General features: G+C 64.4%; 205 protein-coding genes (1 of these 205 only partly in view). 76 read left to right on the plus strand and 129 right to left on the minus strand.

Annotation, left to right across the window (positions count from 1 at the left end; all coding sequences use genetic code 11):
* Positions 1 to 177 precede the first annotated feature (177 nt).
* The 6 genes from FJW10_RS08705 to FJW10_RS08730 all read right to left on the minus strand — a co-directional run bounded on the left by FJW10_RS08705 (position 178) and on the right by FJW10_RS08730 (position 8,719).
* On the minus strand, positions 178 to 1,674 hold the full coding sequence (locus tag FJW10_RS08705; protein ID WP_140899761.1) for a sugar ABC transporter ATP-binding protein: 1,497 nt from the start codon (positions 1,672 to 1,674) through the stop codon (positions 178 to 180).
* Positions 1,674 to 2,729: a hypothetical protein gene (locus FJW10_RS08710; RefSeq protein ID WP_140899762.1), complete on the minus strand. Its 1,056-nt coding sequence runs from the start codon at positions 2,727 to 2,729 to the stop codon at positions 1,674 to 1,676. Before FJW10_RS08710 ends, FJW10_RS08705 begins: the two co-directional genes overlap by 1 nt.
* A complete protein-coding gene (locus tag FJW10_RS08715; RefSeq protein ID WP_140899763.1) occupies positions 2,726 to 4,849 on the minus strand; it encodes an SMP-30/gluconolactonase/LRE family protein in 2,124 nt (707 codons plus the stop codon). The genes FJW10_RS08710 and FJW10_RS08715 overlap by 4 nt, the downstream gene beginning before the upstream one ends.
* A gap of 78 nt (positions 4,850 to 4,927) precedes the next feature.
* Positions 4,928 to 5,953: a sugar ABC transporter substrate-binding protein gene (locus FJW10_RS08720; RefSeq protein ID WP_140899764.1), complete on the minus strand. Its 1,026-nt coding sequence runs from the start codon at positions 5,951 to 5,953 to the stop codon at positions 4,928 to 4,930.
* Positions 5,954 to 6,009: 56 nt separating this feature from the next.
* Positions 6,010 to 6,996: an ABC transporter permease gene (locus FJW10_RS08725; RefSeq protein ID WP_140899765.1), complete on the minus strand. Its 987-nt coding sequence runs from the start codon at positions 6,994 to 6,996 to the stop codon at positions 6,010 to 6,012.
* Positions 6,997 to 7,276: 280 nt separating this feature from the next.
* On the minus strand, positions 7,277 to 8,719 hold the full coding sequence (locus FJW10_RS08730) for an MFS transporter (protein ID WP_140900005.1): 1,443 nt from the start codon (positions 8,717 to 8,719) through the stop codon (positions 7,277 to 7,279).
* Between the two features lie 112 nt (positions 8,720 to 8,831).
* Between FJW10_RS08730 and FJW10_RS08735 the strand changes: the two genes are divergently transcribed.
* Positions 8,832 to 9,833, plus strand: coding sequence for an ornithine cyclodeaminase family protein (locus FJW10_RS08735; protein ID WP_140899766.1), 1,002 nt, complete (start codon positions 8,832 to 8,834; stop codon positions 9,831 to 9,833).
* Positions 9,830 to 11,326, plus strand: coding sequence for a histidine ammonia-lyase (gene hutH, locus FJW10_RS08740; RefSeq protein ID WP_140899767.1), 1,497 nt, complete (start codon positions 9,830 to 9,832; stop codon positions 11,324 to 11,326). Before FJW10_RS08735 ends, hutH begins: the two co-directional genes overlap by 4 nt.
* Before the next feature lie 13 nt (positions 11,327 to 11,339).
* On the opposite strand, the gene FJW10_RS08745 is transcribed toward hutH, so the two are convergent.
* The 14 genes from FJW10_RS08745 to FJW10_RS08810 all read right to left on the minus strand — a co-directional run bounded on the left by FJW10_RS08745 (position 11,340) and on the right by FJW10_RS08810 (position 25,475).
* Positions 11,340 to 12,143 carry a 3-methyl-2-oxobutanoate hydroxymethyltransferase gene (locus FJW10_RS08745; protein WP_140899768.1) on the minus strand — a complete coding sequence of 268 codons (804 nt, stop codon included), beginning with the start codon at positions 12,141 to 12,143 and terminating at the stop codon, positions 11,340 to 11,342.
* Positions 12,144 to 12,172: 29 nt separating this feature from the next.
* Positions 12,173 to 12,487: a MocE family 2Fe-2S type ferredoxin gene (locus FJW10_RS08750; protein WP_140899769.1), complete on the minus strand. Its 315-nt coding sequence runs from the start codon at positions 12,485 to 12,487 to the stop codon at positions 12,173 to 12,175.
* Between the two features lie 45 nt (positions 12,488 to 12,532).
* Entirely contained in the window at positions 12,533 to 13,618 is a 1,086-nt protein-coding gene (locus FJW10_RS08755) for a fatty acid desaturase family protein (RefSeq protein WP_140900006.1), read from the minus strand.
* A 67-nt stretch (positions 13,619 to 13,685) separates the two neighbouring features.
* Positions 13,686 to 14,867 (minus strand): aldose 1-epimerase family protein, encoded by a 1,182-nt coding sequence (locus FJW10_RS08760; RefSeq protein WP_140899770.1) that lies wholly within the window; start codon positions 14,865 to 14,867, stop codon positions 13,686 to 13,688.
* Between the two features lie 4 nt (positions 14,868 to 14,871).
* On the minus strand, positions 14,872 to 15,648 hold the full coding sequence (locus FJW10_RS08765; RefSeq protein WP_140640041.1) for an ATP-binding cassette domain-containing protein: 777 nt from the start codon (positions 15,646 to 15,648) through the stop codon (positions 14,872 to 14,874).
* 2 nt (positions 15,649 to 15,650) lie between these two features.
* Positions 15,651 to 16,655, minus strand: coding sequence for an ABC transporter permease (locus FJW10_RS08770; RefSeq protein WP_140899771.1), 1,005 nt, complete (start codon positions 16,653 to 16,655; stop codon positions 15,651 to 15,653).
* Between the two features lie 60 nt (positions 16,656 to 16,715).
* On the minus strand, positions 16,716 to 17,660 hold the full coding sequence (locus tag FJW10_RS08775) for a substrate-binding domain-containing protein (protein ID WP_140899772.1): 945 nt from the start codon (positions 17,658 to 17,660) through the stop codon (positions 16,716 to 16,718).
* Between the two features lie 60 nt (positions 17,661 to 17,720).
* On the minus strand, positions 17,721 to 18,635 hold the full coding sequence (locus FJW10_RS08780; RefSeq protein WP_140899773.1) for a sugar phosphate isomerase/epimerase: 915 nt from the start codon (positions 18,633 to 18,635) through the stop codon (positions 17,721 to 17,723).
* 60 nt (positions 18,636 to 18,695) lie between these two features.
* Positions 18,696 to 19,784, minus strand: coding sequence for a Gfo/Idh/MocA family oxidoreductase (locus FJW10_RS08785; protein ID WP_140899774.1), 1,089 nt, complete (start codon positions 19,782 to 19,784; stop codon positions 18,696 to 18,698).
* 35 nt (positions 19,785 to 19,819) lie between these two features.
* Positions 19,820 to 20,881 carry an ABC transporter ATP-binding protein gene (locus tag FJW10_RS08790; protein WP_140899775.1) on the minus strand — a complete coding sequence of 354 codons (1,062 nt, stop codon included), beginning with the start codon at positions 20,879 to 20,881 and terminating at the stop codon, positions 19,820 to 19,822.
* A 3-nt stretch (positions 20,882 to 20,884) separates the two neighbouring features.
* On the minus strand, positions 20,885 to 21,970 hold the full coding sequence (locus FJW10_RS08795; RefSeq protein ID WP_140899776.1) for an ABC transporter ATP-binding protein: 1,086 nt from the start codon (positions 21,968 to 21,970) through the stop codon (positions 20,885 to 20,887).
* On the minus strand, positions 21,967 to 22,923 hold the full coding sequence (locus FJW10_RS08800; protein WP_140899777.1) for a sugar ABC transporter permease: 957 nt from the start codon (positions 22,921 to 22,923) through the stop codon (positions 21,967 to 21,969). The genes FJW10_RS08795 and FJW10_RS08800 overlap by 4 nt, the downstream gene beginning before the upstream one ends.
* Positions 22,920 to 23,780, minus strand: coding sequence for a carbohydrate ABC transporter permease (locus FJW10_RS08805; protein WP_140899778.1), 861 nt, complete (start codon positions 23,778 to 23,780; stop codon positions 22,920 to 22,922). The genes FJW10_RS08800 and FJW10_RS08805 overlap by 4 nt, the downstream gene beginning before the upstream one ends.
* An 81-nt stretch (positions 23,781 to 23,861) precedes the next feature.
* Complete coding sequence (locus tag FJW10_RS08810; protein WP_140899779.1) at positions 23,862 to 25,475, minus strand: extracellular solute-binding protein; 1,614 nt, start codon at positions 25,473 to 25,475, stop codon at positions 23,862 to 23,864.
* A 353-nt stretch (positions 25,476 to 25,828) separates the two neighbouring features.
* Between FJW10_RS08810 and FJW10_RS08815 the strand changes: the two genes are divergently transcribed.
* Positions 25,829 to 26,857 (plus strand): LacI family DNA-binding transcriptional regulator, encoded by a 1,029-nt coding sequence (locus FJW10_RS08815; protein WP_140899780.1) that lies wholly within the window; start codon positions 25,829 to 25,831, stop codon positions 26,855 to 26,857.
* Positions 26,858 to 26,886: 29 nt separating this feature from the next.
* On the opposite strand, the gene FJW10_RS08820 is transcribed toward FJW10_RS08815, so the two are convergent.
* Positions 26,887 to 27,780 (minus strand): LysR family transcriptional regulator, encoded by an 894-nt coding sequence (locus FJW10_RS08820; protein WP_140899781.1) that lies wholly within the window; start codon positions 27,778 to 27,780, stop codon positions 26,887 to 26,889.
* A gap of 94 nt (positions 27,781 to 27,874) precedes the next feature.
* Here FJW10_RS08820 and FJW10_RS08825 point away from each other — a divergent pair, with 94 nt between their 5' ends.
* Positions 27,875 to 28,831 (plus strand): DMT family transporter, encoded by a 957-nt coding sequence (locus FJW10_RS08825; protein WP_140899782.1) that lies wholly within the window; start codon positions 27,875 to 27,877, stop codon positions 28,829 to 28,831.
* A 2-nt stretch (positions 28,832 to 28,833) separates the two neighbouring features.
* Here the strand turns inward: FJW10_RS08825 and FJW10_RS08830 are convergent, their stop codons facing one another.
* From FJW10_RS08830 to FJW10_RS08865, 8 genes are all read right to left on the minus strand, one after another.
* On the minus strand, positions 28,834 to 29,901 hold the full coding sequence (locus tag FJW10_RS08830) for an ABC transporter ATP-binding protein (protein ID WP_140899783.1): 1,068 nt from the start codon (positions 29,899 to 29,901) through the stop codon (positions 28,834 to 28,836).
* Entirely contained in the window at positions 29,901 to 30,689 is a 789-nt protein-coding gene (locus tag FJW10_RS08835; protein WP_140899784.1) for an ABC transporter permease, read from the minus strand. The genes FJW10_RS08830 and FJW10_RS08835 overlap by 1 nt, the downstream gene beginning before the upstream one ends.
* Entirely contained in the window at positions 30,689 to 31,558 is an 870-nt protein-coding gene (locus tag FJW10_RS08840) for an ABC transporter permease (RefSeq protein ID WP_140899785.1), read from the minus strand. The genes FJW10_RS08835 and FJW10_RS08840 overlap by 1 nt, the downstream gene beginning before the upstream one ends.
* Before the next feature lie 27 nt (positions 31,559 to 31,585).
* Positions 31,586 to 32,650, minus strand: coding sequence for an ABC transporter substrate-binding protein (locus tag FJW10_RS08845; RefSeq protein ID WP_140899786.1), 1,065 nt, complete (start codon positions 32,648 to 32,650; stop codon positions 31,586 to 31,588).
* Positions 32,651 to 32,688: 38 nt separating this feature from the next.
* Positions 32,689 to 33,663, minus strand: coding sequence for a PfkB family carbohydrate kinase (locus FJW10_RS08850; RefSeq protein ID WP_140899787.1), 975 nt, complete (start codon positions 33,661 to 33,663; stop codon positions 32,689 to 32,691).
* On the minus strand, positions 33,660 to 34,694 hold the full coding sequence (locus FJW10_RS08855) for an ADP-ribosylglycohydrolase family protein (protein WP_181177467.1): 1,035 nt from the start codon (positions 34,692 to 34,694) through the stop codon (positions 33,660 to 33,662). The genes FJW10_RS08850 and FJW10_RS08855 overlap by 4 nt, the downstream gene beginning before the upstream one ends.
* A gap of 2 nt (positions 34,695 to 34,696) precedes the next feature.
* On the minus strand, positions 34,697 to 35,422 hold the full coding sequence (locus tag FJW10_RS08860) for a GntR family transcriptional regulator (protein WP_140899788.1): 726 nt from the start codon (positions 35,420 to 35,422) through the stop codon (positions 34,697 to 34,699).
* 93 nt (positions 35,423 to 35,515) lie between these two features.
* Positions 35,516 to 36,286: an IclR family transcriptional regulator C-terminal domain-containing protein gene (locus tag FJW10_RS08865; RefSeq protein ID WP_140899789.1), complete on the minus strand. Its 771-nt coding sequence runs from the start codon at positions 36,284 to 36,286 to the stop codon at positions 35,516 to 35,518.
* Positions 36,287 to 36,393: 107 nt separating this feature from the next.
* Between FJW10_RS08865 and FJW10_RS08870 the strand changes: the two genes are divergently transcribed.
* From FJW10_RS08870 to pcaF, 3 genes are read left to right on the plus strand one after another with little or no spacing between them, the layout of a single operon-like run.
* Positions 36,394 to 37,251, plus strand: a complete 858-nt coding sequence (locus FJW10_RS08870; protein WP_140899790.1) for a CoA transferase subunit A — start codon at positions 36,394 to 36,396, stop codon at positions 37,249 to 37,251.
* On the plus strand, positions 37,248 to 38,051 hold the full coding sequence (locus tag FJW10_RS08875) for a CoA-transferase subunit beta (RefSeq protein ID WP_140828728.1): 804 nt from the start codon (positions 37,248 to 37,250) through the stop codon (positions 38,049 to 38,051). The genes FJW10_RS08870 and FJW10_RS08875 overlap by 4 nt, the downstream gene beginning before the upstream one ends.
* Positions 38,052 to 39,257 carry a 3-oxoadipyl-CoA thiolase gene (pcaF, locus tag FJW10_RS08880; RefSeq protein WP_140899791.1) on the plus strand — a complete coding sequence of 402 codons (1,206 nt, stop codon included), beginning with the start codon at positions 38,052 to 38,054 and terminating at the stop codon, positions 39,255 to 39,257. It begins immediately after the preceding gene.
* Between the two features lie 13 nt (positions 39,258 to 39,270).
* Here the strand turns inward: pcaF and pobA are convergent, their stop codons facing one another.
* Genes pobA through pcaD form a run of 6 tightly spaced genes read right to left on the minus strand, consistent with a single transcriptional unit; the run spans position 39,271 to position 44,069 of the window.
* Positions 39,271 to 40,443, minus strand: coding sequence for a 4-hydroxybenzoate 3-monooxygenase (gene pobA / locus FJW10_RS08885; RefSeq protein ID WP_140899792.1), 1,173 nt, complete (start codon positions 40,441 to 40,443; stop codon positions 39,271 to 39,273).
* The gene (locus FJW10_RS08890; protein ID WP_140899793.1) at positions 40,443 to 41,495 is read right to left on the minus strand and encodes a 3-carboxy-cis,cis-muconate cycloisomerase; all 1,053 of its coding nucleotides are present in this window, start codon (positions 41,493 to 41,495) and stop codon (positions 40,443 to 40,445) included. Before FJW10_RS08890 ends, pobA begins: the two co-directional genes overlap by 1 nt.
* A gap of 11 nt (positions 41,496 to 41,506) precedes the next feature.
* Positions 41,507 to 42,121 (minus strand): protocatechuate 3,4-dioxygenase subunit alpha, encoded by a 615-nt coding sequence (gene pcaG / locus FJW10_RS08895; protein ID WP_140899794.1) that lies wholly within the window; start codon positions 42,119 to 42,121, stop codon positions 41,507 to 41,509.
* Positions 42,121 to 42,873, minus strand: a complete 753-nt coding sequence (gene pcaH, locus FJW10_RS08900; RefSeq protein ID WP_181177468.1) for a protocatechuate 3,4-dioxygenase subunit beta — start codon at positions 42,871 to 42,873, stop codon at positions 42,121 to 42,123. The genes pcaG and pcaH overlap by 1 nt, the downstream gene beginning before the upstream one ends.
* Positions 42,866 to 43,264, minus strand: coding sequence for a 4-carboxymuconolactone decarboxylase (gene pcaC, locus FJW10_RS08905; RefSeq protein ID WP_140640091.1), 399 nt, complete (start codon positions 43,262 to 43,264; stop codon positions 42,866 to 42,868). Before pcaC ends, pcaH begins: the two co-directional genes overlap by 8 nt.
* Entirely contained in the window at positions 43,257 to 44,069 is an 813-nt protein-coding gene (gene pcaD / locus FJW10_RS08910) for a 3-oxoadipate enol-lactonase (RefSeq protein WP_140899795.1), read from the minus strand. The genes pcaC and pcaD overlap by 8 nt, the downstream gene beginning before the upstream one ends.
* Positions 44,070 to 44,161: 92 nt before the next feature.
* Here pcaD and pcaQ point away from each other — a divergent pair, with 92 nt between their 5' ends.
* From pcaQ to FJW10_RS08950, 8 genes are all read left to right on the plus strand, one after another.
* Entirely contained in the window at positions 44,162 to 45,079 is a 918-nt protein-coding gene (gene pcaQ / locus FJW10_RS08915; RefSeq protein ID WP_140899796.1) for a pca operon transcription factor PcaQ, read from the plus strand.
* A gap of 181 nt (positions 45,080 to 45,260) precedes the next feature.
* A complete protein-coding gene (locus FJW10_RS08920; protein ID WP_140899797.1) occupies positions 45,261 to 46,577 on the plus strand; it encodes an ABC transporter substrate-binding protein in 1,317 nt (438 codons plus the stop codon).
* A gap of 28 nt (positions 46,578 to 46,605) precedes the next feature.
* Entirely contained in the window at positions 46,606 to 47,337 is a 732-nt protein-coding gene (locus FJW10_RS08925) for an ABC transporter ATP-binding protein (RefSeq protein WP_140829542.1), read from the plus strand.
* On the plus strand, positions 47,334 to 48,062 hold the full coding sequence (locus FJW10_RS08930; RefSeq protein ID WP_140899798.1) for an ABC transporter ATP-binding protein: 729 nt from the start codon (positions 47,334 to 47,336) through the stop codon (positions 48,060 to 48,062). The genes FJW10_RS08925 and FJW10_RS08930 overlap by 4 nt, the downstream gene beginning before the upstream one ends.
* Entirely contained in the window at positions 48,059 to 48,955 is an 897-nt protein-coding gene (locus FJW10_RS08935) for a branched-chain amino acid ABC transporter permease (protein WP_140899799.1), read from the plus strand. Before FJW10_RS08930 ends, FJW10_RS08935 begins: the two co-directional genes overlap by 4 nt.
* Positions 48,952 to 50,013, plus strand: a complete 1,062-nt coding sequence (locus FJW10_RS08940; protein WP_140899800.1) for a branched-chain amino acid ABC transporter permease — start codon at positions 48,952 to 48,954, stop codon at positions 50,011 to 50,013. The genes FJW10_RS08935 and FJW10_RS08940 overlap by 4 nt, the downstream gene beginning before the upstream one ends.
* A 2-nt stretch (positions 50,014 to 50,015) precedes the next feature.
* Positions 50,016 to 50,801 (plus strand): coniferyl-alcohol dehydrogenase, encoded by a 786-nt coding sequence (locus FJW10_RS08945; RefSeq protein WP_140900009.1) that lies wholly within the window; start codon positions 50,016 to 50,018, stop codon positions 50,799 to 50,801.
* Positions 50,802 to 50,840: 39 nt separating this feature from the next.
* On the plus strand, positions 50,841 to 52,286 hold the full coding sequence (locus FJW10_RS08950) for an aldehyde dehydrogenase (RefSeq protein WP_140899801.1): 1,446 nt from the start codon (positions 50,841 to 50,843) through the stop codon (positions 52,284 to 52,286).
* 167 nt (positions 52,287 to 52,453) lie between these two features.
* Here FJW10_RS08950 and FJW10_RS08955 read toward each other — a convergent pair whose 3' ends face one another.
* The 5 genes from FJW10_RS08955 to FJW10_RS08975 all read right to left on the minus strand — a co-directional run bounded on the left by FJW10_RS08955 (position 52,454) and on the right by FJW10_RS08975 (position 57,336).
* Positions 52,454 to 53,308, minus strand: coding sequence for a sugar phosphate isomerase/epimerase family protein (locus FJW10_RS08955; protein ID WP_140656662.1), 855 nt, complete (start codon positions 53,306 to 53,308; stop codon positions 52,454 to 52,456).
* A 1-nt stretch (position 53,309) separates the two neighbouring features.
* Positions 53,310 to 54,086, minus strand: coding sequence for an ATP-binding cassette domain-containing protein (locus tag FJW10_RS08960; protein WP_140899802.1), 777 nt, complete (start codon positions 54,084 to 54,086; stop codon positions 53,310 to 53,312).
* Complete coding sequence (locus FJW10_RS08965) at positions 54,083 to 55,069, minus strand: ABC transporter permease (protein WP_140899803.1); 987 nt, start codon at positions 55,067 to 55,069, stop codon at positions 54,083 to 54,085. Before FJW10_RS08965 ends, FJW10_RS08960 begins: the two co-directional genes overlap by 4 nt.
* A 140-nt stretch (positions 55,070 to 55,209) precedes the next feature.
* A complete protein-coding gene (locus FJW10_RS08970) occupies positions 55,210 to 56,199 on the minus strand; it encodes a substrate-binding domain-containing protein (protein WP_140899804.1) in 990 nt (329 codons plus the stop codon).
* A gap of 60 nt (positions 56,200 to 56,259) precedes the next feature.
* Complete coding sequence (locus tag FJW10_RS08975) at positions 56,260 to 57,336, minus strand: LacI family DNA-binding transcriptional regulator (RefSeq protein WP_140899805.1); 1,077 nt, start codon at positions 57,334 to 57,336, stop codon at positions 56,260 to 56,262.
* 145 nt (positions 57,337 to 57,481) lie between these two features.
* Here FJW10_RS08975 and FJW10_RS08980 point away from each other — a divergent pair, with 145 nt between their 5' ends.
* From FJW10_RS08980 to FJW10_RS09030, 10 genes are all read left to right on the plus strand, one after another.
* Positions 57,482 to 58,513, plus strand: a complete 1,032-nt coding sequence (locus tag FJW10_RS08980; RefSeq protein ID WP_140899806.1) for a hydroxyacid dehydrogenase — start codon at positions 57,482 to 57,484, stop codon at positions 58,511 to 58,513.
* 519 nt (positions 58,514 to 59,032) lie between these two features.
* Entirely contained in the window at positions 59,033 to 60,190 is a 1,158-nt protein-coding gene (locus FJW10_RS08990) for an efflux RND transporter periplasmic adaptor subunit (RefSeq protein WP_246674170.1), read from the plus strand.
* Complete coding sequence (locus FJW10_RS08995) at positions 60,190 to 63,348, plus strand: efflux RND transporter permease subunit (protein ID WP_140899808.1); 3,159 nt, start codon at positions 60,190 to 60,192, stop codon at positions 63,346 to 63,348. Before FJW10_RS08990 ends, FJW10_RS08995 begins: the two co-directional genes overlap by 1 nt.
* A 187-nt stretch (positions 63,349 to 63,535) precedes the next feature.
* Complete coding sequence (locus FJW10_RS09000) at positions 63,536 to 64,750, plus strand: ROK family transcriptional regulator (RefSeq protein ID WP_140899809.1); 1,215 nt, start codon at positions 63,536 to 63,538, stop codon at positions 64,748 to 64,750.
* Complete coding sequence (locus FJW10_RS09005; RefSeq protein WP_140899810.1) at positions 64,747 to 66,000, plus strand: M20/M25/M40 family metallo-hydrolase; 1,254 nt, start codon at positions 64,747 to 64,749, stop codon at positions 65,998 to 66,000. Before FJW10_RS09000 ends, FJW10_RS09005 begins: the two co-directional genes overlap by 4 nt.
* Before the next feature lie 34 nt (positions 66,001 to 66,034).
* On the plus strand, positions 66,035 to 67,096 hold the full coding sequence (locus FJW10_RS09010) for a substrate-binding domain-containing protein (protein WP_140899811.1): 1,062 nt from the start codon (positions 66,035 to 66,037) through the stop codon (positions 67,094 to 67,096).
* Positions 67,097 to 67,158: 62 nt separating this feature from the next.
* Positions 67,159 to 68,220, plus strand: a complete 1,062-nt coding sequence (locus FJW10_RS09015) for a substrate-binding domain-containing protein (protein WP_140899812.1) — start codon at positions 67,159 to 67,161, stop codon at positions 68,218 to 68,220.
* A gap of 43 nt (positions 68,221 to 68,263) precedes the next feature.
* A complete protein-coding gene (locus FJW10_RS09020; protein WP_140899813.1) occupies positions 68,264 to 69,235 on the plus strand; it encodes an ABC transporter permease in 972 nt (323 codons plus the stop codon).
* Between the two features lie 12 nt (positions 69,236 to 69,247).
* On the plus strand, positions 69,248 to 70,447 hold the full coding sequence (locus tag FJW10_RS09025) for an alanine racemase (RefSeq protein WP_140899814.1): 1,200 nt from the start codon (positions 69,248 to 69,250) through the stop codon (positions 70,445 to 70,447).
* Positions 70,448 to 70,456: 9 nt separating this feature from the next.
* Positions 70,457 to 71,194 carry an ATP-binding cassette domain-containing protein gene (locus FJW10_RS09030; RefSeq protein WP_181177469.1) on the plus strand — a complete coding sequence of 246 codons (738 nt, stop codon included), beginning with the start codon at positions 70,457 to 70,459 and terminating at the stop codon, positions 71,192 to 71,194.
* A 19-nt stretch (positions 71,195 to 71,213) separates the two neighbouring features.
* On the opposite strand, the gene otsB is transcribed toward FJW10_RS09030, so the two are convergent.
* The 4 genes from otsB to FJW10_RS09050 form a co-directional block, all read right to left on the minus strand.
* Positions 71,214 to 71,993 (minus strand): trehalose-phosphatase, encoded by a 780-nt coding sequence (gene otsB, locus FJW10_RS09035; RefSeq protein ID WP_140828676.1) that lies wholly within the window; start codon positions 71,991 to 71,993, stop codon positions 71,214 to 71,216.
* A complete protein-coding gene (locus FJW10_RS09040) occupies positions 71,990 to 73,777 on the minus strand; it encodes a trehalose-6-phosphate synthase (protein ID WP_140828674.1) in 1,788 nt (595 codons plus the stop codon). Before FJW10_RS09040 ends, otsB begins: the two co-directional genes overlap by 4 nt.
* Before the next feature lie 151 nt (positions 73,778 to 73,928).
* A complete protein-coding gene (locus FJW10_RS09045; RefSeq protein WP_140899816.1) occupies positions 73,929 to 76,091 on the minus strand; it encodes an amylo-alpha-1,6-glucosidase in 2,163 nt (720 codons plus the stop codon).
* A 153-nt stretch (positions 76,092 to 76,244) separates the two neighbouring features.
* A complete protein-coding gene (locus FJW10_RS09050; protein ID WP_140899817.1) occupies positions 76,245 to 77,303 on the minus strand; it encodes a glycosyltransferase family 4 protein in 1,059 nt (352 codons plus the stop codon).
* A 310-nt stretch (positions 77,304 to 77,613) separates the two neighbouring features.
* Here FJW10_RS09050 and FJW10_RS09055 point away from each other — a divergent pair, with 310 nt between their 5' ends.
* Complete coding sequence (locus FJW10_RS09055; protein ID WP_140899818.1) at positions 77,614 to 78,819, plus strand: ROK family transcriptional regulator; 1,206 nt, start codon at positions 77,614 to 77,616, stop codon at positions 78,817 to 78,819.
* A gap of 84 nt (positions 78,820 to 78,903) precedes the next feature.
* Here the strand turns inward: FJW10_RS09055 and FJW10_RS09060 are convergent, their stop codons facing one another.
* The 10 genes from FJW10_RS09060 to FJW10_RS09105 all read right to left on the minus strand — a co-directional run bounded on the left by FJW10_RS09060 (position 78,904) and on the right by FJW10_RS09105 (position 90,670).
* Entirely contained in the window at positions 78,904 to 79,698 is a 795-nt protein-coding gene (locus tag FJW10_RS09060) for an ABC transporter permease subunit (protein ID WP_140899819.1), read from the minus strand.
* Positions 79,699 to 79,700: 2 nt separating this feature from the next.
* Positions 79,701 to 80,558, minus strand: coding sequence for a 2-aminoethylphosphonate ABC transporter permease subunit (locus tag FJW10_RS09065; protein WP_140899820.1), 858 nt, complete (start codon positions 80,556 to 80,558; stop codon positions 79,701 to 79,703).
* A complete protein-coding gene (locus tag FJW10_RS09070) occupies positions 80,551 to 81,699 on the minus strand; it encodes an ATP-binding cassette domain-containing protein (protein ID WP_140899821.1) in 1,149 nt (382 codons plus the stop codon). The genes FJW10_RS09065 and FJW10_RS09070 overlap by 8 nt, the downstream gene beginning before the upstream one ends.
* Positions 81,700 to 81,730: 31 nt before the next feature.
* A complete protein-coding gene (locus tag FJW10_RS09075) occupies positions 81,731 to 82,762 on the minus strand; it encodes a 2-aminoethylphosphonate ABC transporter substrate-binding protein (RefSeq protein ID WP_140899822.1) in 1,032 nt (343 codons plus the stop codon).
* A 256-nt stretch (positions 82,763 to 83,018) separates the two neighbouring features.
* Positions 83,019 to 84,029, minus strand: a complete 1,011-nt coding sequence (locus tag FJW10_RS09080; RefSeq protein ID WP_140899823.1) for an NAD(P)-dependent oxidoreductase — start codon at positions 84,027 to 84,029, stop codon at positions 83,019 to 83,021.
* 5 nt (positions 84,030 to 84,034) lie between these two features.
* The gene (locus FJW10_RS09085; RefSeq protein WP_140899824.1) at positions 84,035 to 85,381 is read right to left on the minus strand and encodes an aspartate aminotransferase family protein; all 1,347 of its coding nucleotides are present in this window, start codon (positions 85,379 to 85,381) and stop codon (positions 84,035 to 84,037) included.
* Positions 85,378 to 86,496, minus strand: a complete 1,119-nt coding sequence (locus tag FJW10_RS09090) for a TIGR03364 family FAD-dependent oxidoreductase (protein ID WP_140899825.1) — start codon at positions 86,494 to 86,496, stop codon at positions 85,378 to 85,380. Before FJW10_RS09090 ends, FJW10_RS09085 begins: the two co-directional genes overlap by 4 nt.
* 5 nt (positions 86,497 to 86,501) lie before the next feature.
* The gene (gene phnY / locus FJW10_RS09095) at positions 86,502 to 87,956 is read right to left on the minus strand and encodes a phosphonoacetaldehyde dehydrogenase (protein ID WP_140899826.1); all 1,455 of its coding nucleotides are present in this window, start codon (positions 87,954 to 87,956) and stop codon (positions 86,502 to 86,504) included.
* 242 nt (positions 87,957 to 88,198) lie between these two features.
* On the minus strand, positions 88,199 to 89,455 hold the full coding sequence (gene phnA / locus FJW10_RS09100; RefSeq protein WP_140899827.1) for a phosphonoacetate hydrolase: 1,257 nt from the start codon (positions 89,453 to 89,455) through the stop codon (positions 88,199 to 88,201).
* Between the two features lie 12 nt (positions 89,456 to 89,467).
* Positions 89,468 to 90,670: a 2-aminoethylphosphonate--pyruvate transaminase gene (locus tag FJW10_RS09105; RefSeq protein WP_140899828.1), complete on the minus strand. Its 1,203-nt coding sequence runs from the start codon at positions 90,668 to 90,670 to the stop codon at positions 89,468 to 89,470.
* A gap of 142 nt (positions 90,671 to 90,812) precedes the next feature.
* Here FJW10_RS09105 and FJW10_RS09110 point away from each other — a divergent pair, with 142 nt between their 5' ends.
* Positions 90,813 to 91,682 carry a LysR substrate-binding domain-containing protein gene (locus tag FJW10_RS09110; RefSeq protein WP_140828643.1) on the plus strand — a complete coding sequence of 290 codons (870 nt, stop codon included), beginning with the start codon at positions 90,813 to 90,815 and terminating at the stop codon, positions 91,680 to 91,682.
* A gap of 9 nt (positions 91,683 to 91,691) precedes the next feature.
* On the opposite strand, the gene FJW10_RS09115 is transcribed toward FJW10_RS09110, so the two are convergent.
* The 3 genes from FJW10_RS09115 to fghA all read right to left on the minus strand — a co-directional run bounded on the left by FJW10_RS09115 (position 91,692) and on the right by fghA (position 94,477).
* Positions 91,692 to 93,038: a sorbosone dehydrogenase family protein gene (locus FJW10_RS09115; protein ID WP_140899829.1), complete on the minus strand. Its 1,347-nt coding sequence runs from the start codon at positions 93,036 to 93,038 to the stop codon at positions 91,692 to 91,694.
* Entirely contained in the window at positions 93,025 to 93,477 is a 453-nt protein-coding gene (locus FJW10_RS09120) for a DUF2231 domain-containing protein (protein ID WP_140899830.1), read from the minus strand. The genes FJW10_RS09115 and FJW10_RS09120 overlap by 14 nt, the downstream gene beginning before the upstream one ends.
* Before the next feature lie 166 nt (positions 93,478 to 93,643).
* Positions 93,644 to 94,477, minus strand: coding sequence for an S-formylglutathione hydrolase (gene fghA, locus FJW10_RS09125; RefSeq protein WP_140899831.1), 834 nt, complete (start codon positions 94,475 to 94,477; stop codon positions 93,644 to 93,646).
* A gap of 317 nt (positions 94,478 to 94,794) precedes the next feature.
* Between fghA and FJW10_RS09130 the strand changes: the two genes are divergently transcribed.
* The 8 genes from FJW10_RS09130 (at position 94,795) to FJW10_RS09165 (ending at position 103,627) form a co-directional block, all read left to right on the plus strand.
* Positions 94,795 to 96,291 (plus strand): aldehyde dehydrogenase family protein, encoded by a 1,497-nt coding sequence (locus tag FJW10_RS09130; RefSeq protein WP_140899832.1) that lies wholly within the window; start codon positions 94,795 to 94,797, stop codon positions 96,289 to 96,291.
* Positions 96,292 to 96,511: 220 nt separating this feature from the next.
* Positions 96,512 to 98,014 (plus strand): sugar ABC transporter ATP-binding protein, encoded by a 1,503-nt coding sequence (locus FJW10_RS09135; protein WP_140899833.1) that lies wholly within the window; start codon positions 96,512 to 96,514, stop codon positions 98,012 to 98,014.
* Positions 98,011 to 99,015 (plus strand): ABC transporter permease, encoded by a 1,005-nt coding sequence (locus tag FJW10_RS09140; protein ID WP_246674171.1) that lies wholly within the window; start codon positions 98,011 to 98,013, stop codon positions 99,013 to 99,015. Before FJW10_RS09135 ends, FJW10_RS09140 begins: the two co-directional genes overlap by 4 nt.
* Before the next feature lie 4 nt (positions 99,016 to 99,019).
* Positions 99,020 to 100,003, plus strand: coding sequence for an ABC transporter permease (locus FJW10_RS09145; RefSeq protein WP_140899834.1), 984 nt, complete (start codon positions 99,020 to 99,022; stop codon positions 100,001 to 100,003).
* Positions 100,004 to 100,092: 89 nt separating this feature from the next.
* Positions 100,093 to 101,070, plus strand: coding sequence for a sugar ABC transporter substrate-binding protein (locus tag FJW10_RS09150; protein WP_140899835.1), 978 nt, complete (start codon positions 100,093 to 100,095; stop codon positions 101,068 to 101,070).
* Positions 101,071 to 101,143: 73 nt separating this feature from the next.
* A complete protein-coding gene (locus tag FJW10_RS09155; RefSeq protein ID WP_181177470.1) occupies positions 101,144 to 101,941 on the plus strand; it encodes an SDR family oxidoreductase in 798 nt (265 codons plus the stop codon).
* A gap of 10 nt (positions 101,942 to 101,951) precedes the next feature.
* Positions 101,952 to 102,809 (plus strand): sugar phosphate isomerase/epimerase family protein, encoded by an 858-nt coding sequence (locus FJW10_RS09160; protein ID WP_140899837.1) that lies wholly within the window; start codon positions 101,952 to 101,954, stop codon positions 102,807 to 102,809.
* A gap of 11 nt (positions 102,810 to 102,820) precedes the next feature.
* Positions 102,821 to 103,627 (plus strand): SDR family oxidoreductase, encoded by an 807-nt coding sequence (locus FJW10_RS09165; protein ID WP_140899838.1) that lies wholly within the window; start codon positions 102,821 to 102,823, stop codon positions 103,625 to 103,627.
* A 173-nt stretch (positions 103,628 to 103,800) separates the two neighbouring features.
* On the opposite strand, the gene FJW10_RS09170 is transcribed toward FJW10_RS09165, so the two are convergent.
* From FJW10_RS09170 to FJW10_RS09200, 7 genes are all read right to left on the minus strand, one after another.
* Positions 103,801 to 105,492 carry an extracellular solute-binding protein gene (locus tag FJW10_RS09170; RefSeq protein ID WP_140899839.1) on the minus strand — a complete coding sequence of 564 codons (1,692 nt, stop codon included), beginning with the start codon at positions 105,490 to 105,492 and terminating at the stop codon, positions 103,801 to 103,803.
* A gap of 88 nt (positions 105,493 to 105,580) precedes the next feature.
* Positions 105,581 to 106,489 (minus strand): intradiol ring-cleavage dioxygenase, encoded by a 909-nt coding sequence (locus FJW10_RS09175; protein WP_140899840.1) that lies wholly within the window; start codon positions 106,487 to 106,489, stop codon positions 105,581 to 105,583.
* A 31-nt stretch (positions 106,490 to 106,520) separates the two neighbouring features.
* Positions 106,521 to 107,582, minus strand: a complete 1,062-nt coding sequence (locus FJW10_RS09180) for a maleylacetate reductase (protein ID WP_140899841.1) — start codon at positions 107,580 to 107,582, stop codon at positions 106,521 to 106,523.
* A 14-nt stretch (positions 107,583 to 107,596) separates the two neighbouring features.
* Positions 107,597 to 107,884, minus strand: a complete 288-nt coding sequence (locus tag FJW10_RS09185; RefSeq protein ID WP_140899842.1) for a YciI family protein — start codon at positions 107,882 to 107,884, stop codon at positions 107,597 to 107,599.
* 218 nt (positions 107,885 to 108,102) lie between these two features.
* On the minus strand, positions 108,103 to 109,095 hold the full coding sequence (gene ftsZ, locus FJW10_RS09190) for a cell division protein FtsZ (RefSeq protein ID WP_140899843.1): 993 nt from the start codon (positions 109,093 to 109,095) through the stop codon (positions 108,103 to 108,105).
* Positions 109,096 to 109,312: 217 nt separating this feature from the next.
* Complete coding sequence (locus tag FJW10_RS09195; RefSeq protein WP_140899844.1) at positions 109,313 to 110,353, minus strand: proline racemase family protein; 1,041 nt, start codon at positions 110,351 to 110,353, stop codon at positions 109,313 to 109,315.
* A gap of 169 nt (positions 110,354 to 110,522) precedes the next feature.
* Positions 110,523 to 112,592, minus strand: a complete 2,070-nt coding sequence (locus tag FJW10_RS09200; protein ID WP_140899845.1) for an NAD(P)-binding protein — start codon at positions 112,590 to 112,592, stop codon at positions 110,523 to 110,525.
* 220 nt (positions 112,593 to 112,812) lie between these two features.
* Here FJW10_RS09200 and argE point away from each other — a divergent pair, with 220 nt between their 5' ends.
* Positions 112,813 to 113,970: an acetylornithine deacetylase gene (argE, locus tag FJW10_RS09205; protein ID WP_140899846.1), complete on the plus strand. Its 1,158-nt coding sequence runs from the start codon at positions 112,813 to 112,815 to the stop codon at positions 113,968 to 113,970.
* A gap of 6 nt (positions 113,971 to 113,976) precedes the next feature.
* On the opposite strand, the gene FJW10_RS09210 is transcribed toward argE, so the two are convergent.
* Genes FJW10_RS09210 through FJW10_RS09230 form a run of 5 tightly spaced genes read right to left on the minus strand, consistent with a single transcriptional unit; the run spans position 113,977 to position 118,870 of the window.
* A complete protein-coding gene (locus FJW10_RS09210; protein ID WP_140783571.1) occupies positions 113,977 to 114,906 on the minus strand; it encodes a LysR family transcriptional regulator in 930 nt (309 codons plus the stop codon).
* Positions 114,907 to 114,951: 45 nt separating this feature from the next.
* Positions 114,952 to 116,442 (minus strand): aldehyde dehydrogenase, encoded by a 1,491-nt coding sequence (locus FJW10_RS09215; protein ID WP_140899847.1) that lies wholly within the window; start codon positions 116,440 to 116,442, stop codon positions 114,952 to 114,954.
* A 21-nt stretch (positions 116,443 to 116,463) separates the two neighbouring features.
* Positions 116,464 to 117,138, minus strand: coding sequence for a DUF1028 domain-containing protein (locus tag FJW10_RS09220; protein WP_140899848.1), 675 nt, complete (start codon positions 117,136 to 117,138; stop codon positions 116,464 to 116,466).
* A gap of 5 nt (positions 117,139 to 117,143) precedes the next feature.
* On the minus strand, positions 117,144 to 117,560 hold the full coding sequence (locus FJW10_RS09225) for a RidA family protein (RefSeq protein ID WP_140640275.1): 417 nt from the start codon (positions 117,558 to 117,560) through the stop codon (positions 117,144 to 117,146).
* Positions 117,561 to 117,595: 35 nt separating this feature from the next.
* On the minus strand, positions 117,596 to 118,870 hold the full coding sequence (locus tag FJW10_RS09230) for an NAD(P)/FAD-dependent oxidoreductase (protein WP_140899849.1): 1,275 nt from the start codon (positions 118,868 to 118,870) through the stop codon (positions 117,596 to 117,598).
* Positions 118,871 to 119,151: 281 nt separating this feature from the next.
* Between FJW10_RS09230 and FJW10_RS09235 the strand changes: the two genes are divergently transcribed.
* Together FJW10_RS09235 and FJW10_RS09240 are read left to right on the plus strand one after the other, a co-directional pair.
* On the plus strand, positions 119,152 to 120,783 hold the full coding sequence (locus tag FJW10_RS09235) for an amidohydrolase (RefSeq protein WP_140899850.1): 1,632 nt from the start codon (positions 119,152 to 119,154) through the stop codon (positions 120,781 to 120,783).
* Positions 120,784 to 120,802: 19 nt separating this feature from the next.
* On the plus strand, positions 120,803 to 122,422 hold the full coding sequence (locus FJW10_RS09240) for a GMC family oxidoreductase N-terminal domain-containing protein (RefSeq protein WP_140899851.1): 1,620 nt from the start codon (positions 120,803 to 120,805) through the stop codon (positions 122,420 to 122,422).
* Between the two features lie 169 nt (positions 122,423 to 122,591).
* On the opposite strand, the gene FJW10_RS09245 is transcribed toward FJW10_RS09240, so the two are convergent.
* The 15 genes from FJW10_RS09245 to uxuA all read right to left on the minus strand — a co-directional run bounded on the left by FJW10_RS09245 (position 122,592) and on the right by uxuA (position 139,638).
* Positions 122,592 to 123,350 (minus strand): ABC transporter ATP-binding protein, encoded by a 759-nt coding sequence (locus tag FJW10_RS09245; RefSeq protein WP_210239423.1) that lies wholly within the window; start codon positions 123,348 to 123,350, stop codon positions 122,592 to 122,594.
* 122 nt (positions 123,351 to 123,472) lie between these two features.
* Positions 123,473 to 124,276, minus strand: a complete 804-nt coding sequence (locus FJW10_RS09250) for an ABC transporter permease (protein ID WP_140828597.1) — start codon at positions 124,274 to 124,276, stop codon at positions 123,473 to 123,475.
* A gap of 191 nt (positions 124,277 to 124,467) precedes the next feature.
* On the minus strand, positions 124,468 to 125,451 hold the full coding sequence (locus FJW10_RS09255) for an ABC transporter substrate-binding protein (protein ID WP_140899852.1): 984 nt from the start codon (positions 125,449 to 125,451) through the stop codon (positions 124,468 to 124,470).
* A 530-nt stretch (positions 125,452 to 125,981) separates the two neighbouring features.
* Positions 125,982 to 126,830 carry an SMP-30/gluconolactonase/LRE family protein gene (locus tag FJW10_RS09260; protein WP_140899853.1) on the minus strand — a complete coding sequence of 283 codons (849 nt, stop codon included), beginning with the start codon at positions 126,828 to 126,830 and terminating at the stop codon, positions 125,982 to 125,984.
* A 10-nt stretch (positions 126,831 to 126,840) separates the two neighbouring features.
* Positions 126,841 to 128,700 carry a CoA-transferase gene (locus FJW10_RS09265; protein WP_181177471.1) on the minus strand — a complete coding sequence of 620 codons (1,860 nt, stop codon included), beginning with the start codon at positions 128,698 to 128,700 and terminating at the stop codon, positions 126,841 to 126,843.
* The gene (locus FJW10_RS09270; protein WP_140899854.1) at positions 128,697 to 129,479 is read right to left on the minus strand and encodes an enoyl-CoA hydratase/isomerase family protein; all 783 of its coding nucleotides are present in this window, start codon (positions 129,477 to 129,479) and stop codon (positions 128,697 to 128,699) included. Before FJW10_RS09270 ends, FJW10_RS09265 begins: the two co-directional genes overlap by 4 nt.
* A gap of 2 nt (positions 129,480 to 129,481) precedes the next feature.
* Entirely contained in the window at positions 129,482 to 130,687 is a 1,206-nt protein-coding gene (locus FJW10_RS09275; protein ID WP_140828589.1) for a CaiB/BaiF CoA-transferase family protein, read from the minus strand.
* A gap of 19 nt (positions 130,688 to 130,706) precedes the next feature.
* Positions 130,707 to 131,492, minus strand: a complete 786-nt coding sequence (locus tag FJW10_RS09280) for an SDR family oxidoreductase (protein WP_140899855.1) — start codon at positions 131,490 to 131,492, stop codon at positions 130,707 to 130,709.
* A gap of 1 nt (position 131,493) precedes the next feature.
* Positions 131,494 to 132,489 (minus strand): ABC transporter permease, encoded by a 996-nt coding sequence (locus tag FJW10_RS09285; protein ID WP_140899856.1) that lies wholly within the window; start codon positions 132,487 to 132,489, stop codon positions 131,494 to 131,496.
* A gap of 60 nt (positions 132,490 to 132,549) precedes the next feature.
* Positions 132,550 to 134,082 (minus strand): sugar ABC transporter ATP-binding protein, encoded by a 1,533-nt coding sequence (locus tag FJW10_RS09290; protein ID WP_140899857.1) that lies wholly within the window; start codon positions 134,080 to 134,082, stop codon positions 132,550 to 132,552.
* Positions 134,072 to 135,055, minus strand: coding sequence for an ABC transporter permease (locus FJW10_RS09295; RefSeq protein ID WP_140899858.1), 984 nt, complete (start codon positions 135,053 to 135,055; stop codon positions 134,072 to 134,074). Before FJW10_RS09295 ends, FJW10_RS09290 begins: the two co-directional genes overlap by 11 nt.
* Before the next feature lie 224 nt (positions 135,056 to 135,279).
* Positions 135,280 to 136,311 carry a sugar ABC transporter substrate-binding protein gene (locus FJW10_RS09300; protein ID WP_140640355.1) on the minus strand — a complete coding sequence of 344 codons (1,032 nt, stop codon included), beginning with the start codon at positions 136,309 to 136,311 and terminating at the stop codon, positions 135,280 to 135,282.
* A gap of 27 nt (positions 136,312 to 136,338) precedes the next feature.
* Positions 136,339 to 137,190 carry an IclR family transcriptional regulator gene (locus FJW10_RS09305; RefSeq protein ID WP_140899859.1) on the minus strand — a complete coding sequence of 284 codons (852 nt, stop codon included), beginning with the start codon at positions 137,188 to 137,190 and terminating at the stop codon, positions 136,339 to 136,341.
* Positions 137,190 to 138,332: an extracellular solute-binding protein gene (locus tag FJW10_RS09310; protein ID WP_140899860.1), complete on the minus strand. Its 1,143-nt coding sequence runs from the start codon at positions 138,330 to 138,332 to the stop codon at positions 137,190 to 137,192. Before FJW10_RS09310 ends, FJW10_RS09305 begins: the two co-directional genes overlap by 1 nt.
* A gap of 121 nt (positions 138,333 to 138,453) precedes the next feature.
* Positions 138,454 to 139,638, minus strand: coding sequence for a mannonate dehydratase (gene uxuA, locus FJW10_RS09315; RefSeq protein WP_140899861.1), 1,185 nt, complete (start codon positions 139,636 to 139,638; stop codon positions 138,454 to 138,456).
* A gap of 186 nt (positions 139,639 to 139,824) precedes the next feature.
* On the opposite strand from uxuA, the gene FJW10_RS09320 reads away from it, so the two are divergent.
* The 4 genes from FJW10_RS09320 to FJW10_RS09335 are packed head-to-tail and all read left to right on the plus strand — an operon-like array spanning position 139,825 to position 143,180.
* A complete protein-coding gene (locus FJW10_RS09320) occupies positions 139,825 to 140,562 on the plus strand; it encodes an FCD domain-containing protein (RefSeq protein ID WP_140899862.1) in 738 nt (245 codons plus the stop codon).
* A 13-nt stretch (positions 140,563 to 140,575) separates the two neighbouring features.
* A complete protein-coding gene (locus FJW10_RS09325; protein WP_140899863.1) occupies positions 140,576 to 141,361 on the plus strand; it encodes an SDR family oxidoreductase in 786 nt (261 codons plus the stop codon).
* Between the two features lie 2 nt (positions 141,362 to 141,363).
* A complete protein-coding gene (locus FJW10_RS09330; RefSeq protein WP_140899864.1) occupies positions 141,364 to 142,479 on the plus strand; it encodes a mannonate dehydratase in 1,116 nt (371 codons plus the stop codon).
* Entirely contained in the window at positions 142,479 to 143,180 is a 702-nt protein-coding gene (locus FJW10_RS09335; RefSeq protein WP_140899865.1) for an RraA family protein, read from the plus strand. Before FJW10_RS09330 ends, FJW10_RS09335 begins: the two co-directional genes overlap by 1 nt.
* Positions 143,181 to 143,212: 32 nt before the next feature.
* Here FJW10_RS09335 and FJW10_RS09340 read toward each other — a convergent pair whose 3' ends face one another.
* From FJW10_RS09340 to FJW10_RS09375, 8 genes are all read right to left on the minus strand, one after another.
* Positions 143,213 to 144,124 (minus strand): DMT family transporter, encoded by a 912-nt coding sequence (locus FJW10_RS09340; RefSeq protein WP_140899866.1) that lies wholly within the window; start codon positions 144,122 to 144,124, stop codon positions 143,213 to 143,215.
* Positions 144,125 to 144,333: 209 nt separating this feature from the next.
* Positions 144,334 to 146,127, minus strand: a complete 1,794-nt coding sequence (locus FJW10_RS09345) for a hydantoinase B/oxoprolinase family protein (protein WP_140899867.1) — start codon at positions 146,125 to 146,127, stop codon at positions 144,334 to 144,336.
* A gap of 26 nt (positions 146,128 to 146,153) precedes the next feature.
* On the minus strand, positions 146,154 to 148,214 hold the full coding sequence (locus tag FJW10_RS09350; RefSeq protein WP_140899868.1) for a hydantoinase/oxoprolinase family protein: 2,061 nt from the start codon (positions 148,212 to 148,214) through the stop codon (positions 146,154 to 146,156).
* A 26-nt stretch (positions 148,215 to 148,240) separates the two neighbouring features.
* Positions 148,241 to 149,230, minus strand: a complete 990-nt coding sequence (locus FJW10_RS09355; RefSeq protein WP_246674173.1) for an ABC transporter permease — start codon at positions 149,228 to 149,230, stop codon at positions 148,241 to 148,243.
* On the minus strand, positions 149,227 to 150,252 hold the full coding sequence (locus tag FJW10_RS09360) for an ABC transporter permease (RefSeq protein WP_210239792.1): 1,026 nt from the start codon (positions 150,250 to 150,252) through the stop codon (positions 149,227 to 149,229). Before FJW10_RS09360 ends, FJW10_RS09355 begins: the two co-directional genes overlap by 4 nt.
* Positions 150,249 to 151,736: a sugar ABC transporter ATP-binding protein gene (locus FJW10_RS09365; RefSeq protein WP_140899869.1), complete on the minus strand. Its 1,488-nt coding sequence runs from the start codon at positions 151,734 to 151,736 to the stop codon at positions 150,249 to 150,251. Before FJW10_RS09365 ends, FJW10_RS09360 begins: the two co-directional genes overlap by 4 nt.
* Before the next feature lie 109 nt (positions 151,737 to 151,845).
* Entirely contained in the window at positions 151,846 to 152,904 is a 1,059-nt protein-coding gene (torT, locus tag FJW10_RS09370; protein ID WP_140899870.1) for a TMAO reductase system periplasmic protein TorT, read from the minus strand.
* Positions 152,905 to 153,158: 254 nt separating this feature from the next.
* Positions 153,159 to 154,535 (minus strand): aspartate aminotransferase family protein, encoded by a 1,377-nt coding sequence (locus FJW10_RS09375; protein WP_140899871.1) that lies wholly within the window; start codon positions 154,533 to 154,535, stop codon positions 153,159 to 153,161.
* Positions 154,536 to 154,698: 163 nt separating this feature from the next.
* On the opposite strand from FJW10_RS09375, the gene FJW10_RS09380 reads away from it, so the two are divergent.
* The 3 genes from FJW10_RS09380 to FJW10_RS09390 all read left to right on the plus strand — a co-directional run bounded on the left by FJW10_RS09380 (position 154,699) and on the right by FJW10_RS09390 (position 158,886).
* A complete protein-coding gene (locus tag FJW10_RS09380; protein ID WP_140828556.1) occupies positions 154,699 to 155,388 on the plus strand; it encodes a GntR family transcriptional regulator in 690 nt (229 codons plus the stop codon).
* Positions 155,389 to 155,390: 2 nt separating this feature from the next.
* Positions 155,391 to 156,512: an NAD(P)/FAD-dependent oxidoreductase gene (locus FJW10_RS09385; RefSeq protein WP_140899872.1), complete on the plus strand. Its 1,122-nt coding sequence runs from the start codon at positions 155,391 to 155,393 to the stop codon at positions 156,510 to 156,512.
* Positions 156,513 to 156,699: 187 nt separating this feature from the next.
* Entirely contained in the window at positions 156,700 to 158,886 is a 2,187-nt protein-coding gene (locus FJW10_RS09390) for an alpha-ketoacid dehydrogenase subunit alpha/beta (RefSeq protein ID WP_140899873.1), read from the plus strand.
* Positions 158,887 to 158,889: 3 nt separating this feature from the next.
* On the opposite strand, the gene FJW10_RS09395 is transcribed toward FJW10_RS09390, so the two are convergent.
* Positions 158,890 to 159,657 (minus strand): SDR family NAD(P)-dependent oxidoreductase, encoded by a 768-nt coding sequence (locus tag FJW10_RS09395; RefSeq protein WP_140899874.1) that lies wholly within the window; start codon positions 159,655 to 159,657, stop codon positions 158,890 to 158,892.
* Positions 159,654 to 160,574, minus strand: coding sequence for an aminotransferase class IV (locus tag FJW10_RS09400; RefSeq protein ID WP_140899875.1), 921 nt, complete (start codon positions 160,572 to 160,574; stop codon positions 159,654 to 159,656). Before FJW10_RS09400 ends, FJW10_RS09395 begins: the two co-directional genes overlap by 4 nt.
* Positions 160,575 to 160,712: 138 nt before the next feature.
* Here FJW10_RS09400 and FJW10_RS09405 point away from each other — a divergent pair, with 138 nt between their 5' ends.
* Both FJW10_RS09405 and FJW10_RS09410 read left to right on the plus strand, forming a co-directional pair.
* Positions 160,713 to 161,261: a VOC family protein gene (locus tag FJW10_RS09405; protein ID WP_210239793.1), complete on the plus strand. Its 549-nt coding sequence runs from the start codon at positions 160,713 to 160,715 to the stop codon at positions 161,259 to 161,261.
* Positions 161,262 to 161,342: 81 nt separating this feature from the next.
* The gene (locus tag FJW10_RS09410; protein WP_140828535.1) at positions 161,343 to 162,023 is read left to right on the plus strand and encodes a GntR family transcriptional regulator; all 681 of its coding nucleotides are present in this window, start codon (positions 161,343 to 161,345) and stop codon (positions 162,021 to 162,023) included.
* A 21-nt stretch (positions 162,024 to 162,044) separates the two neighbouring features.
* Here the strand turns inward: FJW10_RS09410 and FJW10_RS09415 are convergent, their stop codons facing one another.
* A complete protein-coding gene (locus FJW10_RS09415; RefSeq protein WP_246674175.1) occupies positions 162,045 to 163,508 on the minus strand; it encodes an NAD-dependent succinate-semialdehyde dehydrogenase in 1,464 nt (487 codons plus the stop codon).
* 12 nt (positions 163,509 to 163,520) lie between these two features.
* Positions 163,521 to 164,888, minus strand: coding sequence for an aminotransferase (locus FJW10_RS09420; protein WP_140899876.1), 1,368 nt, complete (start codon positions 164,886 to 164,888; stop codon positions 163,521 to 163,523).
* 105 nt (positions 164,889 to 164,993) lie between these two features.
* Between FJW10_RS09420 and FJW10_RS09425 the strand changes: the two genes are divergently transcribed.
* The 3 genes from FJW10_RS09425 to FJW10_RS09435 all read left to right on the plus strand — a co-directional run bounded on the left by FJW10_RS09425 (position 164,994) and on the right by FJW10_RS09435 (position 167,736).
* Complete coding sequence (locus FJW10_RS09425) at positions 164,994 to 165,881, plus strand: transketolase (RefSeq protein WP_140899877.1); 888 nt, start codon at positions 164,994 to 164,996, stop codon at positions 165,879 to 165,881.
* Entirely contained in the window at positions 165,878 to 166,855 is a 978-nt protein-coding gene (locus tag FJW10_RS09430; protein WP_140899878.1) for a transketolase C-terminal domain-containing protein, read from the plus strand. Before FJW10_RS09425 ends, FJW10_RS09430 begins: the two co-directional genes overlap by 4 nt.
* Positions 166,856 to 167,058: 203 nt before the next feature.
* Positions 167,059 to 167,736 (plus strand): GntR family transcriptional regulator, encoded by a 678-nt coding sequence (locus FJW10_RS09435; protein WP_140899879.1) that lies wholly within the window; start codon positions 167,059 to 167,061, stop codon positions 167,734 to 167,736.
* A gap of 6 nt (positions 167,737 to 167,742) precedes the next feature.
* Here the strand turns inward: FJW10_RS09435 and FJW10_RS09440 are convergent, their stop codons facing one another.
* Positions 167,743 to 168,975, minus strand: a complete 1,233-nt coding sequence (locus FJW10_RS09440; RefSeq protein WP_181177472.1) for an aminotransferase class III-fold pyridoxal phosphate-dependent enzyme — start codon at positions 168,973 to 168,975, stop codon at positions 167,743 to 167,745.
* A gap of 109 nt (positions 168,976 to 169,084) precedes the next feature.
* On the opposite strand from FJW10_RS09440, the gene otnK reads away from it, so the two are divergent.
* The 10 genes from otnK to FJW10_RS09490 all read left to right on the plus strand — a co-directional run bounded on the left by otnK (position 169,085) and on the right by FJW10_RS09490 (position 180,036).
* Positions 169,085 to 170,362, plus strand: coding sequence for a 3-oxo-tetronate kinase (gene otnK / locus FJW10_RS09445; protein ID WP_140899880.1), 1,278 nt, complete (start codon positions 169,085 to 169,087; stop codon positions 170,360 to 170,362).
* Positions 170,362 to 171,012: a class II aldolase/adducin family protein gene (locus FJW10_RS09450; RefSeq protein WP_140899881.1), complete on the plus strand. Its 651-nt coding sequence runs from the start codon at positions 170,362 to 170,364 to the stop codon at positions 171,010 to 171,012. Before otnK ends, FJW10_RS09450 begins: the two co-directional genes overlap by 1 nt.
* A gap of 128 nt (positions 171,013 to 171,140) precedes the next feature.
* Entirely contained in the window at positions 171,141 to 171,851 is a 711-nt protein-coding gene (locus FJW10_RS09455; RefSeq protein WP_140899882.1) for a GntR family transcriptional regulator, read from the plus strand.
* Between the two features lie 221 nt (positions 171,852 to 172,072).
* The gene (locus FJW10_RS09460; protein WP_246674192.1) at positions 172,073 to 173,578 is read left to right on the plus strand and encodes an ABC transporter substrate-binding protein; all 1,506 of its coding nucleotides are present in this window, start codon (positions 172,073 to 172,075) and stop codon (positions 173,576 to 173,578) included.
* A gap of 30 nt (positions 173,579 to 173,608) precedes the next feature.
* Positions 173,609 to 174,622 carry an ABC transporter permease gene (locus tag FJW10_RS09465; RefSeq protein ID WP_140899884.1) on the plus strand — a complete coding sequence of 338 codons (1,014 nt, stop codon included), beginning with the start codon at positions 173,609 to 173,611 and terminating at the stop codon, positions 174,620 to 174,622.
* Between the two features lie 101 nt (positions 174,623 to 174,723).
* Entirely contained in the window at positions 174,724 to 175,455 is a 732-nt protein-coding gene (locus tag FJW10_RS09470; RefSeq protein WP_246674193.1) for an ABC transporter permease, read from the plus strand.
* Positions 175,452 to 176,438 (plus strand): ABC transporter ATP-binding protein, encoded by a 987-nt coding sequence (locus FJW10_RS09475; RefSeq protein WP_140899885.1) that lies wholly within the window; start codon positions 175,452 to 175,454, stop codon positions 176,436 to 176,438. Before FJW10_RS09470 ends, FJW10_RS09475 begins: the two co-directional genes overlap by 4 nt.
* Positions 176,439 to 176,440: 2 nt before the next feature.
* Positions 176,441 to 177,460 carry an ABC transporter ATP-binding protein gene (locus FJW10_RS09480; RefSeq protein ID WP_246674176.1) on the plus strand — a complete coding sequence of 340 codons (1,020 nt, stop codon included), beginning with the start codon at positions 176,441 to 176,443 and terminating at the stop codon, positions 177,458 to 177,460.
* A gap of 25 nt (positions 177,461 to 177,485) precedes the next feature.
* Positions 177,486 to 178,379, plus strand: coding sequence for an SMP-30/gluconolactonase/LRE family protein (locus FJW10_RS09485; RefSeq protein ID WP_140899886.1), 894 nt, complete (start codon positions 177,486 to 177,488; stop codon positions 178,377 to 178,379).
* The gene (locus FJW10_RS09490; protein ID WP_140899887.1) at positions 178,369 to 180,036 is read left to right on the plus strand and encodes a N,N-dimethylformamidase beta subunit family domain-containing protein; all 1,668 of its coding nucleotides are present in this window, start codon (positions 178,369 to 178,371) and stop codon (positions 180,034 to 180,036) included. Before FJW10_RS09485 ends, FJW10_RS09490 begins: the two co-directional genes overlap by 11 nt.
* Before the next feature lie 434 nt (positions 180,037 to 180,470).
* Here FJW10_RS09490 and FJW10_RS09495 read toward each other — a convergent pair whose 3' ends face one another.
* From FJW10_RS09495 to FJW10_RS09520, 6 genes are all read right to left on the minus strand, one after another.
* Positions 180,471 to 181,199: an ABC transporter ATP-binding protein gene (locus FJW10_RS09495; RefSeq protein WP_140899888.1), complete on the minus strand. Its 729-nt coding sequence runs from the start codon at positions 181,197 to 181,199 to the stop codon at positions 180,471 to 180,473.
* Positions 181,199 to 181,963, minus strand: coding sequence for an ABC transporter ATP-binding protein (locus FJW10_RS09500; protein WP_140899889.1), 765 nt, complete (start codon positions 181,961 to 181,963; stop codon positions 181,199 to 181,201). The genes FJW10_RS09495 and FJW10_RS09500 overlap by 1 nt, the downstream gene beginning before the upstream one ends.
* 2 nt (positions 181,964 to 181,965) lie before the next feature.
* Positions 181,966 to 182,925 carry a branched-chain amino acid ABC transporter permease gene (locus FJW10_RS09505; protein ID WP_246674177.1) on the minus strand — a complete coding sequence of 320 codons (960 nt, stop codon included), beginning with the start codon at positions 182,923 to 182,925 and terminating at the stop codon, positions 181,966 to 181,968.
* On the minus strand, positions 182,925 to 183,836 hold the full coding sequence (locus FJW10_RS09510) for a branched-chain amino acid ABC transporter permease (protein ID WP_140707867.1): 912 nt from the start codon (positions 183,834 to 183,836) through the stop codon (positions 182,925 to 182,927). Before FJW10_RS09510 ends, FJW10_RS09505 begins: the two co-directional genes overlap by 1 nt.
* Before the next feature lie 129 nt (positions 183,837 to 183,965).
* The gene (locus FJW10_RS09515) at positions 183,966 to 185,078 is read right to left on the minus strand and encodes a branched-chain amino acid ABC transporter substrate-binding protein (protein ID WP_246674179.1); all 1,113 of its coding nucleotides are present in this window, start codon (positions 185,076 to 185,078) and stop codon (positions 183,966 to 183,968) included.
* A gap of 179 nt (positions 185,079 to 185,257) precedes the next feature.
* The gene (locus FJW10_RS09520; protein WP_140899891.1) at positions 185,258 to 185,893 is read right to left on the minus strand and encodes an RraA family protein; all 636 of its coding nucleotides are present in this window, start codon (positions 185,891 to 185,893) and stop codon (positions 185,258 to 185,260) included.
* A gap of 211 nt (positions 185,894 to 186,104) precedes the next feature.
* Between FJW10_RS09520 and FJW10_RS09525 the strand changes: the two genes are divergently transcribed.
* From FJW10_RS09525 to FJW10_RS09545, 5 genes are all read left to right on the plus strand, one after another.
* The gene (locus tag FJW10_RS09525) at positions 186,105 to 186,881 is read left to right on the plus strand and encodes an SDR family oxidoreductase (protein WP_181177473.1); all 777 of its coding nucleotides are present in this window, start codon (positions 186,105 to 186,107) and stop codon (positions 186,879 to 186,881) included.
* A 5-nt stretch (positions 186,882 to 186,886) separates the two neighbouring features.
* A complete protein-coding gene (gene pxpB / locus FJW10_RS09530; RefSeq protein WP_140899892.1) occupies positions 186,887 to 187,552 on the plus strand; it encodes a 5-oxoprolinase subunit PxpB in 666 nt (221 codons plus the stop codon).
* Entirely contained in the window at positions 187,549 to 188,529 is a 981-nt protein-coding gene (locus tag FJW10_RS09535) for a biotin-dependent carboxyltransferase family protein (protein ID WP_140899893.1), read from the plus strand. The genes pxpB and FJW10_RS09535 overlap by 4 nt, the downstream gene beginning before the upstream one ends.
* A 70-nt stretch (positions 188,530 to 188,599) precedes the next feature.
* A complete protein-coding gene (locus FJW10_RS09540) occupies positions 188,600 to 189,772 on the plus strand; it encodes an epoxide hydrolase family protein (protein ID WP_246674180.1) in 1,173 nt (390 codons plus the stop codon).
* Positions 189,773 to 189,813: 41 nt separating this feature from the next.
* Positions 189,814 to 190,848: an Ldh family oxidoreductase gene (locus FJW10_RS09545; RefSeq protein WP_140899894.1), complete on the plus strand. Its 1,035-nt coding sequence runs from the start codon at positions 189,814 to 189,816 to the stop codon at positions 190,846 to 190,848.
* 49 nt (positions 190,849 to 190,897) lie between these two features.
* On the opposite strand, the gene FJW10_RS09550 is transcribed toward FJW10_RS09545, so the two are convergent.
* The 5 genes from FJW10_RS09550 to FJW10_RS09570 are packed head-to-tail and all read right to left on the minus strand — an operon-like array spanning position 190,898 to position 195,075.
* On the minus strand, positions 190,898 to 191,677 hold the full coding sequence (locus tag FJW10_RS09550) for a 5-oxoprolinase subunit PxpA (protein ID WP_140900017.1): 780 nt from the start codon (positions 191,675 to 191,677) through the stop codon (positions 190,898 to 190,900).
* A 22-nt stretch (positions 191,678 to 191,699) separates the two neighbouring features.
* A complete protein-coding gene (locus FJW10_RS09555; RefSeq protein ID WP_140899895.1) occupies positions 191,700 to 192,095 on the minus strand; it encodes a biotin attachment protein in 396 nt (131 codons plus the stop codon).
* The gene (accC, locus tag FJW10_RS09560) at positions 192,092 to 193,459 is read right to left on the minus strand and encodes an acetyl-CoA carboxylase biotin carboxylase subunit (protein WP_140899896.1); all 1,368 of its coding nucleotides are present in this window, start codon (positions 193,457 to 193,459) and stop codon (positions 192,092 to 192,094) included. Before accC ends, FJW10_RS09555 begins: the two co-directional genes overlap by 4 nt.
* A gap of 5 nt (positions 193,460 to 193,464) precedes the next feature.
* Positions 193,465 to 193,914: a biotin/lipoyl-containing protein gene (locus FJW10_RS09565; protein WP_140899897.1), complete on the minus strand. Its 450-nt coding sequence runs from the start codon at positions 193,912 to 193,914 to the stop codon at positions 193,465 to 193,467.
* A 6-nt stretch (positions 193,915 to 193,920) separates the two neighbouring features.
* The gene (locus FJW10_RS09570; RefSeq protein WP_246674181.1) at positions 193,921 to 195,075 is read right to left on the minus strand and encodes a pyridoxal phosphate-dependent aminotransferase; all 1,155 of its coding nucleotides are present in this window, start codon (positions 195,073 to 195,075) and stop codon (positions 193,921 to 193,923) included.
* A 243-nt stretch (positions 195,076 to 195,318) separates the two neighbouring features.
* Here FJW10_RS09570 and FJW10_RS09575 point away from each other — a divergent pair, with 243 nt between their 5' ends.
* Together FJW10_RS09575 and FJW10_RS09580 are read left to right on the plus strand one after the other, a co-directional pair.
* Entirely contained in the window at positions 195,319 to 196,497 is a 1,179-nt protein-coding gene (locus FJW10_RS09575) for an FAD-binding oxidoreductase (RefSeq protein WP_140899899.1), read from the plus strand.
* 110 nt (positions 196,498 to 196,607) lie between these two features.
* The gene (locus tag FJW10_RS09580; protein WP_140677668.1) at positions 196,608 to 197,261 is read left to right on the plus strand and encodes a GntR family transcriptional regulator; all 654 of its coding nucleotides are present in this window, start codon (positions 196,608 to 196,610) and stop codon (positions 197,259 to 197,261) included.
* Positions 197,262 to 197,313: 52 nt separating this feature from the next.
* On the opposite strand, the gene FJW10_RS09585 is transcribed toward FJW10_RS09580, so the two are convergent.
* Genes FJW10_RS09585 through FJW10_RS09605 form a run of 5 tightly spaced genes read right to left on the minus strand, consistent with a single transcriptional unit; the run spans position 197,314 to position 201,257 of the window.
* On the minus strand, positions 197,314 to 197,763 hold the full coding sequence (locus FJW10_RS09585; protein WP_140899900.1) for a VOC family protein: 450 nt from the start codon (positions 197,761 to 197,763) through the stop codon (positions 197,314 to 197,316).
* Positions 197,764 to 197,767: 4 nt separating this feature from the next.
* On the minus strand, positions 197,768 to 198,547 hold the full coding sequence (locus FJW10_RS09590; protein WP_140828442.1) for an SDR family oxidoreductase: 780 nt from the start codon (positions 198,545 to 198,547) through the stop codon (positions 197,768 to 197,770).
* Positions 198,548 to 198,601: 54 nt separating this feature from the next.
* The gene (locus tag FJW10_RS09595) at positions 198,602 to 200,080 is read right to left on the minus strand and encodes an aldehyde dehydrogenase (protein ID WP_140899901.1); all 1,479 of its coding nucleotides are present in this window, start codon (positions 200,078 to 200,080) and stop codon (positions 198,602 to 198,604) included.
* Positions 200,081 to 200,088: 8 nt separating this feature from the next.
* Complete coding sequence (locus FJW10_RS09600) at positions 200,089 to 200,676, minus strand: thiamine pyrophosphate-dependent enzyme (RefSeq protein WP_140899902.1); 588 nt, start codon at positions 200,674 to 200,676, stop codon at positions 200,089 to 200,091.
* Positions 200,677 to 200,681: 5 nt separating this feature from the next.
* Positions 200,682 to 201,257 carry a thiamine pyrophosphate-binding protein gene (locus tag FJW10_RS09605; protein ID WP_140899903.1) on the minus strand — a complete coding sequence of 192 codons (576 nt, stop codon included), beginning with the start codon at positions 201,255 to 201,257 and terminating at the stop codon, positions 200,682 to 200,684.
* A gap of 100 nt (positions 201,258 to 201,357) precedes the next feature.
* Here FJW10_RS09605 and FJW10_RS09610 point away from each other — a divergent pair, with 100 nt between their 5' ends.
* From FJW10_RS09610 to FJW10_RS09630, 5 genes are all read left to right on the plus strand, one after another.
* Entirely contained in the window at positions 201,358 to 202,293 is a 936-nt protein-coding gene (locus FJW10_RS09610) for a LysR substrate-binding domain-containing protein (protein WP_140828435.1), read from the plus strand.
* Positions 202,294 to 202,396: 103 nt separating this feature from the next.
* Positions 202,397 to 203,545 carry an acyl-CoA dehydrogenase family protein gene (locus FJW10_RS09615; RefSeq protein WP_140899904.1) on the plus strand — a complete coding sequence of 383 codons (1,149 nt, stop codon included), beginning with the start codon at positions 202,397 to 202,399 and terminating at the stop codon, positions 203,543 to 203,545.
* A gap of 11 nt (positions 203,546 to 203,556) precedes the next feature.
* On the plus strand, positions 203,557 to 204,297 hold the full coding sequence (locus FJW10_RS09620; protein WP_140899905.1) for an NAD(P)H-dependent oxidoreductase: 741 nt from the start codon (positions 203,557 to 203,559) through the stop codon (positions 204,295 to 204,297).
* On the plus strand, positions 204,290 to 205,420 hold the full coding sequence (locus tag FJW10_RS09625) for a CaiB/BaiF CoA-transferase family protein (RefSeq protein ID WP_140899906.1): 1,131 nt from the start codon (positions 204,290 to 204,292) through the stop codon (positions 205,418 to 205,420). The genes FJW10_RS09620 and FJW10_RS09625 overlap by 8 nt, the downstream gene beginning before the upstream one ends.
* A 12-nt stretch (positions 205,421 to 205,432) precedes the next feature.
* Positions 205,433 to 206,269: a MaoC family dehydratase N-terminal domain-containing protein gene (locus tag FJW10_RS09630; RefSeq protein WP_140899907.1), complete on the plus strand. Its 837-nt coding sequence runs from the start codon at positions 205,433 to 205,435 to the stop codon at positions 206,267 to 206,269.
* Between the two features lie 357 nt (positions 206,270 to 206,626).
* Here FJW10_RS09630 and FJW10_RS09640 read toward each other — a convergent pair whose 3' ends face one another.
* From FJW10_RS09640 to FJW10_RS09695, 12 genes are read right to left on the minus strand one after another with little or no spacing between them, the layout of a single operon-like run.
* A complete protein-coding gene (locus FJW10_RS09640; RefSeq protein WP_140899909.1) occupies positions 206,627 to 206,875 on the minus strand; it encodes a cytochrome C oxidase subunit IV family protein in 249 nt (82 codons plus the stop codon).
* Positions 206,872 to 207,507 carry a cytochrome c oxidase subunit 3 gene (locus FJW10_RS09645; protein WP_140899910.1) on the minus strand — a complete coding sequence of 212 codons (636 nt, stop codon included), beginning with the start codon at positions 207,505 to 207,507 and terminating at the stop codon, positions 206,872 to 206,874. The genes FJW10_RS09640 and FJW10_RS09645 overlap by 4 nt, the downstream gene beginning before the upstream one ends.
* The gene (ctaD, locus tag FJW10_RS09650; RefSeq protein WP_140899911.1) at positions 207,504 to 209,144 is read right to left on the minus strand and encodes a cytochrome c oxidase subunit I; all 1,641 of its coding nucleotides are present in this window, start codon (positions 209,142 to 209,144) and stop codon (positions 207,504 to 207,506) included. Before ctaD ends, FJW10_RS09645 begins: the two co-directional genes overlap by 4 nt.
* Positions 209,141 to 210,094 carry a cytochrome c oxidase subunit II gene (coxB, locus tag FJW10_RS09655; RefSeq protein WP_140899912.1) on the minus strand — a complete coding sequence of 318 codons (954 nt, stop codon included), beginning with the start codon at positions 210,092 to 210,094 and terminating at the stop codon, positions 209,141 to 209,143. The genes ctaD and coxB overlap by 4 nt, the downstream gene beginning before the upstream one ends.
* Positions 210,091 to 210,843, minus strand: a complete 753-nt coding sequence (locus tag FJW10_RS09660) for an SCO family protein (protein ID WP_140899913.1) — start codon at positions 210,841 to 210,843, stop codon at positions 210,091 to 210,093. The genes coxB and FJW10_RS09660 overlap by 4 nt, the downstream gene beginning before the upstream one ends.
* Positions 210,840 to 211,286: a hypothetical protein gene (locus tag FJW10_RS09665; protein WP_140652667.1), complete on the minus strand. Its 447-nt coding sequence runs from the start codon at positions 211,284 to 211,286 to the stop codon at positions 210,840 to 210,842. Before FJW10_RS09665 ends, FJW10_RS09660 begins: the two co-directional genes overlap by 4 nt.
* Complete coding sequence (locus FJW10_RS09670; RefSeq protein ID WP_140899914.1) at positions 211,279 to 212,391, minus strand: hypothetical protein; 1,113 nt, start codon at positions 212,389 to 212,391, stop codon at positions 211,279 to 211,281. Before FJW10_RS09670 ends, FJW10_RS09665 begins: the two co-directional genes overlap by 8 nt.
* Positions 212,388 to 212,930, minus strand: coding sequence for a cytochrome c (locus FJW10_RS09675; RefSeq protein WP_140640564.1), 543 nt, complete (start codon positions 212,928 to 212,930; stop codon positions 212,388 to 212,390). The genes FJW10_RS09670 and FJW10_RS09675 overlap by 4 nt, the downstream gene beginning before the upstream one ends.
* Complete coding sequence (locus tag FJW10_RS09680; protein WP_140857765.1) at positions 212,927 to 213,454, minus strand: DUF3341 domain-containing protein; 528 nt, start codon at positions 213,452 to 213,454, stop codon at positions 212,927 to 212,929. Before FJW10_RS09680 ends, FJW10_RS09675 begins: the two co-directional genes overlap by 4 nt.
* Positions 213,451 to 214,809 carry an NrfD/PsrC family molybdoenzyme membrane anchor subunit gene (nrfD, locus tag FJW10_RS09685; RefSeq protein ID WP_140899915.1) on the minus strand — a complete coding sequence of 453 codons (1,359 nt, stop codon included), beginning with the start codon at positions 214,807 to 214,809 and terminating at the stop codon, positions 213,451 to 213,453. Before nrfD ends, FJW10_RS09680 begins: the two co-directional genes overlap by 4 nt.
* The gene (locus FJW10_RS09690; protein WP_140899916.1) at positions 214,802 to 217,792 is read right to left on the minus strand and encodes a TAT-variant-translocated molybdopterin oxidoreductase; all 2,991 of its coding nucleotides are present in this window, start codon (positions 217,790 to 217,792) and stop codon (positions 214,802 to 214,804) included. Before FJW10_RS09690 ends, nrfD begins: the two co-directional genes overlap by 8 nt.
* Positions 217,776 to 218,495 (minus strand): cytochrome c3 family protein, encoded by a 720-nt coding sequence (locus tag FJW10_RS09695; RefSeq protein WP_140899917.1) that lies wholly within the window; start codon positions 218,493 to 218,495, stop codon positions 217,776 to 217,778. The genes FJW10_RS09690 and FJW10_RS09695 overlap by 17 nt, the downstream gene beginning before the upstream one ends.
* A 133-nt stretch (positions 218,496 to 218,628) precedes the next feature.
* Between FJW10_RS09695 and FJW10_RS09700 the strand changes: the two genes are divergently transcribed.
* Complete coding sequence (locus tag FJW10_RS09700; protein WP_140899918.1) at positions 218,629 to 221,082, plus strand: membrane-bound PQQ-dependent dehydrogenase, glucose/quinate/shikimate family; 2,454 nt, start codon at positions 218,629 to 218,631, stop codon at positions 221,080 to 221,082.
* Positions 221,083 to 221,341: 259 nt separating this feature from the next.
* Here FJW10_RS09700 and FJW10_RS09705 read toward each other — a convergent pair whose 3' ends face one another.
* From FJW10_RS09705 to FJW10_RS09715, 3 genes are read right to left on the minus strand one after another with little or no spacing between them, the layout of a single operon-like run.
* On the minus strand, positions 221,342 to 223,621 hold the full coding sequence (locus FJW10_RS09705; RefSeq protein WP_140899919.1) for a xanthine dehydrogenase family protein molybdopterin-binding subunit: 2,280 nt from the start codon (positions 223,619 to 223,621) through the stop codon (positions 221,342 to 221,344).
* Between the two features lie 2 nt (positions 223,622 to 223,623).
* The gene (locus FJW10_RS09710) at positions 223,624 to 224,646 is read right to left on the minus strand and encodes a xanthine dehydrogenase family protein subunit M (protein WP_140899920.1); all 1,023 of its coding nucleotides are present in this window, start codon (positions 224,644 to 224,646) and stop codon (positions 223,624 to 223,626) included.
* 1 nt (position 224,647) lies between these two features.
* On the minus strand, positions 224,648 to 225,268 hold the full coding sequence (locus tag FJW10_RS09715) for a (2Fe-2S)-binding protein (protein ID WP_140899921.1): 621 nt from the start codon (positions 225,266 to 225,268) through the stop codon (positions 224,648 to 224,650).
* A 178-nt stretch (positions 225,269 to 225,446) separates the two neighbouring features.
* Between FJW10_RS09715 and FJW10_RS09720 the strand changes: the two genes are divergently transcribed.
* Positions 225,447 to 225,890, plus strand: coding sequence for a PPC domain-containing DNA-binding protein (locus FJW10_RS09720; protein WP_140900018.1), 444 nt, complete (start codon positions 225,447 to 225,449; stop codon positions 225,888 to 225,890).
* 11 nt (positions 225,891 to 225,901) lie between these two features.
* Here the strand turns inward: FJW10_RS09720 and FJW10_RS09725 are convergent, their stop codons facing one another.
* Complete coding sequence (locus FJW10_RS09725; protein WP_140899922.1) at positions 225,902 to 226,510, minus strand: isochorismatase family cysteine hydrolase; 609 nt, start codon at positions 226,508 to 226,510, stop codon at positions 225,902 to 225,904.
* Between the two features lie 104 nt (positions 226,511 to 226,614).
* Here FJW10_RS09725 and FJW10_RS09730 point away from each other — a divergent pair, with 104 nt between their 5' ends.
* Positions 226,615 to 227,118, plus strand: coding sequence for a GFA family protein (locus FJW10_RS09730; RefSeq protein WP_140899923.1), 504 nt, complete (start codon positions 226,615 to 226,617; stop codon positions 227,116 to 227,118).
* Positions 227,112 to 227,733, plus strand: partial view of an ATP-dependent DNA ligase gene (locus FJW10_RS09735; RefSeq protein WP_140899924.1) — the 5' portion only. The gene runs 392 nt beyond the window's last position; only the first 622 of its 1,014 coding nucleotides appear in the window; its start codon is at positions 227,112 to 227,114; its stop codon lies off the right edge, out of view. The genes FJW10_RS09730 and FJW10_RS09735 overlap by 7 nt, the downstream gene beginning before the upstream one ends.

Raw genomic sequence — 227,733 nt, forward strand, 5'->3', positions numbered from 1 at the left:
CGACGGTCCAGAATTCTGCTCCGCTGCACCCCTCGCGCGAGTTCATGGAATGGATTCCAGGGTCTGCGCGCGTCGCTTCGCTCCTTGCTCCGCCCGTGGATGACGAAAGGACGGACGCCTCGGCTAATCTCCGTGGGTGGCTCGATCTAACGATGCGATTATTCCTTGCCCTGACAATTAATGAACCGCCGCATACATAATCTTCTCCTCCGTCGCCTCCGCCGGCGAGAACTCCTCGACGATACGGCCCTGCCGGCAGACAAGGATGCGGTCGGAAAGGTTCATGATCTCCGGCAGGTAGGACGAGATGACGACGACGGCGAGCCCTTCGTCGGCCAGCCGGTTGATGATCTGGTGGATCTCGGCGATGGCGCCGACATCGACGCCCCGGGTCGGCTCGTCGAAGATGACGATGCGCGGCTGCTGCACCAGTCCCTTGCCGATCACCACCTTCTGCTGGTTGCCGCCGGAGAGCTCGACGACGCGGGCATTGTCGTTGATCGCCTTGATGTTGAGCGTCTTCGTCCATTCGGCCGAGAGCTGCCGCATCTCCTGCTGGTTGATCACCCAGGCCTTTTCGCGGCCCGCCGCCAGCAGTCCGCCGAACAGGTTCTCGGCGATGCCCATCGTCTCGAAGATGCCTTCGCTCTTGCGGTCCTCGGTGACGTAGACGATGCCGTCGGCCACAGCTTCGCTCGGCACGAGATAGCGCACCGGCTTGTCGTCGAGCTCGATCGCGCCACCGCGCCGAAAATCGCGCTTGTAAATGCCCGACACGATCTTGAAGGTCTCGGTGCGGCCGGAGCCGATCAGGCCGAACACGCCGGTGATCTGGCCCTCGAAGATCGAGAAGGAATTGTTGCGCACGACATTGCTCATCGAGATGTCCTGCACCGACAGCACCTTCTTGCCCGCCTTGCGCAGCTTCGTCTCGTCGCGCTGGCGGTAGATCTGCCCCGACAGCGTGCGCCCGACCATGGCCGACACGATCTTGTCGCGGTCGAAGGCCGAAGTGTCGTCGGTGGTCACCAGCTCGCCATCGCGCAGGATGGTGATGCGGTCGGCGATCAGCAGCGCTTCTTCCAGCGCGTGGCTGATGAAGACAATGGAGACGCCTCTTGCCTTCAGCCGGCGGATCAGCGCGAAGAAATGCCGCTTTTCCTCCGGAGTCAGCGTCGCCGTCGGCTCGTCGAAGATGATGATCTCGGCATTGTGGTGGACCGCGCGCGCGATCTCGACCATCTGCCGCTTGGCCGCGCCAAGCGTCGCCACCATGGCGTTGGGGTCGACCGGGAAATTCAGCGACTGCAGGAACTGCTGCGCCGAAATGTAGGTGCCGCGCAGCCGGTTGAGGAATTTCTCGGCGCCGAGATAAAGATTCTGCGCCACCGTCATTGACGGCACCAGGCTGGTTTCCTGGAACACCATGGCGATGCCGGCCTCGAGTGCTGCATGCGGCGAGGCGTAAGCCGTCTCGATGCCCTTGTGGAACATCTTGCCGGAAGTGGCGTCGACTACGCCGGCGATGATCTTGGTCAGCGTCGATTTGCCGGCGCCGTTCTCGCCGAGCAGCGCGTGGATCTCGCCCTTGCGCAGTTCGAAGCTGACATTCTTCACCGCGGGCACGCCGCGATAGGTCTTGGTGACGTTTTCCAGGCGGACGATCGGCTCCATCAGAAACCTCCCGAAGCGACGTCGAGGGCCAGCACGCAGTCGCCGCCTTTGGAAGCGACGAACAGCCGGCCGTCCTTCTCCGCCACGCTGCAGATGCCGTGGCGCTTGCCGTTGGCGCGGCTGTGCAGGCTGAATTGCGGCTGCATGTCTTTGTCGAGCTTGACCACCAGCCCGTAGGAGCGGCTCGGCGACCACGGCTTGTGGATGCCCATGGTGCGGATACCGCCGCATTGCAACGGCTCCAGGAAACTGCGGTTGGAGGCCAGCGCCGGCGCGATCCAATAGGCGGGCGGCACCTGTTCCAGCATGTCCTGCCGGTAATGCGTCTCCTGCAGCACGAATTCGATCAGCCGGTTGCGCGGCGCAAACAGCGTCAGCCACGCCCCGCCGTCGCTGGCCGGCGACAGCCGGGCGGGATAGCCGGGCAGATGTGTCAGAACGGTCGAGCGGTTGCCCGTCGCGCCATCGAAGCGCACCAGCTGATGGCGCCAGCTTTCCGACACCACCACATTCCCGCCGACCGGATGAAGGCCATAGGGAAATGCGATGTCGCCGGCGACCTTCTGGAAGCCGATCGCGCCAGGCCCGCACTTCCACAGCGAGCCCGACACGCCCTTCTTCATCAGGTCGGCGGCCCATTGCGACGGCGCATGCTCGGCCGAGCCGTTGGCCAGCCACAGCGTGCCGTCTTCGCCGTAAGCAAGTGCGGTGATAGACCGGACATCGCCCGGCAGCACGACCTCCTTGCCGTCAATGATCAGCTTGCCGCTCTCCAGCCCGATGGTCAGTTCGCCTGAAGGCGAAACCGCCAGCGCGGTAACCGGAGACGCGAAGGTCTCGACCACGCCCGGATCGACCCCCGCGGCAATCGCATAGACGGCGTTGCCGCTGCAGACCATCAGCCTGCTATCGGCTATCGCCAGATTGTCCGGCTCGTTCAGCGCGGCAAAAGCCGGAGCATCGTCCAGCCGCGTGTTCGGCCGGAAGGCGCCGTCGAGCGGCGGAATGGTGACGGCCTTGCCGCGGAAGACATCCAGGATCGGATCGAGGATCATGGCTGGCCTCCCCAATAGGAAGCGGGGCTCGTCCAGTTCGGATCCGCGCCGGCGATCTTGTAGCGCCCGATGCGGTTGTTGAGGATGCCGCCAACGAACAGATAACCCTTGTGCTCGCGCATCGAGGTCACCATCGGATGCGCGTTGCCGGAAAGATCGCCGAGCGTCTCGACGATGCCGCCCTTCTCGTTGAACTTCACCACCCCGCCGGTGTTGATGTTGGGGAACAGCCACTCGTCCTGCGGCAGGCGCCGCGTCATGCGCTTGCGCATATCAGGGTGGCGCAGCGACAGGTCGAAGCTCGGGGTGCGCATGCCGAGCCAGGCCATCCAGTAATTGCCGTCGGAGGCCCGGTTGATGTTGTCGGGGTAGCCCGGCATGTCGCGGATGACGCATTCGGCGGTACCGGCCTTCGGTCCTTCCAGCCAGTAACGATGCACGCGGCAGGCCCAGCTTTCGGCGAAGAACAGCGACTTGCCGTCATGCGCCATGCAAACGCCGTTGGTGTAGCGATAGCCGTCGAGCAGCGTCTTGGTCGAACCGTCCTTCGGGTCGTAGACCAGAAGGCGGCCGGTGGCGCGATTCTCGATCGAGTCCAAGGCCCAATCGTGGGCGTCATAGCGCTTGGTGGAATCGGTGAAATAGATGCGGCCATCCGGCGCGATATCGCAATCGTTCGGGTCGCGCAGCCTTGCGTCGTCGACGATCGAGGTCCAGGAGCGTGCCGTCTCGGCCGACAGGCGCTTCACGTCCCGCTCCGGCGAGACCGAATAGAGCCCCATGGCGCCGACACAGCTGATCAGATTGCCTTCCTTGTCGAAGGCCAGGCCCAGCGGGAAGCCGCCGATATGGGCAAACACTTCCGACTTCACATAGTCAGGCGCGAAGAAGCGGACGATCTCGCCATGGCGCGTGCCGCAATAGAGATGGTCGTCGCGGTCGAGGATCACGTCCTCGGGCCCTTCCAGCTCGCCGAGCCCGATATGATCCGCCGCCGAAAGCCGGTTGTCGAGCTCGTAGGATGTGCCGGAACCTGGCGCGGCCGATTGCGTCTCACCCATCCTGAGGTAGACCGGCGCGACATAGACCTCGTTCAGCACCTTGTGGCGGTTCTTGAGCCAGCGGATGTCGATGGTGACGGCGACGGCCAGAAGGATGCCGAGCACCATCTGGTTGGTGCCGGTGCCGTAGCCCAGCCGGATCAGGCCGTTGGTCATGGTAAGCACGATGATGGCGCCCATCAGGCCCTTGACCACCGAGCCGCGTCCGCCGCCCAGGCTGACGCCGCCGACCACTGCTGCCGTCAGCGCCATGATCTCGAGATTGAGGCCGGTGCCCGGCCCCGCCCCACTCAACCGGCAGGCGATGAGGAAGCCGCCGATCGAGGCGCAGAAGCCGGAGAAAACATAGGTCATGAACACGGTGCGGCGCACGCGGATGCCGGCATTATGCGCCGAGCGCCGGGAGCCGCCGACCGCCAGCACATGCCAGCCGGGGCGCGATCGCGTCAGCGCGATATGCGTGATGATGGCGAGGACGATTGCCAGCCAGACCGAGACCGACAGACCCCAGAACGTGCCGTCGCCGATGAAGTCGAGCACACCGGAGCTCGCCTGGGAGAGCTGCACGTCGGCGGCATAGGTGGTGACGAGGATGTCGAACAGCGCCCGCCCGAAAATGAAGGTGACCAGCGTGGTGAGGAAGGCGCGCAGCCTGAGATAGCCGACCAGGTAGCCATTGATGGCGCCGAAGACGAGCCCCGTGCAGAGTGCCGCGGCCAAGGCCAGCCAGATCGACTGTTCGAGGATGAAGAAGACGTAGACGGCGGAGAAACAGGACAGCGCGAAGATCGAGCCGACCGCAAGATCGATGCCGCCGCCCAGCATCACCACGGTCATGCCGATGACCACAAGCGAGAACTCGCCCAGCTGGCGAGTCGATTCCTGCAGCGAGGTGAGCTTGAAGAAACCCGGAATGATCGAGCCGAACACGCCGAGCGTCGCCACCAGCGCCAGGAAAGGTATGGCGTTGTCGGTCCAGCGTTTGGTCAGGATCTCGCCGACCAGATGGTCGGGCACGAGATTGTAGCGCCAGGCCTGGAGGCGTTCACGAAGAGTCATCGGCTGCTGCTGTCATCAATGGGAAAGAGGTGGCCGGAACAATCCGGCCACCCCGGGGATGCGTTCTGGCGGCGCGGCTTATTTCGCCGCCGCTTCGGCCTGCAGCGCCTTCAGGTCCCAGCAGCTGTCGGGCTTGAGGTCGGCCTTGGTCGTCGCCTTCTCCAGCGTGTAGATGTAGGTGTGCGAGGTGCCGGCCGGCTGGCCGCTCTGCAGCAGGAATTTGATGATGGCGTTCATGTCGCCCGACTGGCGGGCAAGATCGGTCATCACCACGGCGCCGTAGGTGCCGTCTTCCAGCTTGTCGCAATCGGCTGCCTTCTCGCCGCCGCCGGTGGTGACCAGGAACACCTTGCCGTCGAGCTTGGCGTCGCGGATCGCGGCCGAGGCGCCGGTGGCGTCGCCGTCCCAGAAGTCGATGATCGAGCAGATGTCCGGGTGCTGCTGCAGCATCGTCGTCGTCACGTTGCGCGAGGCGGTCGCGTCCCAGTTCGAGTCGGGCTTTGCCACCACCTGGAAGTCGGGATGCTTCTCCAGCACCTTCATGATGCCGGCATACTGGTAGAGGCTGGAGGAGTTCGCCTGGTCGCCCTGCACCAGCCCGATCTTCTTGGAGGAATTGTCGCCGCAGCCCTTGATCGCCGCTTCGGCTTCGAGCTGGCCGAGCTTGTCCCAATCGCTGCCGACGAAGGCATCGGCCGGGAAGTTGGCCGGATTGTCGACCAGCAGCACATAGGTGCCGGCGGCCTGCGCCTTCTTCATAAGCTTCGAATAGGAGTTGAGGTCGGGCGCGTGGATGATGAGCACGTCAGGCCGCGTGTCCGAAGCGATGGCGTCGGTGATCGCCTGCGCGCCGGCATCGACGACCCAGTTCGGATCGCGGGTCTCGAACGTGCCCCCCCAGGCCTCGACTTCCTTCTTCAGATAATGCGCCCAGCCCTGAGCCAGGTCGAAGCCCATCGCCAGCGGCACCAGCATGACACGTTTGCCGTTAAGCGACTTGGCATAGGCGGCCGGACCCGGATCGTCGGCGGCGAAGCTCGGCGCCACGAAGGCGGTAATGGCAAGCGCCGTCGCCGCGGCCATGAGAGTTCTGATCAGTTTCATATCACACCTCTGGTTGGTCGTTGTTGGCGGCCGGCCCCAAACCGACCGCGTCTGGTCTAAATGTCGCCCTGCTGCGCGGTCTGCTCGTCACGCGGATTGATGATGCCGTCGACGATGATGGCGCCGAGCAGGATCGCCGCCTTGATCAGGTTCTGGTAGAGCAGCGGAATGTCGATGATGGTCATGGCGTTGAGCAGGATGCCGATCAGCGCCGCTCCCACCAGCACGTTGCGCACCCCGCCCCTGCCGCCCGAAAGGCCGATGCCGCCGATCACCGCCACCAGCACGATGTCGTAGAGCAGCGTCGAGTTGACGATGCGGGTGTTGATCGAATGCAGGCTGGCCGCCGTCAGCAGGCCGGCGATCAGGGCCACGAAAGCCGACAGCACATAGCGCAGCACCAGCATCGGCCGCACCGGGACGCCGATGTTGCGGGCGGCGACCGGATTGTCGCCGGCGAAATAGATGAAGCGGCCCCATTTGGTGTAGCGCAGGAACAGGAAGACCAGGAAGGCCAGCCCGGCGAAGACGAACACCTCGACCGGAATATCGAGGAAGCGGATGCCGCCGAGCAGCTCGACCCAGTGCCCCCCGGGCACCGGCACGGCATCCTGGGTGATCAGTTGCGAGCGCACATAGCCGAACACGAAGGAGCCGGTGGCCAAAGTGACGAAGATCGCCGGCACGTCGGCATAGGCGACGAGAAAGCCGTTGAGCAGGCCGATGGCGAGCACGCCCGCCAGCACATAGGCAAAGGCCAGCCCGTCAGGGGTGCCGGTGTTCAGAAGTTGCAAGTACCAGGCGACCGACATCGCCATGATCGCCACCGCCGACAGGTCGATGCCGCGGCCGATGATGACGACCGCCATGCCGAGCGCCAGAATGCCTAGCACCGACACCGAGCGCACGATGGCGACGAGATTGTCCGCGGTGAGGAAGCCGGGCAGCCCGATAGCGGCCGCGGCAAACAGCAGGATGGCGATGGCAAAGACGATGCCTTCCTGATTGAGGCGCCTCCAGTCCGGCCAGCCGATCGCATTCATCGCTTATGTCTTTCGCCCCGATGGCAAGGCCGTGTCGGCTCCCATCCCGCCCGAAAGCTAATCGGCTCAACAGTGGCTCGTCAAATGAATCCGCGTTCAAGAACCGCGCCTCTCCAACTATTTTCCAAATGGACGCATCGATTGCCGAAACTGGCGCAATAGCCGGAAACTCCTGCGCTTTTGGCTATCCGTTGCGCCGATCGCCCGGCAGGCGGAAGAGCCTGTTCGACGACGGCGGAGACGACGCAATTTAAGTCCGAAAAATGCGACCGGCGCGACCTCAATTGTTCGTCGAATGGCCAGAAACCTCAGCCCCGGCATTGGCCGGCAGGACCAGGAAGCGCATCGCCGCGGCGAGACCGAGCAGGCCGATCGCGACAAAGGTGATTCTGAAGTCGGCAAGGTCGGGCACGGCTTCGCCCCTGACGATCTGCGACAAATTGAGGATCGCCGCCGCGATCGCCACGCCGAACAGCATCGCTATCTGCTGCAGCATGCTGGACAGCGTCGCGGCCGAGCTTCGCTGCGGCGCGCCGATATCGGCGAAGGCAAGCGTGTTCAGGGCAGTGAATTGCATCGAGCGCGTGAGACCGGCAACCAGCATCAGCGCGACGGTCAGCGCCAGCGGCGTCTGCGGCGAGATCGCCCCGCAGGCCATGATCGCCAGCGATGCGATCATCCCGTTCACCACCATCACGGTGCGGAAGCCGAAGCGCCTCAGCGTCGGTGTGGTCACGGTCTTCATGCCGAGATTGCCGAGGAAATAGGCCAGCACCAACAGGCCGGCATCGACTGGACGCAGCCCGAAGCCGACCTGGAACAGCAGCGGCAGCAGGAAGGGCGTGGCATTGATCGCGACACGGAAGACGGTGCCCGCGGCAAGCGTCGAGATCGCGAAGGTCAGTATCTTGAAGGCCGAAAGGTCGAGCAGCGGATGCCGGGCCTGCAAGAGGTGGCGAACGGCGAACCAGCCGATCACGACGCCAATGCCGATGGAGCCAGCCGTCGGCAGCAAGCCGTCCTCGGGATGCGCCAGGCGCTCAAGCCCGTAAAGCATCACTGCAAGGCCGAGCGAGGTGAGGAAAAAGCCCGGCCAATCGAATGGCGTCGCCTCGGATACACGATCGCCCGGCACGAACCGGGCGACCAGCGCAAGTCCGGCCAGCCCCAGCGGAGCGTTGATGAAGAAGTTCCAATGCCAGGAGAGATAGGTGGTGATGAAGCCGCCGAGCACCGGACCGACCACCGGCGCGAACAGGGCCGGCCAGGTGATCAGCGCCGTGGCGTTGAGCAACTCCGACTTTTCGGCGTTGCGCAGCACCAGGATACGGCCCACCGGCGTCATCAGCGCGCTGCCAAGGCCTTGCACGATGCGGGCGGCGACGAACTCACTCAGGCTCTGCGAAAAACCGCAGGCGATCGAGGCCAGCGTGAACAGCGCGATCGCCGCGAGGAAGATGTTGCGCGCGCCGAAGCGGTCGACAAGCCAGGCCGACAGCGGCACGAACACCGCCATGGTCAGCATATAGGCGGTGATGCCGATGCTCATCGCCACCGCCGGCACGCCGAAGGACTGCCCCATCTGCGGCAGCGAGGTCGAGATGATCGTCGAATCCAGCAGTTGCATGAAGAAGGCGACCGCCACGATCAGCGCGACGCGCCGGGACTGCCGCGCGAAAACTATCGGCCGGGACACGTCTTCGTTGCCGGGAATACTGGTCATGACGCGCTGGTTGAACAGCATAAGCATGGCCCAGTCCAGAGCTTATCCAACAAACTTCCGTGTCGCCGTTTCGCCTGTTATGGATGAGCCTGGGGGTGGCCGAGGAAAACGCATGAAGCCGATCTATATCGACTACCTCAATGCTCTCGACATCGAAGCGCTTGCCATGACCGACGCCGAGATCATCGGCGCCGTGGAAACGGGGCTCGTCGCGCAGGGCAACGGCCGGACTGTGATCGAGCCGCGCGTCCATCTCGAGCCCGACCCGTCCTTCCACGGCCACTTCAACGTGCTGCGCGGCTATGTGGCGCCGCTCGACGCCGCCGGCGTGAAGATCGTCGGCGACTATGTCGACAACTACAAGCACGGCCTGCCGTCGGAATTCGGCATCCTCAACCTTTTCGATCCGCGCACCGGCACGCCGCGCGCCATCCTCGACGCCACCGTCATCACCGACATGCGCACCGGCGCCGTCACCGCCATCGGCGCCAGGCATCTGGCGAAGAAGTCGTCCAAGGTGCTCGGCCATATCGGCGCGCGCGGCACCGCCTATTGGAATGTGCGCCTGCTCGATCATCTCTTCGACTTCGACGAGATCCGCATCCATTCGCGCCGGCCGGAAAGCCGCGACGCCTTCGCCGCGAAGCTGGCCGCCGACCTCGGCAAGCCGGTCCTGGCCGTGGCTGACTGGAAAAGCTGCGTCGAAGGCGCGGATATCGTGGTCGAGGCCTCGCGGCTGCCGGAGCCGCAGCCGCTGCTCAAGACCGAATGGATCAAGCGGGGTGCGCTGGTCGTGCCCTACGGCACGATGAGCGCCGTCGAACTGTCGCTCACCGACATCATGCAAAAGATCGTCGTCGACGACTGGGGGCAGTGCAAGGGCGGCAAGTTCGGCTCGCTGCGCGCCCATATCGAGACGGGACGGCTGAGCGAGGCGACACTGCACGCCGAACTGGGCCAGATCGCGGCCGGCCTGAAGCCGGGCCGGCAAAGCGATGGCGAGACGATCCTGTTCTGGCATCGCGGCCTCTCGCTCTCCGACATTGCGCTCGGCAAGGCCATGCTCGCCAAGGCCGGCGAAAACGGCATCGGCCAGCGGCTGCGCTTCGCATGAGCCCGCTCGTTCTCACCGGCGCAGGCGTCAGCATCGAGGATGTGGTTGCAGCCGCGCGCAATGCCTGCAAGGTCGAGGTCACGCCTGCCGTCCTCGAAAGGCTCGCCAAGGCACGCCAGGTCCTCGATGCCGCCGCGGCCGGCGGCCAGCAGATCTACGGGTTGAACAGAGGCCTCGGCGCCAATCTCGTCGCCGCGGTCGAAGGCGACGCGAGCGCCTTCCAGCGCCAGTTGATCGAAGGCCGCAGCGCCGCCGTCGGCGAGGCCCTGCCCGTGCCGGTGGCACGTGCGGCGATGTTCGCCCGCATTGCAATGCTGGCGTCCGGCGGCTCTGGCCTGTCGCCGCGTGTATTCACGGCGCTGGTCGAGGCGCTCAATGCCGGCGTGCATCCGGTGATGCCGTCGCTTGGCTCGATCGGCGCCGGCGACCTCCTGCTGATGACGGCGATCGCCAGGGTGCTGATCGGCGAAGGCGAAGCGGAATATCAGAGCCGCCGCATGCCTGCCGCCAAGGCGCTGATGATGGCGCGGCTTGCGCCCGTCACGCTCTCGCCGAAGGACGGCCTCTCCCTGATCAACGCCTCGGCGGTTTCGGCCGGCACCGGGGCGCTGGCGCTGACCGATGCGCTGTCGGCGCTCGAACAGCAACAGCAGGCCGGCGCGCTGACGATGGAAGGTATTGGCGCCAACCGCACCATCCTCGATCCGCGCCAGCACCAGGCACGTCCTGGCGCCTGCCAGCAGCTTGCGGCGAAGGCGCTGCGCGACCTGCTGGCGCGCGATGAGGCGCCGGCGCCGACCACGATCCAGGATCCGCTGTCGATCCGCTGCATGCCCTCGATCCATGGCGCGCTCATCCAGGCGATCGACCATGCGCGGCTGGCGGTCGAGATCGAGCTCAACGCCGCCGCCGACAATCCGCTGGTGCTTGCCGAGGATGAGCTGGTCATGTCGACCGGCAACTTCCACACCGCGTCGCTGGCGCTCGCCTTCGAGACGCTTGGCCTGGCGATCGCGCAATGCGCGGCAGCGTCCGCCGCGCGCTTCGTCCAGCTCACCGGCTCAACCCGCCACGGCCTGCCGAAATATCTTTCGCCTATCGGCGGCGCCTCGGCGGGCTTCGTCCCGCTGCAGAAAACGGTGACGGCTATCCTGGCCGCGATCCGCCACAAGGCCAATCCGGTGATGCTCGATTTCCTGCCTGTGTCCGAGGGCGTCGAGGATCACGCGACGCAGACGCCGCTCGCTGTCGCCAAATGCGCCGAGATGATCGTGCTGTGGCGGCGGCTGATTGCCTTCGAGCTGATGGCCGCGGCGCAGGCCGTCGACTTGCGCGAGGGAGCCACGCTCGCGCCGGCCACCGGCGCGATCCACGCGGCGGTGCGCTCGCATGTGGCCACGCTCAAGGAAGACAGGCCGCTCGGCATTGATTCCGAAGCGCTCTATGCCGTCCTCGCCAGCGGAATCTGGCAAGGTTCACCAACTACAGGCTGAAGCTCGCGGCGGATCAGGCCTTCGCGTCCACCTTCTTCATGAAGCGTGTGAGCTCGTCCGGATCCATATGCACGATATGCCTGTCTTCCGGATAGGCGCCGCTGTTGACATCGGCGACATATTCCGAAAACGCCGCGATGCGCTCCGCCTGCAGCCGGTCGTATTCGGCGGCGAAGTTGCGGTAGACTTTCGAATGGCGCGGCATGTGACCGCGATTGGTGCCGAGAATATCCTCGGCGAACAGATATTGCGCATCGCAGCCCGTACCCGCGCCCATCGACAGCATGATCAGCGAAGTGCGCTCGGAGATCGCTTTCGCCACCTCCACCGGCACCACTTCGATCTCGGCGCCGATCGCGCCGGCGGCCTCCAGCTGCTTGACCGCCTCGAACACCTGCATGGCCGTATCGGCGGTCTTGCCGACCGCCTTGAAGCCGCCGGTCCATGTGGCGCGCGACGGGATCAGCCCGACATGACCAATGACCGGAATCGCATCGTCGGCCATGCGCTTGATCGTGGCGTAGCCGGCGCTGCAATAGATGGCGTCGGCGCCGGCCTTGTAGAGCCGGAACGACCAGCGCACGAAATCGTCGGTGGTGCCGATCTCGAAAAAATTGTCGCCCGGCATGGTGAAGAGGCTGGGCGCGGCATCGCGATATTGCGGATTGAGCACCAGTTCCGGCGGCACCGAGACGATGTCTACCCCTGCCCGTTCGGCGGCCTCGGCTTCTTCCAGCGTCAGCACGCGTAGCATGGTAAGCTGCCGCTTGCCCTTCATGGCGCGCAGATCGGCGACGGTCGGTCTCTTTCGGCTCATCGGTACATCCTGTTTTTGTCTGACGGCTTTCAGCCGATATCGATCATCACCTTACCGGCCTCGACCTTGACCCGATAGGTCTTGAGGTCGACGCAGACCGGCGCGCCCTTGGCCTGGCCGGTCTTGTAGTTGAAGCGGCCATTGTGCTTGGGGCATTCGATGATGTCGTCCATCACCAGCCCGTCTGCCAGATGGGTCTTTTCATGCGTGCAGAACCCATCGGTCGCGAAGAAATCATTATCCGGCGAGCGGTAGATCGCGAAGGTACGGCCGCCATGGTCGAAGCGGATCACATCCTCCTCGTCCACATCGCCCACCGCGCATGCTTCGACCCACTCCGCCATCGTCGCTCTCCGGCCATCGTCTTTCTGTGGATTGCTGCGCCACGCCTACTCGGCGGCCGCGGCCGTTATGTCGAGATCATGAAATTCGCCGCGATAGGGCTTTGCCGTCGGCGGCAATTCGCGCTTGAGATAATAGTCCTCGTATTTCAGCTGCCTGAGCAGTACCGGCCAGACCTCGCGATAGGCGTGCCACATCGACGGGTTCGGCACCGGCAGATCGTGCTTGATCAGCTCATGCAGCTTCGGCAGCGCGTGATAGGGGACCATCGGGAACATGTGGTGCTCCACATGGTAGTTCATGTTCCAGTAGATGAACCGGCTGATCGGGTTCATATAGACGGTGCGGGTGTTCAGCCGATGATCGGTGACGTTGTCGGCGAGGCCGATATGCTGCAGCAAGCCGGTCGTCACCATGTGCCAGGTGCCGTAGAGGCGCGGCAGGCCGATCAGCACCAGCGGTATCCATGACCTAAGCGCCATTGCGACAGCGATCGTCGCAACATAGACCGCCATGTGCCAGCGCGCCGCGGTCACCGCCTTGTGCTGCTCCATTTCCGGGATGTAGCTCTTCTCGTCGTCCGACAATGTGCCGAAGGCCTGGCGCACCAGCGTCGGCAGAGAATAGCGGAAATCGAGGATACCGGTGAAGGCCAAAGCCGCCTTGATGAGATCCGGCGGCCGCATCACCGCGATCTCGGCGTCGCGGCCGACGATGATGGTGTCGGTGTGATGGCGCGCATGACTCCAGCGCCACTGCACTGGATTGCGCATCAGCATGAACGAAGCGATGTGGTAGACGACGTCGTTCATCCAGCGCGTGCGGAAGGCGGTGCCGTGGCCGCATTCGTGCCAGCGCGAGTCGCTCGAAGAGCCATAGAGCACGCCATAGACGAACAGGAACGGCACGACCCACCAGGTGGCCCAGAACCAGACGATGCCGGCGGCTGAGCCCAGGATCGCGGCGATCCAGATGATGGTGTCGCGGATCGCCGGCCCGTCGGAGCGCTGCATCAATTCCTTCATGGTCTTGCGCGCCACGTCGGTGTGATACCACTCGGCCGAGGCAAGTCCGGTCTCGATCGCCGTACGTGTGCTTTCGCCGACAAGGCTGTAGTCGCGCTTTTTCGCCATGGTCAAATCGGCCTCCAATCAAATCCGGTCCGCCGGCCGGAGGGCTTGCTATGGATATTTGTCGCGCTCATGTCCTGCCCGCCAGTCTTGGGAAATTGCCGGAGGGCTGAGGATAATCCTGCTCAGGCTGGCGGGCGATGGCCGCGATCCTGCGTTCAGCGCCAGCAATCGCCTCCTTGCCGTCGAGGACGCGGAACACCGCGTCATAGGCGCGGGTCTCGTCATGCTCCAGCCAGATCATCTCGCCACGCTCGCGCGCGGCAAGATTGCCGAGCACATGGTGCGTCGAGGGCTCGATGCCAAGCGCATACTGCCCGGCCTGGAAATTCTGCCATTCATAACAGCAAGGCAATTGGTCCTTGCGGGTGACGACCTCGAAGCCGAGGCCGAGGCGGTCGTTGACGACAGCCACCGGCACCTCGCCCGTGGCGTCGGCGCCCAGCTCATGCTGCCAGACCTGCTCGCTGAAGCCGAGCTGTGGCTCAGGCATGGTGCGGTAGCCGACCTCCTGCGCCTCGTAACGTTCGCCGGCATGCGCGGCCCAGACGACGTCGCGGATCGGCGCCAAATAGCGCGAGCCTGCGTCGAGCAACGGATGCCCGACATTGACATGGTAGAAATACATATGCGGCGTGCGGTGGAAGCCGTGATTGACGACACGGTCCGAGAGCCGGATCTCGTTGCCGCCGACATCGGCCTCGATGCGGCGGATGAGGTGCAGATCCTCGCCGAACACGCTCGCCTGCTGGACGATGCCTTCGGCCCACAAAACGCAGCGGTCGCCGTTCCAGGCCTCGCCATAGCCGGTGAGCCGCGCCGGAATAGTGCCGACGCGCCCATGCAGCGAATGCGTCACGGTCTTGCGTCCGGGATAATTGTAGTTTTCGGCCGGCACCTCGTTGCGGCCGAGAATGTGGTCGAGGCCGCAGGTGACCAGCAGGCCGGAGAAGGACCGTCCCCAGGCAAAGCCGTCCTCGCCTTCATAATCGTGCAGGCCTGGGTTGCGAAACCCGCTCGGCGAATGCCAGCCGATCGCTTGGCCCTTGTACTCGCAATCGGCGATGTCGAGCGCGCGGTCGACCAACGCCGTGAAGCGCAGGCCTGAGCCGGTGCGGAACTCGAGCATGCGGATGCCGCGCTCGACGCCGTCGCCAAGCGTCATCAGCCGCACCCCGGCGAATTGCGACAGCATGCCGGAGCGTTCGGCGACCTGCCGGCGCGAAAGCGTTTGTCCGTAGAGCTTCACCATGCCGTCACTGCGCCCTTTTCATCAGGGCCGACAGGTCGGCGCCGGTTATCAGGCTTTCCACCGTCAAAAGATCGGTGTCGGCGACCGTCTGTTCGGCGACGATCTCGCCGCGGCGCATGACGATGATGCGGTCGGCGACCTCGAACACATGGTGGATGTTGTGCGTGATCAAGAGCACCGAATGCCCGGCCTCGCGCATCTCTTTGACGAAGCGCAGCACGCCATGCGTTTCCTCGACGCCGAGATTGTTGGTCGGCTCGTCGAGGATGATCACCTTGGCGGCGAACTGCATGGCGCGCGAGATCGCGATCGACTGCCGCTCGCCGCCGGAAAGCGTCGAGACCAACGCGTCGGCGTCGAGCTTCTTCGAGATGCCGACGCGCTTCAGCAGCGCTGAGGCAGCATTGCGCAGCTTGGCGAGGTCGAGCGGCGCGAAGACGCCCAGCCATTTGAGATTGACCGGCTCGCGGCCAAGGAACAGGTTGCGCGCGATGCTGAGATCCGGCGCAAGCGACGTGTCCTGGTGGATAGTCTCGATGCCGAGGTCCATCGCCTCGCGCGTCGAGCGGATCGAGACCTTTTCGCCGCGCACATAGATGTCGCCGCGATCGATCGGGAAAACGCCCGAGATCGCCTTGATCAGCGTCGATTTGCCGGCGCCGTTGTCGCCAAGCAGCGCCACCACTTCGCCTTCCTTGAGCGTCAGCGAGGCATTCTTCAGCGCGCGCACGCTGCCGAAGGATTTTTGCAGATTCTGCAGCCGGAGCACTTCCTGCATCATCATCAGCTCCTTGCGGCGTTTTTCTGCAGCAGTGCGTGCAGGATGAGCATGGCGAGGATGATGACGCCGACGAAGATGTTGTAGGCGAGCCCGGGCACGCCGACGAGCACGATGCCGTTGCGGATCGCGCGCAGCATCAGCGCGCCGACGATGGTGCCGAGGATGGTGCCGCGACCGCCGGTCAGCGCCGTGCCGCCGACCACCACCATGGCGATCACTTCGAGCTCATAGCCGGTTCCTGCCACCGGCGAAGCCGCCGAAATGCGGAAGGCGCTGATCATGCCGGCGAGCCCGGCAAGCACCGAGGTCAGGACGAACAGCCAGATCTTGACCGCGTCGGCCGGCACGCCGCGCGCCACCGCCGCGTTGCGGTTGGAGCCGATGGCGCTGATCCAGTTGCCGAGCTTGGCGTAGCGCAGGATGTAGATCGCAAGCAGCGACAGGCCGACGAACCACCACAGCGAGGTGTAGAAGCGGAACGAACCAACATTGAAGCTGCCGGCGAGCAGCGTGACGAAAAACCCGGGCTGGTCCCATGACTTCAGCGGAAAACCCTGCGTGATGTAGAGCGCCGCACCCCGTACGATCAAAAGCATCGACAGCGTCACCAGGAAGGACGAGATGCCGATCTTGGTGACGATCACGCCGTTGATCGCGCCGATGACGATGCACAGCAAAAGGCCGGCCAGCAGCGCCACGCCGATATCGACGCCGGCGTTCTGCACCAGCAGCATCACCACCACCGGCGCCAGGCCGAACACCGCGCCGACCGACAGGTCGAATTCTCCGGCGGTGAGCAGCAGCGTCATGCCGAGCGCGATGATGCCGAGCTCCGGCAGGAACGCCATCATGTTGGAGATGTTGAGCGGCGACAGGAAATTGCGGTCGGCGACGCCGAACACCACGAGAAGCATGATGAGAATGACGAAAGACGAGAATTGCGGCGAGCGCATCAGCCTCGACCTGCTCCTTGCCCCTCGTGCGCCGTCTTCCGCGGTGACTGCCATGACCTGTTGAACCATGCTTGCTATATGGCGCCCGCCGCTCACGCGGCGGGCGCCAGTTCCTCACTTCTTGTCGTAGAGCTTCAGGATCGGCTCGACGCTGGAGGCGTCGTAGAGGCCGAAGGTGTGGATGTCGTAGCCGATCGGCTCGCCCGAAGCCGCAAGCCCGAGCAGCGCGACCGGCATGAAGCCTTGCGCCGAGGGATACTGCCAGGCGGCGGCGTTGACGAAGCCGTCCTTCACCGCCTGCGCCGTCTCCTTGGAATTGCCCCAGCCGACGACCGGGATCTTGCCGGCCGGAATGCCGGCGCCGTCGAACACCCGCTTGACGCTGGCCGCCACGGAATCGCCCAGCGCGATGATCGCCGGCGGATTGTTGGCGACCATGTAGTCGGTCATCTTGGCGATGATGCCCGCCGGATCGGTGCCGCAATCGACCACGTCATATTTGATGCCAAGCGGATCGAAGACGCCGGCGATGCCTTCCGTCTCGAGCTGCTGGTAGCTGGCGCCCGGAACCTCGACCGGAAGGAACACCTTGTCGCCCTGCTTCACCATTCTGTGGTCGACGAGATATTTCGCCCAGATGGCGCCGGCTTCCTTGAGGTCGGCGCCGATATAGGCCTGGCGGCCGGTCGCCGGATCGTCCGTGTTGAAGAACACGATCGGTATGCCGGCAGCCTTGGCGGCCTTCACTTCCTCGGTCCACAGTCCGGGCTGCGCTGACGTCGTGGCGATGCCGTCCGGCCTGGCGGCCAGCGCCGAGTTGAAAGCCTCTTTCTGGGCCGCCATGTCGCCGCCGCTGAAAGAGATCTTGCAGGTCACCTTGAGCTGGTCACAGGCCTTGGTCGCGCCGGCATTCCAGTCGATCCAGAACGCGTCGGACGGGCCGCCATGCGACAAGAGATAGAACGTCTTCTGGCCTTCCTGCGCTTGCACGGCCGAGCCGAACGCGACGCCGGCAAGCACCGTCGCCGCAGCGACCAGCTTCAATCCAAACTTCAACATCTCGTTTCCTCCTATCTTGCAATGCAGGCGCCGCTCCGGAACGGGCGGCGTCCTGCGGTCTCACAGGCCGTTGGCGCGCAGCTTCCCGTCGAGGAATTTCTTGGCGCGCGGCACGTCGTCTTCCGACAGATGCTCGATGATCATCGGGATGTTCGGATGCTTTTCGGCGAGCCGCTGAAGATAGAGGTCGTAGTTCAGCGAGCCGAGGCCCGGCGCCGGCAGTTCGATTTCACCGACACCGCGGAAGGTGTGGCTTTCCATCGCGTCGGCGTCGCCGATATCGGCATGCTTCTCGGACTTGTCGTCGCCCGAGCGCTTCACGTCCTTGGCGTGGGCTATTCTGATCTTGTCGGTCAGCGTGTCGAAGACCTGGTTGAGTATCTGGTCCATCCGGTCGATGTTGTGGGTCTCGAAATAGTTGGTCGGGTCCATCAGCAGGCCAAGGCCAGGATGGTCGACCTGCGCGAACATCTTCACCGTCTCCTCGACCGAGCCGACGACATTGTTGACATAGGTTTCGAGCAGGAACACCGCGCCGTGGTCGTAAGCCGTCTGTGCAAGGTCGGCGATGACCTTGCGGCATTCCTCGAACCCTTCCTCGGTCTTGTTCTTCGGGTGATGCACCCAGTCGGACTCGGTGTTGTAGGTGCCGGTCTCCGAGATCACGTAAGGCGAGCCGAAATGCCGGGCGTTGCGGATGATCTCCTTGAGATAGCCGACGCGCTTCTCGCGCTCCGCCTTGTCCGGGTGGATGATGTTCGTATAGCCCGACACGCAGCAGACCGGCAGGTTATGGTCACGGAAGGTGTCGCGCACCTTCTTCGCCTTGTCCTTGGTGATCTGGCCGGCCGACAGGTCGACATCCTTGAAATGCAGATCGAGCTGCACCGTGTTGAAACCGAGGCCGCGGATTCTTTGCGCCGTCTCTTCGAGGCCATACGGGAAATAACCCGTGAAAATGCCTGCCTGCATCATGGTGTGAATTCCTCCCTGTAAGCGATTCAGTTGCCAGTAATTTCAGTTGATTGGGTTGATTCAGTTTGTCGGGATTTCGGAGAGCTTGACCGTGCGGCCCGAGGCCATCGAGCGGTAGCCCGCCTCGACCAGCGCCATGGTCTTGACGTTGTCGGCGACGGAGAGCGCCGGCGGCGTGCTGGTCTTCACCGCGTGCTGCAGCTGCTCCATGACGCCGATGAAGGCGTGCGGAAACCACATCGTTTCCCAGCTCGGGCTCACCCATTCGCCGCCGGTCGTCTCGGCCGAAGCGTAGGTCAGCGTCGAGGCGGCACCGGTCGGCCAGCCGATCGTGCCCTTGGCGACGCCCTTCGTGCCGTCGACGCGCCAGTTGATGTGCTGGTCGTCCTTGTAGCCGTCCTGGCGCGGGCCGGACCAAACGTCCTCCAGCGACACGGCAAGCACACCCGACGGGAAGCGCATCGTCGACACGGTGATGCCGTCGGAATGGTCGAATTGAGTACGCGGGTCCTTGCGCGTAAGCGTCGTGATCTCGTCCGGATCGCCGAACAGGAAGCGCAGCACGTCGAGGTGGTGCACGCTCATATTGGCGAGCGTCAGCCGGTCGTAGCCCTGAAGGAAGGTCTGCCAATGCGGGATCGCGTGCATGTCGATCTGCGCGAAGACGATGTCGCCGAGCGCGCCGCTGTCGATGATCTGCTTCAACACGCGCATCGACTGGTCGTAGCGCATGTTCTGGTTGACCGAGAGGATCTTGCCGGCCTTCGCCGCCTCGTCGCGCAGTTTGACGGCTTCCTCGACCGACAGCGCCAGGGGCTTCTGCGCCAGGATCGCCTTGATATGCTTCTGCTTCAGCGCGTGCCGGATCAGCGCCGGCTGCTGGTCTGGCGGAAAGGCCAGGTCGATGATGTCGACGTTGGTATCCTCGATCAGCTTTTCCGGCGTGTCGTGAACGGTCGGAATGTCCCAGCGGGTGGCGACCTTCTCAGCATTCGCCTTGGTGCGCGAGGCGATCGCCACCACCGGAAAGCCGGCTTCCTTGTAAGCCGCCAGATGGCACTCGGCCATGATCATGCCGGCCCCGACACAGCCGATTTTGTAATCCCTGGTGCGAACCTTGACGTCCGGCTCGAAGCCTTTGCCTGCCATCTCTTCCTCCCGAAATTCTTTCCTCGCGGCCGCCGTCACAGCGCGCCTCCATCCTGGCCGAAATAATGCACGCGACCCGGCTCGCAGGATATCGCCACCATCGCATCCGGCCTGATATCGGGCTGCCCGCGCAGAAGTGCCCTAAGCCGCGCTTGCCCTGCCGCGAGCGTCACCACGGTGTAGCCGCCGAGCGGCTCGACCTCGAACACCCGCGCCGGGCGGCCGTCCTTCGTGTCGCTGTCTGCCCAGGGCCGGACCTTGATGTCTTCAGGTCTCAGCCCGATCTCCATCGCCTCGGCCGGCGCCTTGGCATCGGTGATGCGTATTGTCCCCTCAGCAGCCTCGATCCCACCAGCGCCGCGAACCGACGGCAGGATGTTCATCATCGGCGAGCCGAGCATGCGCGCCACATAGGCGCTTGCCGGCCGATCGTAGATCTCGGCCGGCGCGCCGATCTGCCTGATCCGGCCGTTTTCCAGGATGGCCATGCGGTCGGCGACCGACATCGCCTCCTCCTGGTCATGCGTGACATAGATCAGCGTCTTGCTGAGCTCGCGCTGGATGCGTTTCAGTTCGACGCGCGTCTCCTCGCGCAGCCGCGCATCGAGCGCCGAGATCGGATCGTCCATCAGATAGGCTGCCGGGTCGCGCACCAGGGCGCGCGCGATCGCCACGCGCTGCCGCTCGCCGCCGGAAAGCTGTGCCGGCGGCTTATGCAGGATGTGGCCGATGTGCAGCTTGGCCGCGACGTCGGCCAGTCGCTTCTCTATCTCGGCCTCGGCCACTTTCCGCTCGACCAGCGGGAAGCGGACATTGTCGCGCGCGCTCATATGCGGAAACAGCGCCAGGTTCTGGAACACCATGGCGACGTTGCGCTCGGCCGGCGAGACGCTGTTGACCGGCTTGCCGCCGATCAAGATCTCGCCTTGATCCGGTACTTCCAGACCAAGCACCAGCCGCAGGATCGTCGACTTGCCGGACAGCGGCGGCCCGAAGAAGCAGAAGAACTCGTTGTCGTTGACGGTGAACGAGGCGTCGTCGACGGCAAGCGTGTTGCCGTAGCGCTTCGTGACATGGCGGAAAACGATGTCGGCCATGTCTCAGCCCGCCTTCACTGCGAGGCCGCTGGCGGCGTCGAAGACGCGCACCGACGAGGCCGGCGGCGCGACGACCGCCGTCTGCCCGACCGACAGCCCGACATCGTTCTCGAACACCGCCTTCGCCGCGCTCCCGCCTTCGCCGAGATGAACGATGGTGCGCGCGCCGATCCGCTCGACGAAGCTTACCGGCATCGACAGCCCGCGCTCGGCAAGCGCCACCTGCTCGGGCCGGAAACCGTAAAGCACGTCGCCGCGCGCCGCTCTCGCAGCTGAAGCCAGTTCATCCGGCAAGGGCGGCGTGACGCCGAGGGGTCCGAGATCGATCACCAGTCCGCGATCGCTTTCCGCCGGCCTGCCTTTCAGCAGGTTCATGCCGGGCGCGCCGATGAAGCGTGCGACGAAGACGTTGGCCGGATTGTTGTAGACCTCGAGCGGCGTGCCGACCTGCTGCAGCACGCCGTGATCCATCACCGCGATGCGGTCCGCCATGGTCATCGCCTCGAGCTGGTCGTGCGTGACATAGACCATGGTCTGCCTGAACTGGCGCTGCAGCTGCTTGAGCTCAGTGCGCATCACCGCGCGGAAGGCGGCGTCGACATTGGACAGCGGCTCGTCGAGCAGGAAGATCGCCGGCTCCATGATCGCGGAGCGGCCGATCGCCACGCGCTGCAGGATGTTGACCGACAGCCGGTCCGCCTTGCGGTCGAGCAGCGGCGAAAGCTGCAGCATCTCGGCGATGGCGCCGACGCGGCGATCGATCTCGGCTTTGGCGGCGCCGCGCATCCTCGGCCCGTAGGCGAGGTTCTGCCGAACCGTCATATGGGTGAAGATGGCGTAGTTCTGGAAGACGAAGCCGACGCCGCGCCGCCCCATCGGCACGCCGACCATGTCGCGCTCGCCGAACAGGATCTTGCCGCTGGTCGGCTCCTCCATGCCGGCGATCATGTTCATCGTCGTCGACTTGCCGCAGCCCGAGGGTCCGAGCAGCGCCATGAACTCGCCGTCGGCGATTTCGAGGTCCATCGTCTTTAGCGCGGTGAAGTCGCCGAATGTCTTGACCAGGTTCTTGAGATGGATCGCGCTCATGCCGGCACCTCCCGCGCCTTCGCCATGCGCTTCATGGCGTAGACCGCGACGATCGAAAGCACGATCAGGATGGCCAGCGCGATCGCCGCCACATAGCCCCAGATCAGGTCCTGCGTGGTGACCTTGTAGATGTAGACCGAGATCGTCTCGGTGGCCACGCCGGGACCGCCGCCGGTCATGATGTAGAGCGTGTCGAATATCTTGAAATTCTCGATCACCCTTATCGCCAGCGCGATGATGATGATCGTCTTCATCTTCGGCAGCACGATGGTGATGAAGCGCTGCCAGGCATTGGCGCCGAGCAGCGTTGCCGCCTTCATCTGATCTTCCGGCACGCCGACCAGGCCGGCGAGCAGGATCAGGAACATCAGCGGCGTCCACTGCCAGATGTCGGCGATCATGACCGCGATCAGCGCCAGGTTCGGATCCGACAGCCAGGCGATCGTCACCGGCGTGCCGACGATCCTCGACAGGATGTCGTTCACCGGGCCGCCCGACTGGAACAGCATGAAGAACATGTAGCCGGCGACCGCGGGCACGACCATCATCGGCATCAGCAGGATCGAATAGAAGATGCGCTTGCCGGGAAACTCGTCGGCGAACAGGGTCGCCAGAGCCAGGCCCAGCAGGAACTCCGCCGGCACGCAGACCAGCATGACGATCGCCGTGCGCTGCAGCGCGCTCCAGAAGCGGGTGTCGGCCGCGAGATCGGTGTAGTTGGCGAAACTGTTCCACATCTCCCAGGCGTTCCACCAGCCGGCGCCCGAAAGCGGCGACCAGTCGGTGACGCTGATGTAAAGCTGCATCAGCAGCGGAAAGGCCGAGATGAACAGCACCAGGACCTGCGCCGGCAAGATCAGTCGGAAGCCCAGCCTCGAGCCCTCGTCAGGCGTGGCGGGCTTTGTCCGCGCGCCCATCTCGTCCTCCGAAATCGTCGCCGTCACCGCGCTCATTGCTTGAGCGCTCCGAAGGTCAGCCCGCGCACCAGATGGCGCTGGATGGCGATGCCCATGATGACCGGCGGCACCGCCGCGATCAGACCGAGCGCGGCCTTGGCGCCATAGAGCTGTCCGGTCATCGAGGACGACAGCGATGCCATGTAGACGGGGATCGTCACCCATTCGCGCGTCGTGAGCAGCAACGCGATGAGATAATCCGACCAGTTGAGGATGAAGACGAAGAGCGCGGCACTCGCCAGCGGCGCGCGCATCATCGGCAGCGTGATGCGGGTGAAGACGCGCAGCCGCGAGCAGCCCTCGACAAGTGCTGCCTCCTCGATCTCGCGCGGCATGTCGTCGAAGAAGGTCTTCATCAGCCAGAAGGCGAAGGGCAGCGTGACGATGCCGTAGATCAGCGCCAGCCCCCACCATGTGTCGTTGAGGTTGAGGAACGCCCACATGATCATCACCGGGATCATGACGGCCATCGGCGGAAACAGCCTCAGCTGGATCAGCGCCAGCGGCAGGTTCTGGCCGGAGCCGAAGCGCGACAGGCCGTAGGCCGCCGCAGTGCCGGCCGACATGGCAATCGCGGTCCCGAACACCGCCGAAAGCAGCGACGACAGGATCGGCTTCAGCGCCGTGTGGTCGAGCGCGACGATCAGATCGTTGTCGGATTCGCCGAACACGAAGCGGAAATTGCTGAGCGTCGGCTGCTTCGGCCACCAAGTCAGGTCGGCGCCGGTCGCCGACCACTCGCCGATCGGCTTGAAGGCCATCGACACCATCCACAGGATCGGCACCAGCGTCACCGCCATCGCCGCGAGGATCGCGGCGTAGCGGAATATCTCGAAGGGAACGGAACGCTTCATCTGGCTGCTTTGCTGGTGGCGTTGCTGGCGAAGGGGAGGAGCAGTCGCCCCTCCCCTCCTTTTCTGATCCAGGGAGACGGATCAACTGATCGGATCGAGAACGGTGGGCCATGCCTCCTTGTTGGTCTTGATGGCTTCGAGAAGCTTGTCCTCGCCGATGCGGCGCGCGATCTTCTTCCACTCGCGCTCGGTATCGGCCATCGCCTGGTCCGGCGTCTTGGCCTTGGTCAGCGAGGCCATCAGGTTCTCGTCGAGCGCATTGTGGAAGGCGGTGGCGCCGGGATAGTTGATGGTCGGCACCGTGCGCGCCACCGTCTCGCGAACGACGTCCATGTGGTAGGCGTGATAGGTCTGGCGGACCAGCGGATCGGCGAAATCCGAGAGCCGGAACGGATCGAGATAGCCGCCGGGATTGGCGCTCATCCAGGCATAGATGCGGGCCGAGCCCAGCCACTGCAGCAGAAGGTAAGCAGCCTCCGGATTCTTCGACTGCGACGACACCATGCCGGTCAGCGAGAACCACAGAACGGAGCGGCTGATCAGCTTGCCGTCGATCTCGCGTCCCGGCGGCAGCATCGAGCCGATCTTGCCGGTGACGGCGGAATCCTTGTTGCCGGCATTGTCGAGGAATTTAGGCAGGTTGGAGAAGGCGCAGGTCATCGCCGCACCGCCCTTGGCGAAATTGCCATACTGCTCCGGCCAGCCCCACGAGATCGCGTCCGGCGAATGATGCGCCAGCGAATCCACATATTCCTTGGTGGCGGCGATGCCTTGCTCAGAATTGATCAGCGGCTTGCCGTCGTCGCCGAACAGGAATTGGTTGGGCGAGGCCATCGAGACATAGCGCTGGTACCAGTTGGTGTAGCCCCAACCCTGGTTGCGCAGGTCGGTGGAGCCGAACAGGCCCTTGTCCGGCCGCTGGAAGAAGGCCGCGACATCGCTGTGCTGCTTCCAGGTCTTCGGCGGCGCAAGGTCGTAGCCGTACTTGTCCTTGAACGCCTTCTGCTCCGCGGCGTCGCCGAACAGGTCGGCGCGGTAGACCCATGTCTGGAAGTCGCCGTCCAGCGACACGCCGTAGGTCGAGCCGCGATACTGGTTGAGCAGCGACACGCCCTTGGCGCCGTTGACGTAACCCTGCTTCGGGTCGTCCCACTCCGGCTTGTGCTTGGCGACGAAGTCGTCGAGCTTGGCGATGCCGCCGGTTTCGGCGAGATCGCCGAGGCGGTTCCATTCGGTCGAATAGATGTCGTAGGCCCCACCCTTGGTGGAGATGTCCTGCATCGTCTTTGTGAATTCCTGGCCGTTCGGCAGGCCGACGATCTCGATCTGGATGCCGGTTTCCTTCTCCCACAGGTCCTGGATCGACGGCGCGCCGGCCGGGAAAGGCCTGGTCAGCTGGCCGATCGAGCCGTCGGAGAGGCCAAGCACGATCTTCGCCGGCGCCTTGCCGGCCGCCTTCAGGGCTTTGGCCGCCTCGACCGCACGCCCTTCCGGCGTGTCGGGTCCGTACTGATAGCGTTCGGCTCCGTCGAAGCCGGTCGGCCCGCCGATCATGCCGGGCGCCAGCGCATCCGCCGCGAAGGCGCGGCCGGGACGAATGAACTGCGGTGCAATACCAGTCGCGGCGACAAACACCGCCGCCTTTCCTCCGGACGCCAGCAGGCGGCGCCGCGACATGCGGATCAAATGAGACATCGAATTCCTCCCTCGGGGCCTGTTCCTCCATGGCCCACGTGAGGGATATTGACGACAGCGCGTGAAGCCTGTCAACATCATAAATACTCAAAACACGTCATAAGATCGCAAATGAGGGGAGAAAATGCAGTCCGCCGAACCCATCACATCGCACCCATTGCTTGGATTTGAGGGGCTTTCGCCGCGATCCGACCGGCTTGGCCGGACCTTCGCCGCCTTATGTAGCGCGCCGGCTTGCGCGCAAGCCAAGGGCGGTTACATCATTTCACATCAGAATCGCGGTCGCTGCTGGGGCGTTTTCCGGAACTGAGTGGAAGCTGCGTGATTTTGATGCTTGCGATGAGGTGCTCGACGTGCGGTCAACCCTGACAGACATAGCCCGGGAAGCCGGCGTTTCTCCGGCCACGGTCGACCGTGTGCTCAACAACCGGCCAGGCGTGCGCGCCCGCACGCGCGAGATCGTCATCGAGATGGCGCAGCGCCTTGGCTATATCGCCGAGACGCCGAACGGCGCGCCGCGGCGAACCGCACCGGGACAGACGATCAGGCTCGACTTCGCGCTGCCCGCCGGCACCAACTCCTTCATCAAGCTGCTGCACCGGCACATCGAGGCGCAGGCGCTGACGCGGCCCGATCTCGACGTCCGCGTGACGACCATCGAAGGCTTCAATCCCGACCGGCTCGCCCGCCTGCTTCAGGACCTGCATGGCCAGACGCAAGGGGTCGGCGTGATTGCGCTCGACCATCCGACGGTGCGCGAGGCGATCCGCTCGCTGTCGGCCAGCGACATCAAGGTCGTCACCATCGCCTCCGACATCCTGCATGTGCCGCGGGTCGCCTATATCGGCATCGACAACCGCGCCGCCGGGCGGTTGGCCGGCTATCTGCTCAACCGCTTCATGGCCACAGGACGTCCGGGCAAGGTGGCGCTGTTCGCGGGCTCGCTCGCCTATCGCGGCCATGAGGAGCGCGAGATGGGTTTCCGCCATATCCTCGCCGAGGAATCCCCCAACCTCGAGATCGTCGAGATGCGTGAAATGCTCGACGACCGCGAAAAGGCCTATTCGGAGGCTTCCGCTTTGCTTGAGCGCCACCCCGACCTCGCCGCGATCTATAATGTCGGCGCCGGCAACACCGGCATCGCCCGCGCGCTGAAGGAACGCGGACGCGCCGAAGAGATCATCTTCCTCGGCCATGAGGTGACGGACGGCACCAAGGAACTCCTGCTCGACGGCACGCTCGACGCGGTGATCGACCAGAACCCGCGCGTCGAGGCCAGGGAGGCGCTCAACATCCTGTCCCACTCGGTCAGGGGGTTGCCCTACGAGCTTCACCAGCCGCGGCTGCAGGTTATCTTCCGCGAGAGCATCCCGGAGATTTGAGGTATAGGAACGCGTCTTTACAAGTCCTGTCAGGCCTCCGATCCGAAATGATCGACAAAGGCCCTGAGCAGACCGAGCCGGCCCAGCGATTTCGGAAAAAACACAAAGAAGCCCGGACGCCGCAGGCTGTATTGCGGCAAGACTTCCACAAGATCCCCTCGTCGCAGATCCTCGGCAACACCGGCACGCAGCGACCAGCCGATGCCCAGGCCTTGCCTTGCCGCCTCTACGACGGTGCGCAGATCATTCAGGACAAGTCTCCCCGAGACATCCACGGAAATCTCACTGCCATCGACTTGGAAACGCCACTCGGCGATCCGCCCCGAGGATATCTGTCGGTGTCGGATGCAGCTGTGCGACAGCAGGTCGCGCGGATGCATGGGATGCCCGTGGCGATCCAGATAGTCGGGAGCGGCAACGTAGGCGCCGTTCAGCGGCGATGTCAGGCGACGTGCGATCATATCGTCCTGCAGGTGATCACCGAGCCGAATTCCAGCATGGAACCCTTGCGAAACAATGTCGGTAAGGCCTTCATCTATCGAGAGATCCAGTTCAACCCGCGGATAGGCAGCTTCAAATGCCGCCAAACGGGGAGCGATGATCAACTGCCATGCCCGGTAAGGGAGAGTGACGCGCAGTTGACCTGATCGCGCCTTGCCGGTCTCGCGCGCGGTATCCAGAGCTTCTTCGATTGCTCCTATCAGATGACGCGTGCTCAGGAAGAGTGCCCGCCCGGCGTCGGTCATCATGACGGATCGCGTGCTGCGAGTGAACAGCGCAGTGCCGAGCCGGTCTTCGAAGGCCTTTAGCTGCAGGGAGACCGCCGGTGGATTTACGCCGAGCACGCGCGCTGCCGAACGCAGCGACCCATGCTCGGCGATCGCCAAAAAAGTCTGCAATCCTGACAGCTCTACTCGCGGCATTGATTAATATGACCAATCATACTGATCATATTATGCCGCCTATTCGCACCGATCAACAGTTGCAAGACTGGGAAATCATGACGGGAGACAACAGATGGCTGCCCAACCGACAGAACGATCCCTGCCAGTCACCGGTGTGATCGTCATTCTCATGACCGTGTTTGCGATGGCGCTGACCGACGCCTTCGTAAAATTCTCCAGCGCCAGTCTGACGCTCTGGCAGATTTACGTGCTGCGCTCCTCGATCGCGTTTCCAATACTGCTCCTGCTCACACGCGGCGCGGTCTGGCCGTCGGCTCCCGGTTGGGTAGCGCTCCGCAGCGGAGCGCTGCTGCTGATGTATCTGGCGATCTACGCAGCGATCCCGATCCTCGACCTTTCCGTTATCGCTGCGTCTCTTTACACGGCGCCCCTGTTCATCGTGCTGCTGTCGTCGCTCGTCCTTGGTGAGCGCATCGCGCTGCTTCATTGGGTGGGCATCGCAATGGGGTTCGCCGGCGTACTTTTGATTGTGCGCCCGACGTCGGACGGTTTCTCGCCACTGCCGCTGATACCGGTCGCCGCCGCACTCCTCTATGCAATCGCGGCGGTTCTCACACGCGCCAAATGTGCTGGGGAAACGCCAATGACCATGGCGTTGTGGCTGAACGCAACGCTGCTTATCGCCGGGTGTATCGCGAGCCTCGTCATCGGGCTCGCCGGCTCTTGGCCAGCCTATCCATTTCTGTTCGGAAACTGGGCCGCCATGGGGTCGCGGGAGTGGCGGATCATCGTCATCCTCGCGGCCCTGATCATTGCTGTGAGCATAGGTTTGGCTCGTGCCTATCAATCGCCCAAACCCCAGATCATAGCCACATTCGACTACGCCTATCTGATCTTCGCTGCATTCTGGGGCTATGTGTTCTTCAACGAGGTCCCCGGCCGGACGACTGTCGCCGGAATGGTATTGATTGGCCTTGCCGGCGTGTCGGTGCTTTGCATCAAGCCCTCAGCGGACGGCACCGCGACCGCCCGATCGGGAATATCAGGCCCGGTCAACGAGCAACCGTGATCCTAATTCAAGGCGATCAGCACCGTGCTGTCCGGCGACCAGCTGAGCACCACCGGCTCGCCCTCGGCAAGCCGCTCAGCGCCAGTATTCTGGACGATCACTTTCAGCGTCTGGCCGTCGCGCTCGACGAAGTAGGTGCTGTTGTTGCCGGCAAAGATGCGTTTCGAGACTTGTCCCTTGAGCGTGTTCGCGTTGCCTTCATCAGCCTTCCCCGCACCGCTCGAAATCCGGATGCGTTCGGGCCGGACCGCGCAACTCGCCTTGGCCCCGGCCGGCACCGATGCGCCTGTCGATGCCTCGATCGTCGTGCCGTCCGGCAGCTTGATCCCGGAGCCGGTCGCATCGCCGCGAAAGATATTGGCGTCGCCGAGGAAGGTCGCGGCGAACTCGCTTTGCGGCCTGTCGTAGATCTCCTCCGGCGGCCCTTCCTGCACCATCCTGCCATCGCGCAGGATGCCGATGCGGTCGCTCATCGTCAGCGCTTCTTCCTGGTCGTGCGTGACGAAGATGGTGGTGATGCCGATCTCGCGCTGGATGCGCTTCAGCTCGATCTGCATGTCGACGCGCAGCGCCTTGTCGAGCGCGCCGAGCGGCTCGTCGAGCAGGAGCACGCGCGGCTTGGTGACGATGGCTCGCGCCAGCGCCACGCGCTGGCGCTGGCCGCCGGAGAGCTGGTGCGGCTTGCGCGCGCCGAGCTTGCCGAGTTGCACGAGATCGAGCGCGCGCTGAACCTCCGAAGCGATCGTCGCCTTCGGCTCGCCGCGCACCGAGAGGCCGAAGGCGACATTGTCGGTGACGCTCATATTCGGGAACAGCGCATAATTCTGGAACACCATGCCGATGCGGCGCTTTTCGACCGGCACGCGCTCGACGCTTTCTCCGCCGATGGCGATGCGGCCAGCGTCGGGAAAATCGAAGCCGGCGATTTGCCTGAGCAGCGTGGTCTTGCCGCTGCCGGACGGACCGAGCAGCGCGTAGAAGCCGCCATCGGCGAAATCGATCGACACATCGTCCAGCGCCTTGTGCGCGCCGAAACTGCGGGAGACGTTCGCGACCTGGACGCCAGCCATCATTTTTCTCCGCCGAATTTGAAGAAGCGCGCCGTGAGCAGCATCAGCGCCATCGACACCACGATGATGATCGTCGAGACCGCGTTGATCTCAGGCGTGAAGCCCTTGCGGATCGCGGCGTAGATTTCGACCGGCAGCGTCGTCTGGCCGGGCGTCGACAGGAAATACGAAACGACGAACTGGTCGAACGACACGGCAAAGGCGAACAGCCCGCCGGCGATCACGCCGGGCATGATCCAGGGCAAGGTCACGCGCATGGTCACCTGCCACTGGTTGGCGCCGAGCGAGCGCGCCGCCTCTTCCAGCTCAGGCGCGAAGGTCTGCAGCCGGGCCGACACCACGACGATCACGTAAGGCAGCGCCAGCGCGACATGCCCGAGCAGGATAGCGACCAGCCCTCGGCCGATGCCGACGCCGAAGAAGAAGATCAGCATCGCCGTGCCGGTGATCAGCCAGGGAATGGCGATCGGCGGGAAGAGCAGCGCCTGCAGGAATTTCTTGCCGCGGAACTCGTAGCGATAGAGCGCCAGCGAGGCCATCGAGCCCAGCACCGTCGAGATCAAAGTGGTGATGACGGCGATCTCGATGCTGTTCCAGGTCGCCGCGATCAGCTGGTCGTTCTGCCAGAGCGAGGCGTACCAGTCCGTCGTCCACTCGAACGGCAATTGGTAGAAGGGCGAGGCGTTGAAGGACATCGCCGCCATGATGACGATCGGCAGATAAAGGAAGCCGAGCAAAAGCACGATGTAGAAGCGCCCGAGCCATTCGAGGATGCGCGTCGTCGCCATCAGCCGGCCCTCCGCAGGACCGGCGCCGCCAACGCCAGGATGATCAGCACGACGGCGAGCAGGATGAAGGAGAGCGCCGCGCCCAGCGGCCAGTTGAAGACGGCGACGAACTGGTCCTCGATGACTGTGCCGTAGAAGGTTCCGGTGCGGCCGCCGAGGATACGCGGCTCCATGAACGAGCCGACGACCGGCACGAAGATCAGCGCGGAACCGGCGATCAGGCCCGGCATCGACAGCGGGATGATGACCCGCCACAGCACCTGCCGCCGCGAGGCGCCGAGCGAGCGTCCGGCCTCGATCAGCGAGTCGTCGATGGCCTGCAGAGTGAGGTAGCAGGTCAGCACCATGTAGGGCACATAGGAGTGCACCAGGCCGATGATGACGGCCGGATAGGAATACATGAGATCGATGTTGATCTTGAACGGCAGCACCGCGTTGAGCGCCGTGTCGAGGATGCCGCCTTCGCGCAGCACCATGGCCCAGGAGAATATCCGCACCAGTCCGTTCGACCAGAACGGCAGGATGACGAGCAGGAATATCGCCTCGCGGCTGCGCCCTTTGAGCACTTTGGCCAGCACATAGGCCGCCGGATAGCCGATGAACACGCACCACAGCGTCACTTCGAGGCCGAGACGCAGCGATGAAAGCAGCAGCCTCGAATAGAGGCTTTGCGAGAAGAAGGCCGCGTAGTTGCCGAGGGTGAAGGCCCACTCCTTGCCTGCCAGCGGCAGGTCGGTCATGAAGGAGAAGAACACCATGGCCGACAGCGGCAGGAAGATCGCCACCGTCAGCCACAGATAGGCGGGAAGGAGAAGCGGCAGGGCCGGCTTCAGTCCGCGCCGCGAACCGATCGCAACCTGGTCGGCCATTTTGCCTCTCCTCCCCGAAAGACGTGATTACTTCACGTTGACCTTCAGCTCCTGCCACAGCGCCAGATACTTCTCGCGCTGCTCGTCGGTGATCGGCGCCTGGAACTGGATGCGCTTGGCGACGTCGGGGCTGCCCATGACCTTGCGGTTGAAGGCATCCTCGGGCAGCGCGTCGACCGCCTTGGTGTTGGCCGAAACCGGCGCGCCGACCTTGGTCACCCATTCGACATAGAATTTCGGATCGATCATGTAGTTGATGAAGGCCTCGGCGCCGGCGACGTTCTTGGAGCCGACGGGGATCGAGAAAGCATCCAGCCAGGCGACAGAGCCTTCCTGCGGGATGACCAGCGAGACCGGCAGCTTGAAATGCGTCTTGGCGCGATCAGCCGAACCGCTCCAATAGGTGCCGATGTCAATCTGGTTGGAAGCGACCATCTGGTTCCAGTCGTTTTCCGAGCTCCAGAAGGTCTTGATCTGCGGCATCAGCGACGTGAGCTTCTGCTTGACCGCGTCCATATCCTTGATGTCGTTGATGTTCTGTCCCGACGCCAGCGCACCGAACTGCACCGCCTCGACGGCGTCGTCACGGATGATGACGCGGCCCTTATGCGCTGGGTCCCACATCTCGGCGATGCTCGTCGGCGGCTTGTCGAAGGACTTTTCGTTGATGGCCAGAGCCGTCAGGCCCCAAACCCACGGCACTCCATAGACCTTGCCGTCATGGTTCAGCATCGGCGAGCCCACCTTGTCCTTGGCGATGTCGGCGTAATTGGAAAGCTTCGAGACGTCGATCGGCTGGATCAGCTTGCCGGCCATCGCCTGATCGTTGAAAGCGGCATTGATCATGACGACGTCGTAGAGGCCGGGATTGGTACGGATCTTGGTCAGCATCTCCTGCTCGGAGTTGAAGAAGTCGTTGACTACCTTGAAGCCGGTCGCCTTCTCGAAATTGGCGACCGCCCAGGGCTCGTCGGCGCCGTAGCCCTTCCAGTTGAGCACATGCACTTCCTCGGCTGCTTGTGCTGCCAATGTGAAGGCGGAAACGAGGACGGCGGTCGCCGTCAGAAAAGCGGTCAGTCTGGGCATGCGCATGGTATTTCCTCTCATTGTTTGCCCGGTTGACGGGCTTGTTAAGTTGCAGTCGCTTCCTCACGGCCAAGCGCGATCGCCGCTTCGCCGCGCAGGGTCAGGAATTCCTGGATTTCCGTACCGGTCGGCGCCGAAGAACCGCCATGGCGGGTGACCGAAAGCGCGGCGGCTGCATTGGCGTAGCGCGCCGCCTCGCAGGCGCGCATGCCGCGCGACAATGCGCTGACGAAGGCGCCGATATGCGCGTCGCCGGCGCCATTGGTATCGACCGCCTCCACCTTGAAGCCGGGCACCGCGCGGGTACCGCCGTCGGCCATTCGCACCAGGCAGCCATGCGCGCCGGCGCGGATGACGACGCCTTCGGCTCTGGGGCAATGCTCGGCGAGCAACCGGATGGCGACGGTTTGGGCATCGCCGGCGCCAGCTATTGCGGCGGCCTCATGAGTGTTGCAGCTCAGCCAGGTCGTGCGCGCGAGAGCCCTGTCCAGGATCGGCCGCGGAATGTCGGCGATCACCGGCGTCGGATCGAAGACGAAAGGAATGTCGGCCGGCAGCGCCTCGATCCAGTCGGTGAGCGCGTCGCGGCTGCCGGGATAGCTCAGCGTATAGCCGGAGGTGAAAACCCAATCGCCGGGAACGACGTGGACGGGCGCCATCATGTCGAGCGTGAGCCGGCTCTCAGCGCCAGGCCACGAGACGAAGGTTCGCTCCGCGTCGCTGCTGATCATGGCAACACAATTGCCGCTATCCATGAGGGGCGACGGCGGCGTCAGCGCCTCGATGCCTTCGGCGGCGAAGGCGGCGCGCAGGAAGTCTCCGTCCGGCCCGGTGCCGAGCTGGCCGCCGAACACCACCTTCATGCCGGAGCGGCTCGCCGCGACCATCATGTTGAAGCCGCCGCCGGCGACGCGGGTGTAGCTCGTCGCCGTCTTTTCCGTACCGGCCGCCGGCAAGGCGTCGATGCGGTAGACATAGTCGACCACTGCGCTGCCGACATGGACGAGCCGCCCACTCATGCCGCGTCCTCCGTGCCTGGACCGGTCTTGGCCGTCCGGGCCGCGACCAGATCCTTGGCCAGCGCGCGGACATCCGCGATGTCGATGCCATGCAATTCGCAGATGCGATCCTGCGGCAGCCTCGACAGGCCGGCGCAGGCGCCGGCCATGCCGGCCGCAATCGCCCCGATCGTGTCGGTGTCGCCGCCGAGATTGGCCGCGATCACAGCAGCCCGCCACGCATCGCCTTGCGCGATTTCCAGCACCGCGAAGGCCGCCGGCACCGATTCCTGGCTGGCGACGCCCGTGCCAACCAGTTCGACGATCAGCTTGATTGCTTCCTTCTCCGCCTTGCCGCGGACAAGCGACTGCGCCCAGACAATGCGCGCGGCGATGTCGCCGCCGGTGACCCAATGGCCGAGCGCAGCACCAAGTCTCGCGGCGGCGGCCGCATGGCTAGAAGCGGCGCGCCAGTCGCCACCCGAGACACCGAGACTGACAGCGGCGGCGACCGCTGCGGCCGAGGCGATGGCTATCGAGGTGTTGTGCGTGGCCCGGCATGTCTGCGCCACCTTTGCTACGAGCGCGTCGAGCGGCTCCGGCGGCATCATGATGCCGACCGGTCCGATGCGCATTGCCGCGCCATTGGTATCGCCGCTGCGTCCGGCCTCTTCGGCCGGCACGCCGCTGTTAATGGCGTCGATGGCGCGCTTGGTCGATGGTCCAAGCAGGTCGTAGCTGCCGCGCGCCTTGACGTCGCGCTCCCAGTCGAGCAGCGCGCTGACCCAGCGCGCATGATCGAAACGCTCACCGGACTCGACCAGGATACGGCCAAGCAGCAGCGCTTGTTCGGTGTCGTCGGTGATCGCGCCGGCCGGCAGTCCTTTCGACACGGGATGATCGGCGGCAGGCGCGACGAAATCCTCGACATGGCCATAGAGCTCGGCGATGCGGGCCGGCGACAGAAGCTGCGTCGGCATGCCCAGCGCATCGCCCAGCGCGCCGCCGATCAGCGCGCCCATTGCCCGATCCATCGAGGCAGCGGCCGCCATGCTCAGAACTCCAGGTGAAGCGCGAAATGCGCGGGGTTCAGCAGGCTGGTGACGAATTCGATGGCGCGCCCGTCGGCGGCGCGCGTCAGGCGGCGTGTGCGCAGGAACGGCGTCCCGGGCGCGCAGGCGAGGATCGCGGCGTCGGCCGCGCTCAGCATCTCGATATCGACCCACTCCTCCCCGTGATCGGGCACCAGCCCTGCCCCGCGCAGCGTCTGGTGCAGCGTGCCTTCGCGCAAGCCGCGCAACGGTATGTCCTCCAGTTCCGGCGACAGCGGCAGGCGGCTGCGCTCGATCGAGATTGCGTGGCCGTCATCGGCATTGGTGCGGGCGCGGTCGACCGCAATGAAGGACGAGTTCTTGACGCCGAGCCTGGCCGCCAGTTCCGCGTCCTCGATGATCTCGAGCCGCAAGGTGCGGGTCTCGGCATTGGCGCCCGCGTTGGCGAGCGCGCGCGACCAGCCGATCGCGTCGTCGACCGGCATGCCGTCGAAAGTAACGAAGGAGCCGATGCCGACCTTGGTGGTGATCAGCCCGCGGTTGGACAGCTCCTCCAGCCCTTTGCGCACGGTGTTGCGGCTGACGGAAAAGCGTTGGACGAGCTCGTTCTCGCTCTGCAGTCGGTCGCCGAAGCCGAGCAGGCCGGAGCGTATCTCATGCTCCAGAACCGTTGCGATCTGCTCGGGCTTTCCCGTGCCGGGTGAGAGCTGCATCGCGCGACGGGCCATATCAATACCTGTTCAATGAACCTGTATAGTCCTGTTCATTAGCGTATCTGAAATGAACCGTCAACGGCCTTCGGCCCAACGGTCGGTTGGGCATCAAACGAAGAAGAATTCCTCGACGCGCTGCTTGGCCTTCCGCAGGACCGGCAGGATGTCGCGCTCCATCGCCTCGACCGAGAAACGCGCCGACTGGGTCGAGACGTTGATGGCGGCGACTGTGCGCCCGGCGCGATCGACGATCGGCACCGCGATCGAGCGCAGGCCGAGCTCCAGCTCTTCGTCCACGACGGCGAAGCCCTCCGCCCTCGCCTTGTCGATGGCCTTGCCGAGCGCGGCGCGGCCGGTGATCGTTTTCGGCGTCCGCCGCTCGATGGACGCTTCAGCAAGGAAAGTCTTCAAGTCATCCGTCGGCAGGCCGGAAAGCAGCACCCGCCCCATCGACGTGCAATAGGCCGGCAGCCGCGTGCCGACATCGAGCGCCACGCTCAGGATACGCCGTCCAGGGATGCGCGCCACATAGACGACGTCCTCGCCCGACAGCACGGCCGCATTGCAGGCTTCGTCGAATTTGCCGGCCACCTCGCGCATGACAGGCGCCGCGAAGGTCCAGAGCGAAGCACCGCCGAGCCAGGTCCGGGCGACGGTCAACAGGCGCGGCGACAGCGAAAACAACCGGCCGGATTGCGTCGCGTAACCCGTCGCGACCAATGTCAGCAGAAAGCGCCTGGCACCCGCTCGCGTGAGATCCGCCTCCTCTGCCATCTCGGTCAGCGTCATGCCGGCCGGATGGCGCGCGAGGATTTCCATCACCACCAGGCCACGCTCCAGCGAACCGACATGGTCGCGTGAAATTGCTTCCTCTTCCACGAGCGCCTCCAGGCCGGCGTTGACTCAATGCAAAGGTTGGAGCTAAAAAGTATCTCATACAAAACACATGTTCGCAATACGAACTTTTTGCACCACGGAGCCCGGAGATGGCCAAGTTCCTGCCGCTGAAAGAGGCGGTCGCGGAGAATCTGCATGACGGCGACACCGTCGCTTTCGAGGGCTTCACGCATCTGATCCCAACCGCTGCCGCGCATGAGGCGATCCGCCAGGGTTTTCGCGAGCTGACACTGATCCGCATGACGCCCGACCTGATCTACGACCAGATGATCGGCATGGGCATGGCGAAGAAGGTCGTCTTCTCCTATGTCGGCAACCCGGGCGTCGGCCTGCTCAGGCGTGCCCGCGACGCCATCGAGAACGGCTTTCCCCGCGCCATCGAGGTCGAGGAACACAGCCATGCCGGAATGGCCAATGCCTATGAGGCGGGCGCCGCCGGCCTGCCCTGCGCGGTGTTTCGCGGCTATCGCGGCGCCGGTCTCGCCGCGGTCAATCCGAACATCAAATCCGTGACCTGCCCCTTCACCGGCGAGGTGCTTGCCGCCGTTCCGGCGATCCGGCCCGACGTCACCTTCATCCATGCGCAGAAGGCGGACCGGAAAGGCAACGTGCTGGTCGAGGGCATTATCGGCATCCAGAAGGAGGCCGTCCTTGCCGCAAAGCGCGCCGTGGTGACGGTCGAGGAAGTGGTCGACAATTTCGATGACCTCCACCCCAATCTTACCGTGCTGCCGAACTGGACGATCGCGGCGATCTCGGTCGTGCCGGGCGGCTCGCATCCCTCCTACGCGCATGGCTACTACGAGCGCGACAACGCCGCCTATCTGGAATGGGACGAGATCGCCGCCGACCGCAACCGCTTCCAGACCTGGATCCGGAAGAACGTCATCGAGAGCAGCGCGGACGACTTTGCCGGTCGAGTCGAGCATCTGAGGAAAGCCGCATGAGCGACGCGAAGGATATGGGCTTCACCCCGAACGAGATGATGACGATCGCCGCCAGCCGCGCGCTGAAAAGCGACGACGTCTGCTTCGTCGGCATCGGTGCGCCGTCGGCCGCCTGCAATGTCGCGCGGCTGACGCATGCGCCCGACATCACGCTGATCTATGAGAGCGGCACCATCGGCACCGCGCCCGACGTGCTGCCGCTGTCGATCGGCGACGGTGAGTTGTGCGAGACGGCGGTCACCACCGTCGCGGTGCCGGAGATGTTCCGCTACTGGCTGCAGGGCGGCCGCATCTCGATCGGCTTCCTGGGCGCCGCCCAGCTCGACAAATTCGGCAACATCAACACCACCGTCATCGGCGACTATGCGCATCCCAAGACCCGCCTGCCCGGCGGCGGCGGCGCGCCGGAGATCGCCACCTCGTCGAGGCAGGTCTACATCACCATGGCGCAGTCGAAGCGCGGCATGGTCGAGAAGATCGACTTCTTCACCTCCTTCGGCCATGGCGACGGTGGCGACCACCGCAAGCGCCTCGGCATCGACACGGCCGGCCCGACTTTGCTGATCACCGACCTCGCCATCTGGAAGCCGGACCCGGTGACCAAGGAATTCACCGTCGTCTCGCTGCATCCGGGCGTCAGCCGCGAGCGGGTGCAGGAAACCTGTGGCTGGACGGTCAAGTTCGCGCAGGCCCTTGACGAGACGCCGGCGCCGACGGAACTCGAGCTGAAGACATTGCGCGACCTGCAGGCCCGCACCAAGGCGGCGCATCAAGGGGCCGCCAAAGGGAAAGCTGCCTAGATGACCGAAGCCTTCATCTGCGATTACATCCGCACGCCCATCGGCCGCTTCGGCGGCGCGCTGTCCTCCGTCCGCGCCGACGATCTCGGCGCGATTCCGTTGAAGGCGCTGGTCGAGCGCAATGCCGGCGTCGACTGGGCGGCCGTCGATGACGTCATCTATGGCTGCGCCAACCAGGCCGGCGAGGACAATCGCAATGTGGCGCGCATGGCGCTTCTGCTTGCCGGCCTGCCGCAGGACATTCCAGGTTCGACCGTCAACCGTTTGTGCGGCTCGGGCATGGATGCCGTCACCATCGCCGCGCGCGCCATCAAATCAGGCGAGGCCGAGCTGATGATTGCCGGCGGCGTCGAATCGATGAGCCGCGCGCCCTTCGTCATGCCGAAGGCCGACACCGCCTTCTCGCGCAATGCCGAGATTTACGACACCACCATCGGCTGGCGCTTCGTCAACCCGCTGATGAAGAAGCTGTATGGCGTCGACTCCATGCCGGAGACCGGCGAGAACGTCGCCGAGGATTTTTCCGTCAGCAGAGTCGACCAGGACGCCTTCGCGGTACGCAGCCAGGACAAGGCGGTCGCCGCGCAAGCCAATGGCCGGTTGGCGAAGGAGATCACGCCGGTGACCATCCCGCAAAGGAAGGGCGACACGATCATCGTCGTGAAGGACGAACACCCCCGCGCTGGCACCACCATCGAGACGCTGGCCAAACTGCCGACGCCGTTCCGCCAGGGCGGCAGCGTCACCGCCGGCAACGCTTCCGGCGTCAATGACGGCGCTGCCGCTCTCATCATCGCGTCCGAGGCAGCCGCGAAGAGGCATGGCCTGACGCCGATCGCCCGTATCCTCGGCGGTGCCGTCGCCGGTGTGGCGCCGCGCATCATGGGCATCGGACCGGCGCCGGCGACGAAGAAGCTTTGCGCCCGCCTCGGCCTGACACCCGAACAGTTCGACGTCATCGAATTGAACGAAGCCTTCGCCTCCCAGGGCATCGCCGTGCTCCGCCAACTCGGAATTTCCGAGAAGGCGGAGCATGTGAACCCCAATGGCGGCGCGATCGCGCTTGGCCACCCGCTCGGCATGTCCGGCGCGCGCATCACGGGTACCGCGGCGCTCGAACTGCGCGAGCGCGGCGGCAAGCTGGCTTTGGCCACCATGTGCATCGGTGTCGGCCAGGGCATCGCCATCGCACTGGAGGGAATCTGACCGTCCAGGCAGATCAATAGGGCAAGCCGACGTAGTTTTCGGCCAATGCCGTGGATGCAGCCTTGGAATTTACGAGATAGTCGAGCTCGGCTTCCTGGATGCGTTGGCCGAACTCGCCTGTCTCCGGAAAACGGTGCAGGATCGTCGTCATCCACCAGGAGAAGCGCACCGCTTTCCAGACTCGCGCCAGCGCTTTTGACGAATAGGCGTCCAGCCCGGCCTCTGACTTCCCGTTGTAGAATTCGCGAAGTCCGGCAAACAGATAGCGCACGTCGCTGGCAGCGAGGTTGAGGCCCTTGGCGCCGGTCGGCGGCACGATATGGGCGGCGTCTCCGACCAGGAACAGCCTGCCGAAGCGCATCGGCTCGGCGACGAAGGAGCGCAGCGGCGCGATCGACTTCTCGAAGGACGGCCCAGTGGTGACGGCGGCCGCTATCCGTGGCGGCAGGCGCCCGCGCAACTCGTCCCAGAACCGGTCGTCGGACCAGGCCTCGACGCGCTCGTCGGCGGGAACCTGCACATAGTAGCGGCTGCGCTGCGGCGACCGCATCGAGCAGAGCGCAAAACCGCGCTCGTGATTGGCATAGACCAGTTCGTGGTCGGCCGGAGGCACCTCCGCCAGCACGCCCAGCCAGCCGAATGGGTATTGCCGCTCGAACGTCTTCAGCGCGCCTTCTGGCACCGATTTGCGGCTGACGCCGTGGTAGCCGTCGCAGCCGGCGATGAAGTCGCAGTCGATGCGATGCGTGAGGCCGTCCTTGTCGTAGGTGACGAAGGGCGACGCGCCGCCGAAATCATGCAGCGCGACATTCGATGTTTCGAAGACGGTCGGGAGTCCCGCCGCTTCGCGCTTCTGCATCAGATCGAGCGTCACCTCGGTCTGGCCATAGACGGTGACATGCTTGCCGCCGGTAAGCGTTGTCATGTCGATGCGATGCGCGCGGCCATCGAAGGCGAGCGAGATGCCGGCATGCGGCAGGCCCTGGGCGTGCAGCCTGTCCGCCGCGCCCGCTTGGCCGAGCAGGTCGACCGTGCCCTGTTCGAGCACGCCCGCGCGCACACGTCCAAGCACATGCTCGCGGCTCGATCGTTCAAGCATGATCGTCTCGACGCCAATGGTGGCGAGCAACTGACCGAGCAGCAGGCCGGACGGTCCGGACCCAATGATGGCGACCCGTGTGCGCATCAATGACCGAGGCTCTCGATCTGTCCGGCCAACTCGGCCGCAAGCCTGAGCGCGGCCGCGGTCGCCACGACCATCTGCGGCAGGATGAGCCATTCCAGCGTCCAGGCCGCGCCCGAGCGCTCCTGCTCATGCACCAGTGCCTGATGCATCCCGGAGAGCTGCGTGGCGTTGAAGCGGGCCAGCGCCACCAATGCTTCCGCCTTCACCGGATTCTGCTTGTGCGGCATCGCCGAGGAACCGCCGCCGCCGGACAGCTTGATCTCGGAGCCCGTCTGCGCCATCAGCGCGACGTCCTGTCCGAACTTGCCGAGACCGCCGGTCGCCAGCGACAGCCAGCCGGCGAATTCGGCTAGCGTATCGCGCTGGCTATGCCATTGCGGCGCATCGGCAAGACCGAGCTTGGCCGCAAGCGCGGCGCGCACCGCGCCGGCCTTGTCGCCGAGCTTTTCCAACGTGCCTGCGGCGCCGCCGAACTGAACCACTAGCAACCGACCCGAGAGCTCTTTCAAGCGTTCCTGGTGACGCTCAAGCGGCACCCGCCACGAAACGACCCGATCGCGCGCAGTTATTTGTGTTGCCGGCTGCATGCGCGTCGTCGCCATGAGCTCGCGGCTCCCGAACTCCAGTTCCAGCCCGGTGAGGCGCACGATGTTCTCGCCGAGCAGCAGGCCGATATGGTCGACCGCGCCGCGCAGCCTGAGCACCAGCGAGCTATCGATGACATCCTGGCTGGTCGCGCCGAAATGAACGTAGGTATCGTGCGGCGCTCCGACAGCAGCCTTGATCTGGCGCACCAACTCCGGCACCACGACGCCGTCCTTGGCAACGCCCACCTTCAACTTCGACGTATCCGGCCGGAACGATCCCAGTGCTTTCACGATCGCTGCCGCGGCATCACGTGGAATGACGCCGCATTCGGCTTCCGCCTCGGCCAGTGCCCGCTCGAAAGCGAGCATCGCAGCGATGTCGGCTTCGACGGAAAAATACCTGGCCGCCTCTTCGTCGCCGAGCAGGCCGGAAAGCAGCGGGTGATCGAAGGGCGAAACGGTCATGGCGGCCACGGTCAGCTGTCGAAGAAGACCGTCTCCTTTTCGCCCTGCAAATGGATATCGAAGACGTAGGTATTGCCCTGACGCTCAGCGATCAGCGTCGGCACGCGCAGGCGATGCTCGATGCGCGCAAGGATAGGGTCCTCGGCATTGGCCTTCTCCTCGTCGGAGAAATAGAGCCTGGTGTTGAGCCCGACATTGATGCCGCGTGCCACGATCCACAGCGTGATATGCGGCGCCATCAGCCGCCCGTCGCGGAACGGCACCCGGCCCGGCTTGATCGTCCGGAACAGGCAGACGCCCGTTTCCATGTCGGTCGGCTGCCGGCCCCAGCCCTGGAAGTTTGGATCGGCACCGCCGCGCATCTCGGCCGGTGAATTGTAGAGCCCCTCGGCATCCGCCTGCCAGATCTCGACCAGCGCGTCCTTCAGCGGCGTGCCGGTGCCGTCAAGCACGCGGATGCGCAACTCGATGCGCTCGCCCTTGGTCTCACCGTTGACCATCGCCGAACCGAGGTCGCTCGCGTAGACGCCGCCTATACCGCAGAAATTGGGCGTCAGCCCGATATGCACATAAGGGCCGGCGGTCTGCGAAGGGCTCTCCTTCAGCCGGTCGGGCGACTGCGTCATCAATTGCCCTCCGGCCTGTTCTCGAACAGCGTCGAGCGCCGCCCGCGCAGCACGATGTCGAACTTGTAGGCAAGCGCGTCCATCGGGATGGTCGACTGCATATCGAGCGCCGCGATCAGCGCCTCGATCGCGACCTTGTTGGAAATGCCGCCGACGATCGGACAACGCCAGATCAGCGGATCGCCCTCGAAATACATCTGCGTGATCAGACGCTGCGCGAAGCCGTGGCCGAACACGGAAAAATGGATGTGCGCCGGCCGCCAGTCGTTCGGCCCGTTCGGCCATGGATACGGTCCGGGCCTGACGGTGCGAAACGCGTAGCCGCCGTCCTCGCCGGTGATGGTGCGGCCGCAGCCGCCGAAATTCGGATCGAGCGGCGCAAGATAGCCGTCCTTCTTGTGACGGTAGCGGCCGCCTGCATTGGCTTGCCAGAATTCCAGCAGCACGCCCGGTACGCCCTTGCCGCGTTCGTCCAGCACGCGTCCATGGACGATGATGCGCTCGCCGATGGCGCTCTCGCCGGGTCTGGCGAAATTGTGGATCAGGTCGTTGTCGAGCTCGCCGAGCATCGCGTGCCCGAACACCGGGCCGGTCAATTCCGACAGCGTGTTGTCGAACGACAGCAGCGCCTTCTGCGGCGAACGCAGCACCGAGCTTTTGTAGTTCGGCGTCAACGCCGGCGGATGCCATTGGCGGTCGCGCTGGAAGAAGGCGCCGGCTTCCGGCGCCTGGTTGGAGCCGGTCTCAGCCATGATCGGCTCCGTCCATCTGCGCGAACACCTGCTTGGCGATCTTGAAGGCGCGGTTGGCGGCCGGCACGCCGGCATAGATCGCGACGTGCAGGAAGGCCTCGCAAATGTCGTCGCGCGAGGCGCCTGTATTGGCGGTGGCGCGCACATGCATGGCCACTTCCTCGTCATGGCCGAGCGCTGCAAGCAGCGCCAGCGTCACGATCGAGCGCTCGCGCTTCGACCAGCCGGGCCGCGCCCATACCGTTCCCCAGGCGGCTTCGGTGATCAACTGCTGGAACGGCCGGTCGAAATCGGTCGCGGCATCCTCGGCGCGGTCGACATGCGGACTGCCGAGCACGGAGCGGCGGACCTCGAGCCCGGTCCGATAGCGGTTCTTCGTGACATCATCCATGAGCAGACTTTCCCTCAGGCAATGAGGCGACGAAATCGCGGATCAAAGTGACGAGCGCTTCGGGCTGCTCGATGCACGGGATATGTGCGGCATCGCGGATCACTTCGAAGCGGGCGCCGGGGATCATTCCGGCCAGCGAGCGGACAAGATCCGGCGGCGTCGAACCGTCCTGGTCGCCGACGATGCAAAGCGTCGGCACCGCGATGCGCCGCGCGCTGTCGGTGAAATCGGCATCGCGCACCGCCATGCAGGTGCCGATGTAGCCAGGCAGAGCCTGCCTGGTCAGCATGTTGCAGCAGCCGGCCAGGTCCGCCGCACGCTTGGCATGGAATTGCGGCGTGAACCACACTTTCATGATGCCTTCGGCGATCGCCTCGATGCCGTCGCGCTCGACAGTCGCGATGCGTGTGTTCCAGCTTTCGGCGGTGCCGATCTTGTGCGCCGTGTCGCTGAGGATGAGAGCCTCTATACATTTGGGGTGGCGGGTGTAGAGCCGCTGCGCAATCATGCCGCCGACGGACAGGCCGAAGAGCACGACCTTGTCGAAACCGAAATGGTCGATGAGGGCGGCGAGATCGTCGACATGGTCGTCGATCGAGCGTACGCCGCCGCCGATATCCGACAGCCCATGGCCGCGCTTGTCGTAGACGAGCATCGGCATTTCGCTCCTCAGTTTCGCGACGACGTCGTCCCAGATCCGAAAATCGGTGCCCAGCGAATTGATGAAGACGATCGGGCGCGACGTGCCGGTGGCCTCGATATGGCGGTGATGCAGCGTGACGCCGCCTATGCTGACGAATGGCACGATTTCGATCCTCCGAAGCCACATTGCACGAGCGGTTTGGTTCGGTAAAATGATATTTTGCGGCGTTTCATTAACTCTGAGGTTATCGAACCATGGTCGAAAGCCGGATCCGCTTCCGCCATCTTCAGGCGTTTCTCGAAGTCGCGCGGCAAGGCAGCGTCGCGCGCGCGGCCGACTTCCTGCATGTCAGCGCGCCGGCCGTGACCAAGACCTTGCGTGAACTCGAAGAAGCGCTCGGCGTCGCCGTGGTGGAGCGCGACGGGCGCGGTATTCGCATCACGCGTCTGGGCGAAATCTTCCTTGGACATGCCGGCTCGGCGATTTCGGCGCTGAAACGCGGCGTCGATTCCGTGCGCCAGGACGGCGCCCTCAATCGCGACCCGATCCGCATCGGCGCGCTGCCGACCGTGTCGGCCCGGGTGATGCCGCTCGCCATGAACCTGTTCCTCGAGGAAAACACCGGCGCCGCGCTCAAGATCGTCACCGGCGAGAATGCGGTGCTGCTCGAACAGCTGCGCGTCGGCGCGCTCGATCTAGTCGTCGGCCGGCTCGCGGCGCCGGAGCACATGACCGGCTTCTTCTTCGAGCATCTCTATTCGGAGCAGGTGCTGTTCGTGGTGCGCGCCGGACATCCCCTGGCCGAGCCGGACGCCGACATCTTCGCGCGGCTCGACGAATTTCCGGTCCTGATGCCGACGCGGGAATCCGTCATCCGGCCTTTCGTCGACCGGCTTTTCATAACCAACGGCATGACCGCGCCGGCGACGGAAATCGAAACGGTGTCCGATTCCTTCGGCCGCTCCTTCATGCGGCAGAGCAATGCCGTTTGGATCATCTCGGCCGGTGTCGTCGCCAATGAGATCGCCAGCGGCGCCTTCGTCGCCTTGCCCGTGGACACGGAAGAGACCAAAGGGCCGGTTGGCTTGACCATGCGCACCGACACCGCCCCCTCGCCGGCCTTCACCATCCTGTTGCAGACGATCCGGGAGGCAGCACACCACCACGCCTGACGATCGGCCTGTCGGTTCGAATTCCACTAACCCAGGGGTTAATGAAACACCGTAAAATATCATTTTACCGAACCAAACCGCTAGTGCAATGTGGCCTTCGGAGGATCGAAAGCCGTGCCGTCCGGCCGCAAACGGAAGACCCGTTTGCCGTCGTGTCGAACGGCGACTGAGGGAGGAGCACATGTCTCGCATCATCGGCAGCAAGCCCGCCATATCGGGCATTTCACGGCGCCAGTTCATCGCCACTTCGGTGGCGAGCGGCGCCGCACTGGCATTCGGCCGCGGCGGCGCCTTCGCGCAAACCGCCGACACGCTCAAGGTCGGCTTCGTCAGCCCTCGCACCGGCCCGCTCGCCGGCTTCGGCGAAACCGACGGCTACGTGCTGGATCTTGCCCGCAAGGCTCTGGCCAACGGCATCGAGCTTGGCGGCAAGAAATACAGCGTCGAGATTGTTGACCAGGACACCCAGTCGGACCCGTCCCGCGCCGGCCAGCTCGCCAAGGACCTGATCAACAACCAGGCGATCGACCTGATGCTCGCCGTCTCGACGCCGGAGGTCATCAATCCGGTGGCGGACGCGTGCGAGGCGGCCGGCGTGCCTTGCCTGTCGACGGTCATGCCGTGGGAGGCCTGGTATTTCGGCCGCGGCGCCAAGCCGGGCCAGCCCTCGCCGTTCAAATGGACCTATCATTTCGGCTTTGGCGTCGAGGAATTCTTCAAGGCCTATATCTCGCAGTGGAACCTGATCGAGACCAACAAGAAGGTCGGCGTCATGTATCCCAACGACGCCGACGGCAACGCCATCCGCGCCCATCTGGCGCCGTTGCTGGCCAAGCAGGGTTTCACCATCGTCGATCCCGGCGCTTACGAGACCGGCACCACCGACTATTCCTCGCAGATCGCGCTGTTCAAGCAGGAAGGCGTCGAGATCTTCAACTCCTTCCCGATCCCGCCCGACTTCGCCGCCTTCTGGCGCCAGGCCGCGCAGCAAGGCCTGACCCGGCAGATCAAGATCGCCCAGGTCGCCAAGACCGGCCTGTTCCCGTCCGACATCGAGGCGCTCGGCGACCTCGGCATGAAGATTTCGAGCGCCGCCTATTGGCACAAGGCTTTCCCCTACAAGTCGTCGCTGACCGGCGTTTCGGGCACCGAGCTTGCCGATGGCTATGAGGCGGCGAGCGGCAAGCAATGGACGCAGCAGCTCGGCGCCTCGATGTCGTTGCTCGATGCCGGCTTCGCAGCTCTTAAGGCAAGCGCCAACGCCAAGGACAAGGCGGCTGTCGCCAAGGCGCTGAGCACGCTCAAGACCGAGACCATGGGCGGCAAGGTCGACTTCACAAGCGGCCCGGTCCCCAATGTCTCGCCCGGCCCGATCATCGGCACGCAATGGGTCGCCGCCAAGGAAGGTTCGAAATTCCCGCTCGACTATGTCGTGACCGAGAACGCCACCGACCCGAACGTGCCGGTCGAGGCCAAGCTCCAGCCTTACAACGGCTGATCTGTCGAGGGACCGCATCGTGAACGCCATGCCCAACGGTGCGATCCTCAGCGCCGCCGGCATCCACAAGCGCTTCGGCGCGCTTGTGGTGCTCGACGACGTCGACTTCGCCATGGGCGCCGACGAGGCGGTCGGCATCGTCGGCCCCAACGGCGCCGGCAAGACGACGCTGCTCAGCGTACTCTCGGGCGCTTATCCGCCGAGCGCCGGAACGATCGCCTTCAAAGGCGATGACGTGACCGCCTTGCCGGCCACGCAGCGCTGCCGGCTGGGTCTGGTGCGCACCCACCAGGTGCCGAAACCCTTCGGCGGCATGACCGCTTTCGAGAATGTCTTCGTCGCCGCCTCGCATGGCGCCGGGCTCGGCCGCGACGAGGCCTATGAGGAAGCGCTCGGCTCGCTGAGGCTGTGCGGCATGCTTGGCGTAGCCAACCGGCGCGCCGAAACGCTCGGCCTGCTCGACCGCAAGCGGCTGGAACTGGCGCGCGCGCTCGCCGCAAAGCCGACGCTGCTTCTGCTCGACGAGATCGGCGGTGGCCTGACAGACGGCGAGGCCGGCGAACTCGTCGAGACCATCCGCGAATTGCGCCGCCGCAAGATCGGCATCGTCTGGATCGAGCACATCGTCCACATCCTGTTGCAGGTGGCCGAGCGGCTGATCTGCATGGATGCCGGAAAGGTCATCGCCGACGGCGAGCCGCAGGCGGTGATGGCCGACCCGCAGGTGATCAGCGCCTATCTCGGCGGAGGCCCGAAATGAGCCTGCTGTCGGTCGAGGATCTCGTTGTCCGGCATGGCCTGCTTCAAGCAGTGCGCGGCGTCGGCTTCGGCGTCGAACGCGGCGAAACGCTGGCGCTGGTCGGCGCCAATGGCGCGGGCAAGACGACATTGCTCAGGGCAATCGCCGGCGCGCATCAGGCAGCCTCCGGCCGCGTGGTCTTCGGCGGCGCCGACCTTTCCGGCGTGCCTTCGCATGAACGCGTCCGCAAGGGCATCGCCCTGGTGCCCGAGGGCCGGCGGCTCTTCGTGCAGATGACGGTCGAGGAAAACCTCCTGCTTGGCCGCAGCGCCGGTCGTCCCGGCGAGTGGAGCGTCGAGCGCGTGCTCGAAACCTTCCCCAACCTCAAACCGCGCCGCCACGCCAAAGCCGGGCATCTCTCGGGCGGCGAGCAGCAGGCGACGGCGATCGGCCGCGCGCTGATGAGCAATCCCGACCTCCTCCTGCTCGACGAAGTCTCGCTCGGCCTGTCGCCGCTGGTCGTCGACCGCGTCTATGCCTCGCTGCAGGGGCTGATCAGTTCCGGCACGACGATCATCCTCGTTGAGCAGGATCTCAACCGCGCGCTCTCCGTCTCCAGCAAGGTCATCTGCATGCTGGAGGGCCGGATCGCGCTCGCCGGCGACAGCAAGACCGTTTCGCGCGACGAGGTGACCAAAGCCTATTTCGGCCTGCACCGGAAAGGCGCCACAGGCGTGCCGGCATGATGAACCAGATCGTCCAGGGCATCCTGCTTGGCGGCTATTACGCGCTGATCGCCTGCGGCCTCTCCTTCATGTTCTCGGTGATGCGCATCATCAACCTGGCGCATGGCAGCCTCGCCGTGCTGTCGGCCTTTGCGCTATGGCTGCTCGCCTCGCGCTTCCACATCCCGCCCTTCCTCGGCTTGCTCATCGTGCTGCCGTTGATGGCCGCGATCGGCTGGGCCTTGCAGCGCTTCCTGCTCGAGCGCAGCGCGCGCGGTGGCGCGCTGCTGCCGATCCTCACCACCTTCGGTCTCGCCATCGTCATCGACAATGTGCTGTTCGAACAGTTCGGCGCCGACACGCGCTCGCTGGCGCCTTTCATAGGCAGCCTGTCCTACGATTCCTGGGAATGGCCGGGCAGCATCTATGTCGGCAAGCTCGCGGTGATCATCTTCGTCGCCGCCGTCGTCCTGCTCGGCGGACTGCAGTTGTTTCTGACCCGCACCGGGCTCGGCCGCTCGATCCGTGCGACTTCGGAAGACCCTGATACGGCGGGGCTGGTCGGCGTCGATGCGCGTCGCACCAACGCCATCGCCGCGGCGATCGCCATGGTCACCGTCGGTCTCGCCGGCGCCTTCCTCGGCATGCGCGCCACCTTCGATCCCTATGCCGGCGCCACGCAACTTCTGTTCGCCTTCGAGGCGGCCGTCATCGGCGGCGCCGGTTCGCTCTGGGGGACTCTGATCGGCGGCATCGTCCTGGCGCTCGCCCAGACGCTCGGCGCCAAGATACATCCGCAAGGTTTTCTCATCGGCGGCCATGTCGCTTTCCTGATCGTTCTGTTCATCCGCCTCTACACCTCCGGCCTCGGCCTGCGCGGCTTGCTGCGCATCTCCACGGGGAAGGCATCATGAGCGCCGCCTCCCCTGTCATCGAGCGCGGCACCGCCGCCTCGCGCGTCGCCGGTATCGGCGTCGTTGCCATCATCCTGCTGCTCGCCATCGCGCCGCAGTTCCTGTCCGCCGGCGCCGTCGACCGCATGACCGCTTTGTTCATCTATGTGATCCTCGCCGCCATGTGGAACGCGCTCGCCGGCTTCGGCGGACTGGTGTCGGTCGGCCAGCAGGTATTCTTCGGCCTCGGCGCCTATTTCGCCATCCGGCTCGCCAATGCCGGGCTTAATCCGTTCGTCTCGCTCTTCATCTCGGCGGTCATTGTCGGCGCGGTGTCCTGGCCGATCTCGCTGTTCATGCTTCGCCTGAAGAATGGCGAATTTGCCATCGGCATGTGGGTGATCGCAGCACTCACCCACCTGCTCGTCAATCTCGACCGGCTGATCCAGGGCGAGACCGGCACGTCGCTGATCTCGCTCAACGTCTACGATGCATCGACACGCAGGCTGACAATCTATTGGCTGGCGCTGGCCTCGATGACGGCGCTGCTCGCGATCCTGTTCGGCCTGCTGCGCGGCAGCACCGGTGCGGCCATCCGCGCCATTCGCGACAATGAGGATGCGGCGGCCTCCGTCGGCGTGCGCGTCACCGGCACCAAGCGGCTGCTCTTCGTGCTCGCCGCCTTCGGCATCGGTGTCGCCGGCGCGCTGTGGCTGGCGACCGCGATCACCTTCCAGCCAAAGACCTATTTCAGCGTGCAGTGGACGGCCTACATGATCTTCATGGTGCTGGTCGGCGGCATCGGCACCTTCGAAGGCGCCATCCTCGGCGCGCTGCTCTTCTTCCTCATCGAAACCTGGTTCGGCGGCACCGGCGTCTGGTACCTGATCGGGCTCGGTGCTACGGCGCTCGTCTTCTCGCTGCTCTTGCCGCGAGGCCTCTGGGGCACGCTCGAGGAGCGGTTTGGCTGGCGACTGCTGTCGGTCGGCTACCGCGTCAGGCTTCCCGCCGGGGCGTCAAATCCGACCGGCGAGATTGCTTCGCCGCTGAAGACCACCAATTCTCGGGAGAAGGCATGAGCATCCTGTTCGGCAAGACGATCCTCATCACCGGAGTCGCCTCGGGTATCGGCGCCCGCACCGCGGAGTTGGCGGGCCAGCTCGGCGCCGACGTGATCGGCGTCGATTTGCGCGAGCCGGCCGGCCACCAGGGCGTCTTCGTCCAGGCCGACATCTCGTCCAAGGCCGGCGTCGACGATCTTGTCGCGCGGCTGCCGCAGCGCCTCGACGCGCTCTGCAACGTCGCCGGCCTCTCCGGCAATACCGGCGCCGCGCCGACGCTCGCCGTCAATTTCTACGGCCTTCGCGCGCTTTCCGAGGCGCTGGCGCCAAGGCTTCGCGAAGGCGGCGCCATCGTCAACGTCGCCTCCATCGCCGGTTATGGCTGGCGCGCCAATCTGAACCGCGCCGCCTCGATGGTCGGCATCGAAGGCTTTCCCGACGTCGCCAAGGTGATCGCCGACCATGCGGTGAAGAACGAGGAAGGCTATCCTGTCTCGAAGGAGCTTTTGCTCCTGTGGACCTTCCGCGCCGCTCATCACGACCTGTTCAAGAGCCGTGGCATCCGCGTCAACGCGGTTAGTCCCGGCCCGGTGGAGACCCCGATCCTCAAGCAATTCCGCAGCGTGCTTGGCGATGCCCGCGTCGACAGCGATATCGCGCGGGTCGGCCGCGCCGGCACATCGGGCGACATCGCACCAATCGTGTTGTTCCTGTGCTCGGACGGCGCGCGCTGGATCAACGGTGCCAACGTGCCGGTCGACGGCGGCCTCGAAGCATCTATAAACGCCGAAGTGCTCGGCTTCTGAGACAATCTGCAACGCTCGATCGCGAGCGAGGAGAGACCCATGGACATCGGACTTCTGATCGACGGCGACGAGCGGGCGGCGACCGGCAAAGCCTCCTATGAGCGCCTGGACCCATTCACCGGCAAGCTCGCGACGCGCGCCGCGGCCGCAAGCATTGCCGACGCCAACGCGGCCGTCGATGCCGCGGCCGCTGCCTTCGATGCCTGGTCGAAGACCGGGCCTGGCGAGCGCCGCGCGCTGCTTTCCAAGGCAGCCGACGTCATGGCCGCCAAGGTCGGCGAGTTCACGAAACTGATGATGGAAGAGACCGGCGCCACCGGTCCCTGGGCCGGCTTCAACGTCATGCTGGCGTCCAACATGCTGCGCGAGGCGGCGGCGATGACCACGCAGATTTCCGGCGAGGTTATTCCGTCCGACAAGCCCGGCACGCTTGCCATGGCGATCCGTCAGCCGGCGGGCGTGTGCCTCGGCATCGCGCCATGGAACGCGCCGGTCATCCTGGGCACGCGCGCGCTCGCCATGCCGCTCGCCTGCGGCAACACGGTCGTGCTGAAGGCCTCCGAAATGTGCCCAGGCACGCACCGCCTGATCGGCCAGGTGCTGGTCGAGGCCGGCCTGCCCAAGGGCGTGGTCAATGTCCTCACCAACGACCTGAAGGACGCGGCGGCAATCGTCGAGGCGCTGATCGCACACCCGGCGGTGAAGCGCGTCAACTTCACCGGCTCGACCAAGGTCGGCCGCATCATCGCCGAGCTCTCCGGGCGGCATCTTAAGCCGGCCCTGCTCGAGCTCGGCGGCAAGGCGCCGCTGGTCGTGCTCGACGACGCCGATATCGACGCAGCGGTCAATGCCGCGACCTTCGGCGCCTTCATGCATCAGGGCCAGATCTGCATGTCGACCGAGCGGCTGATCGTCGACGAGAAGATCGCAGACGAATTCGTCTCCAAGCTAGCCGCCCGCGCTTCGCAATTGCCGGCCGGCGACCCGCGCGGCCATGTCGTGCTCGGCTCGCTGATCAGCAGCCAGGCCGCTGACAAGATGGAAGAACTGATCGCCGATGCGACCGCGAAGGGCGCGAAATTGGCGGCTGGCGGCAAGCGCACCGGTACGGTCGTGGAAGCCACACTTCTCGATCACGTGACGCCCGCCATGCGCGTCTATGCGGAAGAATCCTTCGGTCCGGTGAAGCCGGTCATTCGCGTGAAAGGCGAGGACGAGGCGGTGCGCGTCGCCAACGACACCGAATACGGCCTGTCGTCGGCCGTCTTCAGCCGCGACATCCGCCGCGCGCTCGCCGTCGCGGCGCGCATCCAGGCCGGCATCTGCCACATCAACGGCCCGACCGTCGGCGACGAGGCGCAGATGCCGTTCGGCGGCGTCAAGGGCTCGGGTTACGGTCGCTTCGGCGGCAAGGCCTCGATCGCCGAATTCACGGACCTGCGCTGGCTGACGATCGAGGATCCCGGACAGCACTACCCGTTCTGATTCTTCCGTCTCCCCTTCTTGTGGGAGAAGGTGGATCGGCGCGCAGCGCCGGGACGGATGAGGGGTGTTCCAGCGGAGTGAGGCGCCAGCTTTCCCTGGACACCCCTCATCCGACCTCGCTTCGCGAGGGCACCTTTCCCCCACAAAGAGGGAAGGAAGAAATGAGCTCACCCCAGCGTCAATCCGGCCTTCTTCGCCTCCTCGCGCAGGAACGGCAGGCCGACCTCGATGACGTCGCGCGGATCTTCCGCCACCGGCCGCCACACCGCGAGCCCGCCGGCGATGTCGACATCGACATGGTTCATGCTTTCGAGCGTGATCGCGCCCTGATAGCCGATGTCGGCGATTGCCTTCATGCAGGCCGCCCAGTTGAGCATGCCGCGACCCGGCACGCCGCGATTTGCCTCCGACACATGCACATAGCCGAGATAAGGCGCCGCCGCCTCGAAACCGGAAGCGAAGCTCTCCTCCTCGATATGCATGTGGTAGGTGTCGAGATGGATGAAGATGTTGTCGGCGCCGACGCGCTCGATGATCCGCGCCGCGTCGACGCCGCGGTTGATCAGATGCGTCTCGTAGCGGTTGCAGGGCTCGATGCCGAGCTTCAAGCCGCGCGACTTCGCCGCCTTCGCCGCGCGTTCGAGGAAACGGCACATGCCGTCGATCTCGCGCTGCGTCGGGGCGCGGCCGGTGGTCTTGCCGATCGTGCCGTAGGTGACGCCGCCGAGCGCCTCGGCGCCGACCTCGTTGCAGACCCGGAAAGCCGGCTCGAGGAAATCCAGCGCCTCGGCCGGCCGTTCGACCACATCGAGCGCGCGCGGCAGACCGAGCGAGGGGACCAGTTCAACACCGTAGTGATTGGCAAAGCTACGCGTCCGCTTGGTGTCGATCTCCTCAGGCCGAAGCAAAGGGATCTCCATCAGGCCGATGCCGTATTCCTTGAGCCGGTCCATCTGCGGCTCGATGCGGGCGAGGTCCCAGACCGGCGCGATGGCGAAAGTGTGCAGTCCGAAGGTATTCATGTCAGCCTCGTTGCTCATGCGCCGCCGCTGCGGCCGTATCGCCGCCGCCGACGATGCGGCTGACGACTTCGTTCATATTGGTGTTGGCGGTGACGAGATCGGCATCCGCCCTGCCGTGGCGCAGCACGACGATGCGATCGGTGACCGACAGCACGTCGTTCAGCCGGTGCGAGATCAGGATGACGGCGATGCCTTCCGACTTCAGCCGGCGGATGAGGTCGAGCACGCTCTGCACCTCGCGCACCGCGAGAGCCGCCGTCGGCTCGTCCATGATGACGAGCTTCGGGTTGAAGGTGAGCGCACGCGCGATCGCCACCGTCTGCTGCTGGCCGCCGGAGAACGAACCGACCGACCGGTTTATCGACGGCAGGTGCGCGCCCAGCCGCTCGATCATTCTGGCGGCCTGGCGATCCATCTCGCCTTTGTCGACGAAGCCGGGGAACAGGCCGAACAGTCGCTTCGTCGGCTCGCGTCCAAGGAAGATATTCGAGGCAACATCCTGTTGTTTAGCGAGCGAAAGATCCTGGTAGATCATTTCGATGCCGAGACGGCGGCGCTGACCCGGGTCCAGCGCGAGGATGTCCTTGCCGTCGAATTCGATCGAGCCGGTGTCGGCGCGGTAGATGCCGGTGATCGTCTTCATCAGCGTCGACTTGCCGGCGCCATTGTCGCCGACCAGCCCGACCACCTCGCCGGCCGCGACCGAAAGGTCGACGCCGTGCAGCACATCGACCGCGCCGAAGCTCTTGCGGATGCCGCGAAGCGAAAGCAGTGTCATACGCGCGACTCCTTCCGCACCTGGTACTGGTCGATGAAGACGGCGAGGATCAGCACCGCGCCGATGGCCATCTGCTGGTAGTAGGATTGCACGGCAAGCAGCGTCAGCCCGTTCTGCAGCACGCCCATGATCAGCGCGCCGATCATCGTGCCGAGGATCGAGGCGCGGCCGCCGAACAGATTGGTGCCGCCGATGATCGCCGCCGTGATCGCGGTGAGCTCGTAATTGATGCCGGCTGTCGGGTCGCCGGCGTTGACGCGGGCGGTGAAGAGCAGGCCCGCGAGGCCGGCCAGCGCGCCGGAGAGCGTATAGATGATGCGGCGGTGGTGCTCGACGCGTATGCCTGCGGCGCGCGCCGCGCCCTCGCTGTCGCCCAGCGCCAGTGTGTGGCGGCCGAAGCGGGTATAGGCAAGCACCGCATGCGCGACGATCGCCGTCAGCACCAGTATGATCACCGGCATGGGAATGCCGAACGGCCTGCCCTGCCCGATATAGACGATCTCCGGCGGCAAGCCGTAGATCGCCCTGCCCTGAGAGATCACCAGCGCCAGGCCGCGCGCAAGGCCAAGCATCCCAAGCGTGACGATGAACGCCGGCACGAAGGCGCGGGTCACCAATTGCCCGTTGATATAGCCGGCAATGCCGCCTGCGAAGATACAGGCCAGCACCGCCAGCACCGACGGCCAGCCGAGATTGACGGCGACGAAGGCGCCGACCACGCCCGCAAGACCCATCACCGAACCGAGCGACAAGTCGAGCCCGCCCGAGCCGATGACGAAAGTGGCGGCGATCGCCAGCACGCCGATCGTCGAGGTGGCGAGCAGGATGTTGAGGAAATTGCTGAGCGACAGGAAATAGGGCGACAGCAGCGCCATCGCCGTGCTCAGCGCCAGAAGCACCACCAGCGACTCAAGTCTGATGTGGAGCCTTTCGACGGATGCGCGCTGCACCCGAGCCCAGAAGCCGGGCTGTTCAGAAGCCATGTCCTTGCACCTTGAGAGAGGGCGGTAAGGCAGTAGGCAGTAGGGCTTAGGCAGTAGGGAAAATATGAGAGCGATCCGAGCGGCACGGACCGCTTACTTGCCTACTGCCTACTGCCTACTGCCTACTGCCTATTTCCTACTCACTTCACATATTGCAGCATCGGCTCCTTGCCGGCGTCGATCACGTCCTTGGTCAGCACCAGCGTCGGCACGGCGATGCTGTCCTCGACCTTCTCGCCGGCCAGCGCCTTCTTGACGTTCTCGACCGCCTGCTTGCCGACCAGATAGGGAAGCTGCGCCACCGAGGCGTTGAGGCGGCCTTCCTTGATCGACTTCACCGCGTCCGAATTGCCGTCGACGCCGATGATCGTCACCTGCGGACCCTTGCCGGCGGCGTAGACCGACTCGACTGCGCCCAGCGCCATGCCGTCATTGGCGCAGAAGATGGCGACGAGGTCGGGATGCGCGGTCAGCGTATCGGTGGCGATCGAGGCGGCCTTGCCGCGATCCCAGTCGCCCGGCAGCGAGGCGACGATTTCGAGCCCTGGCGCCAGTTCCTTCAGCTTGTCGGCAAAGCCCTTGGCGCGCTTTTCGCCGGTGATGTTGCCGGAAAGGCCTTCGATCACCAGCACCGGACCTTTGGCATCCTTGCCGAGCTTGTTGGCGAGGTATTCGGCGCCCTGCGCGCCGGCGGCGATGTTGTCGGAGCCGATATGGAAGGTCACCTTGACGCCTTCCTTGTCCAGCACCGCCTGGTCGAGATTGTTGTCGAGGTCGACGATCTTGATGCCGGCGTCCTGCGCCGACTTCAGGCAAGGCAGAAGGTTGGTCGAGTTGATCGCGGCGGTGATCATCGCCACCGGCTTGCGCTCGAGCATCGTGTTGCAAAGGTTGAGCTGCGGCTCGGCCGCCTGGTCGCTCTCGGCCGCCTGCTGGAAGTATTTCACGCCGGCTTCCTTGGCGCCGTCCGCGACGCCCTGCGCCATCGCGCCCCAGAACGGGTTGGCCAGCGTCTTCATCAGCACCCCATATTCGCCGTCCTCGGCCTTGGCGGTACCGACGGCGCAAAACGCAAGCGCGACACCCATGGCAAGGGTAAATCGATTTATCTTCAAGAAATACGATGTCATTCGATCCTCCGTTGATCCTTGGCGCCGGATGCCTCGGCCAGGGCCGGCGCTAGCTTCCGTTCACGACAATGGGGGCTGTTGTCGGTCTCCTCCCCCGGAATGCGGACCGCTGCCTGGCGAGCCAACGGATTCCCGCATCAACACCTGGCAGGGCTCGAGCCGCGCCGTGGGTGGTCCCACGGCGCCCTCGATCCTGCGAAACAAAAGGTTCATCGCCTCGCTGGCGATCCGGCGCACCGGTTGCACCACTGCGCCGATCGCCGGCCATGTCACTTGCATCCATTCCGCATCGTCGAAGCCGACCAGCGAGATGTCGTTCGGGCAATGCCAGCCACGCCGGCGAAACTCCGACAGCGCGACGAGCGTGCCTTTCAAAAGCAGCGAATAAACGGCGGTCGGCCGCTCGCCCCTGGCAAAATAATCGCGAAGCGAGGACCTCAGCGGCTCGACGCTGACCTCCGAGGTGATCACGTCGATGCGCACCGACGGGTTGAGCGCCAGCGCCTGGGTGCGAAAACCATCGAGGCGGGCGCGCACGGTCGCCGCCTGCTCGGCAAGACCGATGACCAGGATATGGCTATGGCCCTTGCCGACCAGCATTCGTGCCACCTCGGCGCTGGCGGCCGCGCTGTCGGCCGAGACCGTATCGAAGGCGTCGTCGGAGAGCACCCGGTCGATCAGCACGCCGGTCATGCCGTTGGCTTTCATGAAGGCAGCCGCCGGCCCATGCTCGTTGCGCACCGGCGCCAGCACCACGCCGGCAACGCGCCAGTCATGCATGCGGGCAAGGATCTCTTTCTCGCGCGCTTCGGATTCTCGACTGGAGGCGGCCACGAGCGTGTAGCCACGCTGTTCTGCAAGCCCTTCGAGCTCGGTGACCATCTGGCCGAAGAACTCGCTCTCGAACTCGGGCATTATGGCGCCGATGATGCGACGCTTGGCGCGACGCATGTCCGAGGCTAGTGGATCGACGCGGTAGCCCAGACGCTCGACGGCATCGAGGACGCGCTGCGCGTTTTCCGGCTTGACCGTGGTGACGCCGGCCAGCACCTTGGAGACAGTGGCCGCGGACACGCCGGCATGACTTGCCACGTCGTGGATCGACGGACGCCGCTGCCGGATTTGGTGTTGTGCCATTGACCTCCTCCCGAGGGCAGGCAGCCGATTTTCAGCCTCGCCAATCTAATCGATAAATCGATTTTTCGTTCTTGTAAATCGTTTCATCGGGAGTAAGACTTGAATATGTGATTGACGCGATCCAATCGCGCCCGGGAGGAAAGACATGTCCGACAAAGCCTTGCCGCTGGTCATCAGCGCGCCCGAGCCGCGCACGCTCGAGCTGATCTTCACGCCGCCACAGCTGGCGCGCCTGCGCAAGAACTATCGCATCGTCGAGACGACGCCGGAAGGCGTCGCGGCACTGCCCGCCGAAACACTGGCCGAGGCGCGCTATATCGTCGGCCAGCCGCCGATTTCAGCCGAAACGCTGGAGAAGCTGAAGGCGCTGCGCTGCGTCTTCAACGTCGAGACCAACCTCCTCAACAACATGCCCTATGAAACGCTGTTCGCCCGCGGCATCCATGTCGTCACCACCGGCCTTGTCTTTGCCGAGCCGGTGGCCGAGCTCGGCCTCGCGATGGCGCTGAACCTGGCGCGCAACATCGTCGAGGCCGACCTCGCCTTCCGGCACGGTAAGGAATTGTGGGGCGGCGACGGCAACCAGACCGCGCGGCTTCTCTCCGGCGCCGATGTCGGCATCATCGGCTTCGGCGATCTCGGACGCGCGCTCAACCGGTTGCTGACCGGCTTCCGCACCCGCACCAAGGTCTATGACCCGTGGCTGCCGCCGTCGATCCTGATCGACAATGGCGTCGAGCCGGCCTCGCTGGATGCGGTGCTGTCGCAAAGCGATTTCGTCTTCGTCGTCGCTTCGGTCACCAGCGAGAACCAGGGGTTCCTCGGCGCGGACGCTTTTGCCAAAATGCGCAAGGGTGCGGCCTTCATCCTGCTCAGCCGCGCCGGCGTCGTCGATTTCGCGGCACTCATGGCGGCGGTGAAGCGCGGCCATATCGTTGCCGCAAGCGACGTCTTCCCGGAGGAGCCGCTGGCGCAGGACCATCCTGTCCGCGCGCTCCCAGGCTTCCTGCGCTCGGCGCATCGCGCCGGCGCGCTCGACATCGCCTTCAAGCGGATGGGCGACATGGTGCTCGAGGACATGGATCTCATCGATCGCGGCTTGCCGCCACTGCGCTCCAAGCGCGCCGAGCGCGAGACGGTGTCGAGGATGCGTTCCAAGCCGGTCGACAGGAACTGAGCTCGAACAACCTGTCTAAAGCGCGCCCAACCGAAGCGCGTCGCGGGCGATTTGCCAAGCCGTCTCCACATGCCGCCGGGCCGGGGCCTCCGCCGCTTCCGGCTTGCGTAAGCGGATCGCATCCATGATCGCGTGCATTTCGGAAACGCCGGCTCGCGGCGGTTTACATCGTCTCGTCGCCCGGTGTTTTTCGATCCGGGTGCGGCTTTCCTGTTTCCCGCTTGAGCAGTTGAGTGTCGCTCCGGATCGAGCCTCGGCTATGAACAAAATTTGATTTTGCCGCGATGGTCCGGTCAAGGCGGCCTCACGCATCGTTGAATGCCGCAGCGCAACATGACCGATCTGTAAGCTGACAGCGCAGCGTCGACAGGACTACTGTCCCGCCGATCGACGAGGTCGATCCCAACCTCCAACCATGCTGAAAAGGCTAGATATTCTGGCCCCCAGGTGGACGGCATCATGAGCATTTCATCAACGCAGCAAACCAGTCGCAAACGGCAGCATCGCTCTCGGAGCATCGTGCTTTTGGCCGTACTCATCCTGCTTGGCGGCTATGGCCTATGGCGCAACCATGCCCAGGCAAAGGCTGCCGCGAGCGCGGCGTCGGCGCAGCCCGCGCCCAAGGTTCCGGTCACTGTCGCCACGGTGCGGAGGGCCGATTTCCCACGTTATCTATACGGGCTCGGCACGGTGACGCCGCTGAACAGCGTCAGCATCTCGAGCCGTGTCGCCGGTGTCGTCGACCAGGTCCCGGTCGAGCAGGGGCAGATGGTCAAGCAAGGCGACTTGCTTGCCGAGATCGACCCTCGCCCCTATCAGGCCGCACTCGACCAGGCAAAGGCCAAGGAGGCGGAGGACGAAGCGACGCTCAAGAATGCGCAAGTGGTCCTCAAACGCCTCTCCACGCTCCTGCAAAAGACATTCGAAACCCAGCAGGATGTCGACAACCAGCAGGCGGTGGTCACGACCACCGCCGCCACGATCGAGGGCGACAAGGCGGCTATCGAGGCGGCGCAGCTCAACCTCGACTTCACCAGGATCACGGCGCCGCTGGCCGGTAAGACGAGCTTCCGCACCATCGATCCGGGCAACATCGTGCAGGCCGGCCAGAGTCCCGGGCTTTTCACTGTCGTGCAGCTTCAGCCCACCTACGTGTCGTTCACGCTGCCGCAGGACGAGGTCGCGACCATCAACAAGGTTTTCACGGCCGGCCCCATGCCGATCGACACGCTTGGCGCGGATATGAAGACGGTGCTGGCCAGCGGTAAGCTGGAAGCGGTCCAGAACCAAGTCGACCAGGCCTCCGGCACGATTTCGCTCAAGGCGACATTCGCCAACCAGGACAATGCTTTGTGGCCGGGTCTTTCGGTCAACATGCGCATGCGCATCGGCACGATGTCGGGCGCGATCGTGGTGCCGGACGAAGCCGTCCAGCATGGTCCTGACGGGCTCTTCGCCTATGTCGTCGGCGACGACGGCAAGGTCCATCGGCAGACCGTCAAGACAGGTCCTTCGGATGGCGGCGAGACGGTCGTGACCGATGGTCTGAGCCAAGGGCAGCGTGTCGTGATCGCCGGCCAATACCGCGTGGTTGACGGCGCAAGTGTCGACGCCACGCCCCCACCCGGTGCCGGCCAGACGCAGGCTGGCACCGCGCAGCCCGGAGGTGCAAGCTGATGGCTGCGATCGGTGTTTCCACGCCTTTCATCCGCTACCCGGTCGCTACCTCGCTCCTGATGATCGGCGTGCTGTTCGTCGGCGTCGTCGCCTATCTCAACCTGCCGGTCGCGCCGATGCCCAACGTCGACTTCCCGACGATCCAGGTGTCAACCAGCCTGCCGGGCGCCGACCCGATCACCATGGCGTCGTCGGTGACCCAGCCGCTCGAGACGCAGTTCGCGCAAATCCCCGGCATTGCCGAAATGACGTCGAGCAGCCTGTCAGGCTCCAGCCAGGTCACGCTGCAATTCGCTCTCAACGTCGACATCGCATCGGCCGCCGGGCTGGTGCAGTCGGCCATCAACGCCGCCGGCGGACAATTGCCGAAGAACCTCCCCAATCCGCCCACCTATAGGGAGGTCAATCCGACCGACTCGCCGATCATGCTGATCGGGGCGAGCTCGACGGACTTGCCGCTGACGACGTTGAGCGACGACGTCTACACCAAGCTTGCGCAGGTGATCAGCCATGTCGACGGCGTCGGCCAGGTGCTGGTCGGCGGCCAGCAGACGCCGTCGATCCGGGTCCAGCTCGATCCGGCCAAGCTGGCGGCAAGGGGCCTGTCGCTCGAAGCGGTGCGCACCCCGCTCTCGATCGGCACCGTGGACCTGCCCAAAGGCAACATCCAGGGCGAGGTGCGCTCCTTCACCATCTTCTCCAACGACCAGATGACCGCGGCTGACGATTGGAACAACGCCATCATCGCCTATCGCGACGGCGCGCCGGTGCGGGTCAAGGATGTCGGCCGGGCGGTGCTCGACGCGCAGGACTACACCCAGGCCGGCTGGGCCGACACGACGCGCGGCGTCGTCCTCGTCATCTTCAAGGAGCCAGGCGCCAACATCATCGACACGGTCGACAAGATCAAGGCGGAGCTGCCGATGCTGACCGCCTCGATGCCGGCCTCGCTCAAATTGCAGGTGCTTTCGGATCGCACCCAGACCATCCGCGCTTCGGTGGCGGACGTGCAGTTCACGCTGATGCTCACCATCGGGCTGGTCGTGATGGTGATCTTCCTGTTCCTGCGCAATGTCTGGGCGACGGCCATCCCAGCCTTCACCGTCCCGCTGGCGCTGCTCGGCGCCTGCGGCTTGATGTGGTCCGCCGGCTATTCGATCGACAATCTGTCGCTGATGGCCTTGACCATCTCCATAGGCTTCGTCGTCGACGACGCCATCGTGATGCTGGAGAACATCGTCCGCTACATCGAGCATGGCGAGAAGCCGATGCAGGCAGCGATCCGCGGCGCCAGCGAGATCGGCTTCACCATTATGTCGATTTCGATCTCGCTGGTGGCGGTGCTGATCCCATTGCTCCTGATGAGCGGCATCATCGGCCGCCTGTTCAAGGAGTTCGCGGTGACGCTGGCCATGACCATCCTGGTTTCGGCCTGCGTTTCGCTGACGCTTACCCCGATGCTCGCCTCACGCTTCATCAAGCCGGCGGCCGAGGAACACCACGGCAGGCTCTACCGCTGGAGCGAAAGCGTCTTCGACGGCATGCTGCGCGCCTATGAGCGCGGCCTCGACCGGGCGCTTGCGCATCGTTTCATCATCCTTCTGGTGTTCCTGGGCTGCGTGGCGCTGACCGGCTATTTCTTCACCCTTGTCCCGAGCGGCTTCTTTCCGCAGCAGGATACCGGCCTGATTTTCGGCCAGGTGATCGCCGGCCAGGATGTCTCCACCGGCCAGATGCAGTCCTATATGACGCAGTTTGCCGGGATCGTCTCCAAGGATCCGGCGGTGGCGCATTTCGCGGCATCGACAGGCGGCAGCGGCAACACGCAGAACACCGGCCGCATGTTCATCCAGTTGAAGCCGCGCGACGAGCGCGACGCTTCGGCCGACCAGATCATCCGCCGGTTGCAGCCGAAGCTCGCGGCCGTTCAGGGCGCGCGCCTGTTCATGCAGGCCTCGCAGGACGTGCGTGTCGGCGGCAAGCTGTCCGCGTCGCAATACCAGTATGTGCTGGAAAGCAGCGATCTCGACACGCTGGACAGCTGGGCGCCCAAGCTGTTGACGGCCTTGCAGCGCTTGCCCGAATTGCGGGACGTCTCGACCGACCAGATGAGTTCCGGCACCACGCTCACGCTGCAGGTCGATCGCGACCAGGCTGCCCGCTACGGCCTGACGGCCAACGACGTCGACAACACGCTCAACGACGCTTTCGGCCAGCGCCAGATCGCCCAATATTTCACCCAGCTTTCAACCTATGACGTGATCATGGAGGTGCTGCCGTCGCTGCGCGGCAACCTCAAGGCGCTCGACCAGATCTATCTGACGACATCGAGCGGTTCGCAGGTGCCGCTCTCGGCCATCGCCAAGTGGACGACGAAGCCGGTGCAGCCGCTGGTCATCAACCATGAAGGCCAGTTCCCGTCGGTGACGATCAGCTTCAACCTGGCGCCCAATGTAGCGCTGGGACAGGCCACCGCCGCGATCGACAGGACCGCCGCCGAGATGCGGCTGCCCGCCACCATCCAAACCAGCTACACGGGCACGGCCCAAGCCTTCCAGCAGTCGCTTTCATCCGTGCCGGTGCTCATCCTTGGCGCATTGGTCGTGGTCTATTTGATCCTCGGCATCCTCTACGAAAGCTACATCCACCCGCTGACCATTCTGTCCACCCTGCCCTCGGCCGGGCTTGGCGCGCTGGGAACGCTGCTCGTCTTCCACATGGAGTTCAACCTGATCGGCCTGATCGGCGTCATCCTGCTCATCGGCATCGTGAAGAAGAATGGCATCATGATGGTCGACTTCGCCATCGCGGCGGAACGGGACCAGCATCTCAGTTCGCTGGAGTCGATCCGCCAGGCCTGCCTGCTCAGGTTCCGCCCCATCATGATGACCACCATGGTCTCGATGCTCGGCGCGCTGCCGCTGATGCTGGAGAATGGCACCGGGGCGGAGATCCGCCAGCCCCTCGGCTACACGATGTTCGGCGGACTGCTCGTCAGTCAGGCGCTGACGCTCTTCACCACACCGGTGATCTATCTCTACCTCGACGATCTTTCGCATTGGCTGAGCTCGTTCCGCGGTCACGAAGGAAGCCATGACGAGCCGGAACTCCCACTGGACGAGATCAGCCTTGCCCGACGCAAGCTGGCGGCCGAGTAGCGGCAGGCATCCCCGGAAGCCAGCAACGTTCTTCGTAAGCCATTGATCGCGACAGCGGTTGTCCGGCTGATTTGTCGGCGGAGCTCCGTCAGCATCCAACCGTTCTCGGGCGACGCAACAAGGTCGTTGACAAGCAAATGCTTGAATAATAAGTTCGGTGACAGAACGAATTAATCCGAGGCCCGCCGTGAGCGATCTGCCGCGTATTTCCCGCCAGTTCTCGCAACGCTCCGTCATGGAGGCGATCGTCCAAGGCGGGCCGATATCGCGGGCCTCGATTTCCAAGCTCACCGGCCTTTCGAAGCAGACGATTTCGGAAATCGTACGTGGCCTCGAGCAGGAAGGCTGGGTACAGGAGACCGGACGCACCAGCGGCCATGTCGGGCGCTCCGCCGTCACCTATGAGCTCGTCCACGACGCCGCCTACATTATCGCTGTCGACCTGGGCGGCACCAAGGTGCGCGTGGCGCTGACCGACCTCGCCTGCCAGATCTTCGCCGAAGCGGCGACGCCGACCGATCCGCGCGGCGGCCAGTTCATCATCGACCAGATCGCGGCGCTCGCCTTCCAGGCTGCGGCCAGGGAGCGCATTCCCCGCAAGAAAATCCGCCTTGCCGTCATCGGCGCGCCGGGCGCGCCGGACCCCGCGACCGGCCGCATCCTGCTCGCGCCGAACATCGCCGGCTTCGACGCCATGAATGTGCTTGACGCCTTTGAGAAGGCGCTCGGCGTCGCGGTGATGATCGAGAACGACGTCAATCTCGCCGTGCTTGGCGAGAATTGGCTGGGCCAGGGCCAGGGTATCGACAATCTCGCCTATATCGCGCTTGGCACCGGCGTCGGCAGCGGCCTGATGCTGGGCGGCCATCTGGTGCGCGGCGCCACCCATGCGGCGGGCGAAATCGGTTTCATGCCGATCGGCGCCGATCCGTTCGCCGCGGAATCGCTGCGCACCGGCGCTTTCGAGCGGGCGGTGGCGACGCACGCAATGACCGAGCGCTACAGATTCCTGACCGGCACCCAGGTCGCGGTCCCCGCGATCTTCGAGAACGCCGCAACAGGCGACAAGGCAGCGCTCACAGTGCTCGACGAGACGGCGCGCTATCTGGCGCAAGGCATCGCCGCGATCGCCGCCGTCGCCAATCCGGAAAAGGTAATACTGGGCGGCTCGATCGGCCTCAGGCCGGAAATCCTCTCACGCGTCAAAGCCTTGATACCGCTCTGCTTCCCCTACCCTGTCACCGTCGAGGCGGGCGAGCTGGGCGCGCGGGCGGCGCTGATCGGCGCCGCCGCGATCGGCCTTGGCCAGTTGCACAACACGCTCTTCGGCGTCGACGCGCCGGACGGCCGGATTTCACTTCCCACCGCCCAGGCGGCTGCCCTGAAGGAGGTCGTGCTGTGACCGGCGACATCACAACCCGGCTGCGCGCCGCTCTCGATTCCGACCAGGCGCTGGCGCTGTTCAGGGGCGCGATCGGCCGCGACAGCATCACCGGCAATGAAGCGAATTTCGTCGACTTCCTCGAAGCGAAAATGCGCGAGCTGGGACTGAGCGGCTTGAGCCGCGCGGATTTCCTGCCCGGCAGGCCGAACATCTGGGGCGAGCGTAAGGGAACTGGCCAGGGCAAGCGCCTGTTGTTCATCGGTCATACCGACACCGTCCATGTCGACGGCTGGCGCGAGCATTGGGCCGGCACCGAGCGGGAGGACCCGTTCGGCGCGCCCATCGTCGACAACGCGGTCTGGGGCCGCGGCTCGGGCGATCTCAAGGCCGGCATCAGCGCCTCGCTGGCGGCGCTCTCGCTGCTCGACAAGGCCGGCATCCGCCTCAAGGGCGATGTCGCCTTCGCCTTCGTCGGCGATGAGGAAAGCGGCCAGCCCGGCACCGGCGTCTCCGCCGGCATCAAGCATTTCGTCGGCCGCATCGAGGCCGGCGAGGTCGCGGCGCCCGACTTCACCGTCTATGTCGAGCCGACGCGGCTTGCCGTCTACGCCGCGCAGATCGGCTTCTTCATCACCGACATCACGATCACCGGCAAGTCGGCCTATTTCGGCGTGCCGGAGCTCGGCAAGGATGCGCTGCGCGCCGCGCATGCCACAATGACGGCGCTCTGGAAGCATTCGGACGCGGTGGCTGCCCGCGCCGAGCACAAGCTCACCGGGCGCGGTTTCCTGCTGATCACCGGCCTCACCGGCGGCGGCTATATCGCCGTGCCCGAGCGATGCACGCTGTCGCTGATCCGCAAGCTCCTGCCGGGCGAGGACCTCGACACGGCCGCCGCCGAGATCGAGGCCGCGGTGCGCAGCGCGATCACCGACCCGGAGATCACCGTCGAGTTCGCCTATCCGGCCGGTCGCGACCACAGGCTGGGGGGCACCGCCGCCGAGATCGACGAGACGCGCGCCGAAGTCGCCCTGCTTTCGCAATCAATGGCAGGTGCCATGGGCGGACGCGGCGTGGTCGAGGGCGCGCCCTTCTGGTCGGAATCCTCGTTCTTCGTCAATCGGTTGGGCATTCCCGCGGTCTATTGCGCGCCCGGCGACATCCGCAACTGCCACACTTTCGAGGAGCACGTCGATGTCGAGGAATACCTCGCCGGCATCGTCGGCTTCGCAGCCTTCATGGCCCGCTATTGCGGCGTGGCCGACTGAACGACCAACCAAGCAGAAAATGGGAGACTGAAACATGCCGATGAAGAAATGGATTGCAGCCGCCCTGGCCAGCGGATTGATGCTCGCCGCCGGCGCGGCTCACGCCCAGACGGTCGGACCGCAGGGTGAGACCGCCACCCCGAGTTCCAGCCTGACACTAAGCGATGCCGACATCGCGGCGCTGAAGGACAAGGGCTACAAGGCAGCCCTTCTGTGGCACACCTCTTCCGACTTCACCAACGCGGTGACGGCGGGCGCCACCGACGAGTTCACCCGCGCCGGCATCTCGATCGCGGTCAAGACCGACGCGCAGTTCGACGCCGCCCGCCAGCGCAGCGACATCGAGACCGCGCTCGCCGCCAAGCCGAACGTCATCCTGGCGTTGCCGCTAGACCCTGTCACTTCCGCCGAAGCCTTCCGCCAAGCGGTCAAGGATGGCGTCAAGCTGGTGTTTCTGTCCAACCTGCCCAAGGATTACAAGCAAGGCACCGACTACGCCTCGATCGTCACCGACGATCTCTACCAGATGGGCAAACAGGCGGCCGATGCCATGGCCAAGGCTATCGGCGGCAAGGGCAAGGTCGGCTATATTTTCCACGACGCCAATTATTATGTCACCAACCAGCGCGACCAGTCCTTCAAGAAGACCATCGAGAAGGATTATCCAGACATCAAGGTCGTCGCCGAACAGGGCATTTCCGACCCGGCCCGTGCCGAGGAACTGGCCAATGCAATGCTGCTGCAGCATCCCGATCTCGACGGCATCTATGTAACCTGGGCCGAGCCGGCCGACGGCGTGCTTTCGGCGCTGCGCGGCGCCGGCAACACGCACACCAAGATCGTCACGCTCGATCTTGCCGAGCCGGTCGCCCTAGACATGGTCAAGGGCGGCAATGTCGCGGCACTCGTCGCCGATAAGGCCTATGAACTCGGCCGCGCCATGGCCGCCTCCGGCATGAAGTCCCTGCTCGGCCAGCAGACGCCCGCCTTCGTCGTGGCGCCGGCGCTGACCGTAACCAAGGAAAATGTCTCCCAGGGCTGGAAGGACTCGCTGAACCGCGATGCACCACAGTCGGTGCTCGACGCGGCCAAGTGAAGCCCACGCTCCGGCTCGGCTTACCGCGCCGGAGCTCTTCCTAAACAAAAAAGGGAACCGACATGCGCAAAGCATTGAGCATCATGACCGTATTGGCGAGCCTGTTCGCCGCTCACGCCTTCGCCGCCGAAGGCGTCACCACCGGCCCGAACGGCGAGAAGCCGGTTCCAGCGGCCTCGCTGACGCTGACAGAGGCGCAGGAGCAGCAGATCAAGGACGGCAAGTTCACCGCGGCTCTCGTCTGGCACGAGATGAGCGAGTACACCAACGCCGTCAACGCCGGCGCGCGCGACGAGTTCAAGCGTCTCGGCGTCGAAGTGGTGGCGCAGACCGACGCCGGCTTCGACGCCGCGCGCCAGAAAGCCGATGTCGAAACGGTGATGGCCAAGAAACCGTCGATCATCCTGTCGCTGCCGGTCGATCCGGCGACCGCCGCCTCGGTCTACGACCCGGCCCGACAGGCCGGCGTCAAGCTCGGCTTCGTCGACAATTGCCCGGCCGGCTACAAGCAGGGCACGGATTATGTCGCCATCGTTTCGGACGATCTCTTCCAGATGGGCAACAAGGCCGGCATCGCCATGGCCGAGGCGCTCGGCAAGAAGGGCAAGGTTGGCTACATCTTCCATGACGCCGACTTCTACGTCACCAACCAGCGCGACGGCGCCTTCAAGAAGACGATCGAACAGGATTATCCCGACATGAAGATCGCCGCCGAGGCTGGCATGGCCGACCCGGCGCGCAGCGAGGACATCGCGCAGGCGATGATCACCCAGCATCCGGACCTTGACGGCATCTATGTCACCTGGGCCGAGCCGGCTCTCAGCGTGCTCTCCGCATTGCGCGCCGCCGGCAACAAGCACACCAAGATCGTCACGCTCGACCTCAACGAACCGGCCGCGCTCGATATGGTCAAGGGCGGCAACATCGCGGCCCTTGTCGCCGACGAGGCCTACTCGATCGGCGTGACGCTGGCGCGTGCCTCGGCAGGTTCCCTGGTCGGCCTGAAGGCCGAGCCTTTCTATGCCGTCGATTCCATTGCCGTCACCAAGGAGACGGTGAAGGAAGGCTGGAAGAAGTCGCTCAACAGGGATGTGCCCGCGACCATCGCGGACGCCATGAAGTAAACGCCGTGGCAGGCTGCGAAGCACGCATCATCGGAGATCGAACATGTCCAGTGCCAACACCAGTACCGAGGTCGGCAGCCTCGCCAGCCGCTTCAATCTGCAGCAATATGTCGTCTATCTCGGCTTCCTGGCGATCTTCCTGTTCTTCGCTATCATGCTGCGGGACAGCGGCTTCCTCACCGTCCGCAACCTCTCCAACATCGTGCTGCAGACGGCGCCGGTGACGATCATGGCGATAGGCCTCGTCTTCGTCATGTCGGCCGGCGAGATCGATCTTTCGATCGGCTCGATCGTCGCGGTGGCGGCGCTCGCCGCCGCCGTCACCATCGCCTCCTATGGGATGGCGGCGGGCATCGTCGCCGGCCTGGGTGCGGGAATTCTGATCGGCCTCATCAACGGCGCGCTGGTCGCCTATGTAAGGCTGCCTTCCTTCCTGGTGACGCTGGCGACGATGGGCCTGTTCGCCGGTGTCTCGCGCTCGATGACCGATCTGCGTTCGATCTCGGTCACCGACGAGACCTTCACCGGTTTCTTCGGCTCGGGGTCGCTGCTCGGCGTGCCGTCGCTGATCTGGTGGACGGTCATCGCCATCGCCATCGGCCATCTCGTCTACCGTGAGACGCGTTTCGGCGCGCATGTGCTGGCGACCGGCGACAACGCCCGCGCGGCGAGCGTCTCGGGCATCAGCGTGCCCAAGATCAGGCTCGCCGTGCTCACCATCAGCGGCGGGCTCGCGGGGCTTGCCGGGCTGCTCTACGCAGGGCGCCTGCAAGCGGCGAAATACACGCTCGGCGAGACCGATCTGATGACGGTGATCGCCGCCGTCATCGTCGGCGGCACGCTGCTCAACGGCGGCAAGGGCTCGATCGTCGGCGCGCTCGTCGGCTCGCTGATGATGGGCATGCTGAACAACGGCCTGATCCTGATGGGCCTTTCGGTCTCCGACCAGATGATCGTGCGCGGCCTGATCATCCTCACCGCCGTCGCCGTGTCGCTGCGTGACAAATCCCGCTGAAGGAACCTTTCCATGTTTCTCGACGTTCTGCGCCGCCGCAACCCCGCCTTCATCGAGGCGGCGATCGGCCTTCATCAGCAGGGCAAGCTGCCGGCCAACGCCTATGTGCTCGATCTCGACACGGTTGAGCATAATGCGGCGGCCCTCAAGCAGGAAGCCGACCGGCTCGGCCTGAAGATATTCGCCATGACCAAGCAGGTGGGGCGCTCGAGCTCATTCTGCAAGGCGGTGATGCGCGGCGGCATCGAGCGCGCCGTCGCGGTCGACATGGCCTGCGCGCGCGCCACGCACAAGGCCGGGATGAAGCTCGGCCATCTCGGCCATTTGCAGCAGATAGCGAAATTCGAAGCGGAGGCGGCGGCGACCGCCTTCCAGCCGCATTACTGGACCGTCTTCAACGACACCAAGGCCGAGGAAGCAGGCAAGGGCGCCAAGGCCGCCGGCTATGTTCAGGACCTGCTCGCCCGCATCGCGGCCGAGGGAGACATTTTCTACCGCGGCCATGAAGGCGGCTTCGACGCCGGCGAGGTTGTCGGCGTCGCCGACCGGCTCGATGCCGTTCCGGGCGGCCGCTTTGCCGGTATCACCACCTTCCCTGCCCTGCTCTTCGACCATGCCGCGCGAAAAGTGTTGCCGACGCCCAATCTTGCAACGCTGAGCAAGGCCGCCGAGGCGCTGGCAAAATCTGGTCGCAAGGAAATCGAGATCAATGCGCCCGGCACCACATCCAGTGTGATGCTGGCAGCGCTGGGGGAAGCCGGCGCCACGCAGTGCGAACCTGGCAACGGCCTGCATGGCACCACGGCGCTGCATGTCATGGAAGACCTGCCGGAATTACCTGCCGTGCTCTATCTCACCGAGGTCTCGCATCTGTCGGGCGGCAAGGCCTACTGCTTCGGCGGCGGCTTCTATATCGACCCGATCTTCCCGGACTATGACGTCAAGGCGATCGTCTCGGCCGAGCCGACAGCGGCCGCCACAGCGCTCAAAAGCGTCGAGGTGCCGCCGCCTTCGGCGATCGACTACTACGCCATGATCGACGCTTCCGGCGCGAACGCCCCCAAACCCGGCGACAGCGCCATCTTCGGCTTCCGCGGCCAGGCCTTCGTCACCCGCGCCTATGTCGTCGGCGTCTCGGGTGTCTCGAAGGGCAATCCGAAGGTCGAAACCATCGAGAACGGCTTTGGCGAACCCTATGCCTGGCCTGTCTAGGAGATGACCATGAACGCGCCCATCCTGCAGCTTCAGGATATCCGCAAGAATTTCGGCGGCATCACCGCGATCGAGAACTTCTCGCTCGAAGTCTTTCCGGGCGAGATCGTGGCGCTTGTCGGCGACAACGGAGCCGGCAAGTCGACGCTGGTCAAGATCGTCTCGGGCGTGCATCCGCCTTCCTCCGGCACGATAGCCATCGACGGCAAGTCGGTGACGATGTCGAACGCCACCATGGGGCGCGCTTACGGCATCGAGGTGGTCTATCAGGATCTCGCCTTAGCCGACCAGCAGACCGTCTACATGAACATGTTCCTCGGCCGCGAGCCGCTGAACCGCTTCGGCCTGCTCGACCGCCGCCGCATGATCGCCGAGACGGAAAAGCTGGTGAAGGAGCTCGACGTACGCATCCCTTCCGCTCATGCCACCATCCGCGACCTCTCCGGCGGCCAGCGACAAGGCGTCGCGATCGCCAGGGCGACGCACTGGGCAAGCAAGCTGATCCTGCTCGACGAGCCGACTGCCGCCCTCGGCGTCGCCGAGACCGCCAAGGTGGAAGAAATCGTTCTGTCGCTAAAGCAGCGCAATGTCGGCATCCTGATCATCAGCCACAGCCTCGACCAGGTGTTCAAGCTGTCGGACCGCATCTGCGTCTTGAGGCGCGGCAAGCAGATCGGCGTGCGCGAGACGAAGAAGACCGACAAGAACGAGATCATCGCCATGATCACGGGCTTGCAGCAGCAATAGTGGCCTGGCCCTTGCCGGCCTAGGCGACGAGGTCGCTGCTGGGTATTTGTGTGGCAGGGACGAAATTGGCCTCCAGCCAGGCAATGGCGCTCGCGACATCTTCGATGGCGAAGCGCGCCGCGGTCTCGCCTTGCGGCTTGACGCGGATCGATATCCCACCCGCGGCGTTGACCGTGTCGAAGCCGTTCTCATCGGACGTATCGTCGCCAAGAAACACCGGACGCCTGCCGGTGAACGGATCGAGCTGCATGAAGCGCCGGATCGCGGCGCCCTTGGCCGCTTCCAGCGGCATCAGCTCGACGCCCGCATTGCCGGCGATCACGCGGTAGCCTTGCGGCAGGCGCGCGAGTGCCGCCTCGACCAATTCCGTCGCCCGCGCCAGAAGCTGCGGGGCGGCTCTCGTGTGGATGGCGAGCACCGGCCCCTTGCGCTCGACATAGACGGCCTTGCTTGCCAGCTCGAGTTCGATCTCGTCGGCAAGCGCCGCCATATCCGCCGGCTCGTCGGCGGCTTCGATCTTTCCGTCCGGTGCGAGCCTGTGTTCCAGCCCATAGAGGCCGGCGATCCGCAGTTTCAACGGGTCGAACAGATGGTCGACGGCTGCTATCGAGCGACCGGTGATGAAGGCGAGCGCACCGTCGAGCCGCCGCTCGATCCTCTCCAGGAGAATGCGCAACTCCTCGCTGACCGAGACGGCGTCGGGATGCGCCGCATGCTCCAGCAAGGTGCCGTCGATATCGAGGAAAAGCGCCCACCGGCCTTCGGGAAGCGGTGGGGTAAGGTCTGCCTGGATGTTCATCGGAATCCGACTGCCTGTTTGCGTTCGAACATGGAGACGACATTGTCGCCGGTGGGACCCGCCGGCCGGTCGTATAAGGCGGTGACCCTGTCGAGGTCGCCGCGCTTCCTCAGCCGCGCCGCGTCGAGCAGCATGCTGCCGGCCCAGCGATAGACATTGTTGTCACGCACGATCTCGCGCATGCGCCGCATGCGCTCACGCTGCTCGTCTGGCCCCATGGTCAGCGCTTGCAGCATCGCCTCGCTCATCATCGCCGCGTCGTAAGGATTGACGATCAGCGCCTCCAGCAGCTCGCGCGAGGCGCCGGCGAAGGTGCTGAGCAAAAGCACGCCCTGCTCGTCGTCGCGCGAAGCCACGAACTCCTTGGCCACGAGGTTCATACCGTCATGCAGGCTGGTGACCAGGCAGATGTCGGCCGCGCGATAGAGTTCATAGACCGCGGCCTGCGAATGATGTTCGGCCACCATGACCACCGGCCGGTAGGATTCATTGCCGTAGCGCTGGTTGAGCTCGTCGGCACAGCGCAGGCATTCCTCATACAGCTGCTTGTAGGCCGGCAACGTGCCCCGGCTCGGAGCCGCGATCTGCAGGAATACGACTTTACCCACCATTTCAGGATGGCGAATCAGCAGTTCCTCAAGCGCATGGAAGCGATCGAGGATGCCTTTGGTGTAATCGAGACGCTCGACGCCGACGCAAAGCTTGGCGCCGGCTGGAATTCTGAACCGCTTGCGCACGCGCGCCCGGCATTCCTCGACGCTGGGCAGGGCTTTCAGGAGCTCGACCGGCCATTCAATCGAGATCGGATAGGAATGCACCAGCGTCACCTGGCCGCCGTAGGAAATGGCGGCATCGGCTCGCTCAATGCGGCTTTCCATGAAGCGGTCGACGCTCTCGGTGAAGTTGTTGGCGTGGAACTGGGTGTGGAAGCCCACGATCGAACTGCCGAGCAGTCCGTCCAGGATGCGTTCGCGCCAGGGGCAGATGCTGAATACTTCCGAATTCGGCCAAGGGATATGCCAGAAGGTGATGACGATCGCCTCGGGCAGCCGCTCACGGATCATGCGCGGCAAGAGCGCGAAGTGGTAGTCCTGGACCAGCACGATCGGCCGCTCGTTGCGCGCCTCGGCAACCACCGTCTCGGCGAATTTGCGGTTGACGGCCTCATAGGCCTCCCAGTCCGACTCGCGAAAGATCGGCCGCGTGAACGCGATATGGCAGAGCGGCCACAGACCCTCATTGGCGAAGCCGAGATAGTAGCCTTGATATTCGTCGTCGCTCAGCCAGACCCGGCGCAGCGTGTAGGAGGGATGGCCAGGCGGCACTTGCACGCGGTCGTTTCCGTCGACCACGGTCCGGTCGGCGCTGCCGCCGCCATAGGCGATCCAGGTTCCGGCGCATGCGCGCGTGATCGGCTCCAGCGCGGAAACCAATCCGCTCGCCGGCACCACCAATTCGACTTCGCCGTCCTTGCACTCGTTGTGGATATACGGCTCGCGGTTGGAGACGACGATGACCTGCGCATCCGGCAGGTCCTCGGCAAGGATCTTGCGCAAGGTCTCCGGCGACCAGCTCACGAGAGCTGCATCCACCGACTGGCCGTTCTTCTCGAACTCGCGCAGCACCTTGCGCGCGGCCTCGGACGCAACATCATCGCCTGGTGGAACTGAGGCGCGAGCGTGCTGGCGCCGATGCCGAGAAACTGAAATGAAGATCGCCAGAGCGGAAAGTCCGAGGCTCGCGAGAATAAGGACCAAAAGCAGGTCGACGCCATATTGTGTCATTGAAGTGCCAGGTTGCCTCCGGCTGTCCGCTCTTTGTTTTTCATTCTTGCCGGCTGCGGACCGGTGAACCGGTTCAGGGTGTGCAACGCACAAACCGGCCATGGGTTCCGACATTTTTCGATTGTTGAACGCGGACTTGCGAGGCCTTCTTCTAAGTCCGCACGATAAGCGGCACCTGGCCTTCATGACGATCTGAAAGGAAGGCCACGACGCGGTCGCCGACCCGCTGGAAGGTGAGATCGACCGCCTTGTCGCCGACCGAGAGATGCCGGAGCGTGAGCGTGTCGATGCCGATCGGCAGCCTTGGCCGCGTGACGTGCAGTTCGCCTTCCCAGCCGTCAATCTCCAGGCCAAGGCAGGCCTGCATCAGCATGAAGGTAGAGCCCGCCGACCAGGCCTGCGGCAGGCAGGCGACGGGATAGGCGATCGGCGCCTCGCCGGGCGCGCGTGTGAAGCCGCAGAACAGTTCTGGCAGCCGCATGTTGAAATGCACGGCCGACTCGAACGTGCCGCTCATCAGTCGTACCACGCTGTCGCGCTCGCCGTAACGCGCCAGCCCCACGCCGCAAAGCGCGGTGTCATGCGGCCAGATCGAGCCGTTGTGGTAGGACATCGGATTGAAGAACACCGCATCGTCGGCGAGCGTCCGCAGCCCCCAGCCGGAATGGAAGGAGGCCGACAGCAACTGGTCGGCGACCAGCCTGGCGCGCTCGGGCTGCGGCAGCCCGACGAAAAGCAGGTGCCCGGCATTTGTTGTTCGAACCTTGCAGGGCTGGCCCTCGCCATCGATGGCCAGTGCATAGAAATTCAAGTCGTCCAGCCAGAAGTCGCGTTCCACGGCGACCCGCATTTCCTCGGCCCGGTTTTCCCAATGCTCGGCGTCCGCATATTCGCCGCGGCGGCGCGCGAGCGCCGCCAGGCCGCGGAAAGCAGCAAAGACATAACCCTGCACCTCGACCAGCGCGATCGGCCCCTTGGGGATGCGGCCGTCGGCGTGGAAGACCGAATCGAAACTGTCCTTCCAGCCCTGGTTGGCGAGACCGGACTCGGCGGCCCGCTGGTAGGTGACGAAACCGGTGGCCCGGCTCGCCTCCTCCGTCCACTCGGCGGCGGCTTTGAGCGAGGGCCAAAGCTTGTCGATGAAGGCCATGTCGCCGGTGCGGTCGGCATAGGCCGACGCCAGATGGATATAAAGCGGCGTGGTGTCGACACCGCCGTAATAGCGGCCGAACGGAAGCTCGCGCAGCGCCGCCATCTCGCCCTTGCGCGTCTCATGCATGATCTTGCCGGGCTGGGAATCGCTGAAAGGCAAGGTCTCCGTCGCCTGGTGCTCGGCGAGAAAAGCCAACACACCGCGCGCCAGTCCGGGATTGAGCCAAAGCATCTGCAGGCTCGAGATCACGCCGTCGCGGCCGAACGCGGTCGAAAACCACGGGATGCCCGCATAGGGATAGGGCCCGGTCGAAAGCTCGGTGGTGAGCAGAGCCACATCGGCGCGGGCGCGCTCGACCCAATCGTTGAACACGCGCCCCGAACTATGCACCGTGGCGCCGTGCCTTCGCTTGGCGCGCATGCCGAACCGCGCGCGTGCCGCCGCGGCGCGGAAGCGGTCGCGATCGGGCGCGTCTGCGATCGCGGGGCCGACCTCGACATAAAGCACCTTTTGACTGCGCTTGGTCACGGCGATGAGGAAATCGGCGCGATTGTCGCTCAGCTGGTCAGGCGCCTGCGAAAAGGAGATCGCGGAAAGCCGCGGCAGACCGTCGAGGCCGTCATAGCCGAGCAGGACCGAGGTCTTGTCAGTCTTGGCGATATGCGTGGTGCCCCGCTTCACCCGGGTCGAGCCGCGCACCTCGAACATGTCGCGAAAGTCGGCGGCGAAATGCAGCGAGGCGGTGATGGTGGAATGCTCGCGGCTGTAGTTGGAAAGCGTGATGCGCTCGAACAGCCTGTCCTGCCAGATCAGCCTGACACGCTCGATATGGATCGCGCCCTGCGGGATATCGCGGCCGACGGCACTTTGGATCGGCAGGTTGGTCAGGTTCGATGTGAACAGCACATTGTCCTGGCTGAGCGAGGCGCCGAGAAGCGACATCTGCCTGCCGCCGATGGTCAGCCGGAATTCGGACAGCACGCGCGTGTCATCGCGGAAGAAGCCGTCGCCGGCGCCCCTGATGTCGCCATAGGCGTCGGCGACGGCGAAGCAGTCGCCCTGCTTGAGCGCAAAAAGCCGGTGCGGTTCGCGCGGCGCCGTCTCGTCAAGTGAGGAAAGGGCCACGGCAGGATCGAGCTTGCGCTCGTCGAGCTCCGTCATTCGTCACCTCTTTGGTTGCCCCGCCCTAGAGCATGATGCCGAAAAGTGTGAAGCGGTTTTCGGACGACATCATGCTCTATCTCTTTGATTTAGAGCCGGATTCAGATTTCAGGTCGAACAGACCTGAAATCATCCGGCTCCAGGCAGTCAAGGTCAGGAGGCCTTGGCCTCCGGCACGCCGGTCAGACGCATATAGGCAGAAAGGTAGTCGCACGCCATTCTTGTCGCCGAGAACCTTGTCTCGAAGACTGCCCTCACCTGCCGCCGGTCGAGTTCGAGAAGCGCCGGCATCGATGCGACCGCATCGCCGACATTATCCACGACGAAGCCGGTGACGCCATTGTCGACGATCTCCGGCAGGGCACCGTTGTTCCAGGCGATCACCGGGGTGCCGCAGGCCATGGCCTCGATCGCGACGAGCCCGAACGGCTCCGGCCAGTCGATGGGGAACAGGAGACCTGCCGCGTTGCCAAGAAACCTGGCCTTCTCGTTTTCCGTGATCTCGCCGACATAGTCGATGCGGTCGCCATCGATGAGCGCCTCGATGTTGTCGCGGAAATAAGCGCGGTCGTCGTCGCCGATCTTGGCCGCCAGCTTCAACTTCAACCCGGACCGCCGCGCGATCTCGATGGCCCGGTCCGGCCGCTTGTCGCGGGACAGGCGTCCGAGGAAAGCCAGATACGGCTCTTCCGCTTGCGGCTGATAAGTCGGCTGATAGGCATTGAGCGGCAGTCCGTGATGGATCGTGGCGAGCCAATTCGCATCAGGCAGGCCGCGCTTCTGGCTGTGTGAAATCGAGATCATCGGGAAACGCGGGAAACGTTGGTAGGCCGGCGCCAGATCGACGTAGTCGAGCCGGCCATGCGGCGTCGTCACGGTCCGTCCCGCGATCTCTTCGAAGAATGGAAAATGCAGGAAGTGGCTGAGATGGAAATGGATGACGTCGAACTCGCCGGCGCGCTCGCGCACATCGGCGAGCATAGCCAGATGCGCGGCGATCTCCGATTTCTTCGGCCTCGCGTCGAGGCGGATCGCCTGGTCGCGACCTGACACCAGCCGCGCCGATGTCTCGCTGTCGCCGCTCGCGAACAGCGTCACGTCATGCCCGAGCCCGACCAGTGCTTCGGTGATGTAGAAGACGATCCGCTCGGTGCCGCCATAAAGTTTCGGCGGCACGGATTCGTAGAGCGGCGCGACATGGGCTATGCGCATCGGGTCCCTCGACTGCTGACGCGAAGCAAAATGCGTCAGCCGCGAGATCGTTCCTGCCCAAATGGTCGCGGGTTAGAGCAATTCCAGGAAAAGTGCGAAGCGGTTTTCCGTCCGGAATTGCATAAAACAATCTAGACTTAGGACTTGCGACCACGCCGCGCCAGCGTGTTCACCACCACCAAATTCCGACGTCGCAATGCAAGCCTACGGGCTGGCCCAAGCCTTTGCCAATTGCTCAGCGTCAGTATAATTAAATCAACTTGATTTTCTAAATTAGCAATCTACAGTTTCCGTGACTGGTAACGACCGCATGACCCTCAAAAAAGCCATCTCCGGCACAAATCTCGAGCAGGCGAAATCGCACAATCGGCGCGTTGTGATCGAAGCGATCCGCGTCAACGGCGCGCTGTCGCGGGCGGCGATCGCGAGGCTGACGGCGCTGTCGTCGCAGACCATCTCCAATATCGTCGAGGAATTGGAAGCGGCCGGGCTGCTGCGTCCTGAAGCAACGCTCAAAGGCGCGCGCGGCCAGCCTGCCGTTCCCTACTCCATCAATCCGGATGGCGGTTATTCGATCGGCCTGCAGCTCGACCATCAGCTAGCCGTCGGCGTCGTCACAGATCTTTCCGGCACCATGCGCGCACGCATCGAGAGGCATGTCGACCGGCCGACTCCCACTGAGGCCATGCCCCTGCTCGCCGCGATCTCAAGCGATCTGATCGCAACCTGCCGACTGGACCGGACAAGACTGCTTGGCGCCGGCATGGCGATGCCCGGGCCGTTCGGCGTCGAAGGCATAACGTCGGTCGGCCCGACGGCCCTTCCGGGCTGGCACGACTTTCCGGTGGCCGACGAACTGGAACGGCTCACGGGCATCACCGTCACCGTCGAGAACGACGCCACGGCGGCGGCCATCGGCGAGCGGCTTTATGGCGTTGCACGCAAGCTCGGCAGCTTCGTCTATCTCTTCATCGGCACGGGCCTCGGCGCCGGCCTTTTCCTCAACGGCCATCTCTACAAGGGCTCTCGCCACAATGCCGGCGAGATCGGCCACATCATCGTCAAGCCAGGCGGCCTGCCCTGCGATTGTGGCAAGCGCGGCTGCCTCGAGCGCTACGTCTCGCTGCGCGCTGCCTATGACAAGCTCGACCTGCCGGATCCCGACCATGCCTCTCCCGACCTGCTGGAAGAGCTCTTGGCAAAGGGCGACAGCCGGTTCGAAGCCTGGCTCGCCGAGGCGGTCGATCCGCTCCGGCAGGCGATCGATATCCTGGAAATGGCGCTCGATCCCGAGACCATCGTGCTCGGCGGCTTCATGCCGCTGCCTGTGATCGAGGCGCTGGCCGGCCGGCTCGAACCGCTCCATCTCTCGGTGAGCTCGACCAGGGCCCGCGTCGCGCCACGCGTCGTGGTGGGCGCCGCGGGAAAGGACACCTCCGTCCTCGGCGCCGCGGCCTTGCCGATCTTTTCGGAAACCAATCCGCAGTTCGACGTGCTGCAGAAGCCGGTGTGCTAAAAGCAATTCCGGGAAAAGTGTGACCCGGTCAGGCTCGGCGGCTTCGCCGTAGCCTTCCGTCCGGAATTGCGTCGAAACAAAATGCTATCGCGTCTGGCGTCCGGTCAGCCGCTCGAGGCCGAGCAGCAGCAGCAGCGTCACGGCGACGAGCACCATCGTCAGCGCCGCGCCCGCGAAGACATCGCCGCGATCGGTCAGGCTGAAGATCGAGACCGGCAGCGTCACCCAGCCCGGCGGATAGACCATGACGGTGGCGCCGAGCTCGCCCATCGACAGCGCGAAGCTCAGGCCGAAGGCGGCAACCAGATAGGGCGCCAGCAAGGGCAGCGTCACATGCCAAAGCCGGTAGGCCGGACGGGCGCCGAGGCTCGACGCCACCTGTTCGAAATCGGGCGAGAGCCGCGCCAGCCCGGCTGAGACATTGCCGAAGGTGAAGGCCGAGATCAGCACGAAATGCGCGACCATGACGATGGCGATCGTGCCGTTGAGGAGCAGCGGCGGGTGGCTGAAGGCCACCAGCAGGCCGAGGCCTACGGACACCGAAGGTACGGCGCTGGGGATGAAGAAGAGCACGCCGAGCACCTTGGCCAGAGTGGCGTCCTGGATACGCAGCGCAAGCGCTGCCCAGGTGCCGCTGACCAGCGCCAGTGCGCTGGCCAGGAAGCCGGTGACGAAGCTCGTCTTCACCGCCTTCCACGCGGCGCCTTGCGCGACGTCGGTATAGTGCTCGACCGTCAGTCCGCTCGGCAGCACGCCGTTCCACTGGTCGGCCAGGCTGGAGAGCAGGATCACGGCGAGCGGAGCCAGGAACAAGACGCCGAACAACAGCGCGAAGACTGTCCAGATCAGCATGCGACCGGGGCGCGACCAGACCAGCATCTTTATGTTCCCAGCCGGCCGGCGGCGAACCGGTAGAGGCCGAACAGCCCCAGCGACAGCGCGATGTTGATGACGGCGATGATGCAGGCGACCTGATAGGCCGATTCCTGGATCGCCTTGCTGTAGATGAGCAGCGGCAAAGTGATGACGCCCTTGGCGCCGATGAACAGCACGATGCCGAATTCGTTGACCGTCAACAAAAGGCAGAGGCTGCCGCCGGCAATCAGCGCCGGAACGGCGGCGGGCAGAATGACCTGGCGAACGATGCGGAACGGCCGCGCGCCAAGCACGCTCGCCGCTTCGATCTGGCCGCGATCAACCAGCGAAAACGCGGCGAGCAGCGGACGCAGCACGAAGGGCGAGTAGACGGTGACCTCGGCCAGGACCACGCCCCAGGTCGAGTAGAGGAAGTTGACGGGCGGCGCCTGCAGCGAGAACACTTCCATCAGCCCGGCGTTGAGCATGCCGGCCGAGCCGTAGAGGAAGGTGAAGGCAAGCGTCACCAGGAAGGTCGGCAAGGCGATGAAGGTGTCGATCAGCCGGGCGATCATGCCGCTGCCGGGAAACGGCACGAAGGCGAGGATCAATCCCAGCACCAGCCCGACGATCAGGCATCCGGCCGTCGCGGCGACCGAAATGGTGATGGTGTTGATGAGCGCGTTGAGGAAGAAGCGCGCATGTAGCACACGCACGAATTCGGCGACATTGGCCATGCCGCTGTCGTCGGTAAAAGCCTGCTGGACGATCAGCACCAGCGGATAGAAGAACAGCAGCGCCAGCAGCGCCGCCGGCGGCACGATCCAGAGCCGGCCGGGCACCTTTCTGGTTATCGGCGCGGCAAGGACGGCCGCGTCAGCCACGGACGTCTTCCGGAACGAGCGAGGTGTCGCCGGGCGTGAAGAACAGCGGCATCGCCGAGCCGCGCTCCGGCAGGCTCACCGGCAGCCTGGTCGCCGAGACGCGCACCGGCGTGCCGTCGACATCGAGCACCAGATGGGTGAGTTCGCCCTGCCAGTGCACTTCCTTCAGTGTGCCGACGATTCGGTTGGTGTGTTCCTTGTCGCCGGTGAGGCTCAGATGCTGCGGCCTGATGCAGAGCAAGGTTTTGTCGCCGGGCTTCTCGCTGCGTCCCGCGCCAGCAAGCACGGCATCGCCGAGCTTGGCCTTGGCGAACCCCTTTGGCCCGTCGGCTCCTTCCGCGACGGTCACCGGCAAAAGATTGGCGCGGCCGAGGAACTCGGCCGTGAAGCGGTTCGGCGGCCGGCGGTATAGTTCCGCCGTCGGGCCGTGCGAAGACACCCTTCCGTCGCGCATGATGGCGATCTTGTCGGCAAGCGTCAGCGCTTCGGTCTGGTCGTGGGTGACATAGAGGATCGTCAGTCCAGGCAGGTCGCGATGCAGCTTGGCGATCTCCTCGACCATGTTGCGCCTGATCTGCGCGTCGAGCGCCGAAAGCGGCTCATCGAGCAGGAGCACGCGCGGCCTGACCGCAAGCGCCCGCGCAATGGCGACACGCTGCTGCTGGCCGCCGGAAAGCTCCCGTGGATAGCGCTTGGCAAAGCCTGACATGCCGACGGTCGCAAGCGAGTCCTTGACGCGCTCGGCAACCAGCGCCTTGTCGGCGCCTTGGGCTCTCAGACCAAAGGCGACGTTGTCTTCGACCCGCATATGCGGAAACAACGCGTAGTTCTGCACCACCATGCCGAGCCCGCGCTCATAGGGCGGGAGATCGGTCACGTCGGTGGCGCCGATACGGATGCGGCCGCTGGCCGGCCTGACGAAACCGGCGACGGCCCGGAGCGCCGTCGTCTTGCCGGAGCCGGAGGGCCCGATCATCGCCAGGATCTCGCCCGGCGCGATGTCGAGCGTCAGCGGATGCAGCACGACATGCCCGCCATAGGCGACGCTGACCTTGTCGAAGTGAACGTTGGAGCCGGCGCCGCGAATTTTCGCGGCGTCGACGTCCATGACATTGCTTCCCGTGAAAGCGGGCACCGACATGGTTGCTCCTCCGGATTTGCTCACCAGGAGATCAACTTCCCGTCGCTTCGTTCCACTTCTTGACGTAGTCGGGCAGCTTGGTGAGCGCATCGTCCCAGTTCGGCGCCCAGATGGTCACGCCCTTCATCGCCTCCTGCGCCTTGGCGAAATTGGTGTCGTCCGGCTTCACGTCCTTGCGGGCCGGCATGCCGAGCGCGACCGAGCTTACCGTCGACTGCGCTTCCTTGGAAAGCAGGAACTCGATCAGCTTCTTGCCATTGTCGGAATTGGGCGCGCCGGTGACCAGGCCGATCTCATAGGGCAGCGCGAAGGTGGAGCGGGTACCGTCCGGGCCCGCGGGCCAGAACACCTTGATGTTCGGATTGTCGGCCATCTGCGACATGTTCATCTGCAGGTCGCCATTGGCGACATGCAGTTCGCCTTTGTTGACCAGCGCGGTCAGCTTGCCGGTCGAGGCGGACGGGCCGACATTGTTGTCCTGCAGCTTCTTCATGAATTCGAAGCCGGCGTCCTCGCCGCCGAAGGCATGGATGATCTCAAGCATGACGGCGGTACCGTCGCCGGCCTGGCCGGGCGTCGAATACTGGATCTTGCCCTTGAATTTCGGATCGAGCAGGTCGTTGTAGCTCTTCGGTGCTTCCGACAGCACGGCGCTGTTGTAGATGAAGTTCATGTAGTTGTTGACCAGAGGCCGGTACTTGTCGGTGCCGCCATCGATCTGGTCGGAGCCTTCGGGCTTGAAATCCTGCAGCAAGCCGTCGGCTGCGGCACGCTGGATGAAGGGCGGCAGCGTGACGAGAACGTCGGCCTGCGGGTTCGACTTCTCCTTGGCGACGCGTTCGACGACGCCGCCCGAACCGCCCTCGATATACTGCACGGTGATGCCGGTGGCCTTGGTGAAGGCGGCGAACTCGGTCTCGTACCAGCTGCCATTGCCGTCATGCAGGCCATCGGCCGAGTAGATGGTGACAACGCCGTCGGCGAAGGCCGGCGCGACGAGCGCCGTCGAGCCCAACAGTGCCGCGGTAAAGGCCAGAGCTACGGTGAGATTTCGCGGTTTCATGGTCAGTTCCCCTTTGATTGAAAGGCACAATCTGCGACGCACTCGTGATGGCGTTGGTCGGCCCGCCAAGGGCTCAGTAGCGCTGGTGCATGTCGTCGTTGTGTCAACTTTGAGGGTCGCCGATCGATAAGTAAAATCTATTTATTTTATGACAGGCAAGTCCCTGCTGATATTTGTCACGGAACTGTCGCATGGCCGTTGCAGGCGTGTTCTCCTGCACTCCTGGTTGCGATACTTCACGGAAATGATGGATTCTTCAGCGAAATTCGACGCCCGTCGTTTGCGCGCGCAAGCGCGGGTCGCGCGAGCGGATCGTTACCGGCCGACCTTCGAGCAGCTCGAAACAGCGGGCCAAAGTGTCATCCTCAAGCCGGCGCATCGCCTCATGCGTGAAGAAGGTGAGGTGCGGAAACAGGATCACATTGTCGCGATCGAAAAGCGCGCTCATCGGGTGGCCGGACCTGGCCAGCGGCTCCAGCGAGTAGACGTCGAGCCCGGCTCCGGCGATGCGTCCGGCAACGATCGCTTCGACAAGCGCTGCCTCGTCGATCAGCGCCCCGCGCGAGACGTTGATGAGAATGGCCGAAGGCTTCATACAGGCGAGTTCTCGGCCGCCGATCAGGCCGCGTGTCTGCTCGTTCAGGACGCAGTGGATCGACACGAAATCGCAGGCGCCGAGCATGGCATGCAAATCGTCGATCTTCTCGATCCCCGCATCTTGCATCGTCGCAGCGTCGATGCCCGGATCGAAGCCGAGCATCCGCGCCCGAAACCCCCGCCCCGCCATGCGCGCCATGCTGCGGCCGATCTTGCCGCAGCCGACCAGGCCAAGCGTCGATCCGGAGATGTCGCATCCGAGCCAGCGCTGCTCGGGCCAGATCCAGCCGTCGCGCGAAACAGCGGCCGTAATCGCCGGCAGCCGTTTCGCCAGCGCGATCATCAACGCGAAAGCGCCCTCGGCCACCGTCTCCTCGGCATATTCGGGAACATTGACGACCGGAATGCCGCGCCGCATCGCCGCCTGGATGTCGATGGCATCGATGCCGACGCCGTATTTGACGATGCCCTTGAGGTTTCGCGCGGCGTCGATGACGCGCGCGGTGATCGGCGTGTAGCACATCAGGATGAGGTCGGCGTCGGCGACCGCCGCCATCAGCTCGGCTTCCGGAATTCCGTCCGGCAACGTCATCAGCTCGACGCCGCGCGCCCTCAGACCCGCATCGATCCCCGGGCACTCGAGCTCCCTGTCGGTGCGGACAGCCTTCATCGGGTTCAGGCCGCCAGCACGGCGGCCTCGACGATGTCGAGCGCCCGGTCGAGATCGGCGCGCGCGATCACCAGCGGCGGCGACAGCGTCAGCACATTGCCCTGGCTGATCTTGAAGCTCAGCCCTTGGTCGAGGCAGCGATAATAGATCCGCTCGGCAAGCGCGTGTGCCGGCGCGCGGCTCGCCTTGTCCTCGACCATCTCGACGCCGAACATCAACCCCCTGCCCCTGACGTCGCCGACGAATGGCGAGCGCCGCATGAGGCCGTTCATACGCGCCAGCGCATGGGCGCCAAGTTCGGCCGAGCGCTCGACCAGGCCTTCCTCGCGAATGATGGCGATGGTGGTCAGCGCGGCGCGCGCGGTGACGGGATTCTTCTCATGCGTATAGTGGCCGATCGCATAGTCGCCGGCGACATCGAGATCGCGCCGCGCGATCACAGAGGCGATCGGCAGGATGCCGCCGCCGAGCGACTTGCCGAGCACGATGATGTCGGGCGTCACACCGTCATGCTCGGAGGCGAAGAATTTTCCGGTCTTGCCGAGGCCGGTCGGGATTTCGTCGAAGATCAACAGCGTGCCGTGCCGGTCGCAGGCCTCGCGCACTGCCTTCCAGAAGCCAGGCGCCGGCACCAGCGGCGTCGCGCGCATCGGCTCGGCGATGAAGGCAGCGAAGTCGCCCTCGCGCCCCAATACGTAAGCGATCATGCTGGCGCAGGCGCGGGCGGAATCCTCCAGCGACTTAGTCCCATAGGCGCAATTGTGCGGCGCCCAGGGCGCGACATGCTCGGCGCCGGGCAAAAGCGGCCCGGCGATGCCGGAGCGGAAAGTCGCCTCGCCGCCAACGCTGGAAGCGCCGAAGCCGGCGCCGTGAAAAGCATCCCAGAAGGAGAGCGTCTTGAACCGGCCGGTCGCCGCGCGCGCCAGCTTCAGCGAGACCTCGATCGCGTCCGACCCGCCGGTCGTGAACAGCACCTTGCCAAGGTCCCCCGCCGCGAGCTTGCCGAGCGTCTCGGCAAGCTCGACTGCCGGCTCGCAGGTGAAACGGCGCGGCGAGAACGGCAATTCATCCATCTGCTTGGCGATCGCTTCCTTGAGCCGCGGATGGCCGTAGCCGATATGGTGGACGCTGTTGCCGTGGAAATCCATGTAACGGCGTCCCGCCGTGTCCTCGATCCAGATGCCTTCGGCCTTGGCGATGGCCGAGACGCAGGGGCTGGAAAGGCTCTGGTGCAGGAAGGCGTCGGCGTCGCGGCGCAAAAGCTCCTGCGAAGGCGCGTGGCTCTGCCTCGCGCTCCACTCCTGTCGGGCGGCGGCCTTGTTGGATTCGCCTTCGGTATGGACGAGCGTCATTGGCCGAACAACTCCGTTATGGTCTCCTCGCCAAGCCCGAAGCCGGTGCTGGCGCCGGTGCCGCTGGTAACGATCACCAACCGCACGTCTTCATGCGGGGTGTCGCGCAGCACGGCATTCTTGGCCGAAGCGTAATATCCCGTCCAGCGCGCAAGCACGTTCGGCACCGTGCCGAACAATGTCTTGAACTCATCGAGGATCAATTGGTCGACGGTTTCCGATCCGAACGGATCAAGCGTGAGCCCATAATGATGGGAGTCGCCGACGACCAGCGAACCGTCCGCGCTCTGCACGACGATCAGGTGAACGCCGTTGGCCAGCGCGGGCCCCCGTTCCTCGCCCAATTTCTCCCGCAGCGCGCCGGCCTCCGGCAGACCGGCGAAACCGCCATAGCGCAACAGGCTGAGATCGGACATCAGGGCCGACGAAAGCCGGAAGCCGGGATCAGCTAGGCGCAGCATCTGCAGCTTGCAGCGCTGCACGCCGTGCTTGCCGATCAGTTCCGGATAGAGCGACGAAAAATCGTCGCCGGGACAGATGACAACCTTTTCGGCCTGAACTCGTCCCGCGCTGGTCGCCACGAAGGGCGGAGCGACCTCGGTCACCGACACGCCGGTGCGGAACACGACGCCATGCTTCTCAGCCAGGAACGATGCCAGTCGCGGCAGCACATCGCGTGACTCCACGCGCAACTCTAACGGGCTGTAGAGCCCGCCGATTATCGCCTTCTCGTCAAGGCCGGCTTGCTGCGCGACCGCCTCACGCTTAGTCAGAAGCCCGCACGCGCCGCCATGCTCGCCGGACTTGAAAGTCTCGAGCAGCGCAAGCGCTTCCGGACGCTGCGCCGCGATCAGCTTGCCGCGATGCAGGATTTCAATGCCGACCTCATTCGCGAGCTCGAGCCAGATCGCACGGCTGCGCTCGGCTAGCCGGCGCGACGGCCCTGGCTCCTGCCCGGTCACGACGACGAGGCCGAAATTGCGGATCGAGGCGCCATTCGCCTTCTGGTCGCGATCGATAACGACGACACGCAAACCACGCCGGGCGGCGGCAAGCGCATGGGCGAGCCCTATGATGCCGGAGCCGACAACCGCGAGATCGAAGGTATCAGCCACGGCAGCTACCAAGGCAAGGAGAAGGTCTTGACGTTGGTGTAGCTCTTCATCGCCTCGATGACGCCTTCCTTGTAGCCGTTGCCCGAATCCTTGATGCCGCCGAACGGGCTCATCTCGATGCGGTATCCCGGCACTTCCCAGATGTTGACGGTGCCGACCTTCAAGCCGGTGATGTATTTCTGCATGCGGCGGAAGTCGTTGGTGCAGACGCCCGACGACAGGCCGAAAGCAGTCGAATTCGATAGCGCGATCAGCGCCTCGTCGTCGTCCGGCGCGCGCACGATCGGCACGATCGGCCCAAAAGTTTCCTCCATCACCAGCTCGGACTGGTGCGGCACGCGGTCGACGACGATCGGCGGCAGCAGCGCGCCCTTGCGGCCTGGATTGTAGAGCACTTCGGCGCCTTGCTCGGCCGCCATGTGGACACGGCTTTCGAACAGCGCCGCAGCCTTCTCGTGCACCACCGTGCCGAGCTGCGTTGCCGGGTCGCGCGGATCGCCGAAGCGGATCGCCTTGGCACGCTCCAACACCATCGGCACGAAACGGTCGGCAACCTTTTCCTGCACCAGGATGCGCTTCACCGCAGTGCAGCGCTGGCCGGAATTCTTGGTGGCGCCCGCGACAGCCAGATCGGCGGCCTTCGCCAGATCCTCGTCCGAAAGATCGTTGAGGATGATCAGCGGATCGTTGCCGCCGAGCTCCAGCACCTGGCGCTTGTAGCCGGCCTTCGACGCGATCATCTTGCCGACCGGCACGCCGCCGGTGAAGGTGATGAGGTCGATATTGGGGTTGGCGATCATCTCGTCGCCGATATCGGCGGGCCAGCCGGTGACGACCGAAAGCATTTCGGGCGGCAGGCCGGCCTCGTAGAGGATGTCGGCCAGCATCAGCGCGGTGATCGGGGTCAGCTCGGTCGGCTTGACCACCACGCAATTGTTGGTGGCGATCGCCGGCGCCACCTTGTGCGACACCATGTTGAGCGGATGGTTGAACGGGGTGATCGCCGAGATCGCGTTGAGCGGCTCGCGGATGGTGAAGATCTTGCGCTGCTTGCCATGCGGGGTGAGATCGCAGGAAAATATCTGCCCGTCGTCCTGGATGGCCAACTGACCGCTGAGCGTAAAAACGTCAAACGCGCGACCGACCTCGTAGAGCGAGTCCTGCTTGGAGATGCCGAGCTCCAGCGTGATGAGATCCGACAGCTCGTCCTTGCGGGAATTGAGCAGATCGGCCGTCTTGAGCAGTATCTTCTGCCGCTCGTAGCGCGTCAGCTTCGGCTGGTAGGCAGCCGCGATCTCGAAGGCGCGCCTGGCATGCTCCGCCCCGCCCGCGGGCACCGTCCCGATGACGGTATCGTTCCAGGGGAAGCGTACCTCCAGCCTGCGATCGGCATCGACCTTCTCGCCGGCGATGCGCATCGGCTCGTGGCGGACTTTGATGGCGGGATCGAGTTGGGTCATGGGTTGGTTCCAGTCTTGGATATGTCGCGGGGTCGACCCCCGCTCCGGCCATTCGGGCCACCTCTCCCCCCGCTCGACGGGGAGAGGAAATTAATCGGCGTCGGCGCTTGATCCTTGGCAGTCCAAACCCCCCAGCCCAAAGCGCCGCCTAATCGACTGGGCGCCTTTCCTCTCCACCGTCGATCGGGGGAGAGGTGCCGAGTGAAGCTCGGCGGAGTGGGGGGCGACCGCCACGCTCAACTTCAACCCAGCGCGGCCGCCGTCGTCGCGTAGTAAAACGCATCGAAGTTGCGCAGCACGGGCTCGTTCGGCAAATCCGGCAGCACGCGGTTGACGATGAAGGGCACCTCCTGCTCGGTCAGCCCGCCATGCGAGCGCAACGGCTCGTCGAGCGCGGCCAGATTGTGCCGGTGTTCGGACGTGCCGATCGTCTTGTTCTCGCCCGAGATCAGGATGATGTCGCCCATGCGGTCCTCGGGCAGTTCGAAGCGGGCGCAGCCTTCCTCGCGGCCGAGCACCAGGATGATGTCGTCCACCTTACGCAGCTTTTCCATCACCGCCTCGCGGTCCGCGCCTTTGGGAAGGTAGGCGGTGGCGAAGGAGCCCAGCGCCCCGTGATGCACGACATAGGGGTCGGTGATCGGCAGGATGACACGGGCGGCGTCCTTGCCCAGCCATTCGTCGAGAAGGTCTTGCACATAGACCACGTTGGGCGAGCCGTCGGCATGGTGCTTCGGCTTCATGCCGTGGTCGGCCGTGACGACGATCGCCGCGCCCAGCGCATCCAACTGCGCCAGGTATTTGTCGAACATCTCGTAGAAGGCGTTGGCCTGGGGCACGCCCGGCGCGTATTTGTGCTGCACGTAGTCGGTGGTGGTGAGATACATCACGTCCGGCCGGAATTCCTTCAGCAGTTGCACGCCGGCGGCGAAGACGAATTCCGAAAGCTCCGCGGAATAGACCTCGGGCACGGGCAGGCCGAAATGCTTCGACGCGTTGTCGATGCCGTGCTCGGCCTTCGTCGTGGTGTCGGACCTCTCGGCCGAGAAGCACATCGCCCGGCCGTCGTCGAACTTCAGTCCCTTGCCGAGCAGCGCCCTGAGCTTGTCCTTGGCTGTCACCACCGCCACCTTGGCGCCTGCATCGTAGAAGGCCTGGAACACCGTCGGCGCGCGCAGGAACTTCGGGTCGTTCATCATCACCTCCTCGCCCGTCTCCGGGTTGTAGAGGTAGTTGCCGCAGATGCCGTGCACGGAAGGCGGCCGGCCCGTAGCGATCGACAGATTGTTGGGGTTGGTGAAGCTCGGGATTACCGAATGGGCAAAACGCACCGTGCCCTTCTTCTTGATCCTTTCCAGCGCCGGCATCAGCCCGGCATGAATAGCCTCGTCGAGATAGGCCGGCTCACAGCCGTCAAGGCAGATGGCGATAGCCGGCACGCGCGGCCAGGGATAGGAACGGCCGTTCGCCGCGACGTTGACGGGAGACATCTGGTTCATCTCAAGGACCTTTCAGGCGGCGAGCTTGGCGCGCTCGGCGATTGCGGCAGGTGACGGTGCGGCGGTGTCGACGCCCATTTCGTTCAGCGATTGCGCGGCTGCTTCGACCACACGGCGCATGACATGCTGGTCCATCTGGCCGATGCAGCCGATGCGGAAGGAGTCCACCACCGTGAGCTTGCCCGGATAGATGATGAAGCCCTTGTCCTTCATCAGTTCGTAGAACCTTTCGAAGGCGAAGTTCGGATGCGCAGGGTTGAAGAAGGTGACGATGATCGGCGACAGCCAGCGATCCTTGAGCAACGTCTCGAAACCGAGGGCGCGCATGCCGGCCACCATGACGTCGCGGTTCAGCGTATAGCGCGCGCCCCGGCCGGCGACGCCGCCTTCCGCTTCGTGCAGGCGCAGCGCCTCGAGAAAGGCCGCGACGACATGCGTCGGCGGCGTGTAGCGCCACTGCCCGGTCTTGTTCATGTTCGCCCATTGCGCATGGATGTCGAGAGACAGCGAATGGCTGCGCCCCTTGGCTGCCTCCAGTTCGCTCTTGCGGGCGATGACGAAGCCGAAACCCGGCACGCCCTCGATGCATTTGTTGGCCGACGACACCATCGCTTCGTAGCGGATTTCATTGACGTCGAGCGGGATGGCGCCGAACGCGCTCATGGAATCGACCAGCAGCTTGCGGCCGCTGGCATAGACGGCCTCCGATATCTCGGCGATCGGGTTGAGGATGCCGGAACTGGTCTCGCAATGGATGGCGATGACATGGGTGATGGCGGGGTCGGCCTCGAGAGCCGCCGCGACCTCTTCGCCGCGCGGCGGCAGATAGTCGCCCTTGTCGATCAGCGTGTAGGCGCGGCCGATATACTGCATGGTTTGCGCCGCGCGCAGCCCGTAGGCGCCATTGGCTAAAACCAGCACCTTGCCATCCCTGGGAACGAACGAACCGAGCATGGCTTCGACGCAGAACGATCCGCTGCCCTGCATCGGCACGCAGTCGAACTCGTCACGGTTGTCGCCGGTGAGCGCCAGCAGGCGGCGGCGAAGCTCAGCGGTCATGGCGCGGAAATCGCCGTCCCAGGACCCCCAGTCGCGCAGCATCGCCTGCTTCACGGCGTAAGCCGTGGTGAGTGGGCCGGGCGTCAGCAGATAAGGTTCGCCCAGTGCCGGCGCATCCAGCGGCTTGGCCGCCGCAAATTTCGTCTCAGCGAGCATGCTGCCCTCCCACTTCGATCCTGTCATCGGAATATGACAGTCATTCTCGACGGGCACGACATATTTGTAAAATCGTTATTTTGTATTGATGTATCGATCTGATTGATGATAACGACCTGGCCTCAGTACGGGAACCACGCGGATGCGTTATGTCCAGCTCAGAGCATTTCATCAGGTGGCCATTTCCGGCGGCTTCTCGCGCGCCGCGGAAGCGCTCTTCCTGACCCAGCCGGCGATTTCGGACCAGGTGCGCAAGCTCGAGGAAGAGTATGACGTGCTCCTGTTCAACCGGAACAAGAAGCAGGTCACGCTGACCACGCAGGGCCAGAGGCTGCTCGAGATCACCCACCGCATGTTCGAGACCGAGCAGCAGGCGCTCGAACTTTTGACCGAATCGCGCGCGTTGCGCTCCGGCACGTTGCGCATCGTTGCCGACGCGGCGCACCATCTGCTGCATATCCTTGGCGCCTTTCGCGCCCGCTATCCCGGCGTCCGGGTGTCCTTGCGCTCCGGCAATACCGAGACGGTGATCAGCAGCCTTTACAGTTACGAAGCCGATATAGGCGTTCTCGGCGAAATGCCGGCGGGGCGCGATTTCGAGATGCTCAAGCTCAACTCGACGCCGATCATCGCCTTTGTGTCCGCCGATCACCCGCTGTCGGGCAGGAAATCGCTGACGCTCGGACAACTCGCGCAGGAGCCGCTCGTGACGCGCGAACGCGGTTCGAAAACGCGCAAGAAGCTGGAAGATCTCGCCACGGCTTCGAATGTCGAGCTGAAGCCCGCCATCGAAGCGGAAGGCCGTGAGGCCGTGCGCGAGATCGTCGCCTCCGGAGCCGGCGTCGGTTTCGTCTCGGCGGCCGAGTTCGGCCACGACTCGCGGCTGGTGCCGATCACGATCGACGCGCCGGAGACGCTGATGGACGAAGCGCTGATCTGCCTGCGCGAACGCAGCGGCGGCAAGCTGGTGCGCGCCTTTCTCGACATGGCCCGCTCGATGTCGGGGGATTGAACCTGGTTTTTACGTGGAACCGGGCGCCGCCGCGGTCACCCGCCACACCGTGTTGCCGACATCGTCGGCAATGAGCAGCGCGCCGGATTTGTCGACGGCAACGCCGACCGGACGACCCCTGGCTTCGCCCTTGTCGTCGAGGAAGCCGGTGACGACGTCCTGCGCCATGCCGTTCGGATGCCCGCCGCTGAACGGCACGAAAACGACCTTGTAGCCATTGAAGCGGGAGCGGTCCCAACTGCCATGTTCGCCGACAAAGGCGCCGCCGCGGTAGGATTGCGGCAGGTTGTTCGCGGTATAGAAGGCAAGGCCGAGGGGCGCGACATGCGAGCTAAGCGCGTAATCCGGCGGGATGGCCTTGGCCACCATGTCCGGCCGCTGCGGCATCACGCGCGGATCGACATGCTGGCCGTAATAGCTATAAGGCCAGCCATAGAAGGCGCCGTCCTTCACCGATGTCATGTAATCCGGCACGAGGTTGGGCCCGAGTTCGTCGCGCTCATTGACAACGGTCCAAAGCGCCTTGCTCTGAGGCTCGAATGACAGCCCGTTGGGGTTGCGCAGCCCGCTGGCGAAAATGCGCCAGCGGCCGGTGGCGCGGTCGACCTCCCAGATCGCGGCGCGGTCCTTCTCGGCCTGGATGCCGTTCTCGGTAATGTTGGAGTTCGAGCCGACGCCGACATAGAGCAGCGAACCGTCAGGGCTTGCGACCAGGCTCTTCGTCCAGTGGTGATCGATCGGCCCACCCGGCAGTTCCGTCAGCACCTTGCCCGGCGCCGTGATCTTTGTGTCGCCCGGTTGATAGGGGTAGCGCACGATCGCGTCTGTGTTGGCGACATAGAGATCGTTGCCGACCAGCGCCACGCCGAAGGGCGAATTGAGATGGTCGAGGAACACGCCCTGGTAATCCGGCTTGCCGTCGCCATTGGTGTCGCGCAAGAGCGTGATGCGGTTGCTCGGGCCGGTGTCGCCGCCGGAGGTGACCCAGCTTTCGACCAAACCCATGACGATGTCCTTTGGCCGCTTGACCGATGCTTCGTTCGGCGCCTTCGATTCCACCACCAGGATGTCGCCATTGGGCAGCACGTAAAGCGAGCGCGGATGCTGAAGCCCCTTGGCCATCGCCTCAATCTGCAGGCCTTGCGCGACGGTCGGCTTTTCATCGTTTTTCCAGCCGACCACCGAGGCCAGATGCATCGGCGGGAACAGGTATTGATTTATCTCCGGCAGTTTCGGATTTGGGCCGATCTGCGCGTTCGGGTCGGTGTTGTCGTCGCTGCAGCTGGCAACGCCCAGGGCCATTGCGCAGCAAAGCGCCGCGGTCGTCCATTGGATTGCGCTATCAAGTCGTCTCATCGGCCACTCCTACATGATGGCGATAGACCAGCGCCCAGCCGAGCCAGCCCGTGAAGATGAGGATGATCACCACCAGCGCCGACAAGATCAGCCCGGTCGGCACGACCGACGTCCAGGCGTCGCGCGTGTGGACGAGCATGTTGAAGAAGGACAGCACGAGCACGATGAGGTTACCCGCCATATGCAGCCATGCGGTCGGCTGAGCGCGTATCCTGCGATCCCCAAGAAAGTCCGTAAGCCCTGCGATGGCCGCCAGAATGGCGACAATGACGCCCACGGTCAGGAGCCAGGACGAGAAATTGGCCCAGGTCATTTCGGCGGTCTGCCAATAGGCGATATCGGTGATCAAGGTCCCGACGAAACAGGCTATCGGGATGGTGACGAGCATGGGGTGGATGGGATGGCCGGCTATGCTTGCCGTGGATCGCGGGTTGTCCATGCGGAAGCTCCTTTCCGCGCTGCTGCTTGGATGTAACAGCGCGAAAATGCGAATGTTCCGCCGGAAATCTTCGCGCTCACCAAAAGGTGAATGCCCGGTTGTCAGCCATGGCTGACGCGGAATAGACCGTTCCAGGGCGGCCGGGCACGCATTTTACGGACGACAATCACGCCAGCCGCGCGGCATGCCACTTGAGGTGTTCGTCCATGAAGGTCGAGATGAAATTGTAGGAATGGTCGTAGCCCTCCTGCATGCGCAGGGTGAGGTCGATCCCTGCCTTCTTGCACGCTTCGTCGAGCAGCCATGGCCGAAGACCATCCTCCAGGAAGCCATCAGCGGTGCCCTGGTCGACCAGGAATTCTGGAAAATGCTTCCCATCCTCGATCAGAAGCGTCGTGTCGTAGGCGCGCCAGCTCTTGTCGTTCGGTCCGAGATATTTTTCGAAGGCCGGCCGCGACCAGCCAGCCGTCGAAGGTTGCGCGATCGGCGCGAAGGCCGAGCAGCTCCGGTAACGTTGCGGATTCTTGAGCGCGATCGTCAGCGCGCCATGTCCGCCCATCGAATGGCCGAAGATGGCCTGGCGTGCCATGTCGACCGGAAAGTTGGCGGCAATCAGCGCCGGCAGCTCCTCGGTGATGTAGGAATACATGCGATAGTTTTTCGCATAAGGCTCCTGCGTCGCGTCGAGGTAGAAGCCGGCGCCGCAGCCGAACTGCCAATTGTCCTTCTCGTCGGGAACGTCGGCGCCACGTGGGCTGGTGTCGGGACACACGATGGCGAGCCCAAGCTCGGATGCCAGCCGCCGGTACTCGCCCTTGTCCATGACGTTGGCATGCGTGCAGGCGAGACCCGACAGGTACCACAGGACCGGGAGCGGCCCGTCCTTGGCCTGGGGCGGCACGAAGGCGGCGAAGGTCATGTCGCAGGCGCAGACCTCGGAAGCGTGGGAATAGACGCCCTGGATGCCGCCATGCGATTTGGAGGTGGAAACGACCTTCATCGGTTCTGCCTTTCGTCTGGAAATATCGACCGGCATAACTGCCGGCCGGGCCTGGCGCAACCTTGCACCTTGCAAAACTGTCGGGCGATGGAAGAGGCCGGCGCCGGTTAGCCTGCCGGACCAACAGGCCTGTGCCACCGGGAGCCGCCCAATACCGACTGGGCCAGATCGGGCTTCGCCGCAAAGCTCTCCATTGTCGAAGCAGCCGACGGAGAAGACGCGCGTGGTCCGATTATCTGAACGCCTTTTGGCTTTCCTTGTTTGAGGTCGCCGGCAGCCGGAGTAATAGTCGCGTCGGAATTCGTGAGGAGGAGACGATGACCCTGAACTTCGACCCGAGGGCGAAGGCCACCGCGCTCTACCATGGCGAATTCCGGCCGATGTTCATCGGCGGCAAATGGGTCGCGGCGCAATCCGGCCAGGAGATGCAGGCGCTGAACCCGGCGACGGGCGAAGTGCTGGCAACCGTGCCGCGCGGGTCGGCCGCCGACATCGACGCGGCGGTGGCCGCGGCGCGCGCGGCCTTCGAAGGCCCCTGGTCGAAATTCTCGCCTTACGAGCGGCAATGCCTGCTTCTGCGGATCGCCGACTTGTTCGAGAAGCATTGGGAAGAGCTCAGCGTCTCCGACACGCTCGATATGGGGTTGCCGATCACCCGCACGCTGGCCAACCGGCGCCGGGTCATCGGCATGCTGCGCTTCTATGGCGGCATGGCGACCGCGCTGCATGGCGAGGCGATCGACAATTCGATCCCCGGCGAGATCGTCACCTTCACCCGTCGCGAGCCTGTCGGCGTCGTCGGCGCGATCATCCCCTGGAATGCGCCGACCGCCGCCTCGATCTGGAAGATCGCGCCGGCTCTTGCCACCGGCTGCACCATCGTGCTGAAGCCGTCGGAGGATGCATCGCTGACACCGCTCCTGATCGCGAAGCTGATGCAGGAAGCCGGCGTGCCCGACGGTGTCGTCAACATCGTCACCGGAACCGGCGCCGAGGCCGGCGCGCGGCTTGCCGGGCATCCCGACGTCGCCAAGATCGTCTTCACCGGCTCGACGATGACCGGCCAGGCCATCGCCCGCGCCGGCGTCGCCAACCTCAAGCGCGTCTCGCTGGAGCTTGGCGGCAAGTCGCCGATCATCGTCTGCCGCGACGCCGATATCGACAAGGCCGTGCCGGTCGCGGCGATGGCGGTGTTCGTGCATTCCGGCCAGATCTGCATTGCCGGCTCACGCCTGTTCGTGGCGCGCGAGATCCATGACGAATTCGTGCGCCAGGTCGCCGAGTTCGCCGGCAAGCTGCGCATCGGCCATGGCATCGAGGCGGAAACCGAGATCGGGCCGCTGATCAATGCGAGGCAGGCCGGCAAGGTGGAAGGCTACATCAAGGCCGGCAACGACGAAGGCGCCAGGCTGGTCGCCGGCGGCTCAAGGCTGACGGGCGAGCTCTATGACGGCGGCAACTTCATCGCGCCGACCGTCTTCGGCGCGGTCTCGGACAAGATGACGATCGCGCGGGAAGAAATCTTCGGACCGGTCATCTCGGCCATGCCCTTCGACACGCTGGATGAGGTTGTCGCGCGCGCCAACGCGACGCCTTACGGCCTCGCGGCCGGCATCTTCACGACCAATCTCGGCACCGCGCACAAGCTCGCGCGCCGCGTCAAGGCCGGCTCGGTCTGGGTCAACATGTATCACGCCATCGACCCGGCCGTGCCGTTCGGCGGCATGAAGATGTCCGGCTATGGACGCGAGGGCGGCGTCGACCATCTGCACGAGTATCTGGAGACCAAGTCGGTCTGGATCCAGACCGACTAAGAAGACGCTCCGTAAACCTGCTCGTCAGCTCGCGCAGATCGGCGCGGATCAGCTTCATCGGTTGCTCCGGGAAGGAGTGCTGGACATAGCCCGCGCGGTAACGATGCGCCGGCAGGACAGAAAGTCCAGTATGGACCATTTACCCGCGACCCCCGGCGAACTTGTCGTTTAAGCCTTTTGGCACCGCTCGGAGGCGCGGTGTTGGGAGGTTTCACGAGCTATGCAAGCCGTTCTCACGGTCACGAACTTGCGCAAGTCGTTCGGCGGGGTCCACGCGCTGAAAGGCATCGACTTCGATCTTCACGCCGGCGAGATTCATGCTCTTTGCGGCGAGAACGGCGCCGGCAAGAGCACGCTGGTGCGTATGATTGCCGGCCTCATGCCGCCTGACGAGGGCGAGATCCGCGTCGGCGGGCATTTGCTGCGGCCCGGCGAGCTTACCAACCCGAAGCTCGTTTCCGTCGTCTATCAGGAGTTGTCGATCATTCCGCATCTGTCCGTGCTGGACAATGTGCTTCTCGGCGACCCCGATATCTCCCAGCTCTACATCCGCGCCCGCTACAGGGCGCGTGCACGCGAGACGCTGGATCAGCTCGGGCTGTCCGATATTCCGCTCAACCTCGAGGCCGGAACCCTGTCGATCGCCGAGCAGCAGCTCCTCGAAATCTGCCGCGCTGTGATGCGCGGAGCGCGCGTGCTCATCCTCGACGAACCGACCGCGAGCCTTTCCGACGCCGAGATCCAGCGGGTCTTCGCGACGGTGCGCTGGCTGCGCGCCAAGGGAACGGCCGTCGTCTATATCAGCCATCGCCTGCCGGAGATCTTCGCCCTCACCGATCGCACGACCGTGTTCCGGAACGGACAGCGCATCCTGACGAAACCGACCGCGCAATGGACCAATGACGAGCTCGTCGCCGAGATGATCGGTCGCGAGGTAACCTCGGCGCATGCAACGGCCGACCGGGCCGGGCCCGAGGCGGCGACGGTGATCGAGCTTGCGGGACTTGGCGTCGCGGGAAAATACCGCCCCGTCGATCTTGCCTTCCGCGCCGGCGAGATCGTCGGCGTCATCGGTCAGTTGGGCTCCGGCGCCAATGCGCTGGTCGAAACGCTGGCAGGCCTGGAGCGGCGTTATGCCGGCACGATCAGGGTCGACGGCTCTCCGGTCGAGGTCACTTCGATTGCGGCGGCGAGCCGTGCCGGTATCGCCTATGTCTCGGAGGACCGCGCCGGCAAGAGCCTCTTCCTCGGAGCCCCCATCGAGGTCAACCTCACAGCGGCGATCCTTGACCGCCTCAACCGCTTCGGCGTGCTGACGCTTGCCGATGCGCGCAGGCAGGCGGGCGAGCTTGCCCGCCGGTTCCAGATCGACGTCCGCCGGCTGCCGGCTGCGGCGTCGACGCTTTCGGGCGGCAACCAGCAGAAAGTGGCTATCGCCAAGTCGGTCGCGCTCTCGCCCAGGATCCTGGTGCTCAACGAGCCGACACGCGGCGTCGATGTCGGCGCCCGCACCGAGATCTACCGCGAGATCCAGGCGCTCGCCCGTGAGGGGTTGGTCGTCCTGTTCTTTTCGACGGACCTGGAAGAGATTCGGGAGCTGTCGCAGCGCGTGATCACAGTCTTCCGCGGCGAGATCGTTCGCGATCTGCCGGTCGAGGAGACGACCATGGATTCCATCCTGGGCGACGTCGTTCGCGGTCCGGCCATCGGGAGGGCGGCATGAGCATCAACGGCAATGTAAGGAGCGGAGGCAGGGCCTTGGTCGGATTCGACGCGACGGCGCTCGGCGCCAGCCTGATGCGGCCGGAGCGCATCCAGTCCACCGCGGTGTGGGCAGCCACGGTGCTGTTCGCCTTGTGGGCAACATTCACCATTCCCGGCTTTTCCTCCGGCGCCAATGTGTCGGCGATCATGTACTCCACGTCCGCGGTCGGCATCGCCGCGGTCGGCATGGCGCTGATCACGCTTTCCGGCAATCTCTTCATGCTGTCGATGGGCGCGACGGCCGCCGTCTCCACCATTCTCTTTGCATCCTTCCTGCATTTCGGCCTGTTCGCGAGCGTGATCCTGGTGGTCCTGATCGGCGGGCTGTTCGGGTTGGCCCAGGGTATCGCTGTCGGCCTGTTCCGCACCAATCCGATCATCACCACGATAGCGATGGCTTCGATCATCACCGGCGCCGGCTCGTTCTATTCCGGCGGCCTGACGGTCGTGGGCCAGGGAGACGCGAGCTGGCTCGGGGTCGGACGGACCCTCGGCCTGCCCAACCAGATCCTGCTCTTCCTGTTGGCGGCGATCATGCTGAGCTTCATCGTCGAGCGGACCCGCTTCGGCCGGGAGCTTCGCCTGATCGGGCTGAACCCGAAGGCCGCCAGCTTCACCGGCCTGCGCGTCGGCCGTACTTTGGTGCTCGCCTACATGTTTGCAGCCATGGCTGCGGCCTTTGCCGGCGCGCTCTATGGCTCGCAGGCGGCGCAGGGCAACCTCAAGCTCGGCGCGGGGCTGGATTTCGACGCGATCGCCGCCGTGCTCGTCGGTGGCGTGGCGATCAAGGGCGGCCAAGGCCGGATCCTCGACGCGGCGATCGGCGCCGTGTTCCTGGCGATGATCTCCAACATCCTTTTGCTCAAGGGCCTGTCGCTGGAGATCCAGCTCATCGTCAAGGGCCTGGTGGTGATCGGCTCGGTGATCCTCGGCGCGCTGGCGCTCGGCTTCAGGAGGTAAGACCATGGCCGCGATCCGCAAATCGAAGATGATCTCCGGCGCGACGCTGCTGCGCCTTGTCCTGCTCGCCGCTCTCGTCGCCGCCTTCGCGATCTGGAATCCGGCTTTTATCAGCGGCCGCAATCTCTATGCCCTCATGCAATCCTTCGCGCTGCTCGGCATGGTCGCGCTTGGCCTGTCGCTGACGATGATTGCCGGCGAGTTCGATCTGAGCGTCGGCTCGATGGTCGCCGTGGGCGGCCTGATCACGCTCGTCATCGGCGCCGGCAATCTCGTCCATGGCATGGTCGCCGCGCTGGCGTTCGCCGTACTTGTCGGCTTGGTCAATGCCTTCGTGATCAGCCGTTTCAAGGTGTCGTCGCTCGTCGTCTCGGTCGGCTCGATGATGGCGCTCTCCGGCTTCGCCTTCTGGCTCGCCGGCGGCAAGGTCATCAGCACCGACAATTTCGACCTCGGCATGGTCCTGGACGATCCGCTGCTGACCGTCCTTTCCTGGCGCAGCGTCGTGACGCTTGCCGCCTTCCTGCTCGTCGGCCTGTTCATGCACTACACGCTGATGGGACGCGACATCCGCGTCGTCGGCAGCAAGCCCCAGGTCGCGGCGGCGAGCGGCGCCAGGGTCGGCCGCTCGCTGGTGATCGTCTTCGTGCTTTCCGCCGCCACGGCCACGCTCGCGGGAAGCCTGCTGTCGATGAGCCTCGCCAGCGCCGCGGCGACCACCGGCAGCACGCTGATGCTGCAGGCCGTCTCGGCCGCGATCGTCGGCGGCGTCGCCCTCAGCGGCGGCTCCGGCACGCCCGCGCATGTCCTGCTCGGATCGCTGATCCTGACGGTGATGAACAATGGACTGAGTCTGATCGGCATGGGGGCGACGGGGATTCTCTTCGCCAACGGCCTCGTGCTGATGGGGATCGTGCTGCTCGACGGTCAGTTGGGCGCATGGATGAGCGAACGGCTCGCAATGTCGCGGGCCGCCAATTCCGCCTAGCGGAAACAACCGACGGATCCTTGCAACGCCACCGAGCCGATCGGCGGTGCGGGGGAACGTGCAACCTTGAAACGGGAGGAGTAACCAAAATGAACTTCGCAAAACTTACCAAACTTTTGCTGGCGACCACGGTCGTCGGAGGGCTGATGGCGCCGGGAATGGCCTTTGCCGCGGCCCAGGGCGCGAAGGTGATCCTGCTGACGGTCACCGAGGAATGTGAATACTGCGCCCTGCACCAGCGCGCCTTCAAGGAGGTCGCGGCCGCCGCTGGCATCGATCTCGAGGTCAAGATCAACAACTACGACGCCGCCGAGCAGGCCTCGCAGGTCGACCAGGCGATTGCCCAAAAGCCGGACGCGATCGTGCTCTGGCCCGCGGATGCGAGCGCCATCGTGCCGTCGCTGCGCAAGATCAAGCAGGCCGGCATTCCGCTGGTGATCACCAACTCGCGGCCGGACGAGAAATATTCGCAATTCTGGGACGTCTTCACCGGCCCGTCGGACATCGGCAACGGCGAGTCCGCCGGCGAAGCCATGATCAAGGGTTTCGCCGACAAGAAGCTCGGCAGCGACGGCAAGGTCGTCATCGTCGAGGGCGTTCCCGGAACACCGCCCCAGATCCAGCGCTCGCAGGGCTTCGAGGATGTCCTGGGCAAGAAGGCGAGCGGCATTCAGGTGGCCGGCAAGCAGAACGGCAACTGGGACCAGACCAAGGCGACGGACGCCGCCGCCGCCCTCTTCACCCAGCTCGGCTCAGGCGTGAAGGGCGTCTATGCGCAGGCCGACAACATGATGTCCGGCGTGATCGTCGCCGCCAAGCGCGCCGGCATCGATCCGGCAAGCCTGGTCCTGGTCGGCTCCAACTGCTCGATCGAGGGCGTCAACCAGATCAATGACGGCACGCAATACGCCACCGTCCTGCAATCGCCGATCGACGACGGCAAATATGCCGCGCAGGCTGTCGCCGATCTTCTCGACGGCAAAAAGGTGGAGAAGCAGATCTTCCTGCCGCACGAGATCATCACCAAGGCCAACGTTGCCGACTGCAACGCCGCGCTCGGCCGCTGATTATCCGCATCCGAGGCACGGCGGCCCGCCGCCGTGCCTCATCCTTCCCGACGTCAGAAAAGAGGAATATCCCATGGCCACGGAGCCAGTTTTTAGCAACGCCTTGCCGGACCTTGTCGTGGTCTCCGGAACGGCTTCTGGTCTTGGTACCAACATTGCCCGGCTGCTGACCGAAAGCGGCGTACGCACGATCGGCGTCGATCTCGCGCCGGCGCCCGAGAGCCTTGCAAGCGAACGCTATTCGCATGTCCGGGGCGACGTTACCGACGAGGCGACCTGGGCCGGCATCACGGACATGATCACCAGGGAAAATCCTGGAACGCTTGGCCTCGTGACGTCGGCGGCAATGCTGAATGTCGGCACCATCCTCGAATTCGACAAAGCGGCGATGGAAAGGACCATGTCGGTCAATTTCATCGGCACGGCGCTCGCCTTTCGCGCCATGCTGCCGTTGATGACCGCGCGCGGCGGCGGCCCGATCGTGGCGGTCGCCAGCATCGACGCGACATTCGCCGAGCAGCAGCTTGCCGTCTACGCCGCCTCGAAGGGCGCCGTCCGCCAGCTTACCCGCACCGTTGCGATGGACCATGCGCGCCAGGGTATACGCGCGAACGTGCTGAGCCCCGGGCCGATGCTCGCCGGCCTCTTCGAACGGCACATGAAATCCGCCAACGATCCGGACCGCTTCCTCGCCGCGCGCGCCAACCGCCAGCCGGCCGGCCGCATCCTCGATCCGGCCGAGGTCGCTCGCGCCGGCCTCTTCCTGCTTTCTGACGCCTCCACTGCGCTCAATGGCGCCGAGATCATCGCCGACGGCGGCCTGACGACCAGCTTCGATTTCCGCACGGGGTCGGAAGGCGCCTCGGTCTGAGGAGAAGATGATGAGCAAATCCATTGAACTCGTCGCCGCCTACTGGACCATCTCCGGCGACGTCTATCCGTTCGCGCCGAACGAGATCAGCCCCTTTCCGTTCGCCCGGCGTGTCGAGGCGGCGGCAAGGGCCGGATACAAGGGCGTCGGCCTGATCCACGCCGATCTGCAGGCGACGCGCGAGAAGATCGGCCTGAAGGAGATGCGCCGCATCCTCGACGCCAATGGCATGCCGCATGTCGAGCTGGAGTTCATCACCCACTGGTTCGCGTCCGGCGCCCTGCGCGCCGCATCGGACAAGGTTCGGCGCGAGCTCTTCGAGGCAGCGGAGGCGCTCGGCGCCCGCGACGTCAAGATCGCGCCGGAGTTCGATGCCGACACGATCGACCTTGGGCAGGTCACGGACAGCTTCGCCGCGATCTGCGACGACGCCGCCCGTTACGGAACCAGGATCGCGCTGGAGGTGATGCCGTTCTCAAACGTGCGCACCCTGGAAACCGCGCGCGCCATCGTCGAAGGCGCGGCGAAGGCCAATGGCGGCCTGCTGCTCGACATCTGGCATGTCGGCCGCGGCGGCATCCCCTACGAGGCCGTCGCCGCCCTGCCGAAGCAATATGTCGTCTCGGTCGAGCTCGACGACGCGGATGAGAAGGTCGTCGGCACGCTTTGGGAAGACACGATCTACGAACGCCGGCTCTGTGGCGAGGGCGTGCTCAATCCACCCGCCTTCATCGACGCGATCCGCAAGACCGGCTTCGACGGCTTCTACTCGGTCGAAGTGATCTCAAAGAGGCATCGCGTGCTGCCGCTCGAAGAGGCGGCGCGACGCTCGTTCGAAACAACCATGGCGCAATTCGCCGCAAGATAGGAAGGATCAAAATGGAAACCAATCTCAAGGGCAAGATGGTGCTGATCACCGGGGCGGCGAAGGGCATCGGCCGCGAAACGGCGATAGCGTTCGGCCGCGAGGCAAGCCGCGTGGCGCTTTTCGACATCGACGAAGCGGCCCTCGCCGAGACGTCGGCCGCGGTCACGGCTGCCGGCGGCACGGCCGCGACGTTCAAGGCCGATCTTTCCTCGGCTGAGGATATCGAGAAGAAGGTTACAGCCGCGATCGCCCATTTCGGCGGCACGGTCGATGTCCTCGTCAACAATGTCGGCGCCGGCGCGGTGCGGACCTTCGACCAACTGACCGACGCCGAGTGGGACAAGACCTTCTCGCTCAACTTCATGAGCTATGTCCGCACGACGCGCATCGTCCTGCCGGTCATGCGCAAGCAGGGACACGGCGCGATCGTCAACAACGGCTCGGACCTTGCGCGTCAGCCGGAAGGCGTTCCGATCGACTATTCGGCGTCCAAGGCGGCGGTGCTCGCCCTGACCAAGGGGCTGGCGCGCACCGAAGGCGCCAACAACATCCGCATCAACGCCGTGGCTCCCGGCCCGATCTGGACGCCGTTCTGGACCCAGCCCGGCGGCTTTGCCGAAACCATGGGCAAGTTCCACAATATGGAGCCGCAGAAGGCCGTCGAGCACGAGATGTCGCTGCGCCAGCTGCCGCTCGGCCGCCTCGGCAAACCTGAGGAAGTGGCCAACGTCATCGTGTTCCTGGCCTCCGATCTCGCCTCCTTCGTCACCTCCTCCGTCTGGGGCGTGGATGGCGGCTCGATACGAGCGATCGCCTAAAGCAATTCTCGGAAAAGTGTGAGCGGGTTTCCGTCCGGAATTGCGTCAAAACAAAGAGATTTCAGGAGAACCGCACTGCGGTTCTCCTTTGGAATTGCGCAAAAACAAGGAGTTGCAGCAGGCGATTCTATCAAACGCTGAACTGCTTCAAGGCGCGCCGCAACGAAACGGAATCAGCCGACGCGGTCAACGATCCGCTCAATGCGGTCCTGGGCGTCCTTCAGGGCCGCTCGGTCGGATTTGCGGCGGGAAAGCGCGTCGTGAACCTCCTCGCCGATGATGCGCTCCATGCCGGTGTAGAACGGCACCGGGGGGCGCTGCCAGTTGCGCAGCAGATTGCGGTTGGCGAGGCTGCCGACGAAGCGCACGAGCTGCGAGCTGCCGATCGCCTCCGGATCCGCGCTGACCGAAAAACGCGGAGCGACGGGAAAGCCGTTCTTCACATGCTCCTTCATGGCCTCGCGCGATGCCATCCAGGCAAGCGCATCGGCCGCGAGCGGCAGACGCTTCGGGTCGATGTTGGAAGGAATGCACAACAGGAAACCGCCGATCGGCGAGGTGTTGGTGCCGCCCGGTCCTGAAGGCTGCGGAACGTAGGCCACGCGGCGCTTGACGGCGGAACGGACTTCGGCCTCGAACTGCGCGGCGCGCATCGTCCAGACATAGCCCATCGCGCTATGGCCGCGCAGGAAGACCGCGCAGGAATCGTCCCAATGCGCCTCGAGCGCGCCGGGCTGGGCGATCTCCAGCATGCGATGCATGTAGTCGAGCGCCAGCAGGCCGGCTTCGCTGTCGATCTGCGGCCGCATATGCTGCGCATCGAGGTTTTCGGTGGAATAGCCCGTCGGCGTCCGGCGGATCGACAGCACGGTCTGGCCGCAGCAGCCGAGGAAGAACATGAAGCTCGATGCCAGCGGCCGGTGCGCCGCGTTCCAGGCGATGCCGTAGCGTTCCGCGGCCGGATTATGGAATGCGCGTCCGGCGCTGATGACGTCGTCGAAGGTGCGCGGCAGCGGCAGCCCCTCGCTTTCGAAGAGATCCGACCGGCAGGCCAGCACCTCTATCGTGCAATAGATCGGCACACCGTATTCGACGCGCTGCCAGGTCGTCGTCGACCAGATCGACGGATGGAAATCCATCGGGTTGATGCCGGATTCGCGGATCACCTCGCCGATCGGCAGGACAAGTCCCTTGCTCGCGAATTCTCCAAGCCAGGGCATGTCGATCGCGATCATGTCGTAGGCCGAGATGGTGCGCGCGCCGTTCGCCAGGCCCTCCCGGTAAAGATCGTTCTGGTGCACTAGCTTGAAGCTCTTGGCGCTCGCCAGATTGTTGCGGAAGTCCGACCACGTGTTGCGCATGGCGGCAAAGTAATTGTCGTCGTTCAGCAGGAACTGCAGCTCGACGCCTTTCGTGACCCTGTTGGTCAGAAGGTTGATCGGTGGAATGATCGGACTGCCGCGCTGCGGCGCGCCGAAATAATAGTCGGCCTCATGCTCCTCATTGTTGCGGCCGCCGACGATCTCGGCGATCAGGGCTTTTGTCTCCGCCGCATAATTGATGGCGAGGTTCGAGAGGCGTGCCGTCGGGTGAAGCGTAAAGCGCTTGGCCGTTTCGGAAGCCGCCCGCCTCTCGATCAATCCGCTGTCGATCATGCCCTGGATACGCCGGATCGCGGTGCCGTGAGGGAGATTGGAGACCAGCGCGAGCTTGCTGATCGTCACCGGATAGCCTTCGAGCTCCGAGCGCATGAGGTAGTGGATGATGCGCCAGGCGGCCTCGTCCTCGACATCCGTCACACCGAGGAAAGGTCTGCGCAGGCGATCCACGAAATCATAAACGCGCAGGAACTCGTGATCGTTCATCCCAACATTCTCCTTCCAGCGCGGAAGGATACGCCGACCAGGCGGCTCGACGCCAGCTTTTGTCCAATTTGGACGAAACTGCCCAGCCTCAAGTTCCGGCGGTCTTGGGAGCCAGGACGAAATCCCATTCGACGGACCAGAACGGAGCGTCGAAACCGAGCTCGCGCGCCTTTTCCGGGTTGGTGACTTTGGTGAAATCCGCGATCAGCGAATCCTTCACGCCGAAGACGGCGTCCTCGGCGAGGTAGCGGCAATCGGGCGCGAAGATGTGGGTGATGACCGGATCGTAACCCGGCGCGCTGACGATGTAGTGCACATGCGCCGCGCGGTTCGGATGACGCCCGAGCGCGGCGAGCATCTTTCCGACCGGTCCGTCGTCGGGGATCGGATAGTAGCGCGGCTTGACCGAACGATACCAGTACTCGCCCCTCTCGTCGGCCGTGAAGACCCCGCGCAGATTCCAGTCGGGCTGGACGTCCTTCTGCTGGACATCGTAGAAGCCGTCGTCATTGGTCTGCCAGACGTCGATCAGCGCGCCGGCGATCGGCTTGCCTTGCGTGTCGAGCACGCGACCGCGCACCACCATCGGCTCGCCCTTGCCGTCGAGGCAGATGTTAGCGCCGTGCTCGTAGCGCGGGGCTTCGGGCACATAGAACGGGCCGAGGATGGTGTTTTCCGTGGCGCCGTTCGGACGCCGGTGATTGATCGCGTCGACAAGCATCGAAACGCCGAGCGTATCGGAAAGAAGGATGAATTCCTGCCGCCAGTCGGAGCACATCTTGCCGACATCGGTGAGGAACTTGATGCCTTGCAGCCACTCCTCATGCGTCGGCTCGATCTCCTTGATGGCTGCGTGCAGGTGTTTCACCAGCACGCCCATCACCTGCCGCAGGCGCGGATCGACATCCGGCCCCATGCGCGCGTTGACCACGTCGACCGAGGTCTCTTCCTCGAAATAGGGATACTTCGGTCGAGCGGCGTCTGCGGTGCCTGTCATGGCGATAACTCCTCCAGGGACGTTCGGGTTCTCAGGCCTGCGGCGGCTCGCCGGCATAGGCGCGCGCGATAAGAGCCCGGATCGATTCCCGCTCCAGCGCCCGCGGGTTCCAGTAGGGATTGGCCAGCGCGCGGTCCGTCGCGGTGTCGATCCCGTCGGGCGGCATGCCTATCTCAGACAGGGCGCGCCTTGCGCCGATCCGGCCCGCAAGATCGTAGAGGGCCGTCGCCGGGTCGTTCGTCTTCAGCACGGCCCGCAGGGTTTGCATGACGGCCGGAACGGCGGGGGCGTTATAGGCCAGCGCATGCGGCAGCACGATCGTATGGGTCTCCGCATGCGGCAGGTCGAAACTGCCGCCCAGCGTGTGGCAAAGTTTGTGGTGCAGCGCCATGCCGACCGAGCCGAGGCAGATGCCGCAGAGCCAGGCGCCGTAAAGCGCCTTGGAGCGCGCATCGCGGTCATGCGGCTTCTCGGCGATGACCGGCAAGGCGCTCGCCAATGCGCCGATGGCCTCGGCCGCCATCAGGTCTATCACCGGGTTGCTTTCCCTCGCGTAGAGCGCCTCGACCGCATGGGCGATGGCGTTCATGCCACTTGTTCCCGACAACGCGGCAGGAAGCGTCATCGTCAGGTCGACGTCGTAGATCACCACTTCCGGCAGCACCCGCGGGCTCGATTGGGTGACCTTCGCGCCATCCTTCGTCTCGCCGAGGATCGGCGTCATTTCCGAGCCGGCATAGGTGGTCGGCATCACGATCTGCGGCAGGTCGGTGCGCAACGCGATCGCCTTGGCGAGGCCCGTCGTGGAGCCGCCGCCGACCGCAACCAACCCGTCGGCCTGAAGCTCGGCCACGATCCGCAGCGCGTCCTCTGTCACGGACACGGGCGTATGCATCGTCGCCCGGGCATAGACCCCGGCCGCGGTGCCGCCAAGCGATCCGGCCAGACGCCGCGCGTCCGCCTCCTGCGGCGGCGTTGCCAACACGAGCACACGCTTCAGCCCCAGACGGTCGATCTCCTCCGGCAGCCTTGCAATGGTGCCAGATCCGAAGACGACGCGCGCCGGCTGGCCATTATAGACGAAGCTTTTCATCGAGCCTCTCCCCGTCAGCCGCGATTGTCGACACGCATCAGGAAGGGATTGATGCTGACGCTTTGCCAGACATTGGCGGCAGTGAACGGGTCGGCGGCGTTGAACGCCTTCACATCTTCGATGCTGTCCGCGGAAAACACGAAGAGCGAGCCGATCATGGTCGCACCGTCCGCAGCGACCAGCGGCCCGGAGATTACCGTCGCGACCGATCCGGCGGCAAGATAGGCCTTGTGGGCATCGTAATTGGCAAGCCGGCGCGCAAGCGCATCGGCATGGTCGAGACAGTGGACGGCAAAGAGCAAGATAGTCCTCCCGGGGGGCGCGACGCTTCATCGATCGCCGCTAAGTTCTACTCCTCCCTGCCGGAACTTAAATCGACTCCCGTCGAACGGACCGATGAATTTGTCCAAACTGGACAGATACGGGTCCATGCGGTCGTGATTGTTCGCCGCCGGAAACGGATACCGACCGATTGCATCGTGCCGTCGAGGGCTAGCGCAGCCGCGAGATCCCTGTGGTCTCAGGCGATCCTCTGCTCGAATTGCGCGATGTCGGCGCTCTTGCGCAGTCCGGTCGCGACGACGGACACGCGGAACTTTCCCGCCAATGCCTGGTCGAAGATGGCGCCGACGATGATGTCGGCATCGGTGTCGACCTCTTCGCGTATCCGCGTCGCGGCTTCGTCGACCTCGAACAGCGTCATGTCCATGCCGCCGCAGATCGACACGAGCAGCCCCCTGGCGCCGGACATGGAAGCTTCATCGAGGAGCGGATTGGCGATCGCCGCCTCGGCCGCGATCTTGGCGCGCCCCTCCCCGGAGGCCTCGCCGGTTCCCATCATCGCCCGGCCCATGTCCCGCATCACCGACTTCACGTCGGCGAAATCGAGATTGATCAGGCCTTCTTTGACGATGAGATCGGTGATGCAGCCTACACCCGCGTAGAGAACGCGATCCGCCATGGCGAAGGCGTCGGCGAACGTGGTCCTGGCGTCGGCGACCCTGAAGAGGTTCTGGTTCGGGATGACGATCACGGTATCGGCGCTCTCGCGAAGGCGTTCGATGCCTTCCTCGGCCGCCTGCGTCCTGCGCTTGCCCTCGAACACGAAAGGCTTGGTGACGACGGCCACCGTCAGGATGCCGGCGTCGCGCGCGGCACGCGCGATCACGGGCGCCGCACCCGTCCCCGTGCCGCCGCCCATGCCGGCGGTGATGAAGCACATATGCGTTCCCGCAAGGTGATCCATGATCTCGTCGATGGATTCTTCCGCGGCAGCGCTCCCGACCTGGGGCAAGGACCCGGCGCCCAGCCCCTCGGTCACATGCGCGCCCAGTTGGATCAGCCGCGACGACTTCGACATGGTGAGCGCCTGGGCGTCGGTGTTGGCGACGACGAACTCGACGCCCTGCAGCCCTTCGGCGATCATGTTGTTGACGGCGTTTCCGCCGGCGCCGCCGACCCCGACAACGGTGATCTTGGGTCTCATCTCCAGGATTTCCGGCTTGGCGGTCATGTTCTCATCTTTCTACCGAAGGCACCTGCGGCTCCGCCGCACGATCATGCGGAGCCGAAGCAAGCACACGAATCAGGCGACCCCCACCAACCGCAGGGAATCAGAGCAGGCGCCTCCCTGCAAGGTCCGCTGACATTCTGCAAGCGCAAATGCCCCGGCCAAGAGCTGGAAGCGTCTGGGCGCTCGAGTGATCCGAGCCGGCGCGCTGCAAGAAATTCTATTGCGTCACCGAAGTCGAGGTGCCCCAGGTGTCCGACAGCACATAGCCTTGCGGATAGGGATCCGTCGGATCGAGATAGTAATTGTGCTCTCCTGTGATCCAGGCCCTGCCGGTTATCTGCGGCACGATCGCCTTGCGTCCGGCGACTTCGGTGAGTTCGAGGATCTTGCCGGTGAAGCGCGAGCCGATGATCGATTCATGGATCAGCACCTCGCCGGCCTTCATCTGGCCTCGCGCCTGCAGCACGGCCATGCGGGCCGAGGTGCCGGTTCCTGTCGGGCTGCGGTCCGAGCGTCCTGGCGAGACGATGCAGGTGTTGCGCGTGACGTTGCCCGGCCCCTGGAACGGCATGGCGAACTGCACGATCGACACACCGCGCACATTGTCGAACTGCGGATGCACGACATCGAGCTGCTCGCGCGCCGCGCGGCGGACCTTCTCGCCGGCCACGGCCAATTCGCGGGCCTCGTCGGGGGTGACCGAGAAGCCGAGCGCGGGCGCATCGACAATCGCGTAGAACATGCCGCCATAGGCAATATCGACCTTGATCGTGCCGAGCCCTTCCACCTCGATATCGGCATCGAGGCGCTCGGCGAAGGCGGGGGCATTGCGCAGCGTGATCGACAGGCATTTGCCGTCGCTGCATTCGGCGCGCACCTCGATGACGCCGCCGGGCATATCCAGCTTGAAGCGCGTCTCGGGCTCCTGCATCGGCACCATGCCGGCCTCGAGCAACACCGTGGCGACGCAGATCGTGTTGGAGCCGGACATCGGCGGATATTCGGTCGGCTCCATGATGATGGCGCCCGCGGCGCAATCCTCGCGCGTCGAGGGCACCAGGAGATTGACATGCCGGGCAACGCTGCCGCGCGGCTCGCAGATCAGCATGCGCCTGATATGGTCGTGATCGCGTTCCATCGTGATCATCTTTTCCATCATCGTGCGGCCCGCGGGCGGCAACACGCCGCCCACGATGACATCGCCGATCTCGCCCTCGGCGTGGCAGCCGACCACGCGGATGCTGGTTTTGGTGCGCATTGCCTTTTTCTCCCTGTTCGCCGCGACTATCCGCCTGGCAAGTGGGGACAAACTGATCAATCCGCGCGCCAGCCTCAAGGAAAATCATGACGGCCGACGTTTTTGTTTTTCCAGCTACTTGTCGAAATAAGAAACGAACAACTCCGAACCGAATCCCAGTCGAGCGGCGCTACCCGTCCGCCAGCGCCGTCACCTCACGCCGGAAAGGCAGCGCGTCACCGATATCGGCTTCGTCCAGCTCACGGGCAAAGCGATGGCCGGCATAGGTAGCCCAGGCGATCGGTCCCGGCGCTTCCGCATCGCCGATGACCTTGACCGAACGGATGCCATTGTTGGCCCACTCGTTTTGCCGGGCTTTCAGCGCGTGCCAGACGGCGTCGTTCTGATTGCGCGACGTGACCAGGACGACGGCATCGGCGGCCATGTCCACTTTCGCGCCGGTATAGACGCAGGCAGTCGCGACGCCGCCCGAAACGATGCTCGTGGCGGTCCTGTTGAGGACGATATCGACCCCCAACTCCGCCAGTCGGCGATGGATGGCCCCCTGCTCCAGCGTGTTGCGGGTCCAGTCCGAGACATAGGCCGAAGGGGTCACCAGGGTTACTTTCGCGCCTTGGCGCGCCATCAGCTCGGCCAGCACGCCGCCCATGTAATAGTGGTCGTCGTCGAACAGCACGACGTTGCCGGAGGGCACGTTGCCGCCCATCAGATCGTCGGGCGTGTAGATCGGCATGGCGGCGTCGATCGGCATCGGCACGACATGGGTGCGTGCCACGCCGTCGCGCCGCCAGGTCGATCCGGTGGCGATGGCGACGTTCTGGAAGCCGAAGGACAGGATGTCGTCCGCCGACAGCCGGCTCTCGAAATAGATATCGACATTCGGCATCTGGCTGAGCTGGTACTGCCGGTAGTCGCGCACCCGGCCCCAGGCCGACAGGCCCGGCAGCAGGCACTCACGCGCCACGCGGCCGCCAAGCTCGGTGCCGGCCTCGGCCAAAGCCACCTGGTAGCCGCGCAGGCCGAGCGCGCGGGCGGCCTCCAGTCCGGCGGGCCCGGCGCCGACGATCAGCACGCTGTCGCTGCCGCCCTTTGCCTGCATGCGCTCCGGATGCCAGCCCTTGCGCCATTCCTCCATGAAGGTCGGGTTCTGCGTGCAGCGCGAGATCGACATCGTCATGTCGCCGGTAATGCAGATGTTGCAGCCGATGCATTCGCGGATATCCTCGATGCGGCCTTCCTCGACCTTCCTCGGCAGGAAGGGATCGGCGATCGACGGGCGGGCGCAGCCGATGAAGTCGAGCGTGCCCGACTTGATCATCCTGACCATGACATCCGGCGAGGTGAAGCGGCCGACACCGACGACCGGCTTCGAGGTCAGCTTCTTGATGCCGGAGACGAGGCTTTCCTGCGCCGCCTCTTCCTTGAAGCGCGACGGTCCCGAGCAATCCTCCCAGGCGCCGTGAGCGAGATCCCAGAGATCAGGCAGCTCGGCATGCATCTCGATCATGTCGCGGACTTCCGAATTGGCAAAGCCAAGCTCGCCGATCATCTCGTCCAGCGACAGCCTGAGCGTCAGGCCGCACGTGTCGCCGATCGCGTCGCGCCCTTCCTCGATCAGCTCGCGCATCAGCCGCGAGCGGTTCTCCAGCGAGCCGCCATATTCGTCGCTGCGCTGGTTGGTGGCGGTGGACAGGAAGTGCTGGATGATGCCGAAGCCGTGCGCGCCGTAGAGGCAGACCAGGTCGAAGCCCGCCTGCTTCGCACGCTTGAAGGCGTTGCGATGCCAGCGGCGCAAATCGCGAATATCCTCTCTGTCCATAGCCCGGGCTTGCACCGGATCGTTGGTGAAGGTGCGGATCGGCAGGGGCGACGGGCCGCGCGGGACTTCCTTGGTATAGAGGTTGGGACCATTGATGCCGGAATAGGCGAGCTGGACGCCGGCCAGCGCGCCGTGCTCGTGCATGGCCTTGGCCATCTTGGCCAAGGCCGGGATATCGGCGTCGTCCCACAGCCTGAGCTCGATGAAGGGCGTGATCTCGGAGGTGTGGTGCATCTCCGTCTGCTCGGTGAAGATGACGCCCCAGCCACCTTCGGATTTCATCCGGCGCATCTCGGCCGCGGCCGACGGATCGCGATAACCGCCGCCATTGCAATGGGGGACCTGGTAGAAGCGGTTCTTGGCCGTCACCGGCCCGATCTTCATCGGCTCGAACAGAATGTCGTAGCGTGGGTCGCGCATGGTGCTTCCTTCCTGTCGGCTTGGCGCTGCCGCAGTTGCCGAGACTACTCATAAGTTGGCGCCGGCGCGGGAAAACTATGGATTTCTTCTGCGCGGATTAGGACGCGCCTAATCGCCCTTGCATGGATTAGCCTGCGATGAATCGGCGCTGAGCCAAATGCGACTTCAGGACCGCTACGGCGCGATGTAAACAGCCGGCTGCGGCAACGGAACAAGAGATATGGACAGCACCAGGATCCTCGAAAAGCTGATCGCCTTCCCGACGGTGAGCCGCGACTCGAACCTCGACCTCATCGGCTATGCGGCGGAGTTGCTCGGAGCGAGCGGCATCGCCAGCCAGATCATCCACAGCGCGGACGGCCACAAGGCCAATCTCTTTGCCACCATCGGACCGGCCGACAAGCCCGGCATCATGCTGTCCGGCCATACCGACGTCGTCCCCGTCGACGGCCAGAACTGGACCCTGCCGCCATTCGCGATGACCGAGCGCGACGGCAAGCTTTTCGGGCGCGGCGCGGCGGACATGAAGGGTTTCGTGGCCTCGGCTCTCGCGGCCTGTCTCAAGGCCCGGAAGACGGCGCTGCGCACGCCCTTGCACCTGGCGCTCTCCTACGACGAGGAAGTCGGATGTCTCGGCGTGCGCGACCTCATCGAAATGCTGAATGCAGCGCCCCAGCGGCCGCTGCTTTGCATCGTCGGCGAGCCGACCGACATGCAGGTGGCGACCGGGCACAAGGGCAAGCTTGCGGCGCGCGCTCTCTGCAAGGGACGCGAAGGCCATTCGGCGCTCGCCCCGCTGGCGCTCAACGCCATCCATCTCGGCTGCGACTTCGTGCGCGCCTTGCGCGACGAACAGGATCGGCTGGCCCGCGACGGCGCTCGCGACGGCGACTACGACATTCCCTACACGACCGTGCATGTCGGCAAGATCAATGCCGGCGTGGCGCTCAACATCGTGCCCAACCTCTGCCAGGTCGATTTCGAGATCCGCAACGTCGCCGCCGACGATGCCGCCGGCATTCTCGACAGGCTGCGCAGTGCTGCGGCGCGCATTGCCGCCGACGCTGCTTCGATCGCGCCCGAAGCGGCGATCGACATCGAGATCACCAACACCTATCCGGGTCTCGACACGCCGGCCGCTTCGGAAGCCGTCGCCTTCGTCAAATCGCTGACCGGCGCCAATAGCACCATGAAGGTCACTTTCGGCACGGAAGGCGGCTTGTTCAGCCGCGATCTCGGCACGCCCGCCGTCGTCTGCGGACCGGGCTCGATGGCGCAGGGGCACAAGCCGGACGAATTCGTCAGCGTCGAACAGCTGCGGCGTTGCGACGAGATGCTGGAGAGGCTGCTGTCGCGCCTCGCCGACGGCTGGCCGTGATGTCGCTCACTTGACGATGCGTTCGGTGCCGAAAACGCCTTGCTCGACCACGAAGCGGCGGCAATGGTCGATGAAGGCCTGCACCGTCAGGGTGCGGTGCTCGGCGTTCGGCAGCGCGATGCCCATGGTCAGCGGCCGGAGGTCCCCCAGCAAGGGCACGAAGACCAGCAGCTTGCCGTCCGGCGACATGGTGTTGAGCGGCCGCATATTGGCGATGCCGTAGCCGAAGCCGTTGGCGACCATCGAGCGCATCACGGCGATGTCGCCGGTGCGCTCGACGATCCTGGGGCGCAGGCCCTGGAACGCCGAGAGGAAGTATTCCCGGCTGTAAGGCAGGTCGAGCAGCACCATCGGCTCGTCGACCAGTTCCTCGGGCGTGATACCCGCCCTCCCCGCCAGGCGATGCGCGGCCGGCAGCATCACATAGGCCGGCAACTGCATCAGCGGCTCGAAGGTCATGTCCTGCGACAATTCGAGGTCGTAGGTCAGTGCGGCGTCTATTTCGCCACGCTGCAGCATCTCGAACAACTGCCCCTGGTTGCGCTCGAACTGCCTGACGCGCACATCCGGATAAGCGTCCTCGAATTTCCGGCGCAGTGCCGGCAGCACGATCTGCGCGAAGGTCAGCAGGCAGCCGATCGCCAGCGGTCCGCGCACTTTTTCCGCGATATCGCCGGCAATGTCATGCAGCGCGTCGGCGTCGTTGAGCAGGCGCGCGGCTTCCTTGAGGAACAGGCGTCCGCCTGCGGTCAGCGCCAGGGCATGCGAGTGCTTGCGCACGAAGAGCTGGACGCCGAACTCCGCTTCGAGCTGGGCGATCGAGGCCGAGATCGAGGGCGGCGAGACATTGACCTGCTCGGCCGCCTTGGCAATCGAACCCGCTTCGCCGACGGCGACGAAGTATTCGAGCTGTCTGAGTGTGAAGCGGAGCGGCATGGTCCTATGTTGCCGGTTTGCACCCGTTGATCAAGGTCACGGCCCTCAGTACTTGATCCAGGTGGTCTTCAGCGCCGTGTATTTGTCGAGCGCGTGCAGCGACAGGTCGCGACCGAAGCCGGACTGCTTGAAGCCGCCGAAGGGTGTCATCGGGCTCAGCGCATCGACGGTGTTCACCGAAACCGTGCCCACGCGCAACCGCTCCGCGATGCGGTGTGCCCGCGACAGGCTGTCGGTCCAAAGCGATGCCGCCAGCCCGTAGATGCTGTCGTTGGCGATCTGAAGCGCCTCCTCTTCGGTGTCGAAGGCGATGACCGAAAGCACCGGGCCGAATATCTCGTCGCGGGCAAGCGGATCCTCAGGCGCAACATTGTCGAAGATGGTGGGCTGCACGAAGCTGCCGCGCCCGTCGACCGAGATCCGGCCGCCGCCGGTGACCAGCCGGGCCGACTTCCTGCCGCCGTCGATGAAACGCATGACGGTCGCGGCGTGCCGAGCGTCGACCATTGCCCCCATCCTGGATGCCGGATCGAGCGGGTCGCCGGGCTGGGTCGCCGCTGCGCGCTCGGCCAGCTTCTCGACCAGCGCATCCTTGATGCCGCGCTCCACGAGAAGCCGGGAATTGGCCGAGCACACCTGGCCCTGGTTGAAGAAGATGCCGAAGGCGGCCCTGTCGGCCGCCGCGTCCAGGTCGGCGCAATCGGCGAACACCAGATTGGGGCTCTTGCCGCCAGTCTCCAGCCAGACCTGCTTCATGTTCGACTGGCCGGAATATTGCAGGAACAGCTTGCCCACGGCGGTGGACCCGGTGAAGGCGAGGCAATCGACGTCCATGTGCCGGCCAAGCGCCTGGCCGGCGGTCTCGCCGAGGCCGGGCACCACATTGAGCACGCCGGCGGGCAAGCCCGCCTCCATGGCGAGCTCCGCCAGCCTGAGCGCAGAGAAAGGCGATTGCTCGGCCGGTTTCAGCACCACCGAATTGCCCGCCGCCAGCGCCGGCGCGCATTTCCAGGTCGCCATGTCGAGCGGGAAATTCCACGGCACCACGGCACCCACGACGCCAAGCGGCTCGCGTCGCACCAGTGCCAAGTCGCCATGGCCGGTCGGCGCCACCTCGTCATAGACCTTGTCGATCGCCTCGGCATACCACTGGAAGATCGCCGCCGAGCCCGGCACGTCGATGGTGGCCGCGTCCTTGACCAGCTTGCCCATATCCAGCGATTCCAGCAGCGCGAGCTCCAGCAGGTTCTCGCGCAGCAGCTCCGCCAGCCTGAGCAGCACCTGCTTGCGATGCGCGGGGGCCATTCGCGACCATACGCCGGCCTCGAAGCTGCGCCGGGCAGCGGCGACGGCCAGATCGATGTCTTCTTCTCCGCAGGAGGCGACCTCGGCGAGCGTCGCTCCGGTGGCCGGATTGATGCTGGCGAAGGTACGGCCGGAGCGCGCGGGCACGGCCTTGCCGTCGATGAAGGCTTTGTCGCGAAAACGGATCGCGGACGCCTTGCCGATCCATTCCTTATGGCTGAGTTCGCTCATGCTGGCTCCAGACTGCCGGTACTACTCGTCACCGGGAACGCCATAGCTCGGCGCGCCCGATGGATTGAGGGCGCGGGTCACGTAGGCATCGAGCTGGGGCTTATAGATGTCCCACAGCCCTGCCAGTTGCTCGATCGGGCAGTCCTCGGTCCAGTCACAACGCAGATCGGCGACGGGCCAGGACACATCGCGCACCAGCTTCATGCCGGCGGAGCGGACAGGCCCCGCTTCGCCGCCTGCTTTGAGCGCGGCGCGCATCGTGGCGATCAGCCGATCGCCGAGATCGCCTTCGGAGGCAAGGAAGGCGTCGACCATGGCACGCGGGATGCCGTCGTTTGCAAGCAGGTTGCCGCCGCAGGCCACGTCCTCGCCGCGCGCCTCGGCCCAGATGCCGAGCGCTTTCGGCCCGGAGTGGATCGCGCTGACGCCCGCGGCGTCGACAGCCAGTATCTGCCGGTATTCGATAAAAGCGCCCGTGCGCTTCAGGATGGCGACGGCCTCCGTGGCCGATGCGCCGCGCGCCATCAACTCCAGCGCCCGTGGCCCGAGCGTCGGGTCGGTGACGTTCTGGCTGGCGACCGCGCCGACGCCGGCCTGCGCGTAGGCGCAACGCGCCGCGACCGCCGGAGACGACGAGGACACCGCCACGCCGAACATGCCCGTGCTCCGGCACCGTGCAACGATGGAAAAGGTCATGGCGTTCAATCCGGGATGACGGCGGTGCCGTCGATCTCGACCAGCCATTCCGGCCGCGCCAGGGCCGATACGACCAGCCCGGTGGAAACCGGATGGACGCCCTTGATGTACTCGCCCATCGTCCGGTAGACGGCTTCGCGATGGCGGACGTCGGTGATGTAGATAACCACCTTCACCAGATGCTCCATCGTGCCGCCGCATTCCTCGATGAGCTGCCTGATGTTCTGCATGACCTTGTGGGTCTGCTCGACCGGATCGTGGCTGTCGATGTTCTTCGCCGTATCGAGGTCCTGCGGACACTGCCCACGCAGATAGACGGTCCGGCCGCCTCGCGTGACGACCGCCTGGCAGAGATCATTGTCGAGCTTCTGCTCGGGATAGGTGTCCTTGGTATTGAATTTGCGAATTCGCGTATGCGCCATCTTGGTCTCCATAAGGGTCGGGCCCGCGGCTTTGGTCAGGCGTCCACGGGCTCGCGGGTCGCGGCGGCGTGATAGGCCAGATATTTGCGCTGCGTCGAAATACGGTCGGCCACATGCTTGGCATCGTGCCAGACGCCCCATATGAAGCTCGACCCTCTTCGCGACTGCCAGGGCAGTCCCAGGAAGTAGATCCCGGGCTCGACCGAGACGCCGCGCTGATGCCTTGGCCGGCCCTTCTCGTCGAAAGCGTCGACCTTCAGCCAACTGTAATCGACGGCAAAGCCCGTTGCCCAGATGATCGTCGTGACCCCGGCCTCGGCCAGGTCGAGTTCGCGGATCGGATTGGTCACGCAGTCCGGATCAGGGTCGATCTTGCGCAGAGCGGGTTCTTCCGGAAGGTCGAGACCGTTACGTGCAACATAGGCGTCGGCTTCGTCCAGCAGCGACATCAGATTGGCGTCGCCGCGGGCAATGTTCTTTGCAAGGTCCGGCGCGAAGGTCATCACGCCGTCCTGATACGTCTTTGTCATGCCGACGAGCGCAAGCCCCTGCGCGGCCAGACGGCGGAAATCGATCGTCTCGCCGCCGCGCGCGCCGCTGACCGCGATCGTGACATGTTCCGTGCCGGGTCCCGGGGTCTCCAGGTCCCATTTGCCGAGAACGCCCAGCCACCAGCAGAAGTCGCGACCGCGATAGGCGCGCGGCGGGCGATCGTGCGGGCCGACCGAGAGATAGACGTGCCTGCCTGAGCGCTGCAGCTCGTCGGCAATCTGCACGCCCGAGGATCCCGCGCCGACCACCAGCACCGCACCCTTTGGCAGCTGCGCCGGGTTGCGGTAGGCGCTGGAGTGGATTTGCAGGATGCCGGCATCTGCAGGAACGACGGGCGGGATGACGGGGACCTGGAAAGGTCCGGTCGCGGCAACAATGCTGTTGGCTTCGATCACGCCATGCGACGTCTCGACGCGAAATCCCGGACGGCCGACATTTCTCTGCACGAGCTTGACCTCCACGCCGCAGCGGATCGGCGCGTTGATCTGCTTTGCATAGGCGACGAAATAGTCGGCGACCTCCTCCTTGGAAGGAAAGCCATCGGGACCAGTCACGGGAAACTCCATGCCCGGAAACCGGTCATGCCAGGCCGGACCGTTGGCGACCAGGGAGTCCCACCGCTGCGAGCGCCAGCGTTCGGCGATCCGGCCGCGTTCGAGGACGAGATGAGGCACTCCGCATTTGCTCAGATGCTCGCTCATGGCCACCCCGGCCTGGCCGCCGCCGACGACGAGCGTGTCTACCTTCTCAACCGACATATCCACGTCTCTTTCGATAGGGCTTTCGCCGCTGCGATGGAGGTCCGGTTTGCTTTTAGTGACGGGCTGGCGGAGCGAAAATTATGATTTCATGTGTCAGTGCTTAGCTTATCCCTAAACGCTGGAACGGGATCGCCGAGGGGCACCCAATTCCCGCCTCCGGACATCGGGAAAAGCTTAGGCGGACCCTAAGCAAGGGTGCTGGAAAAAATAATTCTTGCGCCTTGGATTTGGTGGTTCCCTACGTCACCCGCATCAGAGCGACGACCGCTGAGAGTGAAATGGCGCGAGAGACCCTTTATACAAACGGCGCGCTCTACACGGTCGATGCGGCGAATCCCGCTGCTGAGGCGATGCTGGTTCGCGGCGACCGCATCGTTGCTGTCGGCTCTTGGTCTTCCGTCAGGGCGCAGGCCTCGGCGAACGCCGAAATCGTCGATCTCCAGGGTCGGTTCGCAATGCCGGCCTTCATCGACTCCCATGTCCATTTTGCCTGGGGGAGCAAATATCTCGATGAAGTACGGTTGCGCGAGGCAAAGACCTTTGGCGACGTCCTCGCCCGGTTGAAGGCCTATTCGCAAACCCATCCCGACCGCGCATGGATCGTGGGCAGCGAATTCAGTTACGGCTACCCCGATCTCCCCGAAGGCGGCTTCCACAAATCGCTTCTCGATCAGGTTGTTGCCGATCGTCCCGTTTTCTTCCGCTCCGGCATGGCGCACGCGGCCTGGGTGAACAGCAAGGCGCTGGAACTTGCCGGCATCACACGGGACACGCCCGACCCGGAAGGTGGCGAGATCGTGAGAGACGCGAGCGGCGAGCCGACCGGATGGTTGAAGGAGAGAGCCTGGTCCCAGCTTGAAACCCTGGTTCCCCAATCCTCGAAATCCGATATGCGATCGGCGCTGCTTCGCGCCATCAAGGAAGCAAACCGTTTGGGATTGTCGCGGGTCCAAAGCGCGGGGATGGATGACGAAGCAGTCCCCTTGCTGGCGGAGATATTCGCGAACGGTGAACTGAGCCTGCGGTTCACGCTTTCGAGCATTGCAAACCCGGAGTCGAACCTCGACGAGGTGATTGCGCGCGTATCCGGATGGAGGGGTGACCTCGACCCTGATTTTCTCGACGGGCGCGTCATCAAATTCTTCCTGGACGGCGTGCTGGAATCCCACACCGGCTTCATGCCCCTGGGCTATGCCGACAAACCGGGCGAAACCGGAACATGCCTATGGAAGGCGACCGCCTACAACGCGGCCGTCAGCCGTGCGCAGCAGGAAGGATTTCAGGTCTGGACACACGCGATCGGGACGGGCGCCATCGAAATGGCCCTCGACGCCTATGCCGCGGACGGGGAACGCTCGCGGCAGCGCCGGCCGCGAGTGGAGCATTGCGAAATACCCACCGCGCGCGACATCGAGCGTTTTGGCGAGATAGGAGCGATAGCCAGCTTCCAGCCCGCCATGATCTATCCACGAGACCAATGGCTCGGAATGGAAGGGCTTTGGGAGGTGCGTGTCGGCTCCGGATCTCTTCCGCGGGCCTTTCCTGTTCGTTCCATCCTGGAGGCCGGCGGCGCCGTCGCCTTCGGAACCGATTGGCCCATCGTCGACCTCAATCCACTCATCGGCATTCGCAATGCGGTGTTGCGCCAGAGCCGGGACCACCAGCCGGAAGGCGGTTGGGTCCCTGAGCAGAGGATCAGCGTCGCGCAGGCGGTTCATGCCTATACGCTGGGGGCGGCCCTTGCCGGCCACCGGGAAGACGACGAGGGCAGTTTGGCGGCGGGAAAGCTCGCCGACTTCATCGTCCTTTCCGATGATCCGATGCAGGTCGGGCCAGACAGAATCGCGGACATCAAGGTGCTGAAAACGATCGTCGGCGGCAGGTCGGTCTGGGACGAGCCCGCAGCTTGAGCCGCGTCTTGGGGGTTGGATGGAAGCGGCTGAATTTGACTACATCGTCGTCGGCGCGGGTTCGGCCGGTTGCGTGGTCGCCAATCGGCTGAGCGCCGATCCGTCGGTCAAAGTGTGCCTGATCGAGGCCGGCGGCAGCGACAACAGCCTGCGGGTCAAGGTGCCGGCGGGCATCCTCTCGCTCTACGGCAACCCGGCCTACGATTATTGTTTCGTCGGCGTGCCGCAGCCGCATCTCAACAACCGCAGCATTCCGGTCAATCGGGGCAAGGCGCTGGGCGGATCGAGCTCGATCAACTCGATGGTCTATATTCGCGGCGCGGCCGATGACTATGACGAATGGGCAGGACTCGGCTGCGCCGGCTGGGCCTATCGCGACGTGCTGCCGGTGTTCAGGAAACTGGAGCGCAATCTGCTCGGACAGGACCCGCGCTATCATGGCGGCGACGGCGAATTGCTGGTCGACAATCCGCGTGATCCTAACGTGCTTTCCAGCATGTTCGTCAAGGCCGGCAGGAACGCCGGCCTGCCCGCCAATGCGGACTTCAATGCCGAAAGCCAGTTCGGCCTCGGAATCTACAACGTCACGCAGGACCGCGGACAGCGCTTCAGCAGCTTCAGCGCCTTCATGCGTCCGGTGCGCGACCGCAAGAATCTGACGCTGCTCGGCCAATGCGAGGTGATCGACCTGGTCATTGCCGAAGGCCGCGCCACGGCAATGCGCGTGCGGCACGAGGGCCAGCAGAAGACGCTCTCCGCAAATCGCGAGATCGTGCTCTCGGCCGGCGCCATCAACTCGCCCAAGATCTTGATGGCCTCCGGGATCGGTCCGGCGGCTGAGCTGCAGCAGATCGGCATCGCGCCGGTGCTCGACCTGCCCGGCGTCGGCAAGAACCTGCAGGATCATGTCGACGGCATGATCACCGTGCGCTCCAGGAGCATCAGGACGCTCGGCCTGTCGATCGCCAACCTGCCGCGCATGGCGGCGGCACCCTTCCAGTATTTCGCGCGCCGCAAGGGTATGCTCACCACCAACTATGTCGAAGCCGGCGGCTTCGCGAAGACCAGGCACGCGAACGGCCTTCCCGACATCCAGTTCCATTTCGTGCCGGGCTATCGCAGCCATCGCGGCAGGCTGATCGAATACGGCCACGGCTACGCCATTCACACCTGCGTGCTTCGGCCGAAAAGCGTGGGCGAGATCAAATTGTCGCGCGACAGTTCCCGCCGGGACGTCCTGATCGACCACCGCTTCTTCACGCATGAAGACGACGCCATGGTGCTGGTCGAAGGCATCAAGATCGCGCGCCAGATTTTTGCCTCGCCCGAGTTCGACGCGGTGCGCGGCAAGGAGATGCTGCCGGGCAAGGATGTCCGCAGCGACGACGAGATCCTCGCCTATCTGCGCGCCGAGGCGCTGACGGTTTATCACCCCGTCGGAACCTGCAAGATGGGAACCGACGATATGGCTGTCGTCGATCCGGCGACGCTCAACGTGCGCGGCGTGGACGGGCTGCGGATCGCCGATGCCTCGGTCATGCCGAAGCTGATCGGCGGCAACACCAACGCGCCAAGCATGATGATCGGGCAGAAGGCTTCGGAGATGATCCTCGGCTCGGCCCATCGCGGCCAAAGGTAGAAGATCGCCTCGGCCTTTGACGTTTGAGGGCAGTTCAGCGTTTGCACGCAGGACTACCCCCAACCATTTGTGATTGCTTGAGATTGCTCTTGAAGCGCGTCACGCGCTTAGGTCTCTGTCTATGGATGTCGTTCGCCCAAAACCGCCGCGCGGTTTTGGGCGACATGCATTAGTGATCCTCGTCGATCTCGTCGTGCAGGAGGCCGAGGATGCGGCGCTTGAGCGCGATGAAGTCGGGTTCGAGGATCACGTCCATCGAGCGCGGCCGCGGGATGTCGACCTTGATCTCGGCCTTGATCTTGCCGGGCCTGGCCGTCATCACCAGAACGCGATCGCCGAGCACCAGCGCCTCGTCGATGTCGTGGGTGACGAACAGCACCGTTTTCTGCTGCCGCTCCCAGACCCGCAACAGCAGTTTCTGCATGGTGCCGCGCGTCTGGCTGTCGAGCGCGCCGAACGGCTCGTCCATCAAGAGGACGGCCGGATCATTGGCGAGCGCGCGGGCGATCGCCACGCGCTGCTTCATGCCGCCCGAGAGCTGGGCCGGATAATGGTCGGCAAAGGGTGCCAGGCCGACCTCGTTGAGATACTGGTCGACGATCTGCTTGCGCTGCTCCGCCGGCAGGCCCTTGCGCTTCGGCCCGTATTCGATGTTGGCGCGCACCGTGAGCCAGGGAAACAAGGTGTAGCTCTGGAACACCATCCCTCTGTCGGGACCCGGTTCGATCACCTCCCTGCCGTCCACCTTGATGGTGCCGGAGGTCGCGTCATTGAGGCCGGCGGCGAGATAAAGCAGGCTGGATTTGCCGCATCCCGAAGGGCCGACGATGACGCAGAATTCGTTCTTCGCCACCTTCAGCGACACATCGTCCAGCGCCAGCACGCCGTTGGCGTCGCCATAGCGCAGCGTCACGTCCTCGATGGCCATCGTGGTGCCGGTCGCATGCGGATCGCCGGTCGCATGGGCCGTGCCGGCCGGAGTGTTCGCCTTGACGGTTTCGGTCATCACTACCCTTGATCCGGCTGCGGTTTGCGAGGATGCGTTCAACATCAAGGTGCCCATGGTGCGACCCTTGCCCGGAGAATGCGGAATGCCGTGTCGGTGATCAGGCCGAGAAGCCCGATCGCGGCGATCGCCATGAAGATCACATCGACCTGGAAGCCGCGCATCGCCTTGAGGCTGATATAGCCGAGGCCGCTCGACGCCGCGACGAGCTCCGCCACGACGAGATATGTCCAGGCCCAGCCCATGGTGACGCGAAGTGTGTCGAGTATCGAGGGAAGCGCTGCAGGAAAAATGACGTGCCACACCGCCTCTGAGCGCTTGGTGCCCAACGTGTAGGAGGCGTTGACCAGATCCCTGGACACGCCGCGCGCGCAGTCGGAGATCATCACCAGCTGCTGGAAGAATGTGCCGAAGAAGATGACCGCGATGCGCTGCTCGATGCCGATGCCGATCCAAAGGATGAACAGCGGCACGAAGGAGGTTACCGGCAGGTAGCGGATGAAATTGACCAGCGGCTCCAGCGGCGCCTGCACCGCCCGGTAGGTCCCCATCCACAGTCCCAGCGGCACCGCGATCAATGAGGATACGATGAAGCCTAGAAGCACCACCTTGGCGCTGGTCAAAGTGTGGTAGAAGAGGCTGCCGTCCAGCGACATGCGATAGGTCGTCTGCAGCACCGTTCCGGGCGTCGGCAGGAACATGTTCGGCACCACGCGGCCATAGGACAGCAACGCCCAGCCGCCGATCACGACCACCCACATCGCCAGCGCGAGTGTCGTTGCCGTGCTGGCGGGGATGTTGGCGAATGGGGTCGTCAGGCGTGTCCACGCCGTCCGCCTTTGTGCCATAAGATGGCCTCCGTTGATTTTAGAGCAATTCCACCAAAAGTGAGGGCGGTTTTCCGTTCGGAATTGCGTCAAAACAAGAGATAGAAAGGTTCGCCGTTTCGGTGAAACGGTGAACCGACCCAGGCGCGAAGCTCAGGCGTTCGAGAAACCGGGATCGGCCCGGGCGGGCCGACCCCGACGATCCCGAAGGCTCACTGTTCCTTGATGAAATCGGTGTCGAGGATGGTCTTCGAGTCGATCGTCATCTTGAGCTTGCCGGCCTTGCCCCAGATGTCCTGCGCGAAGTTCACCAGGTCGGACGCTTCGCTCTTCTCCGGCGTGCCGAAGAACTCCAGGTTGCGGGCGCGGTCGTAATAGCGCACGCCCTGGGCGCCGGCCGCGAAATCCTCAGGCTTCTCGAGATAGCCGCCAATGCCCTTGGCCATGATCTCATAGGCCTTTTCCGGGTTGGCCTTGATGTAGTCGACCGCCTTGTAATAGCCCTTGATGAGGGCCTTCACGTCCTCGGGGTGCTTCTCGATCAGGTCGCATTTGAGCGCGATCACATCGACGATCAGGCCAGGCGTGGTCGTGGAATCGATCAGCACCTTGCCCTTTCCGCCCTTGCGGACTTCGGTGAGGTGCGGCTCCCAGGTCACGGCGGCGGGAACCTGGCCGGCGATGAACGCGGTCGCCGCGTCGTCGGCGGTCATGTTGGTGACGCTGACATCGTCCTCGGTCATGCCTTCCTTTTTCAGGAGCACGTTGAACCAGAATTCGGAAACAGAGCCCTCGTTCAAGGCGACGGGCTGGCCTTTCAAATCCTTGAGCGATTTGACGTCGGCCTGCGTGACGACACCGTCGCCGCCATGGCTGTCGTCAAGCGCCACCACGTATTTGAAGCAGAGCTCGTCCGAGCGGTACTTCATCAGCTCGTCGACGGTGGAGGCGGCGCCGTCGAGATCGCCGCCGGCCACCGCCGCCATGTAAAGCGCTGATTCTTCGATGACTTTCAGGTCGACATCGACGCCGGCTTCCTTGAAGTAGCCAAGGTCGCGGGCAAGGAACAGCGGCCCGTAGCCCACCCAGGTGGTCATGCCGAGGCGAATGGCGCCGGCGTTGGCGGGAGCGGCAAGCCCCAGGCCCAGCAGGCCCGCGCTGACCGCGGTCGTCAGGCAGTTTCGGAATGTCTTCATTATCGTGGTTCCCCTATGGCTGTTACCGGCATCGACCTCGTTCGAGTGGCGTATGCCAGGCTGTCGTTTCGGCAGCCGCTCTCTTGTTATGCGTCGCCCTCCCAGGCGGGCCTTGTTCTAGGTCCCGCAAGAGAGCATCCGGCCCGGATCGCAAAAAGAAGTCTTTTTCTGTCCTTTGCTTCGCCGAAACCGAAGCAGCGGGCTAAGCTTGACCGATGAGCTTGAACAGACGGCGCAAAGCGACGGCGGTTCCGCTGGCGCCGGCAGATGCGCCAATGACCGTGGACGGCTTGCTGACCAAGAGGCCTTGCAAGTAGGACGGTTCACCCAAGATGAATCGGTTGGACGAGCTTTTGCCAGCTTGAGCCCCGATTTCCTGTTGCCAATCTGGGCGGAATTTTATGCGCGCACACGACAATGCCGGGGTGAGCTCGATGGGCTCAAAAGCGGAGAGGCGCGCCTGAGCCTACCCGCCGGCTGCCCAAAGGGTACCCTCACCTTGGCGATAGCGCCTTTTGTCCTTTGTCGGTTTAAGCGCCGCTCAGGCCCGGAATCGCTGCCAGATCGATCTCGGTGATGTGCCAGCGGCCAAGGTTTGCGGTGTAGAGCTTGTCTCCCTTGAAGGCGACGTTGGTGGGATGCGCCAGCGTCGTCGCCGCCGGATCCTCGATCAGCACTTCGAGACCTTGCTCCTTTCGCCAGCGGTAGATGCGGCTCGGCTCGTAGCATGAGATCAGCAGCGAGCCATCGCGAGCGAAGGCGACACCATCGGGAACGTTGCGCACGCCTTCGACCACGACCTCACGGCCCCCAGCACTGTCATCGCCAAGGATCGGCACGAAGCTGACGCAAGACGCGTTGCTTTCCACCACGTAGAGGCCGTTGCCATCCGGCGCCATGGCCATGCCATTGGCGAACGACATCGGCTCCTGAAACCACAGGCCGCCCTCGCCCGTCTTGAGATCGTAACGGAAGATGCCCGAGCGATTGTCCTGGCCGACGCTGTCCGAAACGAAGAGCCAGCCTCTCGCCTCGTCGACGATCGGATAGTTGGGCACGCGGATACCGGACGAAGCGAAGCGCTCCATGCGACCTGTCGCGAAATCCCAGCGGAAGATCGCGGCATGCTTGAGATCGCAGGCAAAACAATTGCCGGCGCTGTCGAAGGCAATGCCGAGAAGGAAGCCGTCGGTGCCGCCCATGCGCTCGACCGAGCCGCCGTCGGCCGCCAGCCTCAGCAGATCGCCGGTTTCGGTGCCGCACCAGATCGATCCGTCGCGATGGACTGCCACGCCCTCCGGATGCGCGACGCGTGGATTGGTGAAGATGCCGTCGAAAAAGACGCGGGCGGCGGACATGTCGAGCAACGGCTTTGCCATGGAACGCTCCTCAGCTTGCGGCAGGCGAGCTCTGCGCGGCGATGCAGCGCTCGACCATCGCGCGGTCGGCCGCGAGGATTTCGGCGATCAGCGCGCCGCGCTCCTTGGCGCTGACGAATTCCAGACGACGCAGGCCAAGCGGGTCGATGCGGTTTCGCAGCACGGCAAGCGTATCGCTGGAGGGCACCGGCACCTCGCGGCAATCGGCATCAAATGTCACTTCGAACCCGGTGGCTTTACGGACCTGCTGCTGGGTAACGCCTGGCATGGTCTCGACGACGGTCAATTCCCGCGATGTCTGGTCGAGCCGGAAGACGCAGAGATCGGTGAAGACCAGAGCCTTGCCTGTCCGATAGCCCATCGGCTCGCGTTCGGCCGGCGTCAGCAGCCCGCGGGCGGAACTTGCGATCTCGACCGCGTCCACCAGCGACTGGACCGAATGACGTGGGACATAGAGCAGGTAGTCGCGATGCATGTTGGCGACGTCGGCCATGCCGCCCTGCCCGGGTAGCCGGATGAGGCCGCCGCTCGGCTTGCGCAAGGCGATGGTGTTGACGCCGCCGCGCCGGTCGACCTGCGCCGCGCCGACGATCTCGTGCGTCACCGCCCCCGCCTGGTAATAGGTCGAATAGGTATCGTCGCCGCCGGCATGAGCCACGGCCGTCTCGCAATCGAGGCTTTCGATCAGCGACAGCACCATTGGACTCGGCGCGATGTCGAGGTGGCCGCAGCTCATCGTCGCGATGATCATGTCCGGCGCGTGCGTCGCCTTGGCCAGCCGGTAGGCGACATTGGCGAGCGGCGACACCGCGCCGGCGCTGGCGAAGCTCTCATTGTCGAGTTCGGCGGCGATGCGGGCGGCAATGATCTCGTCGACGGTTGCCTTCCCGTTGTCCTGTGCGGGCACCGGCATCGCGAGGACCGTTTGGGCGGTGACCTTGGCTGCTTTTTGAAGCCGTTCCGGCAGGCCGGCCGCTGGTACGCGGAGCTTTTCCGCCAAAGCTGCATCCTTGGTCGCGAATGCCTCCGACAATGCCGGATAGTCGGTGACGTAGAACGGCAGGCACGAGGCTGGATAGGCGCCGCCCGGCGCCAGGGCGATCGCCGAAACCTGGTTGCGGGTGAGGATGCTCTGGCGACCGTCCCGCCGCAGCGCTCCAACCGGAACGATCTCCTCGACCGTGACCAGCACCTGGCGCGACGCGCCCGCCATGGCGAAGTCCAGCGCCCGCGGCCCGATGATCTCGACATTGCCGCTTTCGTCGGCGCGCTGGGCGTGGACGACAAACGTATCGAGCCTGAGCGGCGGGACGAACCCCGTATCGGTCCCGGCAAGCGGATCGGGCCTGGCGACCGCACCCGGCACGCGCGCCAGCATGTCGGAGCCCTGAGGCAACTGGAACGGCATCGACGGCAGGTTCTGCTGAGCCGCCCGCAGCGCCTGGATCATGGCCAGAGCCGTCCAGTCGCGGACGGGGATCGCGCCGTTCTCGGCCGCCGCGCGGAACCTCGGCGGCAGCCCGAAGATGTCGAGGCTGGAAAAGCACAGCTCGATTTCCGCCACCGCGCCCGCCTCGAGCAGCAGCTCGAGCGGCAAGCCGCCGGCCCAGGAGACGTAGCGCAGTTCCTTGACGCCGGACCTGGTGATCGCGCGCAGCAAGGCGACCGGCAGCCGGGCGAAGTGGTGGCCGCCGACGCCGAACGCGTCGCCGTGGCCGACCATCGCCGCCAGCCCCTCGATATCGGTGAAGCGGGGCCGGTTCGACTTGACGAGGGAAACTGACCTGCGATCTGTCACAGCGCCGAGCCGCTGCACGGTCAGTGCGCCATGCGCCCAGCCGAGGCCGCGATAATCGTCGCCACCACTCATGAGCCGGCCTTCTTCACGGCGCTCCTCTCGGCAAACTCCTTGACTCGCCGCTGGCCGATTTCGCTGCGGTAGAGGCCGCCCAATATGTTGCGCTCCATGGCAAGGCCGTCGGCCGGATCGCCGGACACGGCATGGGCCGTCAGGGCCTTCAGGCCTTCGATCGCGGCAGCAGGCTCGGCGGCGATCATTCCGGCCAGTTCCAGCGCGCGCGGCATCAGCCTTTCGACATCGACGATCTCGTTGACGAGTCCGGCGCTTACGAATTCGGAGGCGGGCACGATGGCGCCGGTCATCAGCAGTAGATTGGCGCGGTTGCGGCCGAGCTTGGCGACGCTGCGTTGCGTGCCGCCACCGCCGGGGACCAGCCCCAGCTTGATTTCCGGCAAGCCGAGTTTCGCGAACTGGTTGGCGATCACGATGTCGCAGCACAGCACCAGCTCCATGCCGCCGCCCAGCGCGAAGCCGTTGACCGCGGCGATCACCGGCTTGCGGTTGTTCTCGATCGCCGCATACATGCGCGTCCCGGCAGCCTGGAACGTGTCGAACTCGGCGGCGGTCTGCGCGGCGTATTCCTTGATGTCGGCGCCGGCCATGAAGCCGCGCCCCTCGCCGGTTACCACGATCGCGCCGACGCCCGCATCAGAGGACAGCGCCTCGAACGCCTCCGTGATCTCGCCTTGCATGATCCGGTTCATGGCGTTGAGCTGGTCGGCGCGGCGGAAGGTGACGACCGCGACCCGGCCCTGGGTTTCGACCGTGAGTGTCTGATAGGCGCGCATCCTCAGGCCGCGTCCACGGTCATGTCGCCCGACGCTTCGAGTGCTGCGATCTCGTCCTTCGACAGACCGAACTCGGCCAGGATCTCGCGGCCATGCTGGCCGACCAGCGGCGCCGGCCGCTCGATGGTCGCGGGCGTCTCGCTCATCTTGACCGCTGGCGCCACCACCTTCACCTTGCCGCCGCGCGGATGCTCGTAGCTGGTGATCATGCCCATATGCATGACCTGCGGGTCTTCCGCCGCGCGACGAATGTCCTTCACCTCGGCGCACCAGATGTCGGCCTTGAGCAGCCGCGCCAAGAGGTCCTGCGTGGCGAATTTCTTCGTCTCGGCGTTGACCTTCTCGAACACCTCGTCGCGCTTGTCGAACAAGGTCTTGAGGTCGTCATAGACGGCGAGTTGCGGCGCCTCAAGCACCTCGTAAAGCGTCTTGAACGGGCTCATGGCGATCGACACATAGCCGCCGTCCTTGGTCTCGTAGATGCCGAACGGCGCCTGCATGCCGGGATGGCCGATGCCGGAATTCGGCCGCACGAAATCCTCGCCGAGATTGAGCACGGCGACATATTCCTGGTTGAGGTGCGCGAGCAGGCCGGCCAGCAGATTGACCTCGATCTTCTGGCCCTTGCCGGTCTTCTCGCGATAATAGAGCGCCGACAATATGCCATAGACCATGTTCATGGCGCCGATCTGGTCGGCCAGGCCAGCGCCTGCCGGCACCGGCGCCTGATCACCGCGGCCGGTGTTGGCGATCAGCCCCGCCAGTCCCTGGATCAGCATGTCTTGTCCGGGACGCTCGACGTAGGGGCCCTCCTCGCCATAGCCGGAACCCGAGCAATAGATGATGCGCGGGTTGACGGCCTTGAAGTCCTCGTAGCCGTAACCGAGCTTGGCCAGCACGCCGGGGCGGAAATTCTGCACCACCACGTCCGCGCTCTTCGCCATCTCCATGATGACGGCATGCACCTTGCGGCTTTTCAGGTTGAGCGCGATCGAGCGCTTGTTGCGGTTCCAGGCGAGGAAGTTCGGGCTCTCGGAGCCGCCGACCCATTTGGCGAAGAAGGTCATGCCGCGGAACATGTCGCCGGCGCCGGCGCGCTCGATCTTGATGACATCGGCGCCCATGTCGCCCAGCAGCTGCGTGGCGAACGGCCCCTGCAGCAGATGGCTGAAATCGAGGATACGGACGCCTTCGAGGGCCTTGTTCATTTCATGTCTCGTTTCGTTTTCAAAGCAGTTCGGGAACGTAGCGCGGCGCTGCCGTCAGTCCGCCATCGATGCGCAGGTCGGTGCCGGTGGTGAAGCCGGCCGCATCGGATGCCAGATAGACCGCGGCCTCGGCCACTTCGGAAGGCTCGCCGATGCGGCCGAGCGGATGCATCTTGACCCAGGCCTTGGCGAGATTGCCGCCGATCTCCTTGATCAGCCTGTCGTTCATCGGCGTGTTGATGGTGCCCGGCGAGATCGAGTTGACGCGGATGTTCATTGGACCGAACTCGACCGCCATCTGGCGCGTCATCGCCATCACCGCGCCCTTGGCGCCGGCATAGGCGGTCCACCCATCGAGGCCGATATGGCCCTGCGCCGAGGCCATGTTGATGATCGAGCCGGACTTCTGCGCGATCATATGCGGCAGCGCGTATTTGCAGCCGCGGAACACGCTGGTCAGGTTGACCGCGATCAGCCGGTGCCATTGCTCGTCGGTCATCTCGTGCACCGGCATGCCGCCGATGGCGATGGCGGCGTTGTTGACCAGGACGTCGAGATGTCCGGTGTTCTTCACCGCGCTGTCGATCAGGCCGGCGATATCGGCTTCCTGGGAGACGTCGCAATGGACATAGTCGGCGCGGCGGCCGGCCGCGCGAAGTGCCGCGGCGAACGCCTCGCCGGCCTCATCGGCGATGTCGCCGAGGAAGACATGCGCCCCTTCCCGCGCCATCGCCTCGGCGATCGCGTGGCCGATGCCGTCGGCCGCACCCGTGATGACTGCGGTTTTTCCTTCAAGACGAGCCATGTCAGCCTCCATTCGCGCGCCGGCGCTTCGCTTCGTCGAAGGCGACCGCGGCGATGATGATCATACCGGTGATGACCAGCTGCCATTCGGTCGGCAGCCCGAGCCCGCGCAGGCCGTTCGACAGGAATTGCAGGATCAGCACGCCGAGCGCCATCCCCGTCAGGCTGCCGATGCCGCCGGCAAGGCTCACGCCGCCGAGAACCGTCGCGGCAACGACCTGGAATTCGAAGTTGAGCCCCGCCGTATGCTGCGCCGAGCCGACACGCGCCGCCAGGATGATACCGGCAACCGTCGCCAGCAGCGCGCTGATGATGAAGCAGATGAACTTGACGCGCCGCACGTCATAGCCGGCCAGCCGCGCCACTTCCTGGTTGCCGCCGACGGCATAGATCTGCCGCCCGAACGGCCGGTGCTGCATCATGTAGCCGAAGGCGGCGAGTAGCACGATGGCGATCACCGCCGAATACGGGATGATGTTGAACAGACGACCATCGGACAGCGCGATGAAGGAATCGAGGCTGGCGTCGTCGGGGATGGCGCGCTGGCCGGTGTAGAGATAGACGCCGCCGCGCATGATGAACATCGTGCCGAGCGTCACGATCAGCGAGTTGATGCCGGCATAGGCGACGAGATAGCCGTTCACGACACCGATGATCAGGCCGAACAGCAGCGCGCCGCCGACGCCGAGCAGCAGCGAGTTGGTGTCGTTCATGATGATGATCAGCGGCAGCGCGATGGTCGCCAGCAGCGAGCCGATCGAGATGTCAACCTCGCCGGAAATGAAGACGATGGCGCAGCCGATGCCGGCGGTTAGCGCCAGCGAGGCCTGGCCCAGCACGTTGGTCATGTTGCGCACGGAGAAGAAATTCTCGACCGTCGCGGAAAAGAACGCCAGCACCAGGATCAGGCAGACGAGCAGCGCCAGTTCCTGCCGGGCAAAGAGCCGCGCCAGCATGGATGGCCGGTCTTTCGCGGAAGCCGTGCTTGCAAGGCTCATCGCTTGCTCCCTCCGAAGGAATTGCGCGTGTCGCAAGGAATGCTGCGGTGCGCCATGGTTCTATCCGATCGCCGCATTGAGGATCTTCTCCTGCGTGGCTTCCTCACGCGACATGATCGAGGTCAGGCGGCCCTCGCACATCACCGCAACACGGTCGGCGAGGCCGAGCAACTCCGGCATCTCCGACGTCATCATGACGACCGCCAGGCCCTCGCCGGCGAGCCGGTCGATCAGCGCGAAGATTTCCGACTTGGCGCCGACATCGATGCCGCGCGTCGGCTCGTCGACGACGATGACCTTCAGGCCGCGCATCAGCCAGCGCGAGATCAGCACCTTCTGCTGGTTACCGCCCGACAGATTCTTGATCTGCTGGAACAGGCTGGGCGTCTTGATGCGGAAGCGGTCGACATAGTTCTGCACCGCCTGATGCTCTTTCGCCTTGTCGACGAAGCCCAGGCGGGCGAACGCGCCGAGCGAGGCGAGGCTGGCGTTCTGGTAGACGGGCAGCTCGCCCATCAGGCCTTCGCTCTTGCGGTCCTCGGTGAGCAGGCCGATGCCGAGCCGCACGCCGGTGCGCGTGTCGTGCGGCGCGAGGCGCTGACCATCGACCGCGATGGTGCCCGAAATGATCGGATCGTAGCCGACGATCGCCTTGGCGAGCTCGGTCCGGCCGGCGCCCATCAATCCGAAGAAACCGAGCACCTCGCCGGCGCGCGCCTCGAATGACACGTCGATGAGCTTCTTCGCCGTGCTGAGCTTCTCGACGGAGAGCGCCACCTTGCTGCCCGCCGCGCCGCGCTGGCGGGGAAAGAGGTTGTCGATGCGGCGGCCGATCATGTCCTGGATCAGCGTGTCGTTGGTGTGCTCGCCGATCGGCTTGGTCGAGATGTGGCGTCCATCGCGCAGCACCGTCACCGTGTCGGCGATCTCGAACACCTCGTCGAGCTTGTGGCTGACATAGACCACGGCGATGCCGAGCGACGCCAGGCGGCGGATGACTGTGAACAGCAGCGAGACTTCGTTCGGCGTCAGCGAGGATGTCGGTTCGTCCATCACGACGACACGGGCTTCGTGGGCGAGCGCGCGGGCGATCTCGACCATCTGTTGCTGGCTGACCGGCAGCGATCCCGTCCGGGCCGCCGGATCGACGTTGAAGCCGATGCGGTTGAACAGCGCCGCCGAGTCGGCGCGGATCTTCTTCCAGTCGATCGAGCCGGTCCTGCCGGTCGGATAGCCTTCGAGGAAGATGTTTTCCGCGACGGTGAATTCGGAGATCAATGCGATCTCCTGGAACACGACCTTGATGCCCTCCCTCAGGCTGTCGCGCGGCGACTTGATGTCGACCTCGCGTCCGCGCATGCGGACCGTGCCGGCATCCTTGCCGTAGACGCCTGCCATGATCTTGATCAGGGTCGACTTGCCGGCGCCATTCTCACCCATCAGGGCATGGATCTTGCCGGCCTCCAGGGTGAAGTCGACATTGTCCAGCGCCACCACGCCCGGAAACCGCTTGCCGATGCCGCGCATCTCCAGCGCCGGCACGTTCGGGTCGATGGCCGCGCCTTCGCCGGGATGAAGGAAATCAACGGACATTGGCTTTGTTCCGGATGATGTCGAGATAGGTCGCCAGGATGATGACGACGCCCGGCACCACCATCTGCAGGTCCTGGTTCCAGCCGAGGATGATGATGCCGTTGTCGATCACCTTGAGCACCAGCACGCCGAGCAGCGTGCCGAACAGCGAGCCGCGGCCGCCGAGCAGGCTGGTGCCGCCGAGGATGACGGCGGCGATCACCGTCAGCTCGAAGCCGCGCCCGGCGGTCGGCTGGCCGGCATTCATCAATGACGACAGGATCATGCCGGCGACGCCGACGCACAGGCCGGTGACGACGAAGGCGAGCAGCTTGAGCCGTTCCGAACGCAGGCCGGACAGGCGCACCGCTTTTTCGTTGGCGCCGACCGCGTAGAGATAGCGGCCGAGCGTGGTGAAGCGCAGCGTCACATAGGCAACAAGGAAGATCAGCGCCGCCAGGATGACGGGGACCGGCACGGCGCCGACATAGCCGGCGCCGAGATCGGTGAAGCTTGCCAGTTGATTGTGGTTCTGCACCGCTTCGCGCGTGAACAGATAGACGCCGCCCTGCAGCATCATCATGGTGCCGATGGTGGCGATCAGCGAATTCACCCTGAGCCTGGTGACGACAAGCCCGTTGAACAGGCCGACGCCGCCGGCAAAGGCAAGTGCCGCCAGCATGCCGAGCGCGAGGCTGTGAGTGGAATTGAGCACCGCCATGCCGATGCAGCCGACAAAGGCAAGCGAGGCGCCGACCGACAGGTCGACCTCCGCCGTGATGATGAGCATGGTCATGCCCGAGGCGACGATCAGCACCAGCGCGCATTGGCGCAGGATGGCGATGATGTTGGCCTCCGAATAGAACTGCGGTGCCGCGATCGATATGGCGATGCAAAGCACCGCCAGGATGCCACCCAGCACCAACTGGCTGCTGCCGAGAAGCTGGCCGCCGATGAAACGCTTCTGCGCGGAAGCGTGTGTAAGCTCGCTCATATCAGTCCGTTCCCGTCGCTAGAGCATGATACCGAAAAGTGTGAAGCGGTTTTCGGACGACATCATGCTCTATCTCTCGGATTTAGAGACGGATTCAGATTTCAGGTCGAACAGACCTGAAATCATCCGGCTCTAAGGCCAGGCACAGACGCCGTGTCTTCGCTGGCCGTCGGCGCCTGGCTGGCGGTCCTTCCCGCGACGCGGGAAGGACCGTGTCGATCGACCTATTTCTTCAGGTCGGCCGAGGTCTTCATGCACTTTGCCGGCGGCTGCAGCGCATTGACGGCGTCCCATTTGATGGTGCGGGTCGTGCCGTCATAATCATAGTATTTCTTCCACTCGTCGCCAGTCATCGGCGCGGTCGGGCTGACGATGTGCTCCGGCACCTGCTCGTTGTTGAACAGCTTGACCGCCGCGTCGATGGTCGTGAAGCCTTCCTTTTCCGGGAACATGGCGGCCTCGATGCGGTAGGACGGCTCGTTCTGCATGGCGTTGATGAAGGCAAGTCCTTCGCCGCCGGTGCCGACCGTCAGCAGGCCGTCCTGCGACTTGCCGGCAGCCTTCCATGCCTGCAGGCCGCCCAGCGAGGACGAATCGTTGATGCCGTAGATGATGTTGATGTCGGAATTCTTGGCGAGTGCGGCCGACGACACTTCAAGCGCGCGATCCGGATTACCGCCGCCGTCAAGGTCGTGGACCATGACCGCGTCGGGGACGATGGTCTTCAGCCCGTCCATGAAGCCTTGCGAGCGCAGCACCGTCGCCGACAGCAACGGCAGGCCGACATTCATCACCTTGGCGACGCCGCCGAGCTTCTCCTTGGCATATTTGCCCGCCTCGACGCCGGAGAAATAGCCGGTGTCGTAGTCGCAGATGGCGACCATCGTGGTCATGCCCTTGACCGGGTTGCCCTCGAGCACCACCGGGATATTGGCCGCCTTGGCCTGACGCAGCAGCGGCACCACGCCTTCCTCATTCACCGGGGTGATGATCAGCACGTCGACGCCCTTGGCGATGAAGTCTTCGGCCGCGGCGACCTGCTTGGCTATATCGAGATTGGCGTCCTGCACCTCGACCTCGATCCCCAATTCCTTGCCGTGCGCCTTCATGCCCTTGATGACGTTCTGGTACCACTCATGCGTGGCGTAGTTGGTGACGTAACCGATGTGCTTGGGCATGTTCTCGGCATGCGCCGCCGCCGCGCCGATGGCCAGCATGGCCGCGGATGCGAGCAGGATTGATTTGGACCAGTGCATTTTTCTCTCCCAGGGTTTTCGTTTGTCTCAGTCGCTGAACGGGTAATCCCGCCGTTCCGGGTCGGCACGTGAAGAGCTGTTGGCTTCGCCCCAGCCGAGCGCAGCCGATATCTTCTCGGCGGCTGTCCGGGTTCGTTCGAAAACAGTCTGACGGTCGAAGCGCGCCGCCTTCTGCGGCAGCAGCGGCACCGTGAGCGCGGCGATGACGGCGCCGACATGGTCGCGCACGGGCATGGAGATGTTGGTGCAGCCCTCGACGGCGAGCGACGCGCGCATCTCGTAGCCGAGCCTGGCCACCTCGTTCAGCCGTGCCTCGATTTCCCCGCGCGTTCCCTGGCCTTCGCCGGCGGCGACGATGCGCTCGACGATGCGGTCGCGCTCGGCCCGGTTGGAGTGGGCGAGCAGCACGGCGCCGGAACTGGTTTCCAGGATCGGGAAATGCGATCCGAGCGCAACCGAATAGCGCATCGGCAGCGGTGAATCGATCTGCAGCACCACCAGCGCGTTTTGCCCTTCGCGTACCACAAGGTGGCAGCTCTGGTCGGCATTGGCGGTCAATTCGCGCATCACCGGCAGCGCGGACTCGACGAGCCTGTTCACCGGCGGATGCATATGCGCCAACTCGAACAGTTTCAGCGACAGCCGGAAGCGGTCCGATTGCGTGCGGAAGATGTAGCCGCGCTTCTCCAGCAAAAGCAGGATGCGGTAGATTTCGTGGATGGACCTGCCAAGGCCGGTCGCGATCTCGGTCTGGGTCATCGCATCGGCGCTGGAGGCCATGAACTCCAGCACGTCGAGCGCCTTCTCCACTGCCGGCACGCGATATCCATTGCGGCCGCTTTCGCTTTCCTCGAGCGTTTCGGCAATACCGGAGGCCATCACGCAACGCTCCGTTGCGGTTGCCTGGTTTCGCGGTAGAGGCGGTTCACGTGCTCGGCGAGCTCCACGGCGCCGATGTCGCCGGCTATGGCCGCGGCTGCGCGCGGCGCGCATTCGCGGAAGAAGGCGATGAAGCCTGGATGTGTCGGACGCAGATAGGACGAGCTGATCGTGCGCAATGTCGAGGAGAAGAAATCGCCGGAGAGACGATTGACCTCGGCGTCCTTCCAGGCTGCCAGCGATCCCGGCTGTCCCCCCGACTTCACATAGTCGCCGCGCTGATAGTCGGGCGAGCACAGGAACAGGGCGTAGTCGATCGCCTGCTGCTTGTGCTTCGACTGGGCGCTGACGCCGATGCCGGCGCCGCCGAGCAGGGCGCCGGCCGATCGCGGGGTCGGCACGTCGGCAAAGCGCAGATAAGGCCTGTCGGTCTTCGCAGCATAGTTCACATAGCCGAAGGCGAACGGCACATAGACGACGTCGTCATGCGCGACCATGTGGTCGTAGCAGCGGATCGGATTCCAACCGGACGAGTTCGGATGCGACAGCGCCGCAAGCTCGCGCAATTGCCCGATGGCCTGCTCGACCACGTCCGGCGCGATGAATTGCTCGCCGTCCTCCTGTGGGTCGCCAAGCGTCAACAGCAGGCACATGGCGTCCGTCGGCACGAAAGGCAGGCCGAGCCATTTGCCGTCCTTGCGCGCCAGCCGGCCGAGCGCGGCCACCTCTTCATGCGTGCGGGGCACTGGCGCGTAGCGCTCCAGCAGGTCTGGGCGATACGAGGCGACGTGGCAGGCGGCATCGATCGGCAGTGCCCATTGGCGCCCGTTCTTCTCGTAGGACCGCCAGGACGGACCGACGGAATCCTGCTCGAAGAAGCGGACCTGCTCCGCCGACAGATAAGCGTCGAACGGCACCATCAGCTCGTCCTGCGCGATGTCGCCGATGAAGGGATGGTCGAACACCACCAGATCGTAGGTCGAGAGCACAGGGCCGAGCGCGCCCTCGCCGAATTCATAGAGGCTGCGGCGGTCCCACTCGATTTCCAGGCCCGGATTGGCGGCGCGATACGGCGCCACACTGGCATCCAGCGGACCCCAGCAACGTCGATGATCCCACGCAAGACCGCGCAGTCTTGTCATATCCGGCAATTCCTCCCTGGAACCGGGCATGTGCCCTGCCCGCAAACCAGTAGCAGCTATTTTTACCTGAGCAAATAGTTTTTACATACGCAAAATAGCGATCCTCTTCCTGGCTGCGGCCTCAAGCCAGCCCGAAGCGCTCGACGGCCCGCATGATGCCGCGCAACTCGGCGAGACCCTTGAGCCGGCCGATCAGCGAGTAGCCGGGATTGATCCTGGTCTTGCCGATGTCGTCGGCGAGGAGGTGCCCGTGGTCCGGCCGCATCGGGATGCGCCAGTCGGCGCGGCCTTCCTTGCGGCGGCGCGCCTCCTCCTGCATCAGCGCGAGGATGACATGCGCCATGTCGGTGCCGCCCTCGAGATGCTCGGCCTCGTGGAACGAGCCGTCATCCTCGATGGTGATGTTGCGCAGATGGACGAAATGGATGCGGCTGGCGAACTCCTTGACCATGGCGACGATATCGTTGTCGGCGCGCGTGCCGTAGGAGCCGGTGCAGAAGGTCAGGCCATTGGCCGGGCTGTCGACGGCATTGAGGATGAAGCGCGCATCCTCGGCGGTCGAGACGATGCGCGGCAGGCCGTAGAGCGAGAATGGCGGATCGTCGGGATGGATGCACATGCGCACCCCTTCCTGTTCGGCTACCGGAATGATCTCGCGCAGGAACCAGGCCAGGTTCTCGCGCAATTCCTTCGGCCCGACTGCATCATAGTCGGCCAGGGCCTCGCGAAAGCTGTCGCGGTTGTAGGCGCGCTCGGTGGCGGGCAGGCCGGCGATGAGGTTGCGCTCGATCCTGTCGATCTTCTCCGCGCCGAGTTCCTTCAACCGCGACTCTGCCTCGGCGATGCGGGCGGGCGTATAGCCGTCCCGGGCATTCTCGCGTTTCAGCACGAACAGGTCGTAGGCCGCGAAATCGATCGCGTCGAAGCGCAGCGCATAACCCGTCGTCGGCAAGCGGTAGGCCAGATCCGTGCGGGTCCAGTCGACCACGGGCATAAAATTGTAACAGATCGTCGCGATGCCGGCCTTCGCCAGCGCGCGGATCGTATCCTTGTAGAAGCCGACATAACGGAGCCGCTCCGGCGAACCGATCTTGATCGAGTTGTGGACGGGAATGCTCTCGACCACCGACCAGGTCAGTCCTGCCGCCTCGATGATGCGCTTGCGCTCGAGAATGTTTTCCAGCGGCCAGACGCGCCCGTCATAGATGCCGTGCAGGGCCGAGACCACGCCGGTCGCCCCCGCCTGTTTGACATGATCGAGTGTCACCGGGTCGTCCGGACCATACCAGCGCCAGCATTGTTCCATTGCCACTTTCCTCTCCAACAAGCCGGGGAATTTATTGTTGGACCACAATCAGAGTCAAATTAAAACTTTGGCACTCACAAGCGGCTGCTCTCACCAGCTGGCTGCAGAAAATTGGACAAGATGGGGCCAAATCTGGTTGTTTTCCCTGAACCTTAGGATATTCTGGTCCAACAATTAGGAGGATCGATGTCGGAAAACCCCCAGGCCGTACGCGACAATGTCACCGCCCGCCGCGCCGGCGGCAGCTCCGCGGTCGACACCGCGGCAGGACGGATCCTCGACCTTATTCGCGCGCGACAGCTCAATGTCGGCGATGTGCTGCCGACGGAACGCGAGCTCAGCGAGATCACCGGCGCCAGCCGCAACACCGTGCGCGAGGCGCTGCGCACCATCCGCACCTACGGGCTGATCGAGCCCAAGCCGCGCGTCGGCGCGGTGCTCGCCAATGGGCAGAGCATCGCCATCCAGAATTTCTTCGCCGCCCACATGGATGTCTCGCGCTCGTCCTTCGCCGACATCCAGGGTTTTCGGCGCATCATCGAGGTCGGCATCGGCGACCACATCGTGCTCAATGCCACAAGCGAGCAGATCGAGGCGCTCGACGAGATCAATGCCCGGATCGTCGACAGCCGCTCGATCGAGGAAGCCGCCGAGAACGACTTCAATTTCCACATGGCTCTGATCGGGCTGGCGGGCAACCGCATGCTCACCGACATGTATTCCTTCCTGTCGCCCGTGATCCTGCGGATCATGACCATCGGCAAGGAAATGCGCCCGGTGCTGGCCGACACCCGTACCGCGCATGGCGAGATCATAGCCGCGCTGCGTGCGCGCGACAGGCTGGCTTACGCCTATCTGATGAGCCGCCATCTCGATTTCGCCCTGCGATTCCTGCCGGAAGAACCGGCTTCCGACAATGACTGAGGGAGTTCCCGCAATGAAGGATTTTGAAGGCAAAGTCGCGCTGGTGACCGGGACGACCGGGATTGGTCTCGCAACCGCCAGGCGCCTTGCCGCCGGCGGCGCCGCGATCGTCGCCTGCGGCATCGATCGCTCGGCCAATGCCGCGATGCGAGCGGAGCTGGGAAGCTCAGGGGCCGGCACGCTGGTCTTGGACACCGACGTCTCCGTGCAAGGCCAGGTCCGCGACGCCGTCGCTGCCGGCGTCGAGCGCTTCGGCGGCCTCGACGTGATCGTCAATTCGGCGGCGGTCCATCCCTATGGAACCGCGACGACGACCGACTGGGAAACCTGGAACAAGGCGATGACGGTCAATGTCGGCTCGATCTATCTGACCGCCCATTTCGGCATCCCGGAAATGATCAAGCGCGGCGGCGGCGCCATCGTCAACGTCGCCTCGGTGCAGGGTTTCGCCTGCCAGCAGAACGTCGCCGCCTATGCCACCACCAAGGGCGCCATCCAAACGCTGACGCGTTCGCTGGCGCTCGACTACGCGGCCGCCGGTATCAGGGTCAATTCGGTCAGCCCGGGCTCGATCCGCACGCCGATCCTCGAGAAAGCCGCGCGTGGCGAAAACGGCAGCGATGCCGACGTCGAGGAAGCCTACAGGCGCTTCGGCGCGGCCCATCCGCTCGGCCGCATCGGCGAGCCCGAGGAAGTGGCGGAGCTCATAGCCTTTCTGTGCTCCTCGAAGGCCGGCTTCTGCACCGGCGCGGACTACAAGATCGATGGCGGCCTGACCGCCGGCATCGGCGTGAAATGACCATGAAGATCGGTCTTGGCCTTTACCGGGAGTCGCTGACACCGGACAATTTCCGCTTCGCCCGCCAGGCGGGCGCCACCCACATCGTCGCCCACCTCACCAATTATTTTCGCGGCCGCGATCCTTCGCTGTCGGCCGGCAGCGAGACGGAAGGCTGGGGCGATTGCTCCACCGATGCGCTGTGGAACCACGAGGACTTCACCGGCCTGGTCAGGACAGTGCGCGACAACGGGCTGGAAATCGCCGCGATCGAGAATTTCTCGCCGCGCTTCTGGTCCGACATTTTGCTCGATGGTCCCGACCGGGCGGAGCAGATCGAAGGGCTGAAGCGGCTTATCCGCGATGCCGGCCGCGCCGGCATCCCGTGCATCGGCTACAACTTCTCCATCGCCGGTGTCTGGGGCTGGTCGCGCGGGCCCTTCGCGCGCGGCGAGGCTATGTCGGTTGGGCTCGACCTTGCGGCCATCGACCCCGATTTGCCCCTCCCCGACGGCGTCGTCTGGAACATGCGCTACCGCGCCGGCCGGCCGGCCGCCGCGCCGGTGACGGTGAGCGGCGATGAGCTCTGGCAGCGGCTCGGCGCCTTCCTGCGGGAAGTCGTTCCGGTAGCCGAGGAAGCCGGCGTCGTGCTCGCCGCCCATCCGGACGATCCGCCGGCCGAAGCGCTGCGGGGCGCGGCGCGGCTCGTCAACCGACCGGAGAAATACGACCGGCTGATGGACATCGTCGATTCACCATCCAACGGGCTGGAGCTCTGTCTCGGCTCGCTGCAGGAAATGCCGGGCGCCGACGAGATTTACGGGCATGTCCGGCGCTTCGCCCGACGCAAGCGCATCGGCTACATCCATTTCCGCAACGTGCGCGGCAAGGTGCCGAACTATCACGAGACCTTCGTCGACGACGGCGACATCGACATGGCCGAGATCGTCCGTATCTTGCGCGACGAAAACTATGAGGGCGTCCTCATCCCCGATCATACGCCGGAGATGTCCTGCGACGCGCCCTGGCACGCAGGGAAGGCCTTCGCGCTCGGCTATATGCGCGCGCTGGTGCAGAATGCCGCAGCGCTGGGACCTTCGCGGACCATTCAATCCACCGACATACGGATGCAAGCCTGATGACCAGATCGACGCGCCTCTATGCCGACGACGCCGAAATGTACCGCCTGTTCGAGGAAGAACTCTTCGTCGCGGTGGTCGGTGACGTGATGGACACGCTGGGGCTGCAGCATCAGTTCCTGCCGCCGGTGTTCAAGCCTGTTGACGAAAGCACGCGATTGCTCGGCAGGGCCATGCCCGTGCTCGAGACCGATATCTTTCCGTCCAACGGACCGACGCACAACCCGTTGATGAGCAAGCCTTTCGGGCTGATGTTCGAAGCGCTCGACGATTTGAAGCCCGGCGAGATCTACGTCGCCAGCGGCGCCTCGCCCCGCTACGCGCTGTGGGGCGAGTTGATGTCGACGCGTGCGAAGATCCTTGGCGCGCGCGGTGCGCTGGTCGACGGTTTCGCCCGCGACACGGACGGCATCAAGGCGCTGGGATTTCCCTGCTTCTGCACCGGCTATTACGCGCAGGACCAGGGCGTGCGCGGCAAGGTGATAGACTATCGCTGCGCGCTCGAGGTCGGCGGGGTCCGTATAGAGCCGGGAACGCTGCTGTTCGGCGACAAGGAAGGCGTCCTCGTTATCCCCGCTGAAGTCGAGGAAGAGGTGGTGCGCCTGGCCCTCGAAAAAGTCCGCGGAGAAAAACGCGTCGCCAAGGCGATCCGCGAAGGGATGAGCGCGGTGGATGCCTACAAGACCTTCGGCATCATGTGAGCGGTCATGGCCGATCAACTTTAATCGGACGATCAGTCGGGCTTGCGCGACAGCACCAGGTACATGGCTGCAAGCATCAGGAACAGGGCCACCCAGAACGAGGCGGCCGGCCGTTCGTCGAAGACGGCCAGACTCCAGAGGATGCCGGCGGCCACGGCCAGATAGTTGAAGACCGAAAAGCGCGTCGGCCCGATACGAGCGACCAATACGAAGAACAGGACGAAGAAGACGGCATTGATCGCCGTCGCCAGAACGAGCGGCATCGCGGTTCTGCCCGTCCACTCGGAAGGCAACGCCGCACCGCCGAGCGCAAGCATGACAACGCCGGCAACGACAGCCCCTCCCAACAACGTTCCGGCCGCCATCATTACGGAGGACGCGCCTTCGGGGCGCAGCCATTTGGCGCAGTTGTTGGCGGCAGCAAACATGACCGGAGCAATGAGAGCCACCAGAAACCAAACGATGCCGTCCGAGCCGACAACGCCTACACCGGGCAGCGCGAGGACAGCCACGCCAGCCACTCCGAGCATCATGCCGGCGAAAGTGCGCCAATCGAAGCGATCAAGGCCCGCCAGCGCGCCGATGGCGAGGGTGAATATGGGAGATAGGCAAAGCACCAGAGTGAGCACCGAGGCGTCGACATGCGGAGCGGCCGACACCAGTATGCCGATAGGCAGGCCAACCACCAGGCCGCCCATGATCAGATACGTGCGCATCTGCCCGGCGTTGACGGCGAACCGACCGTCGGCGGCTGCCGCCGCCAAGGCCAGGATCACGCCTGCCGCGAGCGATTGGGCGAAGGCGAAACCCACAGGCGGCCATTGCGCTTCGGCGGCCAGCCGGTTGACCGGAAAGATGCCGCCATAGATCGCCGCTGCCAAGAACAGAAGAGCAGCGTCTATCGGTGGCAGGCCGCTGCTCGGCACGGGTCGGTCGTCATGCATCGCACACCGCCGGGCAGGCGCTCCCTCTCCAACTACCGACCCGGAATTCGAGGTCTCTCGCGGACCTGTTCCGCGCCTAGGCAATTCCAGGAAAAGTGTGAGCGGTTAAGTTCGGCGTTTTCGCCGTAACCTTCCGTCCGGAATTGCGTAAAAACAAAGGGATAGAGCGGTTCGCCGTTTCCGTGAAACGGTGAAGCGCTCTATCGGAGTCAAACCGTTCTGAGGGCGGCTGTACGGGCTTCGTCGACCTTGAGCAGGCCAGGCTCGTCGGCATCGACCAGAACCACCTTGTAGACCGTCTCGGCATCCTCGCGGCTCAGCCAGCCGCGATTGACGGTCGCCGCGACACGCTTCGGATCGCGCTTCAGCGGGTCTCCGTAACCGCCGCCGCCGCAGGCGGTGAACTCAATACGGGCGCCATTCTCGATCGTCTCTTCGCTGAAGGCCGGCAACACGATCTTCTCGTCGGCCCGGAGCTTGATCGTCTCGCTCTCCTTGCCGTCGCCGCCCCCCAGCACGCCGCGCGGCGGGAAGCTGGTGCCGTCGGCGGCGTAGACGATCGTCATGTCGTGGTCGAGCGGATAGAAGACGCCGCCGGTCGCCGGCGCGCCCTCGAACTCGCCGAAACCCTGCGATCCAGGCAGCACGCCACGGCGCTCGATGACGATCGGATACATCGACTCGTCGACCTCGACCGAGTCGAGCTGAATGAGGCCGGCATTGGCCGGGCCGCAATAGGTCAGCCAGCCATCGAAGCCATGGCGAGCGCCGCCGCCGGCATAGCCGACGAAGACCTGGTTGACATAGGACTTGCCGTGCTTGAATGGATCCTCGCCGGAGATGACGCCGACGCCGGCCGGCAGGTGCGAGCCGCTCTCGGCCTGGCCGTAAGGGGCGCCCATGCGCGAAAAGACGCAATTGCCGGCAATCATCAGGCGGTCGTTGACATTGGTGGTGGCGACCGAAGTGCCGACCGGATATTTCGGCTTGCCGACGACGCTTCCCTCGCGCAGCAGCACCTTGATCTGCGACTTCGCGCCCTCATTGTGCGGAATGCTCTCGTCGAGATTGTTGAAGACGCCGATGCGGCAGGAACCTGTTGCCGTATTCTCCGACAGATTGAGCCCGCCCGGCACATTGTCGATGTTGTCGCGCACGTCGACGACGATCTCGCCCTTCTCCGGATCGACATTGATCGTCACCTTGACCGGTATGCCTTCGTCGGCGACGCCGGGCACCGGGTCGTGGCGCGTTTCGTAGCTGTAGCTGCCGGCCGGCAGCTTGGCGATCGCCGCCTTGGCGCAGCGCGCGCCATAATCGAACCAGTCCTCGACGAAGCCGAGGATGGTGGCGCGGCCGTAGCGGGCGAACAATTCGCCGATGCGGCGCTCGCCGGTGCGGCAGGCGCCGATCTGCGCGCGCACGTCGCCCAGCCACATGTCCGGCACGCGGTTGCGCATCGTGCCGATGCGCAGGATGTCCTTCTTCTCCTCGTAATTCTGCGCGACGCGCACACAAGGGAAATGCATCCCCTCTTCGAAGATGTTCTTGGCGAAGGGCAGATAGGTCGACGGCACCGGCGCACCGGTGTCGGCGTGGTGCGACAGCGCCACGACCCAGAACAGCGGCTCGCCCTCGAAGAACACGGGCATCGCCATGATCAGGTCGGCGTGATGGGTGCCGCCGGTGTAGGGGCAGTTGTTGAGGAAGATGTCGCCTTGCGTGATGTCGTCGAACAGGTCGGTCAGCGGCCGCGTCGCCATGTCCATAGACATGACGTGGATCGGCAGCGCGTCCTCGACCGAGACCAGCCGATGATCGTAGGTCAAGATGGCGCAGGAGAAGTCGCGCGCGTTCTTGATCACGGCCGAGCGGCTGGCGCGCATGACGACCAGGGTCATCTCGCGCACGATCGCCTCGAAGCGGCTTTTCAGCACCGACATCAGGAAGGGGTCGACCCGCCGCTCCGCGATGTCGAGTTCGAGCCTGTTGATGGAGTCCATAGGATCGTTCCCTTGTGTAGATTTGACTAGACGATGTTCACGACGAGATTGCCGTAACGGTCGATCTGTCCCTGGTGCTGGTCCTTGAGATAGGCGGTGAAGGTCTCGGCCTCGACCAGGCAGGGACCGGCAAGCTCTGCGCCGGCGCGCAGTTGCGCCAGTTCGTAGACCGGCACCGTTTCGACACGCCCGCTCTCCTGCTGGTAGATACCGCGCTTCGCCTTCAGGTCGATGGCGCCGATCTGGTCGGGCAGCGTGTTCTTCTGCCAGATGTCCTGGCCGGAGCGCTTGCCGATGGCGCGCAGCTTCCAGGCCGTGAATTCGACGACGTCGTTGTCGGCGCGGATCGAATAGATGCGCTCATGCATCTTGTGGAAGGCCTCGACCAGAGCCGGCAGATCGCTCTCATCGACCACGCCGTCCTTGGCCTCGAACGGCACCTCGATCTCGAAGGACTGGTATTCGTAACGGCCGAGGAAGGAGAACTCGAACTGACGGTTCTCCACCGCGACGCCGGCTTCGGCGAGGAAGTTGTTGCCGGTCTGCTTCAGCCGCTTCAGCGCATCGTTGACGCCGGCGACGTTGAAGTCGGCATCGGAGGTGAGCAGCACCGCGCTCTCTTCGGAGCGGATGTCGGAGATCAGGCCGCCGAAAGCGCTGAGGCCGGCCATGAAACGCGGCACCATGTAGCGCTTCAAGCCGAGGATATCGGCCATCTCGGCGATGTGGATGGCGGTGGCGCCGCCGCCGCAGACGAAGAAAGAGTCGCGCGGATTGATGCCCTCGCGCACCGTGATCTCTTCGATCGCCGCCACCATGTTGTGGTTGGAGGTGGTGTAGATTGCGTAGGCCGCCTCCTCGCGCGAAACGCCGAGCCGCGTCGCGATCTTGTCGACCGCCGCCTCCGCCAGCTCGCGCTTCAGCTGCATCTTGCCGCCGAGGAAGTAATCGGGATCGACGATGCCGAGCACGACATTGGCGTCCGTCACTGTCGGCTCGGTGCCGCCCTGGCCGTAGCAGGCAGGACCCGGCCGGGCACCGGCGCTGCGCGGGCCGACCTGCAGCAGGCCGCCTTCGTCGACGAAGGCGATCGAGCCGCCGCCGGCGCCGACCGAGCGCACATCGACCTTGGGAATGCCGAGTGAATCGTCATGGATCATGCTGTCCGGCGTGACGATGATCTGGTGGTCGCGCAGCGCCGAGACGTCGAACGTGGTGCCGCCCATGTCGCCGACGATGATGTCAGGCTCGTCGGAAAGCGCCAGCGCCGCCATCGGCGCCAGCGTCGGACCGGACATGACGCTGTAGATCGGCTTGCGGATCATGTCGGCCAAAGGCATCATCCCGCCGACGCAGTTGGCAAGCAGCAATTCGCCCTCGAAACCTTCCTCGTCGAGCGCCGTCTTCAGCTTCTCGATATAGGTGCGCACGATCGGGTTGATCGAGGCGTCGATCGCCGCCGCGATGATGCGCTTGTACTCGCGCGGCATCGGGTTGATCTCGTGGCTGAGCGTCACCGGAATGCCGGGCAACTCCTGGTTCAGGATCTCGCGCACGGCGAGCTCATGCGCCGGATTGACCACCGACCACAGCAGGCCGACGGCGATCGCCTCGACGCCGAGGCCGCGAAACTCGGCGGCGGCCTTGCGCACGTCATCCAGCGAAAGCGGCGCGAGCTCGCGACCGCGCGCGTCGATGCGGCCGCCGACCGTCTTGGTGAGATGGCGCGGCACATAGGGATCGGGATAGTTCAGCCGCCACTGGAAAGCGCCTTTGCGCGGACCTTCGCGCAGCACCAGTATGTCCTGGTGACCGGCGGTCAGGATGAGGCCGACCTTGACCGTCTTGCGCTCGACCAGCGCGTTGGTCGACACGGTCGAGCCGTGCACGACGAGGTCGATCTGCTTCATGAAATCGGCGCCGCTCAGGCCGTAGCCCTCAGCCGCGACATGCAGCACGTTGATGAAGCCTTTTTCGAATTCGCCGGGCGTCGTCGGCGACTTGAAGATGGCGATCTCGCCCTTGCTGTTCGAGACAAGGCAGTCGGTGAAGGTGCCGCCGATATCGATGCAAACTTGATAGGCCATACGAGCTTCCCGAAGAGGTTGGAGTATCAGCGCCTGGCTTCGTCGCGATTGACGATCAGGCTGACGATGATGATGACGCCCAGGCAGATCTGCTGCAGATAGCCGTCGATCTGGACGAGGTTCATGCCGTTGGAGAGCACGGTGACGAACAGCGCGCCGAGCACGGCCGCGCCCACGCCGCCCTCCCCGCCGGAGAGGCGCACGCCGCCGACCACGGCGGCCGCGATCGCTTCCAATGTGAGATTGCCGCCGAGATTGGGCTCACCCGAGCCGGTGCGCGCGGTGAGCAGAAGCGCTCCGAGCGCGGCAAGCAGCGCGCATAGCGTGTAGGCCAGCACCAGCACCGGCACGGTGCGAATGCCCGCCGCGACCGCCGCCCTTGGATTGGCGCCGATGATGTAGAGGCTGCGGCCGAAGCGCGTCGCCTTGAGCACGAGGAACAAGAGCACGAATACCAGGGCGGCAATCCAGATCGGCATCGGAATCGAGAGCAGCGATCCCTGCGCGAATTCGGCGGTGAGGCTCTTCGGCAGGCCGGTGACGGGGAAGCCGCCGCTGATCGTCGAGGCGAAGGCCAGCACCATGTTGGCCATGCCGAGCGTCGTCACCAGCGGGTTGATGCCGATGCCGGCTATCAGCACGCCGTTGGCGAGGCCGATCGCACCGGCGATCAGCACCGCGGCGCCGACGCCATAGAGGATCGAGACATCGCCACCGCCCATTGCCACCATCGCCATCGAGGCGGCGACGCTGACCAGCGAGACGGTGTAGCCCAGCGAAAGATCGAAGCCGCGGGTCAGAAGCACCATGGTCTGCGCCATGGCGAAGATCGCAAGATAGCTCGCCTGCAGCGCGATGTTGCGGAAATTGCCGAGGGACAGAACACGCGGCTCGACCAGGCCGAAGAGGATGAGGACAACGACAATGGCGATCGGCAGGCGCGCCGCGCGCAAGATCGCTTTCAGCGAAAGGCCGGAGCTCTGAGCCATCGGTTGTGTCTTGGCCCCCATGCTCATGACTGCCGCTTCCTCAGCAGAAGCCGCTCGATGGCCAAGGCTATGATCAAAACGGCGCCGAGCACCAGCGTCTGGTACTTGCTGTCGACCTGCACCAGGTTCATCGCGTTGGCGATGACCGACAGGAACAGCGCTGCGAGCGCCACCAGTTCTGCGCGGCCGACGCCGCCGCGCAGCGAGACGCCGCCGATGACTGCGGCGGCAATGGTTTCGAGCGCCAGGGTTCCGCCGATCGTCGACTGGCCGGAGCCGAGCCGCGACGTCATCAGGAAGCCGGTGAGCGCGGCGAGCAGGCCGGCAAGCATATAGGCCGCCATCAGCGTGCGGCCGGTGGAGACACCCGACAAGCGCGCCGAGCGCTGGTCGCTGCCCACCGCATAGATATGGCGGCCGAGCGCGGTGAAGCGCTGCATGACGATGCAGGCGGCAAGCACCGCCAACCCGACCCAGAGCACGATCGGCAGGCCCAGGAACTGGCCGCGTCCGATATTGACGATGAAGGAGTCGGCCACACCGTAGATCGGGATGCCTTGCGTGAAATAGAGCGCGATGCCCATCAGCACCGACATCATCGCCAGCGTCACCATGAAGGGCGAGAGCGAGAAGGTCGCCACAAGCCCGGCATTGACCAGCCCGACAAGCGCGCCGGCGCCGAGCGCGATGACCAGCGAGGCAAGGATGACCACCAGTTCCATGCCTGGGAAATAGCCGCTGCCGACCAGCATCACGGCAGCCGTCACCACCGAGGTCGCCGCCACCACCGCCCCGACGGAGAGGTCGAAGCCGCCGGCCGTCATCACCAGCATCTGCGCCAGCGACGGAATGAGCAGCAGCGCGAAATTGCGCATGATGTTGAGCAGGTTGAGCCGGTTGAGGAAGCGCGGCTCGATCAGCGCGGTCGCGACCACCGCCACGACCAGGAAGGTGATGACGATGCCGCCTTGCATGAGGAAGCGGTCGAGCCGGCTGGCGCGATGCGATGGCGCGTTGGCAACGGTCATGGTCGCCGTTTCCGAGCTCATGCGCGCCCTCCGAAATAATGCGACAGGACCTGGGCTTCGCTGAGCTCATGCTGGGCAAGCTCGGCGACCACCTTGCCTTCATGCATGACATAGACTCGCGAGGCGAGATTGATCAGCTCCGGCAATTCGGATGTCGAGACCACGACCGAGGCTCCGGCCTCGACCAGCGATTTGATGAGGTTGTAGACATCGGCCTTGGCGCCGACGTCGATGCCGACGGTCGGCTCGTCGAACAGGTAGACGTCGAACGGCTTCATCAGCCCGCGCGCCAGCATCAGCTTCTGCTGATTGCCGCCGGAGAAGGCGGACGCCTTGCGCTCGGGCGCCATGGGTCTCAGCGCAAGATTGGCGAGCGGCGTCTTGATCGTCTCGTTCTCGCGCCAGAATTTCAGCACCGGCCCGAACGACAGTTCCGGCAGGCCGAGCGAGCTCATGGTTGCGTTCTCGCGCGCCGAGCGCGCCAGCGCCAACCCCTCCGAGCCGCGGTCGGCCGGGAAATAGCAGACATTGGCGGCGAGCATCGACGTCGGCGTCGGCCACTCGACCGCCTTGTCGCCCAGCATGATCGCGCCCGCCTCGATGGCCTCCAGGCCGAAGACGGCGCGACAGAGCTCGCTGCGCCCGCAGCCGACGAGACCGGCGAGACCGACCACCTCGCCCGCGCGCGCCGTGAAGGACGCGCCAATGACCGAGTGCTTTTCCGTCGTGATATCTCGTACCTCGAGCCTGACTGCCCCGGGCTTGTGCTCGATCTTCGGAAACAGCTGTTCGACGGGACGACCGACCATCATCTCGATCAGCCCCTCGTCCGAAATCTCGGCGGTCACGACGGTGCCGATCTTCTTGCCGCCGCGCAGCACGGTGACGCGGTCGGAGAGATTGCGGATCTCGCTCATGCGATGCGAGACATAGATGATGCCGACGCCGCGCGCTTTCAGCAGCGCCACGGCGTTGAACAGTTTCTCCGCCTCGCCGTCGGTAAGCGACGCGGTCGGTTCGTCGAGGATCAGCACCTTCGGCCGCATGCGCAGCGCCTTGGCGATCTCGACCATCTGTTTTTGCGCGCGCGACAGGAAGGCGACCTTCTCGTCGAGCGGCAGATGGAAGCCGAGGCTGTCCAGCAGCTCCGCCGCCGCCTGACGCATCTGCTTGCGCTTGAGGAACAGACCGGACGACTGCTCGCGGCCTAGAAAGATGTTCTCGACCACTGTGAGGTCGGGCACCAGGCTGAATTCCTGGAAAACGGCGGCGATACCGATCTCCTGCGCCACCTGCGGCGTCAGGCTGGTGATGGTGCGGCCATTGATGCGGTAGACGCCTTCCGCCCGCGGGAAGGTGCCGGCGATGAGATTGATGAGCGTCGACTTGCCGGCGCCGTTTTCACCAAGCAGCGCGTGGACCTCGCCCTCATTGAGGGAGAAGTCGACATTGTCGAGCGCGGCGATGCCGCGGAATCTCTTAGTGAATCCTGTAACTTCCAGCATCCAAAAACCCAAGGCTGGCGAGCTAAGTCGCCTGACCGCTTCCGACGAAGCGGCCAGGCCGGGAGAATCGCGATCCAACCGCGATGTGCGGGCCGCGTAAGCAGCTACGCTATTCGACCGAGAACTCGGGGCGCCAGCTGTCCGGCGCGAAGATCTGGGTCGTGTCGATCTTGTCGACATTGTCCTTGGTAACGATGCCGGGGGCAACCAGCAGGACCTTTTCGTGATCCTTCTTTTCCAGCGCGCGAACCGCGAGGTCGACGCCGATGCGTCCCATGATGACCGGATACTCGGTGGCGAAGCCCAGCACCGAGCCGTCCTTGACGGCCTTCAGCATGGTCTGGTTCTCGTAGGAGGACATGATGGTCACGTTGCTCAGGCCGGCGTCGGCGACGGCGCCGATCGCGGCTTCCGCCGTCGGCGCGCCGCCCCAGATGACGTTGACGTCCGGATGGGTCTGCAGCGCGTCCTCGACCAGCTTGAGCTGCGCCGGCACGCTGGCCTCGCCGAACATTTCGCCGACCAGCTTGATATTGCCGGTCTTGGTGCTGTCGCGGAAGCCGTTCATGTAGGTCTCGGCCCAGCCGCTGCCCTGCGGGCCCGGGAACGCCACGGCGGTGCCCTGCTTGTCGCCGAGGAACTTCTTCACATACTCGCCGGTCTGGAAGCCCTTCTGGTAGAAGTCGGGCGTGATGCGGGCGGTGATCGGCGTCTCGAGGATCGGGTTGGCGACGGCGATGTTGACGATGCCCTTGCCCATGCCCTCGTTGATCTTGGCGGCCACGCCGGCTTCCGAGATCGCCGAGATCAGGATGGCGTCGGCGCCCGCGGCAACGCAGTCGTCATATTGCGAGATCTGCTTCGGCAGCGCGGTGTATCCACCCGCCTGCAGCACCGTCACCTTGACGCCCAGGCGCTTGGCCTCCTCGACGATGCCGTAATCCACCGACACCCAATAGCTGTCCTGCAGATGCGGGAAGAGCACGCAGAGCTTCCAGGGCTTCTCTGCCTTGTCGAGCGGCTTGTATTCGATCTCTCCTACTTTCTTGAGGTCGCCATCCTTCGCCGAAGCGATCTTGAACGGCCACCAGTCGGCGGCATGCGCCATTCCGGCCGACAGCACCGTCGCCGACAGCGCCAAAGCCAGTGACTTCTTCAATCCACTCATATCAGTCTCCCATTTGAACAGCTGCCCTTGGAGGGCCTGGAGTTATCTACCCGATCGACCGGTTCAGCCCGATCAGTTTTGTATCCAATCTGCCACTTCTTCGTTGGCATTTCAAACTTCAAACGCTGAATTTCGTATGAATGTATCCATTCAGCTTATTTCGATCGCGCAATTCACAACTTACATCTTATATCTTATGTGTCAATGTGTGATGGGCCGCGCCCGACAGGGCGTTTCGACTGCGATAGGCTGGCTTAGCCCTGCGCCCGAACCTGCGGCAGGGCGGCGTCGAGCGATCGCTCGAATGCATCGACCAAGACGTCGACCTGTGCCTCGGTGATGATCAGCGGCGGACAGAAAGCGATCGCGTCGCCCATATTGCGCGAGATGACGCCGTTCTGCTGCAGAAAGCCGTTGACCAGCGCGCCGAGCGCCGCCGGCTTGCCCCAAGGCGCCTTGGTTGCCTTGTCGGCGACGAGCTCGACGGCGGCGATAAGACCGACGCCGCGCACCTCGCCCACCAGCGGATGCGAGGCGAGCTTGTTGAGCCGCGCCTGCAGATGAGCGCCGACCTTGCGCGCATTGCCGACCAGGTCGCGCTCCTCGATCAGCTTGATGTTCTCCAGCGCGACGGCCGCGGCGACCGGATGACCGCCGCCGGTGAAGCCGTGGCCGAACGTGCCGATGCGGTCGCTCTCGTCGGCGATCGGCTCGAACACTTTGTCGTTGATGATGAGCGCCGAGATCGGCAGATAGGAGGAGGAAATCTGCTTCGACAGCACCATGATGTCGGGCTTGATGCCGAAGGTCTGCGAGCCGAACATCTCGCCGGTGCGGCCGAAGCCGCAGATGACCTCGTCGGCCACCAGCAGGATGTCGTATTTCGACAGCACCGCCTGGATCTTTTCCCAATAGCCGGCGGGCGGAACGACGACGCCGCCGGCGCCCATGATCGGCTCGCCGATGAAGGCGGCGATCGTTTCAGGCCCCTCGGCAAGGATGAGTCTTTCCAGGTCGTCGGCGAGCCGCGCGGAGAACTGCTCTTCGCTCTCGCCGGGCTGGGCGTCGCGCCAATGATGCGGCGTCGACGTGTGCAGGATATTGGCGATCGGCAGGTCGAAGGAGAGATGATTGTTGGGCAGCCCGGTCAGGCTCGCCGAGGCGATGGTGACGCCATGGTAGCCGCGCTTGCGGCTGATGATCTTCTTGCGCGCCGGCTGGCCGAGCGCGTTCGACCGATACCAGATCATCTTGATCGCGGTATCGTTGGCCTCGGAGCCGGAATTGGTGAAATAGGCCTTGCTCATCGGCACCGGCGCCATCTGCACCAACTGCTCGGCCAGGTCGATTAGCGGCGAATGCGCCTTCGAGCCGAAGTCGTGATAGAAGGGCAGCTTCGACATCTGCCTTGTCGCAGCGTCCACCAGACGCTTTTCCGAGAAGCCGACGGCGACGCTCCACAGGCCCGCCATCGCTTCGATGTAGCGGTTGCCGGAAATGTCTTCGACATAGACGCCATCGCCCTTTTCGATGACCAGCGGACCCGCCTCCTGGTGCTTGCGGGCATTGGTATAGCCATGCAGGTGGTAGCGAATATCGCGGGCTTCGGGGGAATTCGGTTTGGCGTCCATCACGGCTCCTGTTTGCAGGCGTCCAAGCGGGAATTGCCCTGCCTCCCCTCGTCCAAGGGTCGCAGTTCCCTCTTGCATTATGCTGCTTGATGCATCATGTTTCTTATAAGATATACTGTCAAGCCCTTTTGGGCCGACAGCCAAAAAGCGGGACGGGAACGGCATGGCGAGCTTCAGTTTCGAAACGCTCGAGCGCGAAAATCTCGGCGAGACCGTCTATGCGCGCGTCGCCGAGGCGCTGGTCAAGGGACGCTTCGCTCCGGATGCCAGGCTGACCATCCGCGACCTCGCACAGTCGCTCGGAACCAGCGTCACGCCGGTGCGGGATGCGATCCTGCGCCTGATCCAGGACGAGGCGCTGGTGCAGAAATCGGCGCGCGAGGTGCGCGTGCCCATCATCACGCTGGAACGCTATCGGGAGATCCGCCAGATCAGGCTGAAGCTCGAAGGTCTCGCCGCGCGCGAGGCCGCGCTCAAGGCGACGGCCGGGGATATCGAGCGGCTGCGCGATCTGATTGCCCGCAACGAGAGTGCTATCGCCGAGAGAAACTGGACCGAAGGGCTGGAGCTCAACCAGACCTTCCACTTCGCGCTTGCAGACATCGGCGACATGGTGGTGCTGCGCGGCATCCTGAACCGGCTGTGGTTGCAGATGGGCCCCCTGATTGCGGAATCCTACCATGAAGGCGGCAGGACCATGATCGACAATCACCACGCAGTGCTCGCCGCGGTCGAAAGGAAAGATGCCGATGCCGCCGAACGTGCGATCATCGCCGACATCACCGAGGGTGGAAACGTGATTCTCGAACGAATGTTCAGCAGGCGCGCCGCCGGCACGGCCAAGGCGGGCTGAGAATGGAACAGATCGACTGCATCGTCGCCGGTGCCGGCGTCGTCGGTCTTGCAATTGCGCGCGAGATGGCCGCACGCGGCCTGGACACGCTCATCGTCGAGGCGGCGGATGCCATCGGCACCGAGACGAGCTCGCGCAATTCGGAGGTGATCCATGCTGGCATCTACTATCCGCAAGGGTCGCTGAAGGCCCGGCTCTGCGTCGCCGGTCGCGACATGCTCTACCGCTACTGCGCGGAGCGTGCGATCCCGCACCGGCGCTCCGGCAAGCTGATCGTCGCAACCGACGAGGCCCAGGAACCCATGCTTGCCGCGATCCGGGCCAGCGCCGCAGCCTGCGGTGTGGACGATTTGCGCTTCGTTTCCGCCGCTGAAGCCCAAGCCCTGGAAACGGCGCTTCATTGCACGAAAGCCCTGTTATCGCCCTCCACCGGCATCATCGACAGCCACGCGCTCATGCTCGCCTTGCTCGGCGACGCCGAGGAAAGCGGCGCGATGCTGTCGCTCAACACGCGCATCGTTTCGGGCCGCATCGACACCGGCCGCATCGTGCTCCAGACGATGGACACGGCAAGCGGCGAGGGTTTCGAGATCGCGACGTCGCGCTTCGTCAACGCGGCCGGCCTTGGCGCCGTTGCGCTGGCGGGCTCGCTCGAAGGCTTCGACCGACGGTTTTTGCCGACGCTTCGCTACGCCAAAGGCAACTACTTCTCGGTGGTGGGCCGGGCGCCCTTCTCGCGGCTGGTCTACCCCGTGCCTGAACCGGGCGGGCTTGGCGTCCATCTTACACTTGATCTCGGCGGTACGGCCCGGTTCGGGCCCGACGTCGAATGGACGGACGCGCTCGACTACCGCGTCGATCCGGCGCGCGGCAAACGCTTCTACGATGCGATCCGCAAATACTGGCCGGATCTGGCCGACGACAGCCTGCAGCCGGCCTATAGCGGCATTCGGCCGAAACTCTCCGGTCCGGGCGAGGCCAACAGCGACTTCGTCATCCAGGATGCGACGACCCATGGAAGCGCCGGGCTGGTCAATCTGTTCGGCATCGAAAGCCCCGGCCTGACCTCCAGCCTGGCGATTGCCGAACATGTGACGCGCATTCTCGCGCCTGAGGCGGACTGACGGCGCCGACACACGGCATCAAAGCCGGTCGGCACCCGCGCGCCTGCCGCGACGCAAGCTGGCATATTCGCTCATTGTATCCAATGGCAAATCTATTTTGGCAGTTTCGCCTTCCAAAAGGCGAGAAACGTCCCTATCGTATCCAATACGCTTCTCGAACCAGCCACGAGCCCGCCAGAAAGTCCTGATGCCCGACTACGCAACATTGGCCCCATCAGCCCCCTGGCGCGAACTGCGTACGACACGCGCCGACTGGGACGACGCCGATCCGGCCGTGCTGGAATCGATGCTTGTTTCGGCCCATCTCATCCGTGCCTTCGAGGAGAAAGTGCTGGAGCTCGCGGGCCAGGGCCTGGTGCACGGTCCTGCCCATTCCGCGGTCGGCCAGGAAGGCGGCGCCGTCGGCTCGGCCGCGTTGATGCGCGCTGGCGATCAGATCAACGGATCCCATCGCGCGCATCACCAGTTTCTCGCCAAGTCGATCCGTTATGTCGCGCCCGGCGGCCTCTTGCCCGCAGCGGAGTTTTCATCGGAAATCCGCGGTCTGGCCCAGAGGTCGCTCGCCGAGATACTCGGCCTGGCGCAAGGCTTTTGCCGGGGACGCGGCGGCTCGATGCATCTGCGCTGGGCCGAGGCCGGCAATCTCGGCACCAACGCGATCGTCGGCGGCGGCGTGCCGCTGGCGGCCGGTGCCGCCTGGGCGCACAAGCGGGCGGGCAAAGGCGACGTCGCCTTTGCCTATTTCGGCGACGGCGCGGTCAACATCGGCTCGGTGCTGGAGACAATGAACATCGCCGCCGCCTGGAAGCTGCCGCTTTGCTTCTTTATCGAGAACAACCGCTATGCCGTCTCGACCCTTGTCGAGGAAGCGACCGCCGAGCCGCGCCTGTCGGCACGCGGATCGGCTTTCGCCATTCCGGCCTGGAAAGTCGACGGCATGGATCCCCTCGCCGTCTATCTTGCGACGAAGGAAGCCATGGAACTGATGCGCAACGATGGGGGGCCGACCATCATCGAGGCTGACGTCTATCGCTACTTCCATCAGAACGGTCCTCTGCCGGGCAGCGCCTTCGGCTATCGCGACAAGACGGAGGAAGCGGCCTGGCGGGCGCGCGACCCGCTCGACCGGCTGGCGAGCGAAATGGAACAGCGTCAGATCATCGGCAGCTCGGGCGTTGCCGCCCTGCGCGAACGCGCGCTTGCACTGATGGCGGATGTCGCCGCCGAACTCGTCGAGCAGGTGGACGGCAAGAATCGCATCAAGCCCGCGCTCTGGCCGGACGAAGGTTTCCGCGACCACGGCATACGCGGCGACCTCCAGGAATTCGCGAGGACGCGCACCGAGGAATTGGAAACCTTCGGCGGCGCGATCGACAGCGACGCCAAATTCATCGACGCCGTCGCGAGCGTCATGCAGCGCCGCATGGCAACGGACGACCGCATCGTCGTCATGGGCGAGGATGTGCACCGGCTGAAAGGCGGCACCAACGGCGCGACGCGCGGCCTTGCCGCCGCCTTCCCCGACCGGGTGCTCGGCACGCCGATCAGCGAAGCCGCCTTTACCGGGCTCGGCGGCGGCATCGCCATGGATGGCCGCTATATTCCGGTTGTCGAGTTCATGTATCCGGACTTCATGTGGGTGGCCGCCGACCAGGTCTTCAATCAGATCGGCAAGGCGCGCCATATGTTCGGCGGCGATATCGACATGCCGCTGGTGCTGCGCACCAAGGTCGCCATGGGCACCGGGTACGGTTCGCAGCACTCCATGGATCCGGCCGGCATCTTCGCCACCTCGCCCGGCTGGCGCATCGTCGCCCCTTCGACGCCCTTCGACTATGTCGGCCTGATGAACAGCGCGCTGCGCTGCAAGGACCCGGTGCTCGTCATCGAGCATGTCGATCTCTACAATTCGACCGGACCGGCGCCGATCGACGACCTCGACTATTTCATCCCGCTCGGCAAGGCGAAGGTCGTTCGCCGAGGCACGGCCATGACCATCCTGACTTACCTCGCAATGGTGCGGCCGGTGCTTGAAGCGGTCGAACGTCTCGGCGTCGATGCTGAGGTCATCGACCTGCGCTCGCTCGATCGCGCCGGGCTGGACTGGCAGGCCATTGAAGCCTCGATCCGCAAGACCGGCAACGTGCTGGTGGTCGAGCAAGGCGCGCGCGGCACGTCTTATGGCGGCCTGCTCGCCGCCGAGATCCAGAACCGCTGCTTCGACTGGCTCGACCAGCCGATCCAGCGTGTCCATGGCGGCGAAGCCTCGCCGAGCATTTCCAAAGTGCTCGAGGGCGCCGCTTGCGCACGCCCCGCCGACATCGAGTGCGGCTTGCGCCAGGTGATGGCTGACCAAGGTCGGCCGCTTGGCTGAAAGTCAGGCCTTCGGATCGTCGCGCGGCGTCATGAAGCCGGCGGTCTCGCCACCGTCGACGCTGAGCACCGCACCGTTGACGAAGCCCGCCGCGGCAGACAGCAGCCAGCCGATCGCCTCCGCGACATCTTCCGGTGTGCCGAGGCGGGCCGCGGGAATGCGCTTTTCCAGCTTCTCGCGCCGGCCCGGAATGGCCAGCGTCTTTGCCATCATCTGTGTTGCGATCTGACCCGGGCAGACAGCGTTGAAGCGCACCTCCGAGCCGTATTCGAGCGCCAGCGCTTGTGTCAGGCCGATCAGCGCTGCCTTGGAGGCGGTGTAGATCGCAAGCCCCTCCTCGCCGACCAGGCCGGCCACCGACGAGATCGTCACCACGGCGCCGCGAGCGGCCCGCAGACCCGAGAGCGCATGACGCGTGAACAGATAGGCCGAGGTGGCGTTGGCCGTCATCGTCCTGTTCCAATCGTCGAGCGTCGTCTGGTCGAAGGCGCCGCGTCCGCCGGCGCCGGCATTGTTGACCAGGCCGGCGATACACCCCCTGCCGAGTTCCAGCGCGACGTCGACCGCGCGCTTGCAGTCGGCCTCGCTGGTTACGTCGCCGGCGGCGAAGACGGCGCCAGGAACCGCGGCGATCACATCATCGGCGGCGGCCCGGTCGCGCCCGGTGAAGACGACCCGCGCGCCATCCGCCGCCAGCCGCTCGACGCAGGCCGCGCCGATACCGCGCGTGCCGCCGGTCACCAGGAAGACGCGTTGTGTTTGCGCGCTCATGCGGGCGTCTCGTAACTGACCGGCGTGCAGAGCGGACCCGCCCTGTGTGCTGCCCAGTAAAGATCGTGGATGCGGTTGGTGATCGGTCCGGGCTTGCCGTTGCCGTAGATGCGGCCGTCAAGCACCGTCACCGGCATGATGCCGCCGGCCGAGCTGGAGATGAATATCTCGTCGGCGTCGCGCAGTTCCTCGATCGGCAGCGGCCGCACCTCGCAGGTCACGCCTGCTTCGCCGGCCATCTCGATCACCGTGCGGCGCGTCATGCCCTCGAAGACGCCGCGATCCGGCGTGGCGACGACGTTGCCCTTCACCGAAAAGACGTTGAAGCCCGCGCCTTCGGTGACATTTCCCTTGCCGTCATTGAGCACGGCAACGACGGCGTCCTTGTCGTAAGCCTCGAAGATGCCCATGGTGAGATCGAGCCAGTGGAAATTCTTGATACGCGGATCGAGCGATTCAGGCGGGATGCGCTGCACCGAGCTCACCACCATCTTCAGCCCGTCGCGGCGCTGTTCGTCATTGGCGATCCAGACGAAAGGCTGCGCGAAGGCATAGAACCGGTTCTGGCAAAGCCGCGGATCGCGCGTGCCTGCCGGCGGCACGCCGCGTGTACAGGTCATCTGCACATAGGCGTCGCGAAGTCCGCTGCGGCGCACGCATTCGATGAGGACATCGGCCATCTCAGCCTTGCCCAGCGGCAGGCTCATGCGCAGGCCGCGCATGGAAGCCAGGAAACGCTCGAGATGGTCGTCGAGCCTGAAGAAGCGGCCCTTCCAGACGTGGGTGACGTCATAGGTCGAATCGGACCGGACGAAACCCCGGTCGGTGATCGGGATCGCCGCCTCGGCGAGCGGCACGTAGCTTCCGTTGACGAACGCTATGCCCAATGCGGGGTCGTAGGCTGTCCTGTCGTTCATGCAAACCTCCTCCAGAGCGGCGCTAGTATTGGATACAATGACTTCGATTTATTCGGCCACAACCGGTATTTCTCTTGCCAACGATCCTCAATTGGATACGTTTCTGCAGGAATTGCGAGACATCGTAACGATATGAGCATGGAAGCGGCGGATACCGTGAAAGGCCTGCCCGGACTGCGCGGCACCGAGCATATCGGCTTCACCGTGCCCGATCTCGACGAAGCCGTCCGTTTCTTCGTCGAAGTGATCGGCTGCGAGCCGTTCTACGAGCTCGGGCCTTTCCAGTCCGACGGCGACTGGATGGAAGCCCATCTCAACGTCCACCCCCGGACGGTGATGAAGCGGCTCAAATTCCTGCGCTGCCGTCACGGCTCCAACTTCGAGATCTTCGAATATTCCGCCCCCGGCCGGAACGGCACCCAGCCCCGCAACGCTGACGTCGGCGGACACCACCTCGCCTTCTATGTCGACGATATCGGCGAGGCTGTCGCCTATCTCAGATCGCATGGCGTGCGTGTGCTCGGCGAGCCGACGGTGCGCACCGAGGGGCCTAGCGCCGGTCAGACCTGGGTCTATTTCCTGAGCCCCTGGGGCATGCAGCTCGAGCTGGTCTCCTTCCCCGGGGGCAAAGCCTATGAGCGCGAGACGGACCGCCGGCTCTGGCATCCGGCCAGCCCTCACCTGTGAGCGGTTGGTTCGTGCCGATTCCCACCCGTTCGCCGATGCACTAACATCCGCGGGATAAACACGATGCGGGGAATTGAGATCATGGCCGGCAGACGCACAAGCGGCGGAACCGAGGGCAACGGCGCCGCCCTGGCCAGCGGCCGCGTCACCGATGCGCTGCGCGACGCCATCCTGTCGGGGCGGCTGCAGCCGGGCAGCCGCGTCCGCCAGGAAGAGCTCGCCGAAGAGTACGGCATCAGCCGCATTCCGGTTCGCGAGGCGCTGAGGCAGTTGGAAAGCGAGGGGCTGGTCATCCTCGTGCCCAACAGCGGCGCCTGGATTTCCAAGCTCGACCGCGCCGAATGCATCGAGATCTACAAGATCCGCGAGCGTCTGGAGCCGCTGGCGCTGTCCGAAAGCAGCGCCAACCTTTCGCCCGAAACGCTTGCGCGCCTGGAAGACCTCGTCTCGCGCATCGAGGCCGCCGACGGCATCGACGAGTTCCTGCAGCTCGACCGCGAGTTTCATCTCCTGAGCTATGAGGGCGCGCGGATGCCTCAGCTCGCCCAGATGATCCATAAATTCTGGAACACCACCCAGCAATACCGCCGCGCTTTCGCCGCATCGGTCGGCAAGGCCGGCATGGCGGCGGTGCATCACGAGCATCGACTGATCCTCGAAGCGCTGAGGCGGCATGACGGCGAACAGGCCGGCCTCATCCTCTACGGCCACATCCGTCGCACCCGCCTGCAGCTCGAACAACATAACGAGATGTTCGCCTAGCCCACGCGCTGGCGGGAGCCACTAGAATCCCGCCTGGCTGATGAACTTGGTGACGAGATAAGCCTCCAGCGCTTCCGAGCCGCCTTCGGAACCGTAGCCGCTGTCCTTCACGCCGCCGAAGGGTACTTCCGGCAGCGCCAGGCCGAGATGGTTCGTCGTCAGCATGCCGGTCTCGATCTCCGCGCCGAGCTCGGTCGCCGTCTTCAGCGAACGGGTGAAGGCGTAAGCCGCGAGCCCGTAGGGCAGCCGGTTTGCCTCGGCCACCGCCTCGTCGAACGTCGCGAACGGCATCGCCAGCGCCACCGGACCGAATGGCTCCTCGTTCATGATGCGCATTCCGGGACGCAAGTCGCTGAGCACGGTCGGCTCGAAGAAAGCGCCCTTGTTGCCGATGCGCTTGCCGCCGGTCTCGAGCTTGGCGCCCTCGGCCACCGCTTCGGAAATCATCGCCTCGACGGCTTGCAGCCGGCGTTCATTGACCAATGGCCCCATGCGGGTGCCCTCGGTCAGCCCGTCGCCGACCTTGATAGCGCGCGCATGACCGACGAGCTTGTCGACGAACGGCGCGTAGGATTTCTCCTGGACAAGGAAACGCGTCGGCGAGACGCACACCTGGCCGCCATTGCGGAACTTGGCAGCCGCCAGCAGGGCCGCCGCGTTGTCGAGGTCGGCGTCGTCGAAGATGATCGCCGGCGCATGCCCACCGAGTTCCATCGTTACGCGCTTCATATGCTGGCCGGCGAGCGCCGCGAGTTGCTTGCCGACGGGGACGGAGCCTGTGAAGGACACCTTCCGGATCACTGGATGCGGGATCAGGTAGCTCGAAATCTCCGGCGGGTTGCCATAGACGAGATTAAGCACGCCGTCGGGAAGCCCGGCATCCTTGAAGGCGTCGGCGAGGCAGGCGGGCGAGGCAGGCGTTTCTTCCGGTGGCTTGACGATCATCGAGCATCCGGTGGCGAGCGCGGCGCCGATCTTGCGGATCGTCTGCGACACCGGGAAGTTCCACGGCGTGAACGCCGCGACCGGCCCGACCGGCTCGCGTACGACCAGTTGATGGACGTTGCTGGCTCTCGCCGGCACGATGCGCCCATAGGTGCGACGCCCCTCCTCCGCGAACCAGTCGAGGATATCGGCCGAGGCCAGAACCTCGATCGTAGCCTCGCTCAGCGGCTTGCCCTGTTCCAGGCTGAGCAGGCCGGCGATCCTGCCGGCACGCTCGCGCATCAACCGCGCCGCTTCACGGATCACCTTGCCGCGCTCGAAGGCGGAGACCTTGCGCCAGACCTTGAAGCCGCGCTCCGCCGAGGCCAGGGCGCGGTCGAGATCGGCGGCGCCAGCCACCGCAACCGAGCCTATGACTTCATCGGTGGCGGGATTGCGAACCTCGAGCGTCTTGCCGCCAGCCGCCGGTCCCCACTTGCCGTCGATGAAAAGCTCGACTTCGGGATACATGCTTTTGTCCTGTCTGATGGTGATTGTCATGGCAGCCAAGCCTCAGAGCGAGAGGCTCTCCCTTGTGTCTTCGATGGCGAGAAAAAGCGCGCGGACGAGTTCGTCGATCTGGTCCGGCTCGATGATGTAAGGCGGGCAGAGCGCCAACACGTCGCCCATGTTGCGCAGGATGATGCCGCGGTGCCGGCAAGCGCGTTCGACCTGCGCGCCAATCCTGGCCTCGGCCGGAAAACCCTGTTTGGTGCGCTTGTTGGCGATCAGTTCGATGCCGGCCAGCAGGCCGACGCCGCGGATCTCGCCAACCATCGGGTGGTCGGCAAGCGCGTTGCGAAGCGCTTCCAACATCTGCGCGCCCAGCGTCCGGGCGCGGCCGACGACATCGATCTCGTGATAGATGCGCAACGCTTCGGCGGCAACGGCCGAGGCGACGGGATGGCCTGAATAGGTGAAGCCGTGCCCAAAAACGCCGTTCCGGTGCCCTTCGTCCGCGACCGGCTGGTAGGTCGCGTCCGACACGACCACCGCCGCGATCGGCAGGTAGCCCGAGGACAGGCCCTTGGCGACCGAGAACATGTCGGGCTTGAAACCGAAAGTCTGGCTGCCGAACCAATTGCCCGTGCGACCGAAGCCGCAGACCACTTCGTCGGCCAGAAGCAGGATGTCGTGCTCGTCGAGCAGCTTGCGCAGCTTGGGGAAGTAACCTTGCGGCGGCACGATGACACCGCCCGCCCCCATCACCGGCTCGGCGATCATCGCCGCGATCGTCTCGGGATCGGCCGCCAGGATCATCGCCTCCAGTTCGGCGATCAGCCGGTCGGCGAACGCCTCCTCGCCCTCGCCTTCCCGTCCTTCGCGGTAGAAATGCGGCTTGCGGGCAAAGAGGACGTCGTCGGTGTTCATGCCGAACGAGCGGTGCATATGCGGCAGGCCGCTCAGCACAGCGCCCATCACCGTACTGCCATGGAAGGCGCCGTTGCGGCTGATGATGCGCCGCTTCTCAGGCTTGCCGCGCGCCGCCTGATAGTACCAGGCGAGCTTGACCATGGAATCGTTGGCTTCGGAGCCCGAATTGGCCAGGAATATCCTGCAGTCCGGAATTGGCGAGACCGCCGCGAGTTGCTCGATCAGATCGATGCAGGGCTCGTTCGAACGATGGTTGAACGTATGGTAGTTGGCGAGCTTGGCGAATTGGGCAGCCGCAGCGGCGGCCAATCTCTGATCGTTGAAACCGAGCGACGCCGTCCACAGGCCTGCCATGCCTTCGATATAGCGGTTTCCGGCATCATCGCGGACATAGACGCCGTCGCCGCCCGAGATGATCAGCGGCCCATCCTGCTCGTGCCGCCGCGGGTCCGTCTGCGAATGCAGATGCAGGCTCATGTCGATTGCCCGAGCCGAATTGTGCAGCATTTCCTGTTTCCCCAAGAGCGGATGATTATTCTTGCGGCTCAACCAGATATCTTATAACTTATAAGTTGTCGAGGGTCGGATAACTGGAAGCGGAGGAGATAAAGCATGGCGTCCACAGGCGCGAGCCGATGGCCGAGCAACGGCGGCAATGACGGGATATCGGACGAACAGGCTTCCCGCTTGCGCGAGCGCGCGCGCTTCGTGCGGCTGGAGACGATCAGGCTGATTTCGATCGCCAAGGTCGGCCACTACTCGTCGGTCTTCTCCTGCGCCGAGATCTTCTCGACACTCTACTACGACACGATGCGGCTGCACCGCGGCGAGCCGAGCTGGGCGGAACGCGATCGTTTCCTGATGGGCAAGGGCCATGCGGCGGTCGGCCAGTTTCCAATCCTCGCCGATCTCGACTTCTTCGACCGTTCCTGGCTCGACGATTATACCCGCCTCGGCAGCCCGCTCGGCGATCACCCCGACATGCGCAAGGTGCCCGGCGTCGATTTCAGCTCCGGTTCGATCGGCCATGCCCTGTCCAATGGCGTCGGCATGGCGCTGGGCGGCCGCTTCCACGGAAAGGACTTCAACGTCTTCGTCCTTCTCGGCGATGGCGAGATGCAGGAAGGGCAGGTGTGGGAGGCCGCCATCAGCGCCACCACACACCGGCTGGGCAAGCTCGTCGCGATCGTCGATCGCAACGGCTACCAGCTCGACGGCAAGGTCGACGACGTCGCTACGGTCGAACCGCTCGATGAGAAGTGGCGCGCCTTCGGCTGGGAAGTGCATGAGGTCGACGGCCACGACGTCGTCGCGCTCGCCAACCTGCTGCGCAAGGTCAAAGCCGATACCGGCCGCGAAAAACCCTGCTGCGTCATCGCCAGAACGGTCAAGGGCAAAGGCATCGACTACATGGAAACCGAACCCGGCTGGCATCTCGGCTATCTTGCGCCGGAGGACGAAGCGCGTGCCCGCGACATGATCCTCGAAGGTGCGGAATGAGCGCGGCCTTGCATCCCGACAGCTGGCAGTACCGCGAGCTGAACAAGCGCGCGCCTTCGCTTGCCACTTTGGCTGACACGCTGATCGAGCTTGCCGAAGCCGGCCATCCGGTCGTCGCCGGCACCGCCGACCTGCAGCATTCCAACGGACTCGTCGGCTTTGCCCGGCGCTTTCCCGAGCGCTTTACGCAATTCGGCATTTCCGAGCAGAACATGGTTTCGGCCGCGGCCGGCATGGCGACGACCGGCGTCATGCCCTATGTGGCGACCTTCGCGTCTTTCCTCGCGCTGCTTTGCTGCGAGCAGATCCGCATGGACGTCGCCTATTGCGCGCAGCCGGTTCGCCTGATCGGTCACCACACCGGCATCTCGCTCGGCTTCTACGGCACCTCGCACCACGCAACGGAAGACATCGCGATCATGCGCTCGATTGCCGACCTCACCGTCGTCTCCACCGCGGACGGCCCGCAATTCGCCGCGGCGCTGCGCGCTTCCGTCAACCATCCGCAGCCGATCTATTTCCGCATCTCGCGCGGCCACGACCCGGTCGTCTATGCCGGGGACGCGCCGTTCGAATTCGGCAAGGCCGTGATCCACGGCATCGGCAACGACCTCACCATCATCGCCTGCGGCATGGCGGTGCACTCGGCCAAACAGGCGATGGAAGCATTGAACGGCAAGGGGCATTCCGTCGGCCTCATCGACATGCACACGATCAAGCCGCTCGACCGCGAGGCGGTGATGGCGGCGGCGCGCAAGTCGCGCATCATCCTGACCGTCGAGGAGCACAACATCCTCGGCGGCCTGGGTGGCGCCGTCGCCGAAGTGCTGGCCGAGGAAGGCGGCGGCGCACGTCTCGTCAGGCACGGCATCAAGGACGAGTACAGCCTGATCGCGCCGCCGACCCACCTTTATCGCCATTACAAGCTCGACGGTCCCGGCGTCCAAAGCGTCGCGCAATCCCTGCTCGCTTAGAGCATGATCCCGAAAAGTGGGAACTTGTTTTCGGAAAAGATCATGCTCCAACAAACAGCTGAGCAGGATGACGATTCAACGTAACGTCATCCTGCTCTAGCAGGCTCCACAATACAGTGAAGGAAAAAGCGTCTATTGGTTATATCTTGTAGAATCACTGCCGGCAGAAGACGCCAAACAACAATGCCGAGGAGACCTTTGCCGTGAACATTCAGCCGCTCGAGCAAGGCAACCTTTCCGCACGCGCCTATGTCGCCCTTCGTGAAGGGTTGATCGCTGGGCAGTTCCGGCCGGGGCAGCGCCTGGTGATGCAGGATCTCGCCGACCAGCTCGGCACCAGCGTCACCCCTGCCCGCGAAGCCTGTCTGCGGCTGGTCAGCGAGCGCGGACTCGAGCTGCGCTCGGGGCGTTTCGTCACCGTGCCGGCGCTGACGCTGGCGCGCTACATGGAGGTCCGCACCATAAGGCTGTCGCTGGAGGGCCTTGCCGCCGGACTTGCGGCACAGAACGCGACGAAGAATGATATCGACAAGCTGACCGCCATCCAGAAAGTGTTCGAGAAGGCGGACCGAGCCAGCGATCCGGAACTTTCATTCCGCTACAACCGCGACTTCCACTTCTCCGTCTATCGGCTCTCCGGCATGGAAATGCTGGTCGCCCACATCGAGAGCCTGTGGGTCTCGATGGGGCCGATGCTGACCGTCTTCTTCAAGGAAGGCGAGCACAAATATGTCGGCGCCGCCCAGCACGAGACGGTGATCGAGGGCTTGCGCGAGAAGAATTCGGAAAAGGCACGCGCCGCCATGGAGCAGGACCTCATCCTGGGCGGCGAGGATTTTCTGCGCTTCCTGCAGGGGCACGAAGGCTTCGTCGCGCCGTAACCCTTATCAGGCCAGCAACCGCGCGACCGCCGCCAGAGCCTCGTCCGTCACCGACAGCGCCTGATCGATATCGGCCTGCTGGTGGGCAACCGACAGGAACAGCGTGTGTGCCGGATGCAGGTAGACGCCACGGGCGAGCGCTTCCAGGCAGAACGTGTCGCCGAGCTTCCGATCCACATCGTTCTCGAACAAAAGCACCGGCATCTGCACCGGCCCGCTTTGCCGTAAGGGCACACCGTGCTTCCGCGCCTGCGCGTCTAGACCTTCGCGGAAACGCTGGCCCATGGCCTGCATATGCGCCACGGCATCGACCGCGCCGAGCTTCCGGATCGTAGCGATCGCCGCCGCCATCGACACGCCGGCGGTCCAGAAGGAGCCGGTGGTGAAAATGCGTGTCGCTCCTTCGCGGAACCGATCGTTGCCGGTGACAGCGGCCAGCGCATGGCCGTTGGCGATCGCCTTGCTCCAGGCGGCCATGTCGGGCCGCACGCCAACCGGTTCCCAGCTGCCGCCCATGTCGAGGCGGAAGCCGGCGCGCACATCGTCGACGATCAGCGCGGCATCGGCATCATCGGCGAGCGCACGTGCCTTTCGCGCGAACGCCACGGTCGGCAATTCATGCGGCTTGCCAAGGTCATGCTTGAAGGCCGAGACCAGGATCGCGGCGAGATCGCCCCTGCACAGCTCTGCCGCGGCCTCCAGGCTCTCGACGTTGTTGTAATCGTAATGGACAAGATGCGTACGGTCCTCCTCGGTAACGCCTGCAACCGATGGCGAACACCACGGAATGGCGCCGTGATAGGCACCGCGCGCGACCAGGATCTTGCGGCGCCCGGTGCCCGCGCGCGCGATCGTCAGGCAGGCTGTCGTGGCGTCGGTTCCGTTCTTGGAGAACATCGCCCAATCGGCATGCGGAACGGTCTCGACCATCAGTTCCGCCAATTCGACAAGCCGCTCGCTCGGCCCGTTCATCGCATCGCCAAGCGCCCGCTGCCTGTCGGCCGCCGCCTCGACGTCGGCGTCGCCATAGCCCAGGATCATCGGCCCCCAGCCGCAGAGGAAATCGATGTATTCGCGCCCGTCCGCGTCCCAGGTACGGCATCCTTGCGCGCGGGAGAAATATTGCGGATAGCCGGCCGGCAAGCGCGGTGCATTCTGATGCCCCCACATGCCGCCGGGGATGACGCGCTTTGCGCGGGCACGCAAGGCGCCGTCGATGCTCTTCGAATGTTGGTCCATGGAAGGGTGCCCCCGTCTGGCGCCGTGCCGCCCGACTCGCCAAGACTTGTTTGCAGCATTCGATATATCATGTATCATCCGTGTACAATAGCTCGGGGACGCGGAGAAAATGCAGCCCATCATCGGCATCGTTGCCGACGATCTCACCGGCGGCATGGAGACAGCCGCGATGCTGGTGGCGCTCGGCGTCGACTGCGGATTCGTGACCAGGCCTGCTTTGGTCCAGCATTTCGCCAACTCGCCCGCTGTGGTCGTCGCGCAAAAGACCCGCGTCGTTCCGGCCGCCGAGGCCGTGAGGAAATCGGAAGATGCCGCGCAGCGGCTGCTCGACATCGGCGCGAGACGGCTGTTCTTCAAATATTGCGCCACCTTCGATTCTACCGATGATGGCAATATCGGTCCGGTGGCCGACAGTCTGCTTGCCTTGACGCGGGCCACCCACACCGGCTTCTGCCCGAGTTCCGGCGATCTCGCGCGCAGCGTCTTCCAAGGCCATCTGTTCGTCGGCGCGCAGCTCGTTTCGGAATCGCCCAAACGGTTCGATCCGCTGACCCCGATGACCGACCCCAATCTCGTTCGCGTGCTGCAGCGGCAGTCGAAACTCGCCGTCGGGCTGTTGCCGCACAATGTCGTCCGGGCCGAGCCTTCCACCCGGCGCGCCTATGTCGACCAACTGGCCGCCCAAGGCATCCGGCACGTCGTCATGGACGCAATCTATGCGGAAGATCTTGCCGCGGTCGCGGCGCTCACCGTCGATTGGCCGCTGATGACCGGCAATGCGCCGGTCATGCGTCACTATCCCGCGCTCTGGCGCGAGCGCGGCTGGCTGGACCACGCGCCGCCGAAGCGACCGCTGCCGGCGGTGGAAAGCCCAGGCGTCGTGCTGGCGGGCAGTTGCGCGGAACGAACGCTGGAGCAGCTCGCTGTGTTCGAGCAGGCAAGGCCGGTGCATCGCATCGACATCGCTTCCGTCGGAAGCGTCGATGCGGCGGTCGAGAAGGCGCTCGCCTGGGCGGGCACACATCTCGACGACGGCCCGATCGCGCTCGCCACCTCCGCTGGCCCGGAGCAGGTCGGCGCTGCGCAGGCAAGACATGGGCGCGAAGGCGCCGCGGCCTTCGCCGAGGCTATTCTTGGCAGGCTCTCCGTGGAACTGCGCAAGCGCGGCGTCCGGCGCTTCCTCGTCGCGGGCGGCGAGACGTCCGGATCGGTGGTCGAGCAGCTTGGAATAGATCGCTTGAGGATCGGCGCCTACCAGGGTCCCGGCATTGCGCGCGCGACGACGGAAGAAGGCGAGATCGTCGCGCTCAGCCTCAAATCCGGAAAGCTCGGGCCACCGGACATGTTTTTGCCGACGCTGGAATCCATGCGGCATCCGGAGCACTGATGATCAACGAAAACAATCTGCCCAACGCCATTGTCGAGGCGGTCAGCCGTCTGCAGGACAAGGGCTTCAATCACGGCAACAGCGGTAACGTGAGCCGCCGGATATCAGGCGGCATGCTGATCACGCCGACAGGGGCGAACAGCAGCAATCTCACGCCAGAGCGGCTGGTCCATGTCGATCCCCACGGCGCCGTCATGAGCGAAGGCATCCCGTCCAGCGAATGGCACATGCATGCCGCGATCCTCGATGCATACCCCACCGCCAACGCGGTGATCCATACCCATGCCGATGCCTGCGTGGCGCTGGCATGCCTGCGCAAGCCGCTGCCGTCGTTCCACTACATGGTCGCGGCCTTTGGCGGCACCGATGTGCGCTGCGCCCGCTACGCCACCTTTGGCACGAACGATCTTGGGACGTCGGCGGTCGAGGCGCTCAAGGATCGCACCGCCTGTCTGCTCGCCAATCACGGCATGATCGCCATTGGAAAGACGCTGGAAGCCGCTTTCCAGACCACGGTGAAACTGGAGACGCTGGCGCGTCAGTATCTGATGGCGTTGCAGGTCGGCGAGCCAGCCCTGCTTCCCGAAGCGGAAATGGAGCGGGTCGGAAAGCGATACGGCAATTATGGGACGGGTTTGTTGCCCGGCTAGCAAGCAAGGAGACACCCTTCTTATGAATCGGATTTTTCGAATGACCTCGGGCCCGCGATATGGACAGACCCGGCAGCGTGTGATCTTGAGAACCATTGGCCAGATGCGAAAAGCGAGTCCGCTGACGAATGCAGAACCTGCCTGAGATCCAGGCGACGAGCCTGTCTTCGCAGATTTACCTGCGTCTTCGCCAGGAGTTGATGTCGGCGCGGCTCCATCCCGGCGACCGGCTGAAGATCCGCGACCTGGCCCAGCAGCTCGGCACCAGCGAGACACCGGTGCGCGAGGCTATCTTCCAACTCGTCAAGGACGGCGCGCTGGAGATGAAGCCGGGTTACTATATCCGCGTGCGGCGGATCAGCCTCAAGGAATATCTGGAGCTGCGCGACATCCGGCTGGTGCTCGAACCCTATGCCGCCGCCAAGGCGATGCCGCATATCCATGAGCCGTTCCTGAAAACCCTCGAAGATATCCATCACAAGCTGATCGAGGCTGAGCGCACCAAGGATTACGCGGCCGCGCTTCAGTACAATTACGACTTCCATTTCGCCGTCCATCGCAAATCGGAAATGCCGCATCTCATCGAGATGATCGAGAGGCTGTGGATCCAGGCCGGCCCGTTGCTCAGCCTGCTCTATCCGCATGGCCACCCGACCTATGAAGGCCAGCACCAGCATGTCAACGTGATCGCTGCCTTGCGCGCCAAGGACGAGGCGGCGCTCCGCCGCGCCTTCGAACAGGACCTGATCGAGGGCGGCCGCAAATTCATCGAGCATCTCGCCGGTATCGAGAGCAAGGAAAACGCCGAAGGCGAGCCCTCGCGGCGGTCGCCGCGTTAGGCGGCACTCTCAAGAAAACCCCAAAACCTCCGGATGGGCCGTGAGGACCGAGCCTTTCCGCCGTGCCTCAGCGCTTGCGTCAATCCTCGATTTCATCGCTCGCCACGCGGCGCGGAAACGTCATCATGCGCGCTTGCGGCCTTCATCATATATGATATATTCTATTTCCAGAAGTCAAAAATAAGGGGAGAACAATGAAGCTTCGCAATGGGATTTTGGGAATGGCGCTCGGCCTTTTGATGGGCGGCGTCTCCTACTCGGCATTCGCCGACGACGCGTCCACCTTCGTCTATGCCGATGCCGGCGAGCCGAGCACCATCGACCCGGCCAAGGCCAACGTGAACTGGGAGCTCACGGTCACCCGCAATATCTACGATCGCCTGGTCGACTTCGACCTCTCCGATCCGTCTAAATTGCTGCCGGCGCTGGCGACGGAATGGCAGCAGGACGGCAAGGTCTGGACCTTCAAGCTGCGCGACGGCGTCACCTTCCACGACGGCACCGCCTTTGACGCCAACGACGTCAAGGCGACGCTCGACCGGTTGCTGAAGATCGGCCAGGGGCAGTCCTACCTGGTCGACGACATCGCCAGCGTCACCGTGGTCGACCCCAAGACCGTCAAGATCGAGACCAAGGCGCCGACCGTCTTCCTCGCGTCCAACCTCAGCCGCATCGAAATGCTGTCCGACGAGGACATCGCCAAGCACAAGGACGACCTCGGCCAGGCCTGGTTCAACGAGAACGCCAACGGCACCGGCCCCTACGAATTCGTGTCCTGGACGCGCGGCACCCAGATCGAGCTGAAGCGCAACGACAAATGGTGGGGCAAGTTCCCGGAAAAGCCCTTCGACCGCGTGCTCGACCGTTTCGTCACCGACGGCGCCAACCGCGCCCGCGGCCTCGAAGGCGGCGAGTTCGACCTCGCCAATTTCGTGCCGCTCGACGAGGCGCTGCGCATCGGCACCAGCAGCGGCTTCCATCTGGTCGAAGGCAACAATCTATGGGCGTGGCCGGCTATCTATCTCAACATGGATCTGGCGCCGACCAACAACAAGGATTTCCGCGAAGCGCTGGTCAAGGCCTTCGACTACAACGCCATGGTGCAGTCTTTCCAGGGCAAGGCCGAAGTCGGCCGAGGCCCGGTGCCCTCCTGGTTCCCCGGCAGCCCGGAAAAGGAGGAGGCCCAGATCAAGACCGATCTCGACGGCGCCAAGGCAGCGCTTGCCAAATCGGGTCTCGCCAACGCCAAGATGAAATGCTCGGTCCCCGCCGGCTTCCCGGAATTCCGCTTCGCCGCGACCGTTCTCCAATCCTCGGCCCAGCAGCTTGGCGTCACCGTCGAGATCGAGGAGCAGCCCTTCGTCGAGGCGATCACCGCCATCAAATCCGACAAGAGCAACTGCTTCGTGCTCGGCAACGCCAATCTCAGTCCCTCCGACGCGACCAAGTTCTTCGCGGCGCATTATCTCAAGGGCGGGTTCTACAATTCTGGCAAATTCTTCGACCAGACGCTACAGGACCTCGTGGCGAAGCTGCCGACCATCGCCGACCCGACCGAACGCGGCAAGCTGCTCAAGCAGGCGGCCGATATAGTGGTGGACTCCCACTACATCATCTGGACCGCGCGGCCGAAGACCGTGGTGCCCGAACCTGACCGGATCGGCGGCTACCGCATCGACCCGGCCGAGTACATCAACGCCCGCTTCTGGGAAATGTACAGCAAGTAACAGCGGGGTGAGCATGCGGACAGCACGGTTGTGATCGCCTTCCTGTTCAAGCGTCTGGTCTGGGGTCTTGTCGTCCTCATCGCCGTCGCGGTCATAACCTTCTTCCTCAGTCGTGTCGTCCCGGCCGACCCGGCCGCCTTCCTGGCCGGCCAGAACGCCTCCGAGGAGACCGTGCAGCGCATCCGCGTCGAGCACGGTCTAGACCGTCCGCTGCCGGAACAATTCGCCACCTATATGATCGGCCTCGCCAAGGGCGACCTGGGCGAGTCGATCCGCACCCGGCGCAGCGTCAGCACCGACCTGAAGCAGTACCTGCCGGCGACGCTGGAGCTCCTGATCGTCAGCTTCGTCCTCTATATGGCGATCAGCTTCTCGCTGGCGGTGCTGGCGGCCCGCCGCCCCGGCGGCGCGGTGGACGGCGCGATCCGCCTCACTACCATGATCGGCACCGGCATCCCGGTGTTCTGGCTCGGCATGACGCTGCAGTTCTTCTTCTTCTACAAATTGCACTGGCTGCCGCTCGGCGCGCGCTTCCCGATCCGCGAGACGGCGCCGCCGGTGGTCAGCGGCTTCCTGCTCATCGATTCCCTGCTGGCCGGCAGCCTCTCGGCCTTTCTCGCCAGCCTGAAACACCTGGCGCTTCCCGCCGCGACCATCGTCGTCAACCTGCTTGCGGTCGGCACGCGGCTGTCGCGCGCCGCCCTCATCCAGGAACAAAGCCGGCTCTATGTGCGCACGGCGCGCGGCAAGGGCCTGTCGCCCAACCGGATCCTGTTCAAGCACATTTTGCGCAATGCGCTGTCGCCGATCCTGACGGCGACCACCATGCAGTTCGGCTACATGATCAGTTGGGTAATCCTGGTCGAGGTCATCTTCGACTGGCCCGGCATCGGCCTTTACGCTTACCAGTCGTTCCAGGTCTTCGACTATTCGCCGGTGATTGCGCTGGCGATCGTCTCGACGGCCGGCTTCGTGATCATCAACCTGGTGATGGATCTGCTCTATCCGGTGATCGATCCGCGCGTGCAGAGTGTCGGTTCATGAGTATTTCCAACCAGCCCGCGCGCCGGACCATCGCGAGGCCGAAAGGCGTGCTGCTGCCGCTCGCGCTGCTGGTGCTGGTGATCCTGGCGGCCTTCACGCTTATGCCCGGCCTGATCGCGCCGCACGACCCGATCGCGCTCGCCATGGCCGACCGGCTGAAGCCGCCGAGCCTCACGCACATCTTCGGCACGGACGAGGGTGGCCGCGATATCTTCTCGCGCATCGTCTACGGCACCCGCTATTCGCTCGGCGTGGCAATCGCCATCGTCTTTGCCTCCGCGCTGTTCGGCGTGATCTATGGCGCCATCTCCGGCATGGCGCGCCAGGGCATCGATAATTTGATGATGCGCATCGTCGACCTGTTCTTCGGCTTCCCGGCGCTGGTGCTGGCGCTCGCCGTCGCCGCCTCGATCGGACGCGGCCTCGACAGCGTGGCGCTGTCGCTCGCCATCATCTGGTGGCCGGGTTATGCGCGGCTGGTGCGCGGCGAGGTGCTGCGCCTGCGCGAGCGGCCGCATGTCGAGGCCGCCCGCGCGCTCGGTGTGTCGGAGATGACCATCCTGCGCCGCCACATCATCCCCTTCGTGGTCCAGGAGGTGAATGTGCGCGTCACCACCGACATCGGCTACGCGCTGGTCGCCGTCACCGCCCTTTCCTTCCTCGGTCTCGGCGCCAATTCGCCGACGCCGGAATGGGGTTTGCTGATCCGCGACTCGCGTCCCTATTTCGGCTCGGCCTGGTGGTATCTGGTCTTTCCCGGCACCATGATCATGCTGACCGCCACCGCCTTCTCGCTGATCGGCGACGCGCTCGCGTCGAAGCGGGCCGCATGATCCTCTCGGTCCGCGACTTCGCAATCGGTTTCCAGCGCGAGGGCCAGAACCTCGTCGCGGTCGACGGCATTTCCTTCGACGTCGCCGAGGGCGAGACCTTCGTCATCATCGGCGAGTCCGGCTCGGGCAAGTCGCTGACCGGCATGTCGATCGCCGGATTGCAGCCGCCCACCGCCTTCGTCTCCGGCTCGATCCGCTTCAAGGACCGCGAAATGCTGAAGCGGCCCGACGCCGAATTGCGCAAGCTGCGCGGCCCGGAGATCGGCCTGATCTATCAGGATCCGCTGAGCTCGCTGAATCCGGTCTGGCCGGTCGGCGACCAGATTGCGGAGACCCTCGTCGCGCACGGCCTTGCCGGCCGCGCCGAGGCAAAGAAGCGCGCCGTGGAAATGCTGGAGCGCGTTCGCATTCCCGACCCAGGCCGCGTCGCCTCCGCCTATCCGCATGAGATCAGCGGCGGCATGCGGCAGCGCGCCATGATCGCGATGGCGCTGGCAGCCGGCCCGAGCCTGCTGATCGCCGACGAGCCGACGACGGCGCTCGACGTCACCATCAAGGCCCAGATGCTTGAGCTGCTTGCCGAACTGAAGCGCGAGCTGGCGCTGACGATCATCCTGATCACCCACGACATGGGCGTCGTCGCCGAAGTGGCCGACCGGATCCTCGTGCTCTATGCCGGCCGCATCGCCGAGGTCGGGCCAGCCGATTCCATCATGCTGCAGCCCTCGCATCCTTATACGGCGGCGCTGATGACCAGCGCCATGATCTCGCAGACGCCGGCAAAGCAGGAGCTCAACGCCATCGTCGGCGGCGCGCCGGGGCTGGGCGCCTTCCCGTCCAGCTGCCGCTTCCATTCGCGCTGTCCGCGCGCGCAGGAGGATTGCCGCAGCATCGAGCCGCCGCGTCGGCAATTCGGCGCCGTCGAGCTTGCCTGCCACCATCCGATCGAGGCAGCCAAGCCTCTTGAAATCGCGAAGAGCTGACCATGGCGCTTCTCGAACTCGATGCCGTCTCGAAAACCTTCTCGCAGCGCCGCGGCGGCCGCGCCGTGCAGGCGGTTGCCGGTGTCTCGCTGGCCGTCGGGAAGGGCGAGACGCTGGGGCTGGTCGGCGAGAGCGGATGCGGCAAGTCCACTCTTGCCCGGCTGGCGCTCAAGCTGGTCGACGTGACCGATGGGCGCGTCCGCTTCGACGGCGTCGACGTGACCGGTTTCGGCAGCCGGCCCATGCTGCCGATCCGCCGTCGCCTGCAGGCCGTGTTCCAGGACCCGCTCGCCTCGCTCAACGCGCGCATGACCATCGCCGAAATCATGCGCGAGCCGTTCGACACGCATGGCGTCAAGCTGGGCGGCGGGCTTGAGCCACGCATCAGCGAGCTTCTCTCCTTCGTCGGATTGGAGAACATCGATATCCAAAAGCTGCCCGGCCAGTTTTCCGGCGGCCAGTTGCAGCGCATCGCCATTGCAAGGGCGCTGGCGCTCGAACCGGAAATCATCGTCGCCGACGAGCCGACTTCCGCGCTCGACCCATCGATCCAAGCGCAGATCGTGAACCTGATGCTGCACATCCAGCGCAAGCGCGGCATCTCCTACCTGATCATCTCGCATGATCTCGATATCATCGGCCATGTCGCCGACCGCATCGCGGTGATGTATCTCGGCACCATCATCGAGCAAGGAACGGCCGACGAGATCATGCAGCGGCCGCTGCATCCTTACACGCAGGCGCTGCTGTCGGCCGCGCCGACGCTTGCCGCGCGCCGTCAGGTCGGCTGGAAGCGCATCATGCTCACCGGCGATCCGCCCAATCCTGCCGACGTGCCATCCGGTTGCCGGTTTCACCCGCGCTGCCATCTGGCGCGCGACATTTGCCGGACAAACGTACCGCCGCTGCGCGGCATGCCCGGCACCGGCCAGATGGTGGCCTGCCACCTTGCGCCCGAAGAAACGGCCCGGGCAGGCGCCGAGGTGGGACACGCCAGGCGCGGGCTGGCCGTCGCCAGCTAGAAGCACATCGAAAGAGGGAGGCGTTATGAAACGGTCGAAGGAAATCCACGTGACGGGCCTGGGCTTTCCGGAGGGACCGGTGGCGCTTCCGGATGGGTCGATCGCCTTCGTCGACCTGCTCCACGCCAAGGTCCGCGCCTTCAAGGACGGTGCCGTGCGCGAACTGGCCACGCTTCCCGGCGCGCCGAACGGCATGCGGCTCGGCCCCGACGGCGCGCTCTATATCTGCAACAATGGCGGCCTTGCGCCTGAGTCGCTTGAGAAGCTGCATTATGCCGAGCCGATGATTTCCGGTTGCATCCAGCGCCTGCAACTCGACGGCCGCTGGGAAACCTTCGCCGACCAACTCCCCGGAGCGAAGCCTTCGCGGCCAAACGATTTGATCTTCACGCCGGAAGGCGGGATCGTGTTCACCGATCCGCAGAACTGGGAGGTTCTGGGCGCCGACGACGCGGCCTACCATGGCGGGCAGCTGCTTGCGGCGGGACAGGATCGAACGGTCCGTGCGCTGGCCAAGATGACCGGCTTCCCGAACGGGCTTGTCTTCCATCCCGACGGTTCGTTGATCGTCGGCATCACGATAGAGCATCGTCTGCTGCGCTTCGACTGGAATGACGGCAGCGTCGGCGCGATAACCGAATGGGTTCGTTTCGACGACCGCTTCAATCCGGATGGCATGGTCTTCCATCAAGGCCTGCTCTACGTCACCGGCAGCACCGGCGACCGGGTCGCGATCCTCGACACCGCCGGCCGACTGGTCGAGATGATCGATTGCGGCGAGGGCAGCGACCCGACCAATTGCTGCGTCCATGACGGCAGGCTCTGGGTGACGCTCGGCCTGCCCGGCCAGCTCGTCTCGTATACGCTTCAACCGACCTTCCCTGCTGATGATCTGAGTGAGCCAGCCAATGTCCCGTGAAGACGATTTCGTTCCGCCCGAACTCGGCCCCGTCAACATCCGCCCGCGCAAAGCCTGGGCCATGTCCGCCGACGAGCATTGGCACTCCAACCCCTGGTATGAAGCGCCGCGCGGCGACCCTGCCCTGCCCGAGGTCTATACCTACACGGACACGATATCCTATGACCCGGGCGACGAGGTGGTCTTCCATTCCTCGACCACCGCGCCGCATTGGACGCTGGAGATCTACCGCGACGGCTATCGGCCGGAAACCATCCACAAGGTCGAGGACATCGCCGGCGTCTTCGCGCCGACGCCGGCGGATGCATATCGTTCCGGCTGCGGCTGGCCCGTCAGCCACCGCTGGCGGCTGCCGGCCGATCTGCGCTCGGGCTTCTACCGGGTCGTCTCGACCTGCGCCCGCGCCAATGGCGGTAAGTTCGTCCAGCACCATTTCTTCGTCGTGCGTCCGACAGCGGCGACGCGCCGCGCGAAGATCCTGATGATCCTGCCGACCGGCACCTGGACCGCCTACAATGATTTCGGCGGCGCCAATCACTATTTTGGCGTTGTCGGTGCGGGCAAGGACCAGCCCTCGCCCGTGCTTTCGCTCGAGCGCCCGTGGACCCGCGGCGTCGTCTGGCTGCCGCCCGGGGCGCCGCGCATCTGCGCCGACCCGCTGCCGGAGTTCGGCGACGCGCCGCGCTACCCGATGAAGGAATGGGCCTATGCCAACGGCTTCGGCCAATATTACGCCGCCGCCGGCTGGGCGCAGTTCGACCGCCACTTCGTGCTGTGGGCGGAGAAGGAAGGCTACGAGCTCGACATGATCACGCAAACCGACCTGCACTACAGGCCGGAGCTGCTCGACGCCTATCCGTGCGTGACCATTGTCGGCCATGACGAATACTGGACCCGCGAGATGCGGCTGGCGGTCGAAGCCTATGTCGAACGCGGCGGCAGGCTTGCGCGCTTCGGCGCCAACTTCCTCTGGCAGATCCGCCTGGAGGACGACGGCAAGCGCCAGATCTGCCACAAGTTCAACGCCATCAACAACGACCCGGTCGCCGGCACCGATAAGGCGCATCTGCTGTCGACCGCATGGGAAGACAAGGACGTTGCCTGGCCGGGCGCCTCGACGGTCGGCGTCAACGGATTGCATGGGCTCTACGCGTCCTGGGGCGGCTTCGCGCCGCACGGCCAGAAGGGCTTCACCGTCTACCGTCCCGAGCATTGGGTGTTTGCCCGCACCGGGCTTCACTATGCCGATATCTTCGGCGACAAGGAGCGTATCTTCGCCTACGAGGTCGACGGCCTCGATTACACATTCAGGCATGGCCTTCCCTATCCTGTCCCGGTCGACGGTCAGCCGGAAACGATCCAAATCCTCGCCATGGCACCGGCGGTGCTCGCCGAGGACGAGCCGGATGGCGAAGGCTTCCGCTACTATGTCCGCAGCAGCGACCATGAGGGCCTGGTGAAATGCGTCACCGGAGAGGTGACGCCAGAAGGGCTCGCCCGCTACAAATACGGCGCCGGCATGATGGTGCACATGACGCGCGGCAAGGGCGAAGTGCTGACCGCCGCGACCTGCGAGTGGGTGATGGGCCTCAAGCGCGGCGACCGCTTCACCGAGCAGATCACCCGCAACGTGCTCGACCGTTTCACCAATGCATGAAATTGCGTGGCGGGCTGTCGTTTTGATCGGCGGCAAGCAGAGCTGGCGCCAGCTCTGCTTGCCGGTTTGTCCTGGCCATCGCACTCCGGAAGGTACGGACACTTAAAACATTTCGGTAACGGACCGACGACCCGGACCAAGACCTGAAAGCGCCTTGGCACTCGAGCAAAAGCGCCCTGCCGGCAAGCCGGCCGGGTTGCGGGGGCGTGACGGCTGGCCGGATCACCAAATTCGCCCCGGACGGCCGGATCGCCGGGATATTCTCGCTGCCGACGCGGCGCCGACCATGCCTTGCTTCGGCAGCAGCGACCTGAAGGCACTCTTCATCACATCGCTCCGCACGGACCGCCCGAACGATGCTCTCCGCGAAGGCGGACGTCGCCGGAATTCCGATGGGCGTTTTCGGCTGAGAGGATGCGCAGAACGGTCAGCTTTCAGGCCGCGACACCGCCCAGGTAGGCGCTGACGACGGCGTCATTGTTCGCAAGATCGCTTCCCCGCCCTTCAAGCACTACACGTCCCCCCTTTAGAACGTAGCCGTAGTCCGCGAACTTCAATGCGACTTTGCTGTTCTGCTCCACCAGGAGGATCGTCACGCCCTCACGATTGAGGCGCTGCACGATGTTCATGACTTCCTTGATCAGCTGTGGCGCCAGCCCCATTGAAGGCTCGTCGAGCAGCAGCATCTGTGGGGCCGCCATGAGAGCTCTTCCGATCGCCAGCATCTGCTGCTCCCCGCCGGACAGGTTCCTTGCGTCGCCATTGTGCCTTCGCGCCAGGATCGGGAAGAGTTCGAACACATGATCCAGCCGCCGTCGCCGCTCCGCATCGTCGGTCAGCGTGAACGAACCCAGGTCGAGATTCTCCCGGATCGTCATGTCGCCGAAAATGCGCCGTCCCTCGGGAACGTGAACAAGACCTCGGTGGGGCAACCGGTGGGCCGGGACCCTGGTTATGTCCTCACCCAGGAACCGGACGTTTCCCGAGGACGCAGCAATGAGACCGGACAGCGTTCGCAATGTCGTGCTTTTGCCTGCGCCGTTCGCGCCGAGCAATGCCACGATCTGGCCGCGCCTTATCGAGAGGCTGACGCCATGAAGCGCCTCGATGCTGCCGTAGCGCGTGACGATCCGGTCGGCCGCAAGGACAATATCCGTGTCCATCAATCCTCCGTGCCGAGATAGGCTTCGATGACTTTCGGATCGGCGCGCACGGCATCCGGCGCGCCATCGGCGATCTTCTGGCCATAGTCGAAGACAACGATCTTTTCCGACACCTGCATGACAAGGCCCATATCGTGCTCGATCAAAAGCACGGTGACGCCGGTCTCGTCGCGAATGCGGCGGATCAAATGCACAAGATCGAGCTTCTCGCGCTCGTTCAGCCCGGCAGCAGGCTCATCGAGCAGGATGATCTCGGGCGCCGAGGCCAAGGCCCGTGCAAGTTCAAGCCGTCGCTGATCACCGTAGGAGAGGCTGCCGGCCAGACGATGCGCATGTTCAGCGATGCCGACGAACTCGAGCCAGCGCATTCCCGCCGCGCGTATCATATTCTCCTCCCGCCGTTGCGACGGCAGGTGCAGGATTGCCGAGACGATGCCGTGGCGGCTGCGGCAATGCTGGCCGGACATGGCATTTTCCAGAACCGACATTTCCTTGAACAAGCGGATGTTCTGGAAAGTGCGGGCAAGGCCGAGCGCTGTGATGCGGTGCGGCGGCAAGCCCGTGATCGGCCGGCCGCCCAGCCGGATCGAGCCACCCTTTGGCTTATAGAAGCCGGTCAGGCAATTGAAGAGGGACGTCTTGCCCGCGCCATTCGGCCCGATGAGGCTGTTGATGGCGCCCTTCTCCACCGAGAACGAAATATCCTGCAGGACCTTCAGCCCTCCGAAGCTGAGGCGCAGATCGCGGACTTCCAGCAAGGCCATGGTCAACCCCGCTTGTCCGGCCACAGGCCGTTCGGCCTGAAGAGCATGATTGCCAGCAGCGCCACAGCCGTGACCAGCGGACGATAGGTGCCAGCTCCGCGCAGCACCTCCGGCAGCAGGGCCACCAGAATCGCACCCAGGACGACACCGGGAATGCGGCCCATGCCGCCCAGGACGACGCCTAAAAGGATCAGAAGCGACTGGTTGAAGGTAAAGCTTTCCGGCGAAATCGCGGTCATCTTCGCGGCGTAGAGACACCCGGCCACCGACGCGATCACGGCCCCCATCATATAGGCCTGCAGCTTGGCCGACACGCGATTGATGCCGATCCCCGCGGCGGCGTCCTCGTCATAACGGACATAGAACCAGGCACGCCCCATGCGCGACCGCTCGACGCTCAGGCAGGCGAAAACGGCAAGCAGCGCGAGCGTCAGGAACGCATAGTAGAAGTGCTGCACCTGCATCAGCTTGAAGCCCAGTATCTCCGGCCGCTCGATACCGACGAGGCCGCTGGCGCCGCCGGTGATATCGAGGTTGCGGGCAATGATGCGCACGATCTCGCCGAAGCCCAGGGTCACGATCGCCAGATAGTCGCTGCGCAGCCTCAAGGTCGGCGCGCCGATGATGACACCGGCCAGACAGGCAGCCACCATGGCGACGGGAATCGTGAGCCAGAAGTTGAAGCCGAATTCCGAGGTCAGGATGCCGGTCGTGTAGGCGCCGACGGCAAAGAAGGCCGCGTAGCCAAGGTCAAGCAGGCCCGCATAGCCGACGACGATGTTGAGACCGAGGCACAACACGACATAGAGCAACGCCGTGGTTGCCACCTCCGTTACATAGGCATTGGCGAAGTGCGGCAGCACCAGCGCACAGCCAAGCGCGGCGAGACCCGGCAGCAAATGCGAGCGCCGCACCAATGGCGGTTGCGCGGCGGCTGGCAAGGTCCTGGCTCCGTCGCTCATCACACCCGCTCCACAACCGAGCGCCCGAGCAGGCCCGTCGGCTTGAAGACCAGGAACAGGATCAACGCACCGAACACGAAGACGTCGCGCCATTCCGATCCGACGAAGGGCAAGGATGACCCGTAGGCCTCGAGAAGGCCGAGCAGCAGGCCGCCAAGCATGGCGCCCGGCACACTGCCGATGCCGCCGATGACGGCAGCGGTGAACGCTTTGAGCCCCATGATGAAGCCCATGAAGAAATGGACGCTGCCATAGTAGGCGCCCGCCATGACGCCGCCGCCGGCCGCGAGTGCCGACCCCATGAAGAAGGTCAGCGCGATCACCCGATCGACATCGATGCCCATCAGGCGGCTGGCCCCCATGTCGATCGACACGGCGCGCATCGCCTTGCCGTACATGGTGCGCGAGACAAAGGCCTGCATCCCAGCCATCAGCAGGATCGAGGCGGCGACAAGCACGATCTGTGTGTAGGTGATATGCACAGCCGAAACGTCCAGGCCCGCAAAACCGAGGTCGGTGCTGAATGCGAAATGCCGCCCGCCGGTCAGCGCAAGCGCGGTGCCATTCAGCACCATCGAGGCCCCGAGCGCGGTGATCAGGATCGACAGGCGCGGTGCGTTGCGCATCGGCCGGTAGGCGAAGCGCTCGATGACGACGCCGAGCAACCCTACGGCCAGCATCGAAACCAGCAAGGCGCAGACGACGCCCGCCCAGCCATTGCCGACCCACACGCCGACGAAGGAAAACACGATGAGGCCAACGAAGGCGCCGCTCATGTAGATATCGCCATGGGCGAAATTCAGGAGCTTGATGACGCCGAAGACCATGCTGTAGCCGAGCGCGATCAGGGCGTAGAACGAGCCGACAATCAGGCCGTTCACCAGTTGCTGAATGACTAGGTCGAGCGTCATTGATGCTCCGGTGCAGAGATTGAAAAAGTCGAGCCTTGGCGAAGCATCGATAGCCCGCCACATAGCCGCAAAAACAGGAATGATGCCGAGGCTGGCAAAAAAGGCCTCGGCATCAGCATGTTTCGTCGCTTACTCGGCGGCGACCCACTTGCCGCCCTTGGCGACGACCGGGCGGAAGTTCGACGTCTGCAGCGTGTTCTTGTCGGTGAACTTGATTTCGCCGGCCAGACCCTTGAAGTCGCTTGCTTTCAGCGCCTCGATGATTGCCTTCTGGTCGGCAGATTTTGCCCGTGCGATGGCGTCTACGATCAGGTCGCCGACGTCATGCGAAAGGGCCGCGTAGGCGCCGGCGTCGCGGCCATAGGTCTCCTTGTACTTGGCCCTGAAATCGGCAGCGCCGGAGAGGAGATCGACGGTTGGCGGGGACAGCAGAAACACGCCCTCGCCGGCCGAGCCGGCGATCTCCAGATATTCCGGCGAATTGTTGCCGTCGCCGAGAACGATGCCGCCCTGGAAGCCTGCCTGCCGAAGCTGCTTGGTGAGAAGCGCGCCGCCGGCATGATAGGCGGTCCAGAAGACGGCATCCGCGCCGCTTGATTTAACCTTGGTGACGACCGCCGAATAGTCCTGCTCGCCGGCGGTGGTGGTTTCCTTGGCGGCGATCTCGCCGCCCGCGTTCTTGAAGGCTTCGGCGGTGAGCTTTGCCAGGTCGGAGGAATAGGCATCGCCTTCGTCTATGACGGCGATCTTCTTGTAGCCGTTCTTCTTGAAGAGCTCGACGGCGGTGGTCGCCTGCATGTCGCCGGTCGAGTTGGCGAGGAAGGCATTGCCCTGATTGGCGGCGACCAGCTTGGTCGAATTCGCGCCGATGATGACGAACGGAACGCCGGCATCGCCGTAGATCTTCAACGTCGGCAACACGGCGCCGGAGCAGTAGCCGCCGACGATTGCCGTCACGCCTTCCGATATCAGTTTGCTGCCGGCGGTGACCGCCTGCTGCGGATCGCAGGCGTCGTCGGCGGTGGTTGTGGTGATCTTGTCGCCATTGACGCCGCCCTTGGCATTGGCGGCATCGATCGCCATCTTCACCGCGTTTTCCATGTCCTGTCCTTCGCTGGCCAACTGGCCGGTCATCGGCGCGACGATGCCGATCTTGACGTCGGCAGCGGCGGCAACTGCGGTCATGGCCAGCCCGGCAAGGGCGGTGGCGCAGGCAAGCCTCTTGAAGGAAACAACCATCATTCTCTCCATTTTCCCCTGTTGGCGCATCCGGATCATGGCCCGTAATGCATTCTGCTTGATTGTCGCCGAGCCGCCCTGGGCGGACCGGCCAGGTTGCGCTCCTACTTCAGAGGCGGAGCTGCAATGTTTGCAATCGCTAGCCGGCCTGCGCTCGAGGCCCTGGCGTCAAGCTCTGCAACTCAATGGCTGCTGGCCGGAGCCTGGGCATAGGCACCCTGGTAACGGTTCTCCTTGATGCTCTGCATGATGTCGGCTTCGCGCGCTTCCTGCGCCTTGACGGCTGCCAGCAAGGCCGTGGCGCCCTCGAGCGGAAACGCCACGACGCCGTCCTCGTCGCCCACGACGATGTCGCCGGAACCGACGACCATTCCGCCCACCGAGACCGGAACATTGATCGCCCCGGGACCGTCCTTGTAAGGGCCGAGGTGGATGGCCGATCGCGCGAAGCAGGGAAATGGATTGCGGCCGATGGCGCCGGCATCGCGGATGGCTCCGTCGATGACGATGCCGGCGGCGCCGCGTGAGGCAGCGAGGCTTGTCATGATCTCGCCGACGAGTGCCCGCCCTTCGTAACCGCCGCCATCGACGACAATGACATCGCCCGGCTGCACCAGGTCGAGCGCGCGATGGATGAACTGGTTATCGCCGGGGCGCGTCTTCACTGTCAGCGCCCGTCCCACCATAATGCCGCTGATCTTGTGGAACGGTCGCAACCCGACGGCGCCGGGCACCCGGGCAAGATTGTCGCTGATCAACGGCGTGGCAAAGACGCGGAACGCATCGACCAGTTCACCTTCCCGCTGCCCGCTCGCCATTTTCATCTCTCCAATTTATGAATATATTATCCAATCATCATTTGAAGAGCAAAGTCAACCGGCTTACTTGAAGCTGTTCGAAAAAGCCGATTTCCCTGTAATCCCGCGCTGCGAGCCGCTTTCGACCTGCCACACCGGGCTTGCCATAAGCTCGCGCTTGGCGATAGATTGGATAACATATCCTCATTGGCATCAAAAAAGGGAATCGGCTGTGAAGCATGCGGGCAAAGTCGTGATCATCACCGGGGCGGCGCAAGGCCTGGGCCTCGCCTGCGCCGAGCGCTTTCATGCCGACGGCGCCAAGGTCGTGCTCGTGGATGTGAAAGCCGACAGCGGTCGCGAGCATGCGCAACGTCTCGGCGAGCGCGCCGTCTGGCTCGAAGCGGATCTTTCCGCATGCACGGCGGACATGGCCGCCGGCATCATCGCCGAGGCCACCGACGCCTTTGGCGGCGTCGACGTCTTGATCAACAATGCCGGTGTGATCCACCTCGATGATTTCGTCGACTTCCCCGAGGAAGCCTTCGATTGGGTTCAGCGCGTCAATCTCAAGGCGCCGTTCCTCCTCGGTCAGGCCGCGGCACGAGCCATGATCGCTCAGAGGCGCGGCGGCTCGATCATCAACATGTCGTCGATCAATGCCATCCTGGCCATTCCCAATTCCGTCGCCTACGCGGTATCAAAGGGCGGCATCAAGCAGCTGACGGCCGTGATGGCGGTCGGGCTCATCCCGCACAACATCCGCGTCAACGCCATCGGACCGGGAACGATCCTGACCGACATGGTCAGGAGCTCGGTCATGGCCAGCGAGGCGCAGCGGCAGACCATCCTGTCGCGAACGCCGAGCGGGCGCTGCGGCGAGCCGTCGGAGGTCGCCAGCGTCGCTTCCTTCCTGGCCAGCGACGATGCCTCCTACATCGTGGGCCAGACTATTTATCCAGATGGCGGTCGCCTGATCCTGAACTACACCGTGCCGGTGAAGGACTGACGCTCATGACCATTGGGCCAGCGCCGCGCATCAGCCTTGCGGGATCAGGCGCGCTGCTTCTCGATGGCGCGCAGGCAAGGTTCGACGACGCCACTCAAGAGTTGGTTTGGGCTGTGGCGGAAGCTGCACGAGCCCTCGACGGCGTGCGCGAGACGGTCCCCGGCATGAACAACCTGCTGGTGCTGTTCGACCCGCTCGTCACGGATGCATCGAGTGTCGGCGAACAACTGCAATCACTTTGGGCCGGCACCCATCCACAAGCGGCCGCCGGCAGCTTGCGCAGGATTCCCGTGCATTACGGCGGCTCGCGCGGCGAAGACCTCGCTGGCTGGGCCGCGCATTGCGCATTGTCGCTGGAAGAGACAGTCAATCGTCACGCGGCCGCGACCTATTCCGTAGCCGCTATCGGGGCCATGCCGGGCTTTCCTTACTTGTCCGGTCTCGACCCGCGGCTCGACTGGCCACGGCGCAAAAACCCTCGCCTGAAAGTGGCCGAAGGCGCCGTCATCATCGGCGGCGCGCAGGCAGGCATCATGCCGATGACCGCGCCGTCGGGGTGGCACATTATCGGCCACACCGACGTGAGGCTCTTCGATATTCAGGCGCAATCGCCGGTGCTGCTGAGGCCTGGAGACAAGGTCCAATTCGAGATTGCGGGCATAGAGCAATGATCGAAATCCTGTCCACCGGTCTTCCGAACACTGTCCAGGACCTCGGCCGCCCAGGCTATCTGGCGCTCGGGATCAGCCATGGCGGCGCCATGGACAGCCAGGCGCTGGCGATCGCCAATTTCATGCTGGGCAATGACCGATCGGCCGCGGGGCTGGAGATTGCACTCTATCCCTTCCGGCTCAAGGCACATGTCGACACCGCGTTGGCCATCACGGGAGCCGACTGCCCGATCCGTATCGATGATCGGCGGTATCCGCCCTGGTGGGCAACCACTATCCGCGCGGGCCAGACGCTTCTGGTGGAAGCGCCTCGCGCAGGCGCGCGTTCTTATATCGCCTTCGCCGGCGGGCTCGACCTGCCATCCGTCATGGGCTCGCGTGCGACGGATGTGAAAGGCGGTTTCGGCGGGCTTGCCGGGCGCGGCCTTGCGCGCGGCGACCAGCTCCTGCTCAACAGCGCGGTGTGTCCGCTTCCCCCAGCAAGCGTTGGCGTGGCGCTGGAGGAGCGGCAAATCACTGGCAACGCTATCGACTCTGCGATCGAACTGAGGGTGCTTCCCGCCGCCGAGTTCGACGCTTTCACGGCGCAGGCGCAGGCGGCCTTCACCAGCAGTGAATGGAAGATCACCAGCGACGCCAACCGCATGGGCTATCGCTTGTCCGGAGAAACGCTCTCGCTCATCTCGCCCCTGGAATTGCTCTCGCATGGCATCGTGCCAGGCACCATTCAGGTGCCGCCGTCCGGCCAGCCGATCATCCAGCTTGCCGATGCCAACACCTGCGGCGGCTACCCGAAGATCGCAACCGTGATCGAAGCTGATCTGTGGCGGCTCGCGCAAGCGGCGGTCGGCGCGCGCTTGCGTTTTGTGCCAGTCTCGATCGAAGCGGCGACCCAAGCACTGCGTATTGCCAGGCAGCAGCTTGACGCGCTTGCGGGCGCGCGAAACATCAGGCCCGGCTGCCCTCGACCGGCGTGACGGCCGGTTGCGACCAGAAAGGCCGCAACGACAGCGATTTTCGCTTCAAACCCATAGCGCCGAGCGAAACATGTCCATGGATATCCACCCCTTCACGATCCGGATCGCCAAGGCCGAAATCGACGACCTGACGCGACGCATCGCAAGCTGGCGCGAGCCGGACCAACTGGAGGGTATCGGCTGGACCCAGGGAACCGAGCGTGAGGAGTTGCGGCGACTGCTCGAGCACTGGCGCTCGGGCTTCGACTGGCGCAGACAGGAAGACGCCTGGAACAAGCTTCCTCACTATCAGACGGAAATCGGCGGCCAGACCATTCATTTCATCCATGTTCGCGCCGCAGTTCCAACCGCCAGAGCGATCATTCTCACTCATGGCTGGCCGGGCAGCTTTTGCGAGTTCATCAGGATTTTGCCGCTCCTGTCCGATCCGCTTGCCAATGGCGGGAGGGAGCAGGACGCATTTAACGTCGTGATCCCTTCGATCCCCGGATACGGCTTTTCGAGCCGCCCGACCAAGGCCGGCCTCAACCTGTTTGCCGTCGCCGATCTCTGGGCGGAACTGATGAGCCGCCTGGGTTATGAGCGCTATCTGGCGCAGGGCGGTGACCTCGGCGCCAGCGTGTCGACGATCCTGGCCCACGCCCATCCCAGCAATCTCGCCGGCGTGCATCTGAATTTCATTCCCGGCTCGTACTCGCCCTCGCATGACCCTGGTCCCGGCGGCGACCTCACTGCCGAAGAACGCATCTTCCTGGGCGAGAAAGCCCGGTGGACGGATCTTCACGGCGCCTACAGCCACATTCAGGGAACGCGCCCCCAGACCCTTGCCTACGGGCTCACCGATTCGCCCGTGGGACTGGCGGCATGGATGATCGAAAAGTTCCGCGACTGGAGCGACTGCGACGGCAATCTGGACAATGCCGCATTTTCTCGCGACGAAGTCCTCGCCAACATCTCGCTCTACTGGTTCACGCGAACCGTTGCCTCCTCCATGCGTCTCTATTGGGAGACTCGCGCTCGGCCGTTGTCATTCCCGCATGGCGCGGAGATCGAGGTTCCACTCGCGGTAGCGCTGTTTCCAAAGGAATTGCCGATGCCGCCAAGAAGCTGGGTCGAACGGGTTTTTTGTAATGTGCGCCGGTGGACAACAATGCCATGCGGCGGGCATTTTGCAGCCTTCGAGCAACCCGGCCTGCTCGCGCAGGATCTGAGAGCCTTCGCGAGCGAGCTTCAATTTTCCTGACCTGTGGGCGCATGCTCCGCAGGCAAATCCCGAAGGCCAGAATGAGCAGCACAACAGCCCTCACCATCGAAGCCCTGCATGAGCGCGTCGAGGCGATTTTCAGCAAGGCCGGACTTAATCCTGCCCAGGCCGGCGCCATCACGCGCGCCATCGTCGCCGGGGAGCGCGACGCCTGCAAGTCGCACGGCATCTATCGCATCGAAGGCGCGTTGCGCACCGTCAAGGCCGGAAAGGCCGAACCGAGCGCGGAGCCTGAATTGCTGCCGCCGGACGCGCCGGCGATCGTGAAAGTGGACGCGAGAGGCGGCTTCGCCAATCCCGCCTTCGAGCTGGGCCTGCCGGTACTGGTCGAGCGGGCGCGCGCAACCGGCATCGCGGCGCTGGCGATCAACAACGCGGTTCATTTTTCGGCCCTCTGGGTCGAGGTCGAGGCACTGGCCGGAGCCGGTCTTGCCGGCTTCGCCATGTGTCCAAGCTACGCGACGGTCGCGCCGACGGGAGGCTCAAGACCCCTGCTTGGCACCAATCCCTTCGCCTTCGGCTGGCCGCGCCAGGGGCATCCGCCTTATGTCTTCGACTTTGCGACTTCAGTCGCGGCGCGCGGCGAAATCGAGCTCCATCGTCGTGCCGGGAAACAATTGCCGGAAGGCTGGGCGATCGATTCGGACGGCAGGCCGACGACCGACCCCGAAGCGGCGCTTGCCGGCGCGATGCTTTCCTTCGGCGGGCATAAGGGCTCGGCCATCGGCACCATGATCGAGCTGCTCGCCGGTGCCATGCTCGGCGACCTGACGAGCCGCGAGGCCCTCGATCTGCTTGGCACGACGACGCTCTATCCGAAGCATGGCGAACTGGTCATCGCCCTGTCGCCGGAAGCTTTCGCCGCTGGCCGCCCCGGAAGTCCTTTCTCCCGGGCAGAAGCGTTGTTCGAGGCGATCCTCGGCCAGGGCGCGCGCCTGCCTTCGCAGAGGCGGTTCCTCGCCCGTGAGAAGTCGAAACGGGACGGCATCAGCCTCACGCCCCAGGAGGTGGAGCAGCTCGACTGCTTCCTCGAACGGGGACTCGACGCCGTCTGAAACGCCCGGCGCGGGCGCTGTGAGCCGTGAGCCCGGACGCAGCCTACCCTCAGGGCGTTGCAGCGAAGGCCTTGATCCTTACACCGCTCTGTTCCAGCCCCGCCCGCACGCGGGCGGCGATGGCAACCGCCGCCGGGGTATCGCTATGGACGCAGATCGAGTCGATCGGTGTTTTCAGCGCCTGCCCGGAAATCGTCTCAATGGCGCCCTGCCTGACCATGCGCACGACTCGCTCCGCTGCCTTCCGCGCATCGTGGATGACGGCGCCCTCCAGCTTGCGCGAGACAAGAAACCCTTCCTGCGTATAGGCGCGATCGGCGAAGATCTCCGACTTCACGGTCAGGCCCGCCTCGCGCGCGATCCTGTCCTGGAAGCCGAGCGCGATCGCCAGGCAGATCAGGGTGGGATCGACGGCCTTGACGGCGCGCGTGACGGCTTCGGCGACCGCGCGATCGGTCTGGGTCAGATTGCCCAGCGCGCCATGCGCCTTCACATAACGGATCGGGTGACCGGCATAGACCGAAAGCGCCTGCGCCGCGCCGATCTGGTATGCGACCAGCCTTTCGATCTCGTCCGCCGAATGCGGAATGGTGCGCCGTCCGAACCCCCACAGATCGGCGAAGCTTGGATGCGCGCCGACGGCAACGCCCTTCGCCCGCGCCATGGAAAAGGTGGCCGCCATGATCTCCGGATCGCCGGCGTGGAAACCGCAGGCGACATTGGCCGAGCTCACGATATCGAGGATCGCCGCGTCGTCGCCCAGCCTGTAAGCGCCAAAGCCTTCGCCCATGTCCGAATTGATATCGACTTCAAGTCCGCTGCCCGTCATGGCGACTTCCTCAGAATTCATGTCACAGCAACTCGTAGAGCGGTGTGCCGTAGCCGACGACCGCGCCGTCCTCGGCCAAGCCAACCCCCAGCTTGCCGTCCGCCGGCGAAACCACGGCCTTGAGGCATGCGCCGATCTGCAGGACACCGACGGTCTCGCCCTTCCGGACCGTCTGGCCGCGTTCGATGACCGGATGGCCGGTCGTCGGATGAACGAGACGGAACACTCCAACGCCCGGCGCGCGAACAGTCGTCGCGATCGCCTCGGCCTTCGGCGCCTCGCTCGCCGCCGCGCGGGACCCGGGACCGGCTGACTGGATACGCAGACAAAGTGAAAAGCCGGCCTCCGCCAGTTCGATCTCACTGACACGCGCGGCCGCACACCATGCGGCAAGTCTCTCGATCTCGTCGACCGTCATCGCTGCGTTCGTCCGTCGAGCAGGCCGCCCTCGATCAAGCGTTCCAGGTGGTGGATGTCGAAACCTCCGGCCGCAAAACCTGGCTCCTCCATCAATATGCCGTGCAGCGGCGCGTTGGTGCCGATGCCGACCGCCTCCATCTCGGCCAGCGCCCCCTTCATCCTGCGGATCGCTTCGGCTCGCGTCGCGCCATGCGCGAGCAGCTTGGCCACCAGGGAATCGTAGTGGGACGGCACGGTGTAACCGGAGTAGAGATGCGACTCGACCCGTATCCCCGGGCCGCCCGGCGGCGTCCAGCGCTCGACCCGTCCCGGATGCGGCCGGAAGCTGTAAGGGTCCTCGGCGTTGATGCGGCATTCGACGGCGTGGCCCTGGATGCGTATGTCTTCCTGCTTGAAGGACAGACGCTCGCCCTGGGCGATCCGGATCTGCTCGCGAACGATGTCGACGCCGGTGATGAGTTCGGTCACCGGGTGCTCCACCTGCACGCGGGTGTTCATCTCGATGAAATAAAAGCGCCCGTCCTCGTAGAGGAACTCGAACGTGCCCGCCCCGGTATAGTCGATCTCAAGGCAGGCGCGGGCGCAAAGATCGCCGATCCCCGCGATCGCCTCGCGAGCGATGCCGGGCGCCGGCGCTTCCTCGATGATCTTCTGGTGGCGGCGCTGCATGGAACAGTCCCGCTCGCCAAGCCATACAGCCGCGCCATGCCGGTCGGCCAGAATCTGGATCTCGACATGGCGCGGATGGTCGAGGAATTTTTCCAGATAGACCTGCGGGTTGCCGAAGGCTCGTCCGGCTTCCTCTCGCGCCAGCGCCACGGCTTCCATCAACGCGCCTTGCTCGCGCACGATGCGCATGCCGCGCCCGCCGCCACCACCGGCCGCCTTGACGATGACCGGATAACCTATGGTTTCGGCGATCACCCGCACCACTTGCTCGTCCTGTGGCAACGCGCCTTCCGAGCCCGGAACGCAGGGCACGCCGGCATCGATCATCGCCCGCTTGGCCGCCACCTTGTCGCCCATGGTGCCGATCGCGGCCGCGGACGGCCCGATGAAGACAAGACCGGCATTCTCAATTGCCTCGGCGAAGGCCGCATTTTCCGACAGAAACCCGTAGCCGGGATGGACCGCGCCCGCGCCGGTGAGTTGCGCGGCTGTGATGATCTCCGCGATATTGAGATAACTGTCGGCCGAAGCTGCCGGCCCGATGCAGATCGCCTTGTCAGCCAGCGCCACGTGGCGAAGGCTCGCATCGGCCTCCGAATAGGCCGCTACCGTCTTCAGTCCGAGATCGCGGCAGGCGCGCAGGATGCGCAGCGCGATTTCACCCCGGTTGGCGATAAGGACGGTATCGAACATGGCGCTCAACCCGCCTCTTCCAGGACGAACAGCACGTCGCCGGACTGCACGGCGGCATGGTCTTCAAATGCGACCTCGACGATCCTGCCGGCGCGATCGGCTTCCACGACGTTGAATGTCTTCATGGCTTCGAGGACACCGATCTTTTGCCCCTCCGCGACCACGTCGCCCGCCGAGACGAGCGGCGGCTCACCCTCCCCGGCGGAGCGATAGAACACGCCCGTCAGCGGCGCGCGGATCGAATGCCGCGGAATGGTCGCAATGGTGGGGCTGGCGCCCGAAGCAGCGGGCGCGCCAAAAGCCGGCGCGGGTTGCGGCAAAGGCCCGGACGGCAATGCGGGTGGCGACGCTTGCTTGGCGATGCGGACGCGAAATCCGTCGCGCTCGATCTGCAACTCGCCAATGGGTGAGCGCGAGACCACATCGATAAGTTCTCGGACGAGGTTCATATCCATGCCGCGCTACCGCATGGCTTCGACCGCCTCGGCGATACGCCCGATCGCCTTCTCGATCAGGTCCATCGACGTGGCTATGGAGATGCGGAAATGCGGCGACAGGCCGTAGGCCGAGCCTTGCACCACCGCGACCCGCGCCTGATCGAGCAGGTAAAGCGAAAGATCGTCATCGCTGCCGACAATGGAGCCGTCCGGACGCCGGCGGCCGATCAGGGCCGAGCAGTTGGGATAGAGATAAAAGGCCCCTTCAGGTGTCTCGCAGGAAAGGCCAGGGATTGCCCGCAGCAGTTCCAGTGCGCGATCGCGTCGGGCCTGGAACTCGAGCGCGCGTGGGCGCAGGAAATCCTGCGGGCCGTCCAGCGCGGCTATGGTCGCGGCCTGCGAGATGGATGACGGGTTTGACGTGCTCTGACTCTGCACGGTCGCCATGGCGCGGATCAGTGGTTCCGGCCCGCCGGCATAGCCGATCCGCCAGCCTGTCATGGCATAGGCTTTCGACACGCCGTTGACCGTCAGCGTACGCTCCTTCAGCCGCGGCTCGACGCCGGCGATCGTATGGAAGGGACGCCCATCGAACAGGATGTGCTCGTAGATGTCGTCGGTCAGCACATGGACATGCGGATGGTCGAGCAGCACTGCCGCCAAGGCAGCAAGTTCGTCACGGCTATAGACTGCGCCCGTCGGGTTGGACGGGGTGTTCACGAGCAGCCATTTCGTGCGCCCGGTGATGGCTGCCCGTAAAGCGGACGGTGTGAGCTTGAAGCCAAGCTCCTCGCCGCAGGGAACGACCACGGGCTTGCCTTCGCCCAGAAGCACGATGTCGGTGTAGGAAACCCAGTGAGGGGCGGGAACGATCACCTCGTCGCCCGGCGCCAGCGTTGCCAGCAGGGCGTTGTAGATGATCTGCTTTGCACCGCCAGCGACGGTAATCTCCGACGGCCTGTAGTCGAGGCCGTTCTCGCGCCTGAACTTGTCGGCCACCGCTTTCTTCAGCGCCGCCGTTCCATCCACTGCCGTATAGCGAGTCTCTCCCCTGCGCATCGCCGCGTAGGCCGCCTCGACGACATGCGAGGGTGTCGGAAAATCCGGCTCACCGGCGCCCAGGCTGATGACGTCGATGCCGGCCGCGCGCATGTCGATCGCTCGAGCCGTAACCGCCATGCTCGGACTTGGCTTGATGACGTCAAGACGGGGAGCGATGAGGCCCACTGAACACTCCTGGGATGCTGCACGATCCAGCTGGCAGCGGATGTGTAAATTGGATAATGTATTCTTATTTTCTCGTCAAACCCCTTTTTCTTGCCATTGGGCTGGGTTATGAGTGCCGTTAAAGGCTTGTTGGCGGAGAAAAGTATCCAATCTTTGCCCATGGCCATGACATTTGAGACAGGGAACGCGACCGGAATGAGCGCAAATTACGATGTGGTGATCGTCGGCGGAGGCGTCGTCGGCAGCTCGATCGCCTATTTCCTCTCCGCCAATCCGGATTTCGATGGCAGTATCGCCGTCATCGAGCGGGACCCCTATTACACCGCCTCTTCTTCTTCGTTGTCGACCAGCGCCATACGCCAGCAGTTCGGCACCCAGCCGAATATCGCCATGTCGAAATTCAGCCTCGACTTTCTGCGTGAGGCGGGCACTCGACTTGCGGTCGGTGACGAGCCGGCGGACATCGGACTTCACGAGCCTGGCTATCTTGTGCTGGCGACGCCGGAGCGGGCCGAGGCGCAGCGTGCCAAGAACCGCGTTCAGCGCGACATGGGTGTCGATATCGAGCTGATCGAGCAGGCCGATCTGGCGCGGCGCTTCCCTTGGCTCAATACGGAAGATCTGGCGCTCGGCTCATTCGGCCGCGGCTGCGAAGGCTGGTTCGACGGACCTGGCCTGATGCAGGCCTTCCGCCGCAAGGCACGCACCCAGAAGGTCGACTATCGTGCCGCGACCGTGACTGGACTGACCATGGCTTCCCGAAGCAAGGTCGACGACGTGGTGCTGGACAATGGCGAACGGATTTCCGCCGGCACGGTCATCAACGCAGCCGGCCCGTGGAGCGCGGGCATTGCACGGATGGCCGGCACGGATCTCCCGGTCGTGCCCAGCAAGCGATGCGTCTTCGTCTTCGAAAGCCCGGCGCGGATCGACAACTGCCCCTTCGTCTTCGACGCCAGCGGCTTCTGGCTGCGGCCGGAGGGGCAGCTCTTTCTGTGCGGCATTCCACCCGTGCGCGAGAACGATTCGGACGATTTCGGGCTGGAGGTCGATTACGATCTGTTCGAGGAGCTGATCTGGCCGGCGCTGGCGCATCGCGTGCCCGGCTTCGAACAATTGCGCATGCTGCGTGCCTGGGCAGGCCTCTATGAGTACAACACCTTTGACCACAGCGGCATCATCGGGCTCCATCCGGAGATCTCGAACTTCGTGCTGGCCACCGGCTTCAGCGGCCACGGCATGATGCACGCCGCGGCAACCGGTTCCGGCGTGAGCGACCTCATTGCCTATGGCGAATACCGTTCAATCGACCTCTCGGCCTTCCGCTACGAGCGTATCGCCGACAACCAACCGATCGAGGAACATGTCTACTGAGGGCGACGGGCCTTCGGAGTGACAACAACCTATGCGCAGTGCTATGCGTCCGTTTCTTCAATCAAAAAAGCGCCGCACGCGAACAAAGGCGCCGTCGCCCTAGGCTGATCATGCTCGTACAGAAGAAAACCATATCGACCCAGGTCGCCGACGCCATCAGGCAGAAGATCCTGGTCGGCGAATACGAGGCAAATGCCCAGTTGCGGCAGGAGCACCTGGCGACCGAATTCGGCGTCAGCCGGATACCCGTGCGCGAGGCGCTGCATCAGCTTCATTCGGAAGGGTTCGTCACGCTCGTCTCCCACAAGGGAGCAGTGGTTTCCTCGATTTCGCTCGACGAAATCCTCGAGCTTTATGAATTGCGGGCCAGGATCGAGACCTGGCTGCTCGCCCTTGCCATCCCGAGAATGAGCGAGGCCGACCTCGCTTTGGCGCGGGACCGTGCCAGACAGCACCAGGAGCAGGGCAAGACCGGCGAATATTCCAACCAGCTGAACTGGAACTTCCACGCAACCCTTTACGCGCCGTCCGGCCGCAAGGCGACGATCGAACTCGTCGGGCGCATCTACCAGCAGCTGGAACGCTATACGCGCATGATGGTGACGCTGACCGAGATCCAGGTGCAATCCGACCGCGACCACTGGCAACTCATCGAGTTGTGCGAGGCCAAGGACACGCTGCGCGCCGTCAGCCTGCTGGAAATGCATATCATCACCAGCGGCAAATTCCTGGTCGACCGACTTCAGGAATTGCGGGGCAGTTGACGGAGCAGCCGTCCCCCGCCGGATATTCTCCGCAAATCCTTCCCCGGGCACATTATTTGCCGGGCAAATTCGTCGCCCGGGTCAGCAGGATCACACCGGCCTTGTCGGCGGTGTCGTAATAGGTGAAGCCGGTCCGATTTTCCCGGCGCCCGCGCATCAGCACGGAAAGGCCATCGCCTTCAGCCTTGCTTTCGGCGGCATCCGCGTCACGGACCTCGAAGCCGATGTGGAAGACGCCCTCGCCTTTCGTATCCAGGTGGATCCGCTGCGGTGAAGGATCGTGACTTGGCTGGCAGAGCTGCAACTGGACATTCGGCAAATTGCAAATCCGGTACTGCATGGCCATGAAGCCCCTGGGACTCGGGACCTGCAGTTCCTCATATTCGACCAGCGGCGGGTAGGCTTCCCATGGGCCGATACCGATGGAGTCGCAATATGCCTGCGCCTTGTCGATGTCATGCACGACGATGCAGATGTGATGCAGCTTGTCGAAGATGCCCATTTCCCTACTCCTTGACCGGGACGGTGTAGTTGAGCACGCGGCGCCCGCCATCGGGGTAGATGGTCTCGCCGGTGATGTAGGACGCGTCGTCGCTGGCGAGGAAAGCGACCACGGAGGCGATTTCAGCCGCCGTGCCCAGACGTCCAAGCGGCGTGCGCGAAAGGATCGCGCGGCGCATTTCCTCGGAATCGATGAAGGTGCCGTCCATCACCATCTCCGTGGCGATCGTGCCCGGGCCGACACCGACCACGCGGATGCCGTAGGGCGCGAAGGCGACGGCGGCGGTGCCGGTTACCTGGTTCATGCCGCCCTTCGAGATCGCGTAGGTCGCGACCCGGGGATTGGCGAGCCCGGAATTGATCGAGGACATATTTATGATGACGCCGCCCTGCCCCTGCGCGATCATCTGGCGCGCGGCCGCCTGCGTGCCCATGAACGCCCCCTTCAAATTGACGGCGAGAACCCGGTCGTAGTCGGCCTCGCTGATGTCGAGAAAATCCTGAACCGGAGCGATGCCGGCATTGTTGACCATGATGTCGACACGGCCAAACTTGGCGACCGCCGCCGCGACCAGCGCGTCGAGCTGGTCCTTCCTGCTGACGTCCGTGACCAGCGCAAGCACGGTCTCGGGAGTACCGATCTCGGCGGCGCATCTCTTCAGCTCGCTGGCGTCGATATCGCCGAGCACGACCTTCGCACCTTCAGCCAGGAAGCGCTCGGCGCATGCGCGCCCGATGCCGCGTGCCGCTCCGGTGACGACCGCCACCTTTCCTGCTTGTCTCATATGCGGTTCCTTCGTCATTCTGAGCGGGCCGTTGCCTTGGGGCCCTTGTCTATCTTAGCGGATCACGAAGGGATTGGCGGTCTTGCCGGCCGTATCTATCCATACCGTCTTGGTCTGAAGATAGGCATCGATCGCCCCCTGCCCGCTCTCGCGGCCTATACCGCTTCTCTTGTAGCCGCCGAAGGGCGCCATATAGGAGATCGCACGGTATGAATTGATCCAGACCATGCCCGCTTCCATCGCCGCCGCGCCTCGCAACGCCCTGCCCATGTCGCTCGTCCACAGCCCCGCCGCCAGCCCGTACGGACTGTCATTGGCAATGGCGAATGCCTCTTCCTCGTCGTCGAAAGGAATGACCGAAAGGATTGGCCCGAACACTTCTTCGCGCGCGATGCGCATTGAGTTGTTCACGCCGGTAAAGATGGTGGGTTCGACGAACCAGCCCTCCGCCAATTGGTCCGACGCAGGCTTTCCGCCGCCCAGCACGCACAACGCACCCTCGCGCCGCGCAATCCCGAGATAGGAAAGCACCTTCTCACGCTGGGACTGCGTGGTGATGGGCCCGACCTGCGTCTCGGGCAGCGCCGGGTTGCCTATTCTTGCGCTGGCGGCAAGCGTGGTCACCTCCTCCACGAACCGGTCGTGTATCTTGCGCTGGACGAGCAGTCGTGAGCCCGCGATGCAGGTCTGGCCGCTGGCCGCGAAAATGCCGGAGATCGCGCCGTTGACAGCGCTTTCCAGATTGGCGTCGCCGAAGACGATGTTGGCCGACTTGCCGCCGAGCTCCAGCGTCACCGTCTTCAACCCCTCCGCGGCCGCGCGATAGACAGCGAGCCCGCCCGGCTCGCCACCCGTGAAGGCGATCTTGGCAACGTCGGGATGGGAGACCAGCGGCACGCCGACCTCCTGCGGCATGCCGGTGACGGTGTTGACGACGCCCGGCGGGAAGCCGGCCCGCGCGAACAGCTTTACGAATTCGAGCGTCGAGGCCGAGGCGTATTCCGAGGGCTTGATGACTACGGTGTTGCCCGCCGCGAGCAGCGGCGCAAGCTTCCAGGTCAGCAGCAGCAGCGGCGAATTCCATGGCACGATCGCGACGATGACGCCGAGCGGCTCGTGGCGGGTGAAGGCGAACATGCCTGCCTTGTCGATCGGCAACACCGACCCTTCGATCTTGTCGGCGAGGCCACCGAAATAGCGGTACCATTCGGGGATGTAGCGCAGCTGCGCCGTCATCTCGGTGATCAGCTTGCCATTGTCGCGGGTCTCGATCGCGGCGATGCGCTCGGCGTTCTCGGCGATCAGCTCTGACACCCGCACCAGGAGCTTGCCGCGCGCGGTCGGCGTGATGCCGGCCCAGTCCTTCGACCGGAAAGCCGACCTGGCGGAGGCCACGGCTGCATCCACTTCGGCCTTGCCGCCGCGCGGGATCAGTGCCCACGGCCTGCCGGTGAAGGGATCATAGCTCTCGAACGTGTCGGCGCTCGATTGCAGCCGACCGCCGACCGTGTTCTGGAAGCTGACCAGTGGCATATCGGCCCTCAACAGGTGGCAAAGCCCAGATGGGCGCGAAAGCGGTTCTTGACCGCGACGGCGTCGCGCGGCGGCAGCGAGCGCGGCAAGTTCTCGGCGGTGATCTTCAGCACGAACAAGCGAGGGCCCTCCGCAGGGCGGCGCAGCTTTTCGCAGAGCGCGTCGACCTCCTCCAACGAACGCAGTTCGGCCACCTCCGCGAAACCGCAGGCGGCGGCGACCTTGTCGAAGCCGATGCCGCGGCCGGTATGGCTGGATTGCATGCCGGTCTCGCCGAAATGCTGGTTGTCCAGAATGATCAGGTCGAGATTTCTCGGACGCGCCACCGAAATCGTCGCCAACGATCCGAAGGCCATCAACTGCTCGCCGTCTCCGGTGATGACCATCACCCGCCTCTGCGGTTGCGCCTGGGCAAGCCCGAGGCCGACCAGTGCCGCGCCGCCCATTGCGCCCCAGAGGTAGTAATTGTCGTCTCGGTCGCCGGCGGCATGCACGTCATAGCTCGGCGAGCCGAGCCCGGTCACCATCAGGGCGCCGTCGCGCGCGTCGAGCAGCCTCTTCACCGCCGCTCGGCGATCCATCGTCGGCAATGTCATGTCGTTCACCACTTCTTCTTGCCAAGCAGGCGCTGTCCGATGAGCACGGCGATCTGCTGGTCGGCATCGAAGGCCATCGCGGCCGCCTGCGCCACGGTGTCCACTAGGTCGGGGCCGGTCTCTGCCCGCAGCACTCTGAGGCCGATTGCCCTCAGTGAAACCTCGGTCGCCTGCCCCATTGGCACCTGCCATGGATTGAACTCGGCCCACTCGCCGCGCATCGTCACCAGGACAAGCAAGGGAAAGCGCGCCTGCACCGGCAGCGACAGCATGTTGATGCAATTGCCGACGCCGGAGGATTGCATCAGCACGACGCTGCGCTTGCCGCCGAGCCAGGAGCCGGCGGCGATGGCTATGCCCTCCTCCTCCGTCGTCAGCACGTTGGTGACGACCTCAGGATCGGCGCTGAAGCGGCGGATCAGTGTGGTATGGCCGGCATCCGGCACATAGGACATCTGGTTGATGCCGGCGGCCTTGAGCACGTCATAGACCTGATCCGGCCACTGCGTTTCAGATGCCGCCGGAAGAGCCGCAGAGGCAACCGCCTCTGGGTGTTTCGCTTGTAGGCTGCTCGCCGTCACCTTGGACCCCCGAGGTTGGATTTGACATAAGACTACTTCAGCTCTCCGATCCAATCTTCGTCTATTTCTTGTGATCAGATATAATGATATTCGATAGCTTATGGAGCTATCGCAGCTGCGCACCCTGATCCATGTCGCCGAGCTCGGCAGCCTCAGCAAGGCCGCCGACCGGCTGCACATCGCGCAGCCGGCGCTGAGCCGCCAGGTGCGCATGCTGGAGGAGGAGCTGGGCTTTGCCCTGTTCCTGCGTCACGGGCGCGGCATGGTCCTGTCCGAACAGGGCAAGGAGGTGCTGGCTCACGCCGTGCGCGTTCTCGCCGAGATCGACGAGATCCGCGCGACCGCCACGCCCGCCGATGCGCCGCTCACGGGCGAGGTTGCCATCGGTTTGCCGCCCACGGTGGCCGACATCATCTCGCTGCCGCTGGCGGCGGCTTTCGGCAAAGCCCATCCCAAGGCGAAGCTCCGGCTTGTCAGCGCCTATACCGGCTATTTGCTCGATTGGCTGCATCGGGGCGAAATAGACGTCGCGGTGCTCTACGATCCGCGCATGGCGAGATCGCTTCGCACGCGCCCGCTGCTGCTGGAAAACCTCTTTCTGATCGGCCCGCCCGCCGCCGGCTTCTCGACCGTGCGCGCCATGCCGTTCACCTCGCTCGCCGGGAAAAGACTATTGCTGCCGAGCGTGAAGCACGGGCTGCGCATCATCGTCGAACGCTGCGCCGTCGAGACCGGCATCACGCTCGATGTCGGCGTCGAGGCGGATACTTATTCGGTGCTGAAGGACCTGGTGCGCAACGGCCATGGCTGGACGATCCTGCCGCTGGCGCCCATCCATGCCGATGTCGCCGCCGGCCTGCTCACGGCCGCGCCGTTGATCGATCCCGTGCCCGTGCGCCGCCTCATTCTTGCCTATCCGGCCGACCGGCCAGCCTCGCGGCTGGCGCGCTTTGCCGGCCAGGCGATAGAGGATACCGCCCGGGATCTTGTCGAGCGGGCCGTGTGGGTCGGCCAGCTTCTCGGTTCGGCGCCGTAAGGGTTTTAATTTCGGCATAGCTGATCACGCCCGCCTTGCGTTGCTGTCGAGATGTGCCGGCGTGATACTGGACGTCTGAGCGAGACGAAAGGCCCGGCAATTCATGGAACACTATCAGGACATTCGGGAAGCTGTCGCAAAGCTCGGCGCGCGCTTTCCCGGCGAGTATTGGCGCGCCCTCGACAGGGATATGGCCTACCCCCGCGAATTCGTCGAAGCGCTGACGGAAGCGGGCTGGCTCTCGATCCTGATCCCCGAGGAGTATGGCGGCTCCGGCCTGCCGCTTTCGGCCGCCGCTGCCGTGCTGGAGGAGATCCAGCGCGCCGGCTGCAACGGCGGCGCCTGCCATGCGCAGATGTACACGATGGGCACGCTGCTTCGCCACGGCTCGGGGGCGCAGAAGCAGCGCTATTTGCCGAAGATCGCCACCGGGGAATTGCGCCTGCAGGCATTCGGCGTCACGGAACCGACCAGTGGCACCGACACCGGCGCGCTGAAGACCACCGCCCGGCTCGAGGGCGACCATTTCGTGGTCAAGGGCCAGAAGATCTGGACCAGCCGCGCCGAACATTCCGATCTGATGCTGCTTCTGGCGCGCACCGCGCCGCTGACCGATGGCATGAAGAAGACCGACGGGCTTTCAGTCTTGATCGTCGACATGGGCCAGGCGCTTGGCAACGGCCTAACCATCCGGCCGATCCGCACGATGATGAACCATGCCACCACCGAGGTCTTCTTCGACGACTTGCGCGTGCCGGCCGAAAACCTGATCGGCGAAGAGGGCAAGGGATTCCGTTACATCCTGTCCGGCATGAATGCCGAGCGAATCCTGATCGCTTCCGAATGCGTCGGCGATGCCAAATGGTTCATCGACAAGGCAAGCGCCTATGCCAAGGACCGGCATGTGTTCGGCCGCGCGATCGGCCAGAACCAGGGCGTCCAGTTTCCCATCGCCAGAGCCTACGCCAACATGCGCGCGGCAGAACTTATGGTGCGCGAGGCGCTGGCCCTTTACGAGGCCGGCAAGAACCCCGGCGCCGAGGCGAATATGGCCAAGATGCTGGCGGCGGATGCCTCCAACGAGGCCGCCAATGTCTGCATCCAGACGCATGGCGGATTCGGCTTCGCCGAGGAATACGACGTCGAGCGCAAGTTCCGCGAGACGCGTCTCTATCAGGTGGCGCCGATCTCCACCAACCTCATCCTGTCGTTCCTGTCGGAGCACGTCCTCGGTCTGCCGCGTTCTTATTAGGAGTGGTCGCTGTGAACGTCCTCATCGTCTATGCACATCCGGAACCGAAGTCCTTCAACGGCGCCATGAAGGACGTCGCCTTCGAGACCCTGACGCGGGCTGGCCACGGTGTGGTGTTCAGCGACCTTTATGCGATGGACTTCAGCCCGGTCGCCGGGCCAGGCGACATGACCGGCGAGCGCAACGATCCGGATTTCTTCAGCCTGCAGCGCGAGCAGACCGCCGCCTATGAGACGGGTCGGCTGGCGGGTGACATCAATGCCGAGGTCGAAAAGCTGAAACGGGCGGACTTCGTGATCTTCCAGTTTCCCGTCTGGTGGTTCGGGATGCCAGCGATGCTCAAGGGCTGGGCCGACCGGGTCTTCGCGCGTGGCTTTGCCTATTTGCCGGGCCGCAAATACGACATCGGCATGTTCAAGGGGAAGCTCGCCATGGTGGCCGCCACTACGGGCACCTCGGCCGACACCTATGCGCCCGACGGTATCGACGGCGACATCCTCACGGTGTTGTGGCCGATCCACAACGGCCTGCTTCGCTATGCCGGCTTCGATGTGCTGCCGCCTTTCGTCGCCTACATGCCTGGCCGCATCGGCGACGACGGCCGCAAGGCCTATCTGGAGGCCTATCGCAAAAGGCTCGAGGACATCGGCGAAACGCCGCGCCTGTTCTTCCACCCGGCTGAAGATTACGGCAAGAACGAGCGGCTCAAGCCCGGGGTGCTCGCCCGCTCTGGAGTGCAGCGCAATGTCTGACGCCGCCCGCCCGCTCGAGGGCCTGTTCGTCGTTTCGATCGAGCAGGCGGTCGCCGCTCCCTTGTGCACGGTCCGCCTTGCCGATGCGGGTGCCCGCGTCGTGAAGATCGAACGCCCCGAAGGCGAGACCGCGCGCCACTACGATTCCACCGTCGAAGGTATGTCGGCCTATTTTGTCTGGCTGAACCGCGGCAAGCAGAGCGTGGCGCTCGACCTCAAGGCCGAGGAAGACCTCGCTTTGTTGCACCGGATGGTCGCCCGGGCGGATGTCCTCGTGCAGAACCTCGCACCGGGTGCGATCGACAGGCTCGGTCTCTCCTGCGGTGTGATTGCACGGAAGTTTCCCCGGCTGATCGCCGTCAACATCGTCGGCTACGGGCAGGACACACCCTACGCGTCGATGCGCGCCTACGACATGCTGGTGCAGGCGGAAAGCGGCATCTGCGCGGTGACCGGCACTGCCGAGTCGCCTTGCAAGGTCGGCGTGTCGGCCGCCGACATCGCGACAGGAATGAACGCGCATGCGGCGATACTTGAGGCGCTGCTGGCGCGCGGCAAGACAGGCCGCGGCCGCATCGTCGAGATCGCCATGTTTGATGGCATGGCCGACTGGATGGCGGTGCCGCTGCTGCATAACGAATATGCCGGACGCGAGACCGGCCGCTACGGGCTGGCGCATGCCTCGATCTATCCCTACCGACCCTATGCCTGCCGCAATGGCGCGGTGGTGGTCTCTATCCAGCAGAACAGCGAATGGAAGCGCTTCTGCGAGGTGGTGCTGCGGAGGCAGGATCTATTTGCCGACGAACGCTTCGCCACCAATGCCTGGCGGGTGGCCAATCGTACCGCGCTGGATGCCGAGATCGAACCGCTTTTCGCGGCGATCGACCGTGAGGAAGCCATTCGACGCCTTGACGAGGCCCGGATCGCCTGGGGCCGGGTCAGCGAGATGCGCGACCTTTCGCGCCACAGGGCTTTGCGCCGGATGGAGGTCGAGTTGCCGGACGGCAAACGGATCACCGTCCCGATGCCCGCAGGCCGCCCCGAAGGCCTCGGCAAAGCCCCCACGGTCCCTGCTCTTAGCGCCGACACCGACCGTATCCGGTCCGAATTCGCAGCCTGAGGAGTCAGTCATATGAGCCTGGATTCGAGCTGGGCGCTGCAGAAATGGGTCGGGCGCACCCGCGAGGTCGACGACATCGTGACCCCTCGCCTTGTCGCCAGCTTCGAGGCAACGCTTGGCCCTCACGCGGCGCGCCGCGACGAGGCCCCGCCCGGCCTGCACTGGTGCCTGACGCCCGACATTGCCGACGCAAGTGAACTGGGCCCGGACGGACATGCCGCCAAGGGCGGGTTCCTGCCGCCGGTGCCGCTTCCGCGCCGCATGTGGGCGGGCAGCGACATCCGTCTTCTGGCGCCGATCCGCAGCGGCGACACGATCCGCCGCCGCTCGACGCTAGGCGTCGTCGAGGAAAAACAAGGGCGCACCGGCCGGCTTACCTTCGTTACTGTCCATCACGAAATCTCCAATGCCGCCGGCCCTGTCGTCGAGGAAGACCAGATCATTGTCTATCGCCCTGCGGAAGTTGGCATGGCGCCCCCGACGCTGCCGGATCCAAGGTCGCCCGCATCGCATGAGCGGATCGTCGACGTCGATCCGGTTCTGCTTTTTCGGTACTCCGCGCTGACATTCAACGGGCATCGCATCCACTACGACGCGCCCTACGCCACAAATGTCGAGCATTACCCCGGACTTGTCATCCACGGGCCGCTCCAGGCGACGTTGTTGATGAACTTCGCCGCGGTCATTGCCGGGCAAGCGCCACGCCGTTTCTCCTTTCGCGGCGTGCGTCCCGCGATCGGCCCGCAGACCTTGCTTCTGAGCGGAACGGCTCATGGAAAGGGCGAGATGGAAATGGAGGTGCGGGCATCCGATGGACATGTGACGGTCAAGGCCACGGCCCAATGGTGAGCTTGATGACGTCTGTCATGCCGCTGTTCGTGCCGGGCTCACGGCCGGAAAAGGTTCGCAAAGATCGATGACGAGATGGTCGACCGTCCGGAGCGACCTGCAGCAGCCGAGGCTCAACTCGTCGGATCGCAGGTATTCGCGAATCGGGTTCCGCGACGATCCCGTGCGCCGTGCAATCTCCCGGATCGAAAATCCGTCCCGAAGATGCCAGCGTCGGATAACGCTCGGTAACGCCACGTCTATCACTCCACCCCATGTTCCAGCATGGCCGCAATGGGGCGAAACTGGCGACTTTGTGAGCGTTTGCCTAGGAAGCCGACGTTCGCATTCGATACGCCGATTAGAAATCGGCTCCGGCTATCGGCCGATCACCGTCAACCCGAATAGGATGATCAGCCAAAGCCCGGCGGCCGCGACAGCAAGCCGAGGCAACGTCCCGGTCAGATGCATGAACAGCAGGGCAATCAGGGCCGCTTTCGCTGCAGCGATCGCAAGGTTGAGCGCGACGTTGAAGCCGCCGAGATCAATTAAGGACGAGGCGACCGTCAGCGCCAGAAGCGCGAGCAGCCCGAGATAGCCAAAGGTGAGTTTGCGAAGTTCGCTCATCGGTTGATCAGGTAAAGAACAGGGAACATGAACACCCAGATGATATCGACGAAGTGCCAGTAGAGGCCGACGGCTACGACCCGGCGCTGGCGGTTGGCAGGGCTGGACGTCGGCCAGAGCGCGACCATACCGGCGATGACGACGATGCCGCCGATCAGGTGCAGGGCATGCAGCGAGGTCATCGCGAAATAGAGGCCGAAGAAGAATTCGGCGTGGACCGGATCCGGCCCGGCATAGCGGAACGGCAGGCCAAGGAGCGGCGCCAGTCCTTCGTGAATCTCCTTGCCGTATTCGATCCCTTTCACGATCAGGAAGCACGCGCCTAGCGTCACCGTCGCGACCAGCGCCCAGATTGTTGCGCGCCAGCGTCTCTGAAGCGCAAGCATATGGGCCAGCGCCATTGTAAAGCTGCTGGTGATCAGAATGGCCGTGTTGAAGGTGCCGAGCGGCAGCGAAAGGTGTTTCGAGGCAGCCGCGAAGGCAGGGCCGAAATCGATATGGGCGACGAAGAAGACGAGGAAGATCGCGCCGAACAGCATCGCCTCGGAGCCGATGAACACCCACATGGCAAAAGTGTCGGCGCGCCGTTCGCGTTGAGGGGTATCAAAAGCGATGCTTTCGGTGCCGGTCATTGCGCCGACTCCCGGTGCGGGCTGAAGCGCTCATGCTCAAGCCCCTTCATGTCATAGGCGTAGGCCGGTTTGGTCACGACCGGCATGGTTTCGAAATTATGCGGCGGCGGCGGCGAGCTTGTCTGCCACTCGAGCCCAGTGGCGTTCCACGGGTTGTCGGGCGCGCGGGCGCCGCGAAATAGCGACCAGCCGAGATAGAACAACGGCATCAAATAGCCGATCGCCAGCACCACGGCACCAGCCGAGGACAACACGTTCCAGAACTGGAATTCCGGCGGATAGGTATGGTAGCGCCGCGGCATGCCGTCGAAGCCCAGCACATATTGCGGGAAGAAGGTCAGATTGAAGCCGATGAAAGTGGTCGTTGCCGCAATCCGCCCCGCCGTTTCCGAATACATGCGGCCGGTCAGCTTGGGCCACCAGAAATGCAGGCCGGCCATATAGGCGGTCACCATGCCGCCGACCATGATGTAGTGGAAATGCGCGATGACGAAGTAGGTGTCGTGGACATGCACGTCGACCGCGAGCGACGCAAGGAAGAGCCCCGCCAGCCCGCCGAAGGTGAACAGCGCAAGGAAGAAAAGCGCGTAAAGCATCGGCGTCTCGAAGCTGATCTCGCCCTTGCGCAGCGTCAGGCTCCAGTTGAAGACCTTGATTGCCGACGGGATCGCGACGCAGAAGGACAGGAACGAGAACACCACGCCGGCATAGGAAGATTGCCCGCTGACGAACATGTGGTGGCCCCAGACCAGGAAGCCGAAGACGGCGATCGCCATCGACGATATCGCCACGGCCTTGTAGCCGAACAGCGGCCGGCGGCTGAAACAGGGCAGCACCTCCGACACCACGCCCATGCCGGGCAGGATCATGATGTAGACCGCAGGGTGCGAGTAGAACCAGAAGAGATGCTGGAAGAGCAAAGGATCGCCGCCGAGGTCTGGATTGAAGATGCCGATGCCGAAGACACGCTCCAGCACGATCAGGATCAGCGAGGCGGCAAGCACCGGGGTCGCCAGCACCATCACCAGGCTGGTGGCGTAAAGCGTCCAGACGAAGATCGGCAGGCGGAACCAGGTGAGCCCCGGCGCGCGCAGCGTGTGCACGCTGACAATGAAGTTGATGCCGGTCATGATCGTCGAGAAGCCGACGATGAAGACGCCGAAGGCCGCGGTCGAGACCCAGCCGTTGGCATAGAGCGTCGACAGCGGCGTGTAGAAGGTCCAGCCGGTGTCGACGCCGCCGGCTACCACCGCAAACAGCGCGAACAGGCTGCCGAAGATGAAGACATACCAACTGGCGAGGTTCAGCCGGGGGAACGCGAGGTCGCGCGCGCCGATCATCAGCGGCAAAAGGAAATTGCCCAGTGTCGCCGGGATCGACGGCACCAGGAAGAACCAGACCATGATGATGCCGTGCAGCGAGAACAGCCGGTTGTAAACATCGTCGGAGACGAGGTCGCCCGCCGGTGTCGCCAGCTCGACGCGCATCAGCACCGCCATGGCGCCGCCGAGGAAGAAGAAGGCAGTCAGCGAGATCAGGTAGAGCCATGCAACGCGCTTGTGGTCGGTGGTCAGCAGCCAAGCGCGAGGCCCGCTCCCCTCCCCCAAATACGTACCCTGCATCGCCGCGTTGGTCATGGCTTGGCTCCAGCCGTTGGTTGACGCGAAAGCGACTTCAGATAAGCAAGCAGCATCTGAAGTTCGCCTTCGTCGATCAAGCCGTCGAAGCTCGGCATGACCGGTTCATAGCCCGCCGCGATTTCCTTCTTCGGATTGAGGATGGAGTCGCGCAGATAACGCTCGTCGGCGATCACCGTCTGCTGGTTGTCGAGCGCCACCGGCCGGCCGAAGATGCCGTCAAGCGACGGCGCCCGCACCTTGCTGCTCGCGCCATGGCAGCCCGAGCAGCCCAGCGCGCGAAACAATTTCTCGCCGCCCGCGGCAAGCGTCTCGCCTTCGCCCTGGCTGTTCAGCCACGCGGCATATTGCTCGGGCGCCATCACGGTCACCCAGCCGCCCATTTCGGAATGCTGCGTGCCGCAATATTGGGCGCAGAACAGGTGGTAGCGGCCTGGCTCGGTGGCGATGAACCAGATATGCGTCGTGCGGCCCGGCACCGCATCCTGCTTGATACGGAACGCCGGCACGTAGAAGGAGTGGATGACGTCCTGTGAGGCGAGCGACACCACGACAGGTTTGCCGGCGGGAACATGCAATTCGTTGATCTCGCGCTGGCCGCCCGGCTGCCTGAACTCCCACATCCATTGCTTGCCGAGTCCGGTGATCTCGAGCGCGTCCGCCGGCGGATGGTCGCGGCGAACGAATAGCGTCGCGCCCCAGCCGAAGAAGATGAAAGCGACGATCAGACTGGCGACGGTCCAGCTCATTTCCAGCGGCAGGCTGCGGGAACGCTTGCCTGTTCGATCCGCCTTTGAGCCGACGCGGTATTTCACCGCGTAGCCGACGACCAGTCCGGTCAGCGCCAGTCCGAGAACGACGGAAAAAGCAAGCAAAGTGTAAAACAGCGCATCGACCTGGCCGGCTTCCGAGGAAGCCTCCTGGGGGAAGAAGGGAATGCCGAAGCTCACCTTTCCCTCCCCCAGCTCTGCCAGAGAACGGTTGCGCCGAGGCCAAGCAGCGTTGCCAGGCTCGCGACTTTCAGCGCCGCCCAGATCGTTGGCGTGTATTGGCCTTTCGAACTGTCGAAGCCGGCGCAGAGCAGGAAGATGTGATCGGCGATCGATCCGAGCCTGTTCTCCGACGCTTCGACCAGCGCGAGCTTGAGATCGCGCGGCGTGAAGGTCAGCGCCGGCAGCACCTGTGAAATCCGGCCCGACGGCGTAAGTGCTATGACCGCGATCGGATGGACGAACTGATCGATGCCCTTGCGCCGGTCGAAAGTGATGCCGGCTTCGTTCGCGAGCGCTGCGCCTGCGCCATCGCTGCTGGTCAGGAAACGCCAGGCGGGCAGGCCTGCCGGACCGGCGGCGGAAGCGATGTCATCTTGCGCCGTGGCCGCGTCGGCCGGGGTCTCCTCGGGATCGATCGAGATGAACAGCGCGCGGTAGTCTGCCGGCCGAAGCGATGTCTTGTTCAGGTCGGAGGCAACGGCCTGCTGGGTAACGCCGCACAGGTTCGGGCATTTATCGTAGCCGAAGATGACAAGCGCCGGACGGCCGCCCAGCGTTTCGCCCAGCGTCAGCTTCCGGCCGCTGGCGTCGATCAGTTCGCGGTCCAGCGTCAGCTGTGCGCCGAGCTTTGGATCGAATGTCGGTCGCTCGGCGGCAGGGGCCGCGCCGGCAACGAATAGACAAAGGGCGGCTAACAAGCTTCTCATCGCCCTGCCCCGCTTTGCCGTCGGCAATTCTGGGCCTGCGGAGCTCGGGGAACGGCCGCTGTGACCAGGGCGCAGTCATCGGCTCCAGTCGTCGCGGATCGCTGCTGCGACCAATCCGGCAAACCGTTGCTGACAATTGCCCACATGGCGTCGTCGATCGGAATACGGGCGATGCCGGCATTGCGGTCGACCCAGCCAAGCATTTTGAGCTGGCGATCCTCCTCGGCGCGAAGACTTGCCAAGTCCTGCCTTGGCGCGGTCTGCAGATCGGGGCTTTCCGGACTGGTTTCCGTCGGAACCGGCAGCCATGTCGGCGTGGTGTTGAAGGCGAGCTTCATGCCGATCGCGGCCAAGGCGATGAACAGCAGCAGCCCGCCACCAAAAGCGAGCAGTACCCGCGGCTGGACATCGCGCGTCTCGGGATGGCGGTGCGCCTTAGCCATGGGCGACCTCCCGCTTCCACCAGACGATCCTGTCTGGCCGGCGGAGCAGGAAGAGGAACAGCGCAAGCCACAGCCCACCCAGTCCCGTCCAGGCGACCGCATCATGCCAGAGCGCTAGCAGACCGCCGGAAAACAGCGGTGGCCGTATACGCCAGAACACATCGGCGAAATGGCCTGCAAGAGCTGCCCCCGCCAGCCAGACCAGGCCGTCATGGCTGCGCTTGAGCCGTCGGCTGAGCGAGCCTGTGAACGCAGCCGCCTGCAAGGCAATCAGCAGCCACAGCAGATACTGCCAGCCCCCCGTCGCGCGAATGATGTACCACCCGATCTCGTCGGGCAGGTCGCCGCCCCAGACGACAACCCACTGCATGAAGACGAGGTAGATCCAGGTCAGCAGGAAGCCCAGCTGCATGTTGGCAAGGTCCTCGCTGAGCGCGACATCTTCCTCGCCACCGGGTATGACCTCCACTGCCCGTCTTGCGGCCAGCACAAGGATCGCCAGGGCGAAAGCTCCGACGACTTCGGCGGAGGCCTCACTAAGCGCATAGATGGTCGAGGTGAATTCCGGCTCGATCGAAAGCATCCAGTCGATGGCAAAGACGCTGACGGCAAGCGCGTGGAGGATCAAGCCAAGAGCATATTTCCTCCCGTTGCCAGCTTTCTCGGAATCCTCTGAAGTCGAGCCGAGCACCACCCATGTGAGAACGAACCAGATCGCCGCGCAGACAGCGAAGCGCAGCAGGAAGAACGGCACGTTGAGATAAGCAAGCTTCTCTCGAACCTTCTCAGAAAGCATCGCGGAATCCGCGCCGGCCCATGGGAAGATAAGGTCGAGTCTCATCAGCACCGGCAGGAGCAAGATGAGCGCAAATGGCAGCATCGCGATCATGACCCGCAAAGGCTGGCGGACCGCCTCGCCCCAGCGTCCGCCGGTCAGCCCGTGCACCATCAATATGGTCAGCGCGCCGAGCGGCAGGCTGATCGCGAAGATAGCTGCCGCGACCCAGGCGCCCAGCATCGCTTTGGCATCGAGCGATGCGCCAAGAACGCAAAGAACAAGTCCCGCGATGCCGACCGCCAAAAAACGCTGCTCGACGCGGCTCACGGCGAAGCCTCCGCTTCAAGCCGCGCGCGCAGGCTTTGCGGAAGTTCGGCGACTGGGGCGGCTCGCGAATATTGCAGCGCGCGGATATAGGCGACGATCGCCCAGCGGTCCTGTGGCGGCACCCGCGCCGCATAGGAATACATGGCGCCATAGCCGTTGGTGATGACGTCGTAGAAGTGCCGGTCCGAAGCCTTGCGCAGCGCATCCTGATGGTAGCTCGGCGGGGCCGGGAAGCCGCGCTGGACGATCATGCCGTGGCCGTCGCCGGTGCGGCCGTGACAGGGCGAACAGAATATGTCGAAACGCTGCTGGCCGCGCTGTAGCAGCTCGGTCGTGATCGGATAGGGGATTTTGTCCGGGACAGGCGAAAGATCGGCGTCGCGTGTGACAGTGCCCGTGACCGGCGTGCGTGCCGACATGCCGTCGGCGAATTGGTTGCTCGCCTCCAGCGGATCGTAGCGCGGCTGGTCCTCCATGTCCTGCCGGCAGCCGGCGACAGCCAGCGCTCCGAGCAGAAGCGTTAGGCCGAGTCGGCTCACGCTTCGACCTCCTCGACCGTCTCGGCACCGAGCCGCGTCAGCTGGCCCCGGGTCACGCCCTTGCGGTATTTCGGATCGGCCGCTTCGATCAGCAGATAGAACTTGCCACCGCGGGCATAGCTGAAGCTCTCAGCGTTGAAGACCGGATGATGGTAGCGGGGCAGGCCATTGGCCGCGAGCACACCCAGAAAGCCGGCGAAGGCTGCGCCGAGAATGCCGGCCTCGAAGGCGATGACGACGAAAGGCGGCCAGGAATGCAGCGGCCGGCCGCCGACATTGATGGGATAGTCGATCTCGACGGAGTACCAGATCAGCGCATAGACAAGAGCGGCACCGGCGATCCCGCCGGCGAGCACGGCCCAGGGCAGGCGCGTGGCGCGGATTTCCAGTATCTCATCCAATTCCTTCAGCGGAAACGGCGAGAACGCATCCATGCGCCGGTAGCCGCGCTCGCGCATGCCGCGGGCTGCCTCGACAAGCGCTTCGGGTGCGGCAAACGCAGCCACGAGACCGTAGAGGCTCATCTGAGCTTGCCCTCCTCCTCAGCCAGTTCCTCGACCTCGAAGATGGTGATCGCCGGCAGGATGCGGATGAACAGGAAGACCAGTGCGAAGAAGGTACCGATCGAGCCGAATAGGATGCCGAAATCGAGCCAGGTCAGCGACTGCTCGCCCCAGGCCGACGGCAGGTAGTCGCGGCTCGGTCCCGTCACGACGATGATGTAGCGCTCGATCCACATGCCGATGTTGATGGCAACGGCGATCGCAAACAGCAGCGGCATGTTGCGGCGGATGCGCCTGAACCAAAGCAGTTGCAGCACACCGCAGTTCAGGCCGAGCATCGTCCAGAACAGCGGCGCATAGGGACCTAGCGCGCGCTCGGCCATCATGGCGCGTTCGTAGGGCTCGCCCGAATACCAGGCGAAGAATGCTTCCGAGACATAGCCATAGGCGACGACCATGCCGGCGGCGATCATCAGCTTGGCGGCATTCTCCATGTGCCTGACCGTGATCAGGTCCTCGACGGAAAAGGCCCAACGCAGCGGAATGGCAATGGTGAGCACCATGGCGAAGCCGGAGAGCAGCGCGCCGGCGACGAAATAGGGCGGGAAGATCGTCGAGTGGTAGCCGGGCGTGATGGCGAAGGTGAAGTCGAGCGAGACGATCGAGTGGACCGAAACGACCAGCGGCGTGGCCAGGGCGGCTAGCAGGAAATAGACGACCTGATAGCGCGACCAATGATAGGCCGAGCCGCGCCAGCCAAGCGCCAATATGCCGTAGAAGAGCTGCGCCGGCCTTGCTCTGGCGCGGTCGCGCAGCACCGCCAGATCCGGCAGAAGACCCATGTACCAGAACAGCAGCGAGACGGTGGCATAGGTCGCGATCGCCGCGAAATCCCAGACCAGGGGGCTGCGCCATTGGGGCCAGTGCATATGCACATTGGGCAAGGGCAGCAGCCAGTAGAAGAACCACGGCCGGCCGAGATGCAGGATCGGAAACAGTCCCGCCATTGCAACGGCAAACAGCGTCATGGCTTCGGCAAAGCGGTTGATCGAGGCGCGCCATGGCTGGCGTAACAGCAGGAGCACCGCCGAGATCAACGTACCGGCATGGCCGATGCCGATCCACCAGACGAAGTTGGAGATCATCGTGCCCCAGGCCACCGGAATGTCGATACCATAGGCGCCGACACCGACGGCGATCAGGTAAGTGATCGAGTAGAGCAGCAGCAGGACGAGCAGGAAGCAAAGGAAGAACGCCGTCCAGAAATGACGCGGCAGGCGGCCGTTGAGCACGATCGAGCCGATGCGCCCACTGATCTCGGGAAAGTCGTGGCGGCCGCGCAGGACAGCCGAGCTGTTCGCGCCGGCTTCAGCCATCGGTCGCCTCGCTTGGCCTGGCAAGCCTGCCGTTCGGATTGGAGATCTTGCCGAGATAGGAGGTGCGCGGCCGTGTGTTCAGCTCCTCCAGCAGCGCGTAGTTCTGCGGCGCGCTTTTCTCCCGAACGACCTTTGCCTCTTTCCTGTTGCGATCACCGAACGTGATGGCCTGGGTTGGGCAGGCCTGTTGGCAGGCGGTGACCACTTCGCCATCGGCGATGTCGCGATTTTCGATCTGCGCCTGGATGCGCTTGGCGCTGATGCGCTGGACGCAGTAGGTGCATTTCTCCATCACGCCGCGCGAGCGCACGCTGACGTTCGGATTGTGCACGCCCCGCTCCGGCCCAGCTTCGTCCTTGTCGAAGGACTGGTGGTCGAGGAAGTTGAAGCGCCGCACCTTGTAGGGGCAATTCTGCGAGCAATAGCGCGTGCCGATGCAGCGGTTGTAGACCTGCGCGTTCAACCCGTCATGCGTATGCACGGTGGCGTTGACCGGGCACACCACTTCGCAAGGCGCCTTCTCGCAATGCATGCAAGGCACCGGCTGGAAAAAGGTCTCAGGCGCATCGACCGGCCCGGCATAGTAGCGGTCCACGCGCAGCCAGTGCATCTCGTGGCCGCGCTCACATTCCTCCGGTCCGACCGGCGCGATGTTGTTTTCGGCCTGGCAGGCCGAAACGCAGGCCATGCAGCCGATGCAGGCCGAGAGATCGATCGCCATAGCCCAGGCTTCCTGGTCGTAGCGCCATTCGGGATAAAGCGATTCCGTTGGGGTCGGCGGCGCATCCTTGCGCACGAAATCCGGCCTCTGCCGGAATGCGTCGAGCGACGCGTGGCGCACGATGGCGCGGCCTTCCATTGCCTGGTGGTGCTGCGTGGTGATGACGCGCATGCTGTTCTTGCGGGGCGCGATGGCCGCACCGCTCGCGATCCACTCCGAACCACGGCGCAAGTGGAAGGCGTCGTAGCCTTCCGATAGGGCAGCAACGGAACCGACCTTTCGCCCGAAGCCAAAGGAAAGCGTTATCGTTTCGTCCGGATGGCCGGGCGCGATCCAGGCCGGCGCATCGACGTCCGCGCCATTTGAGGCGACATTGATGATATCGCCGTTTTCGATCTTCAGTCGCTCGGCAGTGGCGGGCGATATGAGCGCAGCATTGCCCCACACGATCTTGGTCAGCGGTCGCGGCAGCTCCTGCAGCCATGATGCGTTGGCGAAACGCCCATCACGCAGCCAGGGATCAGCGACGAAGCGGATATCGATGCCGCTCCCTGCGTCTGCCGCCGGCTTCAGCCCGGCCAGGTCCGCCCCCGCTGTGACGGACACCGGCCTGGCGGCACTGTTCGCTATGACGCCGTCGCGCAGAGCCTTTCTCCACGCGTCATCATCGAGCTCTGCCCAATGCTGCCGGACAAGCGACAGCGGATCGGTCTCGAACTGGCCGCCAAGCAAAGCAAGCAGTTCATGTACGGTCTTGCCATCGTAAAGCGGCCTGATCAGCGGCTGCACCAGCGAGGCCGTGCCGTCATAGGCTCGGATGTCGCTCCAGCTCTCGAGTTCATGCGCCGCCGGCACGTGCCAATGCGCCAGGAATGCCGTCTCGCCGCGGTAGAGCCCGTGATGGACAATCAGCTTCAGGCCGGAGAACGCCTTGAGCATATCGAGGCCCGCCGGCGCGGTGTGCAACGGGTTTGCGCCCAAGACGACGACCGTGTCTATCGCCCCGTGGCCGATCGCTTCGCACATCGCCTCCAGATCACCATCGACCTGCAGCGCATCCGGCGCCTCGATAAGCTCCACCATATTGCCGAGCGCACCAAGGCTAGCATTGGCGGCAAACGCGGCAGCGTGAACGAACGCGCTCTGATGCGCACCCGGCACGACCAGTGCGTTGCGGCCGGCTGCCTTCAGATCATCGACCAGCGCATTCATCCATGGCGCGTCGATCGGAGTCTGGTCGATTGGCGCTACGGGCGCCCCGGCTTGGGCTTCCAGCGTGGCATGAAGCCCGGCAGCCACGGCTTCGACCTCACTCGGCCGTATCGCTATCTTATGATCGGCCGCCGCGCCGGTGATCGTCGGCGTCGATTCCACCGCATAAAGCCGGCTCATCCCGTCGTTCGGGCTGCGCACGTGTCGCCGCGCCGCGAAGTCGCGCGCGTAAGCCAGCCGCCCCGGCCCCTCGCCCAGGAAATCGGCGTCGAGACTGACGATCGTTTCGGCACGATCGAAGCGGTAGACCGGCGTCAGCGCCGATCCGAACAGTGCATGTGACGCGTCCGCCGCGGCCGGTATCGCCAACGGGTCGTGACGATGGATTTTCAGTTTCGGATAGCGTGCCCGCAGCGCATCGATCTGCGCCGCAAGAGTCGGCGAGGTAGTCGCTTCAACCAGCAGCGCTCCGCCCTGCCCTTGCGATGCCGCCCATCGCGAGACGAGCGCCGCCATGTCCTTGAGGAAATCGCCATAGGATGCCGGCTGTCCATCCTTGAGCGGGGTGCGCGAGCGATCAGGGTCGAACAGCGTCAGCACTGCCGCTTGCATCACAGCGTCGGTCGCGCCGCGCGACGCCGGATGGTCGGGATTGCCCTCCACCTTGGTCGGCCGCCCTTCATGGCTTTCGACGATCGCGCCGATGCCGAAGCCGTCACTGGACAGTGCGGTCGCGTAATAGGCGGGTTTGCCGGGGGTCAGCATTTCCGGCTGGCGCACATAGGGCACAATGCTTTCCGCCCTGCTGCAGGCGGCCAGCCCGGCAAGCGACAGCGAAGCGCCCATCAGCTTCAGCAGCGTGCGCCGGTTTGGCCTTGCCGGCAGACGTTCGGCAATCGCCGGAAATTCGGCTTCGACGAAGCGCCGGAATTCCACGGTGCCGGCAATCTCGTCGAGGCTGCGCCACATGTCGCGGCCGCTCGTCAGCCGCTTACGAAGAGCCGCAATGTCGATGGCGGGACCATGCCTGTCGTCAGCGATGGCAGACATAGCAATCCGTCATCGTCTCGGGATGGATGTCGAGCATGCCGATCAGCTGTCGCCTGATCTCGGCGATGTCCTCAGGTGGCTGCCAGTGCGTCAGGAACACGTCCCGCGGCGGACGCAGATTGGGACGGGGATTGCGATGACAGCCGAGGCACCATTCCATGCTCAGCGTATGCGCCCGCATCGTCAGCGGCATCTGGTCGACCTCGCCATGGCAGGTTTCGCAAGCGACGCCCTTGTTGATGTGGATGGCGTGATTGAAGAAAACGAAATCGGGCACGCTGTTGACGCGCTGCCATTCGATCGGCTTGCCGCTGGCAAGGCTTGTGCGTACCGGCGCCAACATCGCCGCGTTGGTGAAAAGCTGCGAATGACAGGTCATGCAGACCTCGGTCGCCGGCAGACCCGCTGACGACGAGGTTTCGACGCCGTTATGGCAATAGCGGCAGTCGATGCCGAGTTGGCCGACATGGTGCTTGTGACTGAACGGCACCGGCTGCGCCAATGGCTCACCTACTCCCGTTACCAGGTCCGAACGGGGAAGAATTGTCCCGATCGCGGCGGCGATCAGCAGAACGGCACAGCTTCCCCAGATGACAAAGCGCGCAACGCCATTGGCGTTTTTCGAGAAGATCTGCGGCATCCCCTCGCCGATTCTGCTGAAGGCAAACTCAGAGTTGACGACACCTAACGGTGCTTTCGCCACGAAGGTTCCGAAGCCGCGAAAGGATCACAGAATGGTGACCGGCAGCGACGGCGTGTCCCGAATTTAATCCGCAACCACAGCCGGCTGCATGCGTTCGCCAGATATCACGATCTGTTTCACGCTGGAAAATGCCATGACCGACGCCGCCGCAAACAACCCCCATCGTCCTCTGCGCCATCGCGGTGTCGCCTACTGGTGGAGAGCGCTGGTTGGCATCCTATTGGCCGTTCTCGGCCTGCTGATCGGTTGCGGTGGCGCCTGGCTCATCGCGCTCGGCGGCTCCTGGTATTATCTGCCCGCCGGCATCGCATTGCTGCTCGCGGGCATTCTGCTGCTCGCAGGAAATATGGCCGGTGTCTGGCTTTACGTCCTGACATGGCTCGCAACGCTTGCCTGGGCCTATTGGGAGGTCGGTCTCGACAGCTGGGCGCTGATGCCGCGCGTCTTGGCTCCCACGATCATCCTCATCTTCGTCCTACTTGCCGTTCCGGCCTTCCGCGACATCGGCAGCCGAGCCCGCAGGAACGCCGCCTATGTGACAAGCCTGCTGCTGCCGGTCATTGCGCTGGGCGCGTTCGGCTTCCTGCACATCGATGCCTTGGCGCAGTCACCGGCGCAACCGCCGGCGCCTGCCGTGCAGCCCGCGCCGAACGGAGCGCCAGCCTCGCAGGACACCGCGACCCACCAGGCCGGCAATGACTGGCCGGTCTATGGCGGATCGGAATTGGGGACACGCTACTCTCCGCTCAACCAGATCACCGCAGCCAACGTTTCCAAGCTTACCCGCGCCTGGTCCTTCCACACCGGCGACATGCCGAACGAAGCGACCAAGGACCTCTACTCGCCCGAAAACACGCCGCTCGAGATCGGCGGCCATCTCTATGCCTGCTCGGCCAAGGACATCGTCATTTCCGCCGATGCCCGCAGCGGCAAGGAAGAATGGCGTTACGACCCGAAGGTCCCCGACGACGCCATACCCTATGGCGCGAGCTGTCGCGGTGTTGCCTATTTCGCCGTGCCGGGCGCCAAGGCGGATCAAGCCTGCGCGACAAGGATTCTCATCGGAACACTGGACGCGCGCCTGATCGCCATCGATGCCAAGACCGGCAAACCCTGTACGGACTTCGGCCAGCAGGGCGTCGTCGACCTCACGCAAGGCATCGGCGAGACGGTACCCGGTTGGTATTCTGTCACCGCGCCGCCGACGATCGTGCGCGGGATTGCCGTGGTCGGCGCGCAGGTCAAGGACGGTCAGGCAGAGAACGCGCCTTCGGGCGTCGTCCGCGGCTATGACGCCACCACCGGCAAGCTCGCCTGGGCATGGGACATGGGACATCCCGACCGCACCGGCGCGCCGCCTGCCGGCGACACCTACACGCGTGGCACCCCAAACATGTGGACCGTCGCCGCAGCCGATCCGCAGCTCGGTTATGTCTACCTGCCGCTCGGCAACGCCGCCGTCGATTATTACGGTGTCGACCGCAAGGATTTCGAAAACGAGTTCAACTCATCGATCGTCGCCGTCGATGTCACCACGGGCAAGCCGGTCTGGCATTTCCAGACGGTGCATCACGACCTTTGGGACTACGACCTCGGCTCACAGCCGACGCTCGTCGATTTCCCGACCGTGACCGGCAAGATCGCCGCCATCATCGTGCCCAGCAAGCAGGGCCAGATATACGTGCTCGACCGTAAGACCGGCAAGCCGCTCTTCCCAGTCGAGGAGCGCAATGTGCCTTCCGGCGGCGTCGAACCGGACAAGCTCTCCAAGACGCAGCCCTATTCAGGCTACGCGCATCTCGACCAGCCGGTGCTGACCGAGAAAGACATGTGGGGCATGAGCCCGCTGGACCAGCTCTACTGCCGCATCCAATTCCATCGCGCCTCCTATCAGGGCGAGTACACCCCGCCGACGGTCGACCGGCCCTTCATCGAATATCCCGGCTATAATGGCGGCTCTGACTGGGGCAGCATCGCTGTCGATACCGACAGCGGCGTGTTGATCGCCAATTACAACGACATGCCTAATTTCAATCAGCTCATTCCGCGCGAGAAAGCGGACCAGATGGGCTTCAGGCCGATCGACAAGGGCGGCAGTTCGAAAAAAGCCAAGGACATCGGCGACCCTCAGGCCGGATCGCCATACGCCATCGCCGTCAATGCCGGTTGGCGCCTGCCCACAGGGCTGCTGTGCTCGAAGCCGCCTTACGGCCACATCCGCGCCATCGACCTCAAGACCGGCAAGACGCTGTGGGACGAGCCGTTGGGCAGCGCCGACAATAACGGACCGTTCGGCATTCCCTCCATGCTGCCGCTTACCATCGGAACCCCGAACAACGGCGGCCCCCTGGTGACGGCCGGCGACCTGATCTTCATTGCCGCGACTACCGACGACAAGTTGCGCGCGATCGACATCAAGACCGGCAGACAGGTCTGGCAAGCCGATCTTCCCGCAGGTGGCCAGACGACGCCGATGACCTATGAGGTCGATGGCAGGCAATACATCGTCATCGCGCCCGGCGGCCATCATTTCATGGAGACCAAGGTCGGCGATGAAGTCATCGCCTACGCGTTACCGGCGGGTTGAAGGTTGAAGGGTCAAGCAACCGGCCTTTAGCTTTCCGTGTCTCAGCTTTCCAAGTCAGTGCGCCGCCGCCGCTCCGTCAGCTGTGTCGGCCGACCCCTCCGCTCCGCCAGCCGCCGGCTTCGGCGCCTGGCAAGGAAATACATCCAGATTAGAAGGAGGATCAGAGGTATGCCCGCAATGGGCAGCATCCACATGCCGATGTGAAACATGGGCCTCTCCTGTCAAGGAGATATCTATGCGTGTTCGCCGTGGGGCCTGCTCAGGTAAGCAACTGCTCAATTCTGATCGGCAGATCGCGGATGCGCTTGCCGGTGGCGTGGTAGACCGCACTGGCGACGGCGGCGGCCGTGCCGACATTGCCGAGTTCGCCGAGGCCTTTGACGCCGGCCGGGTTGACCGCATGGTCGACCTCCGGAACCAGGATCACCTGCAGGTCCTTGATGTCGGCGTTGACGGGCACAAGATAGTCCTGCAGGTCGCGATTCACATAGCGGGCGTAGCGCCGGTCGACTTCGGTCGCTTCGTGCAGCGCCTGGCCGATGCCCCAGATCATGCCGCCCATCAACTGGCTTCGCGCCGTCCGCGTGTTCATGATGCGACCGGCCGCGAATGCGCCGACAATGCGCGGCACGCGGATTTCCCTGGTGTAGCGGTTGATGCGAACTTCGACGAACTCGGCGCCGAAGGCATATTTCACCGAATCCTTGTCCTGCTCGCCACCGTGGAATTCCGGCATCCCGGCATAGAGCTTCTTCAGTGCCTCCGGCGTCGCGCCCTTGGGCGCGAACTCGGCATATTCCTCGATCGCGCCAACCTGCATGGCCTTAAAGACGTCCTCGACCTTCGCGAAGGCACCGCTCTTGGCCACGATCTTTCCGTCAGTAAGCTCAAATTCCTCGTTATGCGATCCGGCCAGCGGGGCGCCTTCCGCGGTCGCCGCTTCGTAAAGCTTGGTGCGGATAGCGTCGCAGGCCTTCAGCACCGCCGAACAGACGCTTGCCGTGGAAATCGAGCCGCCTGAGACAGGCGCGGGAGGCAGGCTGCTGTCGCCCATTTCGACGCTGATCTGTGCGATGCTGACGCCGAGCCGCTCGGAAGCCATCTGAGCGGCCACGGTGCGCACGCCGGTGCCGATCTCGTGCGAACCGCATTGCAGCCGCACATCGCCGTCGACGGTAAGGCGCACCCGCGCCGCGCATGGCGCGACGGCCGTTGGGTAAATCGCCGTTGCGCAACCCATGCCGACCAACCAGTCGCCTTCGCGCATCGCGCCGATCTTCGGATTGCGCTTGGCCCATCCGAAGGCCTCCGCTGCCTGGTCGTAGCATTGGATCAGCGAGCGGCTGGAGAACGGCTTCTTGCCGATCGGCTCCACCTTGGGCTCGTTGATGCGGCGGAACTCGACTGGATCCATGCCAAGCGCCACGGCCATCTCGTCCATGGCGTTTTCCAGCGCGTAGACATAGGGCGTCTCGGGCGGCGAACGCATGTACCCCGGCGTGTTGCGGTCCGTTTGCACCAGCGACACGTGAGTTAGAACGGAGCCATAATCATACATGCGACCGGTCGTCGATGTGCCGCCGACGACATAGGGATCCGGACGCGACGTCACTTCCCAGCCTTCATGCGCGAAGGCGGTGATGCGGCCGTCCTTGCCGGCGCCGATCCGAATGCGATGTCTGGTTTCAGCCCGATAGGTCTGGGTGCCGAAGGCCTGCATGCGGCTGGTCACGCAGCGCACCGGACGGCCAAGGCGCTTTGCGGCCACCGCGACGATTGCCGTGCGCGGCGTCATCGGCCCCTTCGACCCGAAAGCACCACCGATGAATGGGCTGACGATGCGAACCTTCGCGGGGTCCATCTTCAACTGCCGGGCAAGCTCCACCTTCCAGCCGGTCACGTTCTGCGATGGCTCGTGCACGACAAGCTGGTCGCCTTGCCACAACGCTGTGGTCGAGAACAGCTCGATCGGGTTGTGATGCTGAGTGGGTGTCGAATAGCGCTGATCGATCTTGACCGCGGCGTGGGCATAGGCGGCGTCGAAATCGCCGGCCTTCACGTCTTCCTTGAACAGAGGACTCTTGCCGGCGGCGGGAATGGTTGTCGTACCCGGGGAGTCGAAGGTCGCGGTCGGCTTCTCGTCTTCATACTCGGCGCGGATCAGTTGCGCCGCCTCTTCGGCCGCCTCGAATGTCTCGGCAACGGCGAGCGCGATAATTTGCCCATCATGGAAAATGGTCCGGTCATGCAAAGGTCCCACAGACGTCGCGCCGGAATTGCCGAATTTGGGCCTCTCGACCTTGTCCATATCGCCATAGGTCACGATATCGAGCAGCCCCGGCACGGCGCGGGCATCATCGAGATGAAGCTTCGTCACCTTCCCCTTCGCGATGCTGCTTGTGGCCAACGCGCCATAGGCAATGTTGGCGGTCGGCAGATCGGCCGGGTAATGGGCCTGGCCAGTGACTTTCAGCCGTCCATCGACACGCGGCAGCGGTTCGCCCTGATTGTCCTTGGGTCTTGGAGCGGTAGCGTCCATGGTCACACCTTCATGTCGCGGGTTTCGAGCAGAGCGCGTACCAACGTTCGCTTGCCCAACTCGATCTTGAATGCGTTGTGCTGGCGCGGTTGGGCATCGGCGAAGGCGGCGTCGGCCGCTGCCCCTGCCGCCGCCTCGTCGAGCTTGTTTCCTTGCAGTGCGGCCTCGGCCTTGCTGGCTCGCCAAGGCACCGTGGCGACGCCGCCCAGCGCGATCCGCGCTTCGCGAACGCTGTCGCCATCGAGATCAAGCGCGACGGCAGCGGAGGCCAACGCAAAGGCGTAGGATTCCCGGTCGCGGATCTTCAAGTAGAGGGAACGCCGCGCCCACGGAATGGCGGGCACGTCGATCGCGGTGATGATCTCGTCTGCGGCGAGATCGGTCTCGATATGGGGCGTATCGCCGGGCTGCCGGTGCAGCTTGGCCAGCGGGATCTTTCGCGTGCCACGCGAGCCTTCTGCGCGAACGACGGCATCGAGCGCGATAAGCGCCTGCGCAAAATCACCGTGGTAGGTAGCGATACATGCCTCGCCAGCGCCCAGCACGGCATGCTGCCGGTTGAAACCTTCAATCGCCGCGCAGCCCGAGCCGGGCACCCGCTTGTTGCAGGCCCAAGACGTCTCGCGGAAATATTCGCATCGTGTGCGCTGCAGGACGTTGCCGGCAAGGCTTGCCATGTTGCGGATCTGTCCGCTCGCGGCCAGCCGCAAGCTGTCGGCAATGACCGGATAGCGCCGCTTGACCTCGCCATGATCGGCGGCTTCGCCCATGCGCACTAGAGCGCCGAACCGGATGCCGTCTTCCGTTACCCGGATCTCCCTGAGCTCTTGCTCCTTGAGGTGGTTAAGGTCGAGCAAACGGTTCGGTTCAGCGACTCCGAGCTTCATATAGTCGGCCAGATTGGTACCGCCGGCGATGAACTGCGCGTTCGCTTGTGTCGGCTGGTCATCGCGAGTCGTAAAGCGGGACGCTGCAGCGACCGCCGCGGAGATGTCGGTTGGCTGTTCATAGACAAAGGGGCGCATATCAGGCTCCCTTCATCTCGTCGCGTGCCTGCAAGACGGCGGCGACAATGTTGGGATAGGCGGCACAGCGGCAGATGTTGCCGCTCATATATTCGCGGATGTCGTCTTCGGATTGCGCATGGCCCTCGTTGACGCAGCCGATTGCCGACATGATCTGGCCCGGCGTGCAGTAGCCGCACTGGAATGCGTCATGATCGACGAAGGCCTGCTGCATTGGATGCAGAGCGCCGTCGCTCGACGCCAGCCCCTCGATGGTTGTCACCTCCTTGCCGTTGTTCATTACGGCGAAGCTCAGGCAAGAGAGCACTCGCTTGCCGTCGACCAGCACCGTGCAGGCGCCACACTGGCCATGGTCGCAGCCCTTTTTCGTGCCGGTGAGCCCGGCATGGTCGCGCAGGGCGTCAAGCAGGCTTGTTCTGGGATCGAGCGAAAGCTCGTGACGTTGCTTGTTGATCCGAAGTGTTGTGACAATCGGCTCCCTTAGTCGCGCGCCAGACGGTCTGACTACTTCGGTTTTCGCCGATGAGGCCAGCAGAGGCACGGCTGCGGCGGCAGACACCGTACCTGTCATGAAATTTCGTCGGTTGAGACCGGTAGCATGGGAGGCTGAAGGGTGGGACATGGCTCGCTCCGTCGCTGGCTGGTCATTCGCGCTAACCACCGAGCCGAAACATTGTTCCCAATTGAGCCGCGAAACCGCCGACACTCACAAAAAGGTGCTCAACGGCCTCGGCATCAAACACGGAACACACGAGCCCGATTTCGAGTTTTGGATCGAGACAGTTGAAGTGGTGTTGATCATGAAATCGAAGCTGGTGGCGGAAACGTCAGGACAAAAGACCTTTGTGGTCGTGCTAGAACCGGGCGAAGAAGCTTTCGCCCGTCTGACCACCTTTGCGACCGAGCAGGGCATTACCGCGGCGTCGCTGACTGCGATCGGGGCGTTCGAGAAGGCGGTGGTGGGTTGGTTTGATGTCCAGTCGAAATCCTACCGGAGAATCCCTGTCCCGGAACAATGTGAGGTCCTGAGTGCGATCGGCGACATCGCTGTCGACGACAGTGGCAAATCCAGTCTTCACGTGCATGCCGTGCTTGGTCTCGGCGACGGGTCGACGCGCGGCGGGCATCTGCTTGAAGGTTTCGTGCAGCCCACGCTGGAAGTCACGGTGCTGGAATCGCCCGGCTACCTGCGCCGCAGGAAGCGGTCCGAGCTTGGCATTGCGCTGATCGACCTCGAGACGTAGCGGCGCCTCTCTCAATTCCAGGCCGAGAGAACGACCTCCATCTCGACCGTCTCGACCTGCTGGGCAAACCGTTGATGGTAGACGGTCATCAGCGCGTCATGGGTGGCGTCCGACGAGCTGCAAAGTGCATCTGTCACCAGCACGACTCGGTAGCCGATGTCGATCGCGCCGAGGACAGTGGCGAGCACGCAGACATCGGTTTCGCCGCCGGTGATCACCAACGTGTCGATCCGGCGGGCGGCGAGCTTGCTCTGCAGCCTGCCTTCCGGCCAAGGCGAATAGACATGCTTGTCGATCACTTGCGCCGGCGGACAAAATGCCCGCAGCTCAGGCAGGAGATCCACCATCTCCTGATCCACGGCCTCGATCGTCATCGAGGCCCAGCGCCCGTAATAACGCCTCCAGGTGCCGGCGCCCTGGCCCGCCCTCATCGCAGGAATGAAGCGGGTAAAGATGGTTTGCTCGGTCTTTCTTTCGACCAGCCCGGTGATTTTCGGAGCGACCCGGGTGATCCAGGGGGTTGCCCATTCCGACGGTGGCGCGAACAGGTTTTGCATGTCGACGCAAAGATGCGCGCAGCGATCGCCAAGCGGCCCATAGGTCAAGCCCGGAGCCGACATCAGAATGCCCGCCCAACTCTGCCCGAGTGAAGCGGGATGAAACGGAAGAGCGCATAGGACAACGAGCAGCAGCGGTGATTGGGACTCAAGGCCTGATCCTCGGAATGTTGGACAACGCCCAGCTTTGTCGGCTGTTCCCGACGGAAACCACAGTCCGCGAAGCGCGTTCAAGCTGGATGAATGCAACGCAGACTCTCACCAACCCGCCGACTGGCGAACGTTCAGGCGGATGCCTCTGCGGCAAGATCCGCTATCGGGTGACCGGCGACCCGCGCGTGCATTACTGTCATTGCGATATGTGCCGCCGTGCGACGGGCAGCGCCTTCGCGGTGCTCGCGTGGCTGCCTTCTGCCGACGTGTCTTGGCTGAGCGAGGAGCCTTGCTTCCGGCGGTCATCCCCTCTCGCCAAACGCGGCTTCTGTCAGACATGCGGCTCTCCGCTTGCGCTGGCATATGACGCCGCCGTCAACGAGATCGCGCTGCATGTCGGAAGCTTCGACGATCCTGCGGATCTCGAGCCGCAATACAACTACGGATCCTCGCAGCGGCTCAGTTGGGTCTGCTGCGGCGTCGACTTGCCAGATCGCGATACGGAAGAGCGATGGTAGCGGCGCGCGCGAACAGTTTTCCCTTGCCCCTGGATACGCCGCCGATGGAAGCGCGAACTGCGGAAGTGTTGCCGAAGGAGAACGGGCCTTGGCAGTATGAGCCGAAATGGGATGGGTTCCGCTGCCTTGGCTTCAAGGGCAAGGACGACGTTGATCTTCGAGCGAAATCCGGCAAGCCGCTTGGTCGTTACTTCCCGGAGCTGGTTGCCGTGGTTCAAAGCCTCGACCTCAGGAATTTCGCCGTCGACGGCGAAATCGTGATCGAGATCGACGGTCGCGCTTCCTTCGACGCGCTACAGATGCGGCTTCATCCCGCGGAAAGCCGCATTCGCAAGTTGAGCATCGAGACGCCAGCGCGGCTGATCCTTTTCGACATGCTCGTCGCGCCGGGCGGCAGGATCCTCCTCGAGGCGCCCTTGGCGGGCCGGCGCCGGGCATTGGAGGAATTCTTGTCCGGCCACGCTGGCAGGGCGCTGGGGCTATCGCCGTCGACCACCGATATTGCGATTGCCGAGCAATGGCTGCGAGGCTCGGGCCATGGTTCGACCGACGGTGTCGTCGCCAAGCCGCTCGACGAGCCGTATCGACCCGGCGAACGCGCGATGATCAAGGTCA

The organism is Mesorhizobium sp. B4-1-1, assembly GCF_006439375.1.
Classification (GTDB): domain Bacteria; phylum Pseudomonadota; class Alphaproteobacteria; order Rhizobiales; family Rhizobiaceae; genus Mesorhizobium.

Excerpts from the sequence above, each read along its gene's own strand:
- FJW10_RS08705 (WP_140899761.1), bottom strand. The coding sequence starts at position 1,674 with ATGGAGCCGATCGTCCGCCTGGAAAACGTCACCAAGACCTATCGCGGC.
- FJW10_RS08710 (WP_140899762.1), bottom strand. The coding sequence starts at position 2,729 with ATGATCCTCGATCCGATCCTGGATGTCTTCCGCGGCAAGGCCGTCACC.
- FJW10_RS08715 (WP_140899763.1), bottom strand. The coding sequence starts at position 4,849 with ATGACTCTTCGTGAACGCCTCCAGGCCTGGCGCTACAATCTCGTGCCC.
- FJW10_RS08720 (WP_140899764.1), bottom strand. The coding sequence starts at position 5,953 with ATGAAACTGATCAGAACTCTCATGGCCGCGGCGACGGCGCTTGCCATT.
- FJW10_RS08725 (WP_140899765.1), bottom strand. The coding sequence starts at position 6,996 with ATGAATGCGATCGGCTGGCCGGACTGGAGGCGCCTCAATCAGGAAGGC.
- FJW10_RS08730 (WP_140900005.1), bottom strand. The coding sequence starts at position 8,719 with ATGACCAGTATTCCCGGCAACGAAGACGTGTCCCGGCCGATAGTTTTC.
- FJW10_RS08735 (WP_140899766.1), top strand. The coding sequence starts at position 8,832 with ATGAAGCCGATCTATATCGACTACCTCAATGCTCTCGACATCGAAGCG.
- hutH (WP_140899767.1), top strand. The coding sequence starts at position 9,830 with ATGAGCCCGCTCGTTCTCACCGGCGCAGGCGTCAGCATCGAGGATGTG.
- FJW10_RS08745 (WP_140899768.1), bottom strand. The coding sequence starts at position 12,143 with ATGAGCCGAAAGAGACCGACCGTCGCCGATCTGCGCGCCATGAAGGGC.
- FJW10_RS08750 (WP_140899769.1), bottom strand. The coding sequence starts at position 12,487 with ATGGCGGAGTGGGTCGAAGCATGCGCGGTGGGCGATGTGGACGAGGAG.
- FJW10_RS08755 (WP_140900006.1), bottom strand. The coding sequence starts at position 13,618 with ATGGCGAAAAAGCGCGACTACAGCCTTGTCGGCGAAAGCACACGTACG.
- FJW10_RS08760 (WP_140899770.1), bottom strand. The coding sequence starts at position 14,867 with ATGGTGAAGCTCTACGGACAAACGCTTTCGCGCCGGCAGGTCGCCGAA.
- FJW10_RS08765 (WP_140640041.1), bottom strand. The coding sequence starts at position 15,648 with ATGATGCAGGAAGTGCTCCGGCTGCAGAATCTGCAAAAATCCTTCGGC.
- FJW10_RS08770 (WP_140899771.1), bottom strand. The coding sequence starts at position 16,655 with ATGGCAGTCACCGCGGAAGACGGCGCACGAGGGGCAAGGAGCAGGTCG.
- FJW10_RS08775 (WP_140899772.1), bottom strand. The coding sequence starts at position 17,660 with ATGTTGAAGTTTGGATTGAAGCTGGTCGCTGCGGCGACGGTGCTTGCC.
- FJW10_RS08780 (WP_140899773.1), bottom strand. The coding sequence starts at position 18,635 with ATGATGCAGGCAGGCATTTTCACGGGTTATTTCCCGTATGGCCTCGAA.
- FJW10_RS08785 (WP_140899774.1), bottom strand. The coding sequence starts at position 19,784 with ATGGCAGGCAAAGGCTTCGAGCCGGACGTCAAGGTTCGCACCAGGGAT.
- FJW10_RS08790 (WP_140899775.1), bottom strand. The coding sequence starts at position 20,881 with ATGGCCGACATCGTTTTCCGCCATGTCACGAAGCGCTACGGCAACACG.
- FJW10_RS08795 (WP_140899776.1), bottom strand. The coding sequence starts at position 21,970 with ATGAGCGCGATCCATCTCAAGAACCTGGTCAAGACATTCGGCGACTTC.
- FJW10_RS08800 (WP_140899777.1), bottom strand. The coding sequence starts at position 22,923 with ATGAGCGCGGTGACGGCGACGATTTCGGAGGACGAGATGGGCGCGCGG.
- FJW10_RS08805 (WP_140899778.1), bottom strand. The coding sequence starts at position 23,780 with ATGAAGCGTTCCGTTCCCTTCGAGATATTCCGCTACGCCGCGATCCTC.
- FJW10_RS08810 (WP_140899779.1), bottom strand. The coding sequence starts at position 25,475 with ATGTCTCATTTGATCCGCATGTCGCGGCGCCGCCTGCTGGCGTCCGGA.
- FJW10_RS08820 (WP_140899781.1), bottom strand. The coding sequence starts at position 27,780 with ATGCCGCGAGTAGAGCTGTCAGGATTGCAGACTTTTTTGGCGATCGCC.
- FJW10_RS08825 (WP_140899782.1), top strand. The coding sequence starts at position 27,875 with ATGGCTGCCCAACCGACAGAACGATCCCTGCCAGTCACCGGTGTGATC.
- FJW10_RS08830 (WP_140899783.1), bottom strand. The coding sequence starts at position 29,901 with ATGGCTGGCGTCCAGGTCGCGAACGTCTCCCGCAGTTTCGGCGCGCAC.
- FJW10_RS08835 (WP_140899784.1), bottom strand. The coding sequence starts at position 30,689 with ATGGCGACGACGCGCATCCTCGAATGGCTCGGGCGCTTCTACATCGTG.
- FJW10_RS08840 (WP_140899785.1), bottom strand. The coding sequence starts at position 31,558 with ATGGCCGACCAGGTTGCGATCGGTTCGCGGCGCGGACTGAAGCCGGCC.
- FJW10_RS08845 (WP_140899786.1), bottom strand. The coding sequence starts at position 32,650 with ATGCGCATGCCCAGACTGACCGCTTTTCTGACGGCGACCGCCGTCCTC.
- FJW10_RS08850 (WP_140899787.1), bottom strand. The coding sequence starts at position 33,663 with ATGAGTGGGCGGCTCGTCCATGTCGGCAGCGCAGTGGTCGACTATGTC.
- FJW10_RS08855 (WP_181177467.1), bottom strand. The coding sequence starts at position 34,694 with ATGGCGGCCGCTGCCTCGATGGATCGGGCAATGGGCGCGCTGATCGGC.
- FJW10_RS08860 (WP_140899788.1), bottom strand. The coding sequence starts at position 35,422 with ATGGCCCGTCGCGCGATGCAGCTCTCACCCGGCACGGGAAAGCCCGAG.
- FJW10_RS08870 (WP_140899790.1), top strand. The coding sequence starts at position 36,394 with ATGGCCAAGTTCCTGCCGCTGAAAGAGGCGGTCGCGGAGAATCTGCAT.
- FJW10_RS08875 (WP_140828728.1), top strand. The coding sequence starts at position 37,248 with ATGAGCGACGCGAAGGATATGGGCTTCACCCCGAACGAGATGATGACG.
- pcaF (WP_140899791.1), top strand. The coding sequence starts at position 38,052 with ATGACCGAAGCCTTCATCTGCGATTACATCCGCACGCCCATCGGCCGC.
- pobA (WP_140899792.1), bottom strand. The coding sequence starts at position 40,443 with ATGCGCACACGGGTCGCCATCATTGGGTCCGGACCGTCCGGCCTGCTG.
- FJW10_RS08890 (WP_140899793.1), bottom strand. The coding sequence starts at position 41,495 with ATGACCGTTTCGCCCTTCGATCACCCGCTGCTTTCCGGCCTGCTCGGC.
- pcaG (WP_140899794.1), bottom strand. The coding sequence starts at position 42,121 with ATGACGCAGTCGCCCGACCGGCTGAAGGAGAGCCCTTCGCAGACCGCC.
- pcaH (WP_181177468.1), bottom strand. The coding sequence starts at position 42,873 with ATGGCTGAGACCGGCTCCAACCAGGCGCCGGAAGCCGGCGCCTTCTTC.
- pcaC (WP_140640091.1), bottom strand. The coding sequence starts at position 43,264 with ATGGATGATGTCACGAAGAACCGCTATCGGACCGGGCTCGAGGTCCGC.
- pcaQ (WP_140899796.1), top strand. The coding sequence starts at position 44,162 with ATGGTCGAAAGCCGGATCCGCTTCCGCCATCTTCAGGCGTTTCTCGAA.
- FJW10_RS08920 (WP_140899797.1), top strand. The coding sequence starts at position 45,261 with ATGTCTCGCATCATCGGCAGCAAGCCCGCCATATCGGGCATTTCACGG.
- FJW10_RS08925 (WP_140829542.1), top strand. The coding sequence starts at position 46,606 with ATGCCCAACGGTGCGATCCTCAGCGCCGCCGGCATCCACAAGCGCTTC.
- FJW10_RS08930 (WP_140899798.1), top strand. The coding sequence starts at position 47,334 with ATGAGCCTGCTGTCGGTCGAGGATCTCGTTGTCCGGCATGGCCTGCTT.
- FJW10_RS08935 (WP_140899799.1), top strand. The coding sequence starts at position 48,059 with ATGATGAACCAGATCGTCCAGGGCATCCTGCTTGGCGGCTATTACGCG.
- FJW10_RS08940 (WP_140899800.1), top strand. The coding sequence starts at position 48,952 with ATGAGCGCCGCCTCCCCTGTCATCGAGCGCGGCACCGCCGCCTCGCGC.
- FJW10_RS08950 (WP_140899801.1), top strand. The coding sequence starts at position 50,841 with ATGGACATCGGACTTCTGATCGACGGCGACGAGCGGGCGGCGACCGGC.
- FJW10_RS08955 (WP_140656662.1), bottom strand. The coding sequence starts at position 53,308 with ATGAATACCTTCGGACTGCACACTTTCGCCATCGCGCCGGTCTGGGAC.
- FJW10_RS08960 (WP_140899802.1), bottom strand. The coding sequence starts at position 54,086 with ATGACACTGCTTTCGCTTCGCGGCATCCGCAAGAGCTTCGGCGCGGTC.
- FJW10_RS08965 (WP_140899803.1), bottom strand. The coding sequence starts at position 55,069 with ATGGCTTCTGAACAGCCCGGCTTCTGGGCTCGGGTGCAGCGCGCATCC.
- FJW10_RS08970 (WP_140899804.1), bottom strand. The coding sequence starts at position 56,199 with ATGACATCGTATTTCTTGAAGATAAATCGATTTACCCTTGCCATGGGT.
- FJW10_RS08975 (WP_140899805.1), bottom strand. The coding sequence starts at position 57,336 with ATGGCACAACACCAAATCCGGCAGCGGCGTCCGTCGATCCACGACGTG.
- FJW10_RS08980 (WP_140899806.1), top strand. The coding sequence starts at position 57,482 with ATGTCCGACAAAGCCTTGCCGCTGGTCATCAGCGCGCCCGAGCCGCGC.
- FJW10_RS08995 (WP_140899808.1), top strand. The coding sequence starts at position 60,190 with ATGGCTGCGATCGGTGTTTCCACGCCTTTCATCCGCTACCCGGTCGCT.
- FJW10_RS09010 (WP_140899811.1), top strand. The coding sequence starts at position 66,035 with ATGCCGATGAAGAAATGGATTGCAGCCGCCCTGGCCAGCGGATTGATG.
- FJW10_RS09015 (WP_140899812.1), top strand. The coding sequence starts at position 67,159 with ATGCGCAAAGCATTGAGCATCATGACCGTATTGGCGAGCCTGTTCGCC.
- FJW10_RS09020 (WP_140899813.1), top strand. The coding sequence starts at position 68,264 with ATGTCCAGTGCCAACACCAGTACCGAGGTCGGCAGCCTCGCCAGCCGC.
- FJW10_RS09025 (WP_140899814.1), top strand. The coding sequence starts at position 69,248 with ATGTTTCTCGACGTTCTGCGCCGCCGCAACCCCGCCTTCATCGAGGCG.
- FJW10_RS09030 (WP_181177469.1), top strand. The coding sequence starts at position 70,457 with ATGAACGCGCCCATCCTGCAGCTTCAGGATATCCGCAAGAATTTCGGC.
- otsB (WP_140828676.1), bottom strand. The coding sequence starts at position 71,993 with ATGAACATCCAGGCAGACCTTACCCCACCGCTTCCCGAAGGCCGGTGG.
- FJW10_RS09040 (WP_140828674.1), bottom strand. The coding sequence starts at position 73,777 with ATGACACAATATGGCGTCGACCTGCTTTTGGTCCTTATTCTCGCGAGC.
- FJW10_RS09045 (WP_140899816.1), bottom strand. The coding sequence starts at position 76,091 with ATGACGGAGCTCGACGAGCGCAAGCTCGATCCTGCCGTGGCCCTTTCC.
- FJW10_RS09050 (WP_140899817.1), bottom strand. The coding sequence starts at position 77,303 with ATGCGCATAGCCCATGTCGCGCCGCTCTACGAATCCGTGCCGCCGAAA.
- FJW10_RS09055 (WP_140899818.1), top strand. The coding sequence starts at position 77,614 with ATGACCCTCAAAAAAGCCATCTCCGGCACAAATCTCGAGCAGGCGAAA.
- FJW10_RS09060 (WP_140899819.1), bottom strand. The coding sequence starts at position 79,698 with ATGCTGGTCTGGTCGCGCCCCGGTCGCATGCTGATCTGGACAGTCTTC.
- FJW10_RS09070 (WP_140899821.1), bottom strand. The coding sequence starts at position 81,699 with ATGTCGGTGCCCGCTTTCACGGGAAGCAATGTCATGGACGTCGACGCC.
- FJW10_RS09075 (WP_140899822.1), bottom strand. The coding sequence starts at position 82,762 with ATGAAACCGCGAAATCTCACCGTAGCTCTGGCCTTTACCGCGGCACTG.
- FJW10_RS09080 (WP_140899823.1), bottom strand. The coding sequence starts at position 84,029 with ATGAAGGCTGTCCGCACCGACAGGGAGCTCGAGTGCCCGGGGATCGAT.
- FJW10_RS09085 (WP_140899824.1), bottom strand. The coding sequence starts at position 85,381 with ATGACGCTCGTCCATACCGAAGGCGAATCCAACAAGGCCGCCGCCCGA.
- phnY (WP_140899826.1), bottom strand. The coding sequence starts at position 87,956 with ATGACCCAACTCGATCCCGCCATCAAAGTCCGCCACGAGCCGATGCGC.
- phnA (WP_140899827.1), bottom strand. The coding sequence starts at position 89,455 with ATGAACCAGATGTCTCCCGTCAACGTCGCGGCGAACGGCCGTTCCTAT.
- FJW10_RS09105 (WP_140899828.1), bottom strand. The coding sequence starts at position 90,670 with ATGCTCGCTGAGACGAAATTTGCGGCGGCCAAGCCGCTGGATGCGCCG.
- FJW10_RS09110 (WP_140828643.1), top strand. The coding sequence starts at position 90,813 with ATGCGTTATGTCCAGCTCAGAGCATTTCATCAGGTGGCCATTTCCGGC.
- FJW10_RS09115 (WP_140899829.1), bottom strand. The coding sequence starts at position 93,038 with ATGAGACGACTTGATAGCGCAATCCAATGGACGACCGCGGCGCTTTGC.
- FJW10_RS09120 (WP_140899830.1), bottom strand. The coding sequence starts at position 93,477 with ATGGACAACCCGCGATCCACGGCAAGCATAGCCGGCCATCCCATCCAC.
- fghA (WP_140899831.1), bottom strand. The coding sequence starts at position 94,477 with ATGAAGGTCGTTTCCACCTCCAAATCGCATGGCGGCATCCAGGGCGTC.
- FJW10_RS09130 (WP_140899832.1), top strand. The coding sequence starts at position 94,795 with ATGACCCTGAACTTCGACCCGAGGGCGAAGGCCACCGCGCTCTACCAT.
- FJW10_RS09135 (WP_140899833.1), top strand. The coding sequence starts at position 96,512 with ATGCAAGCCGTTCTCACGGTCACGAACTTGCGCAAGTCGTTCGGCGGG.
- FJW10_RS09140 (WP_246674171.1), top strand. The coding sequence starts at position 98,011 with ATGAGCATCAACGGCAATGTAAGGAGCGGAGGCAGGGCCTTGGTCGGA.
- FJW10_RS09145 (WP_140899834.1), top strand. The coding sequence starts at position 99,020 with ATGGCCGCGATCCGCAAATCGAAGATGATCTCCGGCGCGACGCTGCTG.
- FJW10_RS09150 (WP_140899835.1), top strand. The coding sequence starts at position 100,093 with ATGAACTTCGCAAAACTTACCAAACTTTTGCTGGCGACCACGGTCGTC.
- FJW10_RS09155 (WP_181177470.1), top strand. The coding sequence starts at position 101,144 with ATGGCCACGGAGCCAGTTTTTAGCAACGCCTTGCCGGACCTTGTCGTG.
- FJW10_RS09160 (WP_140899837.1), top strand. The coding sequence starts at position 101,952 with ATGAGCAAATCCATTGAACTCGTCGCCGCCTACTGGACCATCTCCGGC.
- FJW10_RS09165 (WP_140899838.1), top strand. The coding sequence starts at position 102,821 with ATGGAAACCAATCTCAAGGGCAAGATGGTGCTGATCACCGGGGCGGCG.
- FJW10_RS09170 (WP_140899839.1), bottom strand. The coding sequence starts at position 105,492 with ATGAACGATCACGAGTTCCTGCGCGTTTATGATTTCGTGGATCGCCTG.
- FJW10_RS09175 (WP_140899840.1), bottom strand. The coding sequence starts at position 106,489 with ATGACAGGCACCGCAGACGCCGCTCGACCGAAGTATCCCTATTTCGAG.
- FJW10_RS09180 (WP_140899841.1), bottom strand. The coding sequence starts at position 107,582 with ATGAAAAGCTTCGTCTATAATGGCCAGCCGGCGCGCGTCGTCTTCGGA.
- ftsZ (WP_140899843.1), bottom strand. The coding sequence starts at position 109,095 with ATGACCGCCAAGCCGGAAATCCTGGAGATGAGACCCAAGATCACCGTT.
- FJW10_RS09195 (WP_140899844.1), bottom strand. The coding sequence starts at position 110,353 with ATGCGCACCAAAACCAGCATCCGCGTGGTCGGCTGCCACGCCGAGGGC.
- FJW10_RS09200 (WP_140899845.1), bottom strand. The coding sequence starts at position 112,592 with ATGCGCGACCCACGCTACGACATTCTGTTCGAGCCGATGAAGATCGGG.
- argE (WP_140899846.1), top strand. The coding sequence starts at position 112,813 with ATGGACAGCACCAGGATCCTCGAAAAGCTGATCGCCTTCCCGACGGTG.
- FJW10_RS09210 (WP_140783571.1), bottom strand. The coding sequence starts at position 114,906 with ATGCCGCTCCGCTTCACACTCAGACAGCTCGAATACTTCGTCGCCGTC.
- FJW10_RS09215 (WP_140899847.1), bottom strand. The coding sequence starts at position 116,442 with ATGAGCGAACTCAGCCATAAGGAATGGATCGGCAAGGCGTCCGCGATC.
- FJW10_RS09220 (WP_140899848.1), bottom strand. The coding sequence starts at position 117,138 with ATGACCTTTTCCATCGTTGCACGGTGCCGGAGCACGGGCATGTTCGGC.
- FJW10_RS09225 (WP_140640275.1), bottom strand. The coding sequence starts at position 117,560 with ATGGCGCATACGCGAATTCGCAAATTCAATACCAAGGACACCTATCCC.
- FJW10_RS09230 (WP_140899849.1), bottom strand. The coding sequence starts at position 118,870 with ATGTCGGTTGAGAAGGTAGACACGCTCGTCGTCGGCGGCGGCCAGGCC.
- FJW10_RS09235 (WP_140899850.1), top strand. The coding sequence starts at position 119,152 with ATGGCGCGAGAGACCCTTTATACAAACGGCGCGCTCTACACGGTCGAT.
- FJW10_RS09240 (WP_140899851.1), top strand. The coding sequence starts at position 120,803 with ATGGAAGCGGCTGAATTTGACTACATCGTCGTCGGCGCGGGTTCGGCC.
- FJW10_RS09245 (WP_210239423.1), bottom strand. The coding sequence starts at position 123,350 with ATGGCCATCGAGGACGTGACGCTGCGCTATGGCGACGCCAACGGCGTG.
- FJW10_RS09250 (WP_140828597.1), bottom strand. The coding sequence starts at position 124,276 with ATGGCACAAAGGCGGACGGCGTGGACACGCCTGACGACCCCATTCGCC.
- FJW10_RS09255 (WP_140899852.1), bottom strand. The coding sequence starts at position 125,451 with ATGAAGACATTCCGAAACTGCCTGACGACCGCGGTCAGCGCGGGCCTG.
- FJW10_RS09260 (WP_140899853.1), bottom strand. The coding sequence starts at position 126,830 with ATGGCAAAGCCGTTGCTCGACATGTCCGCCGCCCGCGTCTTTTTCGAC.
- FJW10_RS09265 (WP_181177471.1), bottom strand. The coding sequence starts at position 128,700 with ATGAGTGGTGGCGACGATTATCGCGGCCTCGGCTGGGCGCATGGCGCA.
- FJW10_RS09270 (WP_140899854.1), bottom strand. The coding sequence starts at position 129,479 with ATGCGCGCCTATCAGACACTCACGGTCGAAACCCAGGGCCGGGTCGCG.
- FJW10_RS09275 (WP_140828589.1), bottom strand. The coding sequence starts at position 130,687 with ATGAACAAGGCCCTCGAAGGCGTCCGTATCCTCGATTTCAGCCATCTG.
- FJW10_RS09280 (WP_140899855.1), bottom strand. The coding sequence starts at position 131,492 with ATGGCTCGTCTTGAAGGAAAAACCGCAGTCATCACGGGTGCGGCCGAC.
- FJW10_RS09285 (WP_140899856.1), bottom strand. The coding sequence starts at position 132,489 with ATGAGCCTTGCAAGCACGGCTTCCGCGAAAGACCGGCCATCCATGCTG.
- FJW10_RS09290 (WP_140899857.1), bottom strand. The coding sequence starts at position 134,082 with ATGTCCGTTGATTTCCTTCATCCCGGCGAAGGCGCGGCCATCGACCCG.
- FJW10_RS09295 (WP_140899858.1), bottom strand. The coding sequence starts at position 135,055 with ATGAGCGAGCTTACACACGCTTCCGCGCAGAAGCGTTTCATCGGCGGC.
- FJW10_RS09300 (WP_140640355.1), bottom strand. The coding sequence starts at position 136,311 with ATGCACTGGTCCAAATCAATCCTGCTCGCATCCGCGGCCATGCTGGCC.
- FJW10_RS09305 (WP_140899859.1), bottom strand. The coding sequence starts at position 137,190 with ATGGCCTCCGGTATTGCCGAAACGCTCGAGGAAAGCGAAAGCGGCCGC.
- FJW10_RS09310 (WP_140899860.1), bottom strand. The coding sequence starts at position 138,332 with ATGACAAGACTGCGCGGTCTTGCGTGGGATCATCGACGTTGCTGGGGT.
- uxuA (WP_140899861.1), bottom strand. The coding sequence starts at position 139,638 with ATGGAACAATGCTGGCGCTGGTATGGTCCGGACGACCCGGTGACACTC.
- FJW10_RS09320 (WP_140899862.1), top strand. The coding sequence starts at position 139,825 with ATGTCGGAAAACCCCCAGGCCGTACGCGACAATGTCACCGCCCGCCGC.
- FJW10_RS09325 (WP_140899863.1), top strand. The coding sequence starts at position 140,576 with ATGAAGGATTTTGAAGGCAAAGTCGCGCTGGTGACCGGGACGACCGGG.
- FJW10_RS09330 (WP_140899864.1), top strand. The coding sequence starts at position 141,364 with ATGAAGATCGGTCTTGGCCTTTACCGGGAGTCGCTGACACCGGACAAT.
- FJW10_RS09335 (WP_140899865.1), top strand. The coding sequence starts at position 142,479 with ATGACCAGATCGACGCGCCTCTATGCCGACGACGCCGAAATGTACCGC.
- FJW10_RS09340 (WP_140899866.1), bottom strand. The coding sequence starts at position 144,124 with ATGCATGACGACCGACCCGTGCCGAGCAGCGGCCTGCCACCGATAGAC.
- FJW10_RS09345 (WP_140899867.1), bottom strand. The coding sequence starts at position 146,127 with ATGGACTCCATCAACAGGCTCGAACTCGACATCGCGGAGCGGCGGGTC.
- FJW10_RS09350 (WP_140899868.1), bottom strand. The coding sequence starts at position 148,214 with ATGGCCTATCAAGTTTGCATCGATATCGGCGGCACCTTCACCGACTGC.
- FJW10_RS09355 (WP_246674173.1), bottom strand. The coding sequence starts at position 149,230 with ATGAGCATGGGGGCCAAGACACAACCGATGGCTCAGAGCTCCGGCCTT.
- FJW10_RS09360 (WP_210239792.1), bottom strand. The coding sequence starts at position 150,252 with ATGAGCTCGGAAACGGCGACCATGACCGTTGCCAACGCGCCATCGCAT.
- FJW10_RS09365 (WP_140899869.1), bottom strand. The coding sequence starts at position 151,736 with ATGCTGGAAGTTACAGGATTCACTAAGAGATTCCGCGGCATCGCCGCG.
- torT (WP_140899870.1), bottom strand. The coding sequence starts at position 152,904 with ATGAGTGGATTGAAGAAGTCACTGGCTTTGGCGCTGTCGGCGACGGTG.
- FJW10_RS09375 (WP_140899871.1), bottom strand. The coding sequence starts at position 154,535 with ATGGACGCCAAACCGAATTCCCCCGAAGCCCGCGATATTCGCTACCAC.
- FJW10_RS09380 (WP_140828556.1), top strand. The coding sequence starts at position 154,699 with ATGGCGAGCTTCAGTTTCGAAACGCTCGAGCGCGAAAATCTCGGCGAG.
- FJW10_RS09385 (WP_140899872.1), top strand. The coding sequence starts at position 155,391 with ATGGAACAGATCGACTGCATCGTCGCCGGTGCCGGCGTCGTCGGTCTT.
- FJW10_RS09390 (WP_140899873.1), top strand. The coding sequence starts at position 156,700 with ATGCCCGACTACGCAACATTGGCCCCATCAGCCCCCTGGCGCGAACTG.
- FJW10_RS09395 (WP_140899874.1), bottom strand. The coding sequence starts at position 159,657 with ATGAGCGCGCAAACACAACGCGTCTTCCTGGTGACCGGCGGCACGCGC.
- FJW10_RS09400 (WP_140899875.1), bottom strand. The coding sequence starts at position 160,574 with ATGAACGACAGGACAGCCTACGACCCCGCATTGGGCATAGCGTTCGTC.
- FJW10_RS09405 (WP_210239793.1), top strand. The coding sequence starts at position 160,713 with ATGGAAGCGGCGGATACCGTGAAAGGCCTGCCCGGACTGCGCGGCACC.
- FJW10_RS09410 (WP_140828535.1), top strand. The coding sequence starts at position 161,343 with ATGGCCGGCAGACGCACAAGCGGCGGAACCGAGGGCAACGGCGCCGCC.
- FJW10_RS09415 (WP_246674175.1), bottom strand. The coding sequence starts at position 163,508 with ATGACAATCACCATCAGACAGGACAAAAGCATGTATCCCGAAGTCGAG.
- FJW10_RS09420 (WP_140899876.1), bottom strand. The coding sequence starts at position 164,888 with ATGCTGCACAATTCGGCTCGGGCAATCGACATGAGCCTGCATCTGCAT.
- FJW10_RS09425 (WP_140899877.1), top strand. The coding sequence starts at position 164,994 with ATGGCGTCCACAGGCGCGAGCCGATGGCCGAGCAACGGCGGCAATGAC.
- FJW10_RS09430 (WP_140899878.1), top strand. The coding sequence starts at position 165,878 with ATGAGCGCGGCCTTGCATCCCGACAGCTGGCAGTACCGCGAGCTGAAC.
- FJW10_RS09440 (WP_181177472.1), bottom strand. The coding sequence starts at position 168,975 with ATGGACCAACATTCGAAGAGCATCGACGGCGCCTTGCGTGCCCGCGCA.
- otnK (WP_140899880.1), top strand. The coding sequence starts at position 169,085 with ATGCAGCCCATCATCGGCATCGTTGCCGACGATCTCACCGGCGGCATG.
- FJW10_RS09450 (WP_140899881.1), top strand. The coding sequence starts at position 170,362 with ATGATCAACGAAAACAATCTGCCCAACGCCATTGTCGAGGCGGTCAGC.
- FJW10_RS09455 (WP_140899882.1), top strand. The coding sequence starts at position 171,141 with ATGCAGAACCTGCCTGAGATCCAGGCGACGAGCCTGTCTTCGCAGATT.
- FJW10_RS09460 (WP_246674192.1), top strand. The coding sequence starts at position 172,073 with ATGGCGCTCGGCCTTTTGATGGGCGGCGTCTCCTACTCGGCATTCGCC.
- FJW10_RS09470 (WP_246674193.1), top strand. The coding sequence starts at position 174,724 with ATGCCCGGCCTGATCGCGCCGCACGACCCGATCGCGCTCGCCATGGCC.
- FJW10_RS09475 (WP_140899885.1), top strand. The coding sequence starts at position 175,452 with ATGATCCTCTCGGTCCGCGACTTCGCAATCGGTTTCCAGCGCGAGGGC.
- FJW10_RS09480 (WP_246674176.1), top strand. The coding sequence starts at position 176,441 with ATGGCGCTTCTCGAACTCGATGCCGTCTCGAAAACCTTCTCGCAGCGC.
- FJW10_RS09485 (WP_140899886.1), top strand. The coding sequence starts at position 177,486 with ATGAAACGGTCGAAGGAAATCCACGTGACGGGCCTGGGCTTTCCGGAG.
- FJW10_RS09490 (WP_140899887.1), top strand. The coding sequence starts at position 178,369 with ATGTCCCGTGAAGACGATTTCGTTCCGCCCGAACTCGGCCCCGTCAAC.
- FJW10_RS09495 (WP_140899888.1), bottom strand. The coding sequence starts at position 181,199 with ATGGACACGGATATTGTCCTTGCGGCCGACCGGATCGTCACGCGCTAC.
- FJW10_RS09500 (WP_140899889.1), bottom strand. The coding sequence starts at position 181,963 with ATGGCCTTGCTGGAAGTCCGCGATCTGCGCCTCAGCTTCGGAGGGCTG.
- FJW10_RS09505 (WP_246674177.1), bottom strand. The coding sequence starts at position 182,925 with ATGAGCGACGGAGCCAGGACCTTGCCAGCCGCCGCGCAACCGCCATTG.
- FJW10_RS09510 (WP_140707867.1), bottom strand. The coding sequence starts at position 183,836 with ATGACGCTCGACCTAGTCATTCAGCAACTGGTGAACGGCCTGATTGTC.
- FJW10_RS09515 (WP_246674179.1), bottom strand. The coding sequence starts at position 185,078 with ATGATGGTTGTTTCCTTCAAGAGGCTTGCCTGCGCCACCGCCCTTGCC.
- FJW10_RS09520 (WP_140899891.1), bottom strand. The coding sequence starts at position 185,893 with ATGGCGAGCGGGCAGCGGGAAGGTGAACTGGTCGATGCGTTCCGCGTC.
- pxpB (WP_140899892.1), top strand. The coding sequence starts at position 186,887 with ATGACCATTGGGCCAGCGCCGCGCATCAGCCTTGCGGGATCAGGCGCG.
- FJW10_RS09535 (WP_140899893.1), top strand. The coding sequence starts at position 187,549 with ATGATCGAAATCCTGTCCACCGGTCTTCCGAACACTGTCCAGGACCTC.
- FJW10_RS09540 (WP_246674180.1), top strand. The coding sequence starts at position 188,600 with ATGTCCATGGATATCCACCCCTTCACGATCCGGATCGCCAAGGCCGAA.
- FJW10_RS09545 (WP_140899894.1), top strand. The coding sequence starts at position 189,814 with ATGAGCAGCACAACAGCCCTCACCATCGAAGCCCTGCATGAGCGCGTC.
- FJW10_RS09550 (WP_140900017.1), bottom strand. The coding sequence starts at position 191,677 with ATGACGGGCAGCGGACTTGAAGTCGATATCAATTCGGACATGGGCGAA.
- FJW10_RS09555 (WP_140899895.1), bottom strand. The coding sequence starts at position 192,095 with ATGACGGTCGACGAGATCGAGAGACTTGCCGCATGGTGTGCGGCCGCG.
- accC (WP_140899896.1), bottom strand. The coding sequence starts at position 193,459 with ATGTTCGATACCGTCCTTATCGCCAACCGGGGTGAAATCGCGCTGCGC.
- FJW10_RS09565 (WP_140899897.1), bottom strand. The coding sequence starts at position 193,914 with ATGGATATGAACCTCGTCCGAGAACTTATCGATGTGGTCTCGCGCTCA.
- FJW10_RS09570 (WP_246674181.1), bottom strand. The coding sequence starts at position 195,075 with ATGGCGGTTACGGCTCGAGCGATCGACATGCGCGCGGCCGGCATCGAC.
- FJW10_RS09575 (WP_140899899.1), top strand. The coding sequence starts at position 195,319 with ATGAGCGCAAATTACGATGTGGTGATCGTCGGCGGAGGCGTCGTCGGC.
- FJW10_RS09580 (WP_140677668.1), top strand. The coding sequence starts at position 196,608 with ATGCTCGTACAGAAGAAAACCATATCGACCCAGGTCGCCGACGCCATC.
- FJW10_RS09585 (WP_140899900.1), bottom strand. The coding sequence starts at position 197,763 with ATGGGCATCTTCGACAAGCTGCATCACATCTGCATCGTCGTGCATGAC.
- FJW10_RS09590 (WP_140828442.1), bottom strand. The coding sequence starts at position 198,547 with ATGAGACAAGCAGGAAAGGTGGCGGTCGTCACCGGAGCGGCACGCGGC.
- FJW10_RS09595 (WP_140899901.1), bottom strand. The coding sequence starts at position 200,080 with ATGCCACTGGTCAGCTTCCAGAACACGGTCGGCGGTCGGCTGCAATCG.
- FJW10_RS09600 (WP_140899902.1), bottom strand. The coding sequence starts at position 200,676 with ATGACATTGCCGACGATGGATCGCCGAGCGGCGGTGAAGAGGCTGCTC.
- FJW10_RS09610 (WP_140828435.1), top strand. The coding sequence starts at position 201,358 with ATGGAGCTATCGCAGCTGCGCACCCTGATCCATGTCGCCGAGCTCGGC.
- FJW10_RS09615 (WP_140899904.1), top strand. The coding sequence starts at position 202,397 with ATGGAACACTATCAGGACATTCGGGAAGCTGTCGCAAAGCTCGGCGCG.
- FJW10_RS09625 (WP_140899906.1), top strand. The coding sequence starts at position 204,290 with ATGTCTGACGCCGCCCGCCCGCTCGAGGGCCTGTTCGTCGTTTCGATC.
- FJW10_RS09630 (WP_140899907.1), top strand. The coding sequence starts at position 205,433 with ATGAGCCTGGATTCGAGCTGGGCGCTGCAGAAATGGGTCGGGCGCACC.
- FJW10_RS09640 (WP_140899909.1), bottom strand. The coding sequence starts at position 206,875 with ATGAGCGAACTTCGCAAACTCACCTTTGGCTATCTCGGGCTGCTCGCG.
- FJW10_RS09645 (WP_140899910.1), bottom strand. The coding sequence starts at position 207,507 with ATGACCGGCACCGAAAGCATCGCTTTTGATACCCCTCAACGCGAACGG.
- ctaD (WP_140899911.1), bottom strand. The coding sequence starts at position 209,144 with ATGACCAACGCGGCGATGCAGGGTACGTATTTGGGGGAGGGGAGCGGG.
- FJW10_RS09660 (WP_140899913.1), bottom strand. The coding sequence starts at position 210,843 with ATGAGAAGCTTGTTAGCCGCCCTTTGTCTATTCGTTGCCGGCGCGGCC.
- FJW10_RS09665 (WP_140652667.1), bottom strand. The coding sequence starts at position 211,286 with ATGGCTAAGGCGCACCGCCATCCCGAGACGCGCGATGTCCAGCCGCGG.
- FJW10_RS09680 (WP_140857765.1), bottom strand. The coding sequence starts at position 213,454 with ATGAGCCTCTACGGTCTCGTGGCTGCGTTTGCCGCACCCGAAGCGCTT.
- nrfD (WP_140899915.1), bottom strand. The coding sequence starts at position 214,809 with ATGGCTGAAGCCGGCGCGAACAGCTCGGCTGTCCTGCGCGGCCGCCAC.
- FJW10_RS09690 (WP_140899916.1), bottom strand. The coding sequence starts at position 217,792 with ATGTCTGCCATCGCTGACGACAGGCATGGTCCCGCCATCGACATTGCG.
- FJW10_RS09700 (WP_140899918.1), top strand. The coding sequence starts at position 218,629 with ATGACCGACGCCGCCGCAAACAACCCCCATCGTCCTCTGCGCCATCGC.
- FJW10_RS09705 (WP_140899919.1), bottom strand. The coding sequence starts at position 223,621 with ATGGACGCTACCGCTCCAAGACCCAAGGACAATCAGGGCGAACCGCTG.
- FJW10_RS09710 (WP_140899920.1), bottom strand. The coding sequence starts at position 224,646 with ATGCGCCCCTTTGTCTATGAACAGCCAACCGACATCTCCGCGGCGGTC.
- FJW10_RS09715 (WP_140899921.1), bottom strand. The coding sequence starts at position 225,268 with ATGTCCCACCCTTCAGCCTCCCATGCTACCGGTCTCAACCGACGAAAT.
- FJW10_RS09720 (WP_140900018.1), top strand. The coding sequence starts at position 225,447 with ATGAAATCGAAGCTGGTGGCGGAAACGTCAGGACAAAAGACCTTTGTG.
- FJW10_RS09725 (WP_140899922.1), bottom strand. The coding sequence starts at position 226,510 with ATGTCGGCTCCGGGCTTGACCTATGGGCCGCTTGGCGATCGCTGCGCG.
- FJW10_RS09730 (WP_140899923.1), top strand. The coding sequence starts at position 226,615 with ATGTTGGACAACGCCCAGCTTTGTCGGCTGTTCCCGACGGAAACCACA.